This is a genomic window from Mucilaginibacter sp. (assembly GCF_035492695.1).
Lineage (GTDB): Bacteria > Bacteroidota > Bacteroidia > Sphingobacteriales > Sphingobacteriaceae > Mucilaginibacter.
The window spans coordinates 1-230,686 of the sequence record NZ_DATJJC010000032.1 but is presented as its reverse complement, the minus strand read 5'-3'; the positions used below and the strand labels follow the sequence as shown (position 1 = coordinate 230,686).

Annotated in this window: 201 protein-coding genes and 2 tRNA genes (1 of these 203 cut by a window edge); 111 read left to right on the top strand and 92 right to left on the bottom strand. The window is 46.0% G+C overall.

What is annotated here, in order from left to right; genetic code table 11:
- From VL525_RS19995 to VL525_RS19985, 3 genes are all read left to right on the top strand, one after another.
- Positions 1-546, top strand: partial view of an AraC family transcriptional regulator gene (locus VL525_RS19995; RefSeq protein WP_325388982.1) — the 3' portion only. The gene continues 228 nt to the left of window position 1, outside the view; 546 of the gene's 774 nt are visible here — the last part of the coding sequence; its start codon lies off the left edge, out of view; its stop codon occupies positions 544-546.
- Between the two features lie 63 nt (positions 547-609).
- Positions 610-1,008, top strand: coding sequence for a DUF1398 domain-containing protein (locus tag VL525_RS19990; protein ID WP_325388980.1), 399 nt, complete (start codon positions 610-612; stop codon positions 1,006-1,008).
- A 95-nt stretch (positions 1,009-1,103) separates the two neighbouring features.
- Positions 1,104-2,645 carry an MFS transporter gene (locus tag VL525_RS19985; RefSeq protein ID WP_325388978.1) on the top strand — a complete coding sequence of 514 codons (1,542 nt, stop codon included), beginning with the start codon at positions 1,104-1,106 and terminating at the stop codon, positions 2,643-2,645.
- 136 nt (positions 2,646-2,781) lie between these two features.
- Here VL525_RS19985 and VL525_RS19980 read toward each other — a convergent pair whose 3' ends face one another.
- Positions 2,782-3,819, bottom strand: coding sequence for a glycoside hydrolase family 26 protein (locus VL525_RS19980; RefSeq protein WP_325388976.1), 1,038 nt, complete (start codon positions 3,817-3,819; stop codon positions 2,782-2,784).
- 129 nt (positions 3,820-3,948) lie between these two features.
- On the opposite strand from VL525_RS19980, the gene VL525_RS19975 reads away from it, so the two are divergent.
- The 7 genes from VL525_RS19975 (at position 3,949) to VL525_RS19945 (ending at position 11,071) form a co-directional block, all read left to right on the top strand.
- Complete coding sequence (locus VL525_RS19975) at positions 3,949-4,698, top strand: ankyrin repeat domain-containing protein (RefSeq protein WP_325388973.1); 750 nt, start codon at positions 3,949-3,951, stop codon at positions 4,696-4,698.
- 170 nt (positions 4,699-4,868) lie between these two features.
- Positions 4,869-5,408: a TetR/AcrR family transcriptional regulator gene (locus VL525_RS19970; RefSeq protein ID WP_325388971.1), complete on the top strand. Its 540-nt coding sequence runs from the start codon at positions 4,869-4,871 to the stop codon at positions 5,406-5,408.
- Between the two features lie 16 nt (positions 5,409-5,424).
- Complete coding sequence (locus tag VL525_RS19965) at positions 5,425-5,847, top strand: hypothetical protein (protein WP_325388969.1); 423 nt, start codon at positions 5,425-5,427, stop codon at positions 5,845-5,847.
- A gap of 25 nt (positions 5,848-5,872) precedes the next feature.
- Entirely contained in the window at positions 5,873-6,745 is an 873-nt protein-coding gene (locus VL525_RS19960; protein ID WP_325388967.1) for an alpha/beta hydrolase, read from the top strand.
- A 169-nt stretch (positions 6,746-6,914) separates the two neighbouring features.
- Positions 6,915-8,891, top strand: coding sequence for an SGNH/GDSL hydrolase family protein (locus VL525_RS19955; protein WP_325388965.1), 1,977 nt, complete (start codon positions 6,915-6,917; stop codon positions 8,889-8,891).
- A gap of 451 nt (positions 8,892-9,342) precedes the next feature.
- Positions 9,343-10,347 (top strand): NAD(P)/FAD-dependent oxidoreductase, encoded by a 1,005-nt coding sequence (locus VL525_RS19950; protein WP_325388963.1) that lies wholly within the window; start codon positions 9,343-9,345, stop codon positions 10,345-10,347.
- A 127-nt stretch (positions 10,348-10,474) separates the two neighbouring features.
- Positions 10,475-11,071: a short chain dehydrogenase gene (locus VL525_RS19945; protein ID WP_325388961.1), complete on the top strand. Its 597-nt coding sequence runs from the start codon at positions 10,475-10,477 to the stop codon at positions 11,069-11,071.
- A gap of 76 nt (positions 11,072-11,147) precedes the next feature.
- Here VL525_RS19945 and VL525_RS19940 read toward each other — a convergent pair whose 3' ends face one another.
- A complete protein-coding gene (locus VL525_RS19940) occupies positions 11,148-11,360 on the bottom strand; it encodes a hypothetical protein (RefSeq protein WP_325388959.1) in 213 nt (70 codons plus the stop codon).
- A 239-nt stretch (positions 11,361-11,599) separates the two neighbouring features.
- On the opposite strand from VL525_RS19940, the gene VL525_RS19935 reads away from it, so the two are divergent.
- Together VL525_RS19935 and VL525_RS19930 are read left to right on the top strand one after the other, a co-directional pair.
- Positions 11,600-12,292: a porin family protein gene (locus VL525_RS19935; RefSeq protein ID WP_325388957.1), complete on the top strand. Its 693-nt coding sequence runs from the start codon at positions 11,600-11,602 to the stop codon at positions 12,290-12,292.
- Positions 12,293-12,301: 9 nt separating this feature from the next.
- Positions 12,302-12,976: a DUF4386 domain-containing protein gene (locus VL525_RS19930; protein WP_325388955.1), complete on the top strand. Its 675-nt coding sequence runs from the start codon at positions 12,302-12,304 to the stop codon at positions 12,974-12,976.
- Between the two features lie 210 nt (positions 12,977-13,186).
- Here VL525_RS19930 and VL525_RS19925 read toward each other — a convergent pair whose 3' ends face one another.
- Entirely contained in the window at positions 13,187-14,062 is an 876-nt protein-coding gene (locus tag VL525_RS19925) for a helix-turn-helix transcriptional regulator (RefSeq protein ID WP_325388953.1), read from the bottom strand.
- 354 nt (positions 14,063-14,416) lie between these two features.
- Positions 14,417-14,490: transfer RNA gene (locus VL525_RS19920), tRNA-Met, on the bottom strand.
- Positions 14,491-14,712: 222 nt separating this feature from the next.
- Here VL525_RS19920 and VL525_RS19915 point away from each other — a divergent pair.
- The 3 genes from VL525_RS19915 to VL525_RS19905 all read left to right on the top strand — a co-directional run bounded on the left by VL525_RS19915 (position 14,713) and on the right by VL525_RS19905 (position 17,860).
- Entirely contained in the window at positions 14,713-15,093 is a 381-nt protein-coding gene (locus VL525_RS19915; protein ID WP_325388951.1) for an START-like domain-containing protein, read from the top strand.
- A 28-nt stretch (positions 15,094-15,121) separates the two neighbouring features.
- Entirely contained in the window at positions 15,122-16,543 is a 1,422-nt protein-coding gene (locus VL525_RS19910) for an LptF/LptG family permease (RefSeq protein WP_325388949.1), read from the top strand.
- A gap of 114 nt (positions 16,544-16,657) precedes the next feature.
- Entirely contained in the window at positions 16,658-17,860 is a 1,203-nt protein-coding gene (locus VL525_RS19905; protein WP_325388947.1) for a bifunctional 3,4-dihydroxy-2-butanone-4-phosphate synthase/GTP cyclohydrolase II, read from the top strand.
- On the opposite strand, the gene VL525_RS19900 is transcribed toward VL525_RS19905, so the two are convergent.
- Positions 17,857-22,338, bottom strand: coding sequence for a translocation/assembly module TamB domain-containing protein (locus tag VL525_RS19900; protein WP_325388945.1), 4,482 nt, complete (start codon positions 22,336-22,338; stop codon positions 17,857-17,859). The genes VL525_RS19905 and VL525_RS19900 overlap by 4 nt on opposite strands.
- A 180-nt stretch (positions 22,339-22,518) precedes the next feature.
- Between VL525_RS19900 and tsaD the strand changes: the two genes are divergently transcribed.
- Positions 22,519-23,520, top strand: a complete 1,002-nt coding sequence (gene tsaD / locus VL525_RS19895; protein ID WP_325388943.1) for a tRNA (adenosine(37)-N6)-threonylcarbamoyltransferase complex transferase subunit TsaD — start codon at positions 22,519-22,521, stop codon at positions 23,518-23,520.
- A 70-nt stretch (positions 23,521-23,590) separates the two neighbouring features.
- Here tsaD and VL525_RS19890 read toward each other — a convergent pair whose 3' ends face one another.
- Genes VL525_RS19890 through VL525_RS19875 form a run of 4 tightly spaced genes read right to left on the bottom strand, consistent with a single transcriptional unit; the run spans position 23,591 to position 27,507 of the window.
- Positions 23,591-24,262: an ABC transporter ATP-binding protein gene (locus VL525_RS19890; RefSeq protein ID WP_325388941.1), complete on the bottom strand. Its 672-nt coding sequence runs from the start codon at positions 24,260-24,262 to the stop codon at positions 23,591-23,593.
- A gap of 5 nt (positions 24,263-24,267) precedes the next feature.
- Positions 24,268-25,521, bottom strand: coding sequence for an ABC transporter permease (locus tag VL525_RS19885; RefSeq protein ID WP_325388939.1), 1,254 nt, complete (start codon positions 25,519-25,521; stop codon positions 24,268-24,270).
- Positions 25,522-25,523: 2 nt separating this feature from the next.
- Positions 25,524-26,621, bottom strand: a complete 1,098-nt coding sequence (locus VL525_RS19880; protein ID WP_325388937.1) for an efflux RND transporter periplasmic adaptor subunit — start codon at positions 26,619-26,621, stop codon at positions 25,524-25,526.
- A gap of 1 nt (position 26,622) precedes the next feature.
- A complete protein-coding gene (locus tag VL525_RS19875; protein WP_325388935.1) occupies positions 26,623-27,507 on the bottom strand; it encodes a universal stress protein in 885 nt (294 codons plus the stop codon).
- Between the two features lie 204 nt (positions 27,508-27,711).
- Here VL525_RS19875 and VL525_RS19870 point away from each other — a divergent pair, with 204 nt between their 5' ends.
- Positions 27,712-27,933, top strand: coding sequence for a hypothetical protein (locus tag VL525_RS19870; RefSeq protein WP_325388933.1), 222 nt, complete (start codon positions 27,712-27,714; stop codon positions 27,931-27,933).
- 84 nt (positions 27,934-28,017) lie between these two features.
- On the opposite strand, the gene VL525_RS19865 is transcribed toward VL525_RS19870, so the two are convergent.
- From VL525_RS19865 to VL525_RS19840, 6 genes are all read right to left on the bottom strand, one after another.
- Positions 28,018-28,233 (bottom strand): hypothetical protein, encoded by a 216-nt coding sequence (locus VL525_RS19865; protein WP_325388931.1) that lies wholly within the window; start codon positions 28,231-28,233, stop codon positions 28,018-28,020.
- A gap of 28 nt (positions 28,234-28,261) precedes the next feature.
- Positions 28,262-28,477, bottom strand: a complete 216-nt coding sequence (locus tag VL525_RS19860) for a bacteriocin (protein WP_325388929.1) — start codon at positions 28,475-28,477, stop codon at positions 28,262-28,264.
- A gap of 69 nt (positions 28,478-28,546) precedes the next feature.
- On the bottom strand, positions 28,547-30,184 hold the full coding sequence (locus tag VL525_RS19855) for a DUF6734 family protein (RefSeq protein ID WP_325388927.1): 1,638 nt from the start codon (positions 30,182-30,184) through the stop codon (positions 28,547-28,549).
- 170 nt (positions 30,185-30,354) lie between these two features.
- On the bottom strand, positions 30,355-31,368 hold the full coding sequence (gene recA / locus VL525_RS19850; protein ID WP_325388925.1) for a recombinase RecA: 1,014 nt from the start codon (positions 31,366-31,368) through the stop codon (positions 30,355-30,357).
- 175 nt (positions 31,369-31,543) lie between these two features.
- Positions 31,544-32,305 (bottom strand): endonuclease III, encoded by a 762-nt coding sequence (nth, locus tag VL525_RS19845; RefSeq protein WP_325388923.1) that lies wholly within the window; start codon positions 32,303-32,305, stop codon positions 31,544-31,546.
- Between the two features lie 572 nt (positions 32,306-32,877).
- On the bottom strand, positions 32,878-33,462 hold the full coding sequence (locus VL525_RS19840) for an RNA polymerase sigma factor (protein ID WP_325388921.1): 585 nt from the start codon (positions 33,460-33,462) through the stop codon (positions 32,878-32,880).
- Positions 33,463-33,790: 328 nt separating this feature from the next.
- Here VL525_RS19840 and uvrA point away from each other — a divergent pair, with 328 nt between their 5' ends.
- Positions 33,791-36,748 (top strand): excinuclease ABC subunit UvrA, encoded by a 2,958-nt coding sequence (uvrA, locus tag VL525_RS19835; RefSeq protein WP_325388919.1) that lies wholly within the window; start codon positions 33,791-33,793, stop codon positions 36,746-36,748.
- A 74-nt stretch (positions 36,749-36,822) separates the two neighbouring features.
- Positions 36,823-37,224 carry a hypothetical protein gene (locus VL525_RS19830; RefSeq protein ID WP_325388917.1) on the top strand — a complete coding sequence of 134 codons (402 nt, stop codon included), beginning with the start codon at positions 36,823-36,825 and terminating at the stop codon, positions 37,222-37,224.
- Positions 37,225-37,413: 189 nt separating this feature from the next.
- On the opposite strand, the gene VL525_RS19825 is transcribed toward VL525_RS19830, so the two are convergent.
- Positions 37,414-38,514, bottom strand: a complete 1,101-nt coding sequence (locus VL525_RS19825; protein ID WP_325388915.1) for a mechanosensitive ion channel family protein — start codon at positions 38,512-38,514, stop codon at positions 37,414-37,416.
- A gap of 240 nt (positions 38,515-38,754) precedes the next feature.
- Between VL525_RS19825 and VL525_RS19820 the strand changes: the two genes are divergently transcribed.
- Positions 38,755-40,047 carry a DUF885 domain-containing protein gene (locus VL525_RS19820; RefSeq protein WP_325388913.1) on the top strand — a complete coding sequence of 431 codons (1,293 nt, stop codon included), beginning with the start codon at positions 38,755-38,757 and terminating at the stop codon, positions 40,045-40,047.
- Here VL525_RS19820 and VL525_RS19815 read toward each other — a convergent pair.
- The gene (locus VL525_RS19815) at positions 40,037-41,185 is read right to left on the bottom strand and encodes a glycoside hydrolase family 18 protein (RefSeq protein ID WP_325388911.1); all 1,149 of its coding nucleotides are present in this window, start codon (positions 41,183-41,185) and stop codon (positions 40,037-40,039) included. The two genes, VL525_RS19820 and VL525_RS19815, sit on opposite strands and share 11 nt — an antisense overlap.
- A gap of 115 nt (positions 41,186-41,300) precedes the next feature.
- Here VL525_RS19815 and VL525_RS19810 point away from each other — a divergent pair, with 115 nt between their 5' ends.
- Positions 41,301-44,561, top strand: a complete 3,261-nt coding sequence (locus tag VL525_RS19810; RefSeq protein ID WP_325388909.1) for a S41 family peptidase — start codon at positions 41,301-41,303, stop codon at positions 44,559-44,561.
- A 47-nt stretch (positions 44,562-44,608) separates the two neighbouring features.
- On the opposite strand, the gene VL525_RS19805 is transcribed toward VL525_RS19810, so the two are convergent.
- On the bottom strand, positions 44,609-45,751 hold the full coding sequence (locus VL525_RS19805) for a redoxin family protein (protein ID WP_325388907.1): 1,143 nt from the start codon (positions 45,749-45,751) through the stop codon (positions 44,609-44,611).
- Positions 45,752-46,057: 306 nt separating this feature from the next.
- Between VL525_RS19805 and VL525_RS19800 the strand changes: the two genes are divergently transcribed.
- Both VL525_RS19800 and VL525_RS19795 read left to right on the top strand, forming a co-directional pair.
- Positions 46,058-46,837 carry a hypothetical protein gene (locus tag VL525_RS19800; protein WP_325388905.1) on the top strand — a complete coding sequence of 260 codons (780 nt, stop codon included), beginning with the start codon at positions 46,058-46,060 and terminating at the stop codon, positions 46,835-46,837.
- Positions 46,838-46,913: 76 nt separating this feature from the next.
- A complete protein-coding gene (locus tag VL525_RS19795; protein ID WP_325388903.1) occupies positions 46,914-47,384 on the top strand; it encodes a GNAT family N-acetyltransferase in 471 nt (156 codons plus the stop codon).
- Positions 47,385-47,396: 12 nt separating this feature from the next.
- Here the strand turns inward: VL525_RS19795 and VL525_RS19790 are convergent, their stop codons facing one another.
- From VL525_RS19790 to pssD, 3 genes are read right to left on the bottom strand one after another with little or no spacing between them, the layout of a single operon-like run.
- Positions 47,397-48,644, bottom strand: coding sequence for a glycosyltransferase family 4 protein (locus VL525_RS19790; protein ID WP_325388901.1), 1,248 nt, complete (start codon positions 48,642-48,644; stop codon positions 47,397-47,399).
- 3 nt (positions 48,645-48,647) lie between these two features.
- Positions 48,648-49,130, bottom strand: a complete 483-nt coding sequence (locus VL525_RS19785) for a glycosyltransferase (protein ID WP_325388899.1) — start codon at positions 49,128-49,130, stop codon at positions 48,648-48,650.
- Entirely contained in the window at positions 49,130-49,612 is a 483-nt protein-coding gene (gene pssD, locus VL525_RS19780; protein WP_325388897.1) for a PssD/Cps14F family polysaccharide biosynthesis glycosyltransferase, read from the bottom strand. Before pssD ends, VL525_RS19785 begins: the two co-directional genes overlap by 1 nt.
- Before the next feature lie 70 nt (positions 49,613-49,682).
- Between pssD and VL525_RS19775 the strand changes: the two genes are divergently transcribed.
- The gene (locus VL525_RS19775) at positions 49,683-50,807 is read left to right on the top strand and encodes a glycosyltransferase family 4 protein (RefSeq protein WP_325388895.1); all 1,125 of its coding nucleotides are present in this window, start codon (positions 49,683-49,685) and stop codon (positions 50,805-50,807) included.
- Positions 50,808-51,269: 462 nt separating this feature from the next.
- Positions 51,270-51,485, top strand: a complete 216-nt coding sequence (locus VL525_RS19770; protein ID WP_325388892.1) for a hypothetical protein — start codon at positions 51,270-51,272, stop codon at positions 51,483-51,485.
- 2 nt (positions 51,486-51,487) lie between these two features.
- Here the strand turns inward: VL525_RS19770 and VL525_RS19765 are convergent, their stop codons facing one another.
- Positions 51,488-53,743, bottom strand: a complete 2,256-nt coding sequence (locus VL525_RS19765) for a bifunctional alpha,alpha-trehalose-phosphate synthase (UDP-forming)/trehalose-phosphatase (RefSeq protein WP_325388890.1) — start codon at positions 53,741-53,743, stop codon at positions 51,488-51,490.
- A 283-nt stretch (positions 53,744-54,026) separates the two neighbouring features.
- Here VL525_RS19765 and pstS point away from each other — a divergent pair, with 283 nt between their 5' ends.
- Positions 54,027-55,136 (top strand): phosphate ABC transporter substrate-binding protein PstS, encoded by a 1,110-nt coding sequence (pstS, locus tag VL525_RS19760; RefSeq protein ID WP_325388888.1) that lies wholly within the window; start codon positions 54,027-54,029, stop codon positions 55,134-55,136.
- A 59-nt stretch (positions 55,137-55,195) separates the two neighbouring features.
- Here pstS and VL525_RS19755 read toward each other — a convergent pair.
- Positions 55,196-55,269, bottom strand: a tRNA-Ala gene (locus VL525_RS19755).
- 180 nt (positions 55,270-55,449) lie between these two features.
- Between VL525_RS19755 and VL525_RS19750 the strand changes: the two genes are divergently transcribed.
- From VL525_RS19750 to VL525_RS19725, 6 genes are all read left to right on the top strand, one after another.
- Positions 55,450-56,970 carry a hypothetical protein gene (locus VL525_RS19750; RefSeq protein WP_325388886.1) on the top strand — a complete coding sequence of 507 codons (1,521 nt, stop codon included), beginning with the start codon at positions 55,450-55,452 and terminating at the stop codon, positions 56,968-56,970.
- Positions 56,971-57,016: 46 nt separating this feature from the next.
- A complete protein-coding gene (locus VL525_RS19745) occupies positions 57,017-57,496 on the top strand; it encodes an OmpA family protein (protein WP_325388884.1) in 480 nt (159 codons plus the stop codon).
- Positions 57,497-57,744: 248 nt separating this feature from the next.
- Positions 57,745-63,831 carry a PKD-like domain-containing protein gene (locus VL525_RS19740; RefSeq protein ID WP_325388882.1) on the top strand — a complete coding sequence of 2,029 codons (6,087 nt, stop codon included), beginning with the start codon at positions 57,745-57,747 and terminating at the stop codon, positions 63,829-63,831.
- 699 nt (positions 63,832-64,530) lie between these two features.
- Positions 64,531-65,733, top strand: coding sequence for an MFS transporter (locus VL525_RS19735; protein WP_325388880.1), 1,203 nt, complete (start codon positions 64,531-64,533; stop codon positions 65,731-65,733).
- A gap of 195 nt (positions 65,734-65,928) precedes the next feature.
- Positions 65,929-66,108 carry a hypothetical protein gene (locus VL525_RS19730; RefSeq protein ID WP_325388878.1) on the top strand — a complete coding sequence of 60 codons (180 nt, stop codon included), beginning with the start codon at positions 65,929-65,931 and terminating at the stop codon, positions 66,106-66,108.
- A gap of 46 nt (positions 66,109-66,154) precedes the next feature.
- Positions 66,155-66,319, top strand: a complete 165-nt coding sequence (locus VL525_RS19725; protein WP_325388876.1) for a hypothetical protein — start codon at positions 66,155-66,157, stop codon at positions 66,317-66,319.
- A 67-nt stretch (positions 66,320-66,386) separates the two neighbouring features.
- Here VL525_RS19725 and lpxB read toward each other — a convergent pair whose 3' ends face one another.
- The 4 genes from lpxB to acs all read right to left on the bottom strand — a co-directional run bounded on the left by lpxB (position 66,387) and on the right by acs (position 70,522).
- Positions 66,387-67,499: a lipid-A-disaccharide synthase gene (gene lpxB, locus VL525_RS19720; protein ID WP_325388874.1), complete on the bottom strand. Its 1,113-nt coding sequence runs from the start codon at positions 67,497-67,499 to the stop codon at positions 66,387-66,389.
- Positions 67,500-67,504: 5 nt separating this feature from the next.
- A complete protein-coding gene (surE, locus tag VL525_RS19715) occupies positions 67,505-68,278 on the bottom strand; it encodes a 5'/3'-nucleotidase SurE (protein WP_325388872.1) in 774 nt (257 codons plus the stop codon).
- A 78-nt stretch (positions 68,279-68,356) separates the two neighbouring features.
- On the bottom strand, positions 68,357-68,542 hold the full coding sequence (locus VL525_RS19710; RefSeq protein WP_147031460.1) for a CsbD family protein: 186 nt from the start codon (positions 68,540-68,542) through the stop codon (positions 68,357-68,359).
- A 78-nt stretch (positions 68,543-68,620) separates the two neighbouring features.
- Positions 68,621-70,522 (bottom strand): acetate--CoA ligase, encoded by a 1,902-nt coding sequence (gene acs, locus VL525_RS19705; protein WP_325388869.1) that lies wholly within the window; start codon positions 70,520-70,522, stop codon positions 68,621-68,623.
- Positions 70,523-71,611: 1,089 nt separating this feature from the next.
- Here acs and rpmB point away from each other — a divergent pair.
- The 7 genes from rpmB (at position 71,612) to VL525_RS19670 (ending at position 77,171) form a co-directional block, all read left to right on the top strand.
- The gene (gene rpmB / locus VL525_RS19700) at positions 71,612-71,845 is read left to right on the top strand and encodes a 50S ribosomal protein L28 (RefSeq protein WP_147031464.1); all 234 of its coding nucleotides are present in this window, start codon (positions 71,612-71,614) and stop codon (positions 71,843-71,845) included.
- Between the two features lie 73 nt (positions 71,846-71,918).
- A complete protein-coding gene (gene rpmG, locus VL525_RS19695) occupies positions 71,919-72,101 on the top strand; it encodes a 50S ribosomal protein L33 (RefSeq protein ID WP_074490316.1) in 183 nt (60 codons plus the stop codon).
- Positions 72,102-72,181: 80 nt separating this feature from the next.
- Positions 72,182-72,346, top strand: a complete 165-nt coding sequence (locus tag VL525_RS19690; RefSeq protein WP_325388859.1) for a DUF4295 domain-containing protein — start codon at positions 72,182-72,184, stop codon at positions 72,344-72,346.
- Positions 72,347-72,510: 164 nt separating this feature from the next.
- Entirely contained in the window at positions 72,511-73,479 is a 969-nt protein-coding gene (ftsY, locus tag VL525_RS19685) for a signal recognition particle-docking protein FtsY (RefSeq protein WP_325388857.1), read from the top strand.
- Positions 73,480-73,619: 140 nt separating this feature from the next.
- Positions 73,620-74,954 (top strand): 30S ribosomal protein S12 methylthiotransferase RimO, encoded by a 1,335-nt coding sequence (gene rimO, locus VL525_RS19680; protein WP_325388855.1) that lies wholly within the window; start codon positions 73,620-73,622, stop codon positions 74,952-74,954.
- A gap of 76 nt (positions 74,955-75,030) precedes the next feature.
- Positions 75,031-76,635, top strand: a complete 1,605-nt coding sequence (gene bshC / locus VL525_RS19675; protein ID WP_325388853.1) for a bacillithiol biosynthesis cysteine-adding enzyme BshC — start codon at positions 75,031-75,033, stop codon at positions 76,633-76,635.
- A complete protein-coding gene (locus VL525_RS19670; protein WP_325388851.1) occupies positions 76,632-77,171 on the top strand; it encodes an RBBP9/YdeN family alpha/beta hydrolase in 540 nt (179 codons plus the stop codon). Before bshC ends, VL525_RS19670 begins: the two co-directional genes overlap by 4 nt.
- A 37-nt stretch (positions 77,172-77,208) precedes the next feature.
- On the opposite strand, the gene VL525_RS19665 is transcribed toward VL525_RS19670, so the two are convergent.
- Positions 77,209-78,390 (bottom strand): P1 family peptidase, encoded by a 1,182-nt coding sequence (locus VL525_RS19665; RefSeq protein ID WP_325388849.1) that lies wholly within the window; start codon positions 78,388-78,390, stop codon positions 77,209-77,211.
- 60 nt (positions 78,391-78,450) lie between these two features.
- Here VL525_RS19665 and VL525_RS19660 point away from each other — a divergent pair, with 60 nt between their 5' ends.
- A complete protein-coding gene (locus tag VL525_RS19660; RefSeq protein WP_325388847.1) occupies positions 78,451-79,527 on the top strand; it encodes an Ldh family oxidoreductase in 1,077 nt (358 codons plus the stop codon).
- 20 nt (positions 79,528-79,547) lie between these two features.
- Here VL525_RS19660 and lepB read toward each other — a convergent pair whose 3' ends face one another.
- The 5 genes from lepB to VL525_RS19635 form a co-directional block, all read right to left on the bottom strand.
- Positions 79,548-81,023, bottom strand: a complete 1,476-nt coding sequence (gene lepB, locus VL525_RS19655; RefSeq protein WP_325388845.1) for a signal peptidase I — start codon at positions 81,021-81,023, stop codon at positions 79,548-79,550.
- Positions 81,024-81,050: 27 nt separating this feature from the next.
- Positions 81,051-81,803 (bottom strand): 4-hydroxy-tetrahydrodipicolinate reductase, encoded by a 753-nt coding sequence (dapB, locus tag VL525_RS19650; protein ID WP_325388843.1) that lies wholly within the window; start codon positions 81,801-81,803, stop codon positions 81,051-81,053.
- An 89-nt stretch (positions 81,804-81,892) separates the two neighbouring features.
- The gene (locus VL525_RS19645) at positions 81,893-82,552 is read right to left on the bottom strand and encodes a DUF5683 domain-containing protein (protein WP_325388841.1); all 660 of its coding nucleotides are present in this window, start codon (positions 82,550-82,552) and stop codon (positions 81,893-81,895) included.
- A gap of 2 nt (positions 82,553-82,554) precedes the next feature.
- A complete protein-coding gene (locus tag VL525_RS19640) occupies positions 82,555-83,457 on the bottom strand; it encodes a ParB/RepB/Spo0J family partition protein (protein ID WP_325388839.1) in 903 nt (300 codons plus the stop codon).
- Position 83,458: 1 nt separating this feature from the next.
- Positions 83,459-84,262, bottom strand: coding sequence for a ParA family protein (locus VL525_RS19635; protein WP_147031479.1), 804 nt, complete (start codon positions 84,260-84,262; stop codon positions 83,459-83,461).
- 231 nt (positions 84,263-84,493) lie between these two features.
- On the opposite strand from VL525_RS19635, the gene VL525_RS19630 reads away from it, so the two are divergent.
- Both VL525_RS19630 and VL525_RS19625 read left to right on the top strand, forming a co-directional pair.
- Positions 84,494-85,015 (top strand): NAD(P)H-dependent oxidoreductase, encoded by a 522-nt coding sequence (locus VL525_RS19630; RefSeq protein ID WP_325388836.1) that lies wholly within the window; start codon positions 84,494-84,496, stop codon positions 85,013-85,015.
- Between the two features lie 14 nt (positions 85,016-85,029).
- Entirely contained in the window at positions 85,030-86,154 is a 1,125-nt protein-coding gene (locus VL525_RS19625) for a TlpA disulfide reductase family protein (RefSeq protein ID WP_325388834.1), read from the top strand.
- 9 nt (positions 86,155-86,163) lie between these two features.
- Here the strand turns inward: VL525_RS19625 and VL525_RS19620 are convergent, their stop codons facing one another.
- On the bottom strand, positions 86,164-86,853 hold the full coding sequence (locus VL525_RS19620) for a VIT1/CCC1 transporter family protein (protein ID WP_325388832.1): 690 nt from the start codon (positions 86,851-86,853) through the stop codon (positions 86,164-86,166).
- Between the two features lie 117 nt (positions 86,854-86,970).
- On the opposite strand from VL525_RS19620, the gene VL525_RS19615 reads away from it, so the two are divergent.
- From VL525_RS19615 to VL525_RS19600, 4 genes are read left to right on the top strand one after another with little or no spacing between them, the layout of a single operon-like run.
- Positions 86,971-87,735 carry a hypothetical protein gene (locus VL525_RS19615; RefSeq protein ID WP_325388830.1) on the top strand — a complete coding sequence of 255 codons (765 nt, stop codon included), beginning with the start codon at positions 86,971-86,973 and terminating at the stop codon, positions 87,733-87,735.
- A 26-nt stretch (positions 87,736-87,761) separates the two neighbouring features.
- On the top strand, positions 87,762-89,027 hold the full coding sequence (locus VL525_RS19610; RefSeq protein WP_325388828.1) for a hypothetical protein: 1,266 nt from the start codon (positions 87,762-87,764) through the stop codon (positions 89,025-89,027).
- A 32-nt stretch (positions 89,028-89,059) separates the two neighbouring features.
- A complete protein-coding gene (locus VL525_RS19605; RefSeq protein ID WP_325388826.1) occupies positions 89,060-90,328 on the top strand; it encodes a hypothetical protein in 1,269 nt (422 codons plus the stop codon).
- 30 nt (positions 90,329-90,358) lie between these two features.
- Complete coding sequence (locus tag VL525_RS19600) at positions 90,359-91,636, top strand: hypothetical protein (RefSeq protein WP_325388824.1); 1,278 nt, start codon at positions 90,359-90,361, stop codon at positions 91,634-91,636.
- Position 91,637: 1 nt separating this feature from the next.
- Here the strand turns inward: VL525_RS19600 and VL525_RS19595 are convergent, their stop codons facing one another.
- A complete protein-coding gene (locus VL525_RS19595) occupies positions 91,638-93,578 on the bottom strand; it encodes a gliding motility-associated C-terminal domain-containing protein (RefSeq protein WP_325388822.1) in 1,941 nt (646 codons plus the stop codon).
- A gap of 159 nt (positions 93,579-93,737) precedes the next feature.
- Here VL525_RS19595 and VL525_RS19590 point away from each other — a divergent pair, with 159 nt between their 5' ends.
- The gene (locus tag VL525_RS19590; protein ID WP_325388820.1) at positions 93,738-95,819 is read left to right on the top strand and encodes a TonB-dependent receptor; all 2,082 of its coding nucleotides are present in this window, start codon (positions 93,738-93,740) and stop codon (positions 95,817-95,819) included.
- Positions 95,820-95,993: 174 nt separating this feature from the next.
- Here the strand turns inward: VL525_RS19590 and VL525_RS19585 are convergent, their stop codons facing one another.
- Together VL525_RS19585 and VL525_RS19580 are read right to left on the bottom strand one after the other, a co-directional pair.
- The gene (locus VL525_RS19585) at positions 95,994-98,534 is read right to left on the bottom strand and encodes a family 20 glycosylhydrolase (RefSeq protein ID WP_325388818.1); all 2,541 of its coding nucleotides are present in this window, start codon (positions 98,532-98,534) and stop codon (positions 95,994-95,996) included.
- Positions 98,535-98,696: 162 nt separating this feature from the next.
- A complete protein-coding gene (locus VL525_RS19580) occupies positions 98,697-99,620 on the bottom strand; it encodes a cobalamin-binding protein (protein ID WP_325388816.1) in 924 nt (307 codons plus the stop codon).
- Positions 99,621-99,789: 169 nt separating this feature from the next.
- Here VL525_RS19580 and VL525_RS19575 point away from each other — a divergent pair, with 169 nt between their 5' ends.
- Entirely contained in the window at positions 99,790-100,416 is a 627-nt protein-coding gene (locus VL525_RS19575) for a LysE family translocator (protein ID WP_325388814.1), read from the top strand.
- Here VL525_RS19575 and VL525_RS19570 read toward each other — a convergent pair.
- The 5 genes from VL525_RS19570 to VL525_RS19550 all read right to left on the bottom strand — a co-directional run bounded on the left by VL525_RS19570 (position 100,406) and on the right by VL525_RS19550 (position 104,265).
- Positions 100,406-101,341 (bottom strand): bifunctional riboflavin kinase/FAD synthetase, encoded by a 936-nt coding sequence (locus VL525_RS19570; protein WP_325388812.1) that lies wholly within the window; start codon positions 101,339-101,341, stop codon positions 100,406-100,408. The two genes, VL525_RS19575 and VL525_RS19570, sit on opposite strands and share 11 nt — an antisense overlap.
- A 29-nt stretch (positions 101,342-101,370) precedes the next feature.
- A complete protein-coding gene (gene truB, locus VL525_RS19565; RefSeq protein WP_325388810.1) occupies positions 101,371-102,105 on the bottom strand; it encodes a tRNA pseudouridine(55) synthase TruB in 735 nt (244 codons plus the stop codon).
- A gap of 82 nt (positions 102,106-102,187) precedes the next feature.
- Positions 102,188-102,985 carry an undecaprenyl-diphosphate phosphatase gene (locus tag VL525_RS19560; protein WP_325388808.1) on the bottom strand — a complete coding sequence of 266 codons (798 nt, stop codon included), beginning with the start codon at positions 102,983-102,985 and terminating at the stop codon, positions 102,188-102,190.
- Between the two features lie 82 nt (positions 102,986-103,067).
- The gene (locus tag VL525_RS19555; protein WP_414684803.1) at positions 103,068-103,265 is read right to left on the bottom strand and encodes a DUF3098 domain-containing protein; all 198 of its coding nucleotides are present in this window, start codon (positions 103,263-103,265) and stop codon (positions 103,068-103,070) included.
- A gap of 121 nt (positions 103,266-103,386) precedes the next feature.
- Positions 103,387-104,265 (bottom strand): cell division protein FtsX, encoded by an 879-nt coding sequence (locus VL525_RS19550; protein ID WP_325388804.1) that lies wholly within the window; start codon positions 104,263-104,265, stop codon positions 103,387-103,389.
- 286 nt (positions 104,266-104,551) lie between these two features.
- On the opposite strand from VL525_RS19550, the gene VL525_RS19545 reads away from it, so the two are divergent.
- Positions 104,552-104,782, top strand: a complete 231-nt coding sequence (locus VL525_RS19545; RefSeq protein WP_325388802.1) for a hypothetical protein — start codon at positions 104,552-104,554, stop codon at positions 104,780-104,782.
- A gap of 34 nt (positions 104,783-104,816) precedes the next feature.
- Here VL525_RS19545 and VL525_RS19540 read toward each other — a convergent pair whose 3' ends face one another.
- Together VL525_RS19540 and truA are read right to left on the bottom strand one after the other, a co-directional pair.
- Positions 104,817-106,619: an ABC transporter ATP-binding protein gene (locus tag VL525_RS19540; RefSeq protein WP_325388799.1), complete on the bottom strand. Its 1,803-nt coding sequence runs from the start codon at positions 106,617-106,619 to the stop codon at positions 104,817-104,819.
- Between the two features lie 53 nt (positions 106,620-106,672).
- Entirely contained in the window at positions 106,673-107,446 is a 774-nt protein-coding gene (gene truA, locus VL525_RS19535; RefSeq protein ID WP_325388797.1) for a tRNA pseudouridine(38-40) synthase TruA, read from the bottom strand.
- Positions 107,447-107,586: 140 nt separating this feature from the next.
- Here truA and VL525_RS19530 point away from each other — a divergent pair, with 140 nt between their 5' ends.
- Positions 107,587-108,054 (top strand): DUF4293 domain-containing protein, encoded by a 468-nt coding sequence (locus tag VL525_RS19530; RefSeq protein WP_325388795.1) that lies wholly within the window; start codon positions 107,587-107,589, stop codon positions 108,052-108,054.
- 35 nt (positions 108,055-108,089) lie between these two features.
- Positions 108,090-108,611 (top strand): signal peptidase II, encoded by a 522-nt coding sequence (gene lspA / locus VL525_RS19525; RefSeq protein ID WP_325388793.1) that lies wholly within the window; start codon positions 108,090-108,092, stop codon positions 108,609-108,611.
- Here the strand turns inward: lspA and VL525_RS22855 are convergent.
- Together VL525_RS22855 and VL525_RS19520 are read right to left on the bottom strand one after the other, a co-directional pair.
- A complete protein-coding gene (locus VL525_RS22855; protein ID WP_414684799.1) occupies positions 108,606-108,905 on the bottom strand; it encodes a type II toxin-antitoxin system RelE/ParE family toxin in 300 nt (99 codons plus the stop codon). The genes lspA and VL525_RS22855 overlap by 6 nt on opposite strands.
- Complete coding sequence (locus VL525_RS19520; RefSeq protein ID WP_325388791.1) at positions 108,890-109,123, bottom strand: hypothetical protein; 234 nt, start codon at positions 109,121-109,123, stop codon at positions 108,890-108,892. The genes VL525_RS22855 and VL525_RS19520 overlap by 16 nt, the downstream gene beginning before the upstream one ends.
- A gap of 167 nt (positions 109,124-109,290) precedes the next feature.
- Between VL525_RS19520 and VL525_RS19515 the strand changes: the two genes are divergently transcribed.
- Complete coding sequence (locus tag VL525_RS19515; RefSeq protein WP_325388789.1) at positions 109,291-111,120, top strand: DEAD/DEAH box helicase; 1,830 nt, start codon at positions 109,291-109,293, stop codon at positions 111,118-111,120.
- A gap of 134 nt (positions 111,121-111,254) precedes the next feature.
- Here the strand turns inward: VL525_RS19515 and VL525_RS19510 are convergent, their stop codons facing one another.
- The 6 genes from VL525_RS19510 to VL525_RS19485 all read right to left on the bottom strand — a co-directional run bounded on the left by VL525_RS19510 (position 111,255) and on the right by VL525_RS19485 (position 116,412).
- Positions 111,255-111,521 (bottom strand): hypothetical protein, encoded by a 267-nt coding sequence (locus tag VL525_RS19510; protein ID WP_325388787.1) that lies wholly within the window; start codon positions 111,519-111,521, stop codon positions 111,255-111,257.
- A gap of 77 nt (positions 111,522-111,598) precedes the next feature.
- Positions 111,599-111,910: a hypothetical protein gene (locus VL525_RS19505; protein WP_325388785.1), complete on the bottom strand. Its 312-nt coding sequence runs from the start codon at positions 111,908-111,910 to the stop codon at positions 111,599-111,601.
- A gap of 27 nt (positions 111,911-111,937) precedes the next feature.
- Positions 111,938-112,945: an NAD(P)H-dependent glycerol-3-phosphate dehydrogenase gene (locus tag VL525_RS19500; protein ID WP_325389033.1), complete on the bottom strand. Its 1,008-nt coding sequence runs from the start codon at positions 112,943-112,945 to the stop codon at positions 111,938-111,940.
- Between the two features lie 178 nt (positions 112,946-113,123).
- Positions 113,124-113,402: a hypothetical protein gene (locus VL525_RS19495; protein ID WP_325388783.1), complete on the bottom strand. Its 279-nt coding sequence runs from the start codon at positions 113,400-113,402 to the stop codon at positions 113,124-113,126.
- Positions 113,403-113,580: 178 nt separating this feature from the next.
- Positions 113,581-114,927: an efflux RND transporter periplasmic adaptor subunit gene (locus tag VL525_RS19490; protein ID WP_325388782.1), complete on the bottom strand. Its 1,347-nt coding sequence runs from the start codon at positions 114,925-114,927 to the stop codon at positions 113,581-113,583.
- A 30-nt stretch (positions 114,928-114,957) separates the two neighbouring features.
- Positions 114,958-116,412 (bottom strand): TolC family protein, encoded by a 1,455-nt coding sequence (locus VL525_RS19485; RefSeq protein ID WP_325388780.1) that lies wholly within the window; start codon positions 116,410-116,412, stop codon positions 114,958-114,960.
- Positions 116,413-116,514: 102 nt separating this feature from the next.
- Here VL525_RS19485 and VL525_RS19480 point away from each other — a divergent pair, with 102 nt between their 5' ends.
- The 6 genes from VL525_RS19480 (at position 116,515) to VL525_RS19455 (ending at position 123,980) form a co-directional block, all read left to right on the top strand.
- On the top strand, positions 116,515-117,135 hold the full coding sequence (locus VL525_RS19480) for a polysaccharide deacetylase family protein (protein WP_325388777.1): 621 nt from the start codon (positions 116,515-116,517) through the stop codon (positions 117,133-117,135).
- Between the two features lie 361 nt (positions 117,136-117,496).
- Complete coding sequence (locus tag VL525_RS19475) at positions 117,497-119,761, top strand: aconitate hydratase (protein WP_325388775.1); 2,265 nt, start codon at positions 117,497-117,499, stop codon at positions 119,759-119,761.
- A gap of 813 nt (positions 119,762-120,574) precedes the next feature.
- Positions 120,575-121,372 (top strand): Dam family site-specific DNA-(adenine-N6)-methyltransferase, encoded by a 798-nt coding sequence (locus VL525_RS19470; RefSeq protein ID WP_325388773.1) that lies wholly within the window; start codon positions 120,575-120,577, stop codon positions 121,370-121,372.
- 4 nt (positions 121,373-121,376) lie between these two features.
- Positions 121,377-121,931: a hypothetical protein gene (locus VL525_RS19465; protein WP_325388771.1), complete on the top strand. Its 555-nt coding sequence runs from the start codon at positions 121,377-121,379 to the stop codon at positions 121,929-121,931.
- A complete protein-coding gene (locus VL525_RS19460; protein ID WP_325388769.1) occupies positions 121,928-123,115 on the top strand; it encodes a DGQHR domain-containing protein in 1,188 nt (395 codons plus the stop codon). The genes VL525_RS19465 and VL525_RS19460 overlap by 4 nt, the downstream gene beginning before the upstream one ends.
- A 313-nt stretch (positions 123,116-123,428) precedes the next feature.
- Positions 123,429-123,980: a hypothetical protein gene (locus VL525_RS19455; RefSeq protein WP_325388766.1), complete on the top strand. Its 552-nt coding sequence runs from the start codon at positions 123,429-123,431 to the stop codon at positions 123,978-123,980.
- A gap of 282 nt (positions 123,981-124,262) precedes the next feature.
- On the opposite strand, the gene VL525_RS19450 is transcribed toward VL525_RS19455, so the two are convergent.
- Positions 124,263-125,141, bottom strand: coding sequence for an NAD(P)H-binding protein (locus tag VL525_RS19450; protein WP_325388763.1), 879 nt, complete (start codon positions 125,139-125,141; stop codon positions 124,263-124,265).
- An 84-nt stretch (positions 125,142-125,225) separates the two neighbouring features.
- Between VL525_RS19450 and VL525_RS19445 the strand changes: the two genes are divergently transcribed.
- Together VL525_RS19445 and VL525_RS19440 are read left to right on the top strand one after the other, a co-directional pair.
- Positions 125,226-125,633 carry a helix-turn-helix domain-containing protein gene (locus VL525_RS19445; RefSeq protein ID WP_325388759.1) on the top strand — a complete coding sequence of 136 codons (408 nt, stop codon included), beginning with the start codon at positions 125,226-125,228 and terminating at the stop codon, positions 125,631-125,633.
- A gap of 8 nt (positions 125,634-125,641) precedes the next feature.
- Positions 125,642-125,959 (top strand): hypothetical protein, encoded by a 318-nt coding sequence (locus VL525_RS19440; RefSeq protein ID WP_325388757.1) that lies wholly within the window; start codon positions 125,642-125,644, stop codon positions 125,957-125,959.
- Between the two features lie 150 nt (positions 125,960-126,109).
- Here the strand turns inward: VL525_RS19440 and VL525_RS19435 are convergent, their stop codons facing one another.
- Positions 126,110-127,786, bottom strand: a complete 1,677-nt coding sequence (locus VL525_RS19435) for an ABC transporter substrate-binding protein (protein WP_325388755.1) — start codon at positions 127,784-127,786, stop codon at positions 126,110-126,112.
- Between the two features lie 113 nt (positions 127,787-127,899).
- Between VL525_RS19435 and VL525_RS19430 the strand changes: the two genes are divergently transcribed.
- The 6 genes from VL525_RS19430 (at position 127,900) to VL525_RS19405 (ending at position 134,139) form a co-directional block, all read left to right on the top strand.
- Positions 127,900-129,027: an NHL repeat-containing protein gene (locus VL525_RS19430; protein ID WP_325388753.1), complete on the top strand. Its 1,128-nt coding sequence runs from the start codon at positions 127,900-127,902 to the stop codon at positions 129,025-129,027.
- 189 nt (positions 129,028-129,216) lie between these two features.
- Complete coding sequence (locus VL525_RS19425) at positions 129,217-129,708, top strand: hypothetical protein (RefSeq protein ID WP_325388751.1); 492 nt, start codon at positions 129,217-129,219, stop codon at positions 129,706-129,708.
- Positions 129,709-129,864: 156 nt separating this feature from the next.
- Positions 129,865-131,688, top strand: coding sequence for a PQQ-binding-like beta-propeller repeat protein (locus VL525_RS19420; protein ID WP_325388749.1), 1,824 nt, complete (start codon positions 129,865-129,867; stop codon positions 131,686-131,688).
- Between the two features lie 4 nt (positions 131,689-131,692).
- Complete coding sequence (locus VL525_RS19415) at positions 131,693-132,661, top strand: hypothetical protein (protein ID WP_325388747.1); 969 nt, start codon at positions 131,693-131,695, stop codon at positions 132,659-132,661.
- A gap of 9 nt (positions 132,662-132,670) precedes the next feature.
- Positions 132,671-133,579 (top strand): tetratricopeptide repeat protein, encoded by a 909-nt coding sequence (locus tag VL525_RS19410; RefSeq protein ID WP_325388745.1) that lies wholly within the window; start codon positions 132,671-132,673, stop codon positions 133,577-133,579.
- A gap of 23 nt (positions 133,580-133,602) precedes the next feature.
- Positions 133,603-134,139 carry a hypothetical protein gene (locus VL525_RS19405; protein ID WP_325388743.1) on the top strand — a complete coding sequence of 179 codons (537 nt, stop codon included), beginning with the start codon at positions 133,603-133,605 and terminating at the stop codon, positions 134,137-134,139.
- 61 nt (positions 134,140-134,200) lie between these two features.
- Here the strand turns inward: VL525_RS19405 and galB are convergent, their stop codons facing one another.
- Both galB and VL525_RS19395 read right to left on the bottom strand, forming a co-directional pair.
- Positions 134,201-136,651 (bottom strand): beta-galactosidase GalB, encoded by a 2,451-nt coding sequence (galB, locus tag VL525_RS19400; RefSeq protein ID WP_325388741.1) that lies wholly within the window; start codon positions 136,649-136,651, stop codon positions 134,201-134,203.
- Positions 136,652-136,740: 89 nt separating this feature from the next.
- Positions 136,741-137,139, bottom strand: coding sequence for a hypothetical protein (locus VL525_RS19395; protein ID WP_325388739.1), 399 nt, complete (start codon positions 137,137-137,139; stop codon positions 136,741-136,743).
- Between the two features lie 228 nt (positions 137,140-137,367).
- Between VL525_RS19395 and msrA the strand changes: the two genes are divergently transcribed.
- The 5 genes from msrA (at position 137,368) to VL525_RS19370 (ending at position 143,256) form a co-directional block, all read left to right on the top strand.
- Positions 137,368-137,916, top strand: coding sequence for a peptide-methionine (S)-S-oxide reductase MsrA (msrA, locus tag VL525_RS19390; protein WP_325388737.1), 549 nt, complete (start codon positions 137,368-137,370; stop codon positions 137,914-137,916).
- Positions 137,917-137,925: 9 nt separating this feature from the next.
- Entirely contained in the window at positions 137,926-138,732 is an 807-nt protein-coding gene (locus VL525_RS19385; RefSeq protein WP_325388735.1) for a 5'-nucleotidase, lipoprotein e(P4) family, read from the top strand.
- 102 nt (positions 138,733-138,834) lie between these two features.
- Positions 138,835-141,276 carry a bifunctional YncE family protein/alkaline phosphatase family protein gene (locus VL525_RS19380; protein ID WP_325388733.1) on the top strand — a complete coding sequence of 814 codons (2,442 nt, stop codon included), beginning with the start codon at positions 138,835-138,837 and terminating at the stop codon, positions 141,274-141,276.
- 297 nt (positions 141,277-141,573) lie between these two features.
- Complete coding sequence (locus VL525_RS19375; protein ID WP_325388731.1) at positions 141,574-142,440, top strand: aldose 1-epimerase family protein; 867 nt, start codon at positions 141,574-141,576, stop codon at positions 142,438-142,440.
- Between the two features lie 54 nt (positions 142,441-142,494).
- Positions 142,495-143,256 (top strand): class I SAM-dependent methyltransferase, encoded by a 762-nt coding sequence (locus tag VL525_RS19370; RefSeq protein ID WP_325388729.1) that lies wholly within the window; start codon positions 142,495-142,497, stop codon positions 143,254-143,256.
- An 83-nt stretch (positions 143,257-143,339) separates the two neighbouring features.
- Here VL525_RS19370 and VL525_RS19365 read toward each other — a convergent pair whose 3' ends face one another.
- From VL525_RS19365 to VL525_RS19345, 5 genes are all read right to left on the bottom strand, one after another.
- The gene (locus VL525_RS19365; RefSeq protein WP_325388727.1) at positions 143,340-145,175 is read right to left on the bottom strand and encodes a beta-galactosidase family protein; all 1,836 of its coding nucleotides are present in this window, start codon (positions 145,173-145,175) and stop codon (positions 143,340-143,342) included.
- An 88-nt stretch (positions 145,176-145,263) separates the two neighbouring features.
- Positions 145,264-147,459, bottom strand: a complete 2,196-nt coding sequence (locus VL525_RS19360) for an alpha-galactosidase (protein ID WP_325388725.1) — start codon at positions 147,457-147,459, stop codon at positions 145,264-145,266.
- A 61-nt stretch (positions 147,460-147,520) separates the two neighbouring features.
- On the bottom strand, positions 147,521-150,316 hold the full coding sequence (locus VL525_RS19355; protein ID WP_325388723.1) for a DNA gyrase/topoisomerase IV subunit A: 2,796 nt from the start codon (positions 150,314-150,316) through the stop codon (positions 147,521-147,523).
- Between the two features lie 228 nt (positions 150,317-150,544).
- On the bottom strand, positions 150,545-151,093 hold the full coding sequence (locus VL525_RS19350) for a hypothetical protein (RefSeq protein WP_325388721.1): 549 nt from the start codon (positions 151,091-151,093) through the stop codon (positions 150,545-150,547).
- 74 nt (positions 151,094-151,167) lie between these two features.
- On the bottom strand, positions 151,168-151,674 hold the full coding sequence (locus tag VL525_RS19345) for a YdeI/OmpD-associated family protein (protein WP_325388719.1): 507 nt from the start codon (positions 151,672-151,674) through the stop codon (positions 151,168-151,170).
- Between the two features lie 154 nt (positions 151,675-151,828).
- Here VL525_RS19345 and VL525_RS19340 point away from each other — a divergent pair, with 154 nt between their 5' ends.
- The gene (locus VL525_RS19340; RefSeq protein ID WP_325388717.1) at positions 151,829-152,260 is read left to right on the top strand and encodes a nuclear transport factor 2 family protein; all 432 of its coding nucleotides are present in this window, start codon (positions 151,829-151,831) and stop codon (positions 152,258-152,260) included.
- A 168-nt stretch (positions 152,261-152,428) separates the two neighbouring features.
- Here the strand turns inward: VL525_RS19340 and VL525_RS19335 are convergent, their stop codons facing one another.
- The 5 genes from VL525_RS19335 to VL525_RS19315 form a co-directional block, all read right to left on the bottom strand.
- On the bottom strand, positions 152,429-153,088 hold the full coding sequence (locus VL525_RS19335; protein WP_325388715.1) for a GDSL-type esterase/lipase family protein: 660 nt from the start codon (positions 153,086-153,088) through the stop codon (positions 152,429-152,431).
- 10 nt (positions 153,089-153,098) lie between these two features.
- Positions 153,099-153,584, bottom strand: coding sequence for a cytidine deaminase (locus tag VL525_RS19330; RefSeq protein ID WP_325388713.1), 486 nt, complete (start codon positions 153,582-153,584; stop codon positions 153,099-153,101).
- A gap of 108 nt (positions 153,585-153,692) precedes the next feature.
- Positions 153,693-154,670, bottom strand: coding sequence for an SDR family oxidoreductase (locus VL525_RS19325; RefSeq protein ID WP_325388711.1), 978 nt, complete (start codon positions 154,668-154,670; stop codon positions 153,693-153,695).
- Positions 154,671-154,761: 91 nt separating this feature from the next.
- Positions 154,762-156,651: a DNA topoisomerase IV subunit B gene (locus VL525_RS19320; protein WP_325388709.1), complete on the bottom strand. Its 1,890-nt coding sequence runs from the start codon at positions 156,649-156,651 to the stop codon at positions 154,762-154,764.
- A gap of 191 nt (positions 156,652-156,842) precedes the next feature.
- Positions 156,843-157,511 (bottom strand): hypothetical protein, encoded by a 669-nt coding sequence (locus VL525_RS19315; protein WP_325388707.1) that lies wholly within the window; start codon positions 157,509-157,511, stop codon positions 156,843-156,845.
- Between the two features lie 82 nt (positions 157,512-157,593).
- Here VL525_RS19315 and VL525_RS19310 point away from each other — a divergent pair, with 82 nt between their 5' ends.
- The 10 genes from VL525_RS19310 (at position 157,594) to VL525_RS19265 (ending at position 167,615) form a co-directional block, all read left to right on the top strand.
- The gene (locus tag VL525_RS19310) at positions 157,594-158,934 is read left to right on the top strand and encodes an APC family permease (protein WP_325388705.1); all 1,341 of its coding nucleotides are present in this window, start codon (positions 157,594-157,596) and stop codon (positions 158,932-158,934) included.
- 2 nt (positions 158,935-158,936) lie between these two features.
- Positions 158,937-159,266: a hypothetical protein gene (locus VL525_RS19305; RefSeq protein ID WP_325388703.1), complete on the top strand. Its 330-nt coding sequence runs from the start codon at positions 158,937-158,939 to the stop codon at positions 159,264-159,266.
- Positions 159,267-159,268: 2 nt separating this feature from the next.
- Positions 159,269-160,435, top strand: a complete 1,167-nt coding sequence (locus tag VL525_RS19300) for an aminotransferase class I/II-fold pyridoxal phosphate-dependent enzyme (RefSeq protein ID WP_325388701.1) — start codon at positions 159,269-159,271, stop codon at positions 160,433-160,435.
- 445 nt (positions 160,436-160,880) lie between these two features.
- Positions 160,881-162,800, top strand: coding sequence for a glucosamine-6-phosphate deaminase (gene nagB / locus VL525_RS19295; RefSeq protein ID WP_325388699.1), 1,920 nt, complete (start codon positions 160,881-160,883; stop codon positions 162,798-162,800).
- A gap of 1,070 nt (positions 162,801-163,870) precedes the next feature.
- Complete coding sequence (gene tcmP, locus VL525_RS19290) at positions 163,871-164,968, top strand: three-Cys-motif partner protein TcmP (protein WP_325388696.1); 1,098 nt, start codon at positions 163,871-163,873, stop codon at positions 164,966-164,968.
- A gap of 2 nt (positions 164,969-164,970) precedes the next feature.
- Positions 164,971-165,732, top strand: a complete 762-nt coding sequence (locus VL525_RS19285; RefSeq protein ID WP_325388694.1) for a phage Gp37/Gp68 family protein — start codon at positions 164,971-164,973, stop codon at positions 165,730-165,732.
- Between the two features lie 242 nt (positions 165,733-165,974).
- Entirely contained in the window at positions 165,975-166,490 is a 516-nt protein-coding gene (locus VL525_RS19280; protein ID WP_325388691.1) for a hypothetical protein, read from the top strand.
- An 80-nt stretch (positions 166,491-166,570) separates the two neighbouring features.
- Positions 166,571-166,681, top strand: coding sequence for a DUF2200 family protein (locus tag VL525_RS19275; RefSeq protein WP_325388688.1), 111 nt, complete (start codon positions 166,571-166,573; stop codon positions 166,679-166,681).
- A gap of 43 nt (positions 166,682-166,724) precedes the next feature.
- Positions 166,725-167,207, top strand: coding sequence for a hypothetical protein (locus VL525_RS19270; RefSeq protein ID WP_325388685.1), 483 nt, complete (start codon positions 166,725-166,727; stop codon positions 167,205-167,207).
- 57 nt (positions 167,208-167,264) lie between these two features.
- A complete protein-coding gene (locus VL525_RS19265; protein ID WP_325388682.1) occupies positions 167,265-167,615 on the top strand; it encodes a DUF2200 domain-containing protein in 351 nt (116 codons plus the stop codon).
- 802 nt (positions 167,616-168,417) lie between these two features.
- On the opposite strand, the gene ftcD is transcribed toward VL525_RS19265, so the two are convergent.
- The 5 genes from ftcD to VL525_RS19240 all read right to left on the bottom strand — a co-directional run bounded on the left by ftcD (position 168,418) and on the right by VL525_RS19240 (position 175,183).
- Positions 168,418-170,103: a glutamate formimidoyltransferase gene (ftcD, locus tag VL525_RS19260; RefSeq protein ID WP_325388679.1), complete on the bottom strand. Its 1,686-nt coding sequence runs from the start codon at positions 170,101-170,103 to the stop codon at positions 168,418-168,420.
- 27 nt (positions 170,104-170,130) lie between these two features.
- Complete coding sequence (gene hutI, locus VL525_RS19255; RefSeq protein ID WP_325388676.1) at positions 170,131-171,357, bottom strand: imidazolonepropionase; 1,227 nt, start codon at positions 171,355-171,357, stop codon at positions 170,131-170,133.
- A gap of 119 nt (positions 171,358-171,476) precedes the next feature.
- Positions 171,477-173,147 carry a urocanate hydratase gene (gene hutU, locus VL525_RS19250; RefSeq protein ID WP_325388674.1) on the bottom strand — a complete coding sequence of 557 codons (1,671 nt, stop codon included), beginning with the start codon at positions 173,145-173,147 and terminating at the stop codon, positions 171,477-171,479.
- Complete coding sequence (hutH, locus tag VL525_RS19245; protein WP_325388672.1) at positions 173,125-174,687, bottom strand: histidine ammonia-lyase; 1,563 nt, start codon at positions 174,685-174,687, stop codon at positions 173,125-173,127. Before hutH ends, hutU begins: the two co-directional genes overlap by 23 nt.
- Positions 174,680-175,183 (bottom strand): MarR family winged helix-turn-helix transcriptional regulator, encoded by a 504-nt coding sequence (locus VL525_RS19240; RefSeq protein WP_325388670.1) that lies wholly within the window; start codon positions 175,181-175,183, stop codon positions 174,680-174,682. The genes hutH and VL525_RS19240 overlap by 8 nt, the downstream gene beginning before the upstream one ends.
- Positions 175,184-175,608: 425 nt before the next feature.
- Between VL525_RS19240 and VL525_RS19235 the strand changes: the two genes are divergently transcribed.
- Together VL525_RS19235 and VL525_RS19230 are read left to right on the top strand one after the other, a co-directional pair.
- Entirely contained in the window at positions 175,609-176,631 is a 1,023-nt protein-coding gene (locus VL525_RS19235; protein ID WP_325388668.1) for a hypothetical protein, read from the top strand.
- 52 nt (positions 176,632-176,683) lie between these two features.
- A complete protein-coding gene (locus VL525_RS19230; RefSeq protein ID WP_325388666.1) occupies positions 176,684-178,165 on the top strand; it encodes an MBOAT family O-acyltransferase in 1,482 nt (493 codons plus the stop codon).
- A 202-nt stretch (positions 178,166-178,367) separates the two neighbouring features.
- Here VL525_RS19230 and VL525_RS19225 read toward each other — a convergent pair whose 3' ends face one another.
- The 6 genes from VL525_RS19225 to VL525_RS19200 all read right to left on the bottom strand — a co-directional run bounded on the left by VL525_RS19225 (position 178,368) and on the right by VL525_RS19200 (position 184,660).
- Positions 178,368-179,330 carry a Gfo/Idh/MocA family oxidoreductase gene (locus tag VL525_RS19225; protein WP_325388664.1) on the bottom strand — a complete coding sequence of 321 codons (963 nt, stop codon included), beginning with the start codon at positions 179,328-179,330 and terminating at the stop codon, positions 178,368-178,370.
- Between the two features lie 77 nt (positions 179,331-179,407).
- Positions 179,408-180,481: a hypothetical protein gene (locus tag VL525_RS19220; protein WP_325388662.1), complete on the bottom strand. Its 1,074-nt coding sequence runs from the start codon at positions 180,479-180,481 to the stop codon at positions 179,408-179,410.
- 2 nt (positions 180,482-180,483) lie between these two features.
- A complete protein-coding gene (locus tag VL525_RS19215) occupies positions 180,484-182,067 on the bottom strand; it encodes a D-aminoacylase (protein WP_325388660.1) in 1,584 nt (527 codons plus the stop codon).
- 133 nt (positions 182,068-182,200) lie between these two features.
- Positions 182,201-183,082, bottom strand: coding sequence for a class I SAM-dependent methyltransferase (locus tag VL525_RS19210; RefSeq protein WP_325388658.1), 882 nt, complete (start codon positions 183,080-183,082; stop codon positions 182,201-182,203).
- A 97-nt stretch (positions 183,083-183,179) separates the two neighbouring features.
- Positions 183,180-183,932 (bottom strand): ABC transporter ATP-binding protein, encoded by a 753-nt coding sequence (locus tag VL525_RS19205; protein ID WP_325388656.1) that lies wholly within the window; start codon positions 183,930-183,932, stop codon positions 183,180-183,182.
- The gene (locus tag VL525_RS19200; RefSeq protein ID WP_325388654.1) at positions 183,929-184,660 is read right to left on the bottom strand and encodes an ABC transporter permease; all 732 of its coding nucleotides are present in this window, start codon (positions 184,658-184,660) and stop codon (positions 183,929-183,931) included. The genes VL525_RS19205 and VL525_RS19200 overlap by 4 nt, the downstream gene beginning before the upstream one ends.
- A 197-nt stretch (positions 184,661-184,857) precedes the next feature.
- Between VL525_RS19200 and VL525_RS19195 the strand changes: the two genes are divergently transcribed.
- The 5 genes from VL525_RS19195 (at position 184,858) to VL525_RS19175 (ending at position 189,581) form a co-directional block, all read left to right on the top strand.
- Positions 184,858-185,772: a hypothetical protein gene (locus VL525_RS19195; RefSeq protein ID WP_325388652.1), complete on the top strand. Its 915-nt coding sequence runs from the start codon at positions 184,858-184,860 to the stop codon at positions 185,770-185,772.
- A gap of 589 nt (positions 185,773-186,361) precedes the next feature.
- Positions 186,362-187,066, top strand: a complete 705-nt coding sequence (locus tag VL525_RS19190) for an SDR family oxidoreductase (RefSeq protein WP_325388650.1) — start codon at positions 186,362-186,364, stop codon at positions 187,064-187,066.
- Positions 187,067-187,188: 122 nt separating this feature from the next.
- Positions 187,189-187,782 carry a PspC domain-containing protein gene (locus tag VL525_RS19185; protein WP_325388648.1) on the top strand — a complete coding sequence of 198 codons (594 nt, stop codon included), beginning with the start codon at positions 187,189-187,191 and terminating at the stop codon, positions 187,780-187,782.
- A gap of 39 nt (positions 187,783-187,821) precedes the next feature.
- Positions 187,822-188,826: a LiaI-LiaF-like domain-containing protein gene (locus VL525_RS19180; RefSeq protein ID WP_325388645.1), complete on the top strand. Its 1,005-nt coding sequence runs from the start codon at positions 187,822-187,824 to the stop codon at positions 188,824-188,826.
- Positions 188,827-188,963: 137 nt separating this feature from the next.
- Positions 188,964-189,581 carry an RDD family protein gene (locus VL525_RS19175; RefSeq protein WP_325388643.1) on the top strand — a complete coding sequence of 206 codons (618 nt, stop codon included), beginning with the start codon at positions 188,964-188,966 and terminating at the stop codon, positions 189,579-189,581.
- A gap of 16 nt (positions 189,582-189,597) precedes the next feature.
- On the opposite strand, the gene VL525_RS19170 is transcribed toward VL525_RS19175, so the two are convergent.
- The 3 genes from VL525_RS19170 to VL525_RS19160 all read right to left on the bottom strand — a co-directional run bounded on the left by VL525_RS19170 (position 189,598) and on the right by VL525_RS19160 (position 192,291).
- Positions 189,598-190,224, bottom strand: coding sequence for an RDD family protein (locus VL525_RS19170; protein ID WP_325388641.1), 627 nt, complete (start codon positions 190,222-190,224; stop codon positions 189,598-189,600).
- A gap of 59 nt (positions 190,225-190,283) precedes the next feature.
- Positions 190,284-190,982, bottom strand: a complete 699-nt coding sequence (locus VL525_RS19165; RefSeq protein WP_325388640.1) for a LytTR family DNA-binding domain-containing protein — start codon at positions 190,980-190,982, stop codon at positions 190,284-190,286.
- A 133-nt stretch (positions 190,983-191,115) separates the two neighbouring features.
- Positions 191,116-192,291 carry a sensor histidine kinase gene (locus VL525_RS19160; RefSeq protein WP_325388639.1) on the bottom strand — a complete coding sequence of 392 codons (1,176 nt, stop codon included), beginning with the start codon at positions 192,289-192,291 and terminating at the stop codon, positions 191,116-191,118.
- A 193-nt stretch (positions 192,292-192,484) separates the two neighbouring features.
- On the opposite strand from VL525_RS19160, the gene VL525_RS19155 reads away from it, so the two are divergent.
- The 5 genes from VL525_RS19155 (at position 192,485) to ispG (ending at position 199,918) form a co-directional block, all read left to right on the top strand.
- A complete protein-coding gene (locus tag VL525_RS19155) occupies positions 192,485-193,381 on the top strand; it encodes a GLPGLI family protein (RefSeq protein WP_325388638.1) in 897 nt (298 codons plus the stop codon).
- 2 nt (positions 193,382-193,383) lie between these two features.
- On the top strand, positions 193,384-194,313 hold the full coding sequence (locus VL525_RS19150) for a GLPGLI family protein (protein ID WP_325388637.1): 930 nt from the start codon (positions 193,384-193,386) through the stop codon (positions 194,311-194,313).
- Between the two features lie 10 nt (positions 194,314-194,323).
- Positions 194,324-196,987: a carboxypeptidase-like regulatory domain-containing protein gene (locus VL525_RS19145; protein WP_325388636.1), complete on the top strand. Its 2,664-nt coding sequence runs from the start codon at positions 194,324-194,326 to the stop codon at positions 196,985-196,987.
- A gap of 123 nt (positions 196,988-197,110) precedes the next feature.
- A complete protein-coding gene (locus VL525_RS19140) occupies positions 197,111-197,776 on the top strand; it encodes a hypothetical protein (protein WP_325388635.1) in 666 nt (221 codons plus the stop codon).
- 87 nt (positions 197,777-197,863) lie between these two features.
- Positions 197,864-199,918, top strand: a complete 2,055-nt coding sequence (gene ispG / locus VL525_RS19135; RefSeq protein ID WP_325388634.1) for a (E)-4-hydroxy-3-methylbut-2-enyl-diphosphate synthase — start codon at positions 197,864-197,866, stop codon at positions 199,916-199,918.
- A 24-nt stretch (positions 199,919-199,942) separates the two neighbouring features.
- Here the strand turns inward: ispG and VL525_RS19130 are convergent, their stop codons facing one another.
- From VL525_RS19130 to VL525_RS19120, 3 genes are read right to left on the bottom strand one after another with little or no spacing between them, the layout of a single operon-like run.
- Positions 199,943-200,767, bottom strand: coding sequence for a hypothetical protein (locus VL525_RS19130; protein ID WP_325388633.1), 825 nt, complete (start codon positions 200,765-200,767; stop codon positions 199,943-199,945).
- Positions 200,768-200,777: 10 nt separating this feature from the next.
- A complete protein-coding gene (locus tag VL525_RS19125; RefSeq protein ID WP_325388632.1) occupies positions 200,778-201,179 on the bottom strand; it encodes a VOC family protein in 402 nt (133 codons plus the stop codon).
- A 10-nt stretch (positions 201,180-201,189) separates the two neighbouring features.
- Positions 201,190-201,507 carry a hypothetical protein gene (locus VL525_RS19120; protein WP_325388631.1) on the bottom strand — a complete coding sequence of 106 codons (318 nt, stop codon included), beginning with the start codon at positions 201,505-201,507 and terminating at the stop codon, positions 201,190-201,192.
- Positions 201,508-201,581: 74 nt separating this feature from the next.
- Here VL525_RS19120 and VL525_RS19115 point away from each other — a divergent pair, with 74 nt between their 5' ends.
- Complete coding sequence (locus VL525_RS19115) at positions 201,582-203,318, top strand: thiamine pyrophosphate-dependent enzyme (protein WP_325388630.1); 1,737 nt, start codon at positions 201,582-201,584, stop codon at positions 203,316-203,318.
- A 55-nt stretch (positions 203,319-203,373) separates the two neighbouring features.
- On the opposite strand, the gene VL525_RS19110 is transcribed toward VL525_RS19115, so the two are convergent.
- Together VL525_RS19110 and VL525_RS19105 are read right to left on the bottom strand one after the other, a co-directional pair.
- Complete coding sequence (locus VL525_RS19110; protein WP_325388629.1) at positions 203,374-204,372, bottom strand: MBL fold metallo-hydrolase; 999 nt, start codon at positions 204,370-204,372, stop codon at positions 203,374-203,376.
- Positions 204,373-204,445: 73 nt separating this feature from the next.
- On the bottom strand, positions 204,446-204,874 hold the full coding sequence (locus tag VL525_RS19105; protein WP_325388628.1) for a DoxX family protein: 429 nt from the start codon (positions 204,872-204,874) through the stop codon (positions 204,446-204,448).
- A 148-nt stretch (positions 204,875-205,022) separates the two neighbouring features.
- On the opposite strand from VL525_RS19105, the gene hemA reads away from it, so the two are divergent.
- Together hemA and hemC are read left to right on the top strand one after the other, a co-directional pair.
- A complete protein-coding gene (gene hemA, locus VL525_RS19100; RefSeq protein WP_325388627.1) occupies positions 205,023-206,246 on the top strand; it encodes a glutamyl-tRNA reductase in 1,224 nt (407 codons plus the stop codon).
- A 685-nt stretch (positions 206,247-206,931) separates the two neighbouring features.
- Complete coding sequence (gene hemC, locus VL525_RS19095) at positions 206,932-208,506, top strand: hydroxymethylbilane synthase (RefSeq protein WP_325388626.1); 1,575 nt, start codon at positions 206,932-206,934, stop codon at positions 208,504-208,506.
- Positions 208,507-208,514: 8 nt separating this feature from the next.
- On the opposite strand, the gene VL525_RS19090 is transcribed toward hemC, so the two are convergent.
- Positions 208,515-209,483, bottom strand: a complete 969-nt coding sequence (locus VL525_RS19090) for a DNRLRE domain-containing protein (RefSeq protein ID WP_325388625.1) — start codon at positions 209,481-209,483, stop codon at positions 208,515-208,517.
- A gap of 206 nt (positions 209,484-209,689) precedes the next feature.
- Here VL525_RS19090 and hemB point away from each other — a divergent pair, with 206 nt between their 5' ends.
- From hemB to hemJ, 7 genes are all read left to right on the top strand, one after another.
- The gene (gene hemB / locus VL525_RS19085) at positions 209,690-210,661 is read left to right on the top strand and encodes a porphobilinogen synthase (RefSeq protein WP_325388624.1); all 972 of its coding nucleotides are present in this window, start codon (positions 209,690-209,692) and stop codon (positions 210,659-210,661) included.
- 135 nt (positions 210,662-210,796) lie between these two features.
- A complete protein-coding gene (gene hemL, locus VL525_RS19080; protein WP_325388623.1) occupies positions 210,797-212,164 on the top strand; it encodes a glutamate-1-semialdehyde 2,1-aminomutase in 1,368 nt (455 codons plus the stop codon).
- Positions 212,165-212,229: 65 nt separating this feature from the next.
- Positions 212,230-213,099, top strand: a complete 870-nt coding sequence (locus tag VL525_RS19075) for a HAMP domain-containing sensor histidine kinase (RefSeq protein WP_325388622.1) — start codon at positions 212,230-212,232, stop codon at positions 213,097-213,099.
- A gap of 126 nt (positions 213,100-213,225) precedes the next feature.
- Positions 213,226-213,930 carry a response regulator transcription factor gene (locus VL525_RS19070; RefSeq protein WP_147031598.1) on the top strand — a complete coding sequence of 235 codons (705 nt, stop codon included), beginning with the start codon at positions 213,226-213,228 and terminating at the stop codon, positions 213,928-213,930.
- A 2-nt stretch (positions 213,931-213,932) separates the two neighbouring features.
- Positions 213,933-214,454, top strand: coding sequence for a hypothetical protein (locus tag VL525_RS19065; RefSeq protein WP_325388621.1), 522 nt, complete (start codon positions 213,933-213,935; stop codon positions 214,452-214,454).
- A 117-nt stretch (positions 214,455-214,571) separates the two neighbouring features.
- Positions 214,572-215,597, top strand: a complete 1,026-nt coding sequence (gene hemE, locus VL525_RS19060; protein WP_325388620.1) for a uroporphyrinogen decarboxylase — start codon at positions 214,572-214,574, stop codon at positions 215,595-215,597.
- Entirely contained in the window at positions 215,597-216,139 is a 543-nt protein-coding gene (gene hemJ / locus VL525_RS19055; protein WP_325388619.1) for a protoporphyrinogen oxidase HemJ, read from the top strand. The genes hemE and hemJ overlap by 1 nt, the downstream gene beginning before the upstream one ends.
- Before the next feature lie 136 nt (positions 216,140-216,275).
- Here hemJ and VL525_RS19050 read toward each other — a convergent pair whose 3' ends face one another.
- Together VL525_RS19050 and VL525_RS19045 are read right to left on the bottom strand one after the other, a co-directional pair.
- Positions 216,276-218,465, bottom strand: coding sequence for an alpha-galactosidase (locus VL525_RS19050; protein WP_325388618.1), 2,190 nt, complete (start codon positions 218,463-218,465; stop codon positions 216,276-216,278).
- A gap of 42 nt (positions 218,466-218,507) precedes the next feature.
- Entirely contained in the window at positions 218,508-219,779 is a 1,272-nt protein-coding gene (locus VL525_RS19045; RefSeq protein ID WP_325388617.1) for a metal-dependent hydrolase family protein, read from the bottom strand.
- Between the two features lie 333 nt (positions 219,780-220,112).
- Between VL525_RS19045 and VL525_RS19040 the strand changes: the two genes are divergently transcribed.
- The 4 genes from VL525_RS19040 (at position 220,113) to VL525_RS19025 (ending at position 223,543) form a co-directional block, all read left to right on the top strand.
- Positions 220,113-220,682, top strand: coding sequence for a sigma-70 family RNA polymerase sigma factor (locus tag VL525_RS19040; RefSeq protein WP_325389031.1), 570 nt, complete (start codon positions 220,113-220,115; stop codon positions 220,680-220,682).
- A complete protein-coding gene (locus tag VL525_RS19035) occupies positions 220,672-221,484 on the top strand; it encodes a hypothetical protein (protein WP_325388616.1) in 813 nt (270 codons plus the stop codon). Before VL525_RS19040 ends, VL525_RS19035 begins: the two co-directional genes overlap by 11 nt.
- 121 nt (positions 221,485-221,605) lie before the next feature.
- Positions 221,606-222,421, top strand: coding sequence for an outer membrane beta-barrel protein (locus VL525_RS19030; protein WP_325388615.1), 816 nt, complete (start codon positions 221,606-221,608; stop codon positions 222,419-222,421).
- Between the two features lie 132 nt (positions 222,422-222,553).
- On the top strand, positions 222,554-223,543 hold the full coding sequence (locus tag VL525_RS19025; protein ID WP_325388614.1) for an ABC transporter ATP-binding protein: 990 nt from the start codon (positions 222,554-222,556) through the stop codon (positions 223,541-223,543).
- A 752-nt stretch (positions 223,544-224,295) separates the two neighbouring features.
- Here VL525_RS19025 and VL525_RS19020 read toward each other — a convergent pair.
- From VL525_RS19020 to VL525_RS19005, 4 genes are all read right to left on the bottom strand, one after another.
- On the bottom strand, positions 224,296-225,342 hold the full coding sequence (locus VL525_RS19020) for a reverse transcriptase family protein (RefSeq protein ID WP_325388613.1): 1,047 nt from the start codon (positions 225,340-225,342) through the stop codon (positions 224,296-224,298).
- A 196-nt stretch (positions 225,343-225,538) separates the two neighbouring features.
- The gene (locus VL525_RS19015; protein WP_325388612.1) at positions 225,539-226,090 is read right to left on the bottom strand and encodes a DUF3037 domain-containing protein; all 552 of its coding nucleotides are present in this window, start codon (positions 226,088-226,090) and stop codon (positions 225,539-225,541) included.
- The gene (locus VL525_RS19010; RefSeq protein WP_325388611.1) at positions 226,087-226,911 is read right to left on the bottom strand and encodes a HipA family kinase; all 825 of its coding nucleotides are present in this window, start codon (positions 226,909-226,911) and stop codon (positions 226,087-226,089) included. The genes VL525_RS19015 and VL525_RS19010 overlap by 4 nt, the downstream gene beginning before the upstream one ends.
- 524 nt (positions 226,912-227,435) lie before the next feature.
- Positions 227,436-227,924, bottom strand: coding sequence for a hypothetical protein (locus VL525_RS19005; RefSeq protein ID WP_325388610.1), 489 nt, complete (start codon positions 227,922-227,924; stop codon positions 227,436-227,438).
- A 198-nt stretch (positions 227,925-228,122) separates the two neighbouring features.
- Between VL525_RS19005 and VL525_RS19000 the strand changes: the two genes are divergently transcribed.
- The 3 genes from VL525_RS19000 to VL525_RS18990 all read left to right on the top strand — a co-directional run bounded on the left by VL525_RS19000 (position 228,123) and on the right by VL525_RS18990 (position 230,024).
- The gene (locus VL525_RS19000) at positions 228,123-228,836 is read left to right on the top strand and encodes a hypothetical protein (protein ID WP_325388609.1); all 714 of its coding nucleotides are present in this window, start codon (positions 228,123-228,125) and stop codon (positions 228,834-228,836) included.
- 544 nt (positions 228,837-229,380) lie between these two features.
- Positions 229,381-229,716 (top strand): hypothetical protein, encoded by a 336-nt coding sequence (locus tag VL525_RS18995; protein ID WP_325388608.1) that lies wholly within the window; start codon positions 229,381-229,383, stop codon positions 229,714-229,716.
- Complete coding sequence (locus VL525_RS18990) at positions 229,716-230,024, top strand: hypothetical protein (RefSeq protein WP_325388607.1); 309 nt, start codon at positions 229,716-229,718, stop codon at positions 230,022-230,024. Before VL525_RS18995 ends, VL525_RS18990 begins: the two co-directional genes overlap by 1 nt.
- The last annotated feature ends 662 nt before the right edge of the window (positions 230,025-230,686 follow it).

The window sequence follows — 230,686 nt, the reverse complement described above, 5'->3', positions numbered from 1 at the left end:
AATACAGGTACGGTGCTGGTCATCTTTAAAGAGGGAGGGGCTTCGTTCTTTTTTCATGAACCGCTGTACGAGTTGTATAATGAGAGCCTTTCACTCGAACATTTTGTGAAGCGGGAGCAATTGTCGGCCCTGGAGGAACAGCTCTCTGCGGCTGAAAGCGATGAGAAACGAATTATTCTGGTCGAGCAGTTTTTAATGACAAGGTTACAGCCGCGCCGCAATGATTTGCTGGTTGCGTCCGCCATTGAACAAATACACCTGGCACAGGGCAATATCCGCATGGTTGATCTTGCCGAAAAACTTTATACCAGCAAAAGCCCGCTCGAAAAACGTTTCCGCCAGGTTGTCGGCACAACGCCCAAAAAATTCGCTAATATCATCCGCATGAAATCTTCGCTCATCGCTATGCAATCCTCCATAACGGTGCAGCATGATTACCGGATGAATCACTACGACCAGGCTCATTTTATTCGCGATTTCAAGGACTTTACAGGGGTCACGCCAGGTCAGTATCTAAAAAACCTGTCTTCAGGGAAAGTGAAATAAACGTTTTTTTACAATTCCAGGCCGGCCAGCCTGGGTAATTTTGTTGTATTAAAACTCAAAAAAATGTTCACAGTACAACAAATCAAAGCAGCACATTCAAAAGTCCGCTCGGGGGCAGATTTCCCCGGGTACGTACAGGAAATTAAAGCATTGGGCCTTATTAAATATGAATTTATGGTTGACGACGGACGCACAATTTATTTCGGCCCGGATAATTTCCAGACCGAGGCCCCGCCGATCTATCCCATTAAAAAAATAGGTCCTAAACCATTAACAGCTAAAATGAAAAAGGATATCCGTGACCACCAGGCAGGCAGGTCCGATTTTCCCGGCATTTGCGCCCTGGCGGCAGCAAACGGGGTACATCATTGGGAGGTTAACACGCAAACCATGTTGTGTTCTTATTACGATGTAAAGGGTGAAAAGATGATAACCGAACCGATACCCCAGGGAGATTATTGACTGGTTGGATAGAAGAATAGTGTCATTTCGAAAAGCATTGCTGATATCTTCCGAAATGACGCTTTCTTTATAAACGGCTTCGTACCTTTAACCTGATGGCAACAGTTGTACTTGGCAGTCCGGCGGGTAAATGGGTGATGGTATCCACTATCCTGGCCTCGTCTATGGCTTTTATCGACGGTACTGCTCTTAACGTGGTGCTGCCTGCCCTGCAGAAGGACCTTAACGCAACCGCTGCCGATCTTTTCTGGCTGCTGAATGCTTACCTGCTTATCCTGGCGGCTCTTATTTTAGTTGGCGGATCGCTCGGCGATAAATTGGGCCGGAAAAAGATATTTATGTGGGGCATCCTGCTGTTTATGATCGGCTCCATGGCTTGCGGCTTTGCGCCGGATGTGTTCTACTTAATCGCATTTCGCCTGGTGCAGGGGGTAGGCGGGGCGCTGATGATCCCCGGCAGCCTGTCCCTCATCTCCACATCGATCGACGAAAAGGAGCGGGGCAAGGCTATAGGCACATGGTCGGCCTTTACCACTGTTTTGATACTGGCAGGCCCGGTACTCGGCGGCGCCCTTGCCGACGCCGGGCTTTGGCGCTATATATTCTTTATTAACATACCTATCGGTATAATATCGCTGTTTATCCTGTGGCGAAAAGTAAATGAAACCCGGGATGAAGGCGCCGATCAGGCGGTTGATTTCGCGGGAGCTGTTACCATCGCGTTGGGCCTTGCCCTGCTTACCTTCGGCTTCCTGCGCGTTCCTGCGCTTGGGTTTACTCATTGGCAGGTGTACGGCTCGCTAATTATGGGGGTGTTGTTATTGATCGCTTTTATTATCATCGAGCATAAAGGCAAGCACCCCATGATGCCGCTGACTTTGTTTTTAAATAAGACGTTTAGCGGCATCAACTTGCTTACTTTTTTCCTTTACGCCGGTCTTGGCGCAGGTATGCTGTTTCTTTCGCTCAACATGGTACAGGCCCAGGGATATACGCAGCTCCAATCCGGACTTACATTTTTGCCGTTTACTGTTTTGATGATCGGTATTGCCCGTTTTGCCGGGGCGTGGGCAGATAAGTTCGGTCCACGCATGTTCCTCATTTTCGGGCCTGCCGCGGCCGGGGCGGGCTTGCTGCTTTTATCATTCGTGGGCCAAACCCGGGGCGCGTCCGAATACTGGACAACCTTTTTCCCCGGCATACTGGTATTTGGCCTGGGCATGGCGCTCACCGTTGCACCGTTAACGGCCACGGTTATGGCATCGGTAAGCGATCATTTTTCGGGTACGGCTTCGGGCATCAACAATGCGATGACACGTATCTCTAATGTGTTTGCCAATGCTATTTTCGGGGCGCTGGCAGTGCTTTTCTTTTCAGGCGCATTGCAGGATCGGATTAAATCTGTTCCGGTAAAGGCTGCACAAAAACAGGAGATAATGGCGCAGGCTGCCAACCTCGGCAACGCCAAAGTCCCGAAGGGCATCGACCCGAAGCAAAGCCCGGCTGTTGAAAAAGCTTACCACGAAGCTTTCATATCCGCTTACGCCAACATTATGCGCCTCTCTGCCGGGCTTGCCTTTTTGGGCGCATCCATGGCGGTATTTTTTATCAGGAATAAGGCGATTAGGAAAGAATAATAAAATGTCATTTCGATGAGGAGGAAGGAAAGCGCCAGGGAGCGAAGAGAAATCTCATGCGCCGCGAAGTTGTTATGCGCTATGTTCAAGATTTCTGCTCGTTCCTCGCCGAAATGACATATTGTTGGTTGAGGCCTTACTTTATCACCGGGTAAAACATCCTGGGATCCTTTACCTTAACCCAGGGCAGATCCTTTAATTTGATCACCTGCTCCGACCTGTAAGTTTGGAATGACGGTCCGCCCGGATCGCCCCAAAACATAAACCAGGTCCAGCGGGGTTGTTTTTGCAATATCTCCGGCGTCGGTATGGTACCCACTTCGCCCAATGCCACGGGCTTATTGCCTGCCAGTTTGATTATCTGGTCATAGTTCTCCTGGTCAAAGCCCTGGGTGTAAACATCGGTGGTAATAATATCAACCACATCGTCGCCCGGGTAGTATTCGTCCAGCCGGTCCACACCAGGCTTAAATTCATTGGTGTTATACACCCATACCAGGTTCTTCAGCCCGTGGAAATTCACCAGCCGGTCGTAAAGCATTTTATATAATTTTTTATAACCGTTATCGCCCTTCTTTTTACCCCACCAAAACCAGCCGCCGTTCATTTCGTGATAAGGCCGCCAAAGTACAGGCACATGCGCGTATTGCAGCTGTTTCAAAAAAAAGGCTATCACATCCACCTGCGATTTCCATTTTTCGTTCAAATGCGTGCCTGGCGTAACCAGCTCGTTCCATTGCGCATCGGTCAGCTGGCTTTGTATAGCTTCTTTAAAACTTACCGGCTCATCCATGGTAGGCGGTACCGCATGCCACATCAGGGTAATAATAAATCCTTCGCTATTGCGCCTGATGGCCTCGTCTACCAAATTCTGCCGGTAATTGATGCCGTCCCAGTCGCCCGGGAAGCTAAAACCAAAGTCCTGCCCGAAAACCGCCGGGTATTCGTGGGCTACCCGGTACACCTCGCTCAGCCTGGCCCCGCCAAGCAGGGGAACCGAGTGTTGCCCTGCCATAGTTCGCCTGCCCGAAATGCTGTTGATATAGGCGTAAAGCTCCTTCGCTTCGGGCGTGGCGCCAGCGGTAACCAATTGCGGGGCCGTGTTTTGTCCGAAAGTATTTGTTGTGCCGGATATCAACGCCACCAGGAATAATAACAGGTATAAGTTTTTCATATAAACAGGTTATAATGGAACGACCTAAAATTAGATGCATAAGCCATTGGCAGGTAATACTATTTTACCATTTTTTGATTTTTGCATTTGATTATTTTATCAGGGTTATTTTTTAATTTTAATATTATTATGCCAGCCGGTAACGATCAAATATTATACGAAATCGAGGTGCATTCGCCCGAAGGTATCCGCCGTTATTTTGAGCAGGGAGGCAGCCCTAATGACTGGCTGAATGACGGTATGCCCCTGTTCACGATGATGGTGGAAATGTATACGCGCAGCCCCCGGTTCAAGGAATGCGTGCAGGCGTTTATCGATCATGGCGTTCAATTCGACCTGCCCGCCCTGCTGGCTGTTTTTACTGACGATGCGGTTAAGCTGGAACAGGTGCTCAAGGTTAACCCAACCCTTATTAGTCAAACGTACTCCCGTTTCAATAATACTTACACCCCGTTGCTGGGCGCCACGCTTTTACATTTCTGTGCAGAATATAACAGCATCAATTGCGCCGAACTGCTGGTGAGCCATGGAGCTGATATCAACGCCAGGGCCGGCTTCGACGAGTATGGGTTCGGCGGGCATACACCAATTTTTCATACCGTAAACCAAAACAGCAATAACTCAAAGGATGTGATGAAGTTCCTGCTGGATCAGGGTGCCGATCTCTCAGTCAGCGTAAAAGGATTAATATGGGGTAAGGGCTATGAATGGGAAACATTTATCCCTGCTGTTAACCCAATTAGCTATGCCATGATGGGGCTGCTGCCCCAGATGCACCGTAAAGATATTACCGTAGCCGAAACCGTATCGGTATTGATGAAGTATGCCTACGGGATGGATTATATGCCGCCGAATGTGCCGAATGCCTACCTTAAATAAGGGGCTAATCCAATAACTCCATCACATTATCGATAATATCGGCAAAGTGTTGTTTTGATTTGATATAACGTGCATCAACCTAGTACGTTGAGACTAATTGTTAAATTTTTTTTTGTAAAATAAAATTGAACAGACTTGTCTGTTTTATAAATAATATTTATGTTTGCATCATGAAAAGGAACCAGGTACGAAACCAGATCGTCGAAACCGCTTCGCGTTTGTTTTATAAGCAGGGCTATAACGCCACGGGTATCAACCAGATCATTGAGGAAGCGGGGGTGGCCAAGGCTTCGCTGTACCAGCATTTTCATTCGAAGGAGGATCTGCTGGTTGAATACCTGACCATCAAAGGCATTGAAACCGATAATGCGCTGAAGGCTGTGGCCGATAGCCACCGTGAGCCCAAAAGCAAGGTACTGGCGATATTTGATTTCCTGGCGTCGCTGATGGGGCAGCAGGAATATTATGGCTGTAATTTCCTTAATATCTCATCCGAGATACCAACAGGTACCCCGCGGCTGACGGAATTGGTAAAAAAACAGAAGGATAATGTTCGTATTATGTTCAGGGAGATACTTAAACCGGCACATAAGGAAAAGCTGGCCGATGAATTATATATGCTTTTTGACGCGGCGCTAATCACTAACAAGGTTCATGGCGATGCCTGGCCTGTGAAGACAGCGCGCAAAATGGCTGAAAAAATATTGTAAAAAAATTTTATCTAAAATGAACAGACTTGTCTGTATGAATTATATATATGCATTTACGCTGCTACGGGTAGCGTTGGGATTAAACATCGGGCTGCACGGATTGGTGCGTGTTAAAAATGGACCAGCATTATTTGTCCGGGGTATAAGGGACGAATTTAAAAGTTCGGGGATACCGGTTTGGCTTTTAACCGGATTTGCAAATACCCTGCCTTACGCCGAATTGTTTATAGGTATGGCGTTAACCATTGGACTGGCAACAAATGCTGTACTGTTGGCCGGGTGTATTTTAATGCTGATGTTGCTGCTCGGTAAAAGCCTGGTGGCTGATTGGCAGGTGGTTACTTTCCAGATGATCTATATTCTTATTTACTGTACCCTGCTGGCGGGGCTTCATTATAATTCATTTTCAGCCGATGTGTTCATCGGTTCCAATCCATAGGTTTTAAACGATAATTAACAACAAAATGAAAAAACAAACAGTTTATTACAAAAACGAAAATGTTGACGGTGTTAATATTTTCTACAGGGAGGCAGGCGACAAAACAAAGCCATCTATTTTACTCCTGAACGGTTTCCCATCCTCATCCATCGGTTTCCGCAACCTCATCGATCACCTGAAGTATGATTACCATCTTATCGCGCCCGATTACCCGGCCTTTGGCAACAGCGACGTGCCTTCCAAAGAAGACTATGCTTATACTTTCCACAACCTTTCGGTAACGATGGAGAAGTTTGTCGATCAGATCGGCCTCAAACAATTCAGTTTGTACGCCTTTGATTACGGCGGCCCTGTCGGCTTTCGTATCGCCGCCCGCCGGCCCGAATTGATCCAATCACTCATTATCCAGAATGCTAATGCTTATACCGAAGGTATCGGTCCGGCTTTTGGTGTGGCCATGCCGTTCCTGCAAAACAGGACACCTGAAAACGAAGAGCCGATACGAGGATTAATGACGCTGGATGGTATAAAGATATTTTACTTCACCGGCGCCGAAGACCCATCAAGGATCAATCCGGATGGTTACATGAGTGACCTGTATTACCTGAGCCGCCCCGGCCTGGTAGATATACACCTCGACTTGCTGCACAACTACTCAAGCAATGTAGGCGAATATGATACCTGGCAGCAATATTTCAGGACACACCAGCCGCCAACCTTGCTGGTTTGGGGGCAAAACGATCCGTTCTTCCCGCTAGCATCTGCCCTGGCCTATAAAAAAGACCTTCCTGCCGCCGGGTTGTTTACCTATAATACCAGCCATTTTGCACTGGAAGAGTATGGCGAAGAAATAGCCGCGAATATCAGCGACTTTTTATCGAAAAATAATATCGGCTAAAAATATAGCCTTTATAAAACAGACTTGTCTGTTTAAATAATGCGCCCCGGCACGGCGCATTATTTTTTATCCAACTGCCTATTCTCACCGGGCAGCCATTTGTTTGAATGGTTTTTTGCTCTTATTACGGGCTTTTGCCTATATTGAGGCAACCGTAAAAATTAATTCAATGCCCGGATATTTTCTAATGTTTTCAAGATTGCGCCGTAAGCTAGCCTTCACCCTGTTGTTTACTATCGTTTTCGCATTTGTCAATGGGCAGGATAGGTCAGCAAACAATTCATGGAAAGGATTTGAGAAGGTTGTGTTTTCAATTGAAGGGCACAATGCTTACTATGTGAAGCCTGTCCACGCCTTGCCGGGCAATCCATGGGTTTGGCGGGCCTCATTTCCCGACTGGCATACCGATATGGATAGTATTTTACTTACCAAAGGCTTTTACATAGCCTACATAAGCGACGATGATCAATACGGTAGCCCGCAGGCCATGCAGGTTTGGGATAAGTTTTATGAGTACCTGAGCACTAAAATAAACCTTGCTTCGAGGGTGGCGCTCGAAGCAGTAAGCCGGGGCGCCTTATATGCTTATGGCTGGGCGAAACGCAACCCGGATAAAGTTACTTGTGTTTACGCGGAAACGCCGGTATGCGACATAAAAAGCTGGCCGGGCGGTAAGGAAAAGGGCATAGGCGATACCGCTTTGTGGAGCCAGCTAAAAGCGGTCTATCATTTTACAGAGCAAGAGGCCATAACATACCACGATAACCCCATTGACAACCTGGAAGGCCTTGCATCGTTCAGGGTACCTGTTTTACATGTTATCGGCCTGGACGACAAATTGGCGCCCCCGGCCGAAAACTCTTATCTGTTTGCGCAAAAATATATAGCTGCCGGAGGCCCTATGAGCATTTACCCGGTGACCAAAGGACCACAAGAACTGATGGGGCATCATTTCCCTATCGACAGGCCGGCTTACTACGCAGATTTTATAGCCGATAACTCGTACCCCGTAAAAAATACTTTGCCATACAGCAATTACTATGAAAAGGCAAACGGGTTGAAGAATTTTTATAATGTTATTACAACCCGTAAAAAAGCTACGGTAACTTTTCTTGGAGGATCCATCACCTATAACCCCGGCTGGCGGCAAAAGGTGTGCAGGTATTTAACAGAACGGTTTCCCAACGCAAAGTTCCGCTTTATTGCCGCCGGCATTCCATCTTTAGGGAGTCTTCCTCACGCTTTCAGACTGCAGCGCGATGTGCTGGATTCGGGCAAAACAGATCTTCTGTTTGTTGAAGCTGCGGTAAATGACAGGGCAAACAGTACGGACAGTATTACCCAGGTACGCGCTCTCGAAGGGATCATCCGCCACGCCAAAAAAAGCAACCCGGATATGGATATTGTAATGATGGCTTTCGCCGACCCGGAAAAAACGGCTGATTTCAACAATGGTATCGTACCGGCAGAGATCGCCAATCACCGGTTATTATCGCATTATTATCGTCTCCCTTTTATTAACCTTGGCAAGGAAGTATGGGATAAAATGAGTCACCATGAGTTTAGCTGGGACGATGATTTTAAAGATCTTCACCCGGCTGCATTCGGGCAGGAATTGTATTTTGCCACCATCAGGCGACTGTTACAGGATTGCTTTGATCATCTGCCCGGCGGTTTGCCTGGGCCGGCACTATCCTTACCAAAACCACTTGATAAAGCTAACCTTCAAAACGGCAAATATTACAATATAAAAAACGCTGTTTTTAAAAGCGGCTGGACCATCACACCCCAATGGCAACCTTCGGACGGATTGCCCACGCGGGAAGGTTTTGTGAATATCCCGGTATTAAGCTCGGGTACGCCGGGTGCCGAATTATCATTGCCGTTTAAAGGCACAGCCGTTGGGATAGCCATCGTATCAGGCTCCGACGCGGGCATTATTTCTTACGCCATCGATAACGGCAAATTCAAAAATCTGGATCTGTATACACAATGGAGCGGCATGCTGCACCTGCCCTGGTATCTGTTGCTGGGCAGCGATCTGAAGCCGGGCAATCATATTTTGAAGATCAGGATAAGCGAACAAAAAAATAAGGCAAGCAAGGGCACAACCTGCAGGATAGTTAATTTTTTGATCAACGAATAATAGCTGAAAATTACTTATAATAATATAAGCTACAAAACATAATGACGTTTTATGGTATGTCCCTCGTCAGCGAATTCGTTAGGTGACATAAACTAGCGCGTGTGAGTAGGATGGGGGTCGATATAGGCCTGAAAGAAAGATAGGTAGTCTTGATCTAACGTAGTGAAAGATTAAAAAAAATTAGAATGAGGACTATCGCCTTCTATTCCAAGTTTGTACTAATACCGAATTAAACACCATAATTGTTTAAGGTACATAAAATTGGTTTAGCTGACTTTGCCCTTTCTATTTAAGTCTTTCTGGCCGGGTCTTAAAAATATCTATTTAGACTACAGGATAATTATATTGATACTTAATCTCTTTTATGCGATCTGATTTATAGTTGAAAGCTTCCCCGGGGAATTTATAAAACAGTCTGAGCAGTGTTTCTGAAGACCATTTCGAACACGCAATGGGTTCGATATTTCAGAGAAATCCTATTGAACCTTTTCTTCGTCCTATTCAGGATTTTGTGTTTAAGCTAACTTTGTTCAACAAAGCAAATCGTATGAAAACTCTACAACAATTTGATGTCATAATTATAGGCGGAAGCTATTCAGGGCTTGCGGCAGGCATGGCTTTAGGACGGGCTTTACGTAAAGTATTGATCATTGACAGCGGTAAACCTTGCAATGCCCAAACTCCACGTTCTCATAACTTTCTAACCCGCGACGGTGAAACCCCCGCTGGGATTGCAAAGCTTGGCAGGAAACAAGTACAAGAGTATAGTAGTGTAACATTTTTTGATGGAATGGCAATTAGAGCCGCAAAGATGAATAATGGGTTCGAGATCGGCGTTTCCTCCGGCGAAACGTTTTCTGCTAAAAAAGTAATATTCGCCACAGGCATACGAGATATGTTGCCTGCTATTGATGGTTTGGCGGCTTGCTGGGGCATATCTGTACTGCATTGTCCATTCTGTCACGGTTATGAGGTAAAGAATGAAAAAACAGGTATTGTCGGGAATGGCACACAGGCTTATGAATTAGTTATGCTCATTTCTAACTGGACAAACGATCTTACCATTTTCACTAATGGCGCAACTGAATTTACGAGGGAGCAACGGTTAAAATTGGCGAATCGCAAAATTGAGGTCATCGAAAAACCAATTACCAAATTGGAGCACGAGAATGGGTATATCCGGAATATTTTGTTCAGCGATAACGCACGGACTCCGCTTACTGCCGCTTACATTCGTAGTCCATTCCGACAGGCTTGCTCACTTCCTGAATTTTTGGGATGTACACTAACTGAAGAGGGTTACATTAAAGTAGATTCTTCGCAAGCAACAAATGTTCCGGGCATATTGGCAATTGGTGATAATGCCAGCAAGATCCGTACGGTAGCCAATGCCATCGCAACTGGAACAACTGCCGGCATAAGTGTTACCAGGCAGCTAATCACTGAACAGTTTTGACCTGTAATTTATGAAGGATTTTGGAACAATTGTTATAGCAACAAGGGTCAATATCACCAGGGACCGGCGCGATTATGCAGTACGCCGGCCGCAAAAAACAGTATAATGCATTCATAAACAGTCAACAATGAAAATAATAATCGTGGGTGCAACAGGCACCATGGGACAACACTTAGTAAGTGTCTTGGAAAAAGAACATCAGGTCATTCGCGTAGCTAGTCAAGGCGGCGATATACAAGCAGATATTACTTCAACTGCTTCCATTGAAAATATGTTCAAACAGGCCGGTGAATTTGACGCGCTGATTTCTACCGCAGGGCCGACCTTCGTTGGCCCCTGGAAAAAGCTGGACGATACTGCTTTTCGTAGCGGAGTGGAGGGCAAAATGATGGGCCAGATCAACCTTGTGCTGATTGGCCAGCATTATATTAATCCGAAAGGGTCGTTCACTTTGATTACAGGGGCCCTTACAGAAGAACCGCAAAGAAATTTTGCAAACGCTTCGGCAGCCAATGGCGCAGTCGAAGGCTTTGTACGTGGTGCGGCGATCGAATTAGAAAATGGTATCCGCATAAATGCAGTTAGCCCAACGGTAATCGAGAATTCGCCGCAATATTTCCCCTACTTTCCCGGCGAAATACCGACTACGATGGCAGAATTAGAATTTGCCTTTCGCAAAAGTATATTCGGAGCTCAGACCGGGCAGATCATAAAAACCTGGTAAGCAGCTGATCATGTGAAAATGAAAGGGGCTGTTCCACAATAAATGGAACAGCCCCTTTCATTTTCATACCTTTTATTTATTTCATGCCCGTTTTGGTACTTATTTTTCCGATGAGTAAGTCGATAAATGGAATAGCTACAAATATCATCCAGAGCACTAGCGTAACCGTTAGGATCAGGGTACGCTGGTAAGCTGGGAAATTGGCCAATCCTTCTCCAAAAAGGAAATTAAACAGGGTAATAGACGGATAGATCACAACCCATGTCTTCAAGGCGGCAATCAGTTTCATTTTTATTTTCATTTTTTTTATGCTTTGTTAATAGCAACAAAGCTAATCGACCTGCCATCTCGCTTATAGGACGGTGCCATAGTTATACAGGACAATTCTTAAAAAAACCACTCGTAATTGACTGTAATAAAGCAAATTATAACTTTAGCAATATCCGATTCAACTCCGTAATTGTCCTATCCCGGCATGTCGCCTGAAAATAATTTTGTGATACAATTTAAATCAATCAAAAAATTATCATGAAAAAATTATCGGTAACGCTTGTATTAGCAATGGTTTTCCTGAATATGAACACATTTGGCCAGTCAACAGACACCATCTCAATTCAACGTACCACCAAAATAAAAACGGCGAAAACTTACTTCGATATTATGATCAATATCGTTAGCAATAATTTCAATTACGGCGATCAAAACAGTACCGTTTCAAATTACAAGAAATCGGCTAACGGTCTTCAGGCAGGTGTATCTTTCCAGGGAGGTATTACCTCATCTTTCTCAATGGTCATGGAATTTTACTATATCCGCAAAGGCGGCAACTTAAGAAACGGCAACGCGCTCACCAACGACGAGTCAGGTATTCGCCTGAATGCGTTGGAACTACCTGTGCTAGCCCGCTATAACTTCGGAAAATTCCACATTAATGCAGGCCCGTCTATTGCCTATAATGTTAGTGGAAAAACTGAACAAAACGGCCAGTCATCAAGCATAGTGTTTGACAATTCGTCCAGGGCATTTGATCGTTTCGACGCTGGCATGCAATTTGGCGGCGGCGTGGAATTTCCATTTAAGCAGCGAAGGATTGAGTTGGATATCAGGTATGGCTACGGCTTAATCAATATAAGCGCAGTAAACCAACTTTATAACCGGGCCATTATGGTCAGTTTACATTTTTCTAAAGCATGGAAGAAAAACCCCTTAGCCAAAAGTTAACCGACTCTAATGAAAACTTTAAAAACCAATTGGAACACGCCACGTAAAACTGCGGTAACAGCAGGTGTGTTGTACCTGCTTACCTTTGTATCCATTCCTACGATTTCGCTTTACCACGCTTTGCATCAGCCCGATTATATCCTGACTCCAGGCAGTGATACCTCAGCTATTATAGGAGGTTTATTGGAGATTATTGTGGCGCTTAGCTGTGTGGCGTCGGCCATCGCCCTATATCCTGTATTAAAAAAGCAAAACGAAAGCCTTGCCTTGGCATTAGTCGCATCCCGAGTGTTGGAAGCTTCTACCATCTTCATAGCAGTGGCATTTATTTTAGCCGCAGTAAGTTTGCATCAGCAGGCTGCAAAGCAAGCAGATCCATCTAGCCACACATTGATCATCCTTTATGACCGCGCCTTTTTGCTTGGGCAAAGTTTTATGCCCGCGATAAATGACGCTCTATTAGGCTATCTTTTATATCGGTCCCGCCTGGTGCCGCGTACCTTATCAATGATCGGCATTATTGGGGTATTTCCCTTATTAGCCGGATATTTGGCGATCGTATTTGGCATCGTTAGCAGGGATTCCATCTGGGCCGGGCTTTCTGCTATACTGGTGGCCCTGTTTGAATTGGCTTTAGGTATTTACCTGATCGCTAAAGGTTTCATCAAATCGTCAATGAAATAGGTCTTAATATCTGGGGATAATGCGCCATCGGCCTGCGATTAAATTTTTATTAAATGAGTATAATCATCATGTCGCCGTATATGGCAATGGTTGGTAAATCCAAGCGATAGAAGTCTTCAAGAAAAAGAAGAAAACCGGACGAGCATTGAATGACAATTAAAATACGTTAGTAGATAAAATCCAGTCACGGCGGTGAAATAAGAGAAGGTATTACGTAATACTGAGATTATGCCGGAAAACATCAGGCGAAAGCCCGGTATGTTTTTTAAAGAAACGAATAAAGTAGGAAACATCGCCATAACCTAATACCTCGGCGATTTCTTTAACCTGGTTCGGAGTGGCAAGAAGATACCGTTTTGCTTCAAGAATAATATGTTCGTTGATGACTTCTGAAGCTGTCTTTCCTACGGAAGATTTCGTGATCTCATTCAACTGATAGGGCGAAAGGTTCATAAGGTCTACATATTCGGATACTTGTTTAAACTTTGTGAGGTGTTTGTCCAGCAGTTCGATAAAGTCTTCGAAACGTTCTTGCACATATGTGTTGGCTGCCGGCGCTTGTGCTGGTCCATCAGGGTTTGGACTCTGCCGGGTATACTCGATGCAGAAAATGTCAAGGTTGGATTGGATAATTTCCTGGAAACCTTCTTCTCTCGCAGTATATTCCTGAAACATAGATTCCAGGGCAGTTTGCAGCTTATCAAATCTGCCTGCGTCAAATTCACAGAAATTCTTATTACTCGCTTTCCTTAATCTTTGATTCGCAGCGGTTCCCTTTGGATTATAAAACTTATAATTAAATTCAAGTAAATATCCGGTGCTGCCAACTTTTAGAAACAATTGATGAACCTGTCCCGGTCGCAAAAAGAATATAGAGTGATCCTGCACCTTATAAGGTACAAAATCAACCTCATGATTACCCTGGCCATTCTTTAAAGAAAGTATAAAAAAGAAGTCGTGGCGATGAAGGTGATGAACCAGGTCTTTTTCTCCGATGATGTCTTCAATACGACGGATCTTAAACTTTTCTGCAATAGGGTGCAGTTGCTGTGTTTGAGAAAGTTGTCTGATCGGAATTTTCTGCATAGTTATTTCCAGGCTTGTATTATTTCAATCAATAGGTAATATAAATCTACAAAAAACATAAATTATTTGGTAGAGCCTAAAAGAAAGGTCATTACAGAATGATAAAAAAGCGCCTTCATTGAAAAAAGCCGTTTTTGTAGCGGGAGTAGGACTTCAACCGACGGCCTTGTGTTATGAGTCCAATGTTATACATTGAAAACCGATGCGTTTAGTTTTAGGACAATCAGTTACAAAACTATCGGCTTGCAAAAATAGAACAAGCTTTGTACCTTTAAATATGTAAGAGCAGCTAACAAAACTGTTAACAAAAATAAAAAGCCTGTCACGAAAATTCGTAACAGGCTGGTTTTCAAGTAGCGGGGAGCAGGATCGAACTGCCGACCTTAGGGTTATGAATCCTACGCTCTAACCATCTGAGCTACCCCGCCGTAATATTTTTTCTCCTTTTTTTGCTTCCATTTTTCACCTGGTTTTCGTAAAAAACGGCCTCATCTTTCTTTAAACATCATTCTGTATATCAGTATACAAGATCAGTTTCAAATAAAGGGCCTCGGCTGTAAAAAGAGTTTGCAAATATAGCAGAAATTCATTTCCTTTAGAAAAAATGTGAAGATTTGCCGCAAGCAGATAAGCGCTGACCGATTTCCCCTATGTCTGAGAAGAAAAAATTTAATATTGAGTACGAGATAAAATCATCCCCAAGGATATTATATGGTTTTTTAAGTGAACCAAACGGGCTGACCCAATGGTTTGCAGATGATGTAAGCGTTCGCGACCAGGTTTATACTTTTACCTGGGATGGCGAACAGCAAAAAGCGAAGCTGCTGGCTACCAAAGAAAATAAGCTGGTGCGTTTCAAATGGGTCGATGACGAGCCTCAATGCTATTTCGAAATGGAGATACTGCAGGACGAGCTTACCAACGATGTGGCTCTTAGTGTTACCGATTTTGCTACCGAGGAAGCTATTGCAGAAAGAAAATTGATCTGGGATAATCAGATTGAATACCTTATCAGCGTTTTAGGTGCATAGGGATTCTAATTTTCCCTAATTTTGCATCGTGAAGAAAGTTCATCTTTTAATTCTCAAATCCTTCGTCAGGCCGTTCGCTGTCACTTTTGGCATCGTGATGTTCGTATTGCTGATGTTGTTCCTGTTTAAATACATCGACGACCTTATCGGCAAGGGCTTTGAGTGGTACACTATTCTTCAGTTGATGATGTATGCCTCGGCTACCAACGTGGCTATGGCGCTGCCTTTATCGGTGCTGTTGTCTTCTATCATGACTTATGGCAGCCTTGGAGAAAACTATGAGTTGGTTGCCATTAAGGCCGCAGGGATATCGCTGCGCAGGGCCATGTATCCCATGATAATTGTGGTTGCCATACTCAGTATCGCGGCATTCATATTTTCGGATAATATGTTGCCGGTTGCTAACCTGAAATATTATTCATTGTTATATGATGTGCGCCAGCAAAAATCAGCAAGCCTTTTGCCCGAAGGCGTATTCAGCAACTCCTTCCCCGATTACTCCATACGGGTTAGCCGTAAGGACCGGGATGGGCAAACGCTGCATGGAGTAATGATATACACCAAAAATCAGGCAGATAACAACCTGAATGTTTTGTTGGCTAAAGAAGGGCTTATGTATCGTACGCCGGATAACAAGTATCTCATCTTGCAGCTAAAGGATGGTGTCAGGTATGACGAAACGACTGGCGATAAAGGGCTGGAGGACCGCCAGCGGTTCACGCGCTTTCGTTTTAAGGAAACAGAGCAGGTGTTCGATCTTTCGTTTATGAAAATGAACCGTACCGATCCGAATTTATTCCGGCAGGCAGTGCAAATGATGGACATTAAGCAGTTGAAGCATTTTGGCGATTCAACAAAACGGCAGGCCGATAGCGCCCTGGGTGTCAATTATAAACTCATCAGTCCTTACATAAAATACTGCACCATACCCAAAAAAAGTGCCGCCGGTATAAAATATGTAGCTTTTGACAAAAAGAATTCGCTCGACGGGCTTAGCATGAACCAAAAACTGGCCGCTCTGTCTAACGCTTCCAACGAGGTACGTTCCCTGCAGGATATCGTTAAGAACCGGGCTGATTTTTATAAAGAAACTTTCAAAAGCCTGCGTCGTTTTGACGTAGAATATCAAAAGAAATTCACTTTATCCGCTGCCTGTATAGCTTTGTTCCTTATCGGTGCTCCTTTAGGCGCTATTATTCGTAAAGGTGGGCTGGGTATGCCGGTAGTCGTTTCGGTTATATTTTTCCTCATCTACTACATCATCTCTACAATAGGTGAAAAATCGGTAAAGGACGGTGATATTTCGCCTTTTGTCGGCATGTGGATAGCGATACTTGTATTAACGCCGATAGGTTTATTCCTGTCGTATAAAGCAGCTAATGATTCTGTATTGTTTGATATGGAGGCATATAAGAAATTTTTTAACAGGTTGGTGAGAAGGAAAGAATAACACCGCTAACCCTCAGGTGACTATCAAAAACGCTTAAGCAACTTTTACAAATTATAGACCGTAAATGGATTGCAGATAGGTTAAATTTGCAAAAATACCGCTTATACCAGAGTAATGCTAAATACCATACAGGAAGCCATTGAGGCCATAAAAGCCGGCAAAACAATAATAGTAGTTGATGACGAGGACCGCGAGAACGAGGGTGATTTTCTGACTGCCGCACATAATGCAACTCCCGAGACCATAAACTTCATGATACGCCATGGCAGGGGGCTTGTTTGCGCGCCTATAACCGCGCAGCGGGCACAGGAATTAGAGATCGACTTAATGGTGAGCCATAATACAACTTCGCACGAGACCAATTTTACAGTTTCAGTCGATCTGCTGAAGGGTTGCACAACCGGTATATCGGCATCTGACCGTTCGAGGACGGTTCTATCGCTTATCGACCCGGGTACCGTACCGTCCGACCTTGGCCGGCCCGGGCATATTTTTCCGCTGATAGCTAAGGATGGCGGTGTATTGCGCAGGGCAGGGCATACCGAGGCAGCTATTGATCTGGCAGTATTGGCAGGTTTCGAGCCCGCCGGTGTTATTTGCGAAATAGTAAAGGAAGATGGCGAAATGGCACGCCTGGCCGATCTGTTGCAGATGGCCAAAGACTTCGACCTGAAAATTGTTTCTATAAAAGACCTGATCGAATATCGCCTTACTGCTGAAACACTTATCCATAAGGAAATTTCTGTTAAAATGCCTACCCAATGGGGGGATTTTGATATGATCGCCTATACCCAGCTTGATACGGGCGAACATCACCTGGCACTGGTCAAAGGATCGTGGGAGCCTGATGAGCCGGTGCTGGTACGTGTGCACAGTTCCTGTGTTACCGGCGATATTTTTGGATCATGCCGGTGCGATTGCGGACCGCAGTTGCACAAAGCTATGCAGATGATAAGCGAAGAGGGCAAGGGCGTAGTGGTATACATGAACCAGGAGGGCCGCGGCATTGGCCTTATCAACAAGTTGAAGGCGTATCACCTGCAGGAAAATGGGTTGGATACCGTTGAAGCTAATCTTAAACTCGGCTTTAAAATGGATCAGCGCGATTATGGCATCGGCGCGCAGATATTGCGCAGCCTCGGCGTGTCAAAAATGCGCCTCATGAGCAATAATCCTAAAAAAAGGGCGGGGCTGGTTGGTTATGGGCTGGAAGTTGTTGATAACGTTCCCATCGAGATCACTCCAAACCCGCATAACGAGGCGTACCTGAAAACCAAGCGCGATAAGATGGACCACACCATTTTACTCGATCATTAATTACCGTCCACTGCTTTTGAGCCGGCATTTTCGGCAGGGGTTGGCGGTGGCGGCGACGATGGCGTTACCTTAGGCTCGGGTAACGGATTTACCGGCCGCCTTCTGCCGGGGTGAAATATATTTCGCACAAATTCTCCGAAAGTGTCAAAATCACGCTGATAGATCAAACCGAGTGCATTCACATATTGTGCGTTGTAAAAGTCGAAGTTGGTTTGTGCAGTGTTTAGTATCCTGTAGGAATACCTGGCATTGAGGCTCCCGTTTTTCAGGATCAGGTACTGTGCGCTGAAATCTTTGGAAAGGTTGTTGAAATTCGAATTAAATAGGCTCCCTGCGTTATAAAACAACTGGCCGGTAGGGTCGGTATTGGAGTAAAGGCTTCCGCTTAGTACAACCCGGTCGTGCAAAAGGTGTATCGTCGCGCTGGCGTCGTTGAACGACCTTATGTTAAGGTCCAGGTTCCTGATTGCATTTGAATGCGCTATCAATGAGTTTAACTTCGTAAAAAACAACTCATTTACAGCACTTGTAAGCGCCTGGTTGGTGAACTGCGCATTTCCCGTTCCCGATGAAAAGTTACGGGTAACTATTACACTTAATGCCTGCTGGCTGCGGTTATTGTAATCGTTAAGATAGGTCCCCAGGTCATCCTTTATGCCCGGGTCGGTGGGGAAGGTAAAGTCAAAATCGATAACAGGCAGCAACAACGACTTGGTTAGTATAAGCTCAGCCTGCACCAATACAACTGTAGCATTTGCTTTTGCCGAATTTGAGGTCTGCCCGGCCGCGATATATAGGTTCTGAACATTTGTACGAACCTCATAAATGGCGTGCATGTTGATCTCTGCATTGGTTGGGTCGCCCGTCCACCGGATAGTGCCGCCCTGCGTTACCTGGAAATTTTTACTTACCACATCCTTCGCTACAAATTCAAATTTGCCATTTGTTATCAGGTAGTTGCCATACATGTTAAAATCGCCAAGGCTGCTGATGTTCAGTTTAAGATTATTGGCAGTCCCGGTTCCTTCAAGTTTCCCGTAGCTGGTCGTTATCTTAACTGTCGTTTTTTCATCGACACTAAGGTCGAAATTCAGCGTGATGCCATGAAATGCCCGCGGCCCTTTTACGGCCCTTGCAGTATCATTGGGAGTAACATAACGTATAAACTCATAATCCTCTGCTGTCGACGAGGTGTTCAACGGGATGTTAAACACGGTGCCCGCATTCGTCCTGGCTTTAATATCGATATTCATGTTATCGGTAGGGCCGCTAAAGCTAAAACTTCCGGTTGCATAGGCCGTTCCAAAGTAAAGGTGGTTATCTTTGAACGTTGTATTCAGTGCCATTAGGTTTTTGGCCTCCAGTTTCACTTCAATGTCAGGGTTCGAGAGGTCGTTCAGGTCAACCTTTCCATTCGCGATGCCTTCGCCGCCTTTTGTGTCTTTTAGCGTCATGTTGTCAACAGTGATAACGCTGTTCGCGACATTCAACTTATTGTTTACCGTATATGCCGTTTTTAAGTAATTAACGGTTACACCCGTATTTTCAAGAGTGATGTTTCCATTCAGCTGCGGATCAGCCGGCGATCCCGTCAGTTTCAGGTCCGAAGATATTGTCCCTTTCAGATTTGATACAAGGTCCTTTACAAACGGTTCAAATATGATCGATTCGGTTTGATTCATTTTCAAAGCAAAGTCCAGCGACTCGTCACTGCTTTTTCCCAGCAGGTAGGAGCCGCTTACATCCATCGTTTTAAGCCCCCGGTTAACAATATTCATGTTCACATTTGCCCTTGTCCGGTTACTGTCGAGTGTCGACATGAGCTTCACATCGCCTATCAATGTTTTGTTCATCGTAAAGGAATCGATAGCCAGGTGCGAATCGAATGTTGGCGCCTTGGTTAGCGAAGTTAGAACAACGTCGCCGTTTAACGTGCCCTTCATTTTTACGTTTGCTGCTTTGGTAAGCTGATCGAGCGTTGTCATGCTGAACTTATCAAACTCTACCTTTAACTTGTCAGCCGGGTCGTCCGATATAAAGCCATTGATCTTCACCTTTTGGCCTCCATTCGCCAGTTCAAAACCCGAAACCAATGTTTTGCCGTTCAGGAAACGTACCCTTACCTGGTTATCAATGCGCCAGTTCTGGTGCTCCAATATCACATCTGATGGAAGTATCTTTAAGCGGGCAGTCGTATCCCGTGCAAATTGCACCAGTCCGTAAAGGTCCAGTTGATTTGCTGCGTCTTTATCGGCCAGCTTTATGTTGAAGTTGAGACTGTCTTTTTTCAGGAAATTCGTCACATCAATATTTTTGATGATCAGGCTATCCGTAATATTGATACTGCTCAACGATAAGTTCAGCCCCAGGTAGTCGTTGTTGGTGCTTTCGTCAATAATAAGATCGTGAAAAACAGTACTGCCCAATTGTATGGTCTTCACATACCCGTTAAACACCGCTGTCTTTTTTTCCGAATCGAACTGCCCGATAAAAGTTCCCCTGTCAGGCACTTTTAGATTCGATACAAAAAATGCCAGGAAGGGATCAATATTTTTAACCTGCAGGTTGAACGCAAATTTTTGCGGATTAGGCGGTACGATATCCGTTTTTAACGAGGGGATGTATTTTTTGATAATGGTTTTAAAATAGGAAGGGAGTGTAGCCAGATCGTAATTTCCCTTCAGGCTGCCGTCAGCCATGTCCGATTTCAGCACGATCTCCCGGTTATCGCCAATGCCGCTGGCGGCCAGGTACACCGAATCAACGACATAATTATTACGCGGATCAACTATCCGTAGATTGGATAAAAGGAATTTTCCCTCAGTATTGTTCAGCGTATTACCTGCGAAGTCGGTTTTGATATTACCACTCATGGTGATCGTATCCTTAGCCAGTTTTAACACATACAGGTTGGCATTATTAACATTGGCAGCGAAGTTATAAGCGGGAAGCTTCGAACCAAGATCGGCGCTGCCATTGGCGTCCAGTTGAATATTCCTGTCGTTAATGGTAAGTTCGCCTTTGGCTACTTCCTTTATCAGCGATCCGTTAAAGGTAACATTATTGTAATCGTACGACTTAAAGCGGATGCGGCTTATCTGGGCATTTAGTTTTGTATTTAATGTCTTCAGGTCATCGCCGCTCCCTTTCACATTAGCCGTAAGGCTGGTTCGACCGACAATATCGGTCTCAAGCAGTTTGCCCAGGTCAAAGTTCGACGTAGCTATTTTTCCGCTGTATGATGGTGTGCCTTTTTTGCTTATTTTCAGGTTCAGGTCGGGGTCAAAACGGCCAAGTGCGGTTTTAAAGGTGCCGAAAGCTACAAAGTCGTTTTGTAAACCGGTAAACTTGCCTTTGAAGCTTATTTCGCCAAATTTCGAGATAATGTCGGGCACCCTGGCCCTGGGTTGCCCGCTGAAATTGCTGTAAAGAAAATCCAGATCTCTTTTGTTGGTGGCAACCTGCTCAAAATTAAGCTCCATGAAAGTGTTGTTCCAATCGGGCAATCCTTTGATGTTAAAATCGCCCTTCACATAAGTGGCTTGCCCTCCTGTTATTAACAGGTCTTCCGTCCGCAGGTCATTCACACGCCCCCGTATCCTGCCGTCTATCCCCAGGTCGAATTTGGTCTTGTCTAACCCATCGGCAAAGTACGCTATGTCACTCGAGGATATTTCCGATGTTTTAAAATCCGCATCCATGTAAACACGGTCCTCGATATGGTCGAAATCTTCAAACGACCTAAACTTCATCCGGAAGTAATTCTTCAGGTCGGAATGGTCCGTTTGAATGTGCATATCGCGCACGGCGATCTCGTTGGTATCAACTGTTGCTCGGCCAACAAAGTCCTTTAAATAGAAGCCGCTTTTTTCTTCTTTTAGTGTCAGTTTCCTGATATCACCTTTAAAAATATGATGGACTATATCCATGTCTCGGATCTCGGCGCTGAAATTTTTGACATCGATATCATCAAAATTAACCTGGCGCATCAGGGTATCCACCTTTTGATTCTTGTACCTGAAGTGTAAATTGTTCACCACGATCTTTTCAAAATCAATGGTCCAGGGTTTTCCCGGCTTTTTTACTTTGGTGGTATCAGGCGGCGAATTAAAATAGTCGATGATGAATTTCAGGTTACTGTTCCCGTCCTTTTGCTTTTTGAGGTACACCGAGGCATTGTCAAGCTCGATGAGACTAAGGTCGAGCCGCTTTTGTTTGAGGCTGCTGAAAAGTGTGAAACCGTTTATGGCAACTTCCAGCTTGGGGGTGTTGATGAGCGTATCCTTGTTTTTGTCAAGCACATAGAAACCCTCGAGTACAACGGACGTGAACGGCTTGAGGTACAAACTATTGATGTTGACTTTGGTATGAAGACTGTCAGACAGGGATTGAGCTACTTTTTTGGCGGCCCAGGTTTGCACAGGCTTGTACTGGAACACCAGCAACACAATGCTGAACAACAGCAGTATCACCAGCACAATACCCAGCAGTATTTTAAGTAGTTTTTTAATAACTTTGTCCCAAAAAATTAACGCCCAAAGGTAAAATTCAAAAACGGATAATCTGTTTTACTTTTTTAACATATTAACGATTTTTTCGACTTCAAACAGGAGCCGAAGTTTATTGGGCCACAGCTTTTTGTCTTAATAAATTTTAACGTGCCAGTAATACTCGGAATCGAATCATCCTGCGACGAAACATCAGCATCAATTTGTGTTGATGGCGCCATCCTAAGTAATGTCATCGCCAATCAGACCATTCACGAAGCTTATGGCGGCGTAGTGCCCGAACTGGCATCGCGTGTTCATCAGCAAAATATCGTTCCCGCGGTACAGCAGTCAATACTTAACGCCAAAATTAGCAAAAATGATATTGACGCTGTCGCTTTTACCCGCGGGCCGGGTTTGCTGGGCTCATTATTGGTGGGCGTTTCGTTTGCCAAAGCCTTTGCGCTGGCAAAGGGTTTGCCTCTTATCGAAGTAAATCACATGCAGGCGCATATACTGGCGCATTTTATTGATGACCCGAAGCCTTCGTTCCCTTTCCTGTGCCTTACAGTTTCGGGCGGCCATACGCAGATCGTTTTGGTGAAAGATCATTTTGATATGCAGATCGTCGGCCAGACGACGGATGACGCTGCCGGCGAAGCGTTGGATAAGACCAGTAAAATTCTCGGCCTGCCTTATCCCGGCGGCCCGCTGATAGATAAGAATGCGCGCCTGGGCAACCCTGATGCTTATCAATTTCCCGAGCCGCAGATACCCGGGCTCGATTTTAGTTTCAGCGGGCTAAAAACAGCGATCCTGTATTTTATCAGGGACAATGTTGCCGCCGATCCAAATTTCATTGCTGAAAACATCAACGATATTTGTGCCTCTGTCGAAAAGCGTGTTGTTACGATATTGCTCAATAAGTTAAAGAAGGCTGCCCTGCAATATGGCATTAAAGATGTTGCCCTGGCCGGAGGCGTATCGGCAAACACCGGACTGCGCCAGGGGCTAAAACAATTGGGCGAAGAGATGGGATGGAACACCTTTATTCCTCAATTTCAATATTGCACCGACAATGCAGCTATGATAGCCATTGCAGGGTACTATAAGTACCTGAAAGGTGACTTTACAGGGCAGGATGTGGCGCCGCTGGCGCGAATGCCGTTTTAATTACTGAATTGCCGAGTTATTGATTTATTGAGTTGGTTGCCTGGTAATTAGTAATTCAACAGATCAATAACTATTGAATTTTGCCGTCGGCCATTTCTATCACGCGGTCGGCACCGTTTGCAAAGTCGAGGTCGTGGGTAACCGTCAAAATAGTAATACCCTTATTGTGCGACAGGTCCTTGAAAATATCGAAAACCAACCCCGTGTTCACGCTGTCCAGGTTGCCGGTGGGTTCGTCGGCCATAATTATAGCAGGGTTATTGATAAGGGCGCGGGCTATCGCGACACGCTGTTGTTGTCCGCCTGATAGTTTGCTTGAGGGCTTATGGGCGAAATTATCCATCTGCAGCTGCTTTAACTTTTGCATTGCATTCTCCTCTATCTCTTCCCTGGTGTATCTGCCAAGTTTCATGGCCGGTAACATCACGTTTTCGAGCGCGGTAAATTCGGGTAGTAAAAAATGGAACTGGAATACAAAACCGATATGCTCATTTCTGAAACGGGCAAGTTCGTTCTGGCTTTTACCTGTTACCAGGGTGTCATTGATGCTGATGTTACCTGTATAGTCCGTGTCAAGCGTGCTCAATAAATACAGCAATGTTGATTTTCCGCAGCCTGATTTGCCAATTATAGGCACAAATTCGCCTTTGTTTACAATAAATGATATGTCCTGCAAAACGTGAAAATCTTCCGGTTCACGAAAGTGTTTATTCAAATTTTCAACTTGTAGCGCAGTATTCATACGTACTATCCTCTTAATATGGCGACAGGGTCTATTTTTGATGCCTTAAGCGATGGCATAAGACCCGCAACAAGTGGGGTTATAACGCCAAACATCAGCCCGAAAAAATAATGCTCCGGCCTGAACACAACCGGGAAATATTTAAGGGCAACAAAGTCGCTGGCCGGAAATGGTACTCTCGACAGCGCATACGAGAGCATAAAACCGAGTATTTCACCCATTATGGCCCCAAAAATCCCGATGAACAACGATTGGCTCAGGAATATCTGAACGATGTCCTTCCCGGCAAAACCTTGCGCCTTTAGTATTGCAATATCCTTCATCTTATTATTGATGGTCATGTTCATGATATTGTAAATGCCAAACCCTGCTACCACCAGCAAAGTGAAACTCACCACGTACGTCAGTGTATCCCGCACGATGTTAGAAGCCATTACCGATGAATTAGCAGTTTCCCAGTCGTCCGATTTATAATTGTATTTTTTCGCCAGTTCTTTTGCTTTGGCGCGGGCCAGTTTGTTGCTTCGCAGCTTAATGTTGATGTCGGTAATGTAGTTTCTGTCCTCGCCCATTAATTGCTGCACATTGGCAAGGTTAACGTAGCTGCGGGTATTATCAATGGTGCTTATGCCGATAGCGAACAAACCCACTACCCTGAAACTCATAGTATTGCCGGTGGGTGTTGTCAGCGTTACCATGTCACCCATGCTCAGATTTAACTTATCGGCAAGCCCCTTACCCATAATAATGCCTTTATCGGCACTCAACAGGTTTTCGGGCACACCGCTGGTCATTTTGCCGGCCAGGTCAAATATCCTGGCCTCGTCAGCTATGTTTACGCCTTCGATGGAGCCATTGATCTGCACCGGGCCGTAGTTGTAAAATACTTGCGTGCTCAGAAAAGGCGATACATAGGTAATATCGGGGTCCTTAATCAGGTTGCCGATAATACCGGCGGCATCTTTTATATTCAGCTTAACCTGTTTTGGTTTTGGGTGATGAACAACGACCAATGAGCTTTTATCCCCGAAGTATTCTCCCGCAATGGATACGGAATAGTCCGTTTTGATGTCGTTATAGATGTGAATGTCGGGGGTAGATGATAGCATCGTGTCCTCAAGGAACTGGTTTACCCCTACCATGAAGCTGATCATCAGGATAAACATTGCAATGCCGAAAGTAACACCGAGCATGGCTACAAGCGTTTGCTTTTTATTGGCCATCAGGTGCCTTTTTGCTATGAGGCTATCTACAAGCATGGCTATTTGGCCGTTGGTACAACAACTTCCGATGCTCCGTCAAGGCCACTCAAAACCTCTGCTTCATCAAGTGTGCGAATGCCTGTTTTGACCGCGATGGATTTTACGTGGCCGTCCTGCATCACTTTCACACTATCGCCGCTGAATAAAACCTTGCTGGGTATAACTAAAACCTGCTGTTTACGCTGGATGATAATGTTGGCCTCTACCGAAGTGTGTATATAGGGCTGGCTGTCATTCCCAGTAAAAACCGCATCGGCACGGAACGTCTGGTCAGCCTCATTCATAGTGGGATACAGGCGGATCACTTTGGCCCTGAAAATTTTATCGCCTGTGGCGTCGGTCTTAAGGAGCACTTCCTGTCCCTCTTTTACCCGGTCTATGTCCTGCTGGTCTATTGCCAGGCGTATCAACCTGTCTGATGACTTGCCCAGCAACGCCAGCGCCTCGTTAGCACGTACCGCCTCGCCCTTCTCCTTCAACATCTGGTAAATAGTACCAGCACTTTCGGCCCGTATAATGTAATTGTTAAGATCGTTTTGCGCAGCAGCCACCTGGCTTTGGGCATTTTTTAGTGCGATGTTAAGGTCGTTAATGGTCGAATAATATTTTTCGCCGGCTGATCTTTTTTCATTCAGAGATGTGCGGTATAGTACCAGCGCGTTGTCCAGCGCGCTTTTTGTGCCCACATTCTGCTCCCACAAATTTTTAAGCCGCGCGTATTGCACCGAGTCGTTACTGAATTTGATGGCGGCATTTTGCATGGTTAATTTCAGATCACGTAAAATTCTTGAGTCGGGTGAAAGATTTTGACGGGCCGTCTGGTACGAAAGGGTAGCTGCATCCAATTTTGCCGCCTGCGCGGTGCTGTTGATCAGGTAAAGCACCTCACCCTTTTTTACCATATCGCCCTCCTTAACCAGCTTTTTGATCACTGTGCCGGGGTTTAGCGCGTAAACGGTGTATTCACTGTCGGCCATTATCTTACCCGATGCATATACCGTTTCGATGATGTTCTTTTTCTGCGGATGGATGGTCCCGGTACTGCTACAGCCTGCTATTATCAATACCGCCGCAGCAAAAAGGAAGGCTCTGATCATATCAAATTAAGGGCATGGAAACCGCAGGGTAAGGGTAGACCAGCAAAGGGATATCAACCCGGCCGGCAATTTTTTTCGTTACGCTTGGTCTGAATAATAATTCGAACATCGTGCTTTTCCGGTGTACCATTACAAGCAGATCAAACTTAATATTTTCGATCAGCCATTCCAAGCCCTTTTTTACATTACTACCCGGGACGCTTTTAAATGTGATTTTCCGGTAATCAACGTCGTGCTCAATATCATCCATAAACAGGCGGACAGCTGCGTTATGCTCGCTGTCAAGCGGGTTGTCCGGATTTACGTTGGTTATGGTTATTTCTGCACCGAATTTTTCGGCCAGCTTGGACAGCGATTTTACATACTCAACGTCGGTATAGGTAATGTCGGTGGCGAAGGCTATCTTTTCTATATCGCTTAAAGGCGTTTTTTCCGGGACAATAAGCACCGGGGTATTAGCTGAACCGATTACCTGGCGGCAGTTATTGCCAAACATAAACGCTGATATTTCATCCGAACCGTGAGTAGCCAGTACGAGTAAGGAAATATCGCCATTTTCCTCCAGGCCGGTAATATTGTTCGCGATGGAACCTTCATCACACTGATAGGATACCGCCGGCAGGAAAGTGCCGGGGAAATGGTCCTCCTTCAACTCTGCTTCCAGTTTTTTTGCCAATGCCTTTAAGGTTTTTTCGGTATCGCTTTTTATCTCGTTATAATCAACCATCGGCCATGCTACCTGCGCAGCCATGGGCGTATCCGAAGGAACCAGAAAGGCATTATACAAAAGGATATTGGCTTTCACCTTTTTAGCCAGGTGTAAGGCATATCTTGCGGCATGCTCTGCCCGGGCAGAGAAATCGGTAAGTACGGCTATCGTCTTCATGCTATTCCTTATTATTTAACAGCGTAAAGTTGAACAAACCGCGACGGTCAAAAAATGAGGCTTATCATAAAGAAGCCTGACCGTGGTCAGGTAGTAATATTTGAAGGGCTGAATTATTGTACTATTGATTTACTGATTGTCGGGGTTATTTATACTTTTGCAGTTCAATATTTTAAATAAATAATTCATTTAATCCATAAGTAGTTGAGCGCCCCGTCAATCATTTTCTTTTCGGTATTCGTACTGCCCCTTGTAGCTTTTTTGATCTGGCTCATGCGCCAGGACAAGCGTAAAGGTATCACCGGTATTATTGTGGTGGTAATTTTAGTGGTGGCAGGAATAGTATATACTTATCTCACCAGGGAGCAGGCCAACAAGCAGCGCATCGAACAATCAGGCACAGCAGTGCCGCACAAGGACAGTTAAATCAAGTCGGTCGGCAGGTGATCGTTTTTTGAGAGAAGAGAAATAACAAAGGCTGCAGCAGGCAGCCTTTGTTATTAAAAAATATCAGGCGCAATACAGAAAAGTACCATGCCCTGTAGCCGAACAATACGCTGGCTGACAGCCAATCTGGCTGCTGCCAGCAACAGGGAATGGGCCGGCCCAGCCGCCACTACAATAAGTTTGTGTGTAGCCAACACCGCCTGCAATTTGTTTCATTTCTGCTTTTGACAATTCTTTTTTCAGGCTCAGTTTGCCTGTTTGGTTAACTTTCTTTTTCATAATAAATGGTTTTTAGTTGATTGTGAATTTATGCACAGTAAAGGAAATTTCCGTGATGGGCCGGATAGCAATACCCGGGCTGGCAACCTATTACCATGCTTCCGGCGACAGGGAATGGCCCTCCCGACCCAGCTCCGTCACAATAGGTTTGCTGTGTAAGGCCACCTGTAACTTGTTTCATTTCATTTTTGGTTAACTCTTTTTTCAGGCTGAGCTTGCCGATGGGTTTTGATAGGTTTTTCATTACTTTCAGGCTTAACTTTCGGTTTAATAAATGTAAGCAAATATTAACCAATAATGCAAATTAAATTAATTATTCATTAATTACTAAAAGCATATTTGAGTATAGCAAGTGCTTTAGGCTATCCAATAGAAGCTTTTTGTAGGTGTCATAATCATTTTCAATTTCCTCTTCCGGAAAATATTCTTTTACTTCCTCCAAAATGTCAGCAATTTTTTTCCTGGTTTTAGTCATTGAGAAAATTATATCGTCTATATCGTCCATGTAATATTCTTTAATGTTCAGAGTTAGTATGTCGGGTAGCATCATTACTGATATGGGCGAGTCCGGCTCAATGAAATTTCTTTCTATCATGCCAGGTATTTCATCCGGGTGGTTAAATTCCCACATCCGCCCCAATTTTAGGCGGGTGCAATTTTGGGTCCTGGTAACTTCGAGTTCCAGGATTTCACTTTCAGTTAACGAAAAACCGGCTTGGGTTCGCTTGTAAGCTTTAAGGTCATCATTGTATAGCATTTGAATGTTGGCGGTTTTACGGTAATGCTTTTTTAACAAGCTTTTATGCTTTAACTCCAGCCTGAATATTTCAGCCAGGCAAGTTTTTTCATGTTTCGTTATTTCATGTAGCGATTGAATAGCCAAAAGGCCGCTTTCGATCTGCTCATCTCCAATCTCACTTTTTTCCCGGCCGTGTTTTTTCTCCAGGTAATTAATGGCTGCTTTTGTGCGGATAAATACAGGCTGTGCAATCGCCGGTTTTCCGGGCCTTGATTGTAGCGCCGGCAGCTCCAGCCCAGGCGAATAATATACCGCCGATCTCATCGTGTTGGTTTTATCCCGCACCAATTCGATGATACGGTAATAATACTCCGGGTAATGACGCCGCAGCATTTTTGCCACATGGTCGCATACGTGGGGGTATTTTTTGAACCCGCCGACAGGGTGCGCCATCTCCGTCCTGGGGTAATCCTGAAATTTGATATAATCCTTAAAAACCGGGCTATCTACCGCGCCCTTAAAATAAGCTATAGGTATTTGTTCGATCTCGGCAAGCTTGCAAAAAAGAAATTGTTCGAATATAAAATTCAGATTGCCTGTTGGTAATTTATCCAGCGCATCGGTGTTTTTATCAATCAGGTCAAAAGCTTTTGTACAGTAGGTTTTGATGAAAGCCAGGTTATTCCCGCCAAGGAGGCCCGCATTACTGGCATAAACTGGTCTGTTTTCATAGTTCGTTCTTAAAAACTCATGGGGGATATAGCTAAAGCATTTATTGACTTCGTCCAGCGCAATACGGTAAAAGGCCAGGTCATCGTCCAGGTTCTGGGCAATTAACGGTGAGTTTAGCAGATCGTCGTGTGGTTTGTGCCACAGGAATACATCACCATCCAAGTGAAGGAATGGCTCGGTTTGAATGCTGTAAGTATAAATTTTTGCCAAAGCCCATAGATGCGGGTTATAATTATCCAGGCGATTTTCCAGTGCAGTCGAAACGGTAGTATACGGCAATTGCAGTCGGTCAACCAATAATTCCTTTCCTTTTAGGTCGGTTACCAGGTCAACCTCGCCGAATATTTTTTTTGCCAGCAGGCAGCTGAGTGCCCAACTCATCCAGTGATATTCCGGTGAACGCCAGCCGGCTTTCATTGTGATAATATTGTCTTTATCCGCGCCTGAGGGGCCGGTCCAAAAGGTTTGAAGGAATTTCATTCAGAAATTTTTAAGCAATATATTGTTTTATAGTTAATATTGGAATTGCTCAAAAATAAAAAAGCCTCTCAAATCGAGAGGCTTTTCATATAATCACGTATTAAGAATCAATGTACCGATTCCGGTAATCGGTGGAATCACAAATAATCGATGTAATCTTAAAAATAAAATTACGCAGTTTCTACGGGTAGCTTTTCGCCGGTCACAGTTTCTTTTATCTTCGCTTCCAGTTCTTCCATCAATTCGGGGTTATCCAGCAGCAATTGTTTAACCGCGTCGCGGCCCTGTCCTAATCTTGCATCGCCGTAGCTAAACCATGAGCCCGCTTTTTTGATGATGTTATAATCCACTCCCAGGTCGATGATCTCGCCGGCTTTTGAAATGCCTTCGCCAAACATAATATCGAATTCAGCAATACGGAAAGGCGGAGCAACTTTGTTTTTCACAATTTTCACCTTTACGCGGTTACCTGATACCTCGTCGGTATCCTTGATCTGCGAGATACGGCGTATATCCAAACGAACCGAAGCATAAAACTTTAAAGCATTACCACCGGTAGTAGTTTCGGGATTGCCAAACATCACACCTATCTTATCGCGCAACTGGTTGATGAAGATACAGCAGCACCCGGTTTTGCTGATGGTGCCGGTAAGCTTACGCAATGCCTGCGACATTAAACGCGCCTGCAAGCCCATTTTACTGTCGCCCATTTCTCCCTCGATCTCACCCTTAGGTACCAAAGCGGCGACAGAGTCGATCACAATAATATCAATAGCTCCGGAACGGATCAGGTTATCAGCAATTTCCAGAGCCTGTTCACCATTATCCGGCTGCGAGATCAAAAGATTCTCTACATCAACCCCAAGTTTTTTGGCATAAAAGCGGTCGAAAGCATGTTCCGCATCGATAAACGCAGCGATGCCGCCTTGTTTTTGCGATTCGGCAATGGCGTGTATGGCCAGCGTAGTTTTACCCGACGATTCAGGGCCATATATTTCAATTACCCTGCCTTTGGGCAAACCGCCCACACCTAATGCTATATCTAGGCCGATAGAGCCGGTGGATATCACGTCGATAGATTCGATTGCGGTATCGCCCAGTTTCATGATGGTGCCTTTACCGTACGATTTCTCCAGCTTATCTAGGGTAAGCTGCAATGCTTTTAATTTCTCTGAGCTGCTCATTCTTTTTATGTTTCGGATAGCAAACGTAAAAAATATATTTTACAAATGCTAATTTTTTTAGTAATTATTTTTTAGTCCGGAAGTCGGAAAGACCGAAAGTCCGGAAGATTGATTTAGGGGTAATTATAATCTGTTATAACCGATAAGTCAAACTTAATCAACTAAACTAAGGCGGTCAAATATCTTTATCCACACTGCGTTTCTTCAATTCTTTGGCAATGATGTCCAGTTGTTTCTTCTTCTTTTGCGCTTTTGCTTTTTGGATTTTGGCAGCGTCAGCGCGTTTTAACGCAGCTTCGGTGTTATTGCGTTCATAGTAACGGCAAAACCAGCTTATAGGGCATATGGCGCATTTGGGGTTGCGCGCCACACAAATATAGCGCCCATGCAATATCAGCCAGTGATGGGCAAACCGCAGGGTTTCCTTTGGCAGATATTCGGTCAGTTGCTTCTCAACAGCCAGCGGAGTTTTTGCGTTAGTTGTAAGCCCGATACGATCGGCCACCCTGAACACATGGGTATCAACGGCCATTGCCGGTGCTTCATATACTACCGAAGCGATCACGTTCGCTGTCTTGCGGCCCACGCCGGGCATTTTCTGCAATTCATTGATATCCGAAGGTACCTCGCCATTAAAAACATCAACCAGCATTTTAGCCATGCCGACCAAATGTTTCGATTTATTATTCGGATAGCTTACACTCCGGATATAGTCGAAAACCTCTTCCGGTGTTGATGCTGCCAATGATTCGGGCGTCGGGAAATGTTCGAACAGTGCAGGGGTAACCTGGTTAATACGCTTATCGGTACATTGTGCCGAAAGAATAACCGCGATCAGCAATTGGAAAGGATTTCCGTAATGCAATTCGGTTTCAGCATCGGGTTGATGGGTGGAAAAATAATCGACAAAATGGCGGTAACGTTCGGCGCGGAGCATGTGCAAAAGTACGAAGTCCTGAGTCTAAAGTCTTAAGTCAAATGAAAAAGTCCGGAGCGAAAAATCATTGACTTTCGGCTCCGGACTTAAGACTTTCGACTTTAAATATCTAACGCGAACTTTTGGAGTAATCCAAAATGTTGTGAATCGTTTGCAGACTCGGATTTCTCTTCAGCAAATCCAAATCCGTACGCAGCGAGTTGAAAAATATCAAATCATCCGCTTCCAAATTTTCTGTGGCATTCGTTCCCTTCATAGCCGCCGTGTTAGAAGTTTCATTTAAAGTAGTTGTTGTAGAGGTTTCATCCATACGCTTTCAAATTCCTTAATGTGGTTTATATTTTGGATTTTATAATATTGATAACGACTGCATAAAGATAATATTTTATTGAAGATGAAATTTAGATGAAATTTTTTTCATTTTCAAATAAGCACCATTTTATTTCGCTGTTAACAAGGGTATAAACGACAAAAAGGCCACAGATATTGTAAAATCAAACTTTTACAATATCTGCAACCTTACAAAGGCGACCAACAAATCCCCTTTTGAACGGAGATTTAGCGGAAGTTTATTAATTTTTCAGGCTCAATTCCTTGCTTTGCATCATTTTGCGCAGGTTATTCAGCGCGTAACGCATACGGCCCAGGGCGGTATTGATACTTACATCGGTAACGTCGGCTATTTCCTTAAAGCTCATATCGCCAAAGTGGCGCATGATCAGCACTTCCTTTTGCTCGGCGGGCAACAAGTGAATCAATGCCTTCAGGTCCCGGTGTGTTTGCTCGCGCACCATCCGATCCTCCGTGCTTTCATCATAATGACCCAATACCTCGAAAATATCAAAGTCATCACCGTTATTAATTACAGGCGTGCGCTTTTCGCGCCTGAAATGGTCTATTACCAAATTGTGTGCTATACGGGTTACCCAGGGCAGGAATTTACCTTCCTCATTGTATTTTCCGGCACGTAACGTGTTGATTACCTTGATGAAAGCATCCTGGAAAATATCTTCGGCAAGGTACTCGTCCTTAACCAATAAATATATGGAGGTGTAAATTTTTGCCTGGTACCGGCGGATCAGTTCGACAAGCCCTGCTTCTTCTCCTGCTACATACAGATGGATTAGATCCTGATCACTTTTCAATTGAAAATCCATAGACTTCTACTTTAAACTAAATTCTTGATCGTTAATTGATAAAGTAGAATTTTGCGCTATAGTGATCCTCTCTGTTAATAAATTGTTACTCAAATAAAACGATTTATAGGATGAAAAACAAATAATATTTTAGTTATACCCCAAAAATGAACGGAAACGAATGATATTTAACATTTTTTAACAATTGAAATTTATTTTCAAACTGTTACGGCAACCCGCTGGTTTATCTTATAAAAGTATTACAATCAGACCACTAAAGCATTTGGAAAGTGCTAATTTTTTTAGGATTTTTGCACTCGCAAAAAAGTAGGTAGATTGTTGACAAAGTATGAGCAAAGAAGCAGAGAAAGACCCCCAATACAATATTATTATCAAAGGCGCGCGGGTGCACAACCTGAAGAATATGGATGTGGCTATACCCAAAAACAAGCTTGTGGTTATTACCGGTATGTCGGGTTCGGGCAAATCGTCCCTCGCTTTTGATACTTTGTATGCCGAAGGGCAACGCAGGTACGTAGAGAGCCTTTCGAGCTATGCCCGCCAGTTTTTGGGGCGGATGAACAAACCCGATGTCGACTATATTAAAGGTATTGCACCGGCTATCGCCATCGAACAAAAGGTGATCACTTCCAATCCCCGCTCAACCGTAGGGACATCGACAGAGATATATGACTACCTGAAATTGCTTTTCTCGCGTATCGGCAAAACTATTTCGCCTGTGTCGGGACAGATCGTTAAAAAGGACTCGGTTACTGATGTGGTGAATTTTGTATTGTCCCTGCCGGATGAAACGCAGGTTACTATTCTATGCCCCCTGCACCCTCATAACAACCGCAGCCTGAAAGAGGAACTGGCCGTGTTGCTGCAAAAAGGCTTTGTAAGGGTAGAGTACAATGGAAGTATCTCCAGGATAGAGTCGATACTGGAAGACGAGTCGGTATTAAATGAATCGCTTGAGCCGAAAGCGGAAAGCAAAAAGCAAAAGGCAGCAGGGAAAGAGCCCGCCAACCACCTTGCGCCAGGCGCCACGCCGGTTTTTATCGTCATCGACCGCGTTACTAAAAACGAAACGGATGAAACCATAAGCCGCCTTGGCGACTCGATACAAACAGCTTTTTTTGAAGGTAAGGGCGATTGCTATGTAAGGTATAAAACACCTGAAGATGCCCCTCTTAAATCCTCCCCGGAAGGGAGGACTTTAGAAAGCGGAGAAACAGAAAACTTTTTCTGTGACCGGTTTGAGCTGGATTGTATAGCTTTTGAGGAGCCTACGCCAAACTTTTTCAGCTTTAATAATCCCTACGGCGCCTGCAAACGCTGCGAGGGCTACGGAAAGATCATCGGCATTGATGAGGACCTGGTGATCCCAGACAAAAGCAAGACAGTTTATGAAGGCGCCATTGCCCCATGGCGCGGCGAAAAGATGCGTGAATGGAATGATGCTTTAGTGAAAAGCGCTTTAAAATTCGATTTTCCTATCCATCGCCAGTATAATCACCTGACCGAAGAACAGCAACGCCTGCTTTGGACCGGTAACCAATATTTCCGCGGATTAGATGCCTTCTTTAAAGAACTGGAGGAACAGACCTATAAGATACAATACAGGGTCATGCTTTCCCGCTACCGCGGAAAAACTACCTGCCCTGAATGTAAGGGCAGTCGTTTGCGGCAGGATGCATCTTATGTGAAGATCAATGGTAAATCCATCACCGATATTGTATTGATGCCATTGGATAAGGCATACCAATTCTTTTTTAATATCGAGCTCGAACCGCGCGATCAGAAAATAGGCAAACGGCTTTTGGAGGAAATAACCAGTCGCCTTGGCTTTTTGAATAATGTAGGCTTGAGCTATTTGACGCTCAATCGTTTGTCGAACACTTTATCAGGTGGTGAGTCGCAGCGCATCAACCTGGCAACTTCCTTAGGAAGCAGTTTGGTTGGTTCTGTTTATGTATTGGACGAACCGAGCATTGGCTTACATCCACGCGATACGCAGCGATTGATAACCGTTTTGAAATCGCTGCGCGATGTCGGTAATACCGTTTTGGTAGTGGAGCACGAAGAAGAAATTATGCAGGCTGCCGACCATATTATAGACATTGGTCCGGCTGCCGGTACCCATGGCGGCGAACTGGTATTTTCCGGCACCTATGATGAGATCATCGATGACGACAACAGCCTTACGGGCCGTTACCTGGCCCGCAAGGAACAGATAGCCATCCCAACGCATCGCCGTAAATGGAATGATTTTGTAGAGATAAAAGGCGCCCGTGAGAACAACCTGAAACACGTGAGTGCTAAATTCCCGTTAGGTGTATTGACGGTGGTGACCGGGGTGTCCGGCTCTGGTAAAACCAGCCTGGTAAAACGCATACTGGCTCCGGCACTTCAAAAAGCGCTGGGCAATTACACCGGCGAGCAAACCGGGTCGTACGATGAACTGGCGGGCGATTATAATAAGGTAGAGCAGGTTGAACTGGTGGATCAAAACCCGATAGGACGGTCATCGCGATCAAACCCGGTCACTTACGTAAAAGCATGGGACGAGATACGTAACCTGTTCGCTGCGCAGCCTGCTGCGAAAGCAGCGGGGTTAAAGCCGTCGGCATTCTCCTTTAACGTAGAGGGCGGTCGCTGCGATGTTTGCCAGGGCGAGGGCGAGGTGAAGATAGAGATGCAGTTTATGGCGGATATATTCCTTACCTGCGAAACCTGCGGCGGCAAACGGTTTAAGCAGCATATCCTGGATATAACCTATAATGACAAAAATGTTTCCGATGTGCTGAGCATGACCATCGACGAAGCTTTAGAATTTTTCAGGAAAGAGCCGAAGATACTGAGCAAAATAAAACCTTTGGTTGATGTCGGTTTAGGTTATGTGCAATTGGGTCAATCGTCCAATACCCTATCGGGCGGCGAGGCGCAGCGTATCAAACTGGCGTCGTTTTTGGTGAAGGGCAATAACTCCAATAAAACACTTTTCATTTTCGACGAACCGACTACAGGCCTGCATTTCGACGATATCAAAAAGCTGCTGAAATCATTTGACGCCCTGCTGGAACATGGGAATACTATCATCGTTATCGAGCACAATATGGATGTGATCAAATGCGCCGACTGGGTGATCGACATCGGTCCCGAAGGGGGCGACAACGGCGGCCAGGTGGTTTTCGAAGGTGTGCCCGAGGATTTGATCAAAGAAAAAGATTCGTACACGGGTGAGTATTTAAAGGAACGATTTTTGCCGCCCGGCGTGCAGAGGGAAAAGCATTTGGTAGGGTAGTTTAAAATTAATCACTCAGGGATAAAATTTTAAATGAAAGGCAACCTTCATTAACAGGTAACTGTAATGCCTGCATGAAACATTTACTACGCACCCCCATTATTTTAGCCGCAGCCGTTTGCTTGATAGTATCCTGTAAAAAAGAGAAACACGCGCCCGCTCCTGTGCCGACAAGAACATTGAAATTCATTCTGTACACCGACAAGGACTTTTCTGATGACGATCACAACATCAGCTTCTCTTTGCATATCAGTAATGGCAAATCGGCCCCATTTGATTCGACTGTAGCCATGTTTAAAATAAAAGACATTCCGCATAAGGCAAACCAGTTGGTTTTTGAAAAAAGGGTGCCGGATGACGGTACTACCTTAACCGTCGGGTTTGTTTATACCATCGAAGGTATCGGCGTGGGGTGGCGCCTGGATACCCTTGGCGCAAATCAAAAATCCAAGACGGTTGAATACCCGTTTGAGTAGCAGCAGAAGCTGGATGCGGGATAGTTAATGATCGTTAATCAAAAGCGGGGCTTGATTTTCACATTCCCGGTTTTGTTTATGGTTAACACGCCTATTTTGTAACTAATTAATTATCAATATTTTAACAATAAAACACGGCAAAATGTGTTAACCATGTTAACCTTTACACGGTACGTAATGCATATCGCTTTACGTTATCGGTTGTCCATTTTGCTTCGGCAAATCCTCTTTCTCCCAGCCCAGGTACCGTTTCTGCGGCAGGTGTTCCGGTAAATTTTCGCTGATATATTTTAGCAAATTCTCACGCACGTAACAGCGCAGGTCGAAAGCATCCGACGAATTTCGCGCGCTCATCAGCGCCCTTACCTCAATGGTATCCGTTTTCGAATCCGTTACCTGCACAGCGTTCACGCGTTTATCCCAAAGCTTGCTGCCCTTTAAAAGGCGGGTCAGTTCCTCACGTAATTGGTCAACCGGAAAGGTATAGTCGACGTAAAGAAAGACCGTCCCAAGTAATTCTGCGGTTGAACGGGTCCAGTTTTGAAAAGGCTTTTCGATAAAATAGGTGATCGGCAGGATCAAACGGCGCTGGTCCCAAATAGCAAGCACTACGTAAGTTAGGGTTATCTCCTCAACGCGGCCCCATTCGCCCTCAACCACTAGCACATCATCTATACGGATAGGTTGCGTAAACGCGATCTGTAACCCCGCCAGGAAATTGCTCAATGATTTTTGCGCGGCAAAACCTATGATGATACCACTGATACCCACGCCGGTCAACAATCCTGCGCCTATCTTCCTTACACTGCTGAAACTAAGCAGGATAATAGCAACGCTAACAAGTATAATGATGATGACTATAGTTTTCCGGATGAAGATGAGTTGCGTTTTTATCTTGCGACCCTTCAGGTTATCCTCCGCTTTTAAGTCGTATTGGTGATAAACATAATCCTCCAGTATCCTTACTGCTTTGATAAGCAGGCTGGCAAATGCTGCTACGATCAGTATACTTGTCAGTTTATCGAGCGATGCAACAAATCTGTCGCTCAATAGCATCAGCGGGAGCATAAAATTCAGCGTAAGCAGCGGAACAAAGTAGTTTAGCGGCGGCCCCAGGTGCGTCAGGATAGATTTAAATAGGGAATAATCGTCTTTATTCTTATAAAAGTGCAGTATGCGCGTGATAACAAATTTTACGATGAAGCCCAGCAGCAGTGCGCATATTACAACGCCCAGGTTCCAGGCCCAGGGCTGAAATTGATGTGACCATGATTGCAGTTGATTGTCCATAGGCAGTTTAACCGGAGTGTTTAGTGTAACATTAAGATCGGGCCGCCCGGTGCAAAGCCATTCGGAAAATGGCGTGGGTCGTTACCCAGATCCTGTGAAGTTTATACCAGAAGTACAAATATACCGGTAAATTGTTTAGCGGTTTGTGCCAAGATCCCCCTAACCGGGTGAATTGGCGAAACGCGCCGGATAAATTTGTAACAACGTTTTATGCATACCGTCTATTTATAAAACCCGAAAATGAAGAAAGCACTACTCTGCATTTTTACCACAATTATCGGATTGGCTGCATCGGCCCAAAATCAAAAATTCGAACCCTTTGCTAAAAAATTTGTGGCCGGTTATAAGGAATTGCGTATCCCCGATCTCGAACTAAGTTATGTAAGCGGATTGCAGCACATTGGTACAGCAAAAGCAGTGCAAAAGCAAGTGGATTTTTTCAGGTCGGTACAAATGGGATTGGCAGCGTTCGATCCTAAAGCATTGTCGCTATCACAAAAAACAGATTACGAACTGATCAAATATGAGACCGGGCTGAATCTTGAACGACTGACGCTTGAAACGGAATGGGTTAAAGACCCGCCTGCAAAAATAGCAACCGGCGGCATCATCACAGTTCCAAATGGCAAGGCATGGTATGCTTATTTGTTAAAACGCTGGGTGAGTATGGATGTTACTCCCGACCAGATATACCAGTTTGGTTTGAACGAAGTTGAACGGGTGAAAGCACACATTGAGGCAGTGCGCAAGCAAACAGGTTTAAGCGAGGATGCTTTTTACAAACATTTGGATGGCCCTGAATTTTTCACATCCGATCCGCAGGAAGTGCAGCGTTCTTTCGAACATACTAAAAGCGCGGTGTACAGTAATCTCCATAAACTGTTCAGCGATACGGTTGTTCCTCCATTGAAGATAGAAAAAGGAGCGGCGCAGCAACTGGCCCAAACTCCGGGTTATTATGATAATAATACTTTTTATTATAACCTGTTCGATAAGCCATATAACAAACGCCAGTACGATTGGCTTTTTATTCATGAAGGTGTGCCTGGCCATCATTACCAGTCTTCCATCGCATCGGCGGCCAAAGTGTCCGACGTGCAGCAACTGTTCTTTTATATCGGTTTTGCAGAAGGGTGGGGAGCCTATGCCGAGGAGTTGGGAAAGGACCTTGGCGTATACAAAACGCCTTATGCCGAACTGGGTAAATGGCAGTGGGATATTGTGCGTTCGGTGCGCGTGCCGCTGGACGTGGGGCTAAACTATTACGGCTGGACCGATGAGCAGGCGCTCGATTTCTGGAAGAAGAACATACGTGGCCAGGACGACATTGCGATGCGCGAAATAGCCCGTATACGCCGTTGGCCCGCGCAGGTGGTCACTTACAAATACGGCGCTTTGCAACTATTGCATTGGAAGGGAGAGCTGATGAAAAAACAAGGCTCAAAATTCAGCATTAAAGATTTTCACGACCGGGTATTGAACCATGGCTCGCTGCCCTTGTTTATGGTGAAAGAGAATGTATTCAGAAAGTAAGATCCTTGTCTATCTCTTTCAATAAGTACTCCTTTTTGTCAGAAGCATATTCCCAGAACATTACGCCGGCAAGGCCGTTCTTTTTAACGTACCGGCATTTGTTCTTAACCGACCATTCATCATCGAAAGTAATGAACTGCCTTAGGTCGGCATTGTACAGGTACGGTGCACCGGCATCTTTGTCGCGGTAATATTTATAGCCTTTTTGGTTGATCAGGCTGTCTTTGATAAAAGTATATCCGCCGCCACCGCCTCTCACATGTATGGCGGCTGTCCTGGCGCCTAATATCATTTTTTGAGAATCGGCAGCCACCAGCGTATGGCCGTAGAAAGCCACGCCCACTACCAGTTTGTCCGCCGGGACACCCGCCGCCATAAAATCGTGCACGGCTATGTCAGCCGAGCAAAGCGTCTTATAGCCTTTTGACGAATATAGGTTGGTGTGGTGCAGCACAATATGTAAACTGTCCTGGGCAAAATCATAGGTCATCAGGCTTACATAGTCCAGGTATTTGGAGGCATCGCCCATTTCGGTTAGTGTCAGGAAACGGGTAAAACCGCCAACGGCTGTGGTAAGCAATTTTTTGCTCCCGGTTTGCTTTTCAAGCGTATCCAGGTCGAGCCGTAGCTTCCGGAACATCAGGGTATAATTGTGTTTATCCTCGGGCCTGTAAATATTGCCGGCGCCAATATCGTTAGGGTATTCCCAGTCAATATCAACGCCATCCAGTTTATATTTACGCACAATGGCAACCGCACTTGCCGCAAAGCCCTCGCGGGCGGTATCAGTTAGCACGGCATCCGAGAAATTCCTGCTGCCGCCCCAGCCGCCTATCGAGATCAGGAGCTTAATATCCGGGTTTATTTTTTTCAGTTTTAACAGGTTCCGGAAATTTACCGTATCCGTCTTTTCATGTTCCAGGTAGGCCCGGTTATTTTTGATAACGACGAATGCATAGTTAATATGGGTGAGTTTTTTTGCATCCACCATGGTAATATCGTACAAGCCGTGATAACCGCCTACATAGCCTATGATCACATGCTTTTTGTTTCTTGATGATTGTGCCGGTGCAGATATAGATACAAATAACAAAAGCACCAATGATAAAATGCTTAACAGTCGGGATTTAAATTTCATAGCGAACGAATATACAAATCACACTGGCTATCAGGCAACAAATATTGATTCATAATATTCGGCAAGCTTTAGTATATTCACACCTTATAGACCGTTCCTTAAACACTTGTTTGTTATGAAAAAACGCATCCTTTTTCTAATTGCTTTTTTATCGCTTATTACTTTCGGTACATCATTCGCATCCGGCACTAACCCGAAAGATACCCGTATGCTGACACAGCCCGCTGTGAGTGCCGATCATATCGCGTTTATTTATGCTGAAGACCTTTGGGTAGCCAATCCCGATGGTTCGGAACCGCGCAGGCTAACTGTAGATGAAGGCATTGAATCGAGCCCGGCGTTTTCGCCCGATGGCAAGCTTATCGCCTTCAGTGCGCAGTATGACGGCAATACCGACGTGTATATAATTCCTGTGGAAGGAGGCGTGCCAAAAAGATTGACCTGGCACCCAGGCGCCGACCTGGTGCGGGGATTTAGTCCTGACGGTAAATCGGTACTGTTCGCTTCGCAGCGCAATTCGTTCACTAATCGCTATGCGCAACTATTCAGCGTCGCTATTACAGGCGGACCGGCGAGCCAGCTCGAAATACCCAACGCGTTTTATGCCAACTATTCGCCCGATGGCAAATACATGGCGTATACACCTGTTCCGGATGCTTTCAAACAATGGAAGCATTACCGCGGTGGTACCATCACCCGGATTTGGTTATTCTCATTTGCCGACAAATCGGTGGTTGAAATACCCAAACCGGAAGGAGGCTGCAACGATACCCAGCCAGTTTGGATGGGGGATAAGGTATATTTCAGGAGCGACAGGAACGGCGAGTTCAATTTGTTTTCCTACGATGTTGCATCCAAACAGGTAAAGCAATTAACAGAATTTAAAGACTTCCCGGTATTGAATATTGCCGGCGGAAACGGAAAGATATTACTGGAGCAGGCAGGTTATCTGCATGTTTTCGAGCCCGCATCGGCATCGGCAAAAAAGCTGACCATCGGCATAGCTGCCGACCTGTTGGAGTTAAGGACGAGGTTTGCCAAAGGCGCAAAATATATCCGCAGTTCGCAGATATCGCCGTCGGGTGCAAGGGCTGTATTTGATTTCAGGGGCGATATTGTTACCGTACCGGCTGAAAAGGGCGACGTGCGCAATATCACCAATACCACTGCGGTACATGAGAAAACACCGTCATGGTCGCCGGATGGTAAATTCATCGCTTATTTTTCTGATGCTTCGGGTGAGTATCAATTGGATATTAAGCAGCAGGATGGTTTAGGGGATGTTAAGTCGTTCAAACTAACCGGCGCCGGGTTTTACGCCAGCCCCAAATGGTCGCCGGATAGCAAGAAGATCGCTTATGTTGATAATAGCCGCAGTCTGTATGTGCTGGACGTTGCCTCGGGTACCATCAAAAAGATCGATTCGGACAACCTTTATACACCAGGCTCGTTCCGCGATATTTTTGGCGATTGGTCGTCTGACTCAAAATGGATAGCATACACGAAGGTAACAGCTACCCAATTCAAAAAGGTGCTCCTTTATTCAATCGACGAACAAAAGTCATACCCGCTAACCGATGGGCTGAGCGATGCATCCGAACCCATTTTTTCGCGCAATGGTAAATACCTGTATTTCTTTGCGTCGACCGACGCCGGCCCGGTGATCAACTGGTTCGACCAGTCGAACGACGATATTCGTTCAACCAGTTCCATTTACCTCGTTACGCTGCAAAACCAAACAGTGTCGCCACTAGCCAAAGAAAGCGATGAGGAAAAGGCCGATGCAAAAAAGGAAGATAAAGCTGAAGCCAAATCTGACGTTAAATCGGATAAAAAAGTCGCCTTCACGTCGCCCGGGCTAAAAATAGATTGGGATGGCATACAAAACCGAATTGTGGACGTGCCGGTAAAACCCGGAAATTACGGGCAGCTAAGCGCCGGTAATGATGATGATATTTTTTACATCGAATATTCGGACGACGGCGGCAAGCTGCATAGTTACAGTTTCAAAAAACGTGAGGACGCCGAAATAATGCCGATGGACGGGTATGACCTGTCTGCTGACGGCAAAAAGATGCTGTACCGGCATCATGGAAGCTGGGGCATAGTTAACGCAGGCGACAAGAATGGGAAAGGGCTGAATGTTGACGCTATCCAGGTAAAGGTTGACCCGATTGCGGAATGGCCAGAAATATTTGACGAGGCATGGCGCATTAACCGTGATTATTTTTATGACCCGGGCATGCACGGCAACGACTGGCTGGCGGTAAAAAAGAAGTATGCCGTTTTCCTGCCCGATCTTTCCTGTCGCGACGACCTGAATGCGGTTATACAATGGATGTGCAGCGAACTGGTGGTAGGGCACCAGCGCCTGACCGACCTGGGCGATAAGCTCTACCATCCTGAAACGATCAAAGGCGGGCTGCTTGGCGCGGATTATGGCATCATCAATAACAGGTATCGCATCCAGAAAATATATGGTGGGCTTAACTGGAACCCCAACCTCCGTTCGCCTTTGACCGAACCGGGGGTAAATGTGAAAGCGGGCGACTACCTGCTGGCGGTAAATGGAAAAGACGTGCCCGGCACAGAGGACCTCTATCAATACTTTGAAAACACTGCCGGTAAGATAACCGAAATAACGGTTGGCCCTAACCCGGATTATAATGGCTCCCGCGTAGTGAAAGTGGTGCCGGTGGATAACGAATACGAACTTCGCAACCGCGACTGGGTCGAAGGCAACCTGCAAAAAGTGACCGAGGCAACCAAAGGGCAGGTTGCCTATGTATATGTACCCAACACTGCAAACGAAGGCCATGACTACTTTAAACGTTACTTTTACCCGCAGGCAAACCGCAAAGCAATTATTGTTGACGAACGTTTTAACGGTGGAGGGCAGCTCGCCGACTATTATATCAACCTATTGCAAAATCCTTACCAGGCCCACTGGCATATGCGTTACGGGCAGGACCTTAAATCGCCAAGTGCATCGATACAAGGGCCGAAGGTGATGCTCATAAACGAGTCGGCAGGCTCGGGCGGCGACATGTTGCCGTGGATGTTCCGCAAATTTAAGGTGGGTACTTTGGTTGGTACACGTACCTGGGGCGGCCTGGTCGGCATCCTCGGCTTCCCCGAATTTATTGATGGCGGCGGTGTAACTGCGCCCAATGTTGGTATCTGGACCAAGGATGGCTTCGTGGTTGAAAATGTAGGCGTGGCACCGGATGTCGAGGTAGTACAAACCCCTGCCGAGGTTATCAAAGGCAATGACCCGCAGTTGCAAAAAGCTATTGAGGTTGCGTTAAAAGAATTGGAGAAAAACCCGCAGGTCGAGCCTGTGAGGCCGCCGTTCCCGGCGAAGGTGCAGAAATAAACTAGCTTTTAGATTTACGAAGTTTTTAAAACTTCGTAAATCTTCAATTACTGCTCCTTAAACACTTTATATATTCTCCCGATAAGCGGGTTATTAATGATGGCCTGTTTCAGACTATCAGCATTCACCTTTCCCTCTTTGGCATATACGATCTTGCCACCGGGTTCAACCAAAATGGTATAAGGCAGTGCCCCCTGCCATTTTGGGTCGATGCTTTCTATCAGCTTGTATTTGTTATCCCCGGTGTAGATATAATTAAGGCTGGATGATTGCCTCTTTTCCAGGAAAGCCAGCGCTTTGCTGCGGTCCTTCATAGCATCCGAACTAATGGTGATCATTTTAAAATCACGGTCGCGGTACATGCGGTTAGCCGTCACCAGGTCGGGGAATTCCTCCACGCACGGTACACACCAGGTAGCCCACAGGTTGATCATCAAAAGTTTATCAGTTTTGTTTTTCATCAGTTCCGATACCCCTGCGGCGTCGATATCCTGCAGGCTTACCGGCTCTTTTGCCCATTGTATCTCGGCCTTTTTAATCCAGTCCTTTTTCTCTATCCATTTTACCGAGCAGCCGAACACCTTGGTTGTTGTTACCGGCACTTCTTTACCAGCCAATATGGCCTCTATGGCGTTGCGTGCATCATAACTGGTGGGTGTTTTGGCAGGGTCCTCCATATCATCTATCCGCCCCTGGTAGCGCAATTTACGGTCCTGGTCAAAAATGAATATATGGGGTGTGGTAACCGGGCCGTATTTTTTTGAAGTGATCTCGGTTTCCCCATCGTATAAATATGGAAAATTAAAGCCGGCGCTTTTGGCCCGTATTTTCATTTCAGGATATGAATCGCCCACATCGCTGTATCCCAATTCATCCAGGCGCAACGAGGATGGGTTATTTGGGTTGATGGCCACTACCCGCACACCTTTTGGCGCATAGTCGCGCGTTAGCTTGATCATCCTGGGTTCATAAGCCTGCGAGGTAGGGCAGTGGTTGCACATAAATACCACCACCAGCACCTTAGCATCTTTGAAAGAAGCGAGCGAATACATCTTACCATCGACGCCTTTCAGGTTGAAGTAGGGGGCCGCCGAACCAATGGCAAGGGTTTTATGCTCATCAAAATTAAAGCTTGCTGAAATAACGAATGCCATCAACAGGCAGGTGATTAGTGAAGCGCTTTTTTTCATTTTGAATGATTTCCGGAAGAAGGTGATCAAAAACGGGTTATATCAAAATTAAATATTTTATTAATGGATTTAAACAAGATGGCGGGTTCGATTTTGCAACAAAACCAAATTTTATTTGTTGATAATCAAGGATATTATTTGTAAATTTAATATACCAAATTATACCCTGTAGTATTTTTCCTTATGGAACCGGAAGCCCATTGTTTTATTGTGCTTCTGCCACGTGTTTTCCTCACTGACGGGTAGGCATCGCCTTGCATAAATCTTATCACTTAATTCCCGTTTCACCATTAAAACATTAGTATTATGAGAAAGATTTTAGTTTTTACAGCTTTACTTACCTGTGTTTTCTTTGCGTGTAAAAAAGCAAAGAAAGAGTCTTCGCAGCCAGGTGTATACAAAATGGATAAACTGACGGTTAGCAGCGGGGGTAAGGATTCAGTTTATGCCAGGACACAGGTCAAAATTTATACCGACCATCATTTTGCTTATGCCAGCATGGCGCCCGACTCATCTGTAGGATTTGGCATAGGATCATACAAGGCCGACACAGGCAACAACATTATAGAAACCAGTATTTACAGCAGCGCCTCCCTCGATTCGCCTCAGACTTTTCATATAGCGTTAACACAGCAGGATTCAGGTTATACGCAGGTTCTTCCGCTTACGTCACCCAAGGGTGTGAAATATACAGTGACCGAGGCATATACCCGTTTGGCCACCGATGGTGCCTCAAAGCTTGACGGTGTATGGAAACTGGACGAGGCTTACATTGTGAAAGGGAAGGACACCACTAAGCAACCCGAAAACCAGTATAAAGCATTTTGGGGCGGTCACTTTATGTTCGTACACCGCTATGCAGTGGATAATACCAACCTGCATTTTAAAAATGGCTTTGGTTATGGCGATTATACGCTAAGGAACGATACCTTGAGCGAATCGGAAAAAATAACCAATCACGCCACGCTGCTTGGCCGGTCATTCGCTATCAAGATCAATTTCAACGGCGACGACGAATATTCACAAGTCATAACGGATTCGACCGACGGAAGCAGGTCCGTCGAGATATACAGGCGTTTGAAATAAAACGCAACAGGGCCCATCAATTAAACAAAGCTTCTCTTTCAGGAGAAGCTTTTTGTTGTAAATTGGCCCCCTGCCGATGGAATCAATATTTATAAGAAAAGCCCGCCTGTCTGATATGGATACCCTGCTGCAATTTGAGCAGGGTGTTATCACCGCTGAACGCCCGTTTGATAAAACGCTTAGGGACGAGTCGATACACTATTACGACCTGCATCAATTATTAACTGCTCAGCATATTCGCCTGCTGGTAGCTCAGTGCGGCGACGAAATTATCGGTTCGGGTTATGCCCGCATTGAAACCGCTAAACCCTACCTGAAACACCAAAGGTATGCCTATCTGGGTTTTATGTATGTATTACCTGCTTATCGCGGCAGGGGCGTTAATAAAATGATCATTGATACGCTGACGGAATGGGCAACGGCGCAGAGAATAACCGAACTGCGATTAGAGGTTTACAGCGATAACGAACCGGCTCTTAAAGCCTATGAAAAAGCCGGTTTCAGCAGGCATATGATAGAGATGAGGATGGGACCGAAGGGCGAATAATTTGGCGTAGCTTTAACGCAAATGTTGTGTCTTGTATATCTCGCCGGCAAAAAAGCGAAGAATGTTTTGTTCAACAACTTTCCAATCGTAATGGTCACGGCAATAGCCGCGGTTAAACTTCCCCATTTCTTTACGTTTTTGCTGGTTACCGATCAGCAGTTCAAGACTTTCTTGCAGATCATTGATGATCCCTTCTTCTGATGTTACCGGGATTTTTATCGCGCCCTCATCCGGACAGATATATTTCGGGCCGCCGTTATCAATGGTAATTATCGGCAAGCCCGATGCCATGGCTTCAAAAAAAACGTTGCCACCTGCTTCTGTTAGGGTGGGCAAACAGAATATTGATGACATGTAATAAAACTGCCGGGTTTCTTCAATTGATTTGTAGCCTTGAAAAATGATCTTATCGGAAAGGCCATAACTTTTTACCAGTCCTTCGAGGGCTGCCTGTTCTTCTCCGCGCCCCAGGATATTCAACACAAAGTTTGACGACCTTACCCGGCTCAATGCTTTAATAAGGAGTTCGGCCCCTTTATACCTTGTCAACCTACCCACAAAAAGTATTGCCACAACTGCAGTATCACCAACGGCTTGTGGATATTGATCACAATTGATGCCGTTATTAAGTAATAATTCGCTCCGCTCAAGAAATTCTGGCGGCAGCGTATCTCTCACATATTCAAGGCACAACAATACTTTTTCGGCCTTTTTAAATTGATTCCTGTAAGCCGGCAGCTTTAGTAACAATTTATCCAAGACGCGTAGTTTCAACAAAAAATGCTCTTTTTTAAAATAATCTTTCATGCCTGCAGGTACTTTTAGCCCGCCGCCTAATGGCCCGATATAAACGGGTTTATCAAATTTTACCAATGAGGTAAAATGCCTGAAGCTCTCCGGTGATTTATGCAAAATAATATCACAGCGGTCTATGATCTCCGGTCTTTTTTTTAGGTAGGATGTTATTTTGTAGTTAAAATAAAAGTAGCCAAGCCTTACGGTGTTTTTAATCTTTCCATAGCTTTTGAAAGGATAATTATCGGGGAAGGATATGATCTCGAGATTATCCGGAAAATGCTTTTTATAATATAGGTCCACCGACTCTTTTTCCTCAGTAGTAGTAAGCAAAATGATATTGAACCGCTTTAATAGTATATTCAGCCATTCAAATGCCGAATATGCCTCCGAAACGGCGAATGGATTGCAGAGATAACTCGAAAATAGAATGGTTTTATGTGGGTACCCATTATCCTGTAGCATAAGTTACAATGAGTCTACGTAATTGATAAGGTAATTTATCATGTTCGACCTGCCTGGAATAAAGCTACGGGGTTCAAAATTGTCCAACTTAGTCAAAACTTCTTCGAGCGGTACATGGTCGTGCCATGGCAAAATATAGTTTAATGCAGCAAGTTCGTGTAATATCTCAAGTTGATGATCATCCACATGTTCACCGTATTTGGCAAGCCTTGGTATTGCGATCACTTTTTTCTCAGCCTTAATAGCATTGGTTACCGACCCGGCCCCGGCATGCGTAATCACTACCCTCGCCCTGCGGTGCAGCTCGGCCATTTCAACCGGACTGATAAACGCCCGCAACGTTAGATGCCGGGCCTCATTAAAAACTGTATAGCCAGATTGTACAATCACTTCTTCAGTGATAATACCCTCTTCACACAGCCTTTCTATCTCTACCAGGGGTCTTTTGAAATCCGTAACAAAGGTTCCTAATAAAACAAGTATCATTAATATAATCCTCCTACAAATACAGCTTTTTCATAGTTGTTTTTTCCCTCGGGCCATTGTAAAATAAACCTGTCGGCTATCGGATAAATAATATCTGCAGCTTTCGCCCGTGAATGTACGCGTGCGTAGGAGAGTATGAATACGATTTTAATGCCAAACAACCGGCCTAAAAGACACATTGGTATAGCAGTATGGCTACCGGTTGAAATGATTACTTTCGGATAATGGTTTATCAGCAGCTTTAATGATAAAAATGTATTTGCGATAAGCGTCATAAGGAAGCGAAAACGACGTTTTTTACCTCCGGAACGTGCCTTGATAAATCTCATATTATACTGCTCTTTAAAAAAGGATGTATATTCGGTGTTCTCGGTCACCATCAGGTAATCGTATCGGGTAAACATTTCTTCTAATTGAAGCATTTCAGCCAAATGTCCACCGCCGGAGCATACTAAAATAATTTTCGTTTTCTTTGGTCCCATCGAATGAAAAAATAATTATGATTAATGAAAAATTAACTTTTAATTGTGAGCGTGGCAACCTTTTCAGGAGATGAAAAAAGTTTTTATAATTTATAAGTTTCTTCCGAAATATAGAGTAGATTTTTATCAACTTTTAAAAAAAGAACTTTTCAACTATAATATTGATTTACAGCTGATTTATGGGCAGTCCAACAAAACCGATGCCTTAAAGGGAGACGAAACTGTAATTGAATGGGCGCAATTTGTTCCCAATAAGCGTTATTATTTAGGAAAAACTGAGTTGTTGTGGCAACCCTGTCTCAAATACCTTAAAGGCGCTGACCTAATTATCGTGCAAACGGAAAACAGGTTGTTGCTTAACTACTGGCTGATGATAGCCAGGCGTTTGTCTAAATTAAAGGTTGCTTTTTGGGGCCATGTGTACAATATGCAGGACGATGTCAACAGTCTCAGAAACAAGATAAAGCTAAAGACCCTTTATCAGACAGATTGGTGGTTTGCCTATACCAATGGAGTGAAGCAATTCCTGGCCGACCGCGGGTTTCCTGCGAATAAGATAACAGCTGTGCAAAATGCTATTGATACGATTGGGCTAAAAAAATATTATGCGGATATTACAGAGACGGAAACCGATGTGTTGAAAAGAAAGTTAGGTATAAGCGGCTCAAATGTAGGAATATACTGCGGGGGCATGTACCCGGATAAACATCTTGATTTTATTTTGGAATGTTGCCATCGTATAAAAGCCGCTGTTCCTGATTTTCACATGTTATTTATCGGCGCAGGCGTTGAAGCTGAAAAAGTGAAAGCGGCGGCAAATGAGGCGGAATGGATACATTATGCAGGCCCCAAGTTTGGCATGGACCGCGTGATCTATTTCAAAATAGCTTCGGTACAAATAATGCCTGGATTGGTCGGTCTTAGTATCCTTGATTCCATGGCCATGGAATCCCCTATAATAACTGCCGAACATCCCTACCACAGCCCGGAAATTGAATACCTGGAAAACGGGAAAACCGGACTAATAACCAAGTTTGATACCGCAGCATACTCTGAAGCGGTCATTGACCTGCTCAAGACCCAAAAATATCTCGGCTTTGCAGAAGCAGGTAAACTGGCATCAGAACGATATACGGTTGAGCACATGGTATCAAATTTCGCCGGGGGAATAAGGAAGTGCCTGGAGACGAAATAGCCGGCTTATACCATTACTTCGAATACGTTATCAATAGCCCATAAGTAGGCTGGCTTCAGTCGGCACATCATTAAAAATAATAATAGATGGCTTATCGGGAGAGGATGAGGTGACGATGTTTTACCAGGAATTTGGCGATAGCTAGATCAATTTTATTATCAGGCTTTGGGTAAATACGCCCGAACGGCTTATTTACCGGGCCGTTTGCAGCAAAACCATCATACGGATAAAAAAGGCGTACGACGAAAATAATATCATGATCCCATTCCCTATCCGTACACTTGATTTTGGTATAAAAGGAGGTGTTTCGCTTGACGAGGTCCAGATCAAAACCTGAGCGGAAAAACAATTGACAATCTTGTTAGTTGTTTAAATACCATTTAACTAAATATCATCGCCTGTCCCTCACACATTCATCCCGCAATGCGGAAGTGAAAAGCATAAGGCATAAAACAATAAAATATGAGCAGAACAATCGGAATTATTATGATCGTCATCGGCGTAGCTATGCTGATCTGGACGGGGTTCACCTATACTAAAAAGGAAAAAGTAATTGATGCCGGCCCGATCCAGGTTTCAGCTGATAAGCAAAAATCGGTAAACTGGCCGCCTTATGCAGGAGGTATCCTGGTAGTAGGAGGCATTATTGTTGTGCTTACCGCTAAAAAAACAAGCTAATTTTACAGAGCTGGTTTGATCTCGCCATATACCCATGACTCTTTTTTGGGTATGATAGACATAGATTCAAGCAACGAGTGTACCAGGTATGGCGAATGCAGGTTGTACTTGGCAAACGAAGCCTCATTGCCTACTTTAATGGTATAGGCCTCTGTCATACGGGCGAGTTTTACAAACATATCCTCGTCTGTTTTGTCATCGCCTATGCACAACACAAAATCGTACGAGGACATGGTGAGTTTTTCAATAGCAGCACCCTTGTTTACACCTTTATTTCTTACTTCAATTACTTTATTGCCATTCAGTACGTTTAGGGGCAGGTGTGTAGTGCCGTTAAATAATTCTTCATACAATTCTTTTGCTCTTATCATGCCTTCTGTCAGGTCGGCATTACGATAATGCCAGGCTATCGAAAAATCTTTTTTCTCGATGAATGAATGAGGACATTTGGACACAAATTTATCCATTTGTTTCTCTATCCTTCCCATCCAATCACCCTCGTTCCCGGCAGTCTCATTTTCCCACGATCCGTTTGGATGACGGATCTTAGCTCCATGTTCGGCAATAAGGCCTACCGGCAAATGACCAAGCCATTTTTCAAGCGTCACGCTGTCGCGACCGCTTACAATATACATCGTATTTTGCTCTTCGCGCGAGAGCAGGTCCAATAACTCAAGTACTTTATTGCCTGGTGTTGCAGACAATGGGTCCTTTGAAAAAGGGACCAGTGTGCCATCATAATCGAGTAATATCAATCGTTTTTGTGCCGATGAATAATTTTCGAGCAGCCGCGCTTTCGAAAAATTATCCAGGAATTTGATCTCGAACCCCAGCTGTACGTCTTTCACTTCTTTTAACTGGTTTAAATAATCGCCGGCCCATGCATTTACATCGTATCTGCTTATGCGTTCCTGCATAGCTGTCATTCGCTCTTCCTGTTCATTTTTTTTCATTTCAAATCCTTGTTTTATCATTTCGGCTATTTCGTCCGTATCATTTGGGTTTATCAATAATGCCTCGGTCAGTTCCCTTGCGGCGCCCGCCATCTCGCTTAATATCAAAACGCCCTGCTTGTCTTTCCTGCTGGCAACAAACTCTTTTGATACAAGGTTCATGCCATCGCGCAGCGGGGTTATCAGGGCCACATCGCAGGTAGTATATAAGGCTATCAACTGTTCAAAATCGAGGTGATTATACTGATAAATAATAGGTTGCCAGTTTATGGTTCCCAGGGTGCTGTTTAGGTTGCCGATAAATTCATCAATTATCTTTTTCCGCTCGGCATATTTCCTGATCGAATCGCGCGAGGGCACAACTACCAGCGCAAAAACAACTTTGCCGTGATATTCAGGATTGGCTAAAAGGAATTTTTTAAAGCCCTTCAGCCTGTTGTACAAACCCTTGGTATAGTCGAGCCGGTCTACCGAAAATAGTAGTTTTTTATCTTTCTTTAGTTTAAGGTAAGTCTTCCGGATAGCTTCTACTTTAACATTATCAAACGCATTGTTAAACAGGTAAAAATCTATGCTTATCGGGAAAGCATCGACCTTTATTTGCCTGTTCTCCCATGATATGTGCTGACCGTCGTGCCCGGTCTTAAGGGCCATTTCAACACACGATAGAAAGTGAGATGAATAGTCTACTGTATGGAAACCGATCAGGTCGGCGCCCAGCATCCCGGTTAATATCTCGCGTTGCCATTGTTTGGGGATGACCCTGAATATTTCATACGACGGGAAAGGGATATGCAGAAAGAAGCCAATGGTGAGCTTTGGGAATTTTGCGCGAAGCATGCCGGCCAACGGCAGCAGATGGTAATCGTGTATCCATACAAAGTCTTCGTTGCGTACCTGTTTGGACAGTATATCTGCAAATGACCGGTTAGCTTCCATATAGGCATCGAAGTAGGACGAATGGTATTCGGCAAACGAGGGGAAGTAGTGGAAAAGCGGCCAAAGTAATGAGTTGGAAAACCCATTATAGTAAAGCTCGTACATTTTACTCTTCATAAAAACCGGCAGGTAATTATAATCTGCGGGCGAATGCTCATTGTTGGCAATATCCCAGGTCTTTTCAGTGCAGCCGGGTACGCCAGCCCATATCTTCTCCGAAAAATATTCTTTACCGCTGCCCTTCAGATAAGTAGTTATTGCAGAGATCAGCCCGCCGGAAGATTGCCGCATGGTAACATTATTGTCGATGGTCTCGATTGTCAGGGGAAGCCGGTTGGAAATAATAAATAGTCTTTTTTTCATCATAGGAAATAAGCTAAAAAGAAATAATACCAAGAATGATTGAACCCGATGCTAAAAGAAAAAAAGCGATTGGAAATGCTTTAAGATGGCTTTGAAAAAGCCTGGCAGCACAGAATAAAAAACGACAATGTTTTTTAACAGGTTATTGCAAACATACGAATTTTAAATTTAATGCCACTTTTGGCCTGACAAGTGGGTAACTTTGTTCCTGGAGATCCGGGTAGAACATGCCCGGATCAATGCCATCTTCCAATAACCATTTTCATTTATCTAATCGAAAACAACTATGATCAGGTCAAAATTTTTAATTCGCGCACTTTACCTGTGCAGCATTGGCAGTATATTATTTTTTGCCTCGTGCGGAGGCAATGGCAGTAACGGCCAGAAGAGCGACAGCACCTCAACCGCCGGCAATGGCTCGTCTACAGGATTATTAGGTGCGGGCAGTACGTTTGTTTACCCGTTATTTTCAAAAATGTTTGCCGAGTATGAGAAATCGCACAACATCAAGGTAAACTACCAGTCCATCGGTTCAGGCGGGGGAATACTGCAACTAACAAATAAAACAGTCGATTTTGGCGGTTCCGATGCTCCGCTGAATGATGAACAAAGCCAGAAGATCGGCGTTCCCATACTGCATATTCCAATGGCTTCGGGCGCTGCAGTTATCACTTACAATATTCCCGGTTTAAGCAAATCGCTAAAAATAACGCCACAGGTAATTGCGTCGATATACCTGGGGAAAATTACAAACTGGAATGACAAGCAAATTGCCACTGCGAACCCGGATGCAAAATTGCCTGATCTCACAATCGTGGTCATCCACCGTTCTGATGGCAGCGGAACAAGTTTCATCTGGACCGATTACCTGTCGAAAGTTAGCGATGAATGGAATAAAAAAGTGGGAAGAGCAACGGCAGTTAGCTGGCCGGCAGGCTTAGGGGGTAAAGGGAACGAAGGTGTAACCGGTTTGATAAAACAAACACCGGGGGCAATTGGCTATGTCGAATTGGCTTACGCCATACAGAACAAGATGCCGGTGGCGCAGGTTCAAAACCAGTCGGGTAAATTTATTACACCCGATCTTTCCTCAATAACGGCCTCAAGTAATATCAACTTGCCCGCCGATGCTAAGGTTTCGCTGACCAATACAACCAATCCCGATGGCTACCCGATAAGCAGCTTTACATGGGCGCTTATCTATAAGGAGCAAAAATATGACAACCGTCCGGCGCAAAAAGCGAAGGAATTATTGGAACTGTTGTGGTGGAACATTCACGAAGGGCAAAAAGAGTGTGAACCTTTAAACTATGCAAGGCTTTCGGAAAGCGCTGTCAAAGTAGCCGAAAATATTTTAAAATCAGCCACTTACGATGGAAAACCAATATTGCAATAAAAACAGGAGGACATAGTAAAAAAGGCTTTTAGAACGATCTCTAAAAGCCTTTTTGTTTGTGGAGAATATCGGAGTCGAACCGATGACCTCTTGCATGCCATGCAAACGCTCTAGCCAGCTGAGCTAATCCCCCGTAATGGACGGCAAAGCTAATAAAAAGATTTTACCTTGAAAATATTATTGTATCAAATGGGAGTAAGTTAATTTTTTTAATTCCGTAAACAATCTGATGGGTGCGATTGTAACGTATATGTAAATAGCGTTCGTAATTAATTAAAACAGAAATTGTTGTTATTTCAACCCCGGAAAAACTATGATCCCTTCGGCAACTGGTCAAAAAACTTTAACGGCGCTTAAAAAGTATGGCCTGTTCCTGTGTTTGCCGGTTTTTCTTTTTATTGCTTACAGTTACACAAGCAATCACCACCCGCAATATAAAGCGACAGCAAAGATCGAACTGAACGGAATTTCAGCCGACGAGGCCATAGCTGATATTAAATCTAAGCCTTTGCTGCAAAAAGCGCTTGACCGGTTAGGTTACAGGATAAGCTATTACAATACCGGAAATCAGGATCAGGAAATAAACGGAGATTCGTTGCCGGTGAAAATTCAGTTCAGCCAGTTCAATACAATTGACGATGATATTACTTTAACTTTCAAGACCGCCAGTCCCAACACATTTACACTGACGCACGGCGACACCATAGCTTACGAGGAGTTTAACAAGCCGTCGAAGACATTTTATGGTACATTCAAAATAACGCATAGTGCCGGTACGGCATACCAGGATGCATTATTCCTTTTTCGACTGCATGATCCCGTCGAGTTGATCGACCGTTATTATAACAGCCTGCAGGTTAAGGAGGAAGACGACGGAAAGGTGCTTTCTGTGAGTGCTGCTTCCGGCACCCCGAAGAAAAGCGCTGCGCTGGTTAATAAATTATTAAAGTTATATAGCGGCACGAAACATAATATTCCGCCAGTTAAAAAGAAAGAACAGCAGGAAATCAAAACAAACGCGCCGGAGAGCCAAAGTGCAGATGCCGAAAGAATTGCCAAAAACATAACCATGCTGCGCGAAAAAGCAGCCCGTCTGCGTCACCAGGTGTCCTTATTGACGCCGAAGCAGCAAAAACCTGTCATTGATTCAGAGCAGATGCACGCCTACGATGCTATACAGATGGATGTGTTCAAAGCGATAATGCCTTATATGAGGAAGCCGGTTGACCAGTTTGTGCAGGTGCCTTACATAGATGAGATTTATGATATGGAATTAAAGAAAGAGCTCACCACGTATAACGCGATGCAATTGCGGAAACAGCGTGCTCTTGCAAATCCTGAACAGAATAAGATAAGGTTGGACACTTTCGATAATAAGATGATGTTCCTGCAAAGCGAAATAGTAGATAACATCACCTTTTTGCGTCAGCAACATTCACCTGAAGCTGTTGCCGAAAACCATGGCAACCCGACTCTTTTAAATGCAAAAAAAGATTCCCTGGATGATATTATAAAAGAGATAACCGTTGAGAAAAAACAATATGCGGCAATCCATGTAACACCTGCTGCCGCACAAAAACCTCAACAAAAGGCCTTTTCAGCAACATCCGCACAACGGATTGTGGTACTGGATAAACCTGAAACCAATATCGAATATGTCGCAGAGAACTCGTTTTGGATCTACGCCATAGCGGTATTTGCCGGACTATTAATACCGTTAACCGTTTTAGTAATTAGCAACAACCGATACAATGCCCGACTGACCCGCAGGGCAAATGCACAAACATTAGCCGAAAGATTAAACGACCTGTTTGCTGTCAAGCAGATCGATTAAGAATGTTTTTGTAAATAACTGGAATATAAAACTAATATTTAACGTCATGAGATCAAATCGTAACACCCTTGTTGCGCTCATCCTTGCGGGAGCGACCGGCTTGTTCGCATTTTCAGCCAATGCGAACAGGGCAATCAAAAAGATCAAAAACAAAACCTACTACCCGGCAAAATTGTCCTCAACGGAACTTGCTGCAATGAAGTTGAAAAATGTCGAATTTGGCTTCGATAAGGAAGGCGTACCAAAAGCCTGCACGTCAGAATTGGATAAGATTGCCAAATTAATGATCGACAATAATGCGTCGATCAAAATAAGCGGCTACGCCGACAACATCGGCGAATATGTATACAATTGGAAACTGTCAGAACGACGGGCCAAGGCCGTCAGGGACTACCTCGTTGGCAAAGGGTGTGATTCTACCCGTATTGCCACAACCGAATTTGGTGAAACACATCCAATTGCTTCCAACAAAACTTCGGAGGGCCGCCAGAAAAACAGGCGTGCTGAAATGAACTTTGCGCGCTAAAGACGTTGCTTTTCCGGCAATCCTTTTATTTACCCGCTTAAGCGGGTTTTTTTATTATAATGAATTGAGTCGCAGTGTTTTTTGGAGATTAATTATTGTTAATAAACCTCAACCAAATTGGGCACTATTTCGTTAAAACCTCTGGCTCTTATTTCATTTGCCGATTTTTTTTTAATTTTAAACGAAATTTGTGGCAACTCTATCCGCCTGGTTGCCTGTATTTCATAATAGCACGACTATTGACATCTATGAAGAACAGTTTACTCGTATTCCTGCTAATGTTTGCAGCTATTCGCGGGTATGGTCAGTGTACGCTTAAAGTGAGCATATCTTCATCAGGACCGGCAATCTGTTCTGGCAGTAGTGTGGTGCTTACAGCATCGGCTTCCGCAGGAACCGCTCCATATACATTTGTTTGGAGCACAGGCGAAACAACTACTTCGATAAGTGTTAATAAACCCGGCACATATACGGTAACTGTTAAAGATCAAACAGCAGGGTGCCAGGCCGTAAAGCAAAGCATCTCTATTGTATCCGCCACGGCGCCTAATGCGCCAACCGTAAAGGATGTAGTTGTATGCCCCAATAGTCCGGCAACGTTAACTGCAACTGCCCCGGGCGGCACGTACCAATGGTATGATGCGGCTGTAGGGGGTAATTTTTTAGCAACCGGCGCGACTTATGTGACGCCGCCCATCAGCACACCTACAACGTTTTATGTTGAAACTACTTTAAACGGTTGTACAAGTTCCCGGTCGGCCGTAAATGTCACTTTGCCCAGTACACCACCCACCCTTGGCGCGACAGTATGTTCAGGCGACCCGGCAACCTTAGTGGCCGGCGGCGGCGGTACCTATGCGTGGTATGCATCCGCAGCAGGGGGGACAGTACTTGGCACAGGCTCGAGCTTCACTACGCCACCACTGGTTAACACTACTACTTATTATGTCGTGGTAACAAGCCCAACCGGTTGTGTAAGCTCGCCGATTCCGGTGAGGGCCACCGTAACACCACCACCGCAGGCACCGACAGCATCGGGTGCAACAATTTGTGCAGGTAACGTAGTAAGCCTCCACGCCGGCGTTTCAGCAGGTATTATCGACTGGTTCGATGTGCCTACAGGTGGCACATCGCTGATATCAAGTCCCGATTTTACTACACCTGTCCTCAATACAACCACAACCTATTATGTACAAACAACTTTAAATACTTGTACAAGCCCGCGTACGCCTGTCACGGTTGTTGTAAACCCGGTACCATCCAACCCGACTATTGCCGATATTACTACCTGTTCGGGTACGAGCGCCGTACTAACGCCGACAGGCCCGGGCGGAACTTATAACTGGTATAGTGCGGCTGTAGGAGGTACCCTGCTTGCCACAGGTACTTCTTACACAACCCCGGTTTTAACCAATCCTGCAACTTATTACGTTGCGGCATCGAACGGAGGTTGTACCAGCGGGCGTGTCGCGGTAACCGTTAATATAACACCTGCTCCTCAGCCGCCGTCCGCATCGGGTATCGTAATATGCCCGGGCAATACAGCTACACTTACCGCAAGTGGGTCCACCGGCTCATACGCCTGGTACAGTATACCGGTAGGTGGCAGTTCATTGTCAAACAATGCTACTTTTACCACGCCTGTACTTAACGCAAATACCACCTATTATGTAGAAACAACGGTTAACGGCTGCACAAGTACACGTACGCCCGTTACCGTGACGATGTTGCCAACACCGGCAGCGCCAACAGCGCCCGGAGTAACAGTTTGTTCGGGCGATATGGCTTCGTTGACTGTGACGACTCCAAGTGGAAACTATGCCTGGTATGATGCCGCTACAGGTGGAAACCTGCTTGTAACGGGCTCTGCTTATGTTACACCGCCGCTCGTTTCTACTACCACATATTATGTTGAAAGCGTATCCGCTAATGGGTGTTCGAGCACACGCACTGCGGTTACAGCAACAGTAACCCCGCCGCCGGCGGCACCATCAGCCAGTGGCACATCAATTTGCCCGGGATCAAGTACAACGTTGACAGCCACTGCTACCGGTACTGTTTCCTGGTACGACGCCGCGGTCGGTGGTCATTTGCTGGCTACGGGCAGCAGTTTTACTACGCCCGCACTCAACAGGAACACCACTTATTATATAGAGCAGGCAGCTGGGACCTGTGTTAGCCCGAGAGCATCTGTTACGGTATCAATGATAGCAATCCCCAGCCCCCAATTTAAATACTCTTCGGGCACGTTTTGTAAAACCGGGGCTAACCCTTCGCCCACCATCAACAATCCGGCCGGGGGTGTTTTCAGTGCGTCGCCCGGCGGCCTGGTGTTTGTGAGCACCACAACTGGTCAGATCAATCTTGCCGCCAGTGCTTCAGGAACATATACGATCTCGTTTTTTGGCGGAGGCACCTGCCCAACAACCAGCACTGCGGATGTAACTATAACCAGCTCTCCGAATGCGCAGTTTTCTTATGGTGCGCTATGCCAGAATTCAGGTACTGCTTTCCCGGTCTTTCCTGCCGGAGCAAGCGCCGGGGTGTTTAGTTCGTCAGGCGGCATCGTATTTTTGAATACTACCACCGGCGAGATAAACATTGCCGCTTCAACCCCTGGTGCGCACAATATCACGAATACAATACCGGCAAGCGGGACATGCCCGGCAACCTCATTTACTTTCCCTGTTACCGTTGACCCAACCGCTGTCGTTTCGGCCGGCACGAACCAGGTGGTACCTTTCGGCACCCCGGTAACCCTGGCAGGAAGTGTGTCGGGAGGAGCATCCACGGGAATATGGTCAGGAGGCGCGGGCTCTTTTTCAAATCCCAACCAACTCAACGCTGTATATACCCCTGCGCCCGGTGAAACAACGGTTACGCTCACTCTTACGTCGGCAGATCCGCCGGGCTCCTGCGGCCCGAAAACAGACCAGATGGTCATCACCATAAAGCCACAGCCAGCCGCGCCAACCATAACGGGAACAAGTATCTGCTCGGGTGACGCAACAATTCTGACGCCAACAGCGCCGGGAGGTACTTACGCATGGTATGACGCCCCAACAGGCGGAAACCTGTTGTTTACGGGGTCTTCGTTCCAGACGCCTGCGCTTATTTCCAATACAACTTATTACGTGCAAACTACCTTGAACGGAGCGACCAGCACCAGGACGGCGGTTACGGTAACCATTAACGCGGCCCCTGCTGTTCCTACGGCAGCCGGCACAAATGTTTGTTCAGGAAGCCAGGCCACCCTTACCGCAAGCGGGTCGACCGGAACTTACCGCTGGTACGATGCTGCTACCGGTGGAAATCTTTTATCAGCCAGCGCCGCTTATACAACAACACCCCTTACGGTGCCGGCGAGCTTTTACGTTGAGGCGGTTGGCACATGCACAAGCGCCAGGTTAAAAGTAGATGTCGGTATAAACCCGGTGCCGGTGGTAAATAGCGCGTCAGCCGGCAACGTATGCAGCGGCTCGGCACTTAATTATACCATTACATCCAATGTGCCTGGGGCAACTTTTACGTGGAGCAGGGCTGCTGTGGCCAATATCAGCAATCCGGCCGTTTCCGGCCAGACAAGCACTGATATAACTGAAACGCTTATCAATACAAGTACCAGCCCAATAAATGTAACCTATGTGATAACACCCGATGCAAACGGTTGCCCCGGAACGCCATTCAATTACGTAGTTACCGTAAACCCGGCACCGGTTGTTACCAGTGCTTCCGCTGTAGCTGTGTGCGACGAGACTGCCATAAATTATGATATTACATTCAATTCGCCCGGTGTAAGCTTTAGCTGGAGCCGTGCAGTAGTGGCGGGAATAAGCAATGCCGCTATTTCGGGCCAAAGGGCAACAACCATACGCGAGAATTTATTTAATACAACGGACCAGCCGGTTGATGTGGTATATGTCATTACCTATTCATCGGGCGGGTGTACCGGATTGACGTTTAACCTTACTGTGACAGTCAATCCGTCTGTTGTGGTTAACAGTTCTGCAGCCGACGTAGCATGCAGCGGCGATCCGCAGTCGTATGATATCACATCGAATGTACCAACGGCTACCTATAGTTGGGGGCGTGCTGCAGTTGCAGGGATAAGTAATCCCGCGGTTTCGGGGCAAACCTCATCTTCTATCACCGAGGCTTTGATCAATACTACGAATGCGCCTGTAAAGGTTATTTATCTGATTGTACCTGTGGCAAATGGCTGCCCGGGTACGCAGTTTAAATATACGGTAACGGTAAATCCAGCCGTACCGACACCGGTGGCGAATGTCAATTCGCCAATTTGCATAGGTAGTACGATCAACCTGCAAAGCCCCATAGTTTCTAAAGCAACCTATAATTGGTCGGGGCCGAACGGGTTCAATTCGAACCTGCAAAATCCGACCATTCCGAACGCCACAGCCGCGAATGCAGGCGTATACAGCTTATTTATAACTATAAACGGCTGTAATAGCGTAACCGTTAACACTGTGCCGGTGGTAATCAATCCACCGCCTGTAGCTAATGCAGGGCCCGATCAAACCATCTGTACAACGGCAGCTTCGGTGCAGCTTGCGGGATCTGTTACAGGCGGTACTACCACTGGTATCTGGTCAACCGCCGGGACAGGTACCTTCTCGCCTGCGCCGAATGTGCTCAACGCTTTGTACCTGCCTTCGGCCGCTGACGTGGCAGCAGGCTCGGTAAAACTTACGCTGGCATCCACCAGTAAGGACGACTGTAATGTTTCGGTTTCTCCAATGACCATTACCTTTAAATCGCCGGTTATTACCAGCGCCGCAACGGGCGCGATATGTAATGGTACTGCGCAGAATTATACTATCACATCTGATTTTCCCACTGCAACTTTTAGCTGGAGCCGGGCTGCCGTAGCCGGCATAAGCAATCCGGCAGTTAACGGACAAACCTCATCGACAATTACTGAGACATTAATTAACCCGGGAAGCACGCCTGTAGATGTGATTTATGTTATCACGCCGATAAACAACGGCTGTGCCGGGTTGCCGTTCAATTATACGGTTACGGTAAACCCTACACCAGCGGCGCCGGTGGCAACGGCAAATTCCCCGCTTTGCATTAACGGGTCGCTCGGTTTGCGCACCGATCTGGTGGCCAATGCTACTTATTCCTGGACCGGCCCGAATGGATTTAGTTCGAACCGGCAAAATCCCACTATATCAAATGTAACTTTGGCAAATGCAGGCCTATATACATTGTATGTAACAGTTAATGGCTGTACAAGTCCATCAGGCACTGTAAATGTGGTTGTCGATCAACCTTCGACGGCGGATGCGGGGCCCGACCAAACACTTTGCCCAATAAATACAACTGTTCAATTGCACGGGGCAGTTACCGGGGGCACTGTAACAACGGGTGTGTGGTCAACCAGCGGAACGGGTACATTTCCGGCTGGGCCGAATGTGCTGGATGGCACTTACGTGGCTTCAGCACAGGATGTGCAGGCGGGCTCGGTAACGCTTACCTTAGCCACTAACAGTACGGATGGTTGTGCCATATCTACGTCGTCAATGACAGTCAGGTTCCAGTTGCTGTCTGCTGTAACCGCCGGACCCAATCAGGATATTTGCTCACAAGGCGGTGCCAGCCTGGACGGACAAATAACCATACCGGGCGGGGGCGTTTGGAGTAGTTCAGGAACGGGAACATTTATTCCTTCAGCTTCCCAGTTGAACGCGAGTTATATTCCAAGTGCGGCTGATATTGCCGCCGGATCAGTTGTGCTTACGCTTACTGCCAATGCTCCTGGCCAGTGTTATATTCCATCGGATAATATGACCATCAATATATTGCCGCCACCTACGGTCAATGCCGGCGGCACGGTGTATGTATTAAAAGGTCATACGGTCACCCTTAAACCAACGGTAAGCGATGAAAATGTCACCTATGTATGGTCGCCCAATATCGATATAAGCAGTACGACTGTTAAGAACCCCGAGGTAACCGGGAGTGTTGATCGTTTGTATTCTGTGATAGTCACCGATTCGCGCGGATGCGTTGCCCAGGATTTTGTAAACATCGTTGTATCGCCGGAGATCGTTATTCCGAATACTTTCACGCCGAATGGTGATGGGGTGAATGACCAATGGAACATACAGGGCCTGGTTGCTTATCAGCAAGCCAGTGTGGATGTATTTGACCGGTATGGCCAAAAGGTATTTCACTCGATAGGATATGGAACAGCCTGGGATGGTACTTTTAAAAATCAACAGGTGCCTTATGGTGTATATTACTACATCATCGATCCTAAATTCTCGGGTCTGCACACCATCTCAGGCTATGTAACGGTGGTACGTTGACCTTAATTAATCATTAGTTTTTTTGGAAATTTCAGGTTGGACGGACCTTATAAAAACAGTAAAGCCCCTGATGGGCAGGGGCCTTTACTAACCAATTATAAACCTAAATTATGAGAAGACTATCTAAAAATTTCTGGTGTAAAGGTAACACTATTTATTAAAATGTAGAATCTACATTTGTAATTTTATTGTCACCATTTCACAGAACATCATTTAACATTGAATTTACATTAAATAAACAACCAATACATTGTAAAACTTTCAATTTTTGATTGTTTGGTCGCCAATCGCTGGCGTTTATGATGTAAAGGTATAAAAAAAATCTAAAAAGCAATAGTTTTTTATAATTTTTTTTAAAAAATGAATAAAATTTATGCGATTTGCTTTATAAAACACTATTTTATTTATTAATAATTGATTTTAACCAAATAAAACTTCTTTTATTTATATAAACAAAGAAAATATTTACTTAATATTTACTAAAAACATTATTTATTAAGCTTTTTTATTTAAAATTTATAGTCTGAAACTTGATTTTTGGATCATTTCTTATAAAATAACCTGATTTTCGCACAATTATTTGAAAAATAGGTCGTTTGGCGGTTTTTCGAGGAAAATAACGCATAAAATATTACTTAAACCAAACATCCTTATCCATACTCTTTTTGCATTTTTGCGGCAGAAATTCCAATGTCGCCCATGTCGCATCCACCGAAACCCGTGCATCCCGAACTTACCAATTCACTTTTATGGGTAATGGCCATTGCGACCGGTCTTATAGTGGCAAATCTTTATTATAATCAGCCACTACTGGTATTGATGGCAAAGTCGTACAACGTTAGTATATCAAAGATCGAGGAGGTGGCAACTGTAACCCAACTGGGATATGCTGCAGGTATGTTGTTTCTGGCACCGTTGGCGGATATGATCAGGCGTAAACGTTTGATCATGCTTTGCCTCTCGCTGGCTATTGTAGCGTTGCTGGGTGCGGCGATAGCGCCAAACGTTAATATGCTTATCCTTGCGAGCTTCCTGGTGGGGGTATTTTCATTGGTTCCGCAATTACTGGTGCCAATGACAGCACACCTGGCAAAGCCGGCAGAGCGTGGCAGAAAGATAGGTTTTGTAATGAGCGGTTTACTGATAGGCATCCTTTTGTCGCGGACCCTGAGCGGAATAGTTGGAAAATATTTTGGATGGGAGGCTATGTTTTTTATCGCAGCCGGGGTAATGGTGGTGATCTGGATAATGCTGTTTTTTATGCTGCCCGAGGTTGAGCCTGAATATAAAGGTAAATACGGGTCGTTAATGCACTCATTGATCACTCTTATTAAGGAGGAGCCGGCATTGCGTATTGCTTCGCTACGGGGGGCGCTGTGTTTTGCGTGCTTTATGGCATTTTGGACGTCATTGGCTGCATTAATGCATGATAATTTTGGCAAAGGCAGCGATATAACAGGATTGTTCGGACTTTTTGGAGCAGCGGGAGCCCTTGCTGCGGGCGTTATGGGCCGACTTAGTGACAGGATGGATGCCTACAAACTATCTACTTTCACTTTATTACTGATCGTTATTTCCTTTGTGGTCTTTATGCTTTCAGGATATAGCATGATCGGGCTCATTATCGGTGTTATCGTTCTCGACATGGGAGTGCAGGCTACACACATTTCTAACCAGTCGCTTATTTTTTCCCTGAAGCCCGAGGCCCGCAATCGTATCAATACCGTATATATGGTAACTTATTTTATAGGTGGCAGCCTGGGCACGTACATTACCAGCTTTGCGTGGGACTATTACAAATGGACCGGTGTATGCATTGTGGGAATATTATTGTCGGCCCTTGCCGTTATCTTTCACCTGCTTAACCAGAAAACTATACACCGGGTACGACAAGGTGTATAGTTAAGTATCTACTTCCTGGAATTCGCAAGCAGGCTTTTTGATGCGATACCATTTTATAAAACGGTATAAAAATTAATCTTTCATTTTCGCTGTCAGGCATTTGCAGAAGTGCCTGCTTAAAAAGTGTCGTTGCAATGCCCCGAGGGCGAATTCTGGCACTGATTTGGGGGTACTGCAAACAGGTTTATCGAGAAGATGATCGTAAAAAAGGAAAATACCGGAGCCGGAGAGCAGGAGTGGAAAAATCCACAAAGCCCTGAAGATACTTCAGATGGCCGCGATAAAGAACAGATCGTAAGGCAGTATGAGGAAGCGAAGCGGCGGAAGGATAACCTGACAGAAAAAGATCATATAGATAAACCTAAACAGAACTGATTACGTATATAGGTAAAAACTGTAACAACCTAAAAACAACAATTTTATGAAAAGCCATACAAAATCTTCGACTAACAAACTGGTAGACCGCTTTGATAATGAGCTTAGAGCATTATTGCTGAACGATTTGAACAGCATAAGAGGTTTTAAGGAAAAGTTTATTCACAGCAATCCACGGGCGCGTGCACAAGTTCGCTTGTCAGTAGCCTGATCACTATATATCTACATATTAAATTCTTTTGAAAACTATGAGGGGTAAGGCCGCGTGTTACGTGGCCTTATTTTTTTGAACTGTATTTGATGATCAGTTCTGCCGTTCGCGCCGATGCCCCCGGTTTTCCCATTTTTTCGTGGAGATTTTGATAATCGACCAGCATTTGCTGCCGATTGGAGCCGCCTTCTATTATCAAACCTAATTCTGAATTTATTCGTTGCGGATTACAGTCCTGTTGTATTAGTTCCGTCACCACCAATTTGTTCATAATTAGATTAACCAGCGAAATGAATTTTATTTTCACCAGCATTCGCGCTATGGCGATAGAAATAGGCGCCCCTTTATATACAACCACCTGTGGCACATCAAATAGTGCTGTTTCGAGTGTAGCGGTGCCAGATGCAACAATGGCGGCATGAGCATTTGTCAGCAGGTCGTAAGTCGCATCAAATACTAGGGTAAGCTTCGTGTCTTTTAAATATTGATCATAATATTCAACGGTAAAAGACGGTGCGCCCGCTATCACAAATTCGTAGTCCGGCCATTTTTCAGCAACAGCAACCATGTCGGGTAGTAAGCGACTGATCTCCTGCCTGCGGCTGCCGGGCAGTAAAGCAATAATCTTTTTATCGCTAAGTTTATGCGTTTTCCGGAAAGCCGCATCGGCTTTAAATTCTGCAATTGCGTCCAGTAAGGGATTACCCACATAATCAACGTCCATCCCCCATCCTTTATAAAAATCCACCTCGAAAGGCAGGATGCAGAATAAGTGATCAACTATCCGTTTGATCTTCAGTACCCGTTTCTGGTTCCAGGCCCAAACCTTGGGCGATATATAATAGCATACCAGCAAACCTTTTGACTTCGCGAACTCGGCAATGCGCAAGTTAAACCCGGGGAAATCGATCAGTACCAAAACATCCGGCCGCCAGCTGTCAATATCATTTTTGCAGGCTGCCAGGTTTTTAGATATCGTCCGCAGGTTGAGGGCTACCTCAATAAAGCCCATAAAGGCCATTTCGGCATAATGTTTTACTAACTCGCCCCCCTCGGCCGCCATTTTATCACCGCCGTAAAAACGAAAGTCGGCTTTAGGGTCTTTTTCCTTTAAAGCCTTCATAAGGTTGGCTCCGTGCAGGTCGCCCGATGCTTCGCCGGCTACGAGGTAATATTTCATAGCCTTCAGGTATTGAATTTCCAATTATTCAGCAACGGGATGGCGTGATGTGCTGTCATGTCAAACTGCACCGGCACTACCGATGCATAATGGTTTTCCAGCGCCCAAACATCGGTGTCTTCGCCTTTATCGTTCACCTGGAATACGCCTGTCAGCCAGTAATAAGGCCGCTTATAGGGATCATGGCGTTCGTCAAACTCCTCGGCCCATTTGGCATTGGCCTGACGGCATATTTTAATTCCTTTGATATGATGCGTATTGGGGAAGTTTACGTTGAGCAGAGTAGCCGCCGGCAAGCCGTTTTGCAAAACCTGCTGTGCAATTTCTTTTACGAATTTGATACAATGGCTGAAATCGGCCTGCAGCGTATAGTCATCTAAAGAAAAGCCGATAGATGGAATGCTTTCAATAGCCCCCTCAACCGCTGCCGACATGGTGCCTGAATAAAGAATATTGATCGAATTATTCAATCCATGGTTGATCCCGGAAACACACAGGTCGGGCTTTTTACCTTTGAATATTTTGGTAACAGCCAGCTTTACGCAATCGACCGGGGTGCCCGAGCAGCTATAACTTTCAATGTCTTCATACAGTTCCATCTTATCCAGCCGAAGCGGGCTGCCGATGGTGATGGCATGGCCCATACCCGACTGCGGACTATCCGGAGCTACTACTACCACTTTGCCAAGCTCTTTCATTGCATGCATAAGGGCCTTGATGCCGGGTGCGGTAATGCCATCATCGTTTACGACAAGAATGGTGGGGCGGGTAGAACTCATGCGGCAAAATTAGTCTTTATGAGTTTAAGTAAGGAATAAAACTAAAAAGCCTCCGGATTTTCCGAAGGCCTTGTGTTTTTATAAACTATTGATCCATTTGACGAGTTCGTCGCGGCCTTTGCCGGTCTTTTTCTGGAGTTTACCCAGCAGTTCGTCGTCTTTTCCCTCTTCGCGCACTAAGTCGTCATCTGTAAGGTCCCCGTAGGCTTGTTTGATCTTGCCCTTCGTCTCATTCCAGGCGCCTTTTAATTGTAATTTATCCATGATGTTATTTGTTAGATGTATTTGGAGAACATCTGTAGTATCATTTGGTTTAAATTAAAAGGCAGAAATCATATTCTCTCACAACGCCCCGTCTTTGATCTCCTCGACAATTGTCGGGTCGAGCAGGGTAGACGTGTCACCTAAATTGCTGGTATCGCCCTCAGCTATTTTACGCAGGATACGACGCATGATCTTGCCCGAGCGCGTCTTGGGCAAACCGGTTACGAACTGTATCTTGTCCGGTTTGGCTATGGCGCCGATGATACGGGTAACGGTCATTAAAATATCCTTGCGGGTAAGCTCCTCGTCGCCGTGTTTGTTGGGGCTTACCACGAAAGCGTAAACACCTTGGCCTTTAATGTCGTGCGGGTAACCAACTACCGCCGATTCCACCACGCTGGCGTGCATGTTTATAGCGTTTTCTACCTCGGCGGTGCCAATACGGTGACCGGAAACATTCAGCACATCGTCAACACGGCCGGTAATACGGTAGTAGCCATCCTCATCGCGCAGGCAGCCGTCGCCGGTAAAGTATTTGCCTTTGTAAGCCGAGAAGTAGGTTTGGCGGCAGCGCTCATGGTCGCCATAAGTAGTGCGCAGCATGCCGGGCCATGGGAATTTGATGCATAAAAAGCCGCTTACCCCGTTACCATGTACTTCTTCTCCATGCTCATCAACCAAAACCGGCTGAACACCGGGAAGAGGCAACGTGGCGAAAGTGGGTTTGGTTTTAGTGACGCCGGCTATAGGCGATATCATAATACCACCAGTTTCAGTTTGCCACCAGGTATCCACTATCGGGCAATTTTTATGACCCACGTTCTCATCGAACCAATGCCAGGCCTCTTCATTTATAGGTTCGCCTACTGAGCCTAATTTTTTGAGTGAGCTCAGGTCTTTATCCTTTACCACATCGGTACCAAAACTCATCAGCGACCGGATGGCGGTAGGGGCAGTGTATAATATATTGACCTTGTATTCTTCCACAATTTCCCAGAAACGTCCCGGATTTGGCCAGGTAGGAATACCCTCGAACATGAATGTAGTCGCGCCCTGCGATAGCGGGCCATATACAATATAGGAGTGCCCGGTTATCCAGCCGATATCGGCGGTACAGAAAAAGATCTCGCCCGGGTTGTACTGGAACACATTAGCAAAGGTATACCCAGCGTAAACCATGTAGCCGCCGCAGGTATGTACCACGCCTTTGGGTTTACCTGTCGAGCCGGAAGTGTATAGGATGAACAGCATATCCTCGGCGTCCATCTCTTCTGCTATGCAACTGGTATTTCCCTGGGTCTCCACTTTTTTTATCTCGTCTTCCCACCACAGGTCGCGCCCTTTCAGCATGGAAATTGGGGTACGGCTGCGGGTAAGTACGATCACTTTCTTCACCGACGGGCATTGAACCAGCGCATCGTCGATCACATTTTTCAACGGTATCTCTTTTGTTCCGCGGAAACCGCCATCGGCCGTGATCACGATATTGCATTGTGCATCCTGTATCCTGTCGGCAATGGATTGCGCCGAAAAGCCACCGAACACTACAGAATGTATCGCACCTATACGGGCGCAGGCCAGAACGGCAATAGCCAGTTCGGGCACCATAGGCATATAAATGCAAATACGGTCGCCTTTTTTGGCACCATTGTTTTTCAATACATTGGCAAACTGGCAAACCTTTTCGTGCAGTTGTTTATAGGTTAGTACGCGGTGGTCCTCGGTTGGGTCGTTCGGTTCCCAAATAATTGCCGGTTTATCGCCCAGCTTTTCCAGGTGACGGTCGAGGCAGTTCTCGGTAATATTCAGTTTGCCGCCTATGAACCATTTTACGTTCGGTTCGGTAAAGTTCCATTCCAGCGTTTTTATCCAGGGCTTGCGCCATTGAAAATTGCCGGCAATATCGGCCCAGAACTCCTCGGGGTTGTCAACGCTTCTTTTGTAGGCTTTTTGGTACTCGTCGAACGAAGTAATTTTCATGATCGTGGTTATAAATTGGTAAAATGTTTGGGTTACTTAATGCCTGATCGCCTCATTAAGCCCTGCAGAATATTGTCAAGTAAAATTGGTGGGTGAAAAATAGTAAAAATCTACTTAAACGGTATATTAAATTTATATCTTATAGATATCGCTTGTCTCAGTTATGTCTTTTGCAGGCTGATATTTATCTTTCCTGTTTTCGTGGCTTTTGCATTGCCAAACTAAATACACTAAGTGTTCATGCTACCGCCGCTTGCCAGGCGCATTCGGGCGTAACTAACTGACAGTCAACATCTCCAACTTTTCAAAACACCAAAAAGTGCCCCATTTTGAGCATTTTCGTGAACACCCTTTTGGTATCGATCTGGTTGTCAATTGCTTAGGTGTTCACGAAACAGCCATTTTTATGCTGTTTTTTGTACCTTAAAATCAGGAAAATGCCAAAAAAAGCCAAAGGATGCTTAAACAGGCCTTTCGGCGCGGTTGAGTGACTATTCCTTCGCTTGCAAAATTGTTTTTTATCAGCAGGTTACGCGTAAATCTGTATAATAATGAAATGAAGAATATTCTTTTGGGTACACTAAGCCCTGTAGGATGGTATGCTCCATTTAAAAGAAAGATAATTAAAGGCCAAATAGTCACGCGCAAAATCACCTGCTATTAATGCCGGATAGCTGTATAAACTATGATTGCATTGATTTTTTGATGGACTATGATTTCAATTGGTCCCGGTGCCATAGTATTCACTCAATCATTTAAATCATAGTTCGGACAATGCGTTAGCGATTGAAATGGATACCGGCCTTTGCGCATAAGGCCTGCAGGCGTATGAATGGAAAGCGCGGGCCGCTTCTATCGGCGGCAACGCCCAAATTAAGTTGGCGGTGACCGGTTGACACACATCTCAACGACAGCTCGCTGATTCATGATCAGCATGTGCAGAGATCGCTTCGTTCCTCGCGATGACGGAGTTTTATAATTAATTGATTATTGTAAATATTTTTTTCAAATCCCTGTTGCCTATTTGAATCAAAATCCTGATATTTGCAAACTCTTTTAAGAAGAGGGATTATATTAATCATATTTGTCATGTCAAGAGTTTGTGATTTAACAGGAAAAGGCTCACTGGTTGGTAATAACGTTTCTAACTCAAATGTTAAAACTAAACGCAGGTTTCACCCAAATTTAAAGCTGAAGAAGTTTTATATTCCTGAAGAAGATAAGTGGATCACTTTGAAAGTATCTACTTCGGCCGTTAAAACCATCAGCAAGAATGGTATTACTGCCTGCATTAATAAATACGTTAAAAAAGGGTATATTTAATAGGTTGATTATTTGAATGATTGATTAAGTTCAATCAGTAATTCAATAATTCAATCACTCAATAATTAAAAAGATGGCAAAGAAAGGCAACAGGGTTCAGGTAATTTTAGAGTGCACCGAGCATAAAGAAAGCGGTATGCCGGGCATGTCCCGTTATATCACTACCAAGAACAAGAAGAATACAACTGAAAGACTGGAATTGAAGAAATTCAACCCGGTATTAAGGAAAGTGACCGTACATAAGGAAATTAAATAATAAATTGATTGAGTTGAATAGTTGATTGGGTTAATCAAATCAATAATTCAATAATTCATCAAATCAATAATTAAAAAGACATGGCAAAGAAAGTAGTTGCAACGCTGAAGACAGGCAAAGGCAAAGAATACTCAAAAGTGATCACCATGGCTAAATCGCCAAAAACAGGTGCTTACTCATTCAAAGAAGTAATTGTACATAACGATCACGTAAAAGACGCGATCACAGAAGGTACCAAAGGATAATCCTTTGATCCGAAAGATATGGAAGCCGTCTTGTATCAACGAGGTGGCTTTTTTTGTTAGGCCTCACCCCGGCCCTCTCCAAAGGAGAGGGAGTTGCAGAGGCAGTTCGAGATAAACCAATTAAAAAGTCCTCTCCCTTGGAGAGGATCAGGTGAGGCCAAAAAATGGGATTATTCGATTTTTTTAAGAAAAAGGAAGCTACGCCGCAGGAACAGGAGGCGCTGGATACCGGCCTGGAAAAAACCAAGGATAGCTTTTTCTCCAAGATCACTAAAGTAGTTGCCGGCAAATCCACCGTGGATGATGATGTGCTGGACGATTTAGAGGAAGTGCTGGTAACATCAGACGTTGGCGTTAGTACCACGCTCAAGATCATCAAGCGTATACAGGACCGCGTGGCGCGCGACAAATATGTTAACACTACGGAACTGAACTCGTTGCTCCGCGATGAGATACAGCATCTGCTGGCCGAAAACAACAGTAACGATTTTACCAGTTTTGAATATGGCAATCAAAAGCCTTACGTTATTATGGTGGTTGGCGTAAATGGCGTTGGTAAAACCACTACCATTGGCAAACTGGCGCACAAGCTAAAACAAGCGGGCAATAAAGTGGTGATAGGCGCGGCAGATACTTTCCGCGCAGCAGCGGTCGACCAGATACAGCTTTGGGGCGAAAAGGTAGGTGTGAAGGTTGTGGCCCAGGCTATGGGTTCCGACCCGGCATCGGTAGCTTACGATACGCTGCGTTCGGCAGTTGCCAATGGCGATGATGTGGCTATTATTGATACCGCGGGCCGTTTGCATAACAAAGTGGGCCTGATGAACGAGCTTACGAAGATCAAAAACGTAATGGAAAAGGTTGTTCCGGGTGCGCCGCATGAGATTTTGCTGGTGCTGGATGCCTCGACCGGGCAAAACGCCATTGAACAATGCAAACAATTTACCGAGGCTACCGCAGTTAACGCGCTGGCCTTAACCAAACTGGATGGTACTGCTAAAGGCGGCGTGGTAATCGGTATATCCGATCAGTTCAGGATACCGGTAAAGTATATAGGTGTAGGTGAAGGGATGGATCATTTGCAGTTGTTTGATAGGAAAGCGTTTGTTGATAGTTTATTTAAACAACAATAAAAAAGAACGGAACGGCGAGGAAGTAGGACGAAGCGGAATAGTCGCCTCACCTAAATCCTCTCCAAAGGAGAGGATTTAATTCTCCCTCTCCTTTGGAGAGGGGCGGGGTGAGGCAATAAACGCAATGATATAGTGTATATATGAAGACGAAGGGAATTATTAATCAGCCAACTATTTCAAAACCACGTGTCAACGTCGTAACGTTGGGCTGTTCCAAAAATATATATGACTCCGAAGTTCTAATGGGTCAGCTGAAAGGTAATAGCTTCGACGTGGTGCATGAAGCTGACAAGGTGAGCAAAAATGATATCGTTGTTATCAACACCTGCGGTTTTATCGATAACGCCAAGCAGGAATCTATCGATACCATCCTGCAATACAGCGAACTGAAGGAGCAGGGTAAAATAGGTAAGGTTATCGTTACCGGCTGCCTGTCCGAACGTTATAAGCCTGAACTGGAAGCTGAGATCACCAATGTCGATTCGTGGTTTGGTACCAATGATCTTCAAAACCTGCTGCAATCTGTTGGCGCGAATTACAAACATGAACTGATAGGCGAACGCCTGTTAACCACACCATCCCATTTTGCTTATTTTAAAATTGCCGAGGGCTGTAACCGCCCCTGCTCGTTTTGCGCCATTCCGCTGATGCGGGGTAAGCATGTGAGCAAACCGATGGAAGAGCTGGTAACCGAAGCAAAAAATCTTGCTAAAAACGGCACCAAAGAGCTGATATTAATTGCCCAGGACCTGACCTATTACGGCCTCGACCTGTATGGCAAACGCAATCTCGATGACCTTTTGCGCCGATTGTCGGATGTGAATGGCATCGAATGGATACGGCTTCAATACGCTTACCCGTCCGGTTTCCCAATGGAAATACTGGATGCCATGAATGAGCGCGAAAACATCTGCAAATACCTGGATATGCCTTTGCAGCACATCAGCGACGATATGCTCAAGTCGATGCGCCGCGGGACAACCAAGCAAAAAACCATTGACTTGGTGAACCAAATACGCGATAAAGTCCCGGGTATTGCTATGCGTACTACGCTGATAACCGGGTATCCCGGCGAAACTGAACGTGATTTTGAGGAAATGCAGCAATGGGTGGCCGATACCCGTTTTGACCGCCTTGGGTGTTTCACCTATTCGCACGAAGAAAAAACCCACGCACATAGCCTGGTTGATGATGTGCCGGATGAAGTAAAGCAGGAGCGTGCTGATGCCATTATGGAGATTCAGCAGGGTATATCTTTTGAAAAGAACCAGGAGAAAGTAGGCCAAACTTACAAAGTGCTGATAGATAAAAAGGACGGGGGATACTTTGTCGGACGTACAGAATATGACTCGCCCGAGGTTGACAACGAGGTTTTGATTGCTGCGGATAAGCATTACGCCACCGTCGGTAGCTTTGTTAATGTAAAGATAGACAGCGCCGAAGACTTCGATCTTTATGGACAAATTGTAAAATAACCTCTTTTTAAGCTGCCTTTATTCGTATTCAGATTATAAAATCTAAATTCGAAATTGAAAATTCGAAATCCGACATATGGAGGCTTCCTGTATAAACTATAAAGACACCGGCTTTTTCTCACAAACGGTTATTGATTATCTGGAAGATAAGCCTGAATTAAGGCCTTTTTATAGCTATAGGCCCGATATCGACGGCTTTCAGCAAATACTTAAAGACGAAAAGGTTACGGCTGACCGAAAGATCCTGGCAGAAGTGCTAACGATACAATATGAGCCAATTTCGACATTGAACATTCGAAATTCGAAATTAGTACACGATAATATTTCCCTGTTAAAAGAATCCAATACCTATACCATAACCACCGGGCACCAGTTGAATATCTTCGCCGGGCCGCTTTACTTTATCTATAAGATAGTTACCGCGATAAAACTGGCCAGGCAGTTAAAAGAAGCTTTTCCGGATAAAAATTTTGTGCCGGTTTACTGGATGGCATCGGAAGATCATGATTTTGCCGAGATAAATTATACTAATATCGGCGGTAAAAAGGTGCATTGGTGGTACGAAGCAACCGGTGCTACCGGCCGCATCAACCCGGATACCATGCGGCAGGCTTTGAACCAATATAAAGGCGTTTTGGGACTGGAGCATCATGCTGCAGAATTAGCTGAAATAGTTGAAAAGGCCTATTCAGGTTTTGATAAGCTGGCCGACGCAACCCGTTACCTGGTAAATGCACTTTTCGGACAATACGGACTTGTTATTATCGATGCGGACGATCATCGCCTTAAACAACAATTCGCACATATTATCGAGCAGGATATTATTGAGGAAAATAGCTTTAAAAATATATCGGCTACTAACGAAGAGTTGGTGAAACTTGGTGTCCATATACAGGTGAATCCCCGCGAGATCAACTTCTTTTACCTGGCGGACGGGCTGCGCGAAAGGATCGTTTTTGAAGACGATCAATATAAAGTGCTGAACACCGAGATCAGCTTTTCGAAAGAAGAATTGATACTGGAGATAAAAAATTACCCCGAACGCTTCAGCCCTAATGTCGTAATGCGCCCGCTTTACCAGGAATACATTTTGCCGAATATCGCTTACATAGGCGGTGGGGCCGAGGTGGTTTACTGGTTGGAACTCAAATCAAACTTTGATCATTATAAGGTTGACCTGCCGGTGCTCATACTGCGTAATTCGGGCCTCGTTATATCAAAAAGGGCCGCTGCAAAAATACAGCGTATGGAACTGGATTCCTGCGACCTGTTCAAAAGCACGGACGCAATAAAAAACGACTGGATCAAAAAACATAGCGAACACCAATTGTCGCTACAGGGCGAATTGAAAGATTTCCAACTGCTTTTTGAAAAGATAAAGAAAGTGTCATCCAAAGTTGATCAAACCTTAGTGCCCGCCACCGCAGCGGTGCAGGCTCGCCTGGAACACGCCATCAATAACCTGGAAAAGAAACTGATCAGGGCTGAAAAGCAGCATTACCAAACCCGGCTGGAACAGATAGACCATGTACGGGCAGAGCTTTTCCCAAAAGACAGCCTACAGGAGCGTACCGAAAATTTCGGACTGTTCTATGTAAAATGGGGGCAGGAGTTTATTGAGCAACTCATCAAACACTTTGAGCCGCTGGACTTTAAGTTTACGGTACTGACAGAGAAATGAATTTCCAATCTACCATCTTAACCATCCCCGGTATCGGCGGCTCAGGCCCGGCGCACTGGCAATCCCTATGGGAAAAAGAACACGGTTTTACCCGTGTGGAGCAACGGGATTGGGATACGCCGAATTGTGCGGAGTGGGTTGAGGCAATAAATAATCATGTTCAGAATTTCGTGCCGTCAAATCTGATCGTTGTTGCCCACAGCGCGGCTTGTGTGGCTTTCATGCACTGGGTACAAAAATATAATGTGATTATAAAAGGCGCTTTATTGGTAGCACCCGCCGACGCTGATGCTGCAAGCTTTCCTGGTGGAACAACAGGTTTTGCGCCTGTGCCAATGATTGAATTGCCTTTCCCATCCATAGTTGTAACAAGCTCCAATGATCATTTCGTTACCCTGGAAAGGGCGAAGCAATTTGCTGATGCCTGGGGCAGCGATTTTATCAATATTGGTGAAGCGGGGCATATCAATGTAGCCTCGGGTTTCGGGGAGTGGGAGCACGGGTTGACGATATTAAAACGATTAGATAGTTTGTAACATCAACCTTTCTCCTTTAAGCTTTCAACCTTTCGCCTCACTTCACCATCCCATGCTTTCTCAATGATCTCATTACCGCATCATGGGGCAGGGCATAGGCTTTATTACCGTTGATGCCTTCCATCGTATCGGCGGCAACCATGGCGTTGATGATGGCTTCTTCAACAGATTGCACGGTTGCTTCATATAGCGGGTTGCACAGGTCGTTTGGGATCATTTCGATCTGCGTGGATTTGTTCCGGTTAAAAGCATCCGGGTTGGCGGTTGAAAACGCAAGAAATATATCTCCCGAACTATTTTCGCCGCGGCCACCAACCTTACCCACGCCAAGGGCGACTCTTTCGGCCAATCTTTTGAGCTGATGCGGCAGCAGCGGCGCATCCGTAGCTAAAATGACGATAATGCTGCCATCGCCCTCCTGCCGTTTGGATTGCGGGGCCGCCTTTATTTCGTAGTTTAAAGTGTCTTTCAATTCCTGTCCCACCGGGACACCGGCTATGGTCAGGTTCTTTTTCCTGCCGAAATTTGACTGTACCAAAACACCCAGCGTATAATTTTTACCATTGATAGTGACCACACGCGAGGCCGTACCAGTTCCGCCTTTAAATCCCAGGCACATCATACCCGTTCCGCCGCCGATATTGCCCTCCTTTATTGGTCCGGATGCGGCGTTATTCATCGCCTCCCAGGCATTGCTTTCCTTTACCTGGAAACCGTAGATGTCATTAAGCGCGCCATCATAGGTTTCGGCAACTACCGGATAGGTGTACCAGTATTGCTCGTTGCCATACCAGTTTTTATCCACAAACCATTTCAATACGGCATCGCGCACCACTCCGACGCTATTGGTGTTGGTTATCATCACCGGTGTTTCCAAAAAGCCCGACTCGGTGAGCCAGGTGGTGCCGGTCATTTCCCCGTTGCCGTTCAGCGTGTACCAATTCGCAAATACCGGGTGATGATTTACCTTGCCATTCGGGAATATCGCAGTAACGCCCGTTCGCACAGGCCCTTTGCCAAGGATGTTCTTACCCGAGCCGCTGATGATAGTGCTATAGCCCACCTCGACACCTGGTACGTCGGTAATGGCGTTCCATTTACCGGGAGTGCCTTCAAAAGGGATGCCTATGTCACGCGCCCGCGGTTTTTGGCCAAATAATAAATTGACCGATACTGACAGCACGATAAAAATAAAAATGGTTTTGCGGTTGTGAAACATAAGGATGCGGGTTGAATTATTTAAATATAGGCAATTTTTAAATAGATTATATTTGCGGCGATGCTTGTAACCGAACCAGTTTTAAGAAACTTTACCGAAAATATTTTCCTGGCAATGGGATGCAGCGAGGAACATGCAAGCCTGGCTGCCGATGTTTTGCTCAGATCTGATCTGCGGGGAATTGACTCGCACGGTGTGGCGCGGTTGACGGGTTACGTAAGGCTTTGGGAAAAGAAGCGTATCAATACCAACCCCAATGTCAGGATCGTTCATCAAACACCTACTACGGCTACCGTTGACGGTGATGCCGGGCTTGGCCTGGTAGTGGCGCCTTTCGCCATGAAGGTAGCCATTGAAAAGGCGGAGCTATATGGTTCGGGGTGGGTTTCCGTGCGCAATTCAAATCACTTTGGCATTGCCGGTTATCACGCCCTGATGGCTGTTGAAAAGGATATGATCGGCTTTGCCATGACCAACGCAAGCCCGCTTGTTTCACCTACCTATTCAAGCGAACGCTTATTGGGTACCAACCCTATGTGTTATGCTTTTCCTGCCGGCAAATATCCGCCGGTAATTGTTGATATGGCAACATCTGCTGCGGCGAATGGCAAACTGGAAATAGCGCAGCGTTTAGGAAAACAAGTGCCGGAGGGATGGATACAGGATAAACAGGGAAACAGTACAACCGATCCACATGCTTTAAAATCAGGAGGTTCATTGCTTCCGCTTGGCGGCGACCCGGAGCATGGCAGCCATAAAGGGTTTGGCTTAAGCGCTACGGTCGATATTCTTTCGGCGGTGCTGTCGGGGGCAAATTATGGTCCGTGGGTTCCGCCGTTCGTGGCGTTTTTGGAGCCTCCAAATCACCCGGTAGGAGCAGGAATAGGGCACTTTGTAGGTGCCATGCGTGTGGATGGCTTTAGGCCGGTTGATGAGTTCAAATCGCACCTCGATAACTGGATAGAGCGGTTCAAATCGTCAGCAACTATCGACCCCGATCAGAAAGTCATCATTCCCGGCGAACCTGAAGTAGCAGCCGAAGCAGATAGAAAAGCAAACGGCATCCCTTTGGTGGACGCCGTCGTTAACGATTTGAATGGGTTAGCGGAACGTTTCGGAATTAATCGCATTCAATAAATCCGAAATCCAACATTGGTTTAATTCACTCCCCTGAACAACCTGCTCCACCTGATCTTGTGCAGGAAATCCGCTTTATCGTCCCAACTCATCCAGACAAACAGGGCGCGGCCTACAATATGGTCCTCGGGCACAAATCCCCAATAGCGGCTATCGGCCGAATCGTGGCGGTTATCGCCCATCATCCAGTAATAATTCATTTTGAAGGTGTAGCTGTCGGTCTTTTGGCCGTTTATATAAATATCGCTCCCCTTTATTTCTAATTTGTTGTTCTCGTAAACCTCTATTGCCCGGGCATACAAAGGAAAGGTGACGCTGTCAAGCTTTACGGTCCAACCTTTTTTGGGAATAATAATAGGGCCATAGTTATCCTGGTTCCATTTATAGTCGTGCAATTTACCCGGCAGGGCACGGAAAGCGGGGTAATATGGGTTTGAGGGGAACACCTGGTTATTCGGGTCCGGATCATCGCCTTTATGCGCTATGTTCGGGTATATCAATTTAACATTGGAATAAGTCCTCAGCGTATTTGCGGCGCTTTGCGGCATGGTCATATAGCCATTGCCGTAATCGGAAATCCCCAGGTCGTCCTTCACCTGCGGGTTAAGGTCGACCCCGCTTGTGTTAACCGTATAGTCTATCTGCTGCCCCGGGGCGTCAGGTGCTGCTTTACCATTTACGTATACCTGCGCGTTCACCACGCTTAAAGTATCGCCCGGCGTTCCCTGGCAGCGTTTGATATAGTTTTCCTGTTTGTCAACCGGGCGGTATAAAGGCGAATCGGCATCCATAGGGTAGTTGAATACCACCACATCGCCCCTTTTTATGTCACTTAAGCCGGGCAGCCGATAATAAGGTAATTTAATACCATCCCAATAGGATTTTGTATTTATTATCGGCATGGTATTGTGTGCAAATGGGAAGGACACCGGGGTTTCAGGCAGGCGCGGACCATAGTTTACTTTACTTACAAAAAGGAAATCGCCCACCAGCAACGACCGCTCCATGGATGGCGTGGGTATAGTATAAGCCTCGATAAAAAATGTCCTGATCAGGGTAGCCGCCACAACTGCGAATATGATAGCCTCCGTCCACTCGCGGGTGGTGGATTTTTTTAATGATTTCTGGTATTTTTCTTTGAATTCGGGTGTTGTTGCGGGGCCGAGGTATTTCGTTTCCTTGTCATTTCCCCATTTTACCAGGTAGATAAAAGGAAGTAAGATACCTGCTGCGTGGTCGCGAAAGCGGAATTTGCCAAATGATTTCATGAAATCCACCATAATGCCCATCGCCACCAGGATACCCAAACCGGGGATGAGGTAAAGCACCAGCCACCAGCCGGGCCTGCCGCTAAGTTTGATCCGCATGTACATGCTGAAAACAGGTATAACGGCTTTCCATCCGGCTTCGCCTGCTTTTTCAAATAGTTTATAAAGCCCAATGTAGGGTAGTATGATAAATAGTGCGAGGAAAAGGATTAGTTCAATGATATTCACTTGCGTTTTTTTTAATTGATCTATATTTTATATTCCAAAATCGAACATCTCCTCAACCGAAAAGAAGCCCTTTTTGCTGTGGACCCATTCGGCAGCCAATACTGCCCCTAAAGCAAAGCCATTGCGATTGTGGGCGGTATGTTTAAATTCGATAGAATCAACTTCCGAATCGTAAATAACGGTGTGGGTGCCGGGTACGCTGTCGATACGGAACGATTCGATCAATAACTGGTCGTTTTTGATGTTTTCATCATTGGTCTCATCGCCTTCTGATGTTAATATATTCACCCATTCCTTTTTGGAATCGGTATTTTCGATGATACCTTCAGCTATGGTGATGGCGGTTCCGCTGGGCGAATCCAGTTTTTGCATATGGTGGATCTCTTCCACCTGCACATCATAATACGGATAATTATTCATCAGCTTTGCCAGTACCTTGTTAACATGGAAAAAGATATTGACACCCACGCTGAAATTTGATGCATAAAGCATGGTGTGGCCGCCATCCAGGCATTTCTTTTTCAGTTCGGGCAAGTGCTCGTACCAGCCGGTTGTTCCTACCACTATAGGCACCCCTGCATCAAAGCACTTTTGGATGTTGTCTAACACAGAGCCCGGCGTACTGAATTCGATCACCACATCGGCTTTTTTAAGATTTTCTACGGTGAGGTCCTGCTGGTTATAAAAATCTATTTTTAGAACGATCTCATGCTTGCGGTCGGTCGCGATCTTTTCAATGATCTTACCCATTTTGCCGTAGCCCAGTAGTGCAATATTCATCAACTATAGTATTCTGTTATAAACCGCCTAAGGTAGCTATAAATTTTGCTTTGTTTGTTTCAGGGAGATAACAATTTTATGCCTGCATACTACCGGAGGGTAAAGGTAACGGTTACCGCCGGGTAATAATTGCCCAGCCCGTTAAATGCGTATGAGGGTTGATTGATGAAACCCGGTTTTATTTTAAATGATAAGTCATTATCCATCGTAAACCGCTGGATGAACTTGGCATCTACGTAGGCGTCTATCATCTGTATGCCCCAGGCCCCCAGCGTAGCAAGGATACAAAGGTCGCGGTTGCGCCGGTAGCCGTCCTGGGCGTTTATAATATCGGCAGTAGAAACTTGTGCATATTCCGGCAAAAGACCATCCGTAAGCCCCTTTTCGCGAAGCTGCGCTTCTTTTAAGAAAATTTTGTAATAATGCTGGTTGTAAACAATGGCATCGCCCAAAAGCCCGATACCTGCATAAATAAAGGGTACTTTCCACCAGCGGTGATTATATAGCTGCCCCCAGCCAGGTATGATAGCCGAGCGAATGAGCGCTTTATGCGGGCTATGAGTTGAATCGGGATGATAAACCTTGCCTTTGGTTATGGGAGGGACATATTTCCGCGCATTGTTAATGGAATCGCGCTTTGCGTTCAGGCTGTCGGCCTTTGTTTTTGAAACAACGGTGTCGGGTTTTTGGGCCTTTGCTACAAAAACCAGTGCGCTCATGCACCAAACAAGGAACAGAAATTTGTACATTCTTACCAATCCAGCATTTCGAGGATTCGGCTAAGATCATCTTCCGACAAGAAAGGGATCTCGATCGAACCTTTACCCTGGCTGTTTACTTTAAGTTTAACTTGCGTACTAAATTTCGAAGCCAGGTCAGCCTGTATTTTCTGTACCTGGAACGATAACGGTTCGGGTTGTTTGCCTTCCTTTTTTACCGGCCTTTGCAATTCGCGCGCCAGTTCCTCCACCTTTCTAACAGACAACCCATCTTTTGTGATCAGTTTATGGATGTATAACTGTTTATCCGGGTCATTTATTGTGATGAGTGCGCGGGCGTGCCCCATACTTACCTGTCCGTCGCGGATAGAAGCCTGGATAGTAGGGGGTAATTTTAACAACCGAAGGTAGTTTGTCACGGTCGAACGGTTCTTGCTCACCCGTTCGCCAAGTTCATCCTGCTTCAGGTTGCATTCTTCTATCATCCGCTGAAAACTAAGCGCAACTTCAATGGCGTTCAGGTTTTCGCGTTGTATATTTTCTATCAGCGCCATCTCCAGCATTTGCTGGTCGTTGGCGGTGCGTACATAGGCAGGTATTGCTGTTAATCCTGCCAGTTTTGATGCCCGCAGGCGGCGTTCGCCCGATATCAACTGGTAACGATGCGCACTAACACGCCTTACGGTGATGGGTTGAATTAATCCTTGTAATTTGATGGAATCGGCCAATTCGGTCAACGCATCAGCATCAAAATCGGTACGTGGCTGAAATGGGTTAACTTCTATTTCAGTAATTTTTATTTCATTAACAGAGCCCATCGGGTTTACCTCGGGCGTTCCTGTTCCAAAGTCATTTTTGTTCGGTAGTACGCTTACAGAATCATTCAGCAGGGCACTTAATCCCTTTCCCAAAGCATTTCTCTTCTCTGCACTCATTTTATATAGTTTCTGTTGTCGCTACAGTTTCGCCTTTCAGCATGCCGTTCTTGCGCACTATTTCGCGCGCCAGGTTCAAATAGTTAATAGCTCCTTTGCAATTGGCATCGTGCATAATTACCGACATGCCAAAGCTTGGCGCTTCGCTCAAACGCGTGTTGCGCTGTATGATGGTGTCAAAAACCATATCCTCGAAATGGTTACGCACCTCTTCAACTACCTGGTTAGACAGGCGCAGCCTTACATCGTACATAGTAAGCAGGATGCCTTCAATTTCAAGTGTGGTATTTAAACGTGTTTGAACGATCTTGATGGTGTTCAGTAATTTGCCCAACCCTTCCAAAGCGAAGTACTCGCACTGTACCGGTATGATCACCGAATCGGCCGCGGTTAAGGCGTTGATGGTGATGAGGCCCAAAGACGGTGAACAGTCGATGATGATAAAATCATACTCGCTGCGCAAGCCGTCAAGCACCGCTTTCATTTTGTACTCGCGGTCGGTCAGGTTTATCATTTCTATCTCGGCGCCCACGAGGTCGATATGTGCCGGCAGCAGGTCGAGATTTGGTGTTTCAGTTTTTTGAATGGCCTCGTGCGGGTCGACATTGTTGATCACGCATTCATAAATGCTGTTCTTGATCGTGCGCGGATCATACCCTATGCCCGATGTTGAATTAGCCTGCGGATCGGCGTCGACCAATAGTGTCTTATACTCCAACACCGCCAAACTTGCGGCCAGGTTTATGGATGATGTAGTTTTCCCTACGCCGCCTTTCTGGTTGGCTAAAGCAATTATTTTACTCATTCTGTATACTCCAATTTTATTACGGGCCGGGCAAAAATGAAACTAAATTTCTGTTTTCGAAATAGTATTTTTACCGCCGGTAAAGATACGTAATTATACCATTCAGAAATCCACAGCTTACGTTAACTTACAAACAAAACAATGACTGTTTTATTGAATTAATGAATTATTGAATGTTTAGCTGCGGCCAAATCAATAACTTAATAATTCAGTCATTCAATAATTGACTACATGATCACCATCCTATCATCCACAAACCGCCCGGGCAGTTCGACACTCAAAGTGGCGCAATATTACCAGGAAAAACTCCGCGAAAAAGGTGTTGAAGCCGGGTTGCTGTCGCTTGCGCAATTACCGGCTAACCTCATTCAAACCGACCTTTACGGCAACCGGAGTAAAGAATTTGAACCGATACAGGAGATAATAACGCAGACTGACAAGTTTATTTTTATTATACCCGAATACAACGGCAGTTACCCGGGCGTGTTAAAAACCTTTATTGATGCATGCGCATTCCCGGAGAGTTTTTACGATAAAAAGGCCGCGCTGGTGGGGATATCGTCGGGTAAGTACGGTAACATCAGGGGGGTCGACCATTTTACGGGAGTGTGCCACTACATTCACCTGAATGTTATGCCGTTGAAGATCCATATCGCTTCGATCCATAAAGAACTGGATGCTGATGGCAAATTCTTTAAAGAGGACACACTGCGCTTTACAAATGAGCAGATTGAAAAATTTATTAAATTTTGATACGTTAAAAGTGAATGAAAAAGTTTTTAGGTTTCCTGGTTCTCACTTGCGTCGCCTGCATAAATACCGATGCCCAAATACTTGAAAAAACTGCGCAAAGAATAAATTCTTATAAAAATATCAGCTATACCGATGTTTTAGAAAACAAATGGTCTTTCCAGGAAAACACTGATACCAATATCAATAACGTATATATTTCGCACGGGATCAGTGGATCAAAAAAGGGCGGTTTTTATAAGGTTGTTGAAAAGGACCTGACCTATTCATTTGATGGGAGCAAACTGGTCGTCCTTGATAAAACGGATAGAACTTATAAGATTTTTGACGATGCTGAAAATGGGCAGTCTACCCGTACGCTGCTTTATTGGAGCCGCCAGATAAATGACTGTCTGAAGCGCAATCTGGACATTAACAAACTGCGTGATACTACAATAGCCGATAAAACCTATTATCATTTCCGGGTACGTGTTAAAGACTCGGTCGAAAAGAATGAGCGGACGTTTACGACGGATGATATTGTTATAGATAAACAAACCTTTTTGCCATTTAGTATCAGGGAAACCAGCCGCGGACTGGATGATGCGGGCACCCTAATAGGATTGATGGAAGAACATCATTTTAAAAACTTGATCCTTAACGATAAGCATTTCCCAGATCTGTCATCGGCTGTTATACCACCCGACTACCATTTGTGGGAGAAAAAACATATCGAACCATTAGCAAATGGAGTAAAGGCCCCCGGGTTGAGGCTCTATGATTTAAAAGGCGAATTGTTACCGGCCCAAACGTTAAAAGATAAAACGGTATTATTAAGTTTCGACTTTGTAGGTTGCCCTCATTGTATAGATGCGGAGCAGGTTTTGAAGAAATTACAGGAAAAATATCGTAATAGCAGCGTTATCATTGCTATGGTTTACCCGGTGGATAATGCGGCTTCAGTTTTGAAACATAATAAGATCAACGGCATTGAAATTCCAAGCTTCACAACTGACAAAACGGTGCGTAACATATATCCTTTTGAGGGGTATCCGGCATTTTATATCATAAATAAACAGGGTTATATCGCCGGGAGCTATGTCGGGTATTCAAATGACTTGCAGACCCAATTAGCCGCTATGATAGATAGCGGTACCAAATAACCTTTTTCGTTACTTCCCGTTTATCAGTTTCGCCATTCCAAAAGCGGCTGCGGCTGCCAGTGCGCCTATGATAAGCACTTTTAAAGCGCCGGAAAATGGCGGCTGCCCGGTAACTTTGCTTTTGAAATAGCCGAAAACGAATAAGCATACCATTGTAATGGCACAGGAGTAGTACAACGCCCGCTGCGAGTCGTCGACAAAAAAGTATGGTGACAAGGGAATAATACCGCCAACAATGTATGAAATCCCAATGGTAATGGCACTTTGCCGGGCGCGGTTTTCTTCGGGCTTTTCAAGACCAAGCTCATACTTCATCATAAAGTCGACCCATTTATCCTTGTCCTTTGCCATTTCATCTGCCACCTCGTTTTGCAGCTTTTCGGACAGTCCGAAATTGGCAAAAACTTCCTTAACCTCCATTTTTTCCTGCTCGGGCACGCGTTCAACTTCCTCGTATTCGCGCTGCAATTCCGATGCATAATGGTCAGATTCCGTTTTTCCCGCGAGGAAACCCCCAAGCCCCATAGCAATTGAACCGGCAACGATTTCGGCAATGCCGGCCGTAACCACAATACCCGAATGAGCGCTCGCGCCGCTCAAACCCGCGGCAAGTGCAAATGGAACGGTTAACCCGTCGGACATCCCGATCACAATGTCGCGAATAGTATCCGAGCTTTTTAAATGATGTTCATGGTGCATGATCTAAAAGTACAATATTGTTGATGTCTTTGGTTATCAAAGCGTTATTTATGATTAGTCTGAATTAGTGGAATGTTGTATAAAAACTTATATTTGTGTCACCTAAACTTTTTGTATATGAGATATCTTAAACTTTTATTTCCCGCACTCTTACTTTCATTAAGTTCATTAGCGCAAGGTTACTTGCCCGGGTATGTTGTTACCAACAATGGCGATACGTTAAAAGGGTTTGTGAAATACATAAGGACCGAAAACTCACCCCGTGTTATCCGGTTTAAGACCGATGCCAATGCGAAAGTTAATAAGTATTCGGCTGCCGATGTGAAGTATTTTAGTATTGATATTGGTTATCCGCTTGATTTTCAAAGATACAGCGGGCCAATTTCAATGGATGATATTAAGATCGATAACATCACCACTTTACGCGATACAAGCTTTAAGACAGACACAGTATTTTTTAAGATATTAAGAAAGGGCAAAAATATTACGCTTTATTCTTATGGAGATGCTTTAAAAACAAGGTTTTTTGTTGCCGACGGTCATACAGAGCCTACTGAACTTATTTTTAGAATATATTTTAAAGACAATGAATTTAAATTAAATCATTCAAGTAATACCGTCAACGAAGCCACCTATAAAAAACAATTAACAGTGCTGGCCGAAAAATATGGAAAAGCAGATGATGGCCTTATGACTGATATTGCCAATGCAAGCTATAACGAAGACAACATCGAACACATAGCTGATAAGATCAACGGATATACCGGGCCAGACCCGGCAAAGGGAAATCAGCTGGCCAGGCCGCCAAAGACAAAGCTGATCATCATGGTGGCTGCCTTTGCGGTTGCGGCATATCTGACTTTCTCAGTTATGCATCACTAACATCTTATAAAATATTTCAAAAATTAATGAAACTAACCTTAACCTTATTGCCTGTTTTAATTTTAATGAGCCTGGCAGCAAGCGCACAAAGCAATTACAAACCGGGGTACATAGTTAACGCTAAAGGCGATACAATTATGGGTGCGATAGATTATCGCGAATGGCTTTCAAATCCCAATACAATTACCTTTAAGACGAGCGGCGGAAGCCAAAGTAAAAAATTTACACCTGCTGAAATTGCTTTTTTTAATGTTGATGGATTGGACGCTTATCAAAGCTACACTGGTCCGATAAGCATAGACCCGCCGGTTACCGACCACAGGGACAGCGCTTTTATAAATAATACTGTTTTTTTAAAGGTGTTACAAAAGGGAAGCAGGTTGTCCCTGTTCTCTTATGTTGACAATATCAAAATGAGGCTTTTTTTAGAAGAAAATTCACAGCCAGGCATCAGGGAAATGGTGCACAAGGTATACTATAAAATGGAGAATAATGGAGGTCAGTTTGCCCGGCAGGTAGAGGTAAATGATAATGCTTATTTGAAGCAGCTTACCGCACTGGCCGTAAAATACAATGTTTATGATGATGCTTTGCAATCAGATATGGCCAGAACCGGATATTATGAAGAGGATGTCTTGAAAATAGTCAGCAAGATCAATGGCTTGTCGTATGCGGACTATAAAGCAAAATATACCAGCAAATTCAAACTTAACCTGTTTGCAGGAGTGGGGTTAAATGCAACTGCCACCAAACCGTTCGGTGCCTATAAAAAAGCAGGCGGCGTCAATTACAACTCGTACATGCCGTGTATCACTTTTGGGGCCGATGTTTTTGCAAATCCCAAAACGAAGAGATTGGCATTCCGGATGGAGTTTATTTTAAGCGCAGATCAATATAAATCATCCACTATTTACACAGGGTCGCCCTATGTACCGGTCAGGTATTCTTACACGCAACTTTGGGGCGCGGTAGTTCCGCAGGTTATATATAATTTCTATAGCACCGAAAACCTTAAAATTTATGGCGGCGCAGGACTTGCGCTTACGTGGTATAAGTATTCGAATGCCACTTACGACCTTAACTACGCAAGTACACAAGTTAAAAACGCTCCTATAAATGCCCCGAATTTTTTATACAAAGCTGCTACGCCTATTATGTTGAAAGCAGGTACCGTATTTAGCGGACACTGGGGAGTCTTTATAAATTATGTTACGCCGGCTAAAGTTAGCAGGGATGATTATCTCCTTGTAAAAACAAACCCGCTGCTGGCCGGGCTTAATTATTATTTTTAACCAAAGGAAAATTTGAACCTTATTATAACATTATGAGAAAAGTATACTTTTTATTCCTGACCGGCTTATTGATCCCTTTCCTTTCCAACGCACAAAGTAATTACAAACCGGGTTATTTGGTGACATCCAAAGGCGATACCGTTAAAGGATTTATTGATTATCGCGAATGGGATAGAACCCCCACCGTCGTCAATTTCAAGCAGGATGCTACTGATAACGACCCAAAGAAATATGCCCCTTCGGATATTGCCGGATTTGGTATCACCGGTATAGAATCGTACAGGACTTATGCCGGACGCATAAGCATGGACCCGACTTCCCCTGACAAGGTGAAAACTGAGGCTGAGCGCGATACCAGTTTCGCGGTAGCAACAGTTTTTATGAAAGAGCTGGAAAAAGGTCCGAAAGTGGCGTTATATTCTTATAAAGACGATATAAAGGAACGTTTTTTTGCAGGCGATACTCCAGGGGGTGAGCCTAAGGAACTAATATTCAGGGTAACAAGGACCACAACCGAAAATACTTTTCAAAAACAATTGAGCGCTTTGGCGTTAATCCACAATGAATTGAATGATAATTTAATAGTTTATATCGGGCGTTCTGAATACACTGAGTCGGATATTCTTAAGATAGTGAGCATGATAAACCATGTGAGCAAAACCGATTACAACAAGTCGCACTACAGCGGTCCATCAATTAATTTCTTTATTGGTGCCGGCGTCAATGTCAATACAACCAGTCCCAGTAATAGCAGCCAGGCATACCTGGCAGGTGCAAGGTCATATACATCCTATTTGCCCCAGGGGTCATTGGGGATAAATTTGTTCGCTAACCCGGCTACAAAGAAACTGCAATTCAGGGTTGAAGTCGGGATCGGTGAGGCTAAATATAAATCCTTATATACTGGCAAAGTATCGCCATATGCTCCTACCGAAATTTCCTACGATAACCTGGCTCTTTCGGGATCGGTACAGGTGCTTTATAATTTTTACAACACGGATAATTTTAAAGTTTTTGCTGGAGGGGGTTTAATTTTTTATAAATTAAGTTATTCTAACGTCTATTTCGGTTCCCAAAATCATGACGGGTCCCAGGCGCTTATCGCTGCTAACAATCCATTTGTTTTTGAGAAAGGCGATAACGCGTTTATGTTCAGGGCAGGCGTTCAGTTTACCAGGAACCTTGTAATTACCGGTAGTTATCAAACCCCGGTTAACAATACAAACGGCGGATATTTCGAGTTGTCTTCAACTGTTGCGCAAGTTGGCCTTAACTATCTATTCGAATTTAAAAGAAAGTAATATTTCAAGTTAACTAACACAATCTAAATTATGAAATCTATTGTTGGAGCGATAATAATAGCTCTGATCTGTCCCCTTACGTTATTGGCACAAAGTAATTACAAACCCGGCTATGTGGTTAATACGCAAGGCGACACCTTAAAAGGTTTTATCAATTACAAGGAATGGTCTAAAAACCCGGAACAGTTTTCTTTTAAAAGCAGCCTTGACGATGCCGAAGCAAAGGAATTTGACATCACCAATGCGAAGGCATTTGCCGTGGACAGCTTTGAATATTACGAGCGCCACATAGTTAAGATAAGCATGGATTCGCTTGACATGAATGCGGCAAACAATCATCCTACCGATACCTTGCCAAAGAATGTATTTTTGCGCATTATTTCAAAGGGTCAGCACCTGGCACTTTATCGTTACACAGATCGCCTTAAGCGGCGTTTTTATATCTCCGAGACCAATAACTCTCAAGAACCGGAAGAACTGGGCTTTCATGCCCGCTTTGATCGGCAGGAACTTACCGCCATGGTGTACATCAGGCGGTACCGGACACAATTGCTGTACCTTTCTCAGAAATATCGGCCGGGTAACAGCCTTTTACGAAACACTATTTCCAAAGCCGACTATAATGAGGACGAACTGAATAATATTGTGTCAAAGATAAATGGTGGTTCGGATGCAAGGTACGTTAACCAGGGAGCTTCCGGCATCAGATGGTTTGCAGGAATTTCTGCTAATCATTATAGCCTGAAATATAAGGGAGCGATACCCCTGGCTGATGCTCCTTTGACCGGCCGCTTTACCCCGCGCTTTAATACGGGAATGGACTTTTTCCCGTTCAAGGGGGTGCAGCGATTTTATATCAGGACAGAGTTGGGCGCAGACTATCACCAATATGATTACGATTATCGCGAACCTTATTCTACACCCACGGGCGCCACTTTTATATTACATGTCAAACAGTTTAATACTTCGTTTACACCTCAGTTGATCTACAACTTCTACAATACAAAGCAATTAAAGCTATTTGTTGATGCCGGCGCAGCCATAACATTTTCAGTTTACAACAACTACAAACTAATAACAAAGTATGATTCTGATGCATTTCAGCCTAATATTCAGGATAAATACCCGGATTTCGACAAGTTGTGGATCACATTTCCTATAAAAGCTGGTGTTGCTATCGGCGGACGCTTTGAATTGTACGCATCCTACGTCGCTTCGAGTGCTATCTCGGATGGCAAGTATACCCGCTTTTCAGGCGATATTACTTCTTATTCTGCAGGCGTAAATTTCTATTTCGGCGGAAAATAATTTAACGTGCTATCAGCAGCCAGCCCGATAATTTAGGCTGACCGTTTTTGAGGTCGATAACATAATAATAGGTGCCCTGGGGCAATTGCGTTCCCTTACTGGTGCCGTCCCAGGGTTTTGCATAACCGATGCTGCTGTAAACCTGTTGCCCGCCGCGGGTATAAACTGTTGTCAGGCTTTCCGGGTAAGTTACCAGGGCCTCGATGTTCCACAAATCATTAACACCGTCCCCGTTTGGAGTAAACGTGTTTGGTACGATCACTTTCTTATAAACACGCACGAACACCGAACTTGCTGCCTCGCCGCAGTTACCTGAAACTACATTGAGGGTATAGGTAATATCGTGGTTTGGGGTGGCAATGGGTGTTAACGCGTATGGGTTGTCCAGGAAATCGGAGGGCGACCAGTAGAAGCCGGTAATATTATCGCCGGATATGGAACCGGTGAGCTTTACCGATTGGCCTTCAAATATCTCCTTATTTTTGCCCGCATCGGCGGTTGGGTTATTGCTGACGGTTACTGTTACCGTTTTGGTATCGTCGTAGCAGCCGTCGTTACTCACTTTCACAGTGTAGGTAGTGGTTTGTGACGGCGACGCCAGTGGCGAAGCAATATTATCATGGTCGAGACCCGTCGATGGCGTCCATTGATAATATAATCCTCCCGTCGCTGTCAGTGTAGTGGACGTGCCAGCACAAATGGTTATATCGCCGCTTACAGACGCCACTATTTTCGGCTGGACCCTGACAACTGTTTGCACGGGAGCGGAAACGCATCCTGTTGACGAAGTCGCTGTCACGGTGTATATTCCTGCGCTTGCTTCACTGACGGGGCTGATGATAAGGGGGTTTTGGGTACGGGCAGATAAGCCTGGCCCCGTCCAGGTATAACTTGCTCCGCCTGATGCCGTTATGGTTAATGCATCGCCGATACATACTGTTTGCAGCGGCGCGACCGATGCCACCGGTAAAGGATTGACGTGAACCGTGAGTGGCGACGAGCTAACAAAACATGAGGGTGCGTTGATATTTTGCCCTTCGCCGACAGACAAACGGTATTGATAGGTACCTGCCGTCGCGTTCGGTATAGCAACATTGTACGTTGCGTTGGTTTCGCCTGCAATATTCGTCCATCCGGTGTTGTTTTTATTGAATTGCCACTGCAAAAGCGGATTGGTATAACCCGGGCCTACACTTGATGTTAAAGTATAACTGGCATCACTTCCCTCGCAAACATCCTGGTCGCCGTTTGCTGCCAGGCTGCCAAAGCCCGTTTGTACGATAGGGCCGCAGGCCCTAAAGGCGATATCGTCGAGCAACAAGTCATTTCCCATCCCTCCAGGCGCATTATTGGTCATGGTGACGATGACATCAGTTACATTGGCCGGGGTTACGAAATAGGTGCCGTATTTAGTCCAGTCGGGGTTGGCTGTAGGCATTATCGTGCCGGTATTATAGGTGGCTAACACCGTGCCGTCGTTGGCCTGTACGGTAAATGTAATATCGGGATGGGTGTAGTTGGAACCGGCTGAGACCAAAGTGCCAATGTTCATGATATATGCCGAAAACTCATAGGTTGTGCTGGGACACAAGCCGTTGGCTTTTTGAGTGAAAAATATGCTGGGAGCATAACTGGCATTTATCAGCATCATATATCCATTCTTGTCGCCTGTGTGGTCATGCGGCACATTGTGCCAGTCGGAATGGCAACCGCTTGAGGCGCTCAACAGGGTATACTGCCCATCTTCGGCACAAACATTACTGGTATAGGTAAAAGTAGTAACGCCAGGCGCTAAGGGCGGCCCCACGATACTGGTGCCCGACCCAAAAGTTTGATTAATTACCGGGTCGCCCAAACTTCCGGTACAGGTTTGAGCGCGGGTATCAATTGTGACAGTTAAAAGCAATATTGCCAATAACAGGTTTAAAATGCGTTGTTTCATTTATAAATTGGCCGGCAAAGGGCTAAATTAAGGCTTTGCCTACAGTTATTGGCCCGCATTTGTAAATTCTTTGTGATGGGGTGAATTTTAGTAGATTGCAACTCATTTGCCATGATAAATTAGTATCATAATTGTACAAAATACACGAGCTTGTTATACATGGCGAAGATATACCCAACCCTGATCTGCGTGCTTCTTTCTTTTCCCTGCTTTGCACAGGGCAGCCACACCGATTCTTTAAAGCGTGACACAACAAGGCATTTATCGGGTGTTACTGTAAGGGGCTATCTGACAGAGCAGCCGGTGCTGGGCGTGCCCGCATCGGTAAGTGTTATTAGCGCCGCGCAGCTAAAGCTGCAGCCGGGAAATTCGCTTGTACCTGCCTTGAATACTGTCCCCGGGGTACGGATGGAGGAACGCTCGCCGGGGAGTTATCGTTTATCCATCCGGGGGAGCCTACTGCGCTCACCTTTCGGGGTTCGGGATGTGAAGATATATTACGATGAGCTGCCGCTGACCGATGCAGGCGGCAATACTTACCTGAATGCCATTGACCCAAACAGCGTACAGGGTATCGAAGTTTTGAAGGGACCCGATGGAAGCCTGTTCGGCGCCAACTCGGGCGGTGTTGTGTTGCTGAACCCGGTAAACCGGTACAACGACAGCAGCTACCTGGCGGCAGGACTGGGAGGCGGATCGTATGGCCTGGTACGGCAAAATGCCTCGCTGCAAAACCATTCGGCCAATAATCAGCTCAACATCAGCGAAGCTTATCAAACAGCGGCAGGTTACCGGCAAAACAGCAATATGGACCGTACCTACCTGCAGGTATTTGATAAGGTAAGCTTTTCGCAAAAGGATCAGCTAAAGTTGATAGGGCTATATTCGGCGCTCAATTATGAAACCCCCGGCGGCCTTACCCTTAGCCAGTTCCAGGCCGATCCGCAGCTGGCCCGGCTTGCTACCAAAACCATACCTGGCTCCATTCAGCAACATGCTGGTATAAAGCAAAAAATGCTTTTTGGCGGCGCGGTAAATGAGTGGCACCTGTCGGAAAGGATAAGAAACGTAACCTCGGTTTTTGGTACTTATGTCGATTTCGCTAATCCTTTTATCACAACATACAATCAACGCTACGAAGGCACTTACGGCCTGCGAAGTTATTTTGAATGGAGCGGTAAACCGGATACCGCGATTAATTGGAAAGTTAACCTTGGCGTGGAATGGCAGCAGACCAATTCGGACATTAATAGCTATGGCAACCGGGGCGGTGTGCGTGATACGGCCCAGGCGTTAGATAAAATTCATACCAACCAGCATTTTATTTTTGCCAGGTATCTTGCTGATTTTAGCAGGAAACTTCACCTTGAAGCGGCCCTCAGTTTGAATTTTTATGGCTACGAATTCAGAAACGTCTTCCCGAATAATGAGGCATCGTTTACCAATCGCACTTTTACGCCTCAATTGATGCCGCGTATAGCGTTATCGTACCAAGTGACCAATAACTTTATCTGGCGCGCTTCAGTAAGCAGGGGGTATTCCACCCCAACGACAACGGAAATACGCCCGACCGACCAGGTGGTCAACAACTCGTTAAAAGCTGAGGACGGGTGGAACTACGAGACGGGTTTCCGGCTAAGGAACGACGACGAAAGTATGTATTTGGATGCTTCTGTTTTCTATTATGACCTGCATAATGCCATTGTGCCGCAGCAGAACGCCGATGGCACGGCCTATTATGTCAACGCGGGTGATACGCATCAGCCAGGGTTCGAGGTGTATTTTAGCGATTGGCTGATACGCCGCAACAGCAGTAATTTTATCCGCGGACTGCAATTCAATATTTCGGTTACACTGGATAAATTCACCTTTGCTAACTATAACGAGAATGGCGTAAACTACTCTGGCAATAAATTGACCGGCGTGCCGGAGCAGGTAGTGGTAAGCAGTTTGCAGGCCCGGCTGCCTGCCGGTCTCTACCTGTTCGCGCAATATAATTATACTTCAAAATTGCCTTTGAATGATGCTAACAGCGCTTTTGCTGGCGCTTATCATTTAGTGCAGCTCAAAGGAGGGTGGGAAACCCGCTTAGGGAAAACGCGCGTCGATTTTTATGCCGGTGCCGATAATTTGCTGAACCAGAAATACAGCCTGGGGAACGACCTGAATGCCGTGGGAAACCGGTATTACAACGCCGCCGCGCCGCGCAATTATTATGCGGGGATGAACGTGATGTTTTAGAATAATATGATCGTGTAAAAGACGCCTGTCCTGGTTACGTTCATAAAAATATTTATCCTTGTTTGATTTGCATGTGCAGGGATGGCTTCGTTCCTCGCCATGACGATTTGTTATTGGTTTTTGGTTGAGCAATAAAGACGCCCGCAGATGTCCTGGCGCCTTTATTGCTGCTAGCTATTGATTAGCTGTTTCTGTAACGTTGCTGCCGCGGCCTTTGTTATCAAAAGCTCTGAATTTTATGCCCTGGCCGCCATTTGTCACAGCATCTTTATAAACCGGGCTTTTGGCATCAGGATCCTTGCCGTTTGTAGTGTAACGAATAGTTAGCCCTGGGAACTGCACATTAGCTAAATATTTGCCGTCCTGCAATACAACGCCCGGTTTCGGGATACGGAAATTAAAACCGCCGTCCAAATAATTCAGCCTTGGCATTTCGCGCTTACCCATAATGTTCAGGAAATTTACCCATGCAATTTGATAAAGCGAATCACTTTTCGCTTCATTTTTTTCCTCCGCCCAATCCGGGTCGCTGGCCCAGGCGCGTTCGGCGAAAGCCAGTAACCGTGGCAGCAGCATATATTCCAGCCGCTCGTTACTTTTGATGGTTTCACCCCACAGGGCGGATTGTAAGCCGATGATATTGGTTTTGCCATAATCCGTCAGCCGCTGTTTGCCGACAAATATCTTCCGGTCGATAGGCAAACCGTTCCGGTCGACCTTTGAATTTTTAAAGTAATCGTACGGGATAAAAGAGAATTGTTTATCGATGTCGCTGAAAGCGCCCCAATAATAGCCAGGCTCGTCGAACGATTTGTAATGCGCCATATCCAGGTAGAAATTAGTAACCGGGGAAAGTACTACTTTGTAGCCGCCATTAGCCAGCTTATACGCCAGGTCCTCGCTGCCATCGCCCAAAGTATTGTTCCATACTTCGGCCTGCCAATGTTGGTACGCAAAATCGGGGTTTGGCAGATAAACCGGGTTGCCGTCCAGTTTGGTGCGGCGCAGGGGCATTTCCTCCCAGCCGGCTATTTTCAGTCCTTTTGCCTTTAGTATCTCATTTACCCTGCCGTAGTAGTAGTGCCACAGGTCGTTGGTATTTTGTATTTCGGGATGGGCGGTTTTGAAAGCATCCACCGCGGGCGATCTTTCCCAAACACCGCGCGGCACCTCGTCCCCGCCAAAATGGATGGTGGTAAGCGGAACACCCGCCTCCTTGTATATGGCCTGTATGCCGTCCACTACCGTTTCAATAAAATTGTAGGTAGACGGTAGGGCCACGTTGATCACATTGTCGGTCCAGGCCTGCGCCGAGCTGTAAACAGATTTGTCATCCGGGTCGCTAAGCAGGTAACGCCCGGCCTCCTCTTTTTTGCCCTCGGCCATTAAACGGTTGTACCGGAACAGCATAGCCTTTACCGCAGCGCGGGCATGCCCGGGCGTTTCTATCTCGGGCAGCACGGTGATGTGCCTTGCCTGTGCGTATTTTAATATTTCGATATAATCGGCCTTAGTGTAATAGCCGCTCCCGCGAATGTTGCTTTCATCGCCGCCAGAGCCATGTGACGCCGGCAGCGAATTTTTGCTATCGACAGAATGACTGCGTTTTGCGCCGAAAGACGTTAGTTCGGGCAGGGCAGGTATTTCCAGGCGCCAGCCTTCGTCTTCTGTAAGGTGAAAATGGAATGTATTAAGCTTATATAGCGCCATTACATCCAATATGCGCAATACTTCTTCTTTGGGATGAAAATTGCGGCCCACATCCAGCATAAAGGCGCGGTAAGCGAAACGGGGCTCATCTTTGATCTCCACACAAGGGATTTGTATTTGTTTTTGGGGATGGGCATAAGCAGATGGTGGTACGAGCGTCAATAACGACTGGATACCGTAAAAGGCGCCGGCAGAGCCTGATGCCATAATGACAATAGTTTTTGGCGTCACAATTAGATTATACGCTTCCGGGCCAATATTCGGATTAAGCGCAAACGCAATAAAAGGTTTGGAATTTGTCTTGTCGCCACTGCTGACAACTGTTTTTATCCCAAATGTTTTATCCAATTCATTTTTTAGATAATCAGCTTCTTTATTAAATTCTGTTAAGGTGCTTATGACCGTATTGCTAAGTGCAAAATAGCCTCCCGTCTCCTTATAACTCACCGGAGTCGGGAACACTTTGGTCAGTTGTTCTTCCGGTACATCCGTGATATTCTTATTCTGATCATAAATGATGGCCGGGGTTACCAAACCCGCATAGCTGGGTTTGAACGGTTTTACGGTGAATTCGCCAAGGTTATGGCCTTTGGTTGGTTCGTTGTCCCAAACAAGGTAAAAGCCTTCCGGCCCATCCACAGTATTCACCACCACGTCGTCGTCCACAAATTCTATGCGTACCGACTTGCCTGGCTTCAATTCGCCAAAACTTGCTGTCGGTGTAAGGCTGAAAAGGTCGCCGTTGATGAAATCGATTTTAGCATTGCCCGTAGGGGTTTCCTGCACAACCATGCGCGCCGAGTTAAAATACAATTTCCATCCCGAGGCTGGCAGCGTACTTTTTCCGTTATTGGTAATAGTGATCGCATTCAGTGACTGCCCCGGTTTCGGCGCGTCATTTTTTATCACTTCCCAGGTTACACTCAGGTCGCGTGGATCAAAATTTTGCATAGCAAACGAATTTATACCGGCACAGGTGAGCAGTATAAGTAAAAAATGGCGCATAGATTTAATTATTAGGTTTATCGGAGATAAATATATACTTTTTTAAAAATTTTAAAAAGTATTTTTTATGAGAAAATGGATGTTAAACCGAGGCACTCCAGGTGGGCGCGTAAGAGCCTTTGCCCGCATGTTTCGAGAGCCTCAACATGACACCCTTTGGCTTTATAAAGAAAACTTAATCCACCCGTCACCTTCATACCCAAAAATGAATTGTTTGGGATTGATGATCTCGGCGAGTATTTCTATCGAATCAACAATACGCGGACCGGGGCGGTTGAAGTATTGGTTGCCGTCGGCAATGTAAAGGCGGTTGTTTTTTACGGCTTTCAGATCCGCAAAGCCGGGCTGACCAAGCAGAAGATGCATTTCCTTCATGGTCCGTTCGATGGAAAAACCGCAGGGCATTACCAGGATGATATCAGGATCCTGTTGCTGAATATCCGCCCATTGCACAAAAGGCGAATGTTTACCAGCTTCTGCCAATATCGGCCCGCCCCCGGCAATAGACACCAGTTCCGGCACCCAGTTTCCTGAAATCATTAAGGGTTCCAGCCACTCGATACAGGCTACGGTGGGCTTATTATCGATGAACTTAAGCTTATGACGGATAATGTCAACGCGTTCCTGCAAATCTTCGACGAGTTTTTCACCTCTTCCGGCAACGCCTGATGCCGATGCAATATTGAGAATGTCATTAAAAATGTCGTCCAGGCTGTTTGGCTGCAGGGAGATGATGCGCGACTGCTTATCTAAGTAACCCTTCAATGCATTTTCCACATCTTCCAGCGATACAGCACAAACCTCGCACTGTGCCTGGGTAATCACCATGTCCGGCGCTAATTCCTTTATTTTTTCCCGGTTGACCGTGTAGATGGACAGCGCATCAGATAGCAATTCCTTTACTTTTTTGTCAATGCCGATGCTGCTGAGGCCATCTGGTATATTAGCCTCCGAACAAACGGGCAGCCGCTTTACCGAAGCCGGGAAATCACACTCGTGCGACCTGCCCACTAAATTATCTTCAAGCCCTAAGGCACAAACAATTTCGGTGGCGGCGGGGAGCAGGGATATGATGCGATGGTACATTTTTAATATGCAGATGTTTGAATGTGCAAATGTGCGTTTTTTTATGTGCAGATTTCAAATGTGCGGATGTGCAAATTCATTTCATTATGAGTTACGCGTGTGCAATTGCTCGAATCATTTGCACATCTGTAATTTGCACATCCGCACATTAACGTTATTTTCGTCTCCGATGATCATCCTCACCTTTTTCATTGGCATTATAGCCAATTTTATAGGGTACGTGCCCCCGGGCAATATCAACCTTACCGTTGTCCAGTTAGCCATTAACAGGGGTATGAGGGAGGCTATGAAATTTATTATCGCCTTTTCCTGCGTCGAATTCTTTTTTACCTGGTTTATCATGAATGGCGTGCACTGGCTGGCGCAGCAGGTGCACCTGGATACGGTGGTGGATTGGGTGATGATCGTGCTGTTCGTTACTATGGGCATAATAGCGTGGCGGCACCGGAAGGTGCGCCCCCAAACCAAAAAGCGGTCGAAGCAGCACAGTATCAGGTTCGGCATCATTATGGGTATTGTAAACCCGGTACAAATACCTTTTTGGATAATAACTGGCAGTTATCTTATCACTAATGGATGGATAGCTACAGGGTTGCTTGCGTTAATTATTTTTAGCATTGGCTCGGCAGGGGGGGCGTTCCTTTGCCTTTTTATTTACGCGCGCTCGGCCAGGTACGTTCAGCGGAAATTGGACCTGAGTAATAAAGCCATCAATACCGGTGTGGCATTGTTGCTGTTCGGTTTCGCCGCTTATACTATTGCAAAGCAGGTTTACCTGGTGTTTTTTAAACATTAAGTTTCAACCAGGCAGAAACGTCTTCTTTATCTTTTCCTAATTGTTGCGTTAATTGCTCAAGCGATTCGAACTTGATATCGCTGCGTACATAGTGCAGCAATTCCATTTTGATGGGCTGAGTATAAATATCACGGTTAAAATCAAAAATATTAACCTCGATATTCCGTGTCATCCCATTGATAGTAGGCCTGTGGCCGATGTAACCCATGCCCGTATGTTCGGTGCTGTTAAGGTAAACTTTGACGGCGTATATGCCATCGGAAGGTATCAGCTTGTAATTTTCCTCCACTAAAATATTGGCCGTTGGGTAGCCAATGGTTCGGCCTATCTGGTCGCCGCGGTTAACTTTGCCGGTGATGAAAAACGGGTAACCTAAAAACTCATTTGCAAGATTAATGTTGCCCTCTAATAAAGCGTTCCTGATGCGGGTGGAGCTGATAGCGACATCATGTATATCTTGTTCTGGTATTTCTACAACATCATAATCATATACGGGACCCAACTGCTGCAACTCGGCCAGGCCACCCTGGCGGTCCTTGCCGAAACGGTGGTCGTAGCCGATGACGATCTTTTTGGTGCCGATCTTTTCAACCAGCACATGGTGGATATATTCTTCAGGTGTTTGATTGGAGAAGTCGCGGGAAAAGGGGGTGATGATCAAATGGTCGACGCCTAATTGTTCCAGCAGTTCCGCTTTCTCAGGTATGGTATTGATGAGCTTTAAATCCTGATCCTCTGGATGGATGATCATCCGCGGATGCGGGAAGAAAGTGAGGATCACCGTTTCGCCGCCTGTATCGGCAGCAAGTTCTTTCAGCCGCGATATGATCTTTCGGTGACCAAGATGAACGCCGTCAAAAGTGCCGATGGTAACAACGGCATTTTTTACCGGTTCGAATTCATTTATATCATGGTAGATTTTCATCTTTTGATTACACCAGTTTTTTTGAATGATTACACGGATCCATTACCTGATCGCACTGATTTTACAGAGTTTAATGCCCTTATGGCATTCACTAATTCCATTACTTCCCAGGCGTCTTCTATTTTGAAATTACCGCTTCGTGTGCGGCGCAGCCGCGAAAGATAGGCGGCATTACCAAGCGCTATGCCAAAATCATTTGCCAGCGACCGTATATACGTGCCTTTGCTGCATACAACCCTGAAATCAACTTCGGGCAATTCTATCCTGGTTATTTCGAATGCACTGATGGTGATATTTCTTGCCCGTAACTCTACTTCCTCGCCCCGGCGGGCCTTTTCGTAAAGGCGTTCACCGTCAATTTTTACAGCCGAATGAGCAGGCGGGAATTGCTGAATATCCCCAATGAACTGTTTGCAAGTGTCTCTTACCTGTCCTTCGGTGAGGTGACTGGTTGCAAATTTTTGTTCGGGTTCGCTTTCCAGGTCGTATGTTGGGGTATCAGCACCCAAAACGATAGTGCCGGTATATTCTTTTTCTTCGGCCTGGAAGGTGTCGATCTGTTTGGTCATTTTACCGGTACAGATGATAAGCAGTCCTGTGGCAAGCGGGTCGAGTGTGCCTGCATGGCCCACTTTTAGCTTTAACGGTTTAAAAGCATTACGTATTTTGCCAACTACATCAAAGCTTGTCCATTTATAAGGCTTGTTTACCAGTAATAACTGCCCCTCGGCAAATTCATTTATATCAGCGAATGTTCTCTTCAATTCCGGGTATTTTGCGCAAAGGTATATAAATGATTACACCGATTAGGTTGTGATTACACCGATTGTTTTTTGATTACACCGGTTAGCGTAAAGCGCTTCCGGTAAAATAAATAACGATGATAACGACACCGGCTATTATACGATATACACCAAATAATTTAAACCCACGTTTTTCCAGGAAAGTGATGAAGCTTTTAATAGCTATCATGGCAACGATAAATGCCACAACGCTGCCAATGATGAGGAACTTAATGTCCTGGTGAAAGTTGGGTGTATCAAAAAGGCCTTTCTTCTTGAAATCCCACAGATCCTTTACCGTGGCGCCAAACATGGTAGGCACGGCCAGGAAGAAGGAAAATTCAGCTGCAGCGGTACGGCTCAGCTTTTGCGACATGCCGCCTACGATAGAAGCTGCAGAACGCGATACGCCCGGGACCATTGCCAGGCACTGGAAAACGCCAATTTTAAAGGCGGTCATGTGACTGATGTTCTTTTCGTCTTTAACAACGGGCCGGTTAAACCAGTCATCAACAAAAAGCAGGATAACACCACCCACAACCAAAGCTATGGCTACTACCAAAGGGCTTTCCAATAAAACATCAATGTACTTTTTTAGCAGCAAGCCTGCTATTACAGCCGGTATTACCGCAATAACAAGTTTAATATAGAAATCGACCGAGCGCACGAAGCGTTTAAAGTAAAGCACGACAACGGCCAGTATTGCGCCAAGCTGTATCACTACCTCGAAAAGCTTTACAAACTCGTCGGTGCCAATGCCCATTAATGCGCTTGCAACAACCATGTGGCCCGTGGACGATACGGGCAAAAATTCTGTTATCCCTTCAATAATAGCCAGGATAATAACTTGGAAGAGGTTCATCTGTGATGAGTTGATTAAGTTTGATCAGGTTGGAGTAAGTTGACCGGGTTAATTTGATTAACACAATTAACAATTCACTCAATCAGCTTTTTGTTGATGGCTTTTTTAGTATGGCAAAGAAACCAATGGCGAAGCCTCCTAATACTACAACAGGGGCAATAACAATTTTTGTTGTGCTATAGATGTCGGTTGTGCCTGACATGAGGACGAATCCAAGTATAACTACGGCTATAGCGATTATAAGCATGCGATAGTTGCTTTTGTCGAACACAAAGGCCATTGGAGTGGTATTGGTTTCCCTGTTCTGCGGCCTTGCCGGCGCGGTTGTTTTTATGGGCGTTGTTGGTTTTGTTTGTGCCATTTTTTTTAATTATTGAATTATTGACGGACTGAATTACCGATTAACGGTACAAATTGTAAATTTTTAACCGTAAATATTTATTGACAGCCAGGTAGGTGCTGAAGGCTGAAATAAAAATACCCAAACCTATTACGAGCACAAATACGATACCGAACTCGGTGTAATCCTGCAACACCACCAGGTCGGGGATCTCTTTTTGCCCGACATATAGGGTTATCATCAAAATCATGATCGCTATTAAAGCGCCCAAAATGCCGTGCCAAATGCCATAAAGTATAAACGGCTTGCGTATAAACCCTTTTGTGGCCCCTACCAACTGCATCGACTTGATAAGAAAACGCTGCGAATAAATAGCCAGCCTGATGGTATTGTTGATAAGCGCTACCGACAATATCACAAATATTACTGCAAAGCCCAGGATGAACAAACTGATGGAAGTAAGGTTCTGGTTCATCTGGTCGACCAGGGATTGCTGGTATTTTACCTCCTTTACCATCGGGTTTTTAAGCAGGCCGGTCTTGAATTTTTCAATATCGGTATTGTTGGCATAGTCTGCCTTTAGATATACATCCAGCGACTGCGACAAGGGGTTATAGCCCAGGAACTTCACAAAATCTTCGCCCAGGTCCTTTTCCAGGTTACGCGCCGCCAATTCCTTGCTTACATACTGTGTGGTTTTAACCATCGGGTTAGCTTCCAGTTGTTTTTGGAGCTGAAGCACGTCGCTTTCGTGCGCACCCTCGTCTACATAAACATTGAGAACGATATTTTCCTTTACGTAACGCGAGAGTTTGTTAGCATGGACGAGTATTAAACCCAGCAGGCCAACCATCAGCAAAACCATGGCAATACCGAATACGGTAGATATGTAAATGCTTTTTGTTTTTTTTGATGACTCGCTTGCTTCAAATTCTTCCATGTGCCTTTCAGATATGGGATTTGAGATTAACGATTCGAGACTTCAAATCATCATCAATACAATATCCCTGATTTCTGCGAAAATAGTAAACGTTCGATAAAGGTAAAACTTTATCTGCTATTATTATTCTCACCGCTAAGGCTTCACGCCGATTTTAACAAAAATTAACATCCCCGTTTTTACGTAAATTAACCTGCTGATTTTGTATTAAAACTGTAATAGTTGCAGATGGATCTACCCGTAAACAAAAGGCATCAAGGTTCTGTTGTTATTGTAAAAAGATAACATGACAACGCCTGCAAATTCAAAAAATAAGCCATCGCCTTCGGATACACCTACACACCGCCCGAATGATAACGGCGGAAAAAGTGTAGTAGGATACGACAAGGACTACACTGCCCATAAGCTGCAGAAACTGGATATCGCCGAAAAGCACGAGAGAGAAGAACAGCCGGTAGAACCTATAAAAAATCCGCCTAAAGAGAAGGGGATGGACAAAGGCCAGGTACAGCCCTGAGGCATAACTTACTGCGTTTTTGGGAAATTAAAACCTAAGGCTTAACAATGCCCGCCGAATTGAATTGCAGATCGTACAGTTTGCGGTAATAACCGTGTTCTATCTTCAAAAGCTCCTGGTGGGTACCGATCTCTTTGATCTCGCCGTGGTCAAGCACGATGATCTTGTCGGCATTTTGTATGGTCGACAAGCGATGGGCGATAACGATGGCTGTGCGGCCCTCCATCAATCTGTAAATAGCGTTCTGGATCAATATCTCAGTTTCAGTATCGACGGAAGAAGTCGCTTCGTCCAAAACCAATATGGAGGGATCGTACACCAATGCCCTGATAAAAGAGATGAGCTGCGCCTGGCCCGACGACAAGGTGGAGCCCCGCTCCATAACATTGTAATCGTATCCGCCGGGAAGCCTTTCAATAAATTCATGCGCGCCAACGTCTTTTGCCGCCGCCACTATCTGCTCACGGCTTATACCAGGGTTGTTCAGGCTGATATTATTGGCGATGGTATCGCTGAACAGGAAAACGTCCTGAATAACGGTTGCAATACGCGAGCGTAAAAAACCTACTTCGTAGTTCTGTATGTTTACGCCATCTACCTTTACTTCGCCTTTGCCAATCTCGTAAAAGCGATTCAGGATATTGATGGTTGACGATTTGCCGGCCCCCGTAGCGCCCACCAGCGCCAGCGTTTCGCCGGGTTTTACATGGAAACTGATATTCTTCAACACCCAATTCTCCTCGTTATAGGCAAACCACACATTTTCGAAGGATATTTCACCGCGCAGGGTAGTTGGTCTTAACGTGCCTGTATTCACGGCTGCCTCATCAGTGTCCAGCACGCGGAAAATACGGTCGGCGCCAACCATCCCCATTTGCAGGGTATTGAATTTATCAGCCAGTTGCCGTATCGGCCTGAATAGTAAGTTGAGTAAAACGATGAATGCCAGTATCACTCCCGGCGTTACCGGGTGGCCGCTGGCCGAAATGCTTGCCATCTGCCCGTCGGATAGTATCCTTTTGCAGCCATACCATACCAACAAGGCGAGGCATACCGCAAATAGTATCTCTACCACCGGGAAAAATATAGAGTAATACCAGTTGGAACGGATATTGGCATCGCGGTACTTTACGTTCACATCTTTAAATTTCCGCATTTCCTGGTCCTCGCGGGCAAAATACTGGATGATGCTGATGCCCGTAATATGTTCGGCGAGGAAGGCATTGAGCTGCGCCACCTGCGTGCGCACCTCCTGGAAGGCTGATTTGATGGCCTCCTTAAATACATACGTCGATAGCATCAGGAAGGGCATGGGGATCAGGGTGATCAATGCCAGTTTCCAATCCTTAACCAGCATGGCAGCAATAATGCCGATAACCAGCAGCAGGTCGCCGACGATGGAGATCAATCCTTCCGAAAAGATATCCGCTATGGTTTCCAGGTCGGATACTGTGCGCGTAATGAGGATGCCGATAGGTGTGCGGTCGAAATATTTTAGCCGGAGGCTGATGACGTGATTGAAGACAGCTATACGCAGATCGCGGATGACTGATTGCCCCAGCGAGTTGGTAAGGTAAGTTTGATTATACTGTACGATAGTTTGTATGGCCAGCTGCGCTATCATCAATCCAACCATCAATAATAACCCATTGTAATCGTTGCCGAGGATGTATTTGTCCAGCGTAAGCTGCATCAGGATGGGCTGCACCAAAGCGTTCCCGGCGAGGAAGACGGTTAGGACGGCAGCAATGATGAATGTAGACCGGTACGGCCGCACGTAGTGCATTACCCTGCCAAGCAGTTTCCAATCAAGCGCCTTCCCGGTTACTTCAGACATTTTTAATTATTGATTTACTGAATTATTGATTTGACAATCGTAATTCATAACTCTTAAATCGTACTTCCCAACAAATACGGATATTTCACTTCCGTTAAATACAACCCGCAGGCCGGTACCGATGTTCCGGCGTTGCTGCGGTTTTTGCTTTCTATAATTTCCCTGATATTTTCAGGCGGCATTTCTTTTCGTCCAATTTCCATTAGGGTACCGACGATGGCCCTCACCATATTCCGCAGGAAACGGTCGGCAGAGATATGAAACACCATCCCGCTTTCATTTTCCACCCATTCGGCCCGAACTATTTTACAGTTATTGGTAAATGTTTGGGTGTTCGATTTGCTGAAACAACTGAAATCAGTGTATTCCATCATCGTCTTCGCCGCGGCATTCATCAGCGCAATATCCGGTTTATCGCGCAATTCCCACGAGCGGTTGAGCCTGAACGGATCCTTTTCGAAATGAATATGATACTCGTATGACCGCTGCGTGGCGTCGAAGCGCGCGTGCGCCCCGGCATGAATAGGGAACAAGCGTTTAATGCCAATATCGTCGGGTAAAACAGAGTTTAAACTGCGGACGGCCTTCTCCAATGCCGGGTGCCCATTGTCCAATTCCTCTGCATCAAAATGCGCGAAAAACTGTGTAGCATGCACTCCGGTGTCTGTCCGCCCGCAACCTATGGTCTCCGTAGGCTGGCGCAGTACGGTGGCCAGGGCCTTATCAAGCACCTCCTGCACTGTGATTGCATTAGGCTGAACCTGCCAGCCGTGATAGCCGGTGCCATTGTAAGCCAGTTCAATAAAATACCGTTGTTTTTCAGACACGGGGCAAAGGTAACAGATTTAAGAATTACGTTTTGGGTATCATGTTTTTAGCCTGAACAATTTTATCTTTGCGTGTTAGTTGGCTGCAGGTGTAACATCATCAGCAATACAGCTATCCAATAATAAAACGATAAATACCCATGCTCCAACGTATACAAAGCATTTACTTGTTATTCGCCAGTTTGGTGATCTTCGCGCTTTTCCTGTTCCCGCTGGCACATAATGTTTATATCAACGGTGTGCCATCAACTATTAAAGTGACGGGTATATTCCAGGATGTGAACGGGCAGCAGGCGCATATACAAACTTTTGTTGCCCTGATAGCGGCAACTGCGGCAGTGGGTATTTTACCGCTTGTGCTGGTATTCCTTTACAAAAACCGTAAGCAACAAATGATGTTGTGCTATGTGTATATTTTCGTTATTATCGGCTTCAGTTTCTGGATGGCCCAAACGGTAAAAGCGGCTACCGACGGGTTTGTAATGAATACGAATAATTTCGGTATCGGCGCGCTTTTAAGTTCGATAAGCATAGTACTGGTGCTGCTTGCTGCGAAGGCCATACAAAAGGACGAGAAACTGGTGCGATCGGCAGACCGGTTGCGGTAGGCCATGATGAAAGGATTGGAAAGATGAAAGATAGTATGAAAGTCTGGTTATTTTGCCTGTCGTCGGTGCTCTTTATCGGGTGCGACCAGGTAACCAAGCACCTGGCCAAACAACACCTGATGTTTCGCGAACCTATTACTTATCTCCATAAAACCATTATACTGGAATATGTCGAGAATACCGGGGCCGCCCTTAGCCTGGGCGATAACCTGTCCAAACCTGTCAGCTTTTGGCTGCTAAGCATCGGGCCGCTGGTTTGCCTGCTGGCGTTGTTCATTTATGTGATGAGGAAGATACACGAGTTCAACCGGCTGAAACTTTTTTCGTTTTCGCTGATCCTTGCAGGCGGGCTTGGCAATATAATAGATCGCCTGGCGCACGATCGCCATGTAACCGACTTTATGAACGTGGGTATCAATAACTTTCGTACCGGTATTTTTAATGTGGCAGATATGTGTGTGACGGCGGGTGTGATAGGATTGCTGATAGCGGCTTATACAGAGAAAAAACCTGAACCTGCATCTGAAACGGAGTCGCCTGTCCAGGCAGAATCATAAGTTACGTAATGGCCTTTGCCTGGCTCCCCTTATATTGATCAGCTCAATTTGTTTGGCTTTTGGCTTTACCCGATAAGTTAAAATCGTTAACTTATTTATGGGGCCACGATAAACATTTTTGTGCTTTAAAGTTTTCTGTAGTATCTCAGGATGTTGTGCAAGTACTTCAAAAAATCTGTCTGTTTCCGCAATGAAGTTTACAATTTCCCGGTCAGTCCAATTTTCCTGTAAATAATTTATGATCCGGTCATAACCCTCTGAAGCCTTTTTCGTCCAGATTATTTGGAACGCCATCTTTGATATTTGATCATTACTTCTTCGTGTGATAGAACATCACCGCGGTCGGCCTGCGCCAGGCCTTCTTCAATTTCTGCTTTTTCCTCTGTATCAATCTCGTCCCACCAATCCGCCTGTTGCTGTTGTCTTAAAGCAATAAACTGTTTGATTATTGATGGATCGCTCACGTTTGTGAGCCATCTGATCAGATTTAATTTTTCAGCCTGGATATCCATAATTAAATATAAATCAAAAATAACGAATTGCCGTTAATGAAAAGAACCATTGATTTAATATCTGATTGTCATTTTCTCCATTTGATGCGCCAGTATTTGAATTACCATAAATTAACCGTACCTTTGCGCCCGATTTGGCGATGGAGCCGGATTCGTTATTTAAATTCATGAACCCATTTATTCAACTGGGAATCCGTCATGATATTGTTAATGCCATTACTGAGTTAGGGTTCGAAAACCCTACGCCAATACAGGAACAGTCGATCCCGGTATTGTTGACAGGCAGCAACGATTTTGTCGGATTAGCCCAAACCGGGACCGGCAAGACTGCTGCTTTTGGACTTCCTTTACTGGAACTACTTGATTTCGAAGAAAATCATCCGCAGGCGCTTATATTGTGCCCAACCCGCGAACTTTGTTTACAGATCACGAACGATCTGAAAAATTATGCCAAAAATATGCGCAACGTACACGTTGTGGCAGTTTATGGCGGTGCAAGCATTTCTGACCAGCTGCACCAGATACGCCGCGGTGTGCAGATAGTAGTTGCTACACCAGGCCGTATGCTGGATATTATCAACCGCAAGGCGATAAATTTCAGCAATGTAAAATACGTCGTTTTAGACGAGGCTGATGAGATGCTCAATATGGGCTTCCAGGAAGATATTGACAGTATTTTGTCGACCACTCCGGACGAGAAAAAAACCTGGCTGTTTTCGGCCACTATGCCATCAGAAGTAAGAAGGATCGCCAAAAAATACATGGAGAATCCTTTCGAGCTGACCATGGGCACCAAAAATACAGGCAACGAAAATATCGAGCACGAATACTATGTAGTACGTGCCCGTGATAAATACGCTGCATTTAAACGCATTGTAGATTTCAATCCTGAAATATTCGGTATCGTATTTTGCCGTACAAAGATAGAGACCCAGGAAATTGCCGAGGCTTTGATCAAAGACGGTTATAACGCCGATTCGCTGCATGGCGACCTGTCGCAGCAGCAGCGCGACAAGGTAATGAAGCGCTACCGCGAACGCAGCCTGCAATTGTTAATTGCAACTGACGTTGCAGCGCGTGGTATCGACGTTAACGATGTTACCCACGTTATCAACTATTCGTTACCTGATGAAATTGAGAATTACACTCACCGTAGTGGTCGTACCGCACGTGCCGGTAAAACAGGTGTATCTATCTCCATCATCAATGGTAAAGAGTTAGGCAAAATCCGCCAGATAGAAAAAACCCTCGGCAAGCGTTTTGTTAAAGTGGAAATTCCGGGCGGTTTTGATGTGGTAGAAAAACAACTGTTTGCGCTGATACACAAGGTACACAATGTTGAAGTCAACGAGCAGCAAATAGAACAATACCTTCCGCGCATTATGGATGAGTTTAAGGAGCTGAGCAAAGAAGAGATCATCAAACGCTTTGCTTCGCTTGAATTCAACAGCTTCCTTGATTACTATAAAAACGCCCCTGATCTTAACGCGCCGGTCGATGAAAGTCGCCGCAACGATAGTGGTGGCGACCGCTTTAACCGTACCGGTATGCGCTCGGACTTTACACGTTTGTTTATCAATTTAGGTTCTGTCGACGGTTTTAGCCGCGGCGACCTGTTAGGTTATATCTGCAATACTACCAAGATCAGCGGAAAAACCGTAGGCAAAATAGATGTGAAGGGTGTTTATTCCTTCTTCGAAGTGCCGAATGACGACGTTGCAAAGGTTCAGAACGGTTTCAGGGGCGCTGACTTCCAGGGCCGCGATGTAAGAATAGAAATTTCCGGCGAAAGCAGTAACGAAAGTCGCGGTGGTGCGTCTAACTATAAAAGGCGCGAAGGCGGCGAAAAACGCGAAGGTGGTTTCCGCAGAGAAGGTGGTAATCGTGAAGGTGGAAACAGGGAACGTTCGGGCAGCTTTAACGGTGGTGGCGGTGGTTTCCGCGACTTCTCAGGCAAGCGCCGAGAAGACCGTGGCGAACGCCGCAGGAGGTTTTGAGTTGGTTAATTAGTGATTAGTTAACTTGTGATCAGGGACAGTGCCTAATCGCAAATAACAAGTTACCAATCATAAAGATAGTTTTAGGTTTAGTTTAGTTAAGCCCCGTTTACCAGTAGGTAACGGGGCTTTTTTCAACGGGTAAATTCCATCACGATCGAGTCGGGCGATAGCAATGTCAAGTTATGCTCGTCAAGTTGTTGTACGATAAATTTACTGTAAGGCTGGTTGCCCTCAAATGAGGTAAATATAGTATCGCCTTTAACAAAATAATCCTCAGCCATCGTAATGTCGCTGTCCATCGCGAATTGTTTGTCGGTTATATTCAGCGTAGTACTCTCGTTTTTCGCTTTCCATTCACCTTTTAGCTTTTTACCGATCGGTTTTGAGCACGATTCCAAAACGAGGGCTAGGGCACACGCAACATGTATCAGTATTAAAAAGTATTTACCCATGATCGTTTCCTCCTTCCGGCAGGTTACATCTTTTTATCCATCAGTTCGGATTTTTTAAGATAAACCCTGTGGCCTTTTTTGTTGATGTAGTAATAGTGCGAATGTTCGTTAATATAAACCGTTTCGCCATTGGGGCCGCATTTGCCTTCATATTTTTTATCGACGACATGGGAGGCAGTGTTGGCGGCTATATTGGACGTTTTATGCCCTACCTTTTTGGCAGTATTGCCGATCTTTTTGCCTAAAGTAGTGTCTCTTTTAACTGTTTCGGCTGAACTGTGCAGCGAAAATGATACCGCGGCAGCAATTAATGCTGCGCTTACTAATGTTTTCATAGCTATAATTGAATTAATGTATTGCTATTAACTCAATTGCCCTGCCAAATGTTTCATTTCTAAAACGGGACTTCTTTTCTCGTATAATATGGCATATACGGCTGTGCATATCGGCATGTGTACTTTATAGTGTTTGTTCACCTCGTGCAGGCAATTTACTGCGTAATAGCCCTCGGCAATCATGTTCATTTCCAACTGCGCCGCTTTTACGGTATAGCCTTTCCCTATCATATTGCCAAAAGTGCGGTTACGGCTGAAGTTGGAATAAGCGGTAACCAGCAGGTCGCCCAGGTAAGCTGATTCTTTGATATCGCGGTCGATAGGGTGCACCGCGGCAACAAAACGTTCCAGTTCGCGGATAGCATTTGATATTAATACCGATTGAAAATTATCCCCATAGCCCACACCGTGGCAAATACCGCTGGCCATAGCGTAAACGTTTTTTAATACCGCAGCATATTCGGTGCCCCATATATCGTCTGATACAATGGTATTGATATAACGCGTGGCCAGCATGCCTGCAAATTCAGCGGCCAGTTCGGTGTCGCCGGAAGCTATGGTGAGGTAGGAGAGCTTCTCGAGCGCCACCTCTTCGGCGTGGCAAGGCCCGCTTATCACCATAAAATCATCAAAGGAAACGCCATACCGCTGATTGATAAATTCGCCGATGATCATGTTCTCGTCGGGTACGATACCTTTGATGGCTGACACTACTTTTTTCCCCTTAAAATCTTCGGGTGTTATATCGGCCAGGGCTTCTTTCAAAAATGCCGCAGGCACGTTCAGTAATACAATATCGGCTTTGGCGATAAGACCTTTCAGGTTGGTCGAAATGTTTTTTGCAGGGACTTTGATCTCAACCGAACTCAGGTAATTTGGATTATGGCCGAATTGCCTGATATGTTCTGCCGCCTGCTCGCTGCGCATCCACCACGAGATCTCTTTTTCGACTGGGTTATCCGTAAGCATTTTGATGTTTGCCGTTGCCCAGCTGCCGCCGCCTGCTACCAGTATCCTGTTCTTTTCACCTATCATATTACTATTGAGATGTGCAAATATGCGGATGGATGTGCAGATGTGCAAATAGATGTGCGGATGTGCAGGTATGCCAATGTGCAAATGATTTAATTTTTGGAAATAGCGGTACCACGGTCATCTTCGAAATGACGTTTTTTGTACATGGGAAATGATTTTAAAATAGCGGGTTTGGCAGCTATTCCAGCACCAGGTCTCCCAGCGAAATATGCAACGACTGGCAAAATTCGCTAAGGCTTTCAACCCTCAAGTCGCGTGTGCCCGACAGCCATGTGCGCAGGGCATACATTTCTTTACGGATACGAAGGCCCAGTTCTGAAGCTGTTAGGCCTGTTTCGGCCAATATGTTTTCTACGCGGCTTTTGATGGCCAGCCTGTGTTCCAGGCTTTGCAGGTCGGATGGGCGTAGTTTGTCGAGAATGCGATCTAAAAAAGCGGATTGGTTTTCTGTTTTCATAGGGCTATCGCGCATGTGAGCCGCGGGATGTCAATATAGTAAAAATTGGAGATAGTGAGCCCCCGTTGTTAAAAAAAGATTTATTGGTTAAGCTTGAAAATAACAAGGCTCCTAAAAAGGAAAAGGCCCATGCAATGCACAGGCCTTTATCCACTATACTCCGACTTTAACTTAATTTCTATTTATTTTCGGTATTAAACAGCTTGCTCTTATCGACCTTCTCCACTTCCATTTTGTCGTTCAGGGTCTTCGAGATAGCGGTATATGGCGCCGATACTACTTCTTCACCCTCTTTCAACCCGGATAATACTTGTATGTAGCTGTCATCCTGTATGCCGGTAGTTACCTGTACCTGCTTTACTTTGCCCGCGCTGTAAACAAATACGTATTCTTTTGACAGCGGGGTGGCTTTTGGCTTGCTGTCATCTGTCGATGAATTATCTGTTTTTGGCGGCGCGCCTGCATTGGCCTTTTTCTCTTCGCGGGTGGTTACCGATTGAATAGGCACTGCTAGCGATGAGGCATGGTTGGTATTGATATCGACTGTCGCAGTCAGGCCCGGGCGGAACGGCGATTCGTTGGCGGCGTTCTTTCTTAGTAATGAAGCATACGATTTTGGATCGATCCTCACCTTCACGGTAAAGTTGGTTACCTGGTCGGCGGTATTGCCCACTACGTTGGCCGCGCTGCCGATCTCGATCACATTCCCTGAAAAGCTTTTTCCTAAAAATGCATCTACTTCTATCTTTGACGAGTCGCCAAGTTTGATACGATTGATGTCGTTCTCGTTTACATCAACATTCACATCGAGCTGGCCCAGGTCGGATATGGTCATGATCTCGGTACCGGCAAATTGCTGGGTACCCAATACACGTTCGCCTCTCTCGATGGATAATTTTGATATTACCCCGTCAACCGGCGAATAAATAGTGGTCTTATTCAGGTTAGCCTGCGATTCCTTTACGGATGCCGCGGTTTGGGCAAGGCCAAAATTTGCACCAACCACATTTTGTTTTGCTGCTTCGAGCGATGCTTTGGCACCCAGGTAATTCGATTTTGCGGCCTCAAACTCGGCCGTGGTCAGCACCTTTTTGTCGTAAAGTACTTTATCGCGTTTGTATATCGATTCGATATTGGCGAAACTTGCTTCGCTTTGTTTCAGCATCTGCTCTGCATTTGCTACACTGGCTCTCTGCGAGTTGTAAGCAGCTTCAGTACGCTCATAGTCAGATTTCAATATATCCGGCCTGATGCGGCAAAGCAGTTGCCCTTTTTTCACTACATCGCCTTCCTTTACGGGCAGTTCAACTACCTCACCCGATACTTCAGGGCTGATCTTTACTTCGACGTGTGCCTTGATCTTTCCGCTGGCGGATACGCTCTCGTTTATCGTGCGTACGGCAGCTTTTTCAGTAGCGACCTGCGTTTTTTTAGGCTTGCCGATAATACCTGTCGCTTTGCCCACTATCAGCAACACCACAAGCACACCAAGCGAGATCAAAATATATTTAGTAGTCTTTCCCATTTTATTGTTGTTAAATTCTGATTCTAAATTTTATAATGTTATTTGATTACCCAGGTAATAGTCGATCACCTTACTCCTGAAGATCACTTCGTACTTAGCCTCTATCATATCGTTTTGGGCCTTGTTGTAATTGGTAAGCGAAGTATTGTAATCGAGAGAATTCACCAGCCCTACATTGTATCTTTCCTGCATTACATTAAAGGCATCTTTATCGGCCTCGTAAGTTTGCTGCGCCGATGCATAACGCCTTACTGCAGCATTCAGGTCGAGCACGGCCTGGGTAATGGTTTTGCTCAGGGTGTTTTTAGCCAGTTGCGTGGTAACCTGTGCATTCTCGTAGCTCAATTTAGCCTTGTTGACCGAAGTGCGCGCGCTAAAATGATTAAATATGGGTATTTGCAAGCTGACACCTACAAACTGGTTGAAATTATCTTTGAACTGGTTGCCAAAGGAGTAGTATCCGTAAATAGGACTGGAAACCGGGAACTGGGTTTTGACCAATTGCCCCGTTCCGTCAACAACGCCAATGGTTTGCGTTTCGGGGGTAGTACCGCCCAACAGGCGGAACGATTGCTGGGCGCTTGAATAGTACGAATTTAAATTGCCGATAAGAGACAGGGTAGGATAGTAGTTCCCTCTAGCCACTTTTATTGCCTGGGCTGAAGTCTGCTGCTGCAGTTCGGCAAGTTTCACATCGGGGTTTACTGAAAGGGCTGTTTTTAATACCTCGTTGGCGTCGTAAGCCGTTTTTATGTCATTCAATTTGCTGATGTCCGGCCTTTCCACCTTTATATCAGTGTTCGGGTCCATCTCCATGTATTGTTTTAAAACCAGGATAGAAAGATCGAACTGGTTTTGTGCGGTTGTCAGATTATATTCGGCTGTGGATAAGCCTGCTTTCGCCTGCGACAGATCGGCAAGCGACAGGTTGCCTGCGTCAAAACTCTGCTGCGTCCTGTTCAATGTTATCTTGGCAATATCTATTTGCTGCTGCGCGGCAGTTACCAGGTCCTGGTTGGTCAGTATCTGCAGGTAATCCGTTACCACGTTTAATATAAGGTCGTTCTTTATTTTGGCTGTGCTTGTTTTATCTACATCCAGTTGAAGTTTGTTCTGGAGTATCTGGTTACGCAATTGACCGCCCTGGAAAAGCGTAAATTGCACCGTAGCCGAGCCGTTAACGTTAAAAACAGTTTGATTAACGTAAGCATAATTACCCGATACCGGGCTGCGGCCAAAGCCCCAGCCTGCGGTCGGGCTTGCGCTTGCACTGGGTAACTGGTTGTATTTGCTCTGTTTCAGGTCTTCATTAGCCAGCGCCTCGGTAAACTTTGCCTGCTTGATGGTAAGGTTACGATCAAGTGTCATATCCACAGCCTTTTGAAGCGAGATAACTTCCTGCGCGCGGGCCTTTGACGCAAATACCATTGCCGTTAACCCGATAATTACGCCCAGCCTTTGAATTTTTAATATACTTTGAATCATAAATGTATCTGTTGATGGTTCATAGTTGATAGTTCATGGCCGGATTTTCCTAATTTTAGGGCGGTTGGCTGTGAATTACTAACCATTAACTATCTGCTAAAAATGTACCTGGTAAAAACGCCGTGGCTTTTAAAACGATTGTATCCCAGTCTTTTGTGGAATAACAGCCGCAGCAGCACCTGTATTTACGTCACTTTTGACGACGGGCCTATACCCATTGTTACACCGTTTGTTTTAAATATTTTGAAACAGTACCAGGCAAAGGCTACTTTTTTCTGTATCGGCGATAACGTAAAGAAGCACCCCGATATTTTTGAACAGGTAAAAAATGCGGGCCACGCTATCGGAAATCACACTTTTAATCATTTAAAAGGGTGGAAGACAGACGATAGAACCTACCTGGATAATTTTTTAAAAGCTGATGAACTTGCCGGTTCCAACTTGTTCCGCCCGCCGTACGGACGCATCAAAAGATCGCAGATCAAATTACTACGGGAGGCAAAACCCGGCCTGAAGATAGTAATGTGGGATGTGCTGAGCGGCGATTTTGATATCAATTTAAGTCCTGAAGACTGCCTCAGGAATGTGCTGAAATACACCCAACCCGGTTCCATCATCGTATTTCACGATAGCCTGAAAGCCTTTGACCGGCTGCAATATGTTTTGCCAAAGTCGATGGAAGAGTGGAGCAGGAGAGGGTGGGAGTTTGGCTCGTTAGTGTAGTTGGCAGTGATGAGTTTGCAGAATAACTGCATTTGCAAACTCAATACTATCAATTGTGCCCGCGTTAGCGATTGAAGTGTATACCGGCCCTGCGGCTAATGCCTGTGCAGTATGAACGGAAAGCGCGGCCGCAGGCAACGCCCTTATTTCAGTTGGCAGTTTTTAGTTTGCAGTTAGCATAGGTAATCCAAATGATCCATTTCAACTGCAAACTGCCCACTGCAAACTAATTTAGAACCCCTCCAAATTATATTTGTACAAATCACTGACGGCATTTTACCTGTAATTTTCCTAAATTCGCCGCGTTAGGCTTTTGTGTGGCCTGGCCCTGTTTTTTTACTTCACCTAAAGATCAAATACAATGGCTTTTGATTTAGATATGATCAAAAAGGTTTACGATCGCTACAGCACCCGCGTGGCTGCTGCCCGTACCGCGACCGGCAAACCCCTTACCTTAACCGAGAAAATTTTATACGCCCACCTTTCTGAAGGCGACGCCCATAAAGCTTATGGCCGTGGTACCGACTACGTTGATTTTGCACCCGACCGTGTGGCCATGCAGGATGCTACCGCGCAGATGGCTTTATTGCAGTTTATGCAGGCGGGTCGACCGCAGGTTGCTGTGCCGAGTACCGTGCATTGCGACCACCTGATACAGGCCAAAGTTGGCGCTGATACCGATTTGCAGACCGCCAAAGATGTGAACAAGGAAGTTTACGATTTCCTGGCATCGGTATCGGATAAATACGGTATCGGTTTCTGGAAACCGGGTGCGGGTATCATTCACCAGGTAGTGCTGGAGAATTATGCTTTCCCGGGTGGTATGATGATCGGTACCGACTCGCATACACCTAATGCGGGCGGTTTGGGTATGATAGCCATTGGTGTTGGTGGCGCAGATGCCTGCGATGTGATGGCAGGGCTGCCGTGGGAGCTTAAATTCCCTAAGCTGATAGGCGTGCACCTGACCGGTAAACTATCAGGCTGGACGTCGGCCAAAGACGTTATCCTGCGTGTGGCCGGTATCCTGACGGTGAAAGGCGGAACAGGGGCCATTGTTGAATATTTTGGTGAAGGCGCACGTTCGCTTTCCGCAACAGGTAAAGGAACCATTTGTAACATGGGTGCCGAGATAGGTGCTACTACTTCCATATTCGGATACGATGAAAAAGCAGCCGAGTACCTGAAAGGTACCAAGCGCGCCGACATTGCCGCTTTAGCCGATACCATTAAAGAACACCTGACAGGCGACGCCGAAGTATACGCTAATCCTTCTGCCTACTTCGACCAGGTGATAGAGATCAACCTGGATGAACTGGAGCCGCATGTGAACGGTCCGTTTACGCCTGACCTGGCATGGCCCATCTCCAAATTCGCGACGGCGGTTAAGGAAAACGGCTGGCCGGCTACTTTGGAAGTAGGTTTGATAGGATCGTGCACCAACTCATCATACGAAGATATTACCCGCGCGGCATCTATCGCGCAGCAGGCTATCGATAAACATTTGAAGGCTAAGGCCGAATACACTATAACCCCTGGCTCGGAACAGGTGCGCTACACCGTTGAACGCGACGGCTACCTGGATACTTTTGAGCAGATAGGCGGCGTGGTGCTGGCTAACGCCTGCGGCCCTTGTATAGGCCAATGGGCGCGCCATACCGACGACCCGACACGCAAAAACTCGATCATCACTTCGTTCAACCGTAACTTTGCCAAACGCCAGGACGGTAACCCCAATACCCACGCTTTTGTGGCTTCGCCCGAGATAGTGACGGCGTTTGCCATTGCCGGCGATCTGACCTTTAACCCGCTTACCGATACCCTTACCAACGCCGACGGCCAGCAGGTGAAGCTGGACGAGCCGGTAGGTATCGAAATGCCAATAAAGGGTTATGCGGTAGAGGATGCCGGTTACCAGGCGCCTGCCGAAGACGGCAGCAGCGTTGAGGTAAAGGTTGACCCGAAATCATCGCGCTTGCAATTGCTTGATCCGTTTGCGCCGTGGGAAGGCACTGATCTGTCGGGTTTGCGCCTGCTTATTAAAGCTAAGGGCAAATGTACTACCGACCATATTTCCATGGCTGGTCCGTGGTTGAAGTTCCGCGGGCATTTGGATAATATCTCCAACAACATGCTTATTGGCGCCATCAATTACTTTAATGGCAATGCCGACAGCGTTAAGAACGAACTTACCGGCGAATACGGCCCGGTACCTGCCACCCAGCGCGATTACAAAGCGCATGGCATAGGCACCGTGGTAGTAGGCGACGAAAACTACGGTGAAGGCTCGAGCCGCGAGCATGCCGCTATGGAACCCCGCCACCTGGGTGTGCGCGCCATACTGGTAAAATCGTTCGCCCGTATACACGAGACCAACCTGAAAAAGCAGGGTATGCTGGGCATCACCTTTGCCGATCCGGCTGATTATGAAAAGGTGCAGGAGGATGATACCATCTCCATCAAGGGCCTTACCGAATTTGCCCCGGGCAAACAGCTAACCGTAGTGCTGCACCACAAGGACGGCACAACCGACGCCTTCCCGGTAAACCATACTTACAATGCACAGCAGATAGAATGGTTTAAGGCGGGCGGGGCGTTGAATATAATACGACGCCAAATGGCATAGTGAAGGAGGTTAAAGGCGAAGGGTGGAAAGGTTTAAACTTCTACCCTTCGCCTTTTAATTACCTTTCTCCTTTCACCTTTCACCTTTCTCCTTTCACCTTTCACCTTTCACCCAATTCCTCAACATAGTGTACGTGTAATACTCAAACACGTTCACGCAAACGCCGCTTGCCAAACATAGGTTGGCTTTAATAAGCTGATAAACAGGCTTAATTTCGTTACACTAAGCACTAAAAGTGGCCCATTTTTATACATTCCGTGAACACCGGTAAAATTACTCCCTCATTGCCAGTTAGTTAAATATGGACCACTTTTGATAGGAAATATCCGCTAAAATTGTATAAATGCCATAGCAGGCCTGATAAGCCAATTTCAAACCAATATCGGCCCAAAATGTGCACGGTTTAAACACTTGGTGTATTGTGGTTTGTGAGTTTTTTGTGATTTGATTTTTGGGGTTAGTGTATGCCAAATCAGCCAATCGCCAACCACTAATCACTAATTAACAAATCACAAGTTAACCAATCACCAATTAACAAATCACACCTAAATAGGGTTTATGTTTTGTAATGTTTGCTTCATTCAGGTAGGTAGTGAAAAATGGGCGAATTAACTACAAATTAACCAATATGCCCTCTGTTACTCAGAAACGCATATTGGCTGTTGTAACTTATTGAAAAATAGGGTGTTTTCACGGGTTGATAAAGTATACGATTTGTAATAGATTTCACTTTTAAAAAAACCTAACACAAATTCGGAAACGTTTGTCGCATCTGAACGGAGGGCGTTAACGCACAATTGATTACTTTTGAAAATGGAACCTTTCTTAAAATGGGCAGGTGGCAAACGATGGCTTGTAAATAGAGACACAGGGTTGCTTCCTCAAAATAATGGATTTAATAGATATATAGAACCATTTTTAGGAAGTGGCGCAGTTTTTTTTCACGTTCAACCCCGAAACGGAATTTTAAGCGATTTAAATTCTGACTTAATAAACTCATACACAATTATAAGGGACTGTTGGGAAGATTTGCTAGAAATATTAATTAAGTATGATAAGCGCCATTCTAAAGAATTTTATTATAAAATAAGGGCGAGCCGACCGAAGAGCCAAATTAATAAAGCGGCAAGATTTATTTATCTAAATAGAACGTGCTGGAATGGATTATATAGAGTAAATAAAAAAGGCGAGTTTAATGTCCCGATAGGCACAAAGACTAAAGTTCTTCTCTCGGAAGATAATTTCGCAGAAGTATCTCATATTTTGCAAAATGTCGAGATTGAAGTCTGCGATTTTGAACGTAGTATCGACAAAGCCAACGAAGGTGATTTTGTTTTTGTTGATCCACCATATACAGTTAAACATAATTTAAACGGATTCGTAAAATATAACGAAACAATTTTCACATGGGGCGATCAAGAAAGATTAAAAAATGCAATCCTTAGAGCCCAAAAAAGAGGCGCGGAAATATTGCTTCTCAATGCTAATCACCAATCCATAAAGACTCTTTATAATGGCATAGGCAATACGACCACGCTCGATAGAGCGAGTGTTATAGCGGGCAACCCCTTATCCAGAGGTACTTACAGTGAGCTTGCAATTAAATGTTAACCACATGGAAAGAATTTGGATTCTGGTAAAGCGTTTTTTCACGTCAATTAATTATAGGATTTTAGGAGGCAGTCTTGCAGAGGTTGGATGGCTTACTCTATTTGCGCTACTGCCCTTAATTATCAATATTATCATTGCTGGCATTCCAGCTAATAGTTTAACACAACCAATTGCAAATAAAATAGTTCCTGGAGAAATATTATCGTATTGCCTAAGCTTCTTAGCACCATCGTTATATCTGCTTACCAGGTTGCAGGGATCTGGTTACCGACTCCCATGGTTACATAGTTTTTCGATCATAACATTATTGGTATATATTGCATCGGTCGTTTTATATTTAATCGCAAAAAATAGATGGGTAAGTCAAATTGATCTTCAACCTCATGGAATTAATCTTTATTTTAAGCTTACCGTGATCTTCTTTTTGATAGCGCTTATTTTTCGGGTATATGCTGTTTATCATGGCAGAAATTTTACATCGTTTTCTATAATGAGAGCTCAGCAGCAAGATGATTTTAACGCCGGGTTTGTTAATAGTTTAAATAGGCCGCAGCAATGACAACAAATCAAATAACGCTTCCAGTAATTAAAGTTTCCCAACCTCTTGGTGATTTTTTTATCGGGAACATCAGCGCGAAGGATCTGATCAAAATATCATATGCCGATGTGCGCAGAATCGAGGACAGGGATATTGAAAGATATTTAGGCATCCAACGGCCTTTGGATAAAGGTAGAGTTGCAGAAATCAGAAGATATCTTGATGCTCCTGATGCTGCATTTCCAACAGGGGTGGTATTAGCCATAGATCAAAATTGTGCTGAATTTGGAAACGACGGAGCTCTTACCTTGAAGCCTTTTACTTCTGAATTTGAAGGTGAGTCGATCAGTGTGGATAAAATAGCTAAAATACTCGACGGACAACATAGAATTGCCGCATTTATTAATGATGCTGGTTCGTACGATAGAACACTAGATAATGTTTTTTTGGATTTTCAGTTAAATGTCGTCATTTTTATTGGATTGGATATTGATGAACAGGCCAATATATTTGCCACCGTTAATTTAGCACAGACGAAAGTTAGCAGAAGTTTGGTTTATGATCTCGAAGGTTTAGCTAAAGTGAGAAGCCCTTTCAAGACTTGTCATCAAATAGCAGTTGCTCTAGATTCTGCTGATAAGAGAAGTCCACTTTATCACAGAATTAAAAGACTTGGAGTCAAAACAAAAGGTAGAGAAGCATCGGAGCCGCTAACGCAAGCTGCGTTTGTGGAATCTTTAATTAAATTGATTTCGCCAGACCCCTTTTCAGACAGGACGACATATTTAAAAGGCAAAAAGCCGGAATTTGCCAGCAACGCCGAACTTTTTAAAAATCCTTTCAGGAATCTATTTATATCTGAACGGGACAATGATATAGCTTTAATCCTTTTTAACTATTTTACCAGTATTCAGAATAAGTGGCCAGTCGCTTGGACGAATATTCAGCAAGAAGGAAATATACTTCCGCGCTCAAACGCTTTTAAAGCATTTATGCGATACCTAAAACTTGCCTACATAAGAATCGTACAAACAGAGATTGGGAGAATTGCTTCAATTGAAGAGTTTGCCTCTATATTCGAAAACTTGAATGTTTCTGACGCAGATTTTACATCCGGAAATTTTAAGCCAGGAAGTGGCGGCGAATCTGCATTCTATAAACTTTTGACCGGGGAAAAGACTATTCACGACTTGAAAGACGAATAGATACACGTTGGTCCGGATTTGCAATCCGGCCCCAAATAGTTTAGGGATTTGCAATCCCGGTATCCAGGTCCTCAATTAAAATAACCGCAAGCAACACCACCGGGCCATATACGCTCCGATCATGGTTAACACTCTTTTTGCCTTGTTTTATATAAAATGTTGATAATCAAATATTTATGTATTGTACGCTATTGGAAGTGTTAACCATGTTAACCCAACCTAACGCAAGAATTGCGGGCAGGGTTGCGGATGATGTATCCCTGTCTTTACGGTTTTTGTTGCCGTAATGGCAGCCATTGGCTAACTTGGCGGCATGAAAGGTTTTATCCTGCTTGTCGCCTTTGCCGCTTTGGCGACTTACCATGCGTATGCCCAAAAGGTTTATATCGGCTGCCCTGAAAAAGTGAATGCCATCCCGAATGCCGGTTTTCTCGCTCAGCAGCCTGTAGACGTGGTGATATTCGACAGCCGCACCATACCGGCCGGGGCCAAAATAGAATGCCAGGGGACTGAAGTAAGGCAGGCTCTGCAAAACTTCCTGCAATCGGAGTTCCCCTCGTGCAAAATGACGCTGCTGCCCGATACGCTGAGCGCCCCCAAGCCGGGCAAGATAACCATTAAAATAGGCATATCCGCGTACCAGGCCAGCCTTGCCCGGTCCGAATGGACCGGGACGGTTAATTACCGCGTAACCGTTACCGATAACCGGCATCAGCCGGGCAGGAAACAATCCGAAGAAATAAGCAACGAGATCAGCCGGCCGAATATCCTGGGCTACCGGGCAGCAAAAAAATGCCTGTTCATGGGTTTCGACAAATCCAACCAGGACCTCGTATCCTTCATCGAAAACACGTTAAAGGACTGATGCTGCGTTGTGCCGTGCACAAGGCAAGTCAAGCGGCGATAATACCGATCTGAACCTGGTGAGCAACGGCCTGTCTTTTTCGGTGTTTTATGTTCTTGGAAGTAAGTAAAAGCTAAAAAGCGTCGGGCCGTGCGGTTCCTTCCCCCGGGAAGGGCAGGAAGGCGTTAGCAAAGCGGCGAAACCCCGCCCTGCACCCGCCCCAGGGCGGGAATCGCACAGCCCTTTGCCTCTTTAAATAAGATTTTAACTAATCACGAGTCACTGACCACCAGTCAACTATTCTCAGAGCCTCTCCGCAAACTCCTTCGCAAAGTCCTCGAGCTTAATTTTACCGGTAGGTTTGCTGCCCTGGGCGTCGTAATCCTTCCACAGAATGCCGCTGCCTACGGCGTTGTTCATTTCGATAAAATTGCGTGAGATAGGTTCGGGTAAGCCGGCCTGCAGCATACCGTCGAGTGCCTGCTCGTCGGTAAATTTAACCCATTTCAGGTCGGGTTTGCCAATGGCGGCGCCTAATACGGATGCCACTTCGCCGGCGCTGCGTTCGTCGCTGGTAATGTAGCGCACGCTTTTACCGGTAAACGGTGTTTGCAGTTCTTCTGCCACGGCGGCTGCAATATCCTCAGGGTGTACCATGATCATGCGCGTATCCGCACCGTAGTTGGCGCCAATAAAGCCCAGGTGTTTTATCATATCGATATTGGCGTAAAAGTTGACGTAAAAGAACCCGGCGCGCAGGTGTTTAATGGCCACACCTTCCAGGGCGTTCAGCACCTTTTCGCCGTCGTGTACGCCCGATATCTGGCCCGTGCCGCCGTCAATATCCGCGCCGATGCTGCTCAGGTTCACCACGCGGGTAATGTTGTTGTTGCGGATGGCTTCAGCATAATTGCGGGCGCTGTCGCTTACGTATTTGCGGTAGTCGGTAACGCCAAAGTTTGGCGGAACCATGGTGTACACCACGTCGGCCCCGGCAAAGGCGCGGGTTAAAAATGCGGCGTCGGCAATGGAACCTATGGCGGCTTTGGCACCTAATGCTTCAATGTCCTTTACTTTATCTGCGCTGCTGCTTACGATGGTCACTTCATGACCGGCGGCTATCAATTGTTTGGCTAAGGGTTTGCTGATGTTTCCCAACGAGCCTGTTAGTGTAATTTTCATGATGATTATTTTTTTGTTTTTGTTGAGAACAAAGGTATATTTGTACTTACTTTTATACAAGTACTTACCCTAAAGTATGTATCAATGACACAGGTAAAAGAAAGTTCGACCATACAGGAAAACAAAAAATTCGCCCTTAACGAATGTCCCGTAACTTACGTGATGAATAAGATAGGCGGGTTCTGGAAACCCATTATCCTGTATCATTTGCTGTCGGGCAGCAAGCGCTACAGCGAATTGCGCCGGGCCATACCCACCATAACCGAAAAAATGCTGATACAGCACCTGAAACAATTAGAGAACGACAATATTGTAGTGCGCGAATCGAAGCCCGTGGTGCCGCCTTATGTTACCTACCGCCTTACACCCGGTGGCCAGGAGCTGGGGCCAGTATTAGCCGCCATGGCTGTTTGGGGTATCGAAGACAGCAAGCGCAACGCCGGCAATATTTATGTTTCTAAAAGTATCGACGATTTTCCGGGACATAGTTAAATTGCATTATGAAAAACCTTTATCTGCTGGTAACCGCATTTTGCTTGCTGCTCACCGCCTGCGTACAGCCAGGCAAATACGTCGGCGCAAAATATCCCAAAACTAAAACGGCGGACGTTTATCATTCCGCTGCCGAAGTAAAGCGGCATTACAAAGTGATAGGTAAACTGACGAATCGAAAATACCTGGATAAAGAAAACGACCATGTAATGATGATGGATGCCAAACGCGCCGGCGGCGATGCCGTGATCATCCTTGGGGTTGACTCGACCATCACCGGTAAACCCAACCGCATGGTGGCCGAGGTGGTTAAGTATGAGGATTAAGTCGAATGATGTCATCCTGAACTTGTTTCAGGAACCCACGGGACAGGAAACCTTTCAGGAGACTTACTTAGTAAGTGGGGTGCCGAAACAAGTTCGGCATGACCTATTTATTCTTCCGGACTTTCCGACTTATGCGGACTTCCTGACTCCCTACCGCTTCACAATCCTCTTCAGCACCAATAAATTCAACGCATTTTTGCTGATGCCGGTCATGTTGTTCTGGTACATGTTCACCAGCTTATCATAGTAAAGCACCACTACTGGGGCGTTTTGCATAATGATGTTATCCATCTCGCGGTACAGGGCGTAGCGCTTCTGGTCGTCGGCTTCGTGGTAGGCCTGTTCAAAAAGGCAGTCGAATTGTTTATTGTTAAAGCCGGTATAATTCGGCCCCCAGGGTATCTTGTTTTTGGAGTAGAATAGTAACAAGTAATTCTCCCCATCCGGATAATCCGCTATCCACGACCCATAGAAAAAGTTTACGCCGTTCTTCGATACCAGCTCGCGCAGGCTGGCGCTTTGCACTATCTCCACCCTGGTCCGTATACCAACCTGGTCAAGCTGGCCCTGCACGTATTCTATCAGGTCGCGGTAGCCGATGGTGGTAGTCAGCGTTATTTCAGGGCATTCCTTGCCGTTGGGGTAACCGCATTCGGCTAAAAGCTGCCGTGCTTTTTCGGGGTTGTAGGTGTAGCCTTTAACTTTTTCGGCGTCAAAACCCGGCATGCCTGCGGGCACAAATCCGCCGTTGCCCGGCGTGGCCATACTGTTGCGCAGGTATTTGATCATCTTTTGCTTGTCGATGGCATAATTGATAGCCTGGCGGATCTTTAGCAGTTTCAGCGGCGAATGCCTGACGATGGGTAAATTAGTGTCAACCAGCATACCCAGGTACATGGTATTAAGGTAGGGCGCCGAATTAAGGATGAACTTGCCCTTATATTTCTGCGTTACCTGGCCCGATTTGGTCAGGATATCATCGCGGTAGCTGCCATCAATGTCGTTCAGAAAATCGATCTTCCCGGTCACAAACTCCATAAAAGCGGTTTGCTTGTCGCCGATGAAGGTTGCCCGCACCGCATCTAAATGGGGCAGGGGGCTGCCGTCCTTATCTTTTTCCCAGTACCTGTCATTCTTCAGGAACACCAGCACTTCGCCCTCTTTCCAGTATTTGAATTTGAACGGCCCGGTGCCGATAGGGTGATTGCGAAAATCCTTGCCGTAATGCTCGGCCACCTCGCGCGGTATCACCGAGGCTATCTGCGAGGTAAGCAGCGTAAGCAGGGGCGGGAAGGGGGCCTTCAGTACAATGCGGAACGTAGTATCATTAAGGGCGATAAAGGCTTTATTGTCTTTCACCTTGTCGCTGAATATCCACGAACCCGAGGCTGCAATTTTCGGGTTGATGAGCCGGCTGAAGCTGTACACAAAATCAGCTGCGACAGCTTTGCGGCCCTTGCCATCTTTAAATAGGGGATCATCATGAAAATAGACATCGTTTCGCAGGTGAAAAGTATATTGCAGCCCGTCGGCCGACACTTCCCAGCTTTTGGCAATGGAAGGCTGAACGTGCATGCTGTCGTCTATCTGCACCAGCCCGTTATAAAGCTGGTTATCCATCCAGATGGTGTTCTGGTTACGGCAAAAGGCCGGGTCGAGCGAGGTAAGGCCCTCATCCAGGTTGATGTTGAACACTGATTTGCCCGGTGTGGCGTTATCGGTATGGCATGAATTAAGAAGAAGGAGTATAAAGGCGAAAGGTAAAAGGTGAAAGGTAATTAGTCTCGGCACAACTCTGTTTATTCCCTTCAGCTCAAGTTTGATCATCAAGGCTAAAGATATTATTTTGAGAACAAATGTAAAAGGGCAAAGGCGAAAGGTGATTTTCACCTAACAAAACTACCTTTGCCCTTTCGCCTTTATCCTTTTACCTTTGAAGAATGAGGAAATATATCACAGCATTATTCGCGTTGGCATCGTTAGGGTATTTCCTGTCCACTTTTACTGGCTGCGGTAAGGAGCTGATATCGCCCAATCCTTTTACCGATTCAACTATTGTCGCCGGCAGCGATTCAGCTGGATATAGAGATGGCTTAGGTACCGATGCAAGGTTTGATCATCCATTTGGTTTAGCGTTTGATAATGCGGGAAATCTTTATGTGGCCGACCAGGGCAATTCGCTTATAAGGAAGATCGACCCTGCTGCCAATGTCACCACGCTTGCTGGCATGGTAGGTGTGCTGGGTTTAACCAACGGTGTGGATTCGCTTTCAAGCTTTAATAAGCCCTTTTCGGTTGCTGCGGATGCATCGGGCAATGTATTTGTTGCCGATGCGGGCAATAATGTGATCCGCAAAATAGCTGCTGACGGTACCGTAAGCACCTTTGCCGGAACGGGTGTTGCAGGGGCCGATGACGGCACAACCCAGGCTACTTTTAATTCGCCCCTGGGAGTAGCTGCCGACCAGGCCGGAAATGTTTATGTGGCCGATTATGGCAACGACCTTATCCGCAAGATAACGGCCGACGGCACGGTAAGTACCATAGCCGGAAAACAAGGGGTTTCCGGCATGGCAGACGGCCAGGATACCACAGCCAGGTTCAACCTGCCTGAAAGTGTGGCTGTTGACGCCACAGGTAATATCTACGTGGCTGATAACGGTAATAATGCTATCCGTAAAATAACGCCCACGGGCCTGGTAAGTACTCTTGCCGGAAACGGAACAGCCGGAAAGAGCGAGGGAATCGGAAAAACTGCGAGTTTTAATTCGCCTTTCGGTATAGCTGTTGACGGGGCCGGCAATGTTTACGTAGCTGATGCCGGAAATAATAAGATACGTAAAATAATACCTGACGGTACAGTAAGTACTTTTGCCGGCAGCGGAATAAAAGGGGCAGCAAACGGAACTGGCGCTAATGCAAGCTTTAACACACCAGTCGGGTTGGCCGTGGATGCATTGGGAAACATATATGTTTCGGATGAAAATAATAATTTAATACGGAAAATTACACCGGACGGTATAGTTACAGTAATTGCGGTAATCCACAGAAAATCAGCTTTTAACTAAAAGTAATTAAAGATTAATTTGCTGTAACTATTATATAAAATAATTATTCCGTTTTATTAGGATAAAATAAAACTTACAGCTAACTTTGATATTATCTGTCAGATAAACACCAATTATTGACCCTTTTTTTGGATGGTTTCTAAACAAGAGCTACAGCTAACGTATTCCAGTCTGCCTACAGAAAAGCTGATGGAAATCATAGACAATAAATTTGGCTATACTGAAATGGCCGTGTCTGTAGCTTTTGAAGAACTGGCCAGCCGGAAGATATCAGAAGAGGAAGTCAAGAATTACAAGTCGAAACAAATAGAGAAACTGAACAATTACATCCGGAAAAATATTTCGCACGATCTGTCCCTGTCGCAAAAAAACTTGTTTTATTTCCTGTTTATACCGCTTTTGACCGCGCCTTTCAGGCTGGGTTTTAAGGAAAAAGGCTTCAAACTGAAAATAAAACAGGCTAATTATTACTCGCTTTTCGGTTTTATTTTCTGCGTGCTTTCTACCTTGTTTTTGGTGCAGGGTATGTCTAACCTGTTTGTGGCGGCTTTTTGGATGGGTGGTTTTATACCGGCCTACCTGATGGACGAGTTTTTTAACCGTCAGCGCCAGATCAAAAAACTACAGAAACTTTTTGGCCAGGCCGAAACCGAAGAATCGGCACAGGAACAGGACGCCTGAATGTCCCGGTAACCCGCAAACCTTCGTAAATATTTGATTTTGAACAGGTAAATCCCTGCAATGCTTTTCTGTACAGTTAAATTCCCCCTTTAGGGGTGATAAAGGGCATCGGCGTTGCTTTTATATTTGGTTAAGACCAAAATACCACGCAATCACATGACCAAAACTGCCCGGCCCATCATCCTGCTATTGCTTTTCCTGCTTGTTTTAGGCACCGGGCGTATCAGCGCGCAAGATATGTACCGTGGCACCGCGGCACACAACAGCAATTATAATTCGGGCATCAAAGATTTCTTTAACGAATGCGCCTGGAAGTTTGATGCGGATGCGCCCATCAGGTCCACCGCGGTAGTTGCGGGCAACTCACTCTATTTCGGCAGCAGCCGGGGCGTGTTTTATAGCCTGGACAAAAACACAGGAAAGATCAACTGGACATTCAAACCAGGCTATGCCATCAATTCGTCGGCAGCGGCGCACCATGGGAATGTTTTCTTCAGCGATAATCAGCAAAGCCTTTATTCACTTAACGCGGTCACAGGAAAATTAAACTGGAAAACAGGCCTCGGCCCCGCCAAAAACTACGACTGGGCATTTGACTATACCTATTCCTCGCCGGCCATCGTCAAAGGGCAAATTTTGATAGGCAGCAAGGACGGCTGTATTTATAATATTAACGAGGCGACCGGGAGAGTCAAATGGAAATTTAAAACCGGGGGCATCGTCCGGAGCTCACCCGCCGTTGCTGATAATATCGTTTATGCCGGGGATACCGAAGGTAATTTTTACGCGGTCGGCCTTAATAATGGTAAACAAAAATGGTGTTTTGAGATAGAAGGCCATACCATGCAGAATGAGAAATTTTCATTCGACCGCAGGGCAATCATTGCTTCGCCTTTGGTAACCGGCAATAAGGTGATCATTGGCGGCCGCGATGGCTTTTTGTATTGCCTTGATAAAAATACAGGAAAGCAATTGTGGCGCGTCGATCATGAAGTTTCATGGATCATATCGGCAGTTGCGGTAAAAGATAATATCGTAGTAACCGGAACCTCGGACGGCCATTTTGTACAGGCGGTCGACCTGAATACCGGTAAACAATTGTGGAAATACCATACAGTGAATGTGGTATGGTCGTCGCCCATTATCGATGGCGATAAGGTTTATATCGGCAGTCACGAAGGCGTTATCTATTGCCTCGACTTAAAAACCGGCCGTAAACTCACCAGTTTTCAAACGGGCGGTATCGTGTTCTCTTCGCCCGTTATCGGCGGGCACTTGCTTTATGTTGGTTCGGACGATGGCTTTCTTTATGCCCTTAAACCGGGTATTGGTCATGCCTCACCAGTTACGGCCCGTAAATACGTGTTTTGGGATGAAGGCATACCGGCCCCAAACGGGAACGACATCCGCATCAGGAAATACCTTACCGATAACGGTTATAAGCGTTTGGATAAGGAAAAATTGATTAAGCTGATCGGCGAAACGGATTCGGCCGAAAACTCCGTCATCGTATTTGCCACCAACTTTTTACCGGAGGAAATAACCAAAGGAGAGAAAAGTTCAACCCTGCGCGGTTACCTTGAAGGCGGGGGGAAAGTGGTAGTAACAGCTACCGACCCGCTGGTGCTGAAATACGATGCGCAATATAAGGCAGTCGTTTTGCGCAGCTTCCTGTATGCCGATAGTGTGATAGGTATTAAATACGGCCCCGACGATCTGCGGTCGTACAAAGGCAACCAGCCGGCCTTCCGCACCAGAGCGGGGGAAGATTGGGGTGTGCAGTCTTTCTGGGCATCCCCGCTTAGTATCGACCCGAAGCAGGTGGATATTATATTGGGGATGGACGAGAACGGGCTGGCATCGGCCTGGGTAAAGAAATTTCATAAAAGCTCAGGCTCGGGTTTTGTGCAGATATGGGCAGGTGAGGGCGACCGGGACCTGAGCTTTATAACCCGCGTAGCGGAATACGGACTTAAGTAACGTCATGAAGCATCTCCGGTTATATATCGCCATCGCCCTGCTGCCCGCCGCCGGCAGTTTGTATGCCCAGGGCAGTTATCCCGGTAATGGCGCAGCAGCCGATACGCCTCAAATATTTGCCGAAGGCATCCTTTCAGATGGTTTGAATAACCGCGATTTTGCTATTTCGCCCGAAGGTGACGAGATATATTTTACGGTGCAGGGTCCGCGATTTGCGCTGAGCACCATCCTGCGCATGACCAAAAAGAACGGGCAGTGGGGCGATCCGGAAGTGGCGCCCTTCTCGGGCAAATGGCGCGACCTGGAGGCGGCATTTTCACCGGACGGGCAGTTTATCTATTTCTCGTCGGACAGGCCGGTCAATGGCGAGCCTAAAAAGGACTTCGACCTATGGCGCGTCAAACGCTTGCCGGGGGGAAGGTTTGGCGAACCCGAAAACCTCGGCACGGTTGTCAATTCAGGTAAAAATGAATTTTACCCGTCGGTCGCGCGCAGCGGCAACCTGTACTTTACCGTTGAAGCGGATTATGGGAAGGGGAGCGAGGATATTGTGATATGCAAATGGAACGGTACAGGCTTTGCCAAACCCGAAAGCCTGCCCGAAGATATTAATACCAAATACGACGAATTTAACGCCTTTGCCGACCCGGATGAGCAGTTTATTATCTTCTCATCCTACGGCCGGCCTGACGATATGGGCGGCGGAGATCTTTATATAAGCAGGAAAAACCAGAACGGAGACTGGTTACCTGTGAAGCATCTCCCCGCCCCATTTAATTCGGCCTACCTGGATTATTGCCCTTATGTAACCCCGGATAAAAAATACCTGGTGTTTACAAGCAACCGCATGAACCCCGCTTTTAAAAACGGGAGGGCAAAAAATTACCGGGAAACTAAGAGCATGTTATCGGGCCCGGGCAATGGCAACGATGATATTTATTGGGTGAAATTTAATAGGAACTGGCTAAAGTAAAACCGCATCATGAAAAAAATTACCGTGTTGTTATTGATCGTAATGAATGTAAGCGCCTTTGCACAACAGCAGGCGACCCTGAAAAAAGCTGATTCGCTATTTGCGAAGCAGGAGTGGAAAGCTGCAAAGCAAAACTATTTAAGTGTGCTGAAAGACACTTCGTCCAACCCCATATCATGGACGCGATTGGGCTACTGCGATCAAAACCTCGGCCTTTATGCCGAGGCATTGACGAATTATGAAAAATGCCTTGCAAATAGCCCGAGACCGCAGGTAAGGTCGGTAACGCTGTCGCGAATGGCGCGGGTGTATGCGCTTACGGGTAAAATTGACGAGGCAGCCGACAGGCTGATAAAAGCCACCGCTTTGGGTTATAACAGCCTGCCCGACCTGGATACACTGGCCGACTATAAAAATATGCGCGCCGCCCCCAATTTTGCCGATATACGCAAAAAAGTATATGAAACGGTATTTCCATGTGCTGCCGAACCACATGCCCACGATTTCGACTTTTGGATAGGAGAATGGGATGTTTATCAAACAGGCACGAAATTTTTGGTAGGGCACAGCCTGGTTCAAAGTATATCCGGCGAATGTGCGTTGCTGGAAAACTGGACTTCCACGCAGGCCAGTACCGGCAAAAGCATAAACTATTACAATGCAGCAACCGGTAAATGGGAGCAGGACTGGATAGGGTCGGCAGGCGGGCCGCAGCGCTACCTAAACGGCGAATACAAAGACGGCGCTATGCAATTTGCCTACGAGTTTACCAACGCGCAGGGCAAAAAACAGACAGGAAATTTCAAATTTTACAACATCGATAAAGACACCGTGCGCCAGTACCAGGACATTAATAACGACGATGGCAAAACGGTTACCGTATCTTACGATTTTACGTATATCAGGAAAAAGCAGTAAATTTTGTTTTTAAAAAACTAAGCATGGGAAAGTTCTTTTTGCTTGCCGCAGGGCTGCTATTATTTAACCAGGGTATAGGCCAGGTCAAAAACACATCCTATACAACGCCAACAGGCGAAAAAGTTTTACGGCTCGAATCGGTTTTGCCTGTAGATATCAACACGGCCTGGAAACTTTTTACTACCGACGAAGGCCTGAAAACATGGATAGCGCCGCTGGCGCATATCGAATTGGCGATAGGTGGTTCTATCGTGACCAATTATGATAAGAATAAGCCGTTAAGTGACCCGTCTTCGATCAAATTGAAGATTATCAATTACATAGATGGCGAAATGCTAACGCTTAAAGTTAATCTGAACGATAATTTTGACCAGGAGGCAAGGGCTGGGGACAAGAATTTGCAGGAGGTGATCCTGCTAAAGGCCATCGGCCCGCAGCAAACACAGGTTGTATCTTTGATGATGGGTTGGGGCAAGGGCCCGGCCTGGGATAAAACCTATAATTTTTTTGCCAGGGGCAACGAATGGACCTACAATGAGTTGCTGAAGAATTATAAATGAGCTACGGTTTTTTATAGGTAAAAGCCATTGCTGCCGGATAAACAGCAATGGCTTTTTGGTTTTATTTTGAGTTGATGACAAGCGAGGCGCCTTTCAGACCGCTGGACGATGCATTCAGCGTAATACTGCCTGCCTTTCCGTTCGATTGCAAAATTGCCAGCGCCAGCCCGTTGAAAGCATGGCGGTAATTGGCCTTGAACGGGTCGTGATCGGTTTCGCTGCCGTTATCCACGCCTGCTATAAAAGCGTTGCCGTTCAGTTTAAAGTTCACCAGGTTGTCGGCAGTCGGTACCACATTGCCATCTTTATCCAATATCCTGACGGTTACAAATGAAAGATCCTTGCCGTTGGCTTTGATGTTTTTGCGGTCGGCTACCAATTCTATCCTGGCTGCTTTGCCGGCAGTATGTATCACTTCGGTCTTCACTATTTTGCCGTCTTTGCGCGACACGGCCTTCAATGTCCCCGGCTCATATTTCACCCGCCACATCACGTGCAGGTCGTCGCCTTCCTTCTTTTTGGTGCCTAACGATTTTCCGTTCAAAAACAGTTCTACCTCATCGGCGTGGTTGTAAAATGCCCAAACGTCAACCGTTTTGCCCGGCTCCCAGTTCCAATGCGGGAGAATATGCAGCACGGTTTTGCTGGTCCATTCGCTCTGGTACATGTAATAGATATCCTTCGGGAAACCTGCCAGGTCGATAATCCCGAAATACGAACTGCGCGACGGCCATTTGTATGGTGTCGGTTCGCCTAAATAATCCCAGCCTGTCCAGATGAACATACCCGACAAGAAGTCATACTTCTTCATCACCTTCCAGGTGGCCTCGTGGGTCGATCCCCACGCCGGGCGAACGTTGTCGTAAGCCGAAACGGTATTATCGGGGTTGCCATCGGTAAAGGGTTTGTCCCAGCGGCTTGGCCAAACCCGGATACTGTCCGATGGCATATCGTAATGCCCGCGTGTTTCCAGTCCGGAAGTCGTTTCCGTTGCGATGAATTTCTTACCGGGGTAACGGTCGTGGAAACCGGCGTAGTTATATTCATGGTAGTTATACCCGATCAGGTCGAGCGCACCTGACTGAATGATCTTGTTGCTGGTATCGGGCCTGTCATTTGCCGTTGTAATAGGACGTGTTTTATCCAAACTGTGAACGATGCCTGCCAGCTCGGGAGCCAGCGTCAGCGAACGCGGATCGCCCTGCTGCGGTATCTCGTTGCCAATGCTCCAGATCATCACACTCGGGTGGTTGCGGTCGCGCAGCACCTGGTCCTCCAGGTCGCGTTTGTGCCATTCCTTAAAGAAAAGATGATAGTCATATTTTACTTTACCCACTTCCCAGCAATCGAATGCCTCATCCATCACAATAAAGCCCATTTTGTCGGCCAGGTCCAGCAGTTCGGGCGCTGGCGGGTTGTGCGAGGTGCGGATGCCATTACAGCCCATCGCCTTCAGCATTTCAAGCTGGCGCTGCAAAGCGCGGTTGTTTAAGGCGGCGCCCAGGCTGCCCAGGTCGTGGTGGTCGCAAACCCCCAATATCTTCAACGGCTTGCCGTTCAGGCTGAAACCTTTATCAGCGTCGAAGTTGAAATAGCGGATACCAAGCGGGGTGGTGTATTCATCCGTCACTTTACCGCCGGTGATTACTTTGGTAACAATCCTGTACAGATAGGGGTTGTCTACCGACCATAAAGCCGGGTTAATGATCGAAATTTTTTGATTGAACAACGTAGCTGCCCCGGCATAATTGATGGTTAAATTTTTTGACACGGCACTGCCAATACTCTTTCCTTTTGCGTCATATAAAGTCGATTGCAGCTCGATCGGCAGCGATTTGGAATCATCACCCGGTATGTTATTTTTTACGACGATGTTTAAATCGACTGTTGCTGAATGATCTGTCACTTCAGGCGTGGTAACGTAAGTCCCCCAATGATCTATCGCCAGTTTATCGGTCGTTTCCAGCCACACATGCCTGTAAATACCCGAGCCTGAATACCAGCGTGAGTTTGGCTGCACCGAATTATCCACCTTAACAGCGATCACATTTTTACCGCCGAATTTCAGGTACGGCGTCATATCATACCGGAATGAAATATAGCCGTTCGGCCTGAATCCAAGCTTGTGACCGTTTATCCACACCGTGCTGTTCCAGTACACGCCATCGAAATCGATATAAACCATTTTGCCTTTGGATGTGGCCGGCACGGTAAACGTTTTACGGTACCAGCCCAGGCCGCCGGTCAGGGCGCCGCCTTCAACGGTAGCCGGGCTGTTTTTGTCGAACTTTCCTTCTATGCTCCAGTCGTGCGGCAGGTTAAGCGCGCGCCATTTGGTATCGTTCAGGCCCGGTTCTTCACCTCCTTTTACATCACCCAGGTTAAAGCGCCAGCCCATGTCAAAATCCGCTTTGCTGCGCGGCGATTGGGCAAAGCTTTTCAAGGCAAAAAATAATAATGGCACAAGTACAAGTATCCTTGCGGCCTGTAAGGGAGTTTTAAATGACGGCATGATGGTCTGTTTTGGTAATAAATGTATAATCGACACTAATCTATGAATGTTTGTTTAATTATCATCAATTATAAAATTAAAATTGCCGTTTAGACGATCGGTTTGGTTTTTAGTAAGCCTGTATAATTCTTCCGGTAAGCATAAAGCAGGAAGATGTTCAGCACCAGCATCCCCGTCCCCAATGGTATATAAGGATGCGCCAGGCAGGCATGCAGCATAAATATATTGAACGTAACGGGGAAAATAACAACCGCAAAAAAGGCCGTGTAGCGATTGATGAGCAGGAACACAGCACAAATGATTTCTATCGTCTTGAGCAAAGGAAAGAAATACCCGGTAGCGCCGATGGCGCCAAAAAAGGCGTCGGCTTTTTCGCCTGCGGGCGGAAAATTGATGATATGCGACATGAAATGCAGGAAATAATCCAGCCCGAACAAAAGGAAAATGAGGCCGAGGATGAGCCGGGCAATTAATATTGCAGTCTTCATATTTTATAGATTTATGAATTGAATTTAGGTAATATTATGAGGCTTTCCTACAATAAAAAAGCATTCATGTTGCCTCACCTAATCCTCTCCAAAGGAGAGGGCTTTTAATGCCGGGCGTAAATAACTATTTTTAAGCCCCTCTCCAATTGGAGAGGGGTTGGGGTAAGGCTATAACCCGCCAAAATGGCGTAATTGACCGAACGGCATTATATTGGCTATAAGGGTAATATGAACATACAGAAAATAACATTCGGAAATGGCTGCTTCTGGTGTACAGAGGCTATTTTCCAAACTTTAAAAGGCGTCAGATCGGTAACCTCGGGCTATATGGGCGGACACAAGCCTAACCCAACCTATATGGAAGTTTGTAACGGCGATACCGGCTACGCCGAAGTGATCCACCTGGAATATGATGCGGACGAAATATCGTTTGACGAATTGCTGCTGGTATTTTTCAGGACACATAACCCAACCACGCTTAACCGCCAGGGCAACGATGTGGGCACGCAGTACCGCTCGGCTATATTTTATTATACGGAAGAACAGAAGCAACAATCGGACGCGATGATCAAAAGGCTGACGGACGAAAAGGTTTTCGACAGCCCGATAGTGACCGAAATAACCCCGGCGTCCGATTTTTACAAAGCCGAGGATTATCACCAGAACTACTACCAGGATAACCCCAATAAATCGTACTGCGCCTTTGTTATCCAGCCAAAGCTGAATAAGTTCGCGAAGGAGTTTGGTGAAAAAATACGGCCGGAAATGTTGCGGTAACAGGAAATTATGAAAAAATACCTTTGCTTATTACTATTCGGCAGCTTTCTGTTTTCAGGAGCAGTATCGGCGCAAGATAAAAATGATAATTCCAGCCTTGTCAACTCCGGCAAGGCCTGGGCATCATTATACCAGCAGCGGGCCGCGGAGTATAAGGCGCTTTGTTTCCAGGCTTATAATATGGCCAAACTGCGTATTGACGAAGCTGTAAAAAAGCATCATACCAAACCATTAGCCGTAGTGACGGATATTGATGAAACTGTATTGGACAACAGCCCTTATGATGCGGCCCGTGCACTGCAAAATCTCGACTATACAACCGACACCTGGAAACAATGGACCGCAAAAGCACAATGTGACACCGTGCCCGGCGCGCCGTCGTTTTTTAAGTATGCAGCATCGAAAGGGGTAAAGGTATTTTATATTACCAACCGCGATGAGGACGAACGCGCGGCAACACTTAAAAATTTGCAGATTTATCGTTTGCCCAATGCAGATGATGCTCACCTGCTGCTAAAAAATGGTTCATCAAGTAAGGAGAGCCGCCGGCAGCAGGTTTTGAAAAAATACAATATTGTTTTGCTGTGCGGCGATAACCTGCCCGATTTTGATGCCCTGTACGACAACAAGCCATCTGAAGAAAACCGCAGTGTTACAACGGAAAAACTGCGCCGGGATTTTGGGAAGAAATATATCGTTATCCCCAACCCATCCTACGGCGATTTTGAGAACGCTTTGTTCAAATTCAATTACAATTTAACAACGGCGCAGAAGGATTCCATCATCAAGTCTCTCATCAAAACCGATAAAAACTAATCACTAATCACCGGTCACCAGTCACTGATCATTAAGTTTCTGTTAACAGTAGTTTTTTAAAGTCATCATCCGTATTTTTGGTTTCCCTTTCAATAATTACCTATGAGATCAAAAATATCCCTCGTTATTGCTGCCTTATTTATTGCCGCTAATGTTTCTGCACAGTTGCCGGGTAAAATACAGCAAACTGGCCAGGTGCTGTTGCCAAACGGCTGGAAACTAAGTCCGGCCGGTACGTCGCTGCCTTTGGGCGATTTGCCGCTGAACATTCAATTGTCAGCCTCGGGGCGCTTGCTGGCCGTTACCAACAACGGGCAAAGCACACAGTCGATACAACTGATCGACCCGAAAACAGAAAAGCAGCTGGACGAACGCATCATCAAAAAATCGTGGTACGGACTGGCGTTCAGTCGTGATGAAAAAACCCTGTATGTTTCGGGCGGTAACGACAACCGGATCCTGGCTTTTCCTATAGCAAATAACAAATTCGGCGCTGCCGATACTATCAAACTGGCCCCCGAGGCCTGGCCGAAAAATAAAGTATCGCCCACCGGTATCGCCGTCAATAAAAGTAATACCAGGTTGTACACAGTGACGAAAGAAGACAGCGCGCTGTATGTGGTCGACCCGCAAAAAAGAGAAGTCATCAAACGTGTGCCCCTGCCCGCCGAGGCCTACAGCTGCGTTTTGTCGCGCGATGAAAAACTGCTGTACATTTCCATTTGGGGCGATGAGAAAGTAACGGTTTTTAACACTTCAACCCAAAAGATAGTTAAAAATATTAAAACCGGCAGCCACCCCAACGAGCTGTTGCTGAACAAAAAGGGCACCTATTTATATGTTGCCAACGCCAACGATAATTCAGTGTCGGTGATCAATACCGCCACCGGTAAAATAGCCGAAACGTTATCCACTTCGCTTTACCCCACGCATCTGACCGGATCCACATCGAATGGCCTTGCTTTATCGCCCGACGAAAAAACACTCTATATTGCCAATGCCGATAACAACTGCCTGGCCGTGTTTGATGTAAGTGCGCCCGGCGCCAGCAAAAGCATGGGCTTCATCCCTGTGGGCTGGTATCCCACCAATGTGAAGACTTTGGGCGATAAGATCATCGTATCTAATGGCAAAGGATTTACTTCGATGCCTAACCCCGACGGCCCGCAACCGTTGAAGAAAACCGACAACAGCGGCTACCAGATAGGCTCGAAAAACGCAAAGGAACAATACATCGGCGGCTTGTTTAAAGGCACCATGTCCTTTATTAAAGTACCGCAGGCGGCACAGTTAAAAACTTATACCAAACAGGTGTATGCCAATACGCCTTTTAATGAGGAAAAAACTGAAATGGCCGATGGCGAAGCAGGTAACCCTATACCACGTAAAATGGGGCAGAAATCGCCTATTAAACATGTTTTCTATATCATTAAAGAAAACCGCACTTACGACCAGGTTTTAGGCGATATGCGGCAGGGCGCAGGCGATACGGCGCTTTGTATTTTTGGGAAGCGCGTAACGCCGAACGAACATGCTATTGCGAATGAATTTGTATTGCTGGATAATTTTTATGTAGATGCTGAAGTAAGCGCCGACGGCCATAACTGGAGCACAGCGGCCTACGCTACCGATTTTATCGAAAAGACCTGGCCCACCAGCTACGGCGGCAGGGGAGGTAATTACGACTCGGAAGGCACCCGCCGCGCCGGCGACCCGCGCGATGGGTATATCTGGGACTATTGCAAACGCGCCGGAGTAAGCTACCGCACCTACGGCGAATTTGCCGACGATTATAAGCCGAATATCAAAGTACTCGAAGGCCACTATTGTCAACAGGCGCCAAGTTTCGACCTGGACATTAAAGATGTGAAGCGCGAAGCTATATGGGAACACGATTTTGATTCCCTTTTAAATATAAACGCAGTGCCGCAGTTCAATACGGTGCGCTTCAGTAACGACCATACCAGCGGGCAGCACAAGGGCGCTATTTCGCCAACGGCCGCTGTAGCAGATAACGACCTTTCGGTAGGGAAATTTATCGAACATTTGTCGCACAGCCCGATATGGAAAGAATCGGTTGTATTTATTCTGGAGGACGACGCCCAAAACGGGCCTGATCATATCGATGCACACAGGTCGCCGGTGTTTGTGGTTGGCCCTTACGTGAAACGGAATACGGTTATACATGAAATGTATTCCACCTCGGGCGTACTGCGCACCATCGAGCTGATACTCGGCCTGCCGCCAATGAGCCAGTACGATGCTGCTGCCAAACCGATGTATGAATGTTTTACATCAACACCTGATCTGACGCCATACATTGTTAAGCCAGCCCAGGTAGACTTGGAGCAGCGTAATGTGGCTGATAATGAAAGCAGCCGCCGCTCGCAATTTTTCAACCTGGCCAAAGAAGATAAAGTGCCCGACCTTGAGCTGAACGAAGTGATTTGGAAATATGTGAAAGGCGAAAATTCGGTAATGCCAGCGCCAAAACGCAGCGCCTTTGTGATACTGGAGAAGAAAAAGAAGGATGATGATGATTAAGACACGATTTCGGGATTTTAGGGATTAAATAGAATTATTAGCTAAACGATCTAACGGGTCAAATGTTGGTAGAAAATAGCAAACAGCGCTTCACCAACTGACTAACCCCATCGGGGTTAAACGTTTGTAGCCTCCGATAATAAATCAATTCCCGTGCCATAGGTACGGAACATTAACGAGCATTTATTACGCGCCAGACTTTCCGGGATTGACATTATAACCACACGCAAAACAAGGTTGCAATTTGATGGTTAGTATTTAACTTTACATTCAAATTTACCTGGCAAGCCCATCCCTATGACCGTAATTGAAAACGACTTCCTGAAAGTATCCATCCGCAATAAAGGCGGCGAACTGACCTCTGTTTATAACAAAATCTCCGGCGTTGAACACCTTTGGCAGGGCGACCCGAATATATGGCCCTGGCACGCGCCCAACCTGTTCCCGGTAGTGGGTGGATTGATCGGTAACGAACTTTTGGTGGATGGTAAAACCTACCCGATGAAGCGCCACGGCTTTAACCGTGAAAGCGAATTGCCGCTGCTGGCATCCAACGAGGTTTCTGCACGATTTTCGCTCCCGTATTCCGATCATACGCTGGATGTTTATCCCTATAAGTTCGATTTCCAGATCCATTACGACCTGATAGAAAATGCACTGCGGGTTACCTATAAGGTCATCAACCATCAAAGGGATGCTATATATTTTTCAGTTGGCGGGCACCCGGCATTTAATGTGCCGTTTAAAACAGGCGAGAGCTACGAGGACTATTATTTGGAATTTGAATCGGAGGAAAAGCTGGAAAGGCACCTGCTGTCGGCTGAAGGGTTTTTCACCGGCGAAACCCAACCCGTAAAACTGGAGGGGAAAAAACTGCGATTGACCCGTGATATGTTTAAGGACGATGCATGGGTTTTCAAGAAACTAAACTCGCGCGAGGTAACCATCAAAAGCGATAAGCATGATCGGACACTGGCTGTCGAATTTCCGCATTTTAATTACCTGGGTATCTGGGCCAAACCCGGCGCCGATTTCCTTTGTATCGAACCCTGGCTGGGCTGCGCCGATACCGAAGGCAAACACGTTGATATCAGCAAAAAAGAGGCGATACAGCACCTGAAACACGGGCATGTGTTCGAGGCGGCTTTCTTTATAAGTATATAATGCGTGATGTTGGGCGGAGTGGCGCAAAATGGCAATTTGAATTAAATATTTTGAATGACAAACAATTCTACCTCACGATTTAACGACCGGGTAAATAACTATGTAAAATACAGGCCTGGCTACCCTCCGGAAGTTATCAGCCACCTGGAAAAGGAATGCAAGCTGTCGGCCGGTTCAGTGGTGGCAGATGTTGGTGCGGGCACGGGAATATTTACCAAACTTTTACTGGAGCAAGGTTACACCGTTTACGCGGTAGAGCCTAACGAACCGATGCGCCAGGCGGCCGATGAGCAGCTTGGAAATTATCCTGGCTATCATTCGGTTAACGGTACCGCTGAAGTTACCGGTTTGCCAGCAAAAACTGTCGACCTTATAGTTTGCGCACAAGCGTTTCATTGGTTTAATACTCCTGAAACCAAAGCTGAGTTTAAAAGAATATTAAAACCACGCGGACACGTTGCGCTGATATGGAACAACCGGGATGTGGAAGCGGATGCTTTTGCGACTGCTTACGAATTGCTTTTGCAACAACAAAGCGGCGATTACGAGCGGGTAAATCATCAGAACCTGGCCGAGACCGACTTTGTAAATTTTTTCCGTGACGGCAAATACAGCCTCGTGAAGTTCCATAACCAGCAGGTTTTTGATTTTGAGGAACTGGCGGGGCGAGCTTTTAGTTCATCCTATGTGCCTGCCGAAGAAACAGAAGCGGGTCGGCATTTTAAAGCCAGCCTCCAGGAATTGTTTGATAGTTATAACAGGCATGGCAAGGTGGTATTTCGGTACCAGACGGAGGTGTATTTGGGGAAGGTGTAGAGACGCATAATCATGCGTCTCTCATTCGAAATGGCATGGTTCGTTTAAATTGTGGAGACGCATAATCATGCGTCTCTACGTGATTATTGTTGCTCCTTCACCACCGTATTCAATACCGGCTTATCCAATGCGCTAATGCTCATATTGTAAGACTTCAACTGATCAAATATCACGATCTCATTCTGTCCCACCTTCAACCATGATTTCGGCACATACAGCGTTTGTTGCGGCCCGACATACCAGTACTTGCCTATGTTACGCCCGTTCAGGAATACAAAACCCTTGCCGAATTTACTCATATCCAAATAAGTATCACCGGTTTTGGTCAGGTTGAATGTGCCCGTTTCAATTACAGGCGCATTTTCAAGCACCTTGCCCTGCTTAACAGTATACTTCGGCTCGCTGTTAAATGGTAATTTGTACATTTTCCAGCCGGTCAGTTCCGTTCCGCCTAAAGTAACTTTTTCGGTAATGCCCTGGCGGTTATCGGTAAGATACGGACCGTAATTGATGCGCCCGTTATTTTCAACCAGGATATCAAGCGTAGCATCGGCAGGAACATTTTCCAGTTGCACCGAATCCTGTCTCAAATGCCTGTCAAGAACGGCCACACGGTCCGAATTGATATAGATGGTCGCAAAATCGCGCAGCTCCTTTATCTTTAACAAGCCGCTTTTCACGCCCTTTAGCTTCGTTCTGTACAATACAAATCCATAGCCCTGGTTCAGATCTTCAAAACATAACGGCTTTTCTGAAACTACAGGTTTCGGCAGGTTCCAGAACAATGGGTACCGGCCGGTTAGTTTGATGTTTGGTATCGCTATTGTTTTATTGCTGGCAGGCACCGGTGGCAACTTTTCGCCCGGCGGCAAATGCTTTTGAATGATCTCGCGGAACTTATAATACTTCGGTGCAGGATTGCCGGCCTCATCCAGCGGGGCATCATAATCATAGCTTGATGTTTGCGGCGAGTAGGGGTCGCGTTTGCTCATATTGGCGCCGTTCATAAAGCCGCGCGTGGTGCCTCCGTGGAACATATACAGGTTAATGGAGATGCCGTTCGCCAAAACTGTGTCCAGCTTTTTGGCGTCCTCATCCATATTGCTCTTGTTGTGCGGGCTGCCCCAGCTATCAAACCAGCCGGGGTACCATTCGGCGATATAATAAGGACCTTTGCCCTCGTGGTATTTGTTGATGAGCACTTTTACTTCTTTCGGGTTATCCAGGCCGTTCACCGCGGGCAGATAGCCTGGTAAATAGCCCGCCGGCATTTGTGATGGCCCGTCGCAGGTAAACAGCGTACAGTCAAATCCCGCTTCGCGGAACAATTTGCGGTTGATATCCAAATACTCCTTATCATTGCTGTACGAACCATATTCATTCTCTATCTGCACCATCAGGATATTGCCGCCGTGGGTTACCAGCAGCGGATCAAGCTGTTTGCCCAACTGTATCACATAATCATGATAAGCCTTTAAAAATTTCGGATCCTTGCTGCGCACTTTTAAGGTTTTATCCTTTAGCAGCCACCAGGGATAGCCGCCAAACTCCCACTCGGCGCAGGCATAGGGGCTTGGCCGCATGATCACCCACATACCTTCCTCTTTGGCTATCTTCACAAACTCAGCAATATCACTATTACCTGCAAAATCATATTTGCCTTCAACGGGCTCGTGCATGTTCCAGAAAATATAGGTGCCGATAGTGTTCAGCCCCATCGCTTTGGCTTTGCGTATCCTGTCGCGCCAGTAAGCACGGGGGATGCGGTAGCAATGCATTTCGCCGGAAATGATCTGCAAGGGTTTGCCATCCAGCATAAAGGTTGAATCGCCGAGGGCGAAGGTGTGCAGGGCCTTTTGGGCCTGGGTGAAGCTGGCAAGAGTAATTAAAGCAAAAAGAATAATGACTGACTTTTTCATGGTAGAATAGCTGTGAAAACGCTGCAAAATAAGGATTTTTCGGCAATGTTACCGCGCACACGCCGGTCATCAGGCTAAATACCACGCCTTATTCAATGGTGAACCATGTGTACCCGTTTGCCGGGATCACACAATCTAAGCTGATGTTGTAGCGCCGGTCCAAATGATAAACTTTTAGAGATCGGCCCTGTTCGCTTACCGAAGCGATTGTTGTTAAACCCGTATAATAAAGCGGTAGTTCGATGTGCCTTTTGATGGCCTTTCCTGTCGGGTTGTAAAGCATCACCATGCCTTTGATCTTCAGCTGCGGATTGACATGCAAAATACCATCCCAGTCGCGCCCATCGGGCCTGCGCAGGTGGATGATGTCGGCATTCAGGATATCACGGTATTTTTTATACCACTTAATAACATCAATGACAGTTTGCTTTGTTTTTTCGGTATCGAACAGCCGCGGCCCGCGGTAACAGGCCTGCACACCCGCCCCATAATATTCCATCATCAAAGCCTTGTAATCGTCCAGGTGTTCGCTTAACGGTTCCAGCACTGCTTCGGGGCCGCCTCCCTGGTAGCGGGTTAATGGAACGAATCCCCATCCCATCGATGGGCTTTTCTCCCAGGTGCCGTCATAGATATTCTGCCGGTTTAATATCTTTTGATCGGCGCGCGGCAGCGAAAAATTTACTTCGCGGTAGCCAATCGCAATCTTGTTTGTTCCGTCTAAAAAATACCAGTCGGGTGCGTTGATATAAATTCCCCGTTCGTTCAGCCAGTGATACAGGTCTTTTTGTATTTCCATTTGCCGCCATTGGGAATCGTCCAGCCCTGTGTGGCTCGGGTGGGTGGTGGACGCGCATACATCGCCCGGGTAAGGGCCATCGTTCTCCCAGATATCGAAACCCGTTTGCGTGAAAAAGTTTTTGATCTTATCCCGAAAAGCCAACCCCCATTTACTTCCAAAACAAGGAGCGTGCCCAAAAAACGCCCCGCCCGGTTTGCCGGTTTTAGGGTCGATCACATCATCCGAATCGCTGATGCGCCGCGAACTGAACAGGGTATAGCCGCCAATAAAAACATGTTTGTTATGCGCGTAATCAGCCATTTTTTTCCACCGCATCAGATTGACCGAACTGGTATCCTCCATGTCCAGATGGCTCCCAAAGCTTAATATTACTGCTTCGTAACCCGTTGCCGCGCATTGGTCGACCGCCCGGCGCACATCCTCATCATTCCGGCTTACCAGGTGCATAAAAATTGGGTTGGCGGTGGTCCAGGGAGCTATTACACTGTACATCTTCCTTACCTCTAATCCCCTTCTTTCCCTGTCATAGCTATCCATTAGCAATTCGCTTGTCCGCACCGAATTGAAAACTTCACCGGGCTTTAACCCAATACCGGGCCCCTGTTCAGGGTATATCTCTAGCAAGCAAGGGGTTTGCAGGTCGTAATTGACCTGCGAGGTATAATTACTGTCAGTTTTCCAATGCGTCACCTGGTCGCTCAAAGCGTAGCGCATGGCATTGTTAAAGGCGTAGTTGGTTTCCAGGTAAATGCCCTGGTTCTTCTTCATATCATCAGGCTTACCCACCACCGCGCTTTCTTCTTCAACCATACCCAGTATCTCGTTCACCACACGATTTATTTTAAAGGTATTGGCGCTTTTATTTTCTATTGAAAGCGATTTTATAATCAAAGGAATACCGTCAAAAAGTTCGTAGTCGATTCGTACTTCGAGGCCCTGTAGTTCGGCTGCGCCGGCACGATAGAGGAATGATATTTTTTTCCCTGAGGCCGCTTTTACCGGCGGCATCCAAAACCGCGTTTTCCAGTTGAGATACGGAGTTATAGGCGTTATAGCGTAACCGACGAATTGAAAGTCATTCGCATGGGCAGACATCTGGTCAACCTGTTTCGGCAGCAGGTAAGCATTTTCTTTTTGCCCATAAAGCCCGCCCACATTATAATCGTGGCCGTTGATAATTAACCTTGCTTCGGCTTTCACCGCTCTCAATAATTGGCGGCCATTAGTTACGTTCTGGTAGTCTGTACAAACAACATTGGGGCTAATGCGAAATGCGCGCTTTAGCAAACCATTATATAGCACAATATCTTTCCCGTCCTTGCTTTGGTAGATATTGGCTTTATAACCCGCTGACGAGATCAGCCAATCTGTTCCGGTTGATTTTTGTGCCGCATTGTCCCATACCGGTAGCTGCTGCCCCGTAACACGAATGGACAAAAGCAGGGTAAACGTAAAAGCGAACAGGCATGTCCGGCGTTTCATTTTTCCGCGTTATGCTTTACATTTAAGATTCTTCACAGCGTTCAGCGTAGCAGCGTATTTATTAGAAACCAAATCCTATTTGACCCTTGTCATCAATCTTGATATCGTCAGGATTGGTTATCTCAAAATCGACCTTTTTATGAGGTGAATCTGCGGGCTTCTCTTCCCGTTGAACCGGCTCATCTTTCGACTCGACTTGTGGTTCATCCTGTTGTTCGGGTTCGGCCTTTGCTAACCCGTTGGGCGATTCGATCACCTCCGCTGCTTTTGCAGGTGGGGTTACCGACTCTGGCTCTCCCGTCGCCTCCTCCTCGTCAATTATGGGCTCTTCATCAACTTGTTCGGGTTCGGCTTCGGCCAATAAGGCTACCGACTTTACCGTATGCTGCGACAGGCGGTTACCCATCGCTTTCATACCCTTTACATCGATCAGTTCAGCCAGGTTTATCTCTATCGTTTCCGGTATTTCGGCTTTGCCTTTCAACTGGCCGACTGTTACCATAGGCTGCAATGCGCCCGATATCAGGACCAGTTTTGAACCGCTTTCTTCGCTGATGATACTGGTTTGCCTGCCGATAGCCGTATTCTCGAACTTGAAGCGTTTTACCATGTAGTTCTTTGATTTACCTTCCAGGTGAATAACCGAATAAACCTTCTCGGGGTTATACTTTTCGATCAGGATCATCTTATCATCAAAGTGATTGTTCAGGTCGAAGCTTGTAAGCTCATACGTGCCGTCGCTTAACACCGTCAGCACCCGGTCGTCGCCGTCAAATTCGCCCAGGTATTTGCCGCGGCCGTCCGCATTCAGGCGTTTCAGGATATCATCATACCATATCTTACGACCGGCAAGGGTAGATACTCCCTTGCTTTTCAGCACGATCTTTTTAACCGGGTACTTGGTGACGATATTGCCCATCGAGCCACGACCCTTGATGGCTATAGTTGCAAAGTCCTCGTCGAACTGCAGCTTTTTTAGCTTCGAGTGCGGTTTCAACTGGATGTTCACCACCTCCGCCTCGCCGTTAGGGTTGGCAGAAAAGTATTGCATTTTTGAACCCTTGCTGCCTTTGGTCAGGTCGTATTCCTTATCGCGGGTTACGCCCACTACGCTAAAGCGTTTGATATAGCTTACGCCGCTTTGCCCGTCCTTGTATATCATATTGTAAACGGTGCGCTCGTCGTTCTTTTTGAACACGGCCACATGCTCTATGTCCTTGCCCACAAAAACCTTTTCCTGTACCTTGGTAATCATGCATTTGCCGTCATTACGGAAAACGATGATCTCGTCAATATCGGAGCAATCACCCACAAACTCATCTTTCTTAAGCCCTGTTCCGATGAAGCCATCTTCGCGGTTCACATATAGTTTCACATTAGCTAAAGCCACTTGTGCGGCCTCCACCTTATCAAAGGTGCGCAGCTCGGTTTTGCGCTCGCGGTCCTTACCGTACTTGTCTTTCAGCGTCTGGAACCAGGCAATGGCGTAGTCGTTCAGATGTTTCAGGTGATGTTTGACTTCCTTGATCTCGTTCTCCAGCGTCTTCATCTGCTCATCCGCTTTCTTTACGTCGAAACGGGTGATGCTGCTCATCGGTTTGTCGATCAGCTTCTTATAATCCTCAGCTAATATCTCGCGGTAAAACTGCGGGAAGAAAGGTGTAAACAGTTTATTCAATACCTCAACCACCACGTCGAAACTGCCGGAGCTTTCATACTCCGGGTTTTTGTACATCCCCTCCTGTATGAATATCTTAAGCAGGTTGCTGAAGAATATCTTCTCCATCAGTTCCTTCAGCCGTATTTGCAGCTCTTGTTTCAGCAATTCCTTGGTGTAATGCGTGCTTTCGGTCAGCATGTCATTCACACTCATAAAGCGCGGCTTGTCGTCCTGAATCACGCAGGTATTGGGCGATATGGACACCTCGCAATCGGTAAAGGCATAAAGCGCATCGATGGTCACATCGGGCGAAATACCGGGCGCCAGGTGGATCATAATTTCCACATCCTTCGCCGTATTATCTTCGATCTTTTTGATCTTGATCTTGCCCTTGTCATTGGCGGCTATCACGCTGTCTATCAAACTGCCCGTAGTGGTCGAAAATGGTATTTCGGTTATGGCCAGCGTTTTTTTATCGCGCTCCACTATTTTGGCGCGCACGCGCACCTTGCCGCCACGCTGACCCTCGTTATATAACGAACAATCTGCCAAACCACCGGTCGGGAAGTCAGGCACCAGGTTCGGCCTTACGCCCTGCAATACGCCGATGGATGCATCCAGCAGCTCAATAAAATTGTGCGGTAATATCTTGGTAGCCAAACCTACGGCAATACCTTCGGCACCCTGCGCCAATAGCAAGGGGAACTTAACCGGCAGGGTAATGGGCTCTTTATTTCGGCCGTCATAACTAGCCTGCCATTCGGTTGTGTCGGGGTTAAAAACAACTTCGTTGGCAAACTTGGATAAGCGGGCCTCGATATAACGCGGAGCCGCGGCCGAGTCGCCGGTGATCGGGTCGCCCCAGTTGCCCTGGCAATCTATCAGCAGGTTTTTCTGCCCTATCTGCACCATGGCATCGCCAATGGAAGCATCACCGTGCGGGTGATACTTCATGGTGTTGCCGATAACGTTGGCGGCTTTGTTAAAGCGCCCGTCGTCCATCTCTTTCAGCGAATGCAAAATGCGCCGCTGAACAGGCTTTAAACCATCGTTGATATGCGGCACGGCACGATCCAGGATCACATAAGAGGCATAATCCAGGAACCAGTTCTCGTACAACCCGCCGAGGGTGGTTACATTATGTAATTTATTGTCTTCGTTATTACCAGGCTGCTGATTGCTCAGATCTTCACTCATTCGTAGCTAAAAATAGGATGGGTAAATATAGAGATTATGTGCAGATGTGCGGATGAGGAGACGTGCGGATTTATTCACATTTGAACAATGGGTGAGTCCGAAAGTCCGTGTAAGTCCGCATAAGTCCGAAAGATTGAGTTCTTGTTGGACTGTTTTATTGTTGAATGAAATGAAGGCAGATTAAAACTGCTAACTGCTACCAAAAATAAGAGCGCCCGGGTGTAGTGTTTATTTTGGTATCGTTACTTCGTTTGACCAAATAAGGATGTTTTCAGGCAGATGTGGGTGTTTGAATAAATAATAGGCAAAAGTCTCATTATCCTTTGTTTTCGAATATTTACAAAGGTATATGCCAATCTTGATTTTATCATTGTCATGAGGTTTTCCCGATAAGAAAAGTGGGAATTTGAAAATGTATGATTTATGAGGCGCTATCTTATAAACAACAGGAAAGTTTGATTCACATGGCCACTGTCCGATAAATATAGTTTTGTTACTGCTTGTAAAAATGTCATAAGTTGAACAGGTCATGTTGAGATACTTTAAAGTATCCCCGGAGAGATTAGAGAGTTTTACTTGTGCAACCACATAGCTACATTTTTTGTCACCCCAAAATACTGTAGTGTCTCTTGATTTTGTGACCTTATTCTGATCCACACGCAGGACAAAATTCTTTTTGTCCTGATCGGTTAGCGTAAACTTCGTTTTTTGAGCCGGTAACTGACAAAATGCAAATGGGTTAACTAACAGAAGTGCTATTACAAAGAAACTTTTCATTATGGATAAGGTGTTTAATGCTTAAAAGTAAGCAATTTTCTCGTCTGCACATCTGAAATCCGCACATCTGCACATCAACCTTTCCTCATCTCTCTCAACATCACATTAAAAGCCCATTTGCGCAGCATGGCGTTCACGGTGTTTACTATACGTTTGGCGCGGGTCTCGCTGGTTTTAGCGTCGTTTATCCATTTGATAAAATATTCGCGGTGCGATTTGGCCAGGCTGTTGAAAAAATCCGCGGCTTCGGGTTCAAAATCAAAACATTCCTGCAGGTCGGCGGGTATTTCTACTTTATAGTCAATGTCTTCTTCCAAACGTGCATGCAGCACGGCGCCGGCGTTCTTATGAAGTTTTTTCCTGACATCGGCTTTTAGCGCCATAATAAAGTTGCCGTCGCCCATAGGCATCAGTGCCATGCCGCGTACCGGCAAAGCATCCAGTATGCCCCGCACGCGGAACGATTTCTTATTGCCGGGCTTCATTTGCAGGGCTATACCGGCGGGTATTTCGATATAGGTCCAGCCGGTTTTTTCGCCCTGTTCGGCAAATTGCAGCATCATGGCGGTAAAGTCAACCATGACGCCAAATTACGGCATTGTCACAAATGTTAAATGCGAAATGTTAAAGATTGTTAAATGAATGTCAAACGGGGTTTTTGCCTGTAACGAATGGAAATATGACGCTGTCTTATGGGTGTAGATTCACAAAATTTTAACCTTCAATACCAATATTATGAAAACACTAAAAGCAATGATGATTGGCCTGGCCCTGGTAGCAGTTTGCGGCTTTGCCAACGCTTCTCCAAAGACGTCGACTGATGTTAACACTACGAAACAGGAAGTACTGGATACTTATATGAACGCGCTTGTCCACGGTAACCTGGAGGGCATATCCAACGCAATAGCCGACAATGCCCGTTTTTACGTGGTGCAGGGTGTGCGCGTGCGTACTACCGACAAAAAAGATGTATTGGCGTACCTGAAAAGCAATGCCCACATCGACCAAAATTGTGCTTTCACCGGCACTGTTTTGAGCCAGGACGATAACACGCTGGTGGAAAAAGTAGAGATGAAGTTTAAGGAGATCACCCGCACGGATGTAGTAACCGCGCAGCGTACCGACGACGGCTGGAAAATTACGAAGGTGGAAACCTCATTTAAATAAATAAGTGGTTTATTGTTTGTTTTGCAAGGAAGGCCCCGCTAGGGGCCTTTCGCTTTTTGTCTCAACTAAGAGTCGTTGGATTTGAGGATTGCAGGATGCTTTTCAATTCATTAAAATAGAGTCTTATCATCTTTAAATCCTGCAAATCTTAGTCCAGACAGGCTGGGGTTAATCCACGTATTGCTGCAACACCGCCTGCCATTTATCATAGCCGGTAGGGTTCAAATGCAGCATATCCTGCTGAAAGAGTGAGGCATCCGGTTCGGTGGTCCCCGGTTTATATATGGGTGTGCTGACGTCGATATAAAGCGTGTTGGGTTTATCCTGCAGGTAGGCTTTGATCATTTCATTGGCCTTCAGCATTTCGGGTAGCAGGGCAATGCGGCTCGGGCTCGGTTTTATGGACAGGAAATATATCTTAGCATCCGGCAATTGACTATTGAGCATGGTCCACAGCGCTTTCATGTTGGTGAGCACGGAATCGGCCTTTTCGCCGGCGGCGATGTCATTCTCGCCTGCATAAATAAATATTTTGGCAGGATGGTACGGGAACAGGATATACGGCGTGTAATACTTTACCAGTTGCGAAAGCTCGCAGCCACCAACGCCACGCTTGATGATATTTTTATCAGCGAAGCGCTTCTCCAGGTCGTCCCATTTGCGGATGGATGAACTGCCGATAAACAATATACCGTCGGATTTGGGAAAACTCAGGCTGTCCCTGTGTTTAAAGTCGCGTATCTCGTTATCAAAAGGAAAACCTGTTTGAGCATAAGTTTTTACGCTAAAGCCTGCCAGTACGAACAGCAGTATCAATTTAATTTTCATGGGTTGATGGTTATTTTAAACGATCCTCGAAAAACAAAAATGGTAAAAAACTTTCAATACCGGTAGCTACCCAAACCGGACCGCCTTTGCAATAGAGTAACATTTTTATTGCACGGCCCTGTTTCTTCTCATATTCGGCCAAAACCTGTAAACATGCCCCGCACGAAGTGACGGGTTTTGAAAGTTGAAATTCATCGGTATAGGCGGTTACCGCCATGCTTTGGATAGGATCGTCAGCATAGTTGGCGCCCCAATAGAACAATGCAACACGTTCGGCACATAAGCCCGAGGGATAGGCAACGTTTTCCTGGTTGCTGGCATGCAGTATTTTGCCGCTTTGCAGGCGCATGGCCACGCCCACGCGGAATTTGGAATAGGGCGAATGAGAGGTATCCAAAGCTTTTACCGCTTCCTCGCAAAGTTCTTTATCGGCGGTATCCAGTTCGGCTAATGAACCGTATTCTGTAAAGTTTATTTTTATCTCGTGCTCCTTCATGGCCTCACCCTGCCCTCTCCAAAGGAGAGGGTTCTTTTTAAACAGGGGGCAACAAGATAACGAATTTTATAAAAATAATCTGCATGCTGATCTATATGGAACACTAAGTTACTTTCGTGAACTTATCAAAAAGAACCCCGCCGCAACACCGGCAATCAGTGCCCCGGCTACATATTTACGGTAGGGTTTGGGCGAACTATTACTTCCGAACATACCGTTGGTGCTCATGCCGTAATCAACGGTATTGAACAGGTTGCCGCTGGTTGGGGTCATCCTATCGGCCGACCTGAAATACCGGCGCATCATCAGTCCGGTCAATTTGTTGGTCAGCTCGGGAAACAGCGCATGGGATAATTTAAGCCCAAGGGACATGCCGCCGATATACCGGTTCGATTTTGGGTTCGCCGCTACTTTTACCATGGCTTGCGCCACTAACACCGGGTCGTAAACAGGTGGTGCGGGTCTCAGCGTTTTACCCGTATAGTTACCCGCATGGTGTATGCCCGGTGTATCCAGGAAACCGGGAAACAGGTCGCAGATGTGGATGCCGGGCCAGACGGACAATTCCGCTTTCAGCGCTTCCGAAAATCCACGAAGGCCGAATTTGCTTGCTGTGTATCCTGTGCCGTATGGCATAGGCAAATAGCCGCCGATAGAGATATTATTAATGAGTATGCCTTTTTGCTGCGCCTTAAAAAACGGCATTACGGCATGTGCGCCATAGATGTAGCCCAGCAGGTTGGTTTGTATCACCTGTTCGTGAACCTCCATAGGGGTATGGTCGAATTCGCCTGCGGCAAGTACACCTGCGTTATTTATCCATACATCAATTTTCCCTGCCCAGTCGTTCGCAGCATTGGCCAGGTTGATCATAGCTTTAGGGTCGGTAACATCAGTCACTACCACCAATACCATCGCTCCCAGGTCGGTGCACTCTGCGGCAACCTCGTGCAATGCCTCCTCGTTCCTGGCTGCGAGTACTATGGCCGGCCTGTATTTTGCAAATTCGAGGGCAGCCGCCCTGCCGGCGCCGCTTGATGCGCCCGTTATCACTATCGCTTTATTCTTCAGTTCATGCAACTCCATGAAGAGATAACTGATAAAAGCTGTTTCTGTTTCCGGGGAAGTTAAATTTGAAAAGGAAACATGGTTTAACTTCGTAAGTCTTTCGGTTACCCTACACCGCCACCGGCAGTTCCTCCTCTTCCACAGCAATGGTTGGATTAATGCTTTCGTCGTCCTTCTCCACCCTTAGTTTTCCTACGATATGTTTCTGACGGTCGGGTGTGTTTTTGCCCATATAGTATTCCAGCAGGCTTTTAATGTTGGCATCCTTCAGGATCACCGGATCGAGGCGGATATCCTTGCCGATAAACAGCCCGAACTCCTCCGGCGATATTTCGCCCAAACCTTTAAATCGGGTTATTTCGGGTTTGTTGCCTAATTTGGCAATGGCGTTGCGGCGTTCCTCGTCGCTGTAGCAATAGATGGTTTCCTTTTTGTTGCGTACTCTGAAAAGCGGTGTTTGCAGGATGGACACGTGCCCGGCCTTCACCAGGTCGGGGAAGAACTGCAAAAAGAAGGTCATCATCAGCAGGCGGATGTGCATGCCGTCCACATCGGCATCGGTAGCTATCACAATGTTATTATAGCGCAGGCCATCCAGCCCGTCTTCAATATTCAAAGCGTGCTGCAGCAGGTTGAATTCTTCGTTCTCATAAACCACCTTTTTGGTCAGCCCAAAACAGTTCAGCGGTTTACCCTTCAGGCTGAAAACGGCCTGGGTTTGCACATCCCGCGATTTGGTTATCGACCCGCTGGCCGAGTCGCCTTCGGTGATGAATAGGGTAGTATCCTGTTTGCGCTCGTGGTTATCGTCAAAATGCAGCTTACAGTCGCGCAGTTTGCGGTTGTGCAGCGATGCTTTTTTAGCACGCTCGTTCGCCAGTTTTTTAATGCCGGCAATGTCCTTGCGTTCACGTTCCGATTGTAATATCCTGGCTTTTAAAGCATCGGCCGTCGCCGGGTTTTTATGCAGGTAGTTATCAAGCTCCTTTTTTACGAAATCGTTGATGAAGGTACGCACCGACGGCCCCTCCGGGCCAATATTCTGCGACCCCAGCTTGGTTTTTGTTTGCGATTCGAATACCGGCTCCTGTACCTTAATGGCGATGGCCGATATGATAGACGCGCGGACATCCGATGCGTCAAACTCGTTTTTGTAAAACTCGCGGAGTGTTTTTACCACGGCTTCCCTGAAAGCCGCCTGGTGCGTGCCGCCCTGCGTGGTATGCTGCCCGTTAACAAAGGAATAATATTCCTCGCCATATTGCTGCCCGTGGGTCATGGCAATTTCTATATCCTCGCCTTTCAGGTGAATGATTGGGTAGCGTATGGTTTCCGCATCAGTATTGCGGGTTAGCAGGTCGTACAGACCGCGTTCGGATAAATATTTTTTATTGTTGAAATTGATGGTGAGCCCCGAGTTAAGGAACACATAGTTCCAGATCATATTCTCGACAAACTCCGGGATAAAATGGTAATGCCTGAAAATGGTATCATCCGGCACAAAGTTAATGGCCGTGCCGTTGCGCTGCGTTGTTTCCTTTTCCGGCTCGTCGCGCAGCAGTTCGCCTTTGGCAAATTCGGCTATCTTGGTTTTACCATCCCGGTATGACTGTACAACAAAATTATTGGAGAGCGCGTTAACCGCCTTGGTACCAACACCATTTAAACCTACTGATTTCTGGAAGGCTTTGCTATCGTACTTGCCACCTGTATTGATCTTGGATACGCAATCGATCACCTTGCCCAGCGGGATACCGCGGCCATAATCGCGCACAGCAACCTTATGATCGCTCATACTGATGTCGATGGTTTTGCCGGCGCCCATCACAAACTCGTCTATCGAGTTGTCGACGATCTCCTTCAGCAAAACATAAATGCCATCGTCATAAGCCGAACCGTCGCCCAGTTTGCCGATGTACATACCCGGGCGGAGCCGTATATGTTCCTTCCAGTCGAGCGACCGTATACTATCTTCACTGTAATCTATTGCTCCTGCCATTTATGTAGAATTGTAAGGTTGGAATGTTGTAATGTTTGAAAGTTTGTCTTTGTATATGGGCAAAAATATAATTTCTGCTGAAACGAGCCAGTCTAAATGTGCCAACTTATCAACATTGGTTAAGTTGTATTGTAACTCCCGATAGCTATCGGAACCAACCTTTCAACTTTACAGCCTTCCAATAAAATCCGTTAGGATTTGAACTTCAAATAGTGGCTTATCCGGTTAACGTTCCTGAAGAACTCGGGACTTTTTTCGTCGGTAAAACAAACCATCAGCACAGTGCCAATATGGTCCTTTTCGATAGCCAGCACCAGGGCGTACTTGTAATGTTTGGTTGCCGCCCGGTAGGGCATATCTACCAGGTACGATTTGCCGGCGCTGGCATTGTAACGTTTTAGAACTTCCTGGTCTATTGTACGCGTTACCGATACGGTGTCGTCGGCAAGTGTTTTTGCAATGGCCCTTCCTTTGGCCAGGTAACCGGTATCGGGGTTAGGCAGTTGTCTCCCCGGGTCGTTGCGCATGGTAAGGTAATTCTTCCAGTCGTTCTTCTGCGAACTTACTTTGAACCATATCTCGAATTGATGCCCGGAAGTCTCCATGGCGTAGTCAAACGAAAAATAATCATCATTCGGCGGCAGTATCTCCCTGAACCCGGAGGGGAAATTAAATACGACATTCGCGTCAGTTGCTAAACGGAGAAACTCGCGGCGGTAGGGACTAATGAGTTTTGGTGCTTCCTGGTGCAGTGCGGCCACTTTTGGCTTTACTTGCGACAAGGCTGTTATACCAACAAGTAAAACCAATGTTGTAAATAATATTTGTTTAAATTGCCTTAAAAAACAGAGCACACCCATACGCGGTAGTCAATAGTTTTGCTAAAATTAGGGTCAAAAGCAAAAATAATACATAAATAGTTAAAAACGAACTAATAAAATAATGAGTATTAAACCAAGGCTTAACCGCTTCGACCTGACCATGATCGTGATAAGCCTGGTAATAGGCATGGGTATATTTGCAACCCCGGCCGATGTGGCCAATGAAGCGGGCGGCCCATGGATATTTTTTGGGGCATGGATATTTGGGGGGCTGGTGACTTTATGCGGCGCGCTTACATTTGCCGAGATCGGCTCGCGCTACCCCAACACCGGGGGATTTTACAAGGTTTATTCGTACTGTTACCACCCGGCTTTTGCCTTTATGATCAATTGGGTGCTGGTGATCAGCAACGCGGCGTCGGTGGCTGCCGTGGCGCTTATCGGTTCCGATTACATCAGGCCCTTCCTGCTGCCGCCATCCCTCCAAAATGCAACCGGTACGCGCATTATTACCATCGCTTCGGTGCTGCTGCTGTATGTCATCAATTTTTTGGGAATCAAAATGAGCGCCCGTGTGCAAAACCTGCTTATCACGTTTAAGATCGGGCTCATCCTTTTGATCTGCCTGGCTGTATTTAAGAGTGACGCCTATCCCGCGGCGGTCACCGTTACGCATTCTTTAAGCACCAATAAAATAACAGCCTTCGGGCTTAGTTTGGTGGCGGTTTTCTTCACCTATGGCGGGTACCAGCAAACCATCAACTTCGGCGGTGATATTATCGATGCGAAGTCGAATATCCCAAAGGCAATTGCGCTGGGAATATCGGTTGTCATTTTCCTGTACCTGGCCGTTAATTTCGCCTATTTCAAAGTATTGGGGATAGGCGGCCTGCAGCATACCCCGGCGCTGGCGGCTAAAATGATGGGCGTGCTTTTCGGCCCAACCGGTTATAAGATAACCTCGCTGCTATTGTTCGGCGGGGTACTGGCCTATGTCAATGTAAATGTGCTGGCCAATCCGCGCGTTTACTATGCCATGGCCGAGGATGGCATTTTGCCGCCGATATTTAAAAAGGTGAATGAAAAAACACAGGTGCAGGAATTTGGCATGAGCTTTTTTGTAGCGGCAACGCTGGTTATCCTGTTCTTTGTGGATACCTTCAGCAATATGCTAAAATACGTGATGTTTTTTGATACGATAGGGCTTTCGGTAGCGGCATTAACCATTTTCAGCCTGCGCAAAAAGACAAAGCATTTGGATAAAAAGGAGATATACACCATTGGGTGGTTCCCGCTGGTGCCATTGATATTTATCCTGGCCTACTGGTTCGTGACGATCAATATCTTTATCACGTTTAAAGAAAACCCCTATGCTGCGCTGATATGCCTGGCTTGTTATGCTTTGGGGTTGGGAATATATTACCTGGGTGCTCGCAAGCACAGACCTGATAAAACAGAGTAAATATGACTGAAACGATTGCCCAGGAAATTTACGTGCTTAAAGGCATCCGGCTTAGGGCCAAAGTATTCCTAGTATTGCAGGCGCTGGGGTTTTTATGTACGGCGTACCTGGTAAATGATCCTTTTGATTTTATTTTTGACGAAACCAAATGGCTGCTGATATTTGCCGGTGTTGTTGTGTATTTGCTTTTTTTCGCGGTATTAACCCTGCGCATTGCATTTAAAAAAACGTTGCGGACGGCGCCCGCGAAAACACTGCTGACCCTGATTTTTATACTTGATATTATACCGGTGTTTATTTTGATGCTGGTGACGTTAACTGATATATTTTAATAATGGATATCTCCTACATACTGAATGAGCTTGGCGAAGAACGGGAAAACTATTTTAACGCCGTTGCACCGCCCATAATACAAACCAGCAATTTTGCCTTTAAAACGGTTAAGGATTTTCGCAATGCGCTGGCGGACGAATTTGATGCCGACCTGTACTCGCGAGGTAATAACCCTACGCTGAATATACTGCGCAAAAAGCTGGCGGCTTTGGATGGGGCGGAGGATGCGCTGGTTTTCAGCAGCGGGATAGGGGCCATTACGGTGCCCATACTGGCCCTGCTGAAACAGGGCGACCATGTGGTGTCGGTGGAGAACCCGTATAGCTGGACAATAAAGTTGTTCAAAAACTTCCTGCCGAAGTTTGGGATAACGACCACTTTTATTGATGGAACGGACATCCAGCATTTTAAGGATGCGATAAAGCCAGAAACCAGGCTGATCTACCTGGAAAGCCCTAACACCTTCAGCTACGAGTTGCAGGACCTGAAAGCGGTAGCCGACCTGGCAAAATCCAAAGGTATTTTGACGATGATAGATAACAGCTACTGCACGCCGCTTTACCAAAGGCCCATTGAATTGGGTATCGACCTGTCGGCGCAAACGGCTACCAAGTACATCGGGGGGCATTCGGATGTGGTAGCAGGCGTGGTAACCGGTAAGCGGGAACTGATCAAACAAATATTCGATCATGAATATATGACGATCGGGCCGTCGCTGTCGCCGCACTCGGCCTGGCTGCTGATACGGGGGCTTCGGACCTTGCCGCTGCGGTTGGAGCGCAGTTTTGAAAGCGCTAAAGTGGTTAGCGACTGGCTGTCAAACCACCCTTTAGTATCCCATGTGATATGGCCGTTCCGCGGGGATTTTAAACAGCACGACCTGGCCCGGCAGCAAATGCAGGGCTGCGGCGGGCTGTTCAGCTTTGTGCTGAAGGACCCGGCGTTTGATAAGATAGAGACCTTTTGTAACTCATTGCAGCATATCCTGATGGCGGTATCCTGGGGCGGGCACGAGAGTTTGATCATTCCATCCATAGCCGCGCTGCCCGAAAACGAGTATGATGCCGTGAACCCTAACCGCTACCAGTTGATTCGCATGTATGTTGGTTTGGAGGAGCCGGAATATTTGATCAGAGATTTGGAGCAGGCGCTGGGGCGGATATCGTAATTGAGAAGCAGCAGCTGTGATCTTTTGCGTTAAGGACAGCAATGGATACCGGCCTGTGAATAATGCCGTGCGCAGTATGAATGGATGGCCTGACCCGACGAAGGAGGGGAACGCCCTTATTAAAGTCAAAAGTATTAAGTCAAAAGTTTAACATCGCCTGCATAGTCTTTTCACTTATTAAAAAAATTTAAAAAGTATTTGCACTTATCAATTCTGGTAATTACATTTGTATTATCTTAATAAAAAGGATTAATTTCCTGTTAAGGATCGTCCCTACGCATACAATGTTAAAACATAGCATAAAAAGAATAAAAGATCTCCTTATTGTTTCACCTGTCATGTGGAATAATTTGATAGTTAAATTGGTTTGATTGAAATCCCCGCATTGCGGGGATTTTTTTTATAAATTGCTTTACTAATTAAAAACCCGAACAAAGACCTACAAATGGCAAGATTAAATTTATTGGAAGAGACCCGGTACGAAAAACTGCCGGTAACGGTGTACCCCAATCAAAAAGTGGCTTCGGCGGCGGTGGCAAAACGCATAGCCGACCTTATCCGCAGCAAGCAGGACCGCGGCGAACAGGCCGTGCTTGGCCTGGCAACCGGCGTTACCCCCATAGGCGTTTATGCCGAACTGGTGCGCATGCACAAGCAGGAGGGCCTGAGCTTTAAGAACGTGATCACCTTTAACCTTGACGAATATTACCCCATGAAGGCGAAGGCGGCGCAAAGCTATGTCACTTTCATGAACGAGAACCTGTTTAGCCATGTAGATATTGACAAAGCCAATGTTCACATTCCGGATGGTACATTGAAGCAGGACGATATCCCGGCCTTTTGTTTGGAATATGAACGCCAGATAAACGCCCTGGGCGGGCTCGACCTGCAGATACTCGGTATCGGTCGTACCGGTCACATTGGGTTTAACGAGCCGGGCTCGGCGCCAAACTCGGGCACGCGCCTGGTTACTTTGGACGACCTTACCCGTAACGACGCCTCGCGCGACTTCGGCGGCAAGGCCAACGTGCCAACCAAGGCCGTTACGATGGGCATAGGTACCATATTTAAGGCCCGCGAAATTGTGCTGATGGCCTGGAGCGGCAAGAAAGCGCCGATCATCAAAAAGGCCGTCGAGGGTGAAATTTCGGGCGATGTGCCGGCTACTTACCTGCAACTGTCCGATCATGTCGAGTTTGTCCTGGACGAGGACGCCGCATCTGAACTGACCCGCTTTGGCACCCCATGGCTGGTGAAGGATTGCGTATGGAACCAGCAGCTGAAAAAGAAAGCCGTGATATGGCTGGCCGAAACGCTGAACAAACCCATACTGAAACTGACCGAGGAGGATTACAACAACCACGGCATGGCGCAGCTGGCGGTGGAGCAGGGGCCGGTTTACAACATCAATATCGACATATTTAACCAGATACAGCATACCATTACCGGCTGGCCGGGCGGTAAACCGAACGCCGACGACAGCCAGCGGCCGGAGCGGGCCATGCCGGCACAAAAACGCTCTATCGTATTTTCGCCGCACCCCGATGATGACGTAATATCCATGGGCGGTACGTTCATCCGTTTGGTTGACCAGGGGCACGATGTGCATGTGGCTTACCAAACATCGGGCAATACCGCCGTTTGGGACGATGACGTGCTGCGCTATATGGAGTTCGCCATCGATTTTAACCAGAGCATAGGCGATGATAACAGTCACCTGAAGGGCCTGTACGAAGATATGCGGAGCTTTATTGCCTCCAAACAGCCGAACGAAATAGACACCAAGGAAATACGCGATGTAAAAGGCTTTATCCGCAAAACGGAGGCCATATCGGGCGCGCGCTACGCCGGGCTGGACGATGACCATATCCATTTCCAGGCGCTGCCTTTTTACGAGACGGGCAAAACGCAGAAAAACCCCATTACCGACGCCGACGTGGAACTGACCATGGTGCTGCTGCAAAAGATAAAACCGCAGCAGGTATTTGTGGCCGGCGACTTTGCAGATCCGCATGGTACCCACCTGGTTTGCTTTAACATTGTGATAGCCGCGCTGCGCAAACTGCGCGAAACCGAAGACTGGGTGAAGGATTGCTGGGTATGGATGTACCGCGGCGCCTGGAAGGAGTTTGAAACCTACGAAATTGAAATGGCCGTGCCGCTATCGCCGCAGGAGGTTTTGCGCAAGCGCAACGCCATATTTAAGCACCAGAGCCAAAAGGACAGGGCGGTGTTCCCGGGTGATGATGCCCGCGAGTTTTGGGTACGCGCCGAAGACCGCAACCGCGAAACCGCACAAGCCTACGACCGCCTCGGTCTGGCCGAATACCAGGCCATGGAAGCGTTTGTGAGGTACCATTTTTAGCCTCACCCCCGGCCCCTCTCCAAAGGAGAGGGGGGAATAATACCTATTTGCAGAGACGCATAATTATGCGTCTCTGCGTGTTTTATGCCCTTTTGTCATCCCGAGCGTAACGAAGAATCTATTGATGATTTTAGTCCGGGATTTGGAAATCCGGACCAACGGAGGTGTCATTTTTAGCCTCACCCCCGGCCCCTCTCCAAAGGAGAGGGTAGAATAATACCTATTTGCAGAGACGCACAATCATGCGTCTCTGCGTGTTTTATACCCTTTTGTCATCCTGAGCGTAGCGAAGGATCTATTGATGATTATTGCCGGAACTTATTGTTTGTTTTTAAAAGGTATTCAAGAAGGCTGCGCCGTTTTCAGGATTAAAGAATTAACAGGATCAAACCGCCAACTGCCCACTGCCCACTGCCCACTGCCAACTGCGCAATAGGGCGCTCCCCTCGTTCCTCGGGTCAGGCTTTTCGTTTATACGCCTGCCAGGCATTAGGCGCAGGGCCGGTATCACTGCAATCCTTAGCGCGGACTATTAGAGGGTTAACATGGTTAACACAATTTTAGTTATATAATATATAAATATTTGATTATCAAAACATTGTGATAAAGTTGATTAAAGGGGTGTTAACCATGAATAGTGCGGCATTTGCGTTACCTGTCTGCGGGGCACAGGCGGGGAGGCTTGAGGCAGGTGGGAATGGAACTCAATGGTCACGAGTAGCTATTACACGCAGGGCCAGTGCGTCATACTCATGCCAGTTTGGGGCAGTAATCTGAGGTCTTGCCAACCGTCAACTTAAAAACGCGCCCCCGGGGCGCTTTTTTAAGACTTGTCCCGATGCATATCGGATCATACCGGACGAGCCTTAACCACGTGGCTGATATGCGCTACTATCGCTGGTTCACATTAAGCGCACGCATGCCGCGTGCGCGGGCGGTGGATTTGGAAATCGCTGTTTAACAAATAGTTAAATAAAAAATGGGTGTTTTCACGGGTTGATTTTAAAGTTATTAACGTCTATTTTTAACCAGTGTTAGTATTTTAGCTAAAAATTTTAGTATTTTTGATTATGCCCGGAAAGAACCTTTTTAGAAAACCATTTGATGAAGGGACAAAAACCAAGTTAGCTTTATTTGAAGGCTATTTACTTGAGTGGTTGCCCGTTTTTTTGTCTAAAAAAGAAATAATATGGCCAGTAATCAATGTTTTCGATTTCTTTGCCGGCGAGGGATATGACTGTGCGGGAACAAAAGGCAGTCCAATAATTATTCTCGATAATATAAAAAAATACGAGGATTATATCCTGAGGAATAACCTTAAAGTAAATGTTTATTTAAATGAATTTGATAAAGCGAAATATAGTACACTGGTTCAAAACTTGAATGAATATGGTAAAGTAGATTATATTAATGTTCAACATTATAATGAAGATTTTCAAGTTATTTTTAAGGAATTCTATCCTAAAATAGCTGCCCGTGATAGCGCGAATCTTGTATTTTTAGATCAAAACGGGATAAAACAAATCAACCGAGATGTATTTTCGAGTTTAATTTCAGCCTCAACAACCGATATTTTGTTCTTTATATCATCTTCATATTTTGCACGATTTGCTGACCACGAGTCGTTTGAAAAGCACATGGTTATTAATCAATCCGATCTAATAAATAATAACTATTACAATATCCATCGTACTATTTTTAGTTATTATAAGTCACTCATTCCGTTGACGGTATTATATTACCTAGCTCCTTTCTCAATTAAAAAGTCTTCAAATATTTATGGTTTAATTTTCGGATCTGGTCATACGTTGGGCATAGAAAAGTTTTTAAATCAATCGTGGAAGTTGGATAGAATAAGAGGCGAAGCTAATTTTGACATAGACAACGACAATCATACTATTAATCAGATGGATCTATTCAGTGGTAGAGTCGTTGGTCCAAAAAAAATTGAAGCTTTTGAAAGCGAATTAAAAGAGCTTATTTTAAATAAAACATTGAAAACTAACTACCAAGTTTATGAATATTCTTTAATGTCTGGGTTTTTACCTAAACATGCGAACATTGTATTAAGGAAATTGCGATCTGAAAACAACATAAAGAATGAGTATATTTCAGTTTCCGCTGATATTCATAAAATAAAAAGCTCGCAAACAAAATTAATTATCTAATTATGGCACAATCAAATATTGAATGGACAGAATTAACCTGGAATCCGGTTACTGGCTGTAATAAAATTAGTCCAGGCTGCAAATTTTGTTATGCCGAAGTTATGTCTAAGCGGCTAAAGGCAATGGGCGTTGAAAAATACAAAGATGGATTCAATATTAGATTGCATCCTGGAGAATTGAATACACCTTTTACCTGGAAAAAATCAAAGATCGTTTTTGTGAACTCAATGAGCGATTTGTTTCATCCAGAAATACCTGCTGATTTCATAAAAGCCGTATTCGCAGTAATGAACAACACACCGCAACATATTTATCAGGTGCTTACCAAGCGCTCTGATAGACTTTTAGAATTGTCATCTCAATTGAATTGGACAGAAAATATTTGGATGGGTGTTTCAGTAGAGAATGAAAAATACACAAGCCGCATATCAGAACTTTCTCAAACAGCTGCAAAAACTAAATTTTTGTCGATAGAGCCACTTATTGGACCGGTCAAAACCTTAAATCTTGCTAAGATTGATTGGGTAATCGTTGGCGGTGAGTCAGGTCACAAGGCGCGTCCAGTAAGAAAGGCGTGGATCGACCATGTCAAAGATGAATGTGAGAAGAACAAGGTAGCCTTCTTTTTCAAGCAATGGGGCAAACCTAAGTTCAATGTCAACCCTGAAGATCCAACTATAATGGCGGATCATCCGCAACATGCAAAAGGTGGATGTGAACTTGACGGGAAAATTTATAGGGAAATGCCTGGTAAAGCAGCTTAATTTATCAATATTTTATTGACCTAAAATGGAAGATTGGAGAGAACCTCAACCGAATGAATGGGAAATAAAAATGCTGTATGATCATTTTCCAAATGGTTGTAATCAAGGGTGTCATTGCGTTCATCCGGCTGACAATTGTGGATGTAACGATTGTGAATTTAGACATGCTTATAAGCGCATGCATAGTAAAGTGCTCTCTATTGAAATAGCCATCAGATTAAATTAAAATATATTGTTTCATCATGAACATCGTTCGTTGGATAAGATGGGTTTTTAGAAGGAAGAGCATGTTAAATTGGATTAATCAAACATTTCATCGCAACTTTAGTCAGGAGGACATTGATGCAGCGCGAGACTTCACCTTGCTTTGGAATGTTCTGGAAGGCGTCGTATTTCACACAAGTTTTTCCATTGCCAGCGCTGAACAGAGATTCCAGCAACGGCAGTTTAATGAACAACCTTTTCTGCCTTTCTATAATTACTTTAAAAATAGGTATATAGATGGAAACGGCTTACCAAACCAACGTTTTGCAGCTTTGCATTTTAGGCAAGCCGATAGACAGGCATTCGTGCAACAAACGCTAATCAATCCGGCAAGCCAGACTGGCGAAAAAATACTGGCACTGACGATCATCGTCTACCGGCTCCGCAATAATCTTTTCCATGGAATCAAAGATATACCATCACTCGACCAACAAAGGGCTAACTTTGAAAACGCAAATGGATTTTTGATGGTATTGTTGTCGTACTTCGTTTAATCTTTTTGGCGAACCTGGCCTCAACCTTGGGGTACGCTTTGTCATCGACCTGAAAACCCTAACTTTGCTAAAAAACCATCATGGACAACACCCATGTTTACCGCATGTCTTTCGCCAGCGTTTACCCGCTCTATATTAACAAGGCGGAAAGGAAGGGCCGCACCAAAGCCGAAGTGGATGAGATCATCTAATCAATTACTAAAGTGCTAAATTAGCGCTAACAAATTCAGGCTTATGCTTAAACTTTACAAAAACATTGACGGTATTCTGCACTACTGGGAAACGTGGGACAAGAATAAAAAAACAGGAATAGTCCATTGGGGTATTGCAGGCCAAACTGGTGAAAGCAAAGAAGTCAGTTCGACTTTATTGCAAAGCTTTACCAAAAAAATTCAAAAGGAAGTTTCAGCTAAAATAAATGAACGGTACACCGAGATAGATATCGACGACCATTTTACTTTGCTGATCGAATTTGAAGTGGATGGGATGGGTTCCAACATGGATTTAGATAAAAGAGCCAGGCTACAGGATAAAATGGATAGTGTGCTAGGTTGGGCCGGGCTAGGCCATTGCGATGGGGGCAGTATAGGCAGCGGAACCATGGAAGTATGTTGTTACGTTGTAGATTTTGACATAGCAAAAAAAGTGATCACCGAAAGTTTGAACGGGACCGAATTTGCCGACTACACAAGAATATACGACGGGGACGCAGAATAAATTTATTCCGATTTGAACTTTTTCATTTTGCTAAAAACCTACTTTTAAAAAACCATCATGGATAACACCCGTGTTTACCGCATGTCTTTCGCCGGCGTTTACCCGCTTTATATTAACAAGGCGGAAAGGAAGGGCCGCACCAAAGCCGAAGTGGATGAGATCATTACCTGGCTTACCGGGTATGATGCACAGGGGCTGAAGCAGGTGATAGCCAATAAAACCGACTTTGAAACCTTTTTTGCCGAAGCGCCGGCCTTAAACCCGAACGTTTCTAAAATTACCGGCGTTATCTGCGGCTACCGGGTAGAGGAGATAGAGGACCCGGTGATGCAGAAGGTGCGCTACCTGGATAAGCTGATAGATGAGCTGGCAAAGGGGAGGGCGATGGAGAAGATTTTGAGGAGGTAGAGACGCATAATTATGCGTCTTTACACTTTACACGGTGGTTGATGAAGCACCCCGTTGCTTTGCAGTGGCCATGCATTGGCGACGCGGTTGCCGCGCTTCCTGCGGTCGCTCGCAATGACATATGGGGGGCGCTTTCATTGGTGCCCACACCAACAGGGGCTGTCATGCTGAGGCTCTCGAAGCATGGCGGGCAGGGCCCCACGCACACACTTCGAGCGCCTCAGTGTGACAACGCACTTTTTATCTTATAATCTTTTAATCATACAAATCATAGTTCAGACAAATTCCCATGCATGGGCGATGAGGTTGCCGCGCTTCCTGCGGTCGCTCGCAATGACAAGGGGGCGGGTTTCGCTTTCATTGGTGACCACACCACCAGCAAGAGCTAAGTGTATCCGTTTTAATTTATGCTATCGCCCGGTATTTGAACATTTTTGTTACACTAAGCCAAAATCGGCGTTGCAAAATTGGCTAAAATTGGCTCGAAGCGGCCTGGTGTTGCCTAAAGTGGCCGGGTGTTGCTTTTTGGTGGATATTGGTGAAAATAGCCGTATTTTATCGCGGTGAAATTCGGGCATAACCTACTGACTTTCAGCGTCTCCAAACAGGTGTTCACGCCAATTGCAATAAAGGGCTATTTTTGATACTTCGTGTAAAATATAAGAAGCTGATAATTGGGCTATTACTGCGAATAAATGCCTGGAAGAGGGTGCGCGCGTGAACACTTTGTGTACCGGTAGTTCGCCCAGCATGAAATCATCTTCCGGACTTATGCGGACTTTCGGACTTCCCGACTCAAAACTCAGCCTATCTTCCCGTTCACTATCTCCAAAATCTCCGCCTCCCGGTCCATCGCCATTTGCTGCAGGGCGTTACCCTCGGCCAATACTTTATCGGTGTAGGCTTTGTCCTTATACCCCGATGCGTTGATGCGTACGTTCATGAAGGCGCCCAAAACGGCGGTGCGGGCGCAAAGGGCAGCCACGCCGGCATCGGTTACCGAGTTGGGGTTGCCGGTTTCGGCCATGGCTTTTATCACTTCCATGCTTTGGTAGGCCAGCTTCATCACATTAAACGGTACCTCGATGGCGTACCGGGTGGCGGTTTGTATAGCTTCTGTTCGGGCGGCTTTTTCTTCGTCGCTGCCCTTTGGCAGGTTGAAGGCTTCCATTATGCGGTTAAAGGCGATGGTATCCTTATCCACCAGTTTGGTGAGCTCGTTTTTGTAATGCTGGCCCTGCTCGGCCCACTCGCTGAACTCCTCCCAGCGGTTGTCCCAACCCTTTTTATGTGATGACAGGTTAGCAACCATGGTCGCCAGCGAGGCACCCAGCACACCCACATAAGCCGAGATGGAACCCCCGCCCGGGGCAGGGCTTTCGCTGGCCGTTTCGTCGGCAAAACCGGTAAGGCTCATGTCGACTAACGTGCTATCAGCCTTATCTCTCAGTAAGTATTCGATGATACGTTCTTCCGGTTTGAAAGGCCCCAGTTCATCCAGCCCCATCGATTTGATGGCTATACGCACCAATTCCTTTTCGCTAACGCCGGTCGACCGCTGCTGTTTGGCCAGGAAGTACTTACCCGCATCCAGCATCGATTTGAGGGGGATAAGCCCCACCAGTTCGCTGCCGGTTACGCGTATGCCACGCGCGTTGGCCTTATTGCACACCTCATCGAACGCTTTATGAACCGGCGTTACTTCGATATTGGTCAGGTTCATGGATATCTGCGCAATGCCGTATTCTTCAATATACCAGCCGATGGCCTTGACGGCTTTCAGCGAGCCGGGGATAGTGCGGGGCTTGCCGTTCTCGTCATTGATGATCTTTCCGTTTACCGGGTCGCCCTCGCGCATCACGCGACCAGCCTCGCGAACATCAAAGGCAATGGAATTAGCCCGACGAACGGAAGTGGTATTCAGGTTGACATTATACGCGATGAGGAAATCCCTTGCCCCAATAACCGTAGCGCCGCGCCTGGCGTCAAATTCTGCCGGACCAAAATCGGGCTTCCATTCGGGTTGCTTTATCTTTTTGAAAAAGCCTTCGTACTCACCTGCGCGGATGATCGACAGATTGCTCCGGCTTTTATCGGGTTGCGCGTATTCGTATAGATAAGCAGGTATTTTCAGCTCTTTCCCGACACGTTCCGCCAGGCGAGTTGCGTATTCCGCCGTTTCCTCCATGCTGATATTGCTGATGGGGATCAGCGGGCAAACATCCGTTGCGCCCATGCGGGGATGCTCGCCGGTATGCTTGCTCATGTCGATCAGCTCGCCTGCTTTTTTAATAGCCAGGAACGCCGCTTCGATCACTTTTTCCGGTTCACCGACGAAAGTTACCACGGTACGGTTGGTAGCCTTCCCCGGGTCGACATTCAGCAAACGCACACCTTCGACAGATTCCACCTCGTCGGTTATCTGTTTGATGATGCCGGGGTCGCGGCCTTCGCTAAAGTTGGGTACGCATTCTATGAGTTTAGTCATTGGTCATTGGGTATTAGTCATTGATTATCACGCAATAGTATTCCCGTCTTTCCAAACTATCGCCGGTTTCATCTTCCCCTGGTGGTATAGTATCTCGCGGTAATCCTTGCAGGGGTAAGCCTGCATGTCGGCTAAAGTGCCTTTTTGCAGGGTGCCGCGGTCTGTCAAATTTAGTGCTTTTGCTGCGCGATAGGTTAGTGCCGCAAATGTTTCTGCGGTAGTTAGCTTTTCGTAGGCACTCAGGATCGATGCCTGCATCAGGAGGTCGCCCATGGGCGCCGAGCCGGGGTTCCAGTCGCTGGCAACAGCCAGGCAGGCCCCCGCATCCAGTAACTGGCGTGCGGGGGCAAAACCTATACCCAAACCTAAGGATGCGCCTGGCAAAGCAACTGCAACGGTATCCGAAGCAGCTAATCCTTTAATTTCTTTTTCTGTACTGGCCTCCAGGTGGTCGGCAGATAATGCGCCGACCTCTACCGCAACCTCACTGCCACCAGTGGTAAATTGGTCGGCATGCACGGTCACGTCAAAACCTTGCTGCCGCGCGGCGCGCAGGTAATGCGTGGCGTCGGAGGCGCCGAAGGCACTCACTTCAATAAATATATCCACCCGGTTGCCCAGGTTTTCATTTTTAACTTTCGGAAGTAAATAGTTCAAAATATATTCGAGGTATCCGCTCGGCGGCCCCGAAAAATCCCTCGGCATAATATGGGCGGCGAGACAAGTTGGAATCAAATCAACCAGGCAGCTTTGTGCAGCTAAACTGATGGCCCGCAGTTGTTTTAATTCCTGTTCGACACTAAGCCCGTAACCTGTTTTTACTTCGATGGTCGTTACGCCGTCGGCTAAATGCCTGTTGGCTCTGTCAGTCAGCAGCCCGGCTAATTCATCCTTGCCGGCCTGGCGTGTTTGCGCAACCGAGTCCCAGATACCGCCGCCTGATTTGGCTATCTCCAGGTAGCTTTTACCCGCGATACGGAGTGCATAGTCTTTCGACCTGTTGCCGGCAAAGCATAAATGGGTATGACAATCTATAAAGCCGGGGAGAAGCACATGGTCGCCGGTTATCTCTTCAATTTCAGCTTTGGGGTGATCTTTTCTTAGTTGCTCGAATTCTCCGATTTCAACGATCAGGCCATTTTCGGTTAATACCCCACCATTCGGGATGATCTGCAATTGATCATCCGCGATAGCGCCCTTCAGCGGTAAGCCCGCTAAGGTTAGGATCTGGGTAAATGGACCGGTTAGTTTCATTGTTTTCTTAATAAACTATGTCATTTCGATGCGTAGCGAGAAATCTTAAGCGCATGACCCGGAGCAACATGCATGTTGTATAAGATTTCTCTCTCGTTCCTCGTTCGAAATGACATTACTTATAGAGATAAGTTAAATTTTCTTGCCGTCTCCTCCGCCTGTTCATAACCCGCATCCGTATGCCGGAAAATGCCCATAGCGGGGTCATTGTATAAAACTCTTTTCAGGCATTCTGCTGCGCGACCGGTACCATCGGCTACTACAACCATACCCGCATGCTGCGAATAGCCCATGCCCACACCGCCGCCATGATGGAAAGATACCCAGGTTGCCCCGCCAGATGTGTTCGACATCAGGTTCAACAGCGGCCAGTCGGATACCGCATCAGAGCCGTCTTTCATCGCCTCTGTTTCCCGGTTTGGGGATGCTACCGAGCCGCAATCCAAATGGTCGCGACCGATAACTATCGGCGCTTTTACCTTGCCGGTTCGCACCAGGTCGTTAAATATCAGCCCTGCTTTTTCCCGGTCGCCCATGCCCAGCCAGCAGATACGTGCCGGCAAGCCCTGGAAGGCGATCCGTTCCCTTGCTTTTTCGAGCCAGTTGATCAAATGTTTATTTTCGGGGAATGCTTCGGCTAATGCCTTGTCAGTAGTATAAATATCTTCCGGATCGCCGGATAATGCCACCCAGCGGAAAGGGCCTTTGCCCTCGCAAAACAGCGGGCGTATATATTCTGGTGTAAAGCCGGGGAAATTGAATGCGTTTGGCTCGCCGCCCTGTTTGGCAAACTCGCGGATATTGTTGCCGTAGTCAAAAGTAATGGCTCCGCGCTTTTGGAGGTCTAACATAAGGCCCACATGCCGCGCCATGCTTTTTAACGAAAGGTCTTTGTATTTTGCCGGATCGCTTTTCCGCAGATCGGCGGCTTCTTCTAAAGTTAGTCCATTGGGTACGTAACCGTTGATGGGGTCATGGGCCGAGGTTTGATCCGTTAACACATGCGGGATAAAATTGTCTTTCAGCAAGTGCTCCAGCATATCGCCGGCATCGCTTACTAAACCAACGGACAATTCGTCGCCATTTTCCATGGCTTCCTTTACCCAGGCAATAGCTTCGTCGTAGGAATATGTCATGCGATCGATATATTTCGTGTCGACGCGTTTTTGTATCCTGGATGCATCTACATCGGCACCCAAAAACACAGCACCTGCCATGGTAGCAGCCAATGGCTGAGCGCCACCCATGCCGCCAAGACCAGCGCTTACGATGAGTTTGCCTTTCAGGTCACTATTAAAATGCTGGCGACCGCACTCCATAAAGGTTTCATAGGTGCCCTGTAAAATACCTTGTGTGCCTATATAGATCCAGCTGCCGGCGGTCATCTGCCCGAACATCATCAGGCCCTTCGAGCGCAGCTCATTAAAATGTTCCCAGGTTGCCCAGGCAGGTACCAGGTTGCTGTTGGCCAGCAATACCCTCGGCGCCTGCGGGTGGCTGCGGATGATACCCACCGGCTTACCCGATTGTACCAGCAGAGAATGGTCCTCGTCCAGCTCCAGTAAAAGCTCGATTATTTTGCGTAACGATTCCTGGTTGCGTGCTGCCTGGCCAATGCCACCATACACTACCAGTTCATCCGGGTTTTCGGCCACCTGCGCATCCAAATTATTGAGCAGCATACGCAAAGGAGCCTCCGTGGTCCAGCTTTTGGCGTGCAGCTGTATACCCCGCGGAGCATGGTACACCGGGTGGGCGGCGTAGGTTTTAATAAATTCCGAACTCGTCATCGTTATCCAGTTTAATATTGTTTTTGGCGGCTGCCTCGTCGGCCAAAGCCAGCAGCGAACCATCCTTTACTATGCCATGCAGCGCCTTGATATCATCGGCGAATATCCTGTCCTCCTTAATAAAAGGCACATATTGCCGCACATAATCGTGGCAGGCTTCCATCACTGGTGTCGACTTTAGCGGCCTGCGGAAATCCATTGCCTGTGCGGCATACAGTAGTTCGATAGCTTGTATATATTCCAAATTATCCAGCACCTGGTGCAGTTTGCGCCCGCTTACGGAACCCATCGAAACATGGTCCTCCTGTCCAAGCGAAGTAGGCACGCTGTCCGCACTGGCGGGGAAGCAAAGCGTTTTATTCTCCGTCACCAAAGCGGCGGTGGTATATTGCGGTATCATCAGGCCCGAATTCAGCCCGGCGTGTTCTGTCAGTAATTTTGGTAACCCATAACGCCCTTCGCTCATCAGGTAGCAGCGGCGGTCGGCAATGTTGCCCAGTTCTGCTGTCGCGATGGTAGCGTAATCCAGTGGTATGGCCAATGGTTGTCCATGGAAATTGCCCCCGCTGATGGTATCGTCGGCATTAAATATAATAGGGTTGTCTGTTACCGAATTCAGTTCGATCTCTGTCAATTCCTTCAAATGCAGCCATGCATTGCGCGAAGCGCCATGTACCTGCGGCATACAGCGAAGCGAGTAGGGGTCCTGCACGCGGTCGCAGTTAGCATGTGAGTTTAGTATTTCGGAATGATCGAGCAGGTTGAACAGCCTGTTGGCAACCAGCTTGCTGCCTTTGTAGGGACGAATAGCATGCAGCCTTGGATCGAACGGCCTCGCCGAACCCATCAATCCTTCCAGTGACATCGCCCCGGCCAAATCCGCCAGTTGTAAGGCATTATGCATGCGCTGCACCGCTTTTACGGCGAAGGAAAGGATGAATTGTGTGCCGTTGATCAAAGCCAAACCTTCTTTCGGGCCCAGTTTGATCGGCTCCAAACCGTAAGATTTTAACATTTGAGCTGCAGGTACGTTTTTTCCCCTGTCGCTCACTTCGCCAAAACCGATCAGCGGCAGAAACAAATGTGCCAGCGGCGCCAGGTCGCCCGAGGCGCCGACCGAGCCTTTTTCAGGAACGATAGGAATAATATCCTTATCGATGTGCCAGATAATGCGATCGAGTGTTTCCATCGAAATGCCCGAATAGCCCTGCGCCAAGGCATGCACCTTGGTTATCAGCATTAGCTTGGCTATTTCAGCAGGTATGGGTTTGCCCACACCCACACTATGGCTTTTTAGCAGATTATATTGCAGCGCACAGGTATCCTCTTCGGGGATATGGGTATTGCAAAGCGGACCGAAACCCGTATTAATACCATAAACCGGTATCTCGCGGGCAACAATCTTTTTCACTTCTTCCCATGATGCTACTATCTTCGATCTGGCATCAGTGCCTAGCACACCTTTAACTTTGCCTGATGCAATATCCAGGCAAATGCCTATCGATAAATGGCTTACGCCGTAATTGAAAATCTTATTCATTCCCAACCTCCTTCACCGATAACTTTTCCGTTATTTTTTCAGACAGGCTAACCGCGCGAAATGATCTTTCAACCCCCGAAATAGCGGCCAGCAAATGTTCGCTTTCCGGGTCGGTATGCACCAGTTCCTCCATGGTTTGCTTCACCGCTTCCCATACCGGCAATATCTGCTCCAGCAAAGCACGACCGGCTTTGGTCAGTTGCACCAGTTGCCGTCTGCCATCATCGCTGCTTGTCGTTGTTTTGAGGAGTTTCTTATTTTTAAGGTTTGTTACCAACTGGCTTGCCGCCGGGTGCGAAACGCCTGTAGCATCGCTCAATTCCTTGATGGAAAGCGATTCGTTCTGCGACAGCAAATAAAAAACCGGGAACCAGCTGGCGTCAAAAGGAATGCCCGCCGCCTGGTAGGTCTTGTTTATTTCAGACAAGAAAGCCTCACTTAGCCGCCTCAAACGGCTGCCTAAAACAAGATACCCCAACTCCTCATAGAAATTCATTGTGCAATTTATATAAGTGCTTATATAATTGCAAGGTTTTGGATGTTTTTTGTTTGAAGTAAGACTCATAAGAGAGGATAGGAACAATCTATAGATTCCCGGGATATAGATCCTTTGATCCTTTCGCCCTATCATTTTTAAAGCTTAGTTCAAACAAATGGCGTTCCCCGGCGGGTCAGCCATTTAATCATACTGCGCAGTTAGCCACAGGCCGATATCTGTTATTGTTCTTACCGCAACACCCTGCCACCGATACTTCTGCTTAATGCCGAACTAATTTGGATTTTACATTTAAATACCTATTTTAGTGGAGCTTAATTTATTACAATTTCTACTTCCGTCCCTAAATAGTGCGCAAGCTATTACTACAGTTGGCTTTTGGGGAATTGTTGTTACGAATATTTTCTGGTCTTAAAACTTAGTATATGCAAACACACGTATCCGGCAAGTCAGCTGTTTTGGCTGTAGTTCTTGTTGCAGCCTTTTTAGTTTCGTGGGAACTTTTCCTGCGGCACAAGGGGGTAAAAAAAGATTATGACGATGGCCCTGAACTTTGGGCACATGTACGCGACCAGGTTTACGAACCATCAGACAAAGCTGTTGTTTTTATCGGCTCATCGCGTATTAAATACGACCTGGATATTGCAACCTGGGAGTCGTTAACCAATACACATGCGGTGCAACTGGCCATGGTTGCCTCATCGCCGCGGCATATACTAACTAACCTGGCCGATGACCCTAAATTTAAAGGGCGGCTTATTGTTGATGTTACCGAAGTCTTGTTTTTTAACAGGATGCGCGGGAACACCTACCCCGACGCGGGTATAGCCTATTACAAAGACCTGACCCCTTCGCAAAGGGCGAGTTTCTATTTGGATAAACCCGTCGAAGGCCACTTTGCATTTTTGAATGAAGGGCATTATGCTATTAATGCTTTGATAGGGGGTTTGCATATACCCGACAGGCCGATGGTATATCCTTTTCTCGATTTCCCTACGGGCTTTGATGTTACCCTGTATAACCGGCAAAACGTAATGACCGCCGATTTTATAGCTGATACCAATCAGCACAACCAGGTAAAAGCGATATGGGGCCTTTTACGAATGGACCCTACGCCGCCCACCACCGGCAAACCATTGGATACCATTATGAATTCGGTAGTGCGCGATGTGGCGAAGATAAAGGCGCGCGGCGGCGATGTGATATTTACGCGCACCCCCTCCAACGGTTTCTTTTTAATGGCCGAGCAGCACATGTACCCCCGCGAAGCCTACTGGGACCGGCTGTTAAAAGAAACCGGTTGTAAAGGATTTTTCTACAGCGATAACCCCACTACAGCCAAACTGGTGTGCCCCGAATTTTCGCACTTAACACCTAAGGATGCGATAACCTATACCACAGCGCTGGTTAGCCTTCTGAAGCAAGATAAAGCGCTGGGTTTTCAATAAGATAAGTCATGTTCAATCCTATAAACTCTAATCACTTTTAAACGATCAAACCATGGTTTTCAATTCATACACCTTTGTAGCATTCTTTGTCGTTATGCTCATTCTGCATAACCTTCCTATATCCTGGAAAGCAAAGAAGGTAAACCTGTTATTGGCCAGCTACGTTTTTTACGCCGCCTGGAACCCGCCTTTTATCCTCCTGCTCTGGCTGTCTACGGTAGTCGATTTCTTCGTGGGCCGCGCCTTATATACTCAGCCTAATAAAGCCAAACGCCGGATGTTGCTGGTGGTAAGTCTCATCGGCAATTTGGGCATGCTATGCTTTTTCAAATACGGTGGCTTTATATTGGAAAACTTTGTGCACCTGGCCAACGCAGTAGGAGTAGATTATCACCCGGCCAAACCGAATATTATCCTGCCTGCCGGTATTTCCTTCTACACGTTCACTACTTTGTGCTATACCGTAGATATGTACAAAAAGAAGAGCGAACCGGTAAAATCAATGCTCGATTTTTCGCTGTTCGTTACTTTCTTCCCGCACTTGGTTGCCGGGCCTATCGTTCGCCCGCCACAACTGGTGCCCCAGTTTGAAACGGAACACAAGGCTACCAAAGATCAACTGCTGAATGGCCTGCTGCTGCTTACGCTTGGTTTGTTTATGAAGGTGGTTTGCGCCGATACGCTGCTTGCCGCAACGTCGGATATGATATTCAGTTCGCCGGGCAATATGGGTCCGCTGGATGCCTGGGCAGGAGTGCTTGCTTTTTCGGGGCAGATATTTTTTGACTTTGCCGGCTATTCCACCTCGGCCATCGGCGTGGCCATGTGCCTGGGCTTTATCCTGCCGCAGAACTTTCTGTACCCTTATGCCGCTATCGGTTTTTCCGATTTCTGGCGCAGGTGGCATATCACCCTGTCATCCTGGCTGCGCGATTACCTGTATATTCCTTTGGGTGGTAACCGTGAGGGGAAATTCAGGACCTATATCAATGTAATGATCACTATGCTTATCGGTGGTCTGTGGCATGGAGCTAACTGGACCTTTGTAGCCTGGGGTGGGTTGCATGGGGTATATTTATGGATAGAAAAGGCCGTTAAAGACAGTCGCGCCAGGATGTCCGACAAACCCGAAGGAGACATCCCTGCTCCTGTAGTTATACAGGCATCGTTTGCGCCCGCCCGGTCGAAAGATTCCGGTGGATTTATTTATGCATTATTCACTTTCCTGCTTATTTGCGTTACCTGGGTTTTCTTCCGTTCGGCTACGTTTACCGGGGCATGGCGCATATTGCATTCCATGGCAGGCCAGGCGCCGCCATCCGGTCCGCCGATACTAACTACCGCCGATATTGCTAAAGTAGGCGTCGTCATCACCCTGATGCTCGCTTTCCACTGGTTCATGCGTAACACCACCGTTTTAAAAACTGCGTCAAAAATGCCCTGGTGGCTGACAGGTATCGTATGGTCGGTATTGATCATACTCATCGTCCTCAGCCAGCAAACCGGTAAGGCGTTTATTTATTTCCAGTTTTGAGACACGAATAGCCTTTATTGTCATTCTGAACGTAGTGAAGAATCTTGTACAATATGCCTGGTTCGCTTGCTGCTTATATAAGATCCTTCACTACGTTCAGGATGACAAATCGTCTTCTGCGGCGTTATAGCCTTTAATGAAATCTTTTCTGCTATTCTTCACCTAAAATTCGAAATTGAACATTCGATATTTGAAATCAAATTCACTCCCCCTCAAACCTCAACCCCACCTGCTCTCTTGCTTTATTCAACAGCGCCATCATGCCGCGCGATAGCTCATGGGTAATGATCGGGCTTTCGGTTTGCCCCGTGCGGATAAGGTCGCAAAAGTGGGCAATTTCATAATTGAGCCCGCCTGCGGTAAAAGGCTCGTCGATCTCGACCTTGCGGCCATCAAGGTAATCTATCGTGGCTTTGGTCGGGTTCCACCAGTTTTTGTGAATGGTGATATGGCCCAGGGTGCCCGCAATTAACGCATCGCCTTTGCCATGCAGGTCGAAACCACAATAAAGCTGTGAATAGCCACCCTCGTGCTCAGTTTGAATAACGGCGAACATGTCAACTTCCTTCCCGCTGAAGCGGCCCATGGTTTGGATATCGGTCAGCGGTCCCAGCCAATCCAGCGCCAGGAAAGCTTCATAAGGCAATATCTGCATTATACCTCCGCCGATAAGATTGTAGCTGAAATTGGGATGATCGTGCGAAAGATCAGCCACGGACGAACCCGCCCGCACATAGCCCACCGGTCCTATCGGATCAGTTTCTAAATATTCTTTAAGTTTTCGGTAAAGTGGGAAAAAGGGCGGTTTCATGCCTTCCATAAAAAGCAGCTTACTGGCGCGGGCAACTTTTAATACCTCTTCCAGTTGGGCAAGATTTACCGTCGCCGGTTTTTCGCAAAGCACGTGCTTGCCGGCATTCAGCGCAGCTATACTGTAAAAAGCATGGCTATCGGGTAAAGTAGCAATGTAAGCAACATCAATATCGCTTGCCAGTAATTCATCAAGGGTTGCACACGCCCTGCCACCATATTGCTTGGTAAACTGCTCCACGCTCTCCGCCCGCCGCGACCAGGCCACAGCCAGTTCAGTACCCTCCACCGCCGCAAGCCCCTGCATAAAACGGTGACTTATGCGCCCGCAGCCGATGATGCCGAATTTTATCATGAGTCCGAAGTCTTAAGTCGGTAGTCCGAAGTCGTAAATCCGGCTCAAGACTCAGAACTTACGGCTTCAGACTTAAATTACTGGTACTGGATATAAATAGGGTACGGCTTATATTTTAGCACCTCGGCCGGTGTAAGCATGTGGTGCGGCGCCTTTTTGATATCGTTTTTGTAGAATAATTTGTACCCGGTAAACTGAACAGGTTCGTTGTGGATAAAATAGCGGTAAGTGCCTGTTTTCAGGTCGGGTTCGCCCCATCCGTCCATATCCATTACTATCTGTACCTCTTTACGCAGTTTAATGTTTTTGTAGTTGGTCAGCATCTTTTTAGTGAAACGGTGCACCACCAATATTTTGGGTGGCAAATGATATTTATTAACCAGTTTCGCCAAGTATTCTGAAACATAATTCACATCGGCAGCATCATAAGTGCCTATCTTTTTACCGGGATGGGTACCGTCTTTCATCGAAAATTCAGGGTCCATGCCAAAATGCACCTGTGGCATCGCCAGGTATTTTTCCAGCAAAGGCAATTCCGTATGGATATTACTCAAAGCTACCTGCACATCAAGGAATACGATGGCATGTGCTTTTTTAGCCAGGCTCAACACCGAGTCGATACCCTTATTAGGCATGCGGTAACGGAATTTGCCGTCCTTGCCGCCATCGCCCTGCGCAACTACAGCAATGTAATGCAACGCAGGCTGTACCGGTGTGGTTGGGTCGGCTTTTTCCCAGTTCTTTACTTCGCCTTTTAGCTTGGCCAGCATTTCATTAGGAGGGAGTTCGCCCAAAATACCCATCTTTTTTGCGTAAAGGTTGCCGTAAAATGCTACCACCCTTTTGTATGGCAGTATAGCGCCGGGCAGCGGGTATGGCGTATTTTTAACCGGCCACAAGCCCGAAGTATCGCCGTGGGCAAGTTTTTTCATCAAGGTATCGTACTTCGCATGATCTATCGGCGGGTAAACGATGGTAGCCGGTGTAACTTCAGCGCTTTCGGCTTCTGCTTTTTTGGCGGTATCTTTTTTGGTGGTTGCCGATGCTTTGCTTCCGCCAGCGGGCACGCTGCTGCTATGGCTGCAGCCCGTTAAATAAACCATTGATGCTGCAATACAGATAGCAGGTAATACGATACTTTTTAATCTCATTTCTATTTTTTTTGCTCAAATCCAGGGCCGCGCAAAATAGCACCATTTCGGGTACCGGTATGCTTAAAGTTATCAACAGTTAGTTGGCCGTTTACCAAAACATATTTAAAGCCAACGGAATACGCGTGCGGGTGCCCGAACGTCGATTCGTCCTTTACTGTGTTTGCGTCAAAAATAACAATATCGGCGAACATCCCCGGCTGTAAAAGCCCTCGTCCGGTTAAATGAAACTTTTGTGCGGGCAGCGACGTCATCTTACGGACGGCGTCCTCCAGTCTTATCAAATGCTTTTCGCGCACGTAGTAGCCCAGCACACGCGCATTGCTGCCGTACCCGCGCGGGTGCGGCACGCCCGACCCGAATAACCGGATACCCGAATCAGAAGCTACCATGGTAAGCGGGAATTTCAGGATATTCTCCACATCGTCCTCGTTCATGCCGTGGAATACCATCGAAGCGCTGCCGATCTTCGTAATATCCAGCATGGTTTCTATCTCGTTGGGAATGGTGGAAGTCCGGCTTTTTTCGATATTGATCTGCATGATGTTTTTGCCATTCAGCGTGGTATCGCTGTCGCAATGCGCCACTACCGCGTAGTCAAAATGCTGGCGACCGCGGCGCGCCATATCTTTGATCATCTCATCAACTACTTTCTGATGAATAGCGGGATCGTTCAGCCGCTTCATCACCGAATCGCGCCCGCCATCCAGCAGCCAGTCGGGCAGCAAAACATTCAGTGTGGTACTGCTGGCAGTATAGGGATATTGGTCGACCGTTACATCCAAACCTTCGGCCCGGGCTTTTTCTACCATGGCTATCATTTGGTCTGATTTGTTCCAGTTGGGCAGCCCCACTTTGAAGTGCGATATCTCTACGGGCATGCCCGCTTCCCTGCCTACGTCAATTGCTTCGTTAATGGCATCAAATATCTTGTCCGACTCGTTGCGCATGTGCGAGGTGTAAACCCCGTGGTATTTTGCGGCAGCCTTTGCTAACGCGATGACCTCGGGCGTTTTGGAGTACAGCCCCGGTGTATAAATAAGCCCGGTTGAAAAGCCCACAGCGCCGTCGCGCATGGCCTGTTCCACCAGGTTTTCCATTTGCTTTAATTGGGCCTCATCGGGCGTTACTGCTTTTTCTCCAAGCACGGCACGCCGCACATCATTGTGCCCTATCAAAGTGGCCACATTAATGGAAAGCCTGATGCTATCCAGCTGCTTAAAGTATTTTGCAATATCAATGTTGGAACTGCCGCAATTGCCGGTGATCACCGTGGTTACGCCGTCATAAATAAAGTTATCGGCAGTAGGCGTTTTCTTTTCGTCGCCTTCGATATGGGTATGAACATCGATAAATCCCGGCGCTATTATAAGCCCCGAAGCATCGATGGTTTTTTTGGCTTTGTTTTTGGATAGGTCGCCGATACTGACGATCTTATTTTTTACAATACCCACATCACCGTAAAACCAGGGGTTGCCGGCGCCATCGATGATCTTCCCGTTTTTAAGAATGATATCAAAATGCTTTTGTGCAAAAAGCAGGGAAGGGAGCAAGAAGAATAGGAAGACTAATTTCAGCTTCGGCATGTAGCAAATTTATCTAATAGTTTGTCATTTCGAACGATAGTGAGAATTCTTAAACGAGATGCGTCGCTCGCAGATATAATGTATAAGATTTCTCTTCGCTGCGCTCATTCGAAATGACATAATAGGCAAAAGCTCACATCTTATAAAACTTTCCAAATACCCCTAAAGGCAATTTAATGCCAGACGTTGCCTGCAGGTAAAGCTCGCCGGTTTCTAAATTCTGTGCTTTGGGATAGGCGCTTTTGATAAGGTTTTCGATAATGACGGAAGAAAAGCCCAATGAGTACGCGTTTAAGATCAGGAAATGCTCGTCAGGATCAAGTAGTTGCGTCACGTCCTGCATCATTTCGTTGATGTGATCCTCCAGTTTCCATTTCTCGCCGCTTGGGCCGTGCCCGTATGCCGGCGGATCAAGGATAATGCCGTTGTATTTTTTGCCACGTTTTACCTCGCGTTTTACAAATTTCAGCGCGTCTTCCACCACCCAGCGAATATTGTTTAGGCCCGAAAGTTCCTGGTTTTCGTTTCCCCATGTAACTACTTGTTTTATAGAATCCACGTGTGTGGTATCGGCGCCAGCCGCCCGGGCAGCGAGCGATGCCCCGCCTGTATAAGCAAACAGGTTAAGTACTTTGGGCTGCGGTGTTTTAAATTTTTTGATGATCTGTGACGAATAATCCCAGTTTACAGCCTGTTCCGGGAAAATACCGACGTGTTTAAATGAAGTAAGCGCCAGCCTGAATTTAATGGCTATCTCCGGGTTCTTATATTCGATATGCCAGCGGTCAGGTGTTGATGGATTCTTTTTTAGCCATTCGCCCGAAGTAGCCGAGCGGCCCTTGAATTTAATATGATGCAACTTTTGCCATTCCGACTGCGGCAAAACCTTACCCCAAACGGCCTGCGGTTCGGGCCGTATCAGTATAACATTGCCAAAGCGTTCCAGCTTTTCAAAATCGCCGCAATCTATCAGCTCGTAATCTTTCCAGTGGGTGGGTGTGAGGAGTTGGATCATTTTTGAGTCCGGAAGTCCGCATAAGTCGGAAAGTCCGAAAAATTTTTTTACAAATATAAGTTGTCTTGCCGACTTTCGGACTTCCGGACTTTCCCACTCACAATTTTTCCCTCGCCGCTTTCATAAACGGGCTGGCGAATACGAAGTTGTTCAGCTCCTTATTGTTGGTATGGGCTATCTCCTTGTTAGTGCCTTCCCACCATTTTTCTCCGCTGAATAAAAAGATGATATGGTCACCGATACCCATTACAGAGTTCATATCGTGCGTAACGACAACGGTGGTGGTGTTGTATTCTTCGGTCAGTTCACTGATCAGCTCGTCGATCAGGATGGATGTTAATGGATCGAGGCCCGAATTGGGTTCATCCACGAACAGGTATTTTGGCTGCATAGATATGGCGCGCGCTATACCTACGCGCTTTTTCATCCCACCCGAAAGTTCGGAAGGGAAAAGCTTACCCTTGCCTTTCAGGTTTACTCTCTCCAGGCAAAAATTAGCACGGTCGAGCTTTTCGCTTTTGCTCATATCGGTAAAAAGATTGAGCGGGAACGTGATATTTTGCTCGACGCTCATGGAATCGAACAGGGCCGAGTTTTGAAAAAGCATGCCGATCTCCTTGCGGATAGGCACACGTTCGTGGAAGTGCATTTCGGTAAAGTTCTCTCCGTTGTAAAAAACCTCGCCGCTGGTTGGTTCGTGCAGCCCGACGATACATTTGAGCAGGGTTGTTTTTCCCGACCCTGAGCCACCAATGATAAGATTCTTTTTACCCGCTTTAAACTGGGAGTTTATTCCGCGCAGCACGGCGTTATCGCCAAACTTTTTGTGTATGTCTTTGACCTCTATCATAGCATAACACTTGTGATAAGCAGATCGGCAAATAATATCCAGATACAGCTGAAAACAACACCCTTGGTGGCCGATTGCCCCACTTCCAGCGCCCCCCCTGAGGTATAAAAACCAAAATATGAACAAACCGAAGTGATGATAAATCCAAAGCTGATGGATTTTACAGCGCATACACCAACGATGATTGGGTTGAAACTATCGCGTAAACCGACCACATAATCTGTAGGGGCTATATCGCGCGAAACGATGCATGCCAAGTAACCGCCGCTAAGGCCCAGCGCTACGGATACAACGGTAAGCAGCGGCACCATAGACAGGCCGGAGAGTATCTTTGGCGATATCAGGAACCCGGGGGCATTTACGCCCATGATCTCCAGCGCGTCTATCTGTTCAGTCACCCGCATGGTACCTATTTGCGACGCAATGCTAGAGCCGATGCGGCCCGCAAGCACCAGGGCCGATATGGTAGGGCTGAATTCGAGGATGGTAGAATCGCGTGAGATACTGCCGGCAATACTTTGCGGCACCAGGGGACTGGAAAGCTGGAAAGCCACCTGTACGGTAGCTACAGCACCGATAAATACCGAGATGATCCCGATAATACCAAGTGACCCTACACCCTGAGAAACCATTTCGCGCATCACCTCAGACCAGTAAACACTGAACTTTTCGGGTTTTTTGAAGCTTAAACGCAGTAAAAGTAAATATCTTCCTAAGCTGTGAAACATTTAAAACAGGTAAAACGCCTAAAAATACGGTTTAATATAACACATACCGGCCCTAAGCGGTAAATATGTGAAAAACACTTCACTCACCCTAACAAAACATAAATTGTGAAATTGTTTTGACCACATCGCCGTGACAGGATATTTTCTGCCGGGATTTATTAAATGGCTATTCTTAAAATAATTAGTTTTGAAGCGCTATGAGTGAAAACAGCCAAGGAAATAATGATAAAGTGAAAGGGCAAAGAATAAAACCGAAAGGTGTTGTTAAGCCGAAAGCTGAAAAACCAAAGCCAAAAGCTGCATCTGCCGCCAGCCGCAACAAAATCGTTACAGAAAATACACCGATCCCCACGCGCACCACACCAACTGAAAACATGGAAGTACATCATCACCCTCAACTGGAACATAAGCCCAAAGTCTGGAAAGAATACCTACTGGAGGGCCTTATGATATTTATTGCCGTTATGATGGGTTTTATTGCCGAAAATATCCGTGAATATATCAGCGACAATGAGCATGTTAACCAACTGACATCGCAACTGGTACGCGATCTGAAGACCGATACTGCCCACCTCCATGAAATATACCTGGGCGAAACCGCGATAAGGAAGGAGACTGATACATTGTTCAGCCTTTTACAGCAACCCACGGAAAAAGCTGATCTGAAAAAAATTCAAAAGCTGATAGCAGACTCGCATAGCCTATGGCTGTTCCATCCGTCAAACGGCGCTATAGCGGCAATAAAAAATGAACTTCGCCTGAAGCAGTTTTCCAATTCGAAGATAATTGGCTACATCGCAAACTACGAGGGGCATATATCGCTCACAAGCACAGTAGAAGGCATTGCGCTGCAATATCAGCGAAATTATATTGACCCGTTTATGCGGCTGCACTTTTTACCGGCTAACCTGGAGGCGGTGTTTAATCGTTTGCCCGCACCCAACGCACAAATGCGCGACCTGAAGCAACAGGATTTAACTCAATTAGCTACCGACCTGGTGCTGGTACGGATAAACCTGGATGAGATGATACGCGACAATAAACTATTGAAGAATGATGCAGACGAACTGTTAAAGTATGTGACAGAGGAATATCACCCTAAAGCCGAGTGACAAAAAAAGCCGGATATGCCCGGCCAGAATAGAATATCTTCAGGATATTGTAATTGAAGGTTCAGCTATAGACGAATGTAAAAGCTTAATCAAATAATTTTTTGCCCCTGACAATAACTACGGAAATAATAAGTGTTATTGGGATCAAAGTGATTACGAGGCCTACGATAGTTGATGGTTCCATAATAGTTAAGATTAATACATTGTGAATAAAACAATAAATATGCCTTTAATTGAAATGCCCTAAACGGCAGGTAAACAGGCGTTTCCGCAATAAAAAATTATTACCTGAAATGGGGAATGTGGATAATGCTCCCCAAACAATATGCTCATTTCGGGGTATTGCGTTGGTTGATCAGGGGAAATAATGAATGTAAACGCCGCTATTGTTGTTATCTCAAACAGGGACAACTGATCTGTTTTCCTCGGTCATGCCTCCTAAAGCAGGCATTGCACATTTCGCGTTCACCGTTTTTTTTCCGCCATTCACCGAGAAATAAAGTGCACTTCCCAAAAAGCATATTTGTTGTATATAAATCAACAGTAGATTTGTTTTCGATTTAAATCACCAATTATATATCAAACTAAAATGACAAACGCTCTCATCACCGCAGCAACCAAAGGCATGGGCCGGGCCACAGCAATTGCGCTGGCCAGGGATGGCATCAGCCTGGCGATATGCGCCCGTAACGAGCAGGAGCTGGAAGCTTTTAAGCTGGAACTGCTAGAGATGAACCCAGGCATACAGGTAATGACGCAAACGGTTGACGGCAGTGTAAAAGATCAATTGCTCGGTTTTGCCGCCAGTGCCGAAAAGGAATTAGGTTTTATCAGCATTATTGTCAATAACCTGGGCATGTTCGACCCGGTGAGTATACTGGACGAAAGCGACGAGGCTTTTGACAAACAACTCAATACTAACCTGATGCCCGCCTATCACCTGTATAAACATTTCGGTAAAAAGATGATCGCAAAACGTGAAGGTCATATTTTTACCATCTGTTCAGTCGCGGCGCTTGACCCCATCGCAGCAGCAGGCAGTTACAGTGTAACCAAGGTAGCGCTGTTAGGGCTTACGAAAGTAATGCGGGCCGAACTGCAGCCGCATGGGGTAAAGGTTACCGCCGTTATACCGGGTTCAACGCTCACCAACTCATGGGCCGGAACGACCATCAGCGAAGATAAATTTATACTACCCGAAGATATTGCTTCGGCTATTGTGAATACTTATAAAATGAGCGCCGGCGCCAACGTCGACGAAATAATAATAAGGCCCGTAACAGGGCAGGTTTAGTGACGGGTTAACCGGTGATTAGTTAACTGGTGATTGGTTAATCAGTCCGACAAGACACTAAATACAAATTAACTAATCACAAGTAACAAGTTAACCAATCACAAAATTTAAAACTTAACAAAATGGAAAAGAAATTATATAGAGACGAATTCCGCAAAAAGATAGGCGGTGTTTGTGCCGGCTTAGCCGATTATTTTACAATAGACGTGACCCTTGTACGGCTGTTTTTTGTGCTCGCCTGTATATTTCATGGCAGCGGTTTGCCTGTGTATATTGTTCTGTGGATAGTGCTTCCAAAAAAGCCCTTCCCTTATATGGACCCTACGGTTGATTACACCGTACCGCCGCAGGGCCCCGAAGGTACCGTGCCCCCAACTGGTAACCCATTTGGCGGCAACCCTTTCCAGGGCAACCCGTTCACCAATATCCCGCCGCAGCCCAATCCGCCATTTCAACCGGCACCCCGCACAACTTCGCTGGCGGCCATCATTTTTGGTGTGATACTCATTGTTGTCGGCGGATCGATATTGCTGGATAACCTCGATATTTTACCCGACTGGGATTTTGAGCACCTGTGGCCAATAGCTTTAATAACCGTAGGCTGTGTGCTGATGTTATCGGGCGAAAAAAAGAAAAGGGACCTGAATGCTCAGTGGCAATCATTTAAAGAAGAAAAAACCGACGGCGATACTGCCGAAACCAACACCCCCGAATAACCAGGGCAATAGTTAAATACACAATTTAAAATTAAGATCATGAAAAACGATAAACTGGTACCGGGCATGATCCTGGTATTGATCGGGGCGGCTTTCCTGCTGCATAATTTTGGGTACATCCATTTTCAATGGAACAATATATGGCACTTGTGGCCCGTATTCCTGGTGATAGGCGGCGTTAACCTGCTGTTCGCAAACAACAGGTCGCCATGGGCAACAATATTAAAGATCACCGTTATTGTAGGTGGTTTCGCGCTTATCCTGTTCGGTAATTTTAATTATCGCAACCACTGGTGGCCAGGTTTCCGTTATCACTACAACAAGGATAACGATGACAATGATATCAATTTTGACGATGGCGACGACAACGACTCTGATGATAGCGATAGCGGGAAAATGGTAAAAGTATCGGGCGACAGCCAATTTAGAGAGCCTTTTAACGCAGCAGTAAAAGTAGCGCAGCTAAATATCAAAGGCGGCGCAACAACCTACAGGCTGAATGATACTACCGCAGATTTGTTCAGCGCCAATACGCACGAATTCCATGGCAGGTACCAGTTTACTACTCACCAGGAAGATTCGGTGTATGTGATGGATTTCATCATGAAAAATCATAAAGGCGTATGGGGCTGGGGCGATAATAATAACGATGCTAATGTGGCCACTATTAAGTTGAATACCAACCCGGAATGGGAAGTAAATATCGACGCAGGTGCTACTGACCTGGACTTCGACCTTTCTAAATATAAGGTTAGGTCGGTTAAAATAAACGGCGGGGCCGGGGCCTTTAAAGTAAAAGTAGGGCAACCGTTAGCCGAAACAAACATCAACGTTTCCACCGGCGCGTCGGACGTGACCATCGATGTGCCTTCCAACGCTGCCTGTCACATCAAATCCGATTCGGGACTGTCATCAAATACTTTTGACGGTTTTAACAAGATGAGCAATGGCGAATACGAAACGAGCGGTTTCGAATCAGCAAAAAACAAAATATACATCCATATAAGCGGCGGTATATCCGACTTTAAAGTACATAAATACTAAAGATCTCTGTTAAGTTTGAAAGCTGCAATGCCTGAAGGTTATACCGGATGGCATTGCATTTTTTGTTTAATGCAATTGTATGTAACGGACTGCGTTTATCTTTGTCATAGCTATGGCAACTTTCCAACATTTCAACTTTGCAACATTCCAACAATAAATATATCCTCGTTATCAACGGTAAACCCGAAGGGCCTTTTTCTGTGGATGAACTGAAAGAGCGCACGCTTAGGCCCGGCGACTTTGTAAAGACACCTGAAATGCCCGATTACAAAGAGGCGCACGAAATTGCCGAGCTACGGCAGGTGTTCCATTTTAAACAGCAGAGTGTAATACCACAATACTTCGCAGGTCTCGACCAGCGCATGCTTGCCGGTGCTCTCGATCTGCTGGCCGTGTCGGGTATATATATTGTCCTGGGGTTTACCGCGGTGTTAGTTATGACAGACAGGGAATCAAGAATAGTGATAGCACTGAGCCTTTTAGTACTGATACCCGTTACCAATTTTATTTATCACGTGGTGATGGAAAGCTCGGACAAACAAGCCACATGGGGCAAGCAGGTATTGAAAATAAAGGTTTGCGATATGGAGGGAAAACGGATAAGCGCGGGCACCGCATTTATCCGTAATTTTTGTAAGCTATTCTCCTTTTTGCCATTATTCATAGGATACCTGCTCATCTTTTTTAATAAACAGCAGCAATGCCTGCATGATATGATAGCAGGCACTTTGGTGATGAAGGATAGGTTGATCTGACAGATAAACTTAACTTCTAATTCGTTTTCCTGACTATATACGTTTTGGCTATTTGGTCGTGCAACGCCTGGTGGCGGTCGTTCCAAAAAATAAGAAGATAGCCTATACCGCACATAATACTTGAGAGTATTTTAGCCAGGTTACGGCCAAGCGCCCTGCGTAAGCGTATTCTTCTGCCTTCCGCATCAACTACTTTTAACTGGCAAATAATCTTGCCTACGCTTCCCTGCGCACGTGTCGATTCGAAAATGGAATGATACAGAAAGAAACAGACTACAAGCAATAACTTTAGTGTCAAATCACTACTATCATCAAAAAGGCTTTCGGTTTGTATACCGGTATAGGCCTCGATAAAACCAAGAAAGGTACCCGCTACCCCGAAGACAATTATAAGCATGACATAATCGATGATATACGCCAGCAACCGCCACCAAAAATTTGCGGCATTGACTTTTGTAGGGAAATAAATTCCCTGCGATGTGAAATAATTATTTAACTCGGGCAGATTGGAAGCGGCACTCCACTCGTTTGTCAATGGCGATAACACCATTTCATCGGGCGACAGGCCCCGCTCCATTAATTCGGTGTGTGAAAAAGGCCCGATCTGCTCGTTGCCTTCGATAAGGTAATAGGTATTGATCATCCAGTTTAATTGCTGATGAAAGATAAAAAAATTATCAATAGTATTAAACGAAATGTATACTATTTGAGGCCCAAGCGTGCTCTCAAAGGCTCGCGATAGGTACTCCCAATGGGGATCTTGGTGCCGTTAATAATAAGCTGGTGCACCTCTATCATGGTGATATGTTTGATAGCCACCACGTACGATTTATGCACCCGCACAAACTCCGATGCAGGCACAAGATCAAAAATATCGCCCATGTTCTCCCTGATAAGTATTTGCTTGTCTTTCAGAAAAACAGTGATATAATTTCCGTCCTTTTCCAGGTAAAGTATATCGGCTATGCGCACCTGGTAGGTTTGCGAGCCGCTTTTGATGAATACCGCTGCGGATTCATCGTCTTTGGCGCTGTTGCTGTTTTTAGTTTGAAGTAAGTTGGCAGCTTTATTTACCCCGGCTAAAAAACGATCGAAAGTGATGGGCTTTAGTAAGTAGTCTATGGCATTCAGGCTATAGCTTTCAACTGCGTAGGTGCTGTAAGCCGTGGTGAAAATTACCATCGGTTTATCTGCCAGAGTCTGAATTAATTGTAAGCCGCTGATATCGGGCATGTTAATGTCGAGGAATACCAGGTCCACCTTTTCCCTATTCAGGAATTCAATGGCTTTTACCGGCTCTCGGAAGGTGGCCTTAAGATCGGTCAAATTACTTTTCTGGCAATACCGTTCTATCACCTCCAGGGCCCTGGGCTCATCATCAATTGCTATACAGGTTATCATTCCAGGTCAATTTTAAGGGTCGCCTCACCTAAATCCTCTCCAAAGGAGAGGACTTTGGATGTCCGGTTGAAAAATGGCGGCTGTTTAATGCACCCCTCTCCTTTGGAGAGGGGCAGGGGTGAGGCAAAGTACATCATTCCAGGTCAATTTTAAGATCAACCAAAAACTTACCATCAGCATTTCTTATCTCAAGGCTGTGCTTGCCGGGATAAACCAGTTCGAGCCTCCGCTTTACATTTTCCAGCCCGATACCGCTTTTCTCGTCCATTTTTTTAACCTCATAGGCTGCGTTTTCGCAACGGAACAGCAACTGCTGTCCGGTAACTGCAATAGCAATATAGATTTCAGAAGTATGGCCTATCAGCACCCCGTGCTTAAAGGCATTTTCGACAAAAGGGATAAAGAGCATAGGGGCTATCAAAATGCCTTCTGTTTGCGCAGGATAATTGAATACTACCTTTACCTCATCATCCGCATAACGCAATTTATTAAGCAGGATGCAATTCTCCAGGTATTCGATCTCTTTTTTCAATGGCACGTTTTCCTCATTGCTCTCATAGATCATGTAGCGCATCATCCCCGAAAGTTTCGAAATGCCGTCTGCCAGGTCTTCATTGCCCTTACTTTGCGCCATCGAAAAAAGGTTGTTCAACGTATTAAAAAGGAAATGCGGGTTTACCTGCGATTTCAGGAATTTCACCTCGGTATCCAGCTGAACTGCTGCCAGCTGTGATCGCATTTGTTCGGTTCTTGACCATTCCTTTAGGAAAAAATAAGCTATAGAAAGCCCGAATACGATAATGAAAATGAACAATACGGTATTGGACAACCCATCCCTGGTAAATACCATAGCATCAGATCGTAACACAAGGTTGTTTTTTATAACAGGCAACATGGGAGGAGCTTCGGTTTGCTGGTCGAATTTAAAAGTACGCCTGAATGGCTGATCGCTTACCGGCGCATATAGTAAATGATCCATGTAATAATTCGCCGCGAACACGCCGGCAAAAAAAGCCACAGGGATAGCCACCCTGATCAATATATTTTTGAATTGCAAAGCCTTTTTAAATAACAAGAAGATGTTGCCATAGAATAACAGGACAAGAAATCCCAGTGTGATAAATAAGTGAGCCGACAACGCATGCCTGACGTCCTTTATCATAACAGGATCTTTTTTGACACCAACGGCATGGTCAACGCGTATGGTTACGTGCGTCTCGGTAAGCGACAAAAGCGTATAGAAAACGCCAACCCAAAAGGCAACATGCAACACGATTTCTATCCAGTCTTTCTTCCTTATTTTAAACATATCAACAAAAATAAAACAGCGGGACTGCCTAAAAAATTAATGTTGTTAACCCATGCAATAACGGTATAAACTGCCGGTTTTTGAAATCCCAAATAACAAATATCTTTATTTCATCGGCTTACAAATGCTGTTCGTACCAAAGTTTTTATTGGTTGACGCGCAAAAAATAGTATTGCTTAAAATTACTACAATTATGAATAGGCAATTACTAATGGTCGTCACTTTACTAACGACGTGTATTGCAGCTGAAGCCCAAAAATCGGATACAGCGCGGTTACTGGTACACTACAAGTTCTCGTGGGTGAGGGACACGGCAAACAGGGCGCACCCTTACACCGAAAATATGGTATTGTATGTAGGTAAAAACGCGGGCGCTTACAGGAGCTACGATGGTGTAGTTTATAAGGCGCAATTTAAAAAAGCCTTTGCTGAAGCGGTTGCCGCCAGCCCCGATGGACACCCCATGATAAACCGAAGAGGCGTAGGTTCGAACATTGAATATTATCAGTATCCCAATCAGCAAAAATTACTGACCAAGGATCAGCTAATGGCCAACAATTATGCCATCGAGGGCCCGCTTCCCATGATCGGCTGGAAAACCAACGGCGATACCGCAATTTTTGGGGGCCTGCATTGCCAGAAAGCCACAGGTCATTTTAAAGGCAGGGATTACACCGCATGGTTCTGCCCCGATCTGCCGGTACGCACCGGGCCCTGGAAACTGACTGGCTTGCCCGGCGTGATCGTAGATGCGCGCGATGCAAAAAACGAAGTAATATTTCAGTTTGACGGGGTAGAAAAAGCGGTGCCTACATCACAGGGAAATGGGCCGGCAGTTGATAAAAAAGACCTGCCCCCTATACTACGCGACCTGGATGACGACATGAATTTGATAGCGCCACCCGCCGGTTCGATAAAAACCACGCAAAAGGATTTTGACAAATTGAAGGAAGCCATGAGAAAAAATCCTAACGGCGTTGTACAGGCGGTAAACGCGGGCAACGGCCCTAAAATGGATCAGGTTAAAATGGGTCCTCCGCTAATGGGCCCAGTGATCAATAACCCCATTGAATTACCTGAAAACCAATAATCATGAAAATATATTTAGCAATATGCGCAGCGCTGGCAGGAACATGCCAGGCCGCCGAAGCCCAAAAACCCGACACCGCCCAGGTACTGGTGCATTACAAATTTACCCATGTACGCGATACCACGAACCGCGACCATCCTTATACCGAAAACATGGGGCTGTATATAGGCAGAAACTCAAGCGCTTACAGAAGCTATGACAACATACTTGAGCAGGCCGAAGCTAAAAAGCAAATGGAAGCGGCGCTGGCCAGTTCGCCGGACGGTCATTTTAACATTCAAAGGCACAGGCGGGGTTCATCCAGCGAGTATTACCAGTTCCCCAATGATAAAAAGCTGGCGAGGAAAGAACCGCTGGTTATGGATACCTACCTGATAGACGATGCCATGCCGGCTATTGACTGGAAAATAAGTAATGATACCGCGACGTTCGGGGGCTTGCATTGCCAGAAGGCTGCCGCTCATTTCAAAGGACGCGATTATACCGCCTGGTTCTGCCCCGATATGCCGCTGCACGTTGGCCCATGGAAGCTGAACGGTCTGCCCGGTGTTATCGTGCAAGCTTATGATGCGAAGAAAGATGTGCAGTTTATGTTTGATGGTGTAGAAAAAGTGTTTGTTACCAAACCCGATAAACAAGAAAAGCTGGCTGAAACAAAAAGTGACGGCCCGGGGCCACGGATGATAGTGATAGGCGGAGACAATGGCGGCGATCCCAATATCATACAACTGCCCAAAAACGCTATCAAAACAACCGACAAAGAGTTTAGCAAGTTACAGGAGGCCATGCGTAAAGACCCTGATGCCTTTGTACAATCCATGATGGCTGCACACAATGCCAACAGGCCGGCAGGTTCAGACCAGATGAAGATAAACATCAAGATGGGTCCGCAGCCGGTTAACAATAACCCGATCGAATTACCGGAGAAATAACAGGCGTTTTATGCGAGCTTTTATACTGCTGCTATGCGGCATGGCACTTTCTACGCTCTGTTTTGCCCAGGGAAACGTTCACGGAACGGTTAAAGATAGTACGGATAAGGCTGTGCCTTTCGCCACTGTCAACCTGAAAAACAAGGCAAGCAATGCCATTGTGGCCTATAGCACAACGACAGATAACGGAACATATAACCTTGTGCTTCCACAGGGACAAAAGACGGATAGTCTTATGGTTGAAGTGCGGAGCATGGGTTATAAGAGTCAGGCAAAAAGTATTACAGGCACCGGGCCTGTTGATTTTGTGCTGCAGGCTTCCGTTAACCAGTTGCAGGCTGTTGTGATCAAAAGCAGCCGGCCGGTACTGCGTGTAAATGGCGACACGATTAGCTACAAAGTTTCGGAATTCGCTAATCCGCAGGACAGGACCATAGGCGAAGTGATCAAAAAGCTTCCCGGAATAACTGTAGCTGCCGACGGGAAGATCAGCTACAACAACAAGCCAATAAGTACGGTGTATATCGGCGGTGATAACCTGCTGGATGATAAATACAACATTGCCACCAACACCATCCCGCAGGGCGTGGTTGATAAGGTGCAGGTGATCCAGAATGATCAGCCTATTAAAGCACTTCAAAACAAAGTAATGAGCGATGATGTGGCTTTAAATCTGAGCATTAAAAAGGGTGCCAAGCTACAGATGGTAGGGCAGGAAAGCATTGGAGCGGGCTTGCCCGGGAATTACGATGCTGAGCTGAACGCGATGATGTTCAAGGATAAATATAAGGCCATCAATTACCTGAACGGTAATAACACCGGTCATGACTTGCAGCAGGACCTGGTATCGCACAACTATAACGACTACATGCAGCGTATCGATAACAATATCCCGGCAACGGTGCTTTCTCTCGGCTCGGTCAATACACCTGCTTTGGCCGAGAACCGGTACCTGTTTAACCAGGCCGGAATATTAAATTTGAACAACCTGGTGAACCTGAAAAAAGGAGTTCAGCTGAAAGTGAATGCTTACTACCTGCACGATAACCAAAAACAGGATTATAATCAGCGAACTAATATTTTTCTGCCGGGCGATACGGTGCGTTACACCGAAACGCAGCACACCCGGTACAGGCCGGATATATTTCATGCCGGATTTACCCTGAATATAAACCAGGACAAGTATTACCTGAATAACGTGCTGTTGATGGACGGTAGCCGTTCGGCCTGGAATTCGGCGCTCAATACCAACGGAAGCGTGGTAGGACAGAATTTCCGCGATAATGCATTCAGTTTCTCTAACGAGTTCAACCTGATCAGGACGCTGAAATCCAATTATGTCATCCAGGCATATTCTTATTTCAGTCATACAACCGAGCCGGAGAATCGTTCCATACAACCCAGTTACAACGACTCCCTATTTAACCACGGTGTGCCTTATTCGCAACTGATCCAGCATGTGAATGTTCCTACATGGTATACCAACAACTACCTCTCGTTCAAAATACCGGGCAATGTTGTTACGCAAAGTTTCAGGGCTGGTTTTAGCGTACAGTCGCAAACGCTGACATCGAACCTGGGCGTTATTCAGAACAATAGCAGCGTCAGCCTGCAATCAGACAGTGCGATTAATCACCTTAATTGGATGAAGAAGAAGGCTTATACCGAGTTGGCTTACGATATACCGGGCGATAAGCTTAAAGCCAATCTTACGCTGCCGCTCACATTGCAGCAGATCGATTATTCGGATACTACCTACGCGCTGAACAGGAGTTTGACACGTCTTTATTTCAACCCGCAATTCAGGATGAAATACCAGGTTAGCGCGGAAAATTATCTGAACCTGATGTACAACTACCGGAACCAGGTAGGCACCATTGAAGATATTTACCAGGGAAATATACTGAGGGATTACCGCACACTCTACGCTAATAGTGCTGATCTGACGTTGCAGCAAAACCAGCAGGCCGGTATCGGTTTCAACTATCGTAAGGCGCTAATTTTATTTTTCGTTAGTGTTAATGCGCTTTATAGCCATACCAGTGCCAACAATATTTCGTCGAGCATTATCACCAACAATGTGCAGAAACGTGTCATGCTTCCTTATCCCAACAGCACCGATTCGTGGATGCTGAACGGATCGGTGAGCAAATATTCGTTTGCCTTACGCACTACTTTCAGCAGTGGCGTTCAATGGCAAAGCAGCCGCTCGGTACAGATACAGAACAATACGCTGCTGCCTTTTAATACCGAAACCGAATCGCTGAGTTTTGGCGCCGAGACCAAAGTGAGCAGCCAGGTGAATTTCAGCTACAAGGCTACAGGCATCCAAACCGCCAGTCACTCAACAGTGGAAGCATCGGCTTTTCATATTGATCAATTGCAGCAACAAGCATCCGTGAATTATAACCCGATGGACGAACTGCAGTTCAAGCTTTCAGGTGAGCATTACTTTACCCGCCAGCAGGGAAACCCGGATCTGAAATACTTTTTTGCGGATGCTTCAGTAAAATACCGCTTAACTAAACTCAAAGCCGACTTTGAACTAAGCGCCGCCAATTTTTTGAATGTCAAAACCTACAATGCGCTTTACCTGTCGGCCAATGCCCTGACGGCAAGTTCCTATACCTTGCCGGGAAGGATCGTGCTTTTGAAGGTAATGTTTAATTTGTGAATATGTTGAAATGTTGTAAGGGTTGAAGGTTGTAACGCTCCCCGGAATAATATTACAATTTTGCAGTATTTCGATTTATAACATCCGGGAATTCTTTCTATTTTTAAGCTGTAAATCAGCGCTATGAAAGACAAGCCAGCCACGCCTGCCGAAGAACCAAAAACACACCATAAAAAAGATAAACCCGAAGTTTATGTGCTCCGCGATATAAAAGAGTACCTGGGCGAGTCGGTTTTGATCATATTCAGCGTGCTGCTGGCGTTAGTGCTTACCGAATATTTTAATGGGCTGCACGAAAAAAATGAAACGAAGGAGTTGCTGAAAAATATTAAGGAAGAGCTGGTAAAAAACAAAAAAGCTGAAGCAGAGCAATATACCTACCAGAAAATGGTGTTAAGGAACATTGATTCGGCCCTGCAGTCAAAAGAATTTCAGCAAAAGATCATTGTGAACGACGAGTTTCATCTAAAGCTGCTGGCGCCTGACGGTATCCAATACCGCGACCTAAGCACGGTAGCCTGGGAGGTAGCTAAAAGTAAAGACATTATCACCAAGGCCGACTTCGCCCTGATAGCAAAACTAACCGATATATACGCACAGCAGGCAAGAATAGATAAGCTGGAGGATAAAGTGGCCGACATATTTTTAACCTACGATTCTCGCAGGCAGGAGAATATCCACACCAGCCTGGTGCTGATGCGCGATAATTACAAAGGCTGGGCATTTGACAGGGCACCATCGCTGATTGCCAAATATGACGAGGCCATAAAAATGATGGAGGAAAAGTGAGTTGGCAGTTTTAAGTTGGCGGTTGGCAGACTTACGAAGTTTCTGAAACTTCATAAGTCTGAAATAACAAATCCGTATTTTTGCAGCATGAATGCTGATGCCATTAAATCACTTCCCGGCCGTTACTGTAATTCGTTAACCGAATACTCTCGTTTTGTGACCCGCGAGGTGCATATCGGCGATGTACCTATGGGCGGCAACAACCCTATCCGCATCCAGAGCATGACCACTACCGATACCATGGATACCATTGGTACGGTAGAGCAATCGATAAGGATGATCAACGCCGGTTGTGAGTATGTGCGGATCACCGCGCCAAGCATTAAGGAGGCGCAGAACCTGGCGGAGATCAAAAAGCAATTACGGGCACGCGGCTATACAGCGCCTTTGGTGGCCGATATTCATTTTACCCCCAATGCTGCTGAAGTTGCCGCGCGTATTGTAGAAAAGGTGAGGGTGAACCCCGGTAACTACGCCGACAAAAAGAAATTCGACCAGATAGACTATACCGATGCCGAATACCAGGCTGAACTGGAACGCATTTACCAGAAATTTTCACCACTGGTAAAGGTGTGCAAGGAATATGGCACCGCTATGCGCATCGGCACCAATCATGGGTCGTTAAGCGACCGCATCATGAGCCGTTATGGTGACACCCCGCAGGGTATGGTGGAGAGCGCGATGGAGTTTATGCGGATATGCGAGATGCTGAATTATTACGAGCTGGTGATATCGATGAAATCGAGCAATCCGCAAGTGATGGTTCAGGCATACCGGTTGCTGGTGGAAACCATGGTAGCTGAAGGCATGAATTACCCGCTGCACCTGGGCGTTACCGAAGCCGGCGACGGCGAAGACGGGCGTATCAAATCGGCAGTAGGCATAGGCACTTTGCTGGAAGACGGCCTGGGCGATACCGTACGTGTATCCTTAACCGAAGAACCTGAAGCGGAAGCACCCGTGGCTATTGCCTTGGTACAGCGCTATGCGCTTAGGGCAAAAGGCGAAAGGCCAAAGGTGAAAGGGAATGATGGAGAGGAGAAAAACCTTTCTCCTTTAACCTTTAACCTTTCACCTGCACATGATCCTTATTCCTATAAGAAAAGAGAGACCTACGAAGCCAACGCGTTCATCGGCGGGCATATGGTACCGCGTGTAGTGGTCGACTTGTCGCATTCCAATCTGAAAGATCCTGCTGTACTGAATGATGCCGGGTATATCTATTCGCCATTGCTGGACAAATACCAGATGGGTGAACAGTCTGTAGATTTTGTGTACCTGGCGGATGCCTTACCGTCATTTACTTTCCCGGGGAATTTAAAGCAACTTTATAACTATCCAACGTGGCAAAAACTGGCCGACAAAACATTGTGCCACCCGGTGTTTACTTTGCCGGAATATATTGCGGCAGAAGATAGAACATCGGCCCTTAACCTGGTCCGTATCAAATCTTCGGATGTGGAGTCGGATGAGTTCGGGTCGATCACTTTAGATAAAAGTTTGGTTTTCGTGCTGGAAACAGATGAACTACACGGCATGGCCGACCAGCGGACTTTCTTTTTTAAAATGGAAGAATTGGGACTGGATGTTCCGGTGATAATTAAGCGTTCGTATAGTCTGAAGTCTGAAGTCGGAAGTCTGAAGTCAGCTCCGGATGAAACGACTGAAGACTTAAGACTCAGGACTCAGAACTTACAACTCTACGCCTCTACCGACCTCGGCGCGTTGCTGGTTGACGGCTTCGGCGATGGGATATGGATAGACGCACCTGGAATCGAAACAAAAGTAATTACATCGACAGCCTTTGGTATTTTACAGGCGACACGCTCCAGGATATCAAAAACGGAATATATATCGTGCCCTAGCTGCGGGCGTACCCTGTTCGACCTGATGATAACTACGCAAATGATACGCAGCCGGACAAGCCATCTGAAAGGCCTCAAGATCGGCATTATGGGTTGTATCGTTAATGGTCCGGGTGAAATGGCGGATGCGGATTACGGTTATGTTGGTTCGGGAACGGATAAGGTGACCCTTTACAGAGGTAAGGAAGCGGTGAAGAAAAACATCAATTCAGCCAATGCTTTGGATGAACTGATCGGTATCATCAAGGAAGACGGCAACTGGATTGAGCAGGTCTAAGTAATTCGCGCTTATGTAAAAATCTTACTGCTTAAATTTTTTGCAGTTTCTTATTTCGGTTTTGATGCTCTTGTCTTTTAGCCAATCTAAATCAGTCAAATGTACCTGTGTGTCAAAAGATAGCTCTTTTAAATGCCTCATTTCATTGATAGGTAAAAGATTTTCAATCATAAGTTGTCGCACCCACATAAACGATAGCTTTTCAATTTTGCCAATGTTTGGTAGGTTGGATAAATTCTTTGTCCCGCCAAGCATGAAATGTAGTTCTTTCAGTTCGCTTAATGGACTTAAAAAATCGAGACTCTTTAAAGTTTGCATTGAAAAGGTGAGATTTTCAAGCCAGGGCATTTGTCCTACTATTTCGATGTCTTTGGGTTGGTTAAAAATAAATAGATTTTTTAGGGCGGCCTGTTGAATAATAGGCTTTAAAGAAACTTTGTGTGTTCCGATAGCCAAAACGTTCAATTTTAAATATTTGTTGATTTTCTCAATCTCATTGGTCTTGAATAAGTCTGTAGTAAGATTTTTCAAGTTTGGAAGATTTGATAGAAAGTCCAGGCTGTCGAAAGCCCCTTGCCCATTTAATGCAATCCTCAAACAAATATTTGGTTTAGAGGGCAAAAGCATTTCGTTGATGTAACGGAGGGTCTTGTCATTTAATTTATTGCCTGCAAATTGAATTTGACTAAGTCTTTCCGCGCCAATTATCAAGTCATGGTCTTCTTTTGTTAAGTCGTCATAGATATTCAGAACGCCCCCAATTGTTAAAGCGAAAGTGTCTGTATAAATGGGTGTAGTCGAGCTTAGCGCCGGACTACTTTCAATCATTTGTCTAACAGAGTAAGTCATAATTTAGCGCCTAGACAATCGTATTCGGCGCCGGGTTAAAGCAAACTTCCCAGCGGTTTCCCTCCGGGTCGGCGAAGAAGCCGCTGTATCCACCCCAAAAAGCTTTTTTTGGCATTTTTACAATATCCACATTCAGGGCAGCTAACTTTTGTAAAGTTTGATCAACACGCTTGGGCGAATCGAGGTTGACAGTTAAGTAAAAGCTCTTTTCCTCTGAACTCACGGGTTGCATGCCGGAATATTCTGTAAAAACATCCGTTGCGCAAATGGTCAGGATAGTGTTGTTCAGCCTGAACATCACCACTTTGTCATTTTGCGTCAGTATTTTCCATTCAAGCACCTGGTTGTAAAATCTTTTTAACGACTGGATGTCCTGTGCAGCAATGGTTATCGCATTTATCTGTGGTTCCATTAATTGTTGTTTAGTTAAGCGGCTTAAAGCCGGGGAACGTAAGCGAAGCCTCGGCTAAATTGCCATACGGAATGCAATCGCACACAGCAAAATATTCACTCCACATTTGCCGCACGTTCGCGTTTTCATGTGCCTGCCGGATAGCCTCGTCCGACAGCCATTCAAAAACTTCGACGATGGTGCCATCGGCCGCCTCTGCGATAATTGATTCACGGTCGGTTACCAGCATTTCCGCACGTAACCGGGGCATATGGGTTTTCATTAGCGCCTTAAGCTCTTCGGCCATACCTTCTTTAGGTTTATAGGCGACTATTACGATACGTCCCATAATAATAGTTTAATAAAGCAAGGTACAAACTTTAAAATATTGCAGATGTTGATTAGATAAATAAAATCAAAACCATGGCGAAGAATGTAGCGGACCAACTGGTGGAAATGCTGGTAAATGCCGGTATTAAAAGAATATATGCGGTAACTGGCGACAGCCTGAACGAAGTGAATGACGCAGTACGGCGGAACGGTCAGATACAATGGATACATGTGCGGCACGAGGAAGTAGGTGCTTATGCTGCCAGTGCCGAGGCGCAATTAAGTGGCTTGGCCTGCTGCGCAGGCAGCAGCGGGCCGGGGCATGTGCACCTGATCAACGGATTGTATGATGCGCACAAATCCGGCGCGCCGGTTATAGCCATTGCCTCTACGGTAATGAGTACCGAATTCGGATCGGAATATTTCCAGGAAACCAATACCATGAAGCTTTTTGACGATTGCAGTTGCTATAACCAGGTAGCTACCACACCGGCGCAGCTTCCCCGGATGTTACAGGCAGGTATCCAGCATGCTTTGCACAAAAAAGGTGTGGCCGTTGTTGGGTTGCCCGGCGACCTCGCTAAAATGGATGCGGAGGACATCATCACTTCTGTGCAAAATTACAACCCGGTGGCCGAGGTAAAGCCGTCTGACGATGACTTGAAGCAATTTGCTGAATTAATACAGCAGCACAGTAAGATCACGATATTTTGCGGCATCGGCGCCTCGGATGCCCACGACGAAGTGGTCGAACTTTCCGGGCGGCTGAACGCTCCCGTGGGATATTCCTTCCGCGGGAAAATGAGTATTCAGTATGATAATCCGAACGAGGTGGGAATGACCGGCCTGCTCGGCTTGCCGTCGGCATTTCATAGCATGAATGAGTCGGATCTGCTGATCCTTTTGGGTACAGATTTCCCATACACCCAATTTATGCCGGTCGATTGCAAGATAGTGCAGGTGGATATCAAGCCTGAGCGCATTGGTCGCCGCGCAAAGGTGGATATAGGTTTATCCGGTTCCATAAAAGATACCTTACGGGCTTTGTTGCCGTTATTGCCGCAGAAAGCCGATAATAGTTTTTTGCAGGCTCAGCTGAAACTTTATGCCGAGGTAAAAAAGAACATGCAGACTTATGTAGATGACGGAGGGGTAAAGGAACTGATACACCCTGAATTCGTGGCTAAAATGATAGATGGTATCGCTGCTAAGGATGCCATCTTTACGGTAGACACAGGTATGTCCTGCGTATGGGGTGCACGTTACATCAACGCCACAGGCAAACGCGAAATGCTGGGCTCGTTCAATCATGGCTCTATGGCGAATGCTATGCCGCAGGCTATCGGTGCAGCCTTAACCTGCCCGGACAGGCAGGTGGTTGCCCTTTGTGGCGATGGCGGTATTTCCATGTTACTGGGCGATTTGGCCACCATCACCCAATACAAGTTGCCCATTAAGGTGATCGTGTTCAACAACCGGTCGCTGGGAATGGTAAAACTGGAAATGGAAGTTGCCGGTATACCCGACTGGCAAACCGATATGTACGACCCTGATTTTGCTATGGTGGCGCAGGCAATGGGTATGAAAGGCATGACAGTGAAAGACCCGGATGAAGTAAAACAAGCGCTGAAAGAAGCATTTTTATATAAGGGCCCGGTGTTGATCAATATCTTTACTGATCCTAACGCCCTGGCCATGCCGCCGAAAGTGGAGTTTGAACAGGTAAAAGGTATGGCGCTTTCTATGTCGAAATTAGTTTTGAACGGCCGGATGGATGAGGTAGTGGACACAATCAAAGCTAATTACAAACATTTGAAAGAGGTTTTTTAAATCGAGGATCTTAACTCCGAAATTTACAGTCGGCTCCTGACTTAAGACTTTCGACTCAGGACTTGGAAGAAACCCACCATTCCGAATTCAGCGGACCTATAGCTTCAGTTGGCTTGCCCGGCTCAGGTATAAACAGGTCGATATGTTTTTCCTCGCCGTATTGCAAAAGCCTTTCAATAGGCTCGTACCATGCATGGGTAGACAGGTTAAAAGTACCCCAGTGAATGGGCATCATCAGTTTACCTTTCAACGCCAGGTGCGCGTTCGATGCATTGTCTGGCCCCATGTGTATGTCGGGCCAGTATTTGCCGTAGGCGCCTATCTCGAGCATCGTCAGGTCGAACGGGCCATAAACTTTTCCAACATCTGCAAAACCGTCGAACCAGCCCGAATCGGCCCCGAAAAAGATATTATGCTCGGGGCCCTTGATGACGAAGGCGGCCCACAAAGTTTCATTACGGTTGACAATGCCGCGGCCGGAAAAGTGCCTTGCAGGCACTGAGGTCAATATCATATCCGGGGCTATCATAGCACTATCGCCCCAATCCAATTCGGTGATAAGATTAGGATCGATGCCCCATTTTTCCAGGTAGTTCCCCACGGCCAGCGAGGTAAAAAAAGGTATATTTTTACCCGCAAAAAATTTGATGGTCGCTTTGTCTAGGTGATCATAATGATCGTGCGACAATAAAACAGCATCCAATTTTGGCAACATGTTTAACGGTAATGGCGGCTCAAAAAAACGCTTCGGGCCCATAAAAGACAGGAACGATGCGCGTTCGCTCCATACCGGGTCGGTCAATATCCGTTTGCCGTCAATTTCTATCAATAAACTCGAGTGCCCTATCAGGGTGATGCGCAAACCGCTTGCAGGTTTCTTTTTATAAACGGACGGATCTGTTGTAAACGGGCCAAGGGGTATTTTGGGGATAGTCTCTGCCTTATTGCTTATATATTCGTTTAAAATAGGAAAGAACTTGTTAAACCCGACCTCGTTTGTCGGAACAGGATTTAGAAATTTGCGGCCCTTTTTGCGGGCACTATTTAAATTCATGCGCAAGTATCGTTATTATAACTAAGTTACGCTTTAAATGCGGCGTAAGTTTGCCGTAAAACTGACTTTTGCGTCATCGCGATGTGTGCGGCCAATGCTCTGCATAATCGCTTTGCCCTGTAAACCAAAACGCCCATAATATTAATAACGGCTGCAATACAACCAGCCTTAACCAGGCCAAAAAGGGTGTAACAACCAGGTTGCCCAGTTTTAAAGGAGCGTTGCCGATCATGCTGATGTGCACCGGCAAAAATGCGATCAGCATTAAAATAATGCCCCATGCTGCAAATTTTCTTACTTTAGGAGCAGCCATCATTATCGCAAACAATATCTCGAAGCAACCGGCAAGAACATTAGCAACTGCCGGATAAGGAATATAAGCAGGAATGATGCGCAGGTACGAGGCAGGGTTACGGAAGTGATTGATGCCGGCAAACAGGTAAAATATTATAAATACGATCAGGCTGATCTTTTTAAAGGTTTGCATTGATCGGTATATCATCAGAACAGGATAACTGTATTGCGTTAAAATGGTTTGGAATACACAGAATTTGTTATTTAGAAACCTTCTAAATTGCTTTGAATGACAAAGTGTTGACACTACGCTAAGCTAATCCTGTTACTTTTGTTGGGCTAAAATTAAAACCGAGTTGAAGTATTTAAAAATAATTGCTTTTACGCACAAGCAGATCGAGCTGAAGGAATTGGGGAAATTGGTGATCTGCCAGGAGAACCTGACGGAGAAGCTGCAAAAGATAAAAGTACTGTTCGACATTCCGGAGATATTTTATGTTGCCACCTGCAACCGCGTCGAATTTGTGATGGCCACAGCTAACCCCATCGACAACGACTTCATTACAAAATTTATTCATGCGTTGGATATGGGCATCTGTTCCAACCATATCGATACTTTTATTAAGGGTGGGACAGTATATGAAGATAACGAGGCGCTGAACCATTTACTGCGTACCTCGTGCTCGCTGGAAAGCATGGTGGTGGGCGAAAAGGAGATACTGCCCCAGATGCGAAAGGCATATGAATGCTGCAAAGACGCGGGCCTGACGGGCGATTACCTGCGCATGGTGATGAGCACCGCGGTCAAAACTGCCAAGGAAGTTTATACCCACACCAGCATCGCCAAAAACCCTATCTCCGTCGTCTCTCTCGCTTACCGAAAACTTAAAGATCTTAAACAATGCTCCAATGCCCGTATACTGATCATCGGCGCTGGCGAAACTAACCGGAACATCTCCAAATACCTTCAAAAACATAAATTTTCCAATTTCGCAGTTTTTAACCGCACCTTATCCAAAGCCGAAGACCTGGCAGCCGACCTGAGCGGAGAAGCTTTCACCCTTGATGAATTACCGGAATACAAAAAAGGTTTTGATGTGATCATTACCTGTACATCCTGTAAAGAGCCCATCATTACCAGGGAATTGTACCGTAGTTTGCTGAATGGTGAAACGGATAAGAAAACCATCGTTGACCTGGCAGTGCCGAATGATACAGCGCCCGAAGTTCTGGCTGAGTTCCCGGTTAATTTTATCGAGGTGCAATCGCTTAACGATATTGCAAAAAAGAATATGCAGGAGCGTTACGAGGAATTGGTGCATGCCGAAAAGATAATTGAGCAAAATATCATCGAATTTGTTCCTATGCTAAAGCAGCGCCGCGTTGAAGTAGCTATGCGCGAAGTGCCTGAAAAGATAAAAGAAATACGAAAAACCGCGCTTAATACAGTTTTTGCCGATGAAGTTCAGAGCATGGACAAAGAGTCGCGCGAGGTGCTGGAAAAAGTGATCGCCTATATGGAAAAAAAGTACATCAGCGTACCGATGATCATGGCGAAAGAGATACTGATCAATTCCTGAGCTTAAAGCGGGAACTAAAACCTGCGATCAATTTAAAACTCCGAAGATAGCCCTTAACAAAGCCATTGCCAGCAGCAGTAAACATGTCCCTGCCGGTATACCTATTAATACGGCCACCAAGCTCATTACCCCGTCATTTGCCCGGGCTTGACTTTTTATCAGCTTAAGCATTTTATCGTTTTTAATTTCCTAAATAAACGATATTAATTGCTGGAAGTTAATCCCTAAAATAAGGTATGTCGATAGTAAAGAATAACTGATATTACCCCCGCAGTAAAGCAGAAAAGCCGCTTTTGACAGCGGCTTTCTGTAATAAGGAAACAGGATTAAATAATAGTAAGATCAGTTAGGGGGATTAATATCGCGATCAATTAAAAAACCAAATCACATGCTTGCCCAGTTCAAAGGCTGCGAAAAGCATGAGTGCCATAGCCAACAGGTAAATAAAAACAACTAATGCTTTGGTAGCTAAATCGTTAGAACGGTTCTGTTTTCTTGCTATAATATTCATGATCTTCATCGTCTTGCAGGTACATAACAAAGTAAATAAATTGCCCATTACGAAAATATACCTAAAATGAGTTATATATCTTACTGCAGGTTCGCACCGTGCTCATATTATAAATTAATCATCTAATCATCCCCGCAAAAAGCTAAATTTGCGGGCAAATAATCAAACCCTCTCTTGGACAGAAAACTTATCATCGGTACACGTGGCAGCGACCTGGCGTTGTGGCAGGCAAATTTTGTGAAGGACCGCCTTGCCGAAAACAATATTATTGCTGAATTAAAGATCATCAAAACACAGGGCGACCGTATACTGAACCTGAGTTTTGACAAATTGGAAGGCAAGGGCTTTTTCACCAAGGAACTGGAGGAAGAACTATTGGCAGGCACGATAGACCTGGCCGTACATTCGCATAAAGATTTGCCGACTGAAAATCCGCCGGGACTCATCATCGCTGCCGTATCCGAGCGCGAGGATCCATCTGAACTTTTGCTGATACTGAAGGACTGCGTGGATGTCCGCCAGAAAATGTCCCTTAAATACGGTGCCATAGTAGGTACATCATCCAACAGGCGTAAGGCCCAATTACTGGCTTACCGGCCCGACCTGGAAATAGAGGAACTTCGGGGGAATGTACCGACACGCATAGGAAAGCTGCGCGACGAAAAATACGACGCCATTATGATCGCCAAAGCAGGCGTAACCAGGCTGGGTATCGATCTCAGTGAATTTCATGTGGAGGAATTGACGCCGGTGGAGCTTGTACCCGCGCCGGCACAAGGTGTTTTGGCTATCCAGATACGCGAGACCGACCAGGAGCTGCTTAATGTCCTCCAAATATTGCACCACCCTGATGTGGCCGAGGCACTTGCCGTTGAACGCACGGTGTTGAAACTATTTGGCGGCGGCTGCCACTTACCACTGGGCTGTTATTGCCGCAGGGACGATGGAGTGTTCCAGGTATTCACCTCAAAGGCTAACACAGGCGAGGAGTTTCCTGACAGGTTGTTCTTGGAGTCGGAGACCTCTGATGGCCTGGCGGAAAAGGTGGTTGCCCGGTTTGATCCGCAGCGGAAATTTCCGATGAGCGTGTTTATATCTCGCGAGTTATCCGAGCACAGCTATTTCCGCAAAGCGCTGGAGAAGCATGATATAAAAGTTGAAGCACGGTCGCTCATCCGTACGGTACGCGTCATTAATAAACTTGATCCTTATATATTACGGGATATCGACTGGATATTCTTTTCGAGCAAAAACGCGATAGAATATTTCTTCCAGTTAGATCCGCAATTACCGCCCGATGTTAAATTCGGCGTGATGGGTGCCGGATCTGAAGAAGCACTGCGGCTGAAGGGTCACTTTACACAATATACCGGTGTAGGTATAGACACGGTTGACGTCGCTCGCGAATTCGCCAAAATAGCTAATGGTAAAAAAATACTGTTTCCCGGTTCCGAGAATTCGATGCGCAGCATCCAACAGGGCTTGTCGGCCGATACAAAGATCATAGATCTGCCAGTATACGAAACTGTACTGGAAGAAAACGTGGAAGGGACAGGGGCCGATGTGCTCGTGTTCACCAGTCCGTCGAATGTAGAAGCGTACTTTAGCGACAACTTGCTGGAGCCTAATCAGAAAGTGATCGCCATAGGCAAATCTACCGGGCGAAAATTCGATGACATGGGCACGAAATATATGCTGCCGTTCTCGCCCGACGAAGTTGGCCTTGCGGAAGCGGTATTTGGGTTATAACCCCGGCGTTAATTTTTACGGTATTTCACAATAAGCCTTGGATGCCGCGTCGCGTCACTATAATAACTTGAACAGAATATCCTGCTGGTGTATATATCCTCATGCTGAAGTTGCAGCTTAAACCCATAATTGGTATTATTTTTCACCATCGAGCTTACGATATCTTTCACATTCACATTGATGTTAAGATATGGCTGTGTGGTAGAGGGTACCACCACCTGGTTGTCCGGTAACCCTGCCGGCTGGTTGAACCACGTTAAAGTTGACGAATCCCAGGAAGTTGCAGCCTGTTGAATAAGCACCGAGTTATCGACACCGTAGTTGGCGTGTATCAGGTCACCGTTCATAGGGATGGTATCGGAATACATAACAAGTTGGGCTGACTGGATAGTTGCATTAGCCGGGATACTGCTGAGGTCGAATTTCAGAAGGTTCCTCACCGTAAACGGCACGCCATTAATGGTCCAGGCTGAAAGGGGCTCCTCAATAGACACGTGATTACTTGCGTCGACACTACCCAGTATCGCTATATTCGACTCGCCTGGATTATTTGCCGGCGACAGGTCGAGGGTTGTTATATCCGAAGGTTTAACGGTTACCGTTAACGTATCGATGCCCGTCGAACCTCCTTTGTCAATTACCATAAACTGGAACAGGTAGGTGCCTTCGGCCAGCTTTTTTGCCCATGCCGACTGTGAACTTTCGTTGATGATCGTAGCTTCGTTGGGCCCGGATATCTGGCTCCACAAATAGCCAACCACCGTATCGCCGGGTGTGCCGCTTTGCCCTGTTAATTGAACCGAATCCTGTGGTAAAGTTATTGTAACATCAGCCTCGGCCACAGCTACTGAATGCAGCTTTGTTTTTGTCTGATCTGAAGTTTTATCGGGAGTAGGAGCGATCTTTGTTTTTTGGCATGCGCTTATTACCAGCAGGCAACCTACTGCTAACGCGAGAAACGAAATAGGGGTTTTCATATGATCTAAGTATCCAGGTGGGATAAAGTTATAACAAAATTTTTAGTTATGCAAGTCAGTTCCCTGTCTGTCCGGAAGTTATTATGACAAAAATCATTTACAAGCCATAATGCATCTTTAGGCGGTTAATCCTTACATAATTGTCATGGTTTGTATAACTTTGTCATTCCGGGCGGGTACAGTATAATCCCGCGCCGTATATAAAAATGCTGCAACGACCAAGAAGAAACCGGAAAAGCGATGCTATCCGCCAAATGGTACAGGAAACGCATGTAAGCGCGGCCAACCTGATATTCCCCTTATTTATTATCGATGGTAACAACCAGAAAACCGAAGTGGCCTCAATGCCAGGGATTTACCGCCATTCGGTGGATAATTTGCTGCGCGAGGTAGAGAGCTGCCTGAAACTGGGGCTGAACGCTTTCGACCTGTTCCCGAATATCGAAGAATCGTTGAAGGATCAATTTGCTACTGAAAGCTACCGTGACGGAAGCCTTTACCTGCGCGCTATAGGCGAAGTAAAAAAGAATTTCCCCGAGGCTTGCGTGATAACCGATGTTGCCATGGACCCCTACAGCAGCGACGGGCACGACGGCATTGTTGAGAACGGCCAGATATTGAATGACGAAACGCTGGAGGTTTTGGGCAAAATGGCTTTGGCCCATGCACACGCGGGTGCCGATATTATTGCGCCGTCGGATATGATGGACGGACGTGTGGAATATATCCGGAACGTATTGGATGATAACGGTTTTACCGGGGTTTCTATTATGTCGTACACGGCCAAATACGCCAGCGCATTTTATGGACCGTTCAGGGATGCATTAAATTCGGCGCCAAAATTTGGGGATAAGAAAAGCTACCAGATGAACCCGGCTAACCAGCGCGAGGCGCTTATTGAGGCCGACCTGGATGAAGCGGAAGGCGCCGACTTTTTAATGGTAAAACCAGCTTTGCCGTATTTGGACGTTATTAAATTACTAAAAGATAATACCGAATTACCGATTGCAGCCTATAACGTAAGCGGCGAGTACGCTATGATAAAGGCCGCCATACAAAAAGGCTGGCTGAACGAACAGCGCGCCATTACCGAAGTACTCACCAGCATCCGCAGGGCAGGAGCGACGGCAATACTAACCTATCACGCGAAGGAAGTGCTGGAGAATAAATGGTTATAGAGCGAAAAGCAGAAAGACCAAAGCAGAAAGCTTTTTTGAGCTAAAAGCAAACTATTAGGAGCAGAAAATTAATATAATAACTAATATAAAATACAAGCTTTAAGCTTTATGCTTTTAGCTTTCAGCTAAAAAGAAATGCTTGATTCAATAAAAAAAATATTTTCGAATGAGGGTGACGAACCTGTTAACACAACAGGTAAGCCGGATATAAGCCGGGAGAAGTCGGCTGAACTGTATGAAAAATCGAAGACGTTTTTTCCAGGCGGGGTTAACTCGCCGGTAAGGGCTTTTAAATCGGTTTATGGCACACCGCTTTTCATATCCAAAGGTGATGGCTGCCATATATGGGATGCGGACGGCAATCAGTTTATCGATTTTTGCTGCTCGTGGGGGCCGCTTATACTGGGGCATAATCACCCAAAAGTTCGCGAGAAGGTAATCGAAGTAATGCAGAATGGGATGTCATTCGGCGCACCTACAGCTTTGGAGAGCGAGTTGGCTGAGCTGCTGCTGAAAAACAACAAGTTTATCAAAAAACTGCGTTTTGTAAGTTCGGGCACCGAAGCGGTAATGTCGGCTATCCGGTTGGCGAGGGGCTACACCAAACGCGATAAAATACTAAAGTTTGAAGGATGTTATCACGGTCATAGCGATTCGCTGCTGGTTAAAGCAGGGTCGGGCCTGGTTACTTTTGGCGAAACGTCATCCGCAGGGGTACCCAAATCCTTTGCCGATGAGACTATTGTTGTCGGACTGAACGATACGGCGGCATTGGACAAGGCCTTTGAAGAGTTTAAAGATCAGATAGCGGCGATCATCATCGAACCGGTACCAGCCAACAATGGTTTGTTGCTTCAAACCAAAGAATACCTGCAGTACCTGCGCGATATATGCACCAAAAACGGAACGCTGCTTATCTTTGATGAAGTGATCTCGGGTTTTCGCGTAGGGTTTGAAGGCGCTGCGGGGCACTATGGTATCCAGCCTGATATTATCACTTATGGCAAGATCATAGGTGGTGGTTTGCCTGTAGGTTGCTACGGGGCGTCGGCGGAGATCATGGGCAGTATATCGCCCGATGGGCCGGTTTACCAGGCGGGTACACTCTCCGGCAACCCCGTGGCCATGGCAGCGGGTATTGCCCAACTGACAGAATTGTTGCGTATGGGCTTTTACCGCGACCTGAACAACAAGACCGAAGAATTTACCGAGTCGATACAGCGTTTTGCTACCGCGAGAAATTATAAATTTAAGGTTTTCAGTATCGGGTCGATATTCTGGTTCGCGTTTACGGATAAAGAAACTATCGGCAGCGCCGAAGAGATCGACCCGGCCAGCATGGAGAAGTTTAAGATCATGCACCGCGAATTGCTGAACAGGGGTATTTACCTGGGTCCTTCGGGATATGAAGTCGGTTTTATATCATCGGCGCATACCAAGGTGGACCTGGAAAAAGCTAAACGTGCTATTTTTGAAAGTTTGGATTTAGTCTTCAGAAAGTAATAGCCTCACCCTAAATCCCTCTCCAAAAGAGAGAGACTTGATCAAGGGTGAAAAGATAAAATGAAATGAAAAGACCATTTGTCATTTTTTACGCACTCATTATTTATGCGTTAGCCGAGCTGACGTGGTGGGGTTATATGCTGGTACACCTGCAGCCCGAGCGGCGTGCTATGATCATGGGCGAGGGCAGTACCTTTATACTGGTGTTCCTGGTTGGGGCGATCAGCCTGCATAAGTCCATTAAAAAGGAGCGTCGGCTACAGGACCAGAAAAGAAATTTCCTGCTTTCGGTAACACACGAGTTAAAATCGCCGCTGGCATCTATTAAACTGTTATTGCAGACTATTCAAAAACGCGACCTGAGCAAACAACAGATACAAGACTTCATAGGTAAATCGCTATTGGACATCGAGCGCCTTGATGATATGGTAGAAAATATGCTGCTGGCATCGAAGATCGATAACCGGTCGTATACATTTCCGAAGGCTGAATTTAACCTGTCGGCATTGGTTGATAATGTTGTCAACCGGCTGCAACTGAACAAGTGCGACCTGACCCAGCAATTGATCAACGCTGAAATAGAGCCAAAGATCGCGATAACTGGGGACAAGTTTGCATTAACATCCGTAGTTACCAACCTGATAGAAAATGCTATCAAATATTCGGGGCCCTGCGAGGTGGTTGATGTAAGGCTCTACTCACGGGATAACAAGATATTTTTGGAAGTTGCCGACCATGGCATTGGCATATCGGATACTGAAAAACCACGTATTTTTGATAAATTTTACCGTGTGGGCAGCGAAGATACCAGGAACACCAAAGGCACCGGACTTGGCCTTTATATCGTGAAAGAGGTGCTGGATAAGCACGAGGCCAGCATAAAGGTAAGGGACAATGATCCTTCGGGAAGTATATTTGAAGTGGTATTTGCATAACCACAAATTGAAGCCAATTATTATAGGCCTACTCGTTTACGGTAATATGACAGTTAGGTCAAATAAATTCGTGTAATTCGCGATAAATTCGTGAAAATTAGTGTATTAAATAAATCTTAAAATCACATGCTGAGCAAAAAGAGAATTTTACTGGCAGAGGACGAAGAACACCTGCTGGAAGCTATAAAACTTAACCTCGAACTGGAGGGATATAAAGTATCCACCGCCAATAATGGCAAAAAGGCGCTTCAGCGTTTTAAGGAAGAACGTTTTAACCTGGTGATACTGGACGTGATGATGCCCGAAGTAGACGGTTTCGTGGTTGCTGAAACTATCAGGCTGGAAAACTCGGAAGTGCCGATTATGTTCCTGACCGCAAAGAACACCAACGAGGACAAGATAGCCGGCCTGAAGAAAGGCGCTGATGACTACCTGACCAAACCCTTTAATCTGGAAGAACTGATCCTTCGCGTTAATAACCTGGTAAAAAGAAGCCTGAAAGGGGAAGATCTGAAGGAATTCAACAGCTATAAAATTGGCGACAAAACTATCCATTTCAACTCATTTGAATTGGTTAACGGCGATGGCTCCATTACCCCGCTGACCAAAAAAGAAACCATGCTGCTAAAGCTGCTGATAGAACGCCGTAACGAAGCGGTATCGCGCGAGCAGATACTTGAAACGGTATGGAATTACGACGTTTACCCATCCACCCGTACTATCGACAACTTTATCCTTACTTTCCGTAAATATTTCGAACCAGATCCCAAAAATCCGGTTTATTTCCATTCTATCCGGGGCGTGGGGTATAAGTTTACCGATAGCCACTAAGCATGTTCAGTAACAAGGCGCGTATATTTGTGTTGACGGTTTTTGCCGGGATGATGGTATTTTTCGTCTACAAACAGGTTGTCGAACTGGCTGCGGCCTGCCTGCTGCTGGTTGTATTGGTTATTGTTGAGTACTTTAAACAGGGCACGCTGGTGCTGGCCGCAAAACATTATCATGATAAGGATTATGATGGCGCCGAAGCTTTGTTAAAGCAGATAAAAAAGCCCGAATGGCTTATGGATAAACGCCGCGGTATTTACGAATACATGCTGGGAAATATTAACCTGTACAAGCAGGATTATGAGGAAGCAGCGTTGCATTACGACCTGGCATCGAAATTTCCCCTGCGGTCGGTGAATGACCATGTGGCCGCGTTGGTGCATGCAGCCAATATCAATATCAGGCTAGGACGTTACGAAAAGGCAGAAGTTTACCTGGCCGATGCCGAAAAGCACGAAGAGAAGACGACAGCCAAAATGAAGGCGGTAATAGAGAAAGTAAAACAGGAATTAAAAAAACATTAACATTGTAGAGACGCATGATTATGCGTCTCTTAATAAAATACATCACAGACACGCATGATTATGCGTCTCTGAATAAAATACATCATAGACACGCGAAGTATCGCGTTTCTGCATATTATGAGAGATTCATTACTGATAAAAGCCGCATTTTCGGAGCCAACAGAGCGCCCGCCGGTATGGATGATGCGCCAGGCAGGCCGTTTTATGAAGGAGTACTGGGATATAAAGAATAGATATTCCTTCCTGGAAATGTGCAAAACTCCCGAACTTGCAGCGGATGTTACCATGCTGCCGGTCGATCTTTTAGGAATTGACGCTGCTATTTTGTTTTCGGATATCCTGGTGACAGGCGAAGCGATGGGCGGCGAGCTTAGCTTCGCGAACGGTATCGGGCCAAAATTTGCAAACCCGGTGCGTACGAGCGCAGATGTAGACAAACTGGATACGAAAGTTGTACATAAACTGCAATACGTTGCCGATGCCATAAAAGTGATACAACAGCGCCTGAACGGCAGCATTCCGCTCATTGGTTTTGCAGGAGCGCCATTTACGGTAATGAGCTACCTGGTTGAGGGCGGGTCGTCAAAAGACTTCAAGCTGACCAAACTGCTGATGCACAACAAGCCGGAACTGGCGCATCGGCTATTGTCAAAAATTGCTAAAGTAACCGCCGACTACCTGAACATGCAGATAGCTGCCGGTGTAAATGCCGTACAGCTATTTGATAGTTGGGCGCAAGCGCTGGCGTGGGACGACTACAGGGAATTTTCGCACAAATACATTGCGGAGATCATCAGCAAGCTGAACCGGAAAGACGTGCCGGTAATTTCATTTTGCAAAGGCAGTTCGGTATTTGCGCCGCTGATGGCAGAAGCCCAGCCAGATGTGGTCTCTATCGACTGGAATGTTGATTTATTGGACATAAAGCATCGGTTACCGAAAGGCATAGCCGTACAGGGTAACCTTGATCCGCATATTTTGTATGCTGATAAGAAGGTGATAAAAGACCGGATCTATCGACTTTTCGACCGTATGAAGGGCGAAAACGGCTTTGTATTTAACCTGGGTCATGGCATTATGCCGGATATCCCGTTTGACCATGTGAAATATGCGGTTGATATGATAAAAGAGTACCGGAATTAATGGGAGCTGCGTATCCATATATTTTAGCCATACACATCATATTTGTGGTCTGCTGGTTTGCGGGGCTGTTTTATATTGTGCGGCTGTTCATCTATCATACCGAGGCGCAGGAAAAGCCTGAACCGGAGAAAACTATTCTTTCCAAACAATTTGAGGTGATGGAGCGCAGGTTGTGGAATGCTATTACGGTGCCTTCCATGATACTTACCGTCGCTGCTGGCATTACCATGCTTTGGCTGGTGCCGGCCTGGCTGCAACAACCCTGGATGCACCTTAAACTTGGCTTTGTGGTTGGCTTGCTGATTTACCATTTTATCTGCCAGAATATCGTTAAACAAATGCGTAATGGGGTGTACAAATGGAGCTCGACCCAATTGCGGCTTTGGAACGAGGTTGCTACCATATTGTTATTCGCTATCGTTTTCCTGGCGGTGGTTAAGGATGGCATCAGCTGGATCTATGGCACGGTGGGCATCGTGCTGTTCTCGATGATCATTATGCTCTGTGTGAAGGTTTATAAGTATTACAGACTGAAGAAATGATTCGGTTATAAGGGGGCCATTTCGGTGAGCCTCTAAAAGAAGTGATGAGGTAGCGGGGAGAAACCTAATATATCCCCATTATATAACGTATAAGATTTCTCCTCGTATCTCGTCGAAATGACATGGCGTGGAAAGGTTATTTTATTTCCGCAATCGCCAGTACCACACTCGTCCTTCCTTCGCGCACCTCCGGGTTGATACCCACCGTCATCAGGAAATCGCCGCTATAAACGCCTTCCTTTATGCCCGACCTTGTTCCAGGGTATAGATTGATCTCTTTAACGCTATATTTTTTACCGGCATCGAGGCCTTTTAATTTGATAGGTGCGAAGGTTCCTTTATGGTAGCGGTTATTGACGAGGTAGTTGAACATAATGCCTTTGGATTTCGCTGCATCCATGTACATAACGGACGCTGCGTCGTTATCCCACGGACTTTGCAGGCGGTACTGGTCGCCGTGCCATATCGCTTCGGAGAAATCTCTGTAATTTTTAATGGCCTGCTGGCAAAAAGCCAGTTGGTCGGGCGAAAGCTTGCTCACAACTATGTCGAAGCCCAATTTGCCCATCATCGCCACATCGACCCGGAATTTAATGGGTTCCTTGCCCCAGTCGGTCACGTGGTTTGAACTGGCAAGAGCGGGGTATAAATACGAATATTCCCATTGGATAAACACCCGTTCAATAGGTTCGGTATCGTCGCTTGGCCAGTATTCGGTAAAGTATTTCAATGCGCCATAATCGACCCTGCCTCCACCGCCCGAGCAAAGCATCATGGGCACTTTGGGATATTTGGCCCGCAGCTTCTCCAAAACGCTGTATAAGCCTTTCACATAATCGACATAAAAGTTGGATTGGTCTTTTTCATAAGCCGAATAGGCATTGTACATCACTGCGTTACAGTCCCATTTGATATAGGCAAGGTCGGGGTTTTTGGTGAATAAGCCATCAACGATGCCGAATACAAATTCCTGCACTTTGGGATTGCTCAGGTCGAGTACAAACTGGTTGCGCATGGTATATTCATCACGTTTGGGCTGCCTAACTACCCAGTCGGGATGCTTTTCATATAGTTCGCTTTTAGGATTCACCATTTCAGGCTCGACCCAGATACCAAATTTAACGCCGTCATCCTTCGCCTCCTTTACCAGGTGGGCAATGCCATTGGGTAATTTGGCTTTGTTCACCTGCCAGTCGCCAAGGCCGGCATGATCGTCGTTACGCGGGTATTTATTGCCGAACCAGCCATCGTCAAGTAAAAACAGGTCGACGCCAAGTTTCTTCGTGTCTTTTAATAAGCCGGAAAGCTTGGGTTCGTTAAAATCAAAATAAGTTGACTCCCAATTATTCAGCAAGGTAAGCCGTGGCCCCATCCCGTCGACGATCTGGTATTTCCTGGCCCAGGTATGCAGGTTCCGGCTGGCCTCGCCTGCGCCATGATGCGAGAGGGTATAGACCAGTTTTGGTGTCTCAAAAGGTGTATTTGGTTTAAGGCTGTAATCGGACGCATAGTTGTTGATACCCGCCAGTAATTTTAAATTATTGGTTGGGTCCATCTCAAAATCTATCCGGTAATTGCCGCTCCATTCCAGGTTGGCTACAAGGACATCGCCGTCATCTTCCGATGAGGGCTTATCCAGCGAGATCATAAATGACGGCGGCTGAAAATAATCAGCTCGTGCGCCAAGCTTACTGTCCAGGGTTTTAATTCCATGGGTCAACTGCGATTCTTCAGGCTTCATCTCTTCGGCCCAGCCACCGAAATATTGTTTAAGCCAATAACTTTTTGCCCGGATGAGCAAATTGGCCGAAGCATATTTATTGAGTATGATATTGCCCTTTTCGTGGTTTTCGATAACGCTCCATTGTTCTATCACATTTTCAGTATTGTACAATTTATAAAAAAGCGTTACGTCAATATCATAAACAGGATCCTTTAACTTTACCTGTACTAAAGATACATCATCGCTGATCTTATCGAGCGTATGGCTGACATACACCAGGTCGATGGTTTTGTTACCGTCAGCATTGGTAACGGCAATAGCTGGCTCGAAAAGATTGCGGGTGGTAGTGGTGTAGGCAGAATTGAAAACTCCATTGCCATCGAGTGGAAAAAAATGGGTGGTATTTTGGTATTCGTTCTTATCGGACAGTTTTTTTCCGAAGTAAATAATATCAAGATGCTTGTCGCTGGTCACCTGTAAAACGATGGCATTGTCCTTAGTTTCTATAGGGATAAATGTTTCCTGCGCCTTTGTTTTTAATGTACAGGTGACAATTATAAATGTGGCAACAGCGGTGCCAATGCGGTATAAATGGTTTTTCATTTGGTTTATTTGGGAGATGCTAATCTAATAAAATATGTCTTATTACCGCCTATAAATAACACCGTCCTTCATCACAAACTTTACCTGTTTAACGGTACTGATATCTTCATCCGGCTTACCTTGTACGGCTACCAGGTCGCCAAGAAAACCGGGTTTGATATTTCCAAGTTGTTTTAAATTAAAGACGCCAGCATTTACCGAGGTGGCCGATCGCAGCACATCTATCGGCTTCATCCCATATTCAGCCATCAGGATCATTTCGCGGGCATTATCGCCATGCGGAAAAACACCAACGTCGCCCCCCATGCATATCGTAACGCCTGCTTTTAAAGCCATGCTGAATATGTCATGTTTGCGCTTTACAGCTTCATTGTCCGCACCGCTGTCTTTCTTCCATCCGTGGTAATAGCTTTCTATGGCTTCGGTGGCAGCAAGCGTAGGGCAAAGCGCTATCCCTTTATCCTTCATCATTTTGAAAAGTTCGGGCGTACCGCCATCGCCATGCTCGATAGTGGTTACTCCGGCTACAATGGCGCGCCGCATACCTTCTTCGGTACTGGAATGCACCGCCACCATCCTGCCTGTACTTTTAGCCACCTCAACAGCTTTCTTCAATTCATCTTCGGTGAAAGTGGGCGCCGCTGTGCCGCCGAGCCCCCAGCGGTAATCGGCATAAATTTTAACCACATCGGCGCCATGCCCTATCTGCGAGCGGATGACGCGCGTTATGCCCTCTGTGCCGTCGGCTTCTTCGGCTCCCTGGATAAAGGTATTGTCGTTTAAGCTTTTTGGGCCGTAGCTTCCTGTCGCCACGATAGCGCGGGTTGCCACCAGCATCCGCGGCCCCGGTACTATGCCTTTCATAATGGCTGTTTTCAAACCAACATCATCATAACCTGCACCCTCGGTGCCCAGGTCGCGCACCGTCGTTAAGCCGGCCATCAGGGTTTCTTTGGCGTGTACAATCGCTCTGGCAGTGCGTTCGGCACGACTTTCGGTCAGCACCTGGTCGTTCCAGCTTGTTTCGTTGTAGGGATGAAGGAACAGGTGCGAATGCCCTTCGATCATTCCGGGCATCAGCGTCATTCCTTTCAGTTCGATAATTTTGGCATCAGATGGCGCATGAATAGTTGCGGGTTCGCCCACGGCTTCGATATGTTTTCCTCTCACTAATACCCACCAGCCTGCATGCATTTGCTGCCCGTCGAAAACACGGTCGGGTTTCAACAGAATAGAAGTGTCGATGGCTTTAAAATTGGCCGAGGCGAAAAAAGCGCAAAATGTTAAAATGACAAGCAGATATAGTTTTTTCATTGGTTGGTAACAGAGGAAAGGCAAATTAAAAAAATAATCTGAAAGTGACCACGGGTACATTTGCGCCAGGGACAATAATGGATACCGGCCTCGTGCCTAATGCCTTGCAGGCGTATGAATGAATGGCCCGCCCGGGCGCCCGGATATTTAAGATGAAAGGATAAAGGCGAAAGGTAAAAGGTTTGTAGCTCTGCCTTGCACCCTGTAATCTTCAAATCCCGCCTATCTTAAGCCAGACACAAATGCTTTGTGACAATCTTCATCCACTAAATTCAAAAATATTTTATAACCCGTGCAACCATTCACTATCCATTTTCATCTTACCTTTAAATGATGTTTTTGGAACATAAATACACAATTGAAGAACTGTTAATAAAATGCAAAGCCGGCGAACGAAAAGCCCAGGAGTTGCTTTACAAACAGTTCGCCTCCAAAATGATGGGGGTGTGCTTAAGATATGCTATCGACAGGATGGAGGCCGAAGATATGCTGCAGAACGGTTTTATCCGCGTGTTTCAAAAGATCAACGATTACCGGGGCGACGGTTCGTTTGAAGGCTGGGTACGCAGGATTATGGTGCACAGCTCGATAGAATACTACCGCAAACACCACAAAATGATGCAGGTGGTGGACGTGGATGACGTAGGCGAAGAGCAATCAGTTAACCCTGTAGCAGTAGCAAACCTGGATGCGAAGGACCTGATGCTGCTGATACAAAAGCTTTCGCCGGGATACAGGATGGTTTTTAACCTGTATGCTATTGAAGGGTATTCGCATAAAGAAATTGCCGGGATAATGGGCATTACAGAGGGTGCCTCGAAATCGCAATTATCACGGGCGAGAACAATATTAAAGGAACAAATTGTTAACAGGGAAGGAAATAAATATGGCTATGCAGGATAACGAATTTGATGATATATTCCGGTCGAAACTGGAAGGCTTTGAGGCCGAACCATCCGAAAGGGTATGGATGGGTGTTGACGAAGAGCTGCACCCGGTAACCCGCAAAAAGATCTGGCTGCCTGTACTTCGCATTGCGGCAAGTGTGATCATCCTCATCACCGCAGGGTTGCTGTTTATCCCGCGGCACGTTAAGGTCGATCGGCCTAAAAATAATAAAAATGGTATTGCAAAGGTACCGGTGAAACAAACCCCCGCAACCGGAACAACAACTGAGCCTGCTGCTAAGCAACCGGAAATTGTAAAGCAGCCGGAACCGGTAAGACAACCTGCGCAGCAACCGGAGGTTAACCGCATGGCCCATGTGAATACTAAAAAGGAAAAAGTAGCACCGGTTATTGCAAATCAACCCCAACCGGTTGAAGTGAAGCAAACACCGGAAGTAGTAAAAGAGCAGGACAAGGAATTGCTGGCTATAGTGAACACAACGGATATTAAAAATGCAGTTGTGCCGGATAAATCAACCGAGTTGACCATAAAAACACTGCCGGCAGATAATACCCCGCAGGTAACCAAACCGCAGCAGGCCATAGCGCAGGCGCCGGTTGGTAAACAGCCCGCAAAACAGGTGAAAAGACATGGCATACACAGCTTTGGCGACCTGGTGAACCTTGTGGTGGCCAAGGTGGACAAACGCAAAGATAAGGCTATAGAGTTTAGCGATTCGGATGATGACGAGTCGATGATAACGGCGGTAAATATAGGCCCGGTAAAGGTGAAGGCAGAGGAGAGGGCGGAGAAATAAGTAATGTGCAGATGTGCGGATATCCGGATGTGCAGATGCTAAAATGGGACTTAAGGTGAGGCGTAAATGCCCAATGACTAATGACCAATAAAATCACAAATAATACTAATACACGATTGATATGAAACGTTTACTAATTACCGCGATGATATGCGCGGCTGCAACAACTTTGTTTGCACAGGATACCAAAACCGACTCGGTGAAGTCGTCAGCAGATACGTCAAATAACGGGGATATACATATCGGTTATCACGATGATGACGATAATAGCATGCCCTGGAGACATCACAGGCATCATGATGAACACAGCTATCCCAAAGCTTCTATCGGCCTCACTTTCTCCCGGTTCGACCTGGGGCTGACCACCCTGATCGATAACGGCAGCTTTACACTGTCGCCGCAGAACCAGTTTTTGAACTACCGGTCGTGGAAGAGCAGCAATGTAGGTTTCGATGTGTTCCAGATGGGGGTGAGGATGAGCGACGGCTTTAAGATATACCTGTCCGGCGGATTCGACTGGACACTGATACGCCTGCGCCAGGATATTACCATCCTGCCCAATCAGCCCGTGCTTACCTACCGGACAGACAGTATCCACTACAGCAAGAACCGCTTTTCGTCCAGCTACCTGCGTATACCGCTGTCGTTTGATTTCCGCACCAGAGAGGACGACCGTGGTAACCGCTTCCACTTCGTCATCGGGCCCGAAGCAGGAATATTGCTAAACGGCCGCGTAAAACAGATCAGTGCGGAACATGGCAAGCAGAAAATTGACGACGACTACCACTTTGCCAAGGTTCGGTACGGCGGTTTTGTGCGCATGGGCTACGCAGGCTGGGGCGTGTTTGCCAAATACTATGCGAACGATATGTTTGAGAACAGCCCCGACCAAAAAGGATTGAAGAACTTCTCATTCGGTCTGACGTTTGGGTTCTGATTTTGAGTCCGAAAGACCGCACAAGTCCGGAAGTCCGCAAGATGGGTTTCCGGACTTTTTTGTTTCAACCAAAATTGGCTTTCGGACTTACACGGACTTCCGGACTTCCCGACTTTCAGCTATATTTGAAGAATGTCCACACCTTTCTTGCAGGCAAAATCCATCACCAAAACATACCCCGGCGGCGGGGGCGTTAAAAATACTGATCTCGATATTCAGCCGGGGCAGGTTACGGCCATTATCGGCGCAAGCGGCAGCGGCAAAAGTACCCTGCTCCGTTTGCTTTACGGGCTGCTGTCGCCCGACGAAGGCGAAGTACAATTCAGGGGCGAACGCATCTGGGGACCGGAGGAAAAACTAATACCCGGTCATGATGCCATGAAGATGGTGACCCAGGAAGAAGGCGAACTGAACCTGTTTGCCAAAGTGCGCGACAATATATCCGTACTGCTGCCCAACACCAATGTAAAAGCCAAGCAGGAGAAAACCGAAAAGGTGCTAAAACAGCTGAACATGCTGGCCCTGGCCGACAAGCGCATTGCCGACCTGAGCGGCGGCGAAAAGCAGCGTGTTGCCATAGCCCGCGCCCTGGTTACCGAACCCGAAGTGCTGCTGCTCGACGAACCCTTTAACCAGGTGGATACCTCGTTCCGCGACGGGCTGCAGGAGGATATACGGCAGGTGGTGAAGGATACGGGCCTCACGGTCGTCATGGTATCGCACGACCCGGCCGAAGTGCTTTCCATGGCCGATACGCTGGTGGTTTTTAAGGACGGCGAAATACTGGAGGCCGGTAACCCGCAAAAGATATATAACGATCCCGGGTACCTGTACACCGCGCGCCTGCTGGCCCGCTGCAATGTGCTTACAGCTGCCGAAGCCGCTATTTGCGGCATTAAAGCCAAAAAGACACATGTGATGCTTTACCCCGAATGGGTGGAGGCCACCACCAGTTGGCGCAACCGCCGCTGGGTGGTTAAACAGGTGCTTTTCAAAGGTTTTTACGAGGAACTGCTGCTCGAAAACAAGGGCGTAACCCTGCGCATCCTGAACGGCCAGGCCGGCAAGTACGGCGAAGGCAGCAAAATAGCGCTGAAGGTGGTGCGGTATCTGGAGTATTGAGGGAGGTCGGATGTCAGAGATCGGAGTAGCGTGCCGATAGCTATCGGGAGCGTATAAGTCCCAAAGTTGGAGCGGCCCGCCCACACCGTCATGGCGAGGAACGCAGCCATCTCTGCACATGCTAATCAACGAACCCTGATTTCCTTAAATGGGCGTTGCCGCCGATAGCTATCAGTATGCCACGGCATTCAAAAAATGAGGGTTAACATGGTTAACACAATTTTATCTGCTTATGTAGTTAAATAATTGACTATCAATAGTTTAGTAAATTTTAACCGCAAAACGTGTAAACCATGATATCCGGGACCATCTGCCGAAACACGAAGTGTTACCGGTAACGCCGTCCCGCTGCGTTTTGCAATGGTAAACACCAGGTTATCAGCGCTGTAAGCTATACACTAATGCCTGTCTTAGTGTAACACTTGCTACGCCAGTGTATAACTGCGCTGCCAGGGTATTGATATACAGCGTTTTAGCGAAAGCCCATAACAGGACTTTTAAGGCAACATAAAGCCGGTAATTGCAGCTTAAAAACACCGGAAAATGAGTTAAAACAAATTGCTGCCGTTTTTGCGCGTTAAACAGGCTTCGTGTTTTGGAGTTTGTGCAGTTTAAAAAGCGCCAACGTCCGCGCGTGGTACACAATTCCGCAGATCACGTTTATTCGTTCGCTGCGCGGAAGCGCCAGGTACCATTGCGTACGTAGGTAGTTGGAAACAACCGTAACGCCTTATAAATCTGTAAGATCTGGCCTAAAGGGAACTTCTTCTAGGCGACTCGATGTATGATGCGTAAAGATATTCCTTGTACTCTTTCATCTCGTTGTCATTGGGATTAACATATAGTGCGTAGTTAATTTTACCAATCAGATGCCCTATATAATTTGATCTAAAGTTTTTAGTTTTTATTAAATGATCGGTTAGCCCGTATTTTTTTAAATAATAGATTTCTTGTCTGATTTGCTTACGTTGATCTTTTGGAATTTGAATTATTTTATTTACAACAATTCCAGTTACGATTTGCCTTTGATCAGGCTTCAAAATTTTTGTCTTTTCTTTATTAAGATTCAACTTTATCAGTATGAGTTCATTTTTTACGAAATTAATAAGTTCATTTTCGTCGAAAGTTCCTGAAAAGGTCAAATCGTCAGCGTATCTGGTATATCGAATTTTTTTCTGCAAGCAGTAACCTGCAATATTATCATCGAATTCTCGTAAATATAAATTTGAAAGGTATGGACTTGTAGGAGCACCCTGAGGTAGTATTTCGTCACAACAACAAAGTTTACTTAGTAAGTTTGAAACGTTTGAGGAATAGCCGAGAGCTTTAAATATATTTTCAACATACGTTCTTCGTATAGAAGGGAAAAAATTCTCAATATCTAAGCTTACGATTTTATCTTTATTCTTATGAAATCTCACATTTTCTAAAATATTTCTTTTCGGAACGTACGCTTTCGCGAATTTACTGACGGGAATTAAATAAAGAATATTTTCTAATATCCAAATCTGGATTTCTTTCAAGCTAGGCAGAGGTTCTTTTAAATACCTTAATTTATTGGAATTTTTCTTTCTTACCGAAAATGACCGATAGAATGAATTCGTAAATAATGCGGATTTTTTTAAATAACTTTTGTTATAGCCAACTAAGGCGGATAGGTTAGCGGTATTGTAAATTACAGGAAGATTTTTGTCAAGTAAGGGTTTTGCGTATATCAAGCATTTTTGAATGTCATCTTCCGAATATCCCGCTTCATATGCCTTTATCCTAAACCTTTTTTCATAATAGTCATATGTCATACCCTATAAATCATTTATGGGCCTAAGAAAATATCTTAGACCCATCTGAACAAAGCGTGGAACATGAGACAAATAGTCGGAAGGCAGCCCGTAGGGGGGAGACTTTTGGATTATGTTCCACGCAACAGCTTGAAAACTTATTCATATACAGCGGGGTGACTCACCCGACCAAGTCCTAGCAAACTAGGAATGTTTTCTAGAATGATAATTCATTCTTATTTGGTAAAAATATAAAATCCTTATCTATTTTAACAATTTTATTTTTTATGTCTGGTCTTATCCAATCGTCTTTTTTTTGGATGTTTTTATTTGAAACAATGAATTCATTTTTAACGACTATATCGTCAGATGGAAAATACAGATTAGACAATTTCATTATCAAAGTATTCAAATCCTCAGTGTACAATATAGCCTTATGATAATTGCTAAATTGCAAAATAGAAGAATCTGCAGAAAGAAATTCATTTTCTATGAGGGTTCTTAAACTATTGTTTATTTCATATTTATAAAACACTTCTGGTTTTTTATTCAACTCGTCAACACGTTGATTAAAATATTCAAAATATGAAATAATTGTTCTTTCCGGGAAATTATTGTATAGGGTCTTGATCCTTTTAAAATTTTCAGGATAAATGAATCGAATCCGACTTTCGATTGGAAAATAAACAAGTAATCCAATGTTAAGTACTTCACCTAATACAATGGAGTGCCGATATTGCAATAAACTATATGTATATGTCTTCTTCATAAAATAGTGTTCAACAGTGTATTAGAAAAATGTTTTGAATTTCCCTTTAATTCTCTAATATATTCAAATAATAACTCTGTTGCTCCAACATCAATATCATTTGCCTGTAATTTATCAATTAAGCGTTTTAGTTCCCCAAGATTAATCGACCTTAGATATTCCTGAAAGGTATCAAAAAGAATTTCTTTGTTGCCTTTATAGGCACGCAATAAGTTAAAAAAAAGGTGATTTGTAAAAGGGTAGATTAGTCTTTTTTCATTTATTGCTTTTAGAATCTGATCAAGCGTTTTTCTACTTTCTGAATCAATAAAAGAAAAGGTAAGCTCATGATCAATCAACATAGCATCGCCATTGTAAATCATCAAATTTGGCTTTTTTCGAAATCCCCAGCGGTCAATATTGAGTATAAAGCAATCAAAGGCGTAAATCATTGCTGTTTCTTCTATTGAAATAAGACCTCGCATTTGTTCATTAACCAATGAAGCATTTAGCAGCTCACTAGCAAATGTATTACCATCAAATTTCTGTTTTAGTATATATTGTTCTCTTCGGCTTAATGTTCGTAAGAATGTCGTCTCATTTAAATTTATAATTCCAGCAGTTGGTACAAATAAATCAAAATCATTTGCAAGGGCATTGCAAATAAACTCTTTAGCTATACCGGGGTGCTGTTTAGCCTGAGACGGGGAAAACAATTTAACGACATAAGGTTTTTCAATAGGCACATTTTCATCGTCGATAATTGCAAAGACTTTCCAGGGCTTGGTCGATCCGCCAAGGTCTATTAAACTATCGTATCTAGTTGGTATAAGATTCTTCAATTTGGTGCGATGACAATTATTTATTCAAAGATAAATGTTTGGAAGGTTGTGAGACGACATAGTAACATTTCTCCCGCTACCGCAACAGTGTCTGAATAGAAAGCCCGCCGATAGCATTTGGGAGGGAAGAATTTTTGATTCCCCCCGCCACCGCAAGCCTCGCGGCTTGTGGTCACCATGCTCAGTAGCTGAATTACTTTGTTTAGGTTATCAAACCAGCATCCTGCCAATCTTTTGATCCTACGAATCCTGGTTCAGACAAAAGCGCACGCACCCGGCGCACACCCACCCCTGCCGCCGCAAAGCCAGCCGCACCCCATCCGGGGAGGGGAATTTTTGATTCTGTACGCTTGCCGTAGTTCCCCCCCCTCCTGGCGCGAGTATGCAGCGTTAGCCCGAGCGTGGCGTACTCGTGACCAATATTTATGCACGATCTCTTATTGTACCATAGGCTCAAATAACGCAGGGCTCCGGTTAGGGAACCCTGCGCTTATTAAATCACACTTATTAAACCGGTTTTTTTATTATCCTTTCTGATAGCGCTCCATTTCGGTTATTTCGCCGTCTTCCTCGCGTATCAGGATCAGCAATTTTGGAGTTTCAACGTTGATCACCCAAATATTCCGGTCGTCCTGGTGCACGTTAATAGCGGTGGTTATTTTGCCGTCCGAATAGCTTGAGGTTACCTTGTCGCTGATAGCTTTGGGCAAGCCTGTTTTATCGCCGTAGCTGATATGGTAAACCAATTGCCCCTTATTGTGGTACAGGGCATGGTTTTTTTGATCTTTCGATACAAATTTCACCAGATATTCCCTGTTTATCCTGAACCAGCGCGGGCCCACGGCTTCCTTAAACTGCTGCTTAAAGGCATCGCTCACTTTTTTTGCCACTACCGATTTGGCCGTAATATAAACGGTTGGCAAGGTATCGGTACGGGTAACCTGCGCAAACGCGCCTGCCGAAACGCTCAGCAGCACTATTGCCATGCTTAGCATCATTGACTTTCTTTTCATGATCTGATTTTTTAAGTAACTGGCTATGAACAGTAAAGCTCCGCCGATTTGGCCCGGATACCTATGACCTGCGGCACGCCAAATAATGATAGTCGTCACATGAGCGGAGCCGCGGAAGTATGTGTCGGTATGGAAGTCGGATCGGGAGACTTAGTTTTAAAATAATTACCTACCTTACAGCCTGTAAACTAAATCGCAATGGATTCTTCGATAGAGAAAGGCTATAAAAATGTCAGCTGGCTGTTTGTCGCTATTTTCGGCATTGTAGTGCTGGGCTTTTTCAAAACCTATTTCGGGCTCTTCCCGAGTTTTAATAACGTTACCGCTATCCAGCATATACACGGCCTGCTGTTCAGCACCTGGTTTGTGCTGCTGTTTGTGCAGCCCCTGCTCATCCGGTACGGCAAATACAGGGCGCATCGCATCATCGGCAGGTTTACCTATGTGTTGGTTCCCTGTATCATCGTTTCTATCCATTTCATCGCCCGCGAGGCGTACCTGAACGCGGTGGCTGCGCATAAACCCCGTCCGGACATCCTCGCCGGAACGTATTTTCAGGTTTACCAGATATTCGATTTCGCGGTGCTGTACCTGCTGGCCATCATCAACAAGCACCGCACCCCGTACCACATGCGGTACATGATAGCCACCTCGCTGGCCATCGTGGGCGCGGGGATGCGCAGGGTTTTCGTACACGTATTGCACATGGAGTCAGAAGCATTGCTGCTTGGCTTTTTAATACCCGACCTGGCCCTCGTCGGCCTCATCGTTTACGACTGGGTGAAAGGGAACAACGCCCGCGCCTATATCATCGCGTTCATCATCCTGGCAGTATCGCACTACAGCATTTATTTTCTGCCCCATACCGCCCTGTGGCAATCGGTAGCCGGGTATTTTGTGCGGTTTTTTTAGGGGGGAAGTCCGCGCAAGTCCGGAAGTTTTTGATACTCGGTTTAATAATCTATGTCATTTCGAACGAGCGCAGCGAGGAGAAATCTTATACAAGCGGACGGCGGACTTGTATAGCATACGCCTGTTTAGGGTAATTCGCAAAAGATCTGAAATGCCCTCTTTATGCGCAGCAAAGAGAGGGCCGACCAGCGTAGCGTCGTCGGGGTGAGTCAATGGAGCGCGTTCATTATCGCCATTTTTCTTTAACGTAATGACACTGGCTTAAGGCCATGAAGGCGTTCCTGATAGTTATCAGAATAGTTGGCGGTAAATACGCACCCCACACCATGCTTCCCCTTAAATCAACTCAGCGCAAACTCCACTTTAGTATACCCCCAACTTTTTTATTCAGTATTTACTACTATTCACTATTCACCATTCACTACTCACTACTCACCACTCACCATTCACTCCCCTCATCATCCCCCTGTCACAAATAACCGCAGGGGGTAATAAAACAAACTTTCCGTGGTTTTATACGTATGTATGTATCAGTACATTACCAATGGAAACAATATTTACAACTGCAGGCGCTGGGGTGCCTTACAGGATAATACCCGAGATACAGGTAAACCCGGATAGCCGGGGCCTGCTTAGCTACATATACAATATTTACAATGGCGCCGGCGTTGGTGCGAATGACGATGACAACGGTGGCGGCAAACCTTACCGGGGCCAGCCGAACGACATGAATTATATGGGATACGTAACGATTGAGGAGCCGGGGAATATTTTTGTATATACCACCAACGGCCGCACCAAGGTGCCTGCCGCACAAATTAACGAGCTGATAGAGGTGATATGCCACTACCGGCAAAACCATTACTTAGAATCTTTTTAATGAAACGCTTACCAAACCTCAAAAAGAAGGCAGCAGGCCTTAGAGAGGATATCAGGAAAATATTATTGGATAACTATCGTTTTGACGAGTCGCTGAGCAACCGGCTGAACCAGGTGGCGCGTGTGGCCAAACTGCGGGAAGAACTTTCGCTGATTGAACGCGAGATACGCGAGCTGGAAGTGGGCGGCTATACCGCAACCGACAGGCAGGCTACTACGGGTGTGCGTCTTTCGGCCGACAAGGCCTGGCAACCCTTCGGCGGAGATTCGACCCGGCTGAGCAACCAGTTTAAGCCGACGGGGAAGTAAGTTGGCAGGGCGGCGAAACCCACCCCTGACAACCACAAAGGCTAACGCGCCCCCTCCCGAGAGGGGAATTAATTGTGGCATCCCGTCAGCGCTCTGTGTTTCGGCCAAAAATAAAACAGAACATGAGGGATAGTGCGGCTGTAAAGGCATTAAATCAGAGCCATGCAGGGTAATGAAGCCGCAAGGTAGCCCGGGCGAAGATTTCCGGCCTTAGGTTCTGTTTTATCGTGCGGATCAGGCCCGTGCGGCAAAGAAACCATTAGCGCTGACTTGATCTTTGGTTACTTTCCATCTAAGGGAAAGTAACTAGCCCCCGCGGCAATGAGCGGGGGTGAATTCATCATTTAAACGAAACTCTGTTTTGACTGATGGTGTGCGTTGGAAATCGGGGGATAAGCATGGCGGCGAAACCCGCCCCTGGCAACCACACAGGCTAACGCGCCCGTCCCGAGAGGGGAATTAATTGTGGCATCCCGTCAGCGCTCTGTGTTTCGGCCAAAAATAAAACAGAACATGAGGGTTAGTGCGGCTGTAAAGGCATTAAATCAGAGCCATGCAGGGTAATAAAGCTGCAAGGTAGCCCGGGCGAAGATTTCCGGCCTTAGGTTCTGTTTTATTGTGCGGATAAGGCCCGTGCGGCAAAGAAACCATTAGCGCTGACA

Excerpts from the sequence above, each read along its gene's own strand:
- VL525_RS19990 (WP_325388980.1), top strand. The coding sequence starts at position 610 with ATGTTCACAGTACAACAAATCAAAGCAGCACATTCAAAAGTCCGCTCG.
- VL525_RS19985 (WP_325388978.1), top strand. The coding sequence starts at position 1,104 with ATGGCAACAGTTGTACTTGGCAGTCCGGCGGGTAAATGGGTGATGGTA.
- VL525_RS19980 (WP_325388976.1), bottom strand. The coding sequence starts at position 3,819 with ATGAAAAACTTATACCTGTTATTATTCCTGGTGGCGTTGATATCCGGC.
- VL525_RS19975 (WP_325388973.1), top strand. The coding sequence starts at position 3,949 with ATGCCAGCCGGTAACGATCAAATATTATACGAAATCGAGGTGCATTCG.
- VL525_RS19970 (WP_325388971.1), top strand. The coding sequence starts at position 4,869 with ATGAAAAGGAACCAGGTACGAAACCAGATCGTCGAAACCGCTTCGCGT.
- VL525_RS19965 (WP_325388969.1), top strand. The coding sequence starts at position 5,425 with ATGAACAGACTTGTCTGTATGAATTATATATATGCATTTACGCTGCTA.
- VL525_RS19960 (WP_325388967.1), top strand. The coding sequence starts at position 5,873 with ATGAAAAAACAAACAGTTTATTACAAAAACGAAAATGTTGACGGTGTT.
- VL525_RS19955 (WP_325388965.1), top strand. The coding sequence starts at position 6,915 with ATGCCCGGATATTTTCTAATGTTTTCAAGATTGCGCCGTAAGCTAGCC.
- VL525_RS19950 (WP_325388963.1), top strand. The coding sequence starts at position 9,343 with ATGGGTTCGATATTTCAGAGAAATCCTATTGAACCTTTTCTTCGTCCT.
- VL525_RS19945 (WP_325388961.1), top strand. The coding sequence starts at position 10,475 with ATGAAAATAATAATCGTGGGTGCAACAGGCACCATGGGACAACACTTA.
- VL525_RS19940 (WP_325388959.1), bottom strand. The coding sequence starts at position 11,360 with ATGAAACTGATTGCCGCCTTGAAGACATGGGTTGTGATCTATCCGTCT.
- VL525_RS19935 (WP_325388957.1), top strand. The coding sequence starts at position 11,600 with ATGAAAAAATTATCGGTAACGCTTGTATTAGCAATGGTTTTCCTGAAT.
- VL525_RS19930 (WP_325388955.1), top strand. The coding sequence starts at position 12,302 with ATGAAAACTTTAAAAACCAATTGGAACACGCCACGTAAAACTGCGGTA.
- VL525_RS19925 (WP_325388953.1), bottom strand. The coding sequence starts at position 14,062 with ATGCAGAAAATTCCGATCAGACAACTTTCTCAAACACAGCAACTGCAC.
- VL525_RS19915 (WP_325388951.1), top strand. The coding sequence starts at position 14,713 with ATGTCTGAGAAGAAAAAATTTAATATTGAGTACGAGATAAAATCATCC.
- VL525_RS19905 (WP_325388947.1), top strand. The coding sequence starts at position 16,658 with ATGCTAAATACCATACAGGAAGCCATTGAGGCCATAAAAGCCGGCAAA.
- VL525_RS19890 (WP_325388941.1), bottom strand. The coding sequence starts at position 24,262 with ATGAATACTGCGCTACAAGTTGAAAATTTGAATAAACACTTTCGTGAA.
- VL525_RS19885 (WP_325388939.1), bottom strand. The coding sequence starts at position 25,521 with ATGCTTGTAGATAGCCTCATAGCAAAAAGGCACCTGATGGCCAATAAA.
- VL525_RS19880 (WP_325388937.1), bottom strand. The coding sequence starts at position 26,621 with ATGATCAGAGCCTTCCTTTTTGCTGCGGCGGTATTGATAATAGCAGGC.
- VL525_RS19875 (WP_325388935.1), bottom strand. The coding sequence starts at position 27,507 with ATGAAGACGATAGCCGTACTTACCGATTTCTCTGCCCGGGCAGAGCAT.
- VL525_RS19865 (WP_325388931.1), bottom strand. The coding sequence starts at position 28,233 with ATGAAAAAGAAAGTTAACCAAACAGGCAAACTGAGCCTGAAAAAAGAA.
- VL525_RS19860 (WP_325388929.1), bottom strand. The coding sequence starts at position 28,477 with ATGAAAAACCTATCAAAACCCATCGGCAAGCTCAGCCTGAAAAAAGAG.
- VL525_RS19855 (WP_325388927.1), bottom strand. The coding sequence starts at position 30,184 with ATGAAATTCCTTCAAACCTTTTGGACCGGCCCCTCAGGCGCGGATAAA.
- recA (WP_325388925.1), bottom strand. The coding sequence starts at position 31,368 with ATGAGCAGCTCAGAGAAATTAAAAGCATTGCAGCTTACCCTAGATAAG.
- nth (WP_325388923.1), bottom strand. The coding sequence starts at position 32,305 with ATGCTCCGCGCCGAACGTTACCGCCATTTTGTCGATTATTTTTCCACC.
- VL525_RS19840 (WP_325388921.1), bottom strand. The coding sequence starts at position 33,462 with ATGGATTTTCAATTGAAAAGTGATCAGGATCTAATCCATCTGTATGTA.
- uvrA (WP_325388919.1), top strand. The coding sequence starts at position 33,791 with ATGAGCAAAGAAGCAGAGAAAGACCCCCAATACAATATTATTATCAAA.
- VL525_RS19830 (WP_325388917.1), top strand. The coding sequence starts at position 36,823 with ATGAAACATTTACTACGCACCCCCATTATTTTAGCCGCAGCCGTTTGC.
- VL525_RS19825 (WP_325388915.1), bottom strand. The coding sequence starts at position 38,514 with ATGGACAATCAACTGCAATCATGGTCACATCAATTTCAGCCCTGGGCC.
- VL525_RS19820 (WP_325388913.1), top strand. The coding sequence starts at position 38,755 with ATGAAGAAAGCACTACTCTGCATTTTTACCACAATTATCGGATTGGCT.
- VL525_RS19815 (WP_325388911.1), bottom strand. The coding sequence starts at position 41,185 with ATGAAATTTAAATCCCGACTGTTAAGCATTTTATCATTGGTGCTTTTG.
- VL525_RS19810 (WP_325388909.1), top strand. The coding sequence starts at position 41,301 with ATGAAAAAACGCATCCTTTTTCTAATTGCTTTTTTATCGCTTATTACT.
- VL525_RS19805 (WP_325388907.1), bottom strand. The coding sequence starts at position 45,751 with ATGAAAAAAAGCGCTTCACTAATCACCTGCCTGTTGATGGCATTCGTT.
- VL525_RS19800 (WP_325388905.1), top strand. The coding sequence starts at position 46,058 with ATGAGAAAGATTTTAGTTTTTACAGCTTTACTTACCTGTGTTTTCTTT.
- VL525_RS19795 (WP_325388903.1), top strand. The coding sequence starts at position 46,914 with ATGGAATCAATATTTATAAGAAAAGCCCGCCTGTCTGATATGGATACC.
- VL525_RS19790 (WP_325388901.1), bottom strand. The coding sequence starts at position 48,644 with ATGCTACAGGATAATGGGTACCCACATAAAACCATTCTATTTTCGAGT.
- VL525_RS19785 (WP_325388899.1), bottom strand. The coding sequence starts at position 49,130 with ATGATACTTGTTTTATTAGGAACCTTTGTTACGGATTTCAAAAGACCC.
- pssD (WP_325388897.1), bottom strand. The coding sequence starts at position 49,612 with ATGGGACCAAAGAAAACGAAAATTATTTTAGTATGCTCCGGCGGTGGA.
- VL525_RS19775 (WP_325388895.1), top strand. The coding sequence starts at position 49,683 with ATGAAAAAAGTTTTTATAATTTATAAGTTTCTTCCGAAATATAGAGTA.
- VL525_RS19770 (WP_325388892.1), top strand. The coding sequence starts at position 51,270 with ATGAGCAGAACAATCGGAATTATTATGATCGTCATCGGCGTAGCTATG.
- VL525_RS19765 (WP_325388890.1), bottom strand. The coding sequence starts at position 53,743 with ATGATGAAAAAAAGACTATTTATTATTTCCAACCGGCTTCCCCTGACA.
- pstS (WP_325388888.1), top strand. The coding sequence starts at position 54,027 with ATGATCAGGTCAAAATTTTTAATTCGCGCACTTTACCTGTGCAGCATT.
- VL525_RS19750 (WP_325388886.1), top strand. The coding sequence starts at position 55,450 with ATGATCCCTTCGGCAACTGGTCAAAAAACTTTAACGGCGCTTAAAAAG.
- VL525_RS19745 (WP_325388884.1), top strand. The coding sequence starts at position 57,017 with ATGAGATCAAATCGTAACACCCTTGTTGCGCTCATCCTTGCGGGAGCG.
- VL525_RS19740 (WP_325388882.1), top strand. The coding sequence starts at position 57,745 with ATGAAGAACAGTTTACTCGTATTCCTGCTAATGTTTGCAGCTATTCGC.
- VL525_RS19735 (WP_325388880.1), top strand. The coding sequence starts at position 64,531 with ATGTCGCATCCACCGAAACCCGTGCATCCCGAACTTACCAATTCACTT.
- VL525_RS19730 (WP_325388878.1), top strand. The coding sequence starts at position 65,929 with ATGATCGTAAAAAAGGAAAATACCGGAGCCGGAGAGCAGGAGTGGAAA.
- VL525_RS19725 (WP_325388876.1), top strand. The coding sequence starts at position 66,155 with ATGAAAAGCCATACAAAATCTTCGACTAACAAACTGGTAGACCGCTTT.
- lpxB (WP_325388874.1), bottom strand. The coding sequence starts at position 67,499 with ATGAAATATTACCTCGTAGCCGGCGAAGCATCGGGCGACCTGCACGGA.
- surE (WP_325388872.1), bottom strand. The coding sequence starts at position 68,278 with ATGAGTTCTACCCGCCCCACCATTCTTGTCGTAAACGATGATGGCATT.
- VL525_RS19710 (WP_147031460.1), bottom strand. The coding sequence starts at position 68,542 with ATGGATAAATTACAATTAAAAGGCGCCTGGAATGAGACGAAGGGCAAG.
- acs (WP_325388869.1), bottom strand. The coding sequence starts at position 70,522 with ATGAAAATTACTTCGTTCGACGAGTACCAAAAAGCCTACAAAAGAAGC.
- rpmB (WP_147031464.1), top strand. The coding sequence starts at position 71,612 with ATGTCAAGAGTTTGTGATTTAACAGGAAAAGGCTCACTGGTTGGTAAT.
- rpmG (WP_074490316.1), top strand. The coding sequence starts at position 71,919 with ATGGCAAAGAAAGGCAACAGGGTTCAGGTAATTTTAGAGTGCACCGAG.
- VL525_RS19690 (WP_325388859.1), top strand. The coding sequence starts at position 72,182 with ATGGCAAAGAAAGTAGTTGCAACGCTGAAGACAGGCAAAGGCAAAGAA.
- ftsY (WP_325388857.1), top strand. The coding sequence starts at position 72,511 with ATGGGATTATTCGATTTTTTTAAGAAAAAGGAAGCTACGCCGCAGGAA.
- rimO (WP_325388855.1), top strand. The coding sequence starts at position 73,620 with ATGAAGACGAAGGGAATTATTAATCAGCCAACTATTTCAAAACCACGT.
- bshC (WP_325388853.1), top strand. The coding sequence starts at position 75,031 with ATGGAGGCTTCCTGTATAAACTATAAAGACACCGGCTTTTTCTCACAA.
- VL525_RS19670 (WP_325388851.1), top strand. The coding sequence starts at position 76,632 with ATGAATTTCCAATCTACCATCTTAACCATCCCCGGTATCGGCGGCTCA.
- VL525_RS19665 (WP_325388849.1), bottom strand. The coding sequence starts at position 78,390 with ATGTTTCACAACCGCAAAACCATTTTTATTTTTATCGTGCTGTCAGTA.
- VL525_RS19660 (WP_325388847.1), top strand. The coding sequence starts at position 78,451 with ATGCTTGTAACCGAACCAGTTTTAAGAAACTTTACCGAAAATATTTTC.
- dapB (WP_325388843.1), bottom strand. The coding sequence starts at position 81,803 with ATGAATATTGCACTACTGGGCTACGGCAAAATGGGTAAGATCATTGAA.
- VL525_RS19645 (WP_325388841.1), bottom strand. The coding sequence starts at position 82,552 with ATGTACAAATTTCTGTTCCTTGTTTGGTGCATGAGCGCACTGGTTTTT.
- VL525_RS19640 (WP_325388839.1), bottom strand. The coding sequence starts at position 83,457 with ATGAGTGCAGAGAAGAGAAATGCTTTGGGAAAGGGATTAAGTGCCCTG.
- VL525_RS19635 (WP_147031479.1), bottom strand. The coding sequence starts at position 84,262 with ATGAGTAAAATAATTGCTTTAGCCAACCAGAAAGGCGGCGTAGGGAAA.
- VL525_RS19630 (WP_325388836.1), top strand. The coding sequence starts at position 84,494 with ATGATCACCATCCTATCATCCACAAACCGCCCGGGCAGTTCGACACTC.
- VL525_RS19625 (WP_325388834.1), top strand. The coding sequence starts at position 85,030 with ATGAAAAAGTTTTTAGGTTTCCTGGTTCTCACTTGCGTCGCCTGCATA.
- VL525_RS19620 (WP_325388832.1), bottom strand. The coding sequence starts at position 86,853 with ATGCACCATGAACATCATTTAAAAAGCTCGGATACTATTCGCGACATT.
- VL525_RS19615 (WP_325388830.1), top strand. The coding sequence starts at position 86,971 with ATGAGATATCTTAAACTTTTATTTCCCGCACTCTTACTTTCATTAAGT.
- VL525_RS19610 (WP_325388828.1), top strand. The coding sequence starts at position 87,762 with ATGAAACTAACCTTAACCTTATTGCCTGTTTTAATTTTAATGAGCCTG.
- VL525_RS19605 (WP_325388826.1), top strand. The coding sequence starts at position 89,060 with ATGAGAAAAGTATACTTTTTATTCCTGACCGGCTTATTGATCCCTTTC.
- VL525_RS19600 (WP_325388824.1), top strand. The coding sequence starts at position 90,359 with ATGAAATCTATTGTTGGAGCGATAATAATAGCTCTGATCTGTCCCCTT.
- VL525_RS19595 (WP_325388822.1), bottom strand. The coding sequence starts at position 93,578 with ATGAAACAACGCATTTTAAACCTGTTATTGGCAATATTGCTTTTAACT.
- VL525_RS19590 (WP_325388820.1), top strand. The coding sequence starts at position 93,738 with ATGGCGAAGATATACCCAACCCTGATCTGCGTGCTTCTTTCTTTTCCC.
- VL525_RS19585 (WP_325388818.1), bottom strand. The coding sequence starts at position 98,534 with ATGCGCCATTTTTTACTTATACTGCTCACCTGTGCCGGTATAAATTCG.
- VL525_RS19580 (WP_325388816.1), bottom strand. The coding sequence starts at position 99,620 with ATGTACCATCGCATCATATCCCTGCTCCCCGCCGCCACCGAAATTGTT.
- VL525_RS19575 (WP_325388814.1), top strand. The coding sequence starts at position 99,790 with ATGATCATCCTCACCTTTTTCATTGGCATTATAGCCAATTTTATAGGG.
- VL525_RS19570 (WP_325388812.1), bottom strand. The coding sequence starts at position 101,341 with ATGAAAATCTACCATGATATAAATGAATTCGAACCGGTAAAAAATGCC.
- VL525_RS19560 (WP_325388808.1), bottom strand. The coding sequence starts at position 102,985 with ATGAACCTCTTCCAAGTTATTATCCTGGCTATTATTGAAGGGATAACA.
- VL525_RS19555 (WP_414684803.1), bottom strand. The coding sequence starts at position 103,265 with ATGGCCTTTGTGTTCGACAAAAGCAACTATCGCATGCTTATAATCGCT.
- VL525_RS19550 (WP_325388804.1), bottom strand. The coding sequence starts at position 104,265 with ATGGAAGAATTTGAAGCAAGCGAGTCATCAAAAAAAACAAAAAGCATT.
- VL525_RS19545 (WP_325388802.1), top strand. The coding sequence starts at position 104,552 with ATGACAACGCCTGCAAATTCAAAAAATAAGCCATCGCCTTCGGATACA.
- VL525_RS19540 (WP_325388799.1), bottom strand. The coding sequence starts at position 106,619 with ATGTCTGAAGTAACCGGGAAGGCGCTTGATTGGAAACTGCTTGGCAGG.
- VL525_RS19530 (WP_325388795.1), top strand. The coding sequence starts at position 107,587 with ATGCTCCAACGTATACAAAGCATTTACTTGTTATTCGCCAGTTTGGTG.
- lspA (WP_325388793.1), top strand. The coding sequence starts at position 108,090 with ATGAAAGTCTGGTTATTTTGCCTGTCGTCGGTGCTCTTTATCGGGTGC.
- VL525_RS22855 (WP_414684799.1), bottom strand. The coding sequence starts at position 108,905 with ATGGCGTTCCAAATAATCTGGACGAAAAAGGCTTCAGAGGGTTATGAC.
- VL525_RS19520 (WP_325388791.1), bottom strand. The coding sequence starts at position 109,123 with ATGGATATCCAGGCTGAAAAATTAAATCTGATCAGATGGCTCACAAAC.
- VL525_RS19515 (WP_325388789.1), top strand. The coding sequence starts at position 109,291 with ATGAACCCATTTATTCAACTGGGAATCCGTCATGATATTGTTAATGCC.
- VL525_RS19505 (WP_325388785.1), bottom strand. The coding sequence starts at position 111,910 with ATGAAAACATTAGTAAGCGCAGCATTAATTGCTGCCGCGGTATCATTT.
- VL525_RS19500 (WP_325389033.1), bottom strand. The coding sequence starts at position 112,945 with ATGATAGGTGAAAAGAACAGGATACTGGTAGCAGGCGGCGGCAGCTGG.
- VL525_RS19495 (WP_325388783.1), bottom strand. The coding sequence starts at position 113,402 with ATGAAAACAGAAAACCAATCCGCTTTTTTAGATCGCATTCTCGACAAA.
- VL525_RS19490 (WP_325388782.1), bottom strand. The coding sequence starts at position 114,927 with ATGGGAAAGACTACTAAATATATTTTGATCTCGCTTGGTGTGCTTGTG.
- VL525_RS19485 (WP_325388780.1), bottom strand. The coding sequence starts at position 116,412 with ATGATTCAAAGTATATTAAAAATTCAAAGGCTGGGCGTAATTATCGGG.
- VL525_RS19480 (WP_325388777.1), top strand. The coding sequence starts at position 116,515 with ATGTACCTGGTAAAAACGCCGTGGCTTTTAAAACGATTGTATCCCAGT.
- VL525_RS19475 (WP_325388775.1), top strand. The coding sequence starts at position 117,497 with ATGGCTTTTGATTTAGATATGATCAAAAAGGTTTACGATCGCTACAGC.
- VL525_RS19470 (WP_325388773.1), top strand. The coding sequence starts at position 120,575 with ATGGAACCTTTCTTAAAATGGGCAGGTGGCAAACGATGGCTTGTAAAT.
- VL525_RS19465 (WP_325388771.1), top strand. The coding sequence starts at position 121,377 with ATGGAAAGAATTTGGATTCTGGTAAAGCGTTTTTTCACGTCAATTAAT.
- VL525_RS19460 (WP_325388769.1), top strand. The coding sequence starts at position 121,928 with ATGACAACAAATCAAATAACGCTTCCAGTAATTAAAGTTTCCCAACCT.
- VL525_RS19455 (WP_325388766.1), top strand. The coding sequence starts at position 123,429 with ATGAAAGGTTTTATCCTGCTTGTCGCCTTTGCCGCTTTGGCGACTTAC.
- VL525_RS19450 (WP_325388763.1), bottom strand. The coding sequence starts at position 125,141 with ATGAAAATTACACTAACAGGCTCGTTGGGAAACATCAGCAAACCCTTA.
- VL525_RS19445 (WP_325388759.1), top strand. The coding sequence starts at position 125,226 with ATGACACAGGTAAAAGAAAGTTCGACCATACAGGAAAACAAAAAATTC.
- VL525_RS19440 (WP_325388757.1), top strand. The coding sequence starts at position 125,642 with ATGAAAAACCTTTATCTGCTGGTAACCGCATTTTGCTTGCTGCTCACC.
- VL525_RS19435 (WP_325388755.1), bottom strand. The coding sequence starts at position 127,786 with ATGATCAAACTTGAGCTGAAGGGAATAAACAGAGTTGTGCCGAGACTA.
- VL525_RS19430 (WP_325388753.1), top strand. The coding sequence starts at position 127,900 with ATGAGGAAATATATCACAGCATTATTCGCGTTGGCATCGTTAGGGTAT.
- VL525_RS19425 (WP_325388751.1), top strand. The coding sequence starts at position 129,217 with ATGGAAATCATAGACAATAAATTTGGCTATACTGAAATGGCCGTGTCT.
- VL525_RS19420 (WP_325388749.1), top strand. The coding sequence starts at position 129,865 with ATGACCAAAACTGCCCGGCCCATCATCCTGCTATTGCTTTTCCTGCTT.
- VL525_RS19415 (WP_325388747.1), top strand. The coding sequence starts at position 131,693 with ATGAAGCATCTCCGGTTATATATCGCCATCGCCCTGCTGCCCGCCGCC.
- VL525_RS19410 (WP_325388745.1), top strand. The coding sequence starts at position 132,671 with ATGAAAAAAATTACCGTGTTGTTATTGATCGTAATGAATGTAAGCGCC.
- VL525_RS19405 (WP_325388743.1), top strand. The coding sequence starts at position 133,603 with ATGGGAAAGTTCTTTTTGCTTGCCGCAGGGCTGCTATTATTTAACCAG.
- galB (WP_325388741.1), bottom strand. The coding sequence starts at position 136,651 with ATGCCGTCATTTAAAACTCCCTTACAGGCCGCAAGGATACTTGTACTT.
- VL525_RS19395 (WP_325388739.1), bottom strand. The coding sequence starts at position 137,139 with ATGAAGACTGCAATATTAATTGCCCGGCTCATCCTCGGCCTCATTTTC.
- msrA (WP_325388737.1), top strand. The coding sequence starts at position 137,368 with ATGAACATACAGAAAATAACATTCGGAAATGGCTGCTTCTGGTGTACA.
- VL525_RS19385 (WP_325388735.1), top strand. The coding sequence starts at position 137,926 with ATGAAAAAATACCTTTGCTTATTACTATTCGGCAGCTTTCTGTTTTCA.
- VL525_RS19380 (WP_325388733.1), top strand. The coding sequence starts at position 138,835 with ATGAGATCAAAAATATCCCTCGTTATTGCTGCCTTATTTATTGCCGCT.
- VL525_RS19375 (WP_325388731.1), top strand. The coding sequence starts at position 141,574 with ATGACCGTAATTGAAAACGACTTCCTGAAAGTATCCATCCGCAATAAA.
- VL525_RS19370 (WP_325388729.1), top strand. The coding sequence starts at position 142,495 with ATGACAAACAATTCTACCTCACGATTTAACGACCGGGTAAATAACTAT.
- VL525_RS19365 (WP_325388727.1), bottom strand. The coding sequence starts at position 145,175 with ATGAAAAAGTCAGTCATTATTCTTTTTGCTTTAATTACTCTTGCCAGC.
- VL525_RS19360 (WP_325388725.1), bottom strand. The coding sequence starts at position 147,459 with ATGAAACGCCGGACATGCCTGTTCGCTTTTACGTTTACCCTGCTTTTG.
- VL525_RS19355 (WP_325388723.1), bottom strand. The coding sequence starts at position 150,316 with ATGAGTGAAGATCTGAGCAATCAGCAGCCTGGTAATAACGAAGACAAT.
- VL525_RS19350 (WP_325388721.1), bottom strand. The coding sequence starts at position 151,093 with ATGAAAAGTTTCTTTGTAATAGCACTTCTGTTAGTTAACCCATTTGCA.
- VL525_RS19345 (WP_325388719.1), bottom strand. The coding sequence starts at position 151,674 with ATGGTTGACTTTACCGCCATGATGCTGCAATTTGCCGAACAGGGCGAA.
- VL525_RS19340 (WP_325388717.1), top strand. The coding sequence starts at position 151,829 with ATGAAAACACTAAAAGCAATGATGATTGGCCTGGCCCTGGTAGCAGTT.
- VL525_RS19335 (WP_325388715.1), bottom strand. The coding sequence starts at position 153,088 with ATGAAAATTAAATTGATACTGCTGTTCGTACTGGCAGGCTTTAGCGTA.
- VL525_RS19330 (WP_325388713.1), bottom strand. The coding sequence starts at position 153,584 with ATGAAGGAGCACGAGATAAAAATAAACTTTACAGAATACGGTTCATTA.
- VL525_RS19325 (WP_325388711.1), bottom strand. The coding sequence starts at position 154,670 with ATGGAGTTGCATGAACTGAAGAATAAAGCGATAGTGATAACGGGCGCA.
- VL525_RS19320 (WP_325388709.1), bottom strand. The coding sequence starts at position 156,651 with ATGGCAGGAGCAATAGATTACAGTGAAGATAGTATACGGTCGCTCGAC.
- VL525_RS19315 (WP_325388707.1), bottom strand. The coding sequence starts at position 157,511 with ATGGGTGTGCTCTGTTTTTTAAGGCAATTTAAACAAATATTATTTACA.
- VL525_RS19310 (WP_325388705.1), top strand. The coding sequence starts at position 157,594 with ATGAGTATTAAACCAAGGCTTAACCGCTTCGACCTGACCATGATCGTG.
- VL525_RS19305 (WP_325388703.1), top strand. The coding sequence starts at position 158,937 with ATGACTGAAACGATTGCCCAGGAAATTTACGTGCTTAAAGGCATCCGG.
- VL525_RS19300 (WP_325388701.1), top strand. The coding sequence starts at position 159,269 with ATGGATATCTCCTACATACTGAATGAGCTTGGCGAAGAACGGGAAAAC.
- nagB (WP_325388699.1), top strand. The coding sequence starts at position 160,881 with ATGGCAAGATTAAATTTATTGGAAGAGACCCGGTACGAAAAACTGCCG.
- tcmP (WP_325388696.1), top strand. The coding sequence starts at position 163,871 with ATGCCCGGAAAGAACCTTTTTAGAAAACCATTTGATGAAGGGACAAAA.
- VL525_RS19285 (WP_325388694.1), top strand. The coding sequence starts at position 164,971 with ATGGCACAATCAAATATTGAATGGACAGAATTAACCTGGAATCCGGTT.
- VL525_RS19280 (WP_325388691.1), top strand. The coding sequence starts at position 165,975 with ATGAACATCGTTCGTTGGATAAGATGGGTTTTTAGAAGGAAGAGCATG.
- VL525_RS19275 (WP_325388688.1), top strand. The coding sequence starts at position 166,571 with ATGGACAACACCCATGTTTACCGCATGTCTTTCGCCAGCGTTTACCCG.
- VL525_RS19270 (WP_325388685.1), top strand. The coding sequence starts at position 166,725 with ATGCTTAAACTTTACAAAAACATTGACGGTATTCTGCACTACTGGGAA.
- VL525_RS19265 (WP_325388682.1), top strand. The coding sequence starts at position 167,265 with ATGGATAACACCCGTGTTTACCGCATGTCTTTCGCCGGCGTTTACCCG.
- ftcD (WP_325388679.1), bottom strand. The coding sequence starts at position 170,103 with ATGACTAAACTCATAGAATGCGTACCCAACTTTAGCGAAGGCCGCGAC.
- hutI (WP_325388676.1), bottom strand. The coding sequence starts at position 171,357 with ATGAAACTAACCGGTCCATTTACCCAGATCCTAACCTTAGCGGGCTTA.
- hutU (WP_325388674.1), bottom strand. The coding sequence starts at position 173,147 with ATGACGAGTTCGGAATTTATTAAAACCTACGCCGCCCACCCGGTGTAC.
- hutH (WP_325388672.1), bottom strand. The coding sequence starts at position 174,687 with ATGAATAAGATTTTCAATTACGGCGTAAGCCATTTATCGATAGGCATT.
- VL525_RS19240 (WP_325388670.1), bottom strand. The coding sequence starts at position 175,183 with ATGAATTTCTATGAGGAGTTGGGGTATCTTGTTTTAGGCAGCCGTTTG.
- VL525_RS19235 (WP_325388668.1), top strand. The coding sequence starts at position 175,609 with ATGCAAACACACGTATCCGGCAAGTCAGCTGTTTTGGCTGTAGTTCTT.
- VL525_RS19230 (WP_325388666.1), top strand. The coding sequence starts at position 176,684 with ATGGTTTTCAATTCATACACCTTTGTAGCATTCTTTGTCGTTATGCTC.
- VL525_RS19225 (WP_325388664.1), bottom strand. The coding sequence starts at position 179,330 with ATGATAAAATTCGGCATCATCGGCTGCGGGCGCATAAGTCACCGTTTT.
- VL525_RS19220 (WP_325388662.1), bottom strand. The coding sequence starts at position 180,481 with ATGAGATTAAAAAGTATCGTATTACCTGCTATCTGTATTGCAGCATCA.
- VL525_RS19215 (WP_325388660.1), bottom strand. The coding sequence starts at position 182,067 with ATGCCGAAGCTGAAATTAGTCTTCCTATTCTTCTTGCTCCCTTCCCTG.
- VL525_RS19210 (WP_325388658.1), bottom strand. The coding sequence starts at position 183,082 with ATGATCCAACTCCTCACACCCACCCACTGGAAAGATTACGAGCTGATA.
- VL525_RS19205 (WP_325388656.1), bottom strand. The coding sequence starts at position 183,932 with ATGATAGAGGTCAAAGACATACACAAAAAGTTTGGCGATAACGCCGTG.
- VL525_RS19200 (WP_325388654.1), bottom strand. The coding sequence starts at position 184,660 with ATGTTTCACAGCTTAGGAAGATATTTACTTTTACTGCGTTTAAGCTTC.
- VL525_RS19195 (WP_325388652.1), top strand. The coding sequence starts at position 184,858 with ATGAGTGAAAACAGCCAAGGAAATAATGATAAAGTGAAAGGGCAAAGA.
- VL525_RS19190 (WP_325388650.1), top strand. The coding sequence starts at position 186,362 with ATGACAAACGCTCTCATCACCGCAGCAACCAAAGGCATGGGCCGGGCC.
- VL525_RS19185 (WP_325388648.1), top strand. The coding sequence starts at position 187,189 with ATGGAAAAGAAATTATATAGAGACGAATTCCGCAAAAAGATAGGCGGT.
- VL525_RS19180 (WP_325388645.1), top strand. The coding sequence starts at position 187,822 with ATGAAAAACGATAAACTGGTACCGGGCATGATCCTGGTATTGATCGGG.
- VL525_RS19170 (WP_325388641.1), bottom strand. The coding sequence starts at position 190,224 with ATGATCAATACCTATTACCTTATCGAAGGCAACGAGCAGATCGGGCCT.
- VL525_RS19165 (WP_325388640.1), bottom strand. The coding sequence starts at position 190,982 with ATGATAACCTGTATAGCAATTGATGATGAGCCCAGGGCCCTGGAGGTG.
- VL525_RS19160 (WP_325388639.1), bottom strand. The coding sequence starts at position 192,291 with ATGTTTAAAATAAGGAAGAAAGACTGGATAGAAATCGTGTTGCATGTT.
- VL525_RS19155 (WP_325388638.1), top strand. The coding sequence starts at position 192,485 with ATGAATAGGCAATTACTAATGGTCGTCACTTTACTAACGACGTGTATT.
- VL525_RS19150 (WP_325388637.1), top strand. The coding sequence starts at position 193,384 with ATGAAAATATATTTAGCAATATGCGCAGCGCTGGCAGGAACATGCCAG.
- VL525_RS19145 (WP_325388636.1), top strand. The coding sequence starts at position 194,324 with ATGCGAGCTTTTATACTGCTGCTATGCGGCATGGCACTTTCTACGCTC.
- VL525_RS19140 (WP_325388635.1), top strand. The coding sequence starts at position 197,111 with ATGAAAGACAAGCCAGCCACGCCTGCCGAAGAACCAAAAACACACCAT.
- ispG (WP_325388634.1), top strand. The coding sequence starts at position 197,864 with ATGAATGCTGATGCCATTAAATCACTTCCCGGCCGTTACTGTAATTCG.
- VL525_RS19130 (WP_325388633.1), bottom strand. The coding sequence starts at position 200,767 with ATGACTTACTCTGTTAGACAAATGATTGAAAGTAGTCCGGCGCTAAGC.
- VL525_RS19125 (WP_325388632.1), bottom strand. The coding sequence starts at position 201,179 with ATGGAACCACAGATAAATGCGATAACCATTGCTGCACAGGACATCCAG.
- VL525_RS19120 (WP_325388631.1), bottom strand. The coding sequence starts at position 201,507 with ATGGGACGTATCGTAATAGTCGCCTATAAACCTAAAGAAGGTATGGCC.
- VL525_RS19115 (WP_325388630.1), top strand. The coding sequence starts at position 201,582 with ATGGCGAAGAATGTAGCGGACCAACTGGTGGAAATGCTGGTAAATGCC.
- VL525_RS19110 (WP_325388629.1), bottom strand. The coding sequence starts at position 204,372 with ATGAATTTAAATAGTGCCCGCAAAAAGGGCCGCAAATTTCTAAATCCT.
- VL525_RS19105 (WP_325388628.1), bottom strand. The coding sequence starts at position 204,874 with ATGATATACCGATCAATGCAAACCTTTAAAAAGATCAGCCTGATCGTA.
- VL525_RS19090 (WP_325388625.1), bottom strand. The coding sequence starts at position 209,483 with ATGAAAACCCCTATTTCGTTTCTCGCGTTAGCAGTAGGTTGCCTGCTG.
- hemB (WP_325388624.1), top strand. The coding sequence starts at position 209,690 with ATGCTGCAACGACCAAGAAGAAACCGGAAAAGCGATGCTATCCGCCAA.
- hemL (WP_325388623.1), top strand. The coding sequence starts at position 210,797 with ATGCTTGATTCAATAAAAAAAATATTTTCGAATGAGGGTGACGAACCT.
- VL525_RS19075 (WP_325388622.1), top strand. The coding sequence starts at position 212,230 with ATGAAAAGACCATTTGTCATTTTTTACGCACTCATTATTTATGCGTTA.
- VL525_RS19070 (WP_147031598.1), top strand. The coding sequence starts at position 213,226 with ATGCTGAGCAAAAAGAGAATTTTACTGGCAGAGGACGAAGAACACCTG.
- VL525_RS19065 (WP_325388621.1), top strand. The coding sequence starts at position 213,933 with ATGTTCAGTAACAAGGCGCGTATATTTGTGTTGACGGTTTTTGCCGGG.
- hemE (WP_325388620.1), top strand. The coding sequence starts at position 214,572 with ATGAGAGATTCATTACTGATAAAAGCCGCATTTTCGGAGCCAACAGAG.
- hemJ (WP_325388619.1), top strand. The coding sequence starts at position 215,597 with ATGGGAGCTGCGTATCCATATATTTTAGCCATACACATCATATTTGTG.
- VL525_RS19050 (WP_325388618.1), bottom strand. The coding sequence starts at position 218,465 with ATGAAAAACCATTTATACCGCATTGGCACCGCTGTTGCCACATTTATA.
- VL525_RS19045 (WP_325388617.1), bottom strand. The coding sequence starts at position 219,779 with ATGAAAAAACTATATCTGCTTGTCATTTTAACATTTTGCGCTTTTTTC.
- VL525_RS19040 (WP_325389031.1), top strand. The coding sequence starts at position 220,113 with ATGTTTTTGGAACATAAATACACAATTGAAGAACTGTTAATAAAATGC.
- VL525_RS19035 (WP_325388616.1), top strand. The coding sequence starts at position 220,672 with ATGCAGGATAACGAATTTGATGATATATTCCGGTCGAAACTGGAAGGC.
- VL525_RS19030 (WP_325388615.1), top strand. The coding sequence starts at position 221,606 with ATGAAACGTTTACTAATTACCGCGATGATATGCGCGGCTGCAACAACT.
- VL525_RS19025 (WP_325388614.1), top strand. The coding sequence starts at position 222,554 with ATGTCCACACCTTTCTTGCAGGCAAAATCCATCACCAAAACATACCCC.
- VL525_RS19020 (WP_325388613.1), bottom strand. The coding sequence starts at position 225,342 with ATGACATATGACTATTATGAAAAAAGGTTTAGGATAAAGGCATATGAA.
- VL525_RS19015 (WP_325388612.1), bottom strand. The coding sequence starts at position 226,090 with ATGAAGAAGACATATACATATAGTTTATTGCAATATCGGCACTCCATT.
- VL525_RS19005 (WP_325388610.1), bottom strand. The coding sequence starts at position 227,924 with ATGAAAAGAAAGTCAATGATGCTAAGCATGGCAATAGTGCTGCTGAGC.
- VL525_RS19000 (WP_325388609.1), top strand. The coding sequence starts at position 228,123 with ATGGATTCTTCGATAGAGAAAGGCTATAAAAATGTCAGCTGGCTGTTT.
- VL525_RS18995 (WP_325388608.1), top strand. The coding sequence starts at position 229,381 with ATGGAAACAATATTTACAACTGCAGGCGCTGGGGTGCCTTACAGGATA.
- VL525_RS18990 (WP_325388607.1), top strand. The coding sequence starts at position 229,716 with ATGAAACGCTTACCAAACCTCAAAAAGAAGGCAGCAGGCCTTAGAGAG.